Source organism: Pseudomonas sp. Irchel 3F6, assembly GCF_900187595.1.
In the GTDB taxonomy this organism is placed as follows: domain Bacteria; phylum Pseudomonadota; class Gammaproteobacteria; order Pseudomonadales; family Pseudomonadaceae; genus Aquipseudomonas; species Aquipseudomonas siliginis.
Genome location: NZ_FYDP01000001.1, coordinates 745,979 through 976,664 on the forward strand (window position 1 = coordinate 745,979; position 230,686 = coordinate 976,664).

The following is a 230,686-nucleotide window of genomic DNA, read 5'->3' on the forward strand; positions in this document are numbered from 1 at the left end:
CGGCGGTGACGGCGTACATGGCGCGGGGGCTGAAGGGCGGCGGGGTGGAGCCGGGTGGGCAGAAGTAGTGGTCGAGGGCGCGGTCGGCGGCTTGGTGAAGTTTTTTTGAGTCGAGGGATTCGTAGGGAGAGGTGGGGTCGGTTTGGGGTGGGTTGGGTGTGGGTTTGATCATGGTAAAGCTCCTAGAGTCGACGGAGCTGCCACCTTTCGCTGCGATACGAAATGGTTGGTGGCAGCTGTACGCGGGTCGCAGACCGGGACTCTAGAACCGGCAGACCCGAAGGTCTCCCACGTACAGCCGCCATAAAAACAGCGGGTGTTGTGCGTCCAGAGATCGACGGGCTGCGAGACCCGATCGCTGATTTGTCAGCGACCGCACCACAATAGAACCCGCCCCCAAGGCGCACAAGCCGGCGGATTCTGGCTTGGCTGTAGGCAACGACGCAAGGATTTGTAGCCTGGAAGGCGTGTCAGCAGGTGTCCTTTAAACAGCGGTGTTTAAAAAGCAAAAAATTGGCGACAGCAAGGTAGACGTTTTTGCCGGGAAGCAGGTGTTGGCTATGAGGTCGCTTTCGCGAGCAGGCTCGCTCCCACAATTTCATCTCGCCAGATTCCAGATCAGCGGTTTAGAGTGACCAGCCACACGCTGATCACGGACCGATCCCATGTCAGACCCAACCTCCACGATCCATCTCGAACGCTCCAACGAATCCCACCTCGAAGGTATCACTGCGCTTTACAACGACCCCGTCGTTGCACGGCAAGTGCTGCAAATGCCGTTTCAATCCACCGAGGTCTGGCGCCAGCGACTGCAGGCCGACAACGAGCGCGCGCTGAAACTGGTGGCGCTGCATCAGGGCGTGGTGATCGGCAATCTGGGCCTGGAAGCTTATTCACGCATGCGCCGCGCCCACGCCGGCAGTTTCGGCATGGCAGTCGGGGCGGCTTGGCAGGGCAAGGGCGTCGGTTCGATGTTGTTGGCGGCGGCGCTGGAGGTCGCCGATAACTGGATGAATCTGCACCGCGTCGAACTCACGGTGTACGCCGATAACGAGGCAGCCATCGGCCTTTACCGCAAGTTCGGTTTCGAGGCCGAAGGGCTATTGCGTGATTATGCGGTGCGCGACGGGCAGTGGGTCGACACCCTGAGCATGGCCCGTCTACGCAATAGCCTGAAAGCCTGAGTCAGTCGCCCAGTGCGAACGCCACTGCCGACTGCGCATGCAGCTCGGTAGTGTCGAGCAGGGGCAGGGCGCTGTGTTCGGGTTTGATCAGCAGACCGATTTCGGTGCAGCCGAGGATGATTGCCTGGGCGCCACGGGCGGTCAGGGACTGGATGACGCCTTGATAGATTTCTCGCGATTGTTCGCTGATCACACCCACGCAGAGTTCGTCGTAGATGATCCGGTGCACCTCTTTGCGCTCGGCTTCATCCGGCACCAGTACGGTCAGGCCTTGGGCAATCAGACGTTGCTTGAGAAAGTCCTGCTCCATGGTGAACGCGGTGCCGAGCAACCCGACGGTGCGCGCGTCGATTTCCAGTGCAGCCTGCGCGGCGGGTTCGGCAATGTGCAAAAACGGAATGCTGATCGCCGCCTGAATCTGCTCGGCGACCTTGTGCATGGTGTTGGTACACAGCACCACGCATTCTGCGCCGCCAGCTTCGAGCCGGCGCGCGGCATCCACCAGAATCGCCGCTGCATCGTCCCAGCGCCCGGCGTGCTGGGCCTGTTCGACCGGACCGAAATCGACGCTGTACATCAGCAACTGCGCCGAGCGCAACGGGCCGAGGCGCTCGCGAACCTGTTGGTTGATCAGGCGATAGTATTCGGCGCTGGACTCCCAGCTCATGCCGCCGATAAGGCCGATGGTGCGCATTGGATTTCCTCAAGCAAATGTCAGTGTCGAGCATTCAGGGCTGCCTGAAGTTTCCTTCTGTTCGAGACTCGACGCCAGTACCGACTGACTGTACCGCCGATCTTTCCCGCAACTGTGCATCTGCAAGAACTAAACGTACGCCGCGCCGGGGATCTGCCACTATCACCCTTCGCAGGTCCTTTCCGAGGAACACCGCAATGAACGACGTACAGCAACTGGGCGAGATGCTGCGCCAATATGCCGAAAGCGAAGCGCACAAGAAGCAACTGTTCACCACGCAATCGGCTGCTTGGGCGGCTCGGATTGGCGCGCTGTTCGACCAGATCGAACAATGGCTTGAACCGGTCAAGGCGCCCAATCTGCTGGAGGTCAGTCGCGAGGCGTATGTCGCATCCGGGCCGAGCGTGCCGGTGGAAACCTCGACGTTCAAGACGGAAAAATTGAGCATTGTGATTGCCGGCAAACCGGTGGAATTTGTGCCGGATGTGATGGGCAGCGGCGGGCAGATTTCCCTGGCAGTGATGGGGCTGACGGCGGCGCGGTACGGGAGTATTTCGCTGGTTGGCCTGGCGGATGGCGCATGGCAGTGGCGTAAGACCAATGGCTTGAAGGATCCGGATACGTTTGCCTTCGACGCCGATTTCCTTGCTCAGCAATTGCAGAGCCTGATACCTCGCGATCGCGGTTAAGATCAAAAGCTTACCCCCTCACCCCAGCCCTCTCCCCCAAGGGGGCGAGGGGGAAAGGGGGCAGACCGAGTGATGTTCAAAACTTGAGCTCGACGCGATATTTCAGGTCGACGTGAGTCCTACAAACACTTCGGTCAGTCCCCTCTCCCTCTGGGAGAGGGCTAGGGTGAGGGCAGCCCGCCGCCAGCCACAAAAACATCACGCCCAGCGCATCAAAAAGCATCTCCATCACCTGAGCCCTCAAGCAATCTGAGCATGACGCCGGGCCAGCGCCACATCCGCAGGAGGAGTGAGGCGTAGACCGGGGAAACCCTTAGGTTCGGTGCCAATCCGGCATTTTCCCTTGGGTCACTGATGGCCTTTTGGTAGAGTCGCCGTCGCCAGCGGGTTTTCGGCTGGGTGATGGAACCGAAGAAGGGAGTCTGATCAGTGAGTCCGGGTAAAAAAATCCTCGGTCTCACGGCGTCGCTTTTGCTGCTGACGCTGTGGGCCAGTTACTTTTATGTATTCAAGGAAAACCGCAACGGCCAGCTCGGCGGTGTCGGCGAAAGCACCGCGTGGTGCGGCACGCCGCCGACCAGTGAAGCGGCGTTGCTGGGCAAGGATCAACTGACCTTGCGCGTCACCAACAACCTGCGCGGCGAATTCATGGTTGGCGGCTCGCTGGTGGTTTCCGAACGAACCTTCAACCGCTACGACCTGGGCCGCAACGAACTGCGCCTGCGTCTGGAACCGCTGCAGTGGTCGTTCGGCGTCACGCCGATCTTCCTCGAGCAGGTCAAGGTGCAGCCGCTGAGCCGCAACCTCTCGTCGACCAATAAAAGCGCCTTCGCCGAACTTGAGCCTCGCGCAATCGGCGTGCACGCTCAGACTGCCGCGTTCCCCTTCGATACCTATCGCTACGGCTATAAACCGGTGCTGTATTACCTCAAGGGCAGCGAGCGCATCGACTTGCGCTTCAAGAACATCACCACGCTGATGGAGATATCCAACACCTTTACGCCGATCCAGAAGTACAACCGCGCCGACTACATCAACGAGAAAAACTCGATGATCCGCGATGAGGACTACAAGCCGTACGGGGCGCATGAGTGCGCGTTCAGCGTCGAGCGCAAAGGCTCGTTCAAGGTCGTGGTGTTGCTGCTCTTGCTGGTGCTGTGCCTGCCGCTGATGCTGGTGTTTTACCGCGATGAGCCGGGGATCGACTTTCTCGCGACGCTGGTGGGAATTGCGGTGGTGCGCACATTGCTGATCGGGCCGGTGGAAGATTTCCAGCTATACAACATCGACTTCTTGTTTGGTGCGGCGATTCTGCTGGTGGGAACGGTGTCGCTGATCAAGGCGATGCGCGCCAATAGCCGGCGAGAGATGGCGTTGCGCAGTGGCGAAACATCGTCCTGGTAATACCGGTTGGCGAGGCACACGCGCTGTCGGATGTGAACTTTGCAATTGGCCATCGCATTTGCCGGGGTTTTGGCTATACCTGTATCTCCCCTATGCAAAATGTCTTGGCCTTCTCAAAGGAATTACAGCATGAAGCTAGCCGTCGTGATGGGCACGCTGTGCATTGCCACCCTTGGCGTGGTGGGTTGTTCCAGCAAAACCGTCGAGCCTGACCAGTATTCCGGCTTTCTCAAGGATTACAGCCAGTTGAAGGAGGCCAAGTCACCCTCTGGTGCCGAGGTGATGCGCTGGATGGACCCGAAACTCGACATCAATAAATTCACCAGCGTTTACGTAGAGCCAAGCCAGCTCTACCCGAAGCCGCAAGCCACCGAGAAAATCCCCCAGCAGACTCTCAATGGCATCACCAGTTATTACGATCAGGCGCTCAAGCGCGAACTCGGCAAATCGCTGCCGTTGGCCGCAGGTCCCGGGCCGGGCGTAATTGTGGTGCGTCCGGCGATTACCGCAGTCAGCAGCAAGACCGAAGGCCTGCAAGTCTATGAAGTGATCCCGATCGCACTGGTCGCCGCAGCAGTAAGCACGGCCACTGGTATCCGCGACCAGGAAACCACGCTGGCCACCGAAGCGGTATTCATGGACGGCGCGACCAATCATGTCATCGCGCAGGTAGTGCGCAAAGGTACCGGCAAACCGCTGGAAAACTCTTCCCAGGTGATGAAAGCCGACGACATGAAAGCGGTGATCGATGGCTGGGCAAGCGATCTGCATCAGTCGTATCTGAAACTCAAATCTGAAGCCAAATGATGCAGTAAGGCTGGTTGCCTTTTCGCGAGCAGGCTCGCTCCCACACTGGACACGTATTCAGTGTGGGAGTGAGCCTGCTCGCATTTCGGTGTATCAGTTTCGAATATGCGGCCTGACACAACCCTTTCGCTAGCAGGCTCACCCCTACAGGGAAGCTGCGGTGGGTTGTATACAATGTCACCGTTCAGCACCCAACAATTTCAAACAGGGCATAGGTCGTCAGCCGATTTCGTGGTTAACTTCCGCCTCTTGCATGCTTTCCAATCAAAAAACAGAAGGACTCAAGTCATGGCTCAAGTCACCCTCAAAGGCAATCCGGTTCAAGTCAACGGCCAGTTGCCACAAGCCGGTTCCAAGGCGCCAGCCTTTTCCCTGGTAGCCGGCAATCTGTCCGACGTCACCCTGAAAGACTTCGCCGGCAAGCGCAAAGTCCTGAACATTTTCCCAAGCGTCGACACCCCGACCTGCGCCACCTCCGTGCGCAAGTTCAACGCCCAGGCCAACGACATCAGCAACACCGTGGTGCTGTGCATCTCCGCTGACCTGCCATTCGCTCAGGCGCGCTTCTGCGGTGCTGAAGGTCTGGAAAACGTACAGAACCTGTCGACTCTGCGCGGCAGCGAGTTCATCGAAAACTACGGCGTGGCCATTGCTGACGGCCCGCTGAAAGGCCTGACCGCTCGCGCGGTTGTGGTGCTGGATGAAAACGACACCGTTCTGCACAGCGAACTGGTCAAGGAAATCGCCGAAGAGCCTAACTACGAAGCGGCACTGTCCGTTCTCAAGTAAGGCTTTTACAATTGTTAACGGCCTGGCCCTGTCCAGGCCGTTTTCATTTGTGTATCAGGGTTTTGCCTCACACCTTGAAACGTAAGTGGAAGGTAAATTGCCGGTAAAGCTGCTTTGCTTAAATCCACTCAGTGCTTATCGTTCAGCCTCCCGTAATAGAAGCCCACGCGCCCAATGGTCAATAACTCCATGCAATCGTCCCCCCGCAAATCCCGTCGCTGGCTGATCAGCCTGCTCGTCCTGTTGGTCATCGCTGTCCTGTGCTGGAAATTCTGGCCCGCCGGCTCTGCTGACAAGGCGGGCGGCGACAAATCGGCCGCTGGGCATACCGGGCGCTCGGGAATGATGCGGCCTGGCTTCGGCGGCGGTACCGGGCCGATTCCGGTGCGTGTGGCGCCGGCGGTGAAGGGCGACTTCCCGCTGTATTACAAGGCACTGGGCACGGTTACCGCGCTCAATACCATCAACGTGCGCAGCCGCGTGGGCGGCGAACTGGTAAAGATTCATTTCGAAGAAGGGCAGATGGTCAAGGCGGGCGACCTGTTGGCCGAGATCGATCCGCGTCCTTACCAGAATGCTTTGCTCCAGGCCGAAGGCACGCTGCTGCAGAATCAGGCGCAACTGAAAAACGCTCAGGTGGACGTCGAGCGTTACCGCGGCCTGTACAAAGAAGACAGCATCGCCAAACAGACCCTCGACACCGCCGAAGCGCTGGTTGGCCAGTACCTGGGCACGGTCAAGACCAATCAGGCGGCGGTCAACGACGCCAAGCTCAATCTCGAATTCACCAAGATCCGCGCACCGATTGCCGGTCGCGTCGGTCTGCGTCAGGTCGACGTCGGCAACCTCGTCGCCGCCAATGACACGACGTTCCTCGCGGTGATCACCCAGACGCAACCGATCAGCGTGGCCTTCACCTTGCCGGAGAACAGCCTCGACACCGTGCTCGCCCGTTACCGCAGTGGCGCCAAGTTGCCTGCCGAAGCGTGGGATCGCGGCGACACCAAGCTGCAAGCCACTGGCGTGCTGCAAAGCTTGGACAACCAGATCGACGTCGCTACCGGCACCCTCAAGTTCAAGGCCCGTTACGATAACCGCGACCAGTCGCTGTTCCCCAATCAGTTCGTCAATGTTCATTTGCTGGCCGACACGCTCAAAGGTGTAGTGCTGGCACCGTCGGCAGCGATTCAGTTCGGCACCAATGGCACCTTTGTCTATGCGCTGGACGGCGACAAGAAAGTTACCATTCGCCAACTGAAAATCGGTGCCAGTGACGGTGACAACACCGTGGTCACCGAAGGCCTCGCCGCGGGTGATCGCGTGGTGCTCGAAGGCACCGATCGCCTGAAGGAGGGCAGCGAAGTCGAAGTGGTCAATGACAGCAGCGAAGTGCCGACCTCGCCGACCGAACACCTGCAAGGCAAATCTGCCGCCAATCCCGATGCGACCACAGCCGATAAGGCCAAGAAGGGCGCATGAACATTTCGCGGCTGTTCATCCTCCGTCCGGTAGCCACCACCCTGAGCATGCTGGCCATTGTTCTGGCCGGCCTGATCGCTTATCGCCTGCTGCCGGTTTCGGCCTTGCCGCAGGTCGATTATCCGACCATCCGCGTCATGACCCTGTACCCCGGCGCCAGTCCGGACGTGATGACCAGCGCCGTCACCGCGCCGCTTGAACGCCAGTTCGGGCAGATGCCGGGCCTCACACAAATGGCCTCGACCAGCTCCGGCGGCGCTTCGGTGCTGACCCTGCGCTTCAGCCTCGACATCAACATGGACGTCGCCGAACAGCAGGTGCAAGCCGCGATCAACGCCGCGACCAACCTGCTGCCGACCGACCTGCCGGCACCGCCGGTGTACAACAAGGTCAACCCGGCGGACACGCCTGTTCTGACCTTGGCCATCACCTCGAAAACCATGCTGCTGCCCAAGCTCAATGATCTGGTCGATACGCGCATGGCGCAGAAAATCGCCCAGATCAGCGGCGTCGGCATGGTCAGCATTGCCGGTGGCCAGCGCCAGGCCGTGCGGATCAAGGTCAACCCCGAAGCGCTGGCGGCCAACAGCCTCAACCTGTCGGACGTGCGCACGCTGATCGGCGCCTCCAACGTCAACCAGCCGAAAGGCAACTTCGATGGCCCGACCCGGGTGTCGATGCTCGATGCCAACGACCAACTGACCTCGCCCGAGGACTACGCGAATCTGATCCTGACCTACAAGAACGGTGCGCCGTTGCGGCTCAAGGACGTCGCGGAAATCGTCGATGGCGCCGAGAACGAGCGTCTGGCCGCGTGGGCCAACCAGAATCAGGCGGTGTTGCTGAACATCCAGCGTCAGCCGGGCGCCAACGTTATCGAAGTGGTCGACCGCATCAAGGCCTTGCTGCCGAGCATCACCGACAACCTGCCGGCCGGCCTCGACGTCACGGTGCTGACGGATCGCACCCAGACCATCCGCGCCTCGGTCACCGACGTGCAGCACGAACTGCTGATCGCTATCGCGCTGGTGGTCATGGTCACGTTCCTGTTTCTGCGCCGCGCCAGTGCGACGATCATTCCCTCGGTCGCCGTGCCGCTGTCGCTGATCGGCACCTTCGGCGTGATGTACCTCGCCGGTTTCTCGGTGAACAACCTGACGTTGATGGCGCTGACCATTGCCACCGGCTTCGTGGTCGACGACGCCATCGTCATGCTCGAGAACATTTCGCGCTTCATCGAAGAGGGTGACAGCCCGATGCAGGCCGCGCTCAAGGGCGCGAAACAGATCGGCTTCACCCTGATTTCCCTGACCCTGTCGCTGATCGCCGTACTGATTCCGCTGCTGTTCATGGCCGACGTGGTAGGGCGCCTGTTCCGCGAGTTCGCCATTACCCTGGCGGTGGCGATCCTGATTTCCCTGGTGGTGTCGCTGACCCTGACGCCGATGATGTGCGCGCGCCTGCTCAAGCGTGAACCGCAAGAACACGAGCAAGGCCGTTTCTACCGCGCCAGCGGTGCGTTCATCGACTGGATGATCAAGGAATACGGGCGGATGCTGCGCTGGGTGCTCAAGCATCAGCCGCTGACCTTGCTGGTCGCCATCGGCACGCTGGCGTTGACCGTATTCCTTTACGTGATCGTGCCGAAGGGTTTCTTTCCGGTGCAGGACACCGGGGTGATTCAGGGTATTTCCGAAGCGCCGCAGTCGATCTCCTTCGCGGCGATGGGCGAGCGGCAGCAGCAACTGGCGAAGATCATTCTTGAAGATCCGGCGGTGCAGAGCCTGTCGTCCTACATTGGCGTCGACGGCGACAACGCCACGCTCAACAGCGGCCGCTTGCTGATCAACCTCAAGCCTCATGGCGAGCGCGATCTGACGGCCAGCGAAGTGATTTCCCGCCTGCAACCGCAACTGGACAAACTGGTCGGCATTCGTCTGTTCATGCAGCCGGTGCAGGATCTGACCATCGAGGACCGGGTCAGCCGCACCCAGTACCAGTTCAGCATGTCCTCGCCGGACTCCGAATTGCTCAGCCAGTGGAGTGGCCGTCTGGTCGAAGCCCTGGCCCAGCGTCCGGAGTTGACCGACGTTGCCAGTGATTTGCAGGACAAAGGTTTGCAGGTCTATCTGGTGATCGACCGCGACGCCGCTTCGCGCCTGGGCGTGTCGGTGGCGAATATCACCGATGCACTGTACGACGCCTTCGGCCAGCGGCAGATTTCGACCATTTATACTCAGGCCAGCCAGTACCGCGTGGTGCTGCAAGCCCAGGCCGGGGAGAAGATCGGCCCGCAGGCACTGGATCAGATTCACGTCAAGACCACCGACGGCGCGCAGGTGCGCCTGTCGAGTCTGGCGCATGTCGAAGAGCGTCAGGCGCAACTGGCGATCACCCACATCGGCCAGTTCCCGGCGGTGATGATGTCGTTCAACCTCGCGCCGGGCGTGGCGTTGGGGCATGCCGTGGACATCATCGAGCAGGTGCAGCAGGACATCGGCATGCCGGTCGGCGTGCAGACTCAGTTCCAGGGCGCGGCGCAGGCGTTCCAGGCTTCGCTGTCGAGCACCTTGCTGCTGATTCTGGCGGCCGTGGTGACCATGTACATCGTCCTCGGTGTGCTCTACGAGAGCTACATCCACCCGATCACCATTCTTTCGACCTTGCCGTCCGCCGCAGTCGGTGCCTTGCTGGCGTTGCTGCTCAGCGGCAACGATTTGGGCATGATCGCGATCATCGGCATCATTCTGTTGATCGGTATCGTCAAGAAGAACGCGATCATGATGATCGACTTCGCCCTCGACGCCGAACGCACCCAGGGCATGGCCCCGGCAGAGGCGATCTATCAAGCGGCGTTGCTGCGCTTCCGGCCGATTCTGATGACCACGCTGGCGGCGTTGTTCGGCGCAGTGCCGCTGATGCTGGCCACGGGGTCTGGCGCGGAACTGCGTCAGCCGTTGGGTCTGGTGATGGTCGGCGGCTTGTTGGTGAGCCAGGTGTTGACGCTGTTCACCACGCCGGTGATTTACCTGTACTTCGACCGCCTCGGAAGGCGCTTTGGCAAATCCAAAGCCGAAGGTGAAGAGGTCGCGGTATGACTGTCGGAATATATCTCCCCTGTGGGAGCGAGCCTGCTCGCGAAAGCGGGAGGTCAGTCACTGCCAAAGTTGAAGGTAAGGGCGCATTCGCGAGCAGGCTCGCTCCCACAGAGGTATGCGGGGAGAACAAGAGTCGATGAACCTATCCGGCCCTTTCATCAAACGCCCCGTGGCAACCATGCTGCTCTCCCTGGCAATCATGTTGCTCGGTGGGGTCAGCTTCGGGCTGTTGCCGGTATCGCCGTTGCCGCAGATGGATTTCCCGGTGATTGTCGTCCAGGCCAGTCTGCCGGGCGCAAGTCCCGAGGTGATGGCTTCGACGGTGGCGACGCCGCTGGAGCGGTCGTTCGGTGCGATTGCCGGTGTCAACACCATGAGCAGCCGCTCCAGTCAGGGTTCGACGCGGGTGATTCTGCAGTTTGACCTCGACCGCGACATCAACGGCGCGGCGCGGGAAGTGCAGGCGGCGATCAACGCCTCGCGCAATCTGCTGCCGAGCGGGATGCGCAGCATGCCGACGTATAAAAAGGTCAATCCGTCGCAGGCGCCGATCATGGTGCTGTCGCTGACTTCGGATGTGCTGGAAAAAGGCCAGCTCTACGACCTGGCTTCGACCATCCTCTCGCAAAGCCTGTCGCAGGTGCAGGGCGTTGGTGAAGTACAGATCGGTGGCAGTTCGCTGCCGGCGGTGCGCATCGAGCTCGAACCGCAGGCGCTGAACCAGTACGGCGTGGCCCTCGACGATGTGCGCAAGACCATTGCCGACGCTAACGTACGCCGGCCCAAGGGTTCGGTCGAGGACGGCGAGCGCTTGTGGCAAATCCAGGCCAACGACCAGTTGGAGAAAGCCAAGGATTATGAGTCGCTGATCATTCACTACGCTGACGGCGCCGCCTTGCGTCTCAAGGACGTGGCGAAAGTCAGCGATGGCGTCGAAGACCGTTACAACAGCGGTTTCTTCAACGACGACGCGGCGGTATTGCTGGTGATCAACCGTCAGGCCGGCGCCAACATCATCGAGACGGTCAACGAGATCAAAGCGCAGTTGCCCGCGCTGCAAGCGGTGCTGCCGGCCAGCGTCAAACTCAATCTGGCCATGGATCGCTCGCCAGTGATCAAGGCGACGCTGCATGAAGCCGAGATGACCTTGCTGATCGCCGTCGCCCTGGTGGTGCTGGTGGTGTACCTGTTTCTGGGTAACTTCCGCGCCTCGCTGATCCCGACCCTGGCGGTGCCGGTGTCGCTGGTCGGTACCTTTGCGGTGATGTACCTGTACGGGTTCTCGCTGAACAACCTGTCGCTGATGGCGCTGATTCTCGCCACCGGACTGGTGGTGGACGACGCCATCGTGGTGTTGGAGAACATTTCCCGGCATATCGACGAAGGCGTCAAGCCGATGCAGGCCGCGTACCTCGGCGCCAAGGAAGTCGGTTTTACCCTGCTGTCGATGAACGTTTCGCTGGTGGCGGTGTTCCTGTCGATCCTGTTCATGGGCGGGCTGGTCGAGAGCTTGTTTCGCGAATTTTCCATCACCCTGGCGGCGGCAATCGTGGTGTCGCTGGTGGTGTCCCTGACGCTGACACCGATGCTTTGCGCCCGCTGGCTCAAGCCGCACACGCCGGGGCAGGAAAACCGCCTGCAACGCTGGAGCCACAAGACCAACGACTGGATGGTCGGCAAATACGCCACCAGCCTCGACTGGGTATTGCGTCATCGACGTCTGACCTTGCTCAGCCTGCTGCTCACCGTGGGCGTCAACATTGCGCTGTATGTGGTGGTGCCGAAAACCTTCCTGCCGCAGCAGGACACCGGCCAGTTGATCGGTTTCGTGCGTGGCGACGACGGTCTGTCGTTCAACGTCATGCAGCCGAAAATGGAAACCTTCCGCCGCGCCGTGCTCAAGGACGAAGCGGTGGAAAGCGTGGCCGGGTTCATCGGCGGCAACAACGGCACCAACAACGCGTTCATGATCGTGCGCCTGAAACCGATCAAGGAGCGCCAGCTGTCGGCACAGAAAGTCATTGAGCGCCTGCGTAAGGAAATGCCCAAGGTCCCCGGTGCACAGTTGATGCTCATGGCCGACCAGGATCTGCAGTTTGGCGGCGGTCGCGAGCAGACCAGTTCGCAATACACCTACATCCTGCAAAGCGGCGACCTCGCTGAATTGCGCAAGTGGTTCCCGAAAGTGGTCACCGCATTGCGTGCCTTGCCCGAGCTGACCGCCATCGATGCCCGCGAAGGTGCCGGGGCGCAGCAGGTGACACTGATTGTCGACCGGGATCAGGCCAAGCGCCTGGGGGTCGACATGAACATGGTCACTGCCGTGCTCAATAACGCTTACAGCCAGCGGCAGATTTCGACGATCTACGACAGCCTCAATCAGTATCAGGTGGTGATGGAGGTCAATCCGAAATACGCCCAGGATCCGGTGACGCTCAAGCAGGTCGAGGTGATTACCGCTGACGGTGCGCGCGTGCCGCTGTCGACGTTCGCCCATTATGAAAACAGCCTGGAAAACGACCGGGTCAGTCATGAAGGCCAGTTCGCGTCCGAAAGCATTTCCTTTGACATGGCCGAAGGCGTGACCGTAGAACAGGGCAGTGCTGCCATCGAACGAGCGATCGCCAAGGTCGGTTTGCCGGAGGATGTGATCGCGAAAATGGCCGGCACTGCGGACGCCTTCGCCGCGACGCAGAAGAGCCAGCCGTTCATGATCCTCGGTGCGTTGCTGGCGGTGTATCTGGTGCTCGGTGTGCTGTATGAAAGCTACATCCACCCGCTGACCATTCTCTCGACTTTGCCCTCGGCCGGGGTTGGCGCGTTGCTGTCGATCTATGCGTTGGGCGGCGAGTTCAGCCTGATTTCCCTGCTGGGGATATTCCTGCTGATCGGCGTGGTGAAAAAGAACGCCATTCTGATGATCGATCTGGCGCTGCAATTGGAGCGTCATCAGGGCCTGTCGCCGCTGGAGTCGATCCGCAGCGCCTGTCTGCAACGCTTGCGGCCGATCCTGATGACCACGCTGGCGGCGATCCTCGGCGCCTTGCCGTTGCTGCTCGGCCGCGCCGAGGGTGCGGAAATGCGCCAGCCGCTGGGCCTGACCATCATTGGCGGCCTGGTGTTCAGCCAGGTCCTGACCCTCTACACCACCCCGGTGGTTTACCTTTATCTCGACAAGCTGCGCCATCGATTCAACAAATGGCGTGGCGTGCGTACTGATGCCGCTCTGGAAACTCCGCTATGACTGACCGTTCGCTTATCCAATTGGCCACCGTCCGCGGCTCGCGCCTATTGAGCCTGTCGCTGTGCGTGGCGCTGCTCAGCGCTTGCGCAGTCGGCCCGGACTACCAGCGCCCGCAAACTGCCGAAATCGCTCAGTTCAAGGAAGCCGAAGGCTGGCGTCAGGCCAATCCCAGCGACTCGCTGGCCCGGGGCGCCTGGTGGGAGTTGTACGGCGATCGGCAGCTCAACGCCTTGGTGGAAAAACTCAACAGCTCCAACCAGACCGTCGCCCAGTCCGAAGCGCAGTTTCGTCAGGCGCAGGCTTTGGTGCGCAGTGCACGCGGGGCGTTTTACCCCAGTGTCGACCTGAGTCTGGGCAAGAACCGCTCCAGTCAGGGCACCGGCAGCAGCAGTTCGAGCCTGAGCAGTTCCTCCAGCGGTATTCGTGATACCTACACCGCGCAACTGGGCGTCAGTTGGGAAGCCGATGTCTGGGGCAAGCTGCGCCGCGGGCTGGAGGCGGATGAGGCCAACGCCCAGGCGAGTTTTGCCGATCTGGCGGCGATGCGTCTGAGTCAGCAATCGGAGCTGGTGCAGAACTACCTGCAACTGCGCGTCATCGATCAGCAGAAGCGTCTGCTCGAGGCCACGGTTGCCGCTTATGAGCGATCACTGAAGATGACCCAGAACCAGTACCGCGCCGGGGTTTCCGGGCGCGATGCGGTGGCGCAGGCGCAAACCCAGTTGAAAAGCACCCAGGCCGATCTGGTCGACCTGATCTGGCAGCGCGCACAGTTTGAAAACGCCATTGCCGTACTGACCGGCGAAGCGCCAGCGAACTTCAGCATTGCCGAAAGCCAGAGCATCCCGAAGCTGCCGCAAGTGCCGTTGAGCCTGCCTTCGCAATTGCTCGAACGCCGTCCGGACATCGCTTCGGCAGAGCGTTCGGTGATCGCCGCCAACGCCAATATCGGCGTGGCGAAAGCCGCGTATTACCCGGACCTGACCCTGAGCCTGAGCGGCGGCTACAGCAGCAGTACCTCGAAAAACCTGATCAGCCTGCCGAACCGTTTCTGGTCGGTCGGCCCGCAGCTTTCTCTGCCGCTGTTCGACGGCGGCATTCGTTCGGCCGAGGTTGACCGCAGCGAGGCGGCCTATGACGAAACCGTCGCGCGCTACCGCCAGACCGTGCTCGACGGTTTCCGCGAAGTGGAAAACTACCTGGTCCAGCTCAAGGTGTATGAGGACGAAGCGGCAGTGCGCCAGGAAGCGCTGGATGCTGCCCGCGATTCTCTGCGCCTGACGGAAAACCAGTACAAGGCCGGGCTGATTGCCTATATCGACGTGGTCGTGGTGCAAGCCACGGCGCTGAGCAACGAACGCAGTGTGCTGAATATTCTGCAGAACCGACTGATCGCCAGCGTGCAACTGATCGCCGCACTGGGCGGCGGCTGGGATGGCCAACTCGACGTCAGCGACAACCGCTGAACCTGTGGGAGCGAGCCTGCTCGCGAAAGCGGTGGGTCAGGCAGCTACGATGGTGGCTGTGCCGGCGCCTTCGCGAGCAGGCTCGCTCCCACAGGGATTTGTGTCTGGCGTGAGATCGCTTTCACAAGGTGTGCTTAAAGCCCACCACAGAGCCTTGTAGGACGATCGAACAAGCGTTTCATCGGCTTGATGGCAATTTGGTTACTTTGTCAGTGCGTTCTTTCGCGCAATCAGTACAATCGCCGCATTTGCCCGACCGAGAATGGAAGCAGTACGGTTTCGGCTTGTCACGAGAACGTCCATGCTCATCGGCAGCTACTCCTTCACCCTGGTTTTCATTTCGTTGTGCGTGGCCATTCTGGCTTCCTACACGGCGCTCGATCTCACCGGGCGCATTGCCACGGCAAAAGGCCGGGCCGTGCATTTCTGGACGGCGGGCGGGGCGTTGGCGATGGGCGTTGGCGTCTGGTCGATGCATTTCATCGGCATGCTCGCCTTCAAATTGCCGATCGACCTGGGCTACGACTTCGCCCTCACTGCGCTGTCGCTGCTGATCGCGGTGCTGTCCTGCGGCTTCGCGCTGTGGCTGGTCAGCCAACCGAAACTGCCACTGGCGCAATTGGCTTTCGGTGCGCTGATCATGGGTTCGGGCATCAGCGCCATGCACTACACCGGCATGGCCGCGCTGCGCATGACACCGGGCATCGATTACGACCCGACCCTGTTCAGTGCCTCCCTGCTGATCGCCGTCGGCGCCTCGGCAGCGGCATTGTGGATTGCCTTTCGCCTGCGTCAGCAATCGCCCTATGTGCGGCTGATTCGTGCCGGCGCGGCGGTGATCATGGGGGTGGCGATTGTCGGCATGCACTACACCGGCATGGCTGCTGCGCAATTTCCTGACGGCAGTTTCTGCGGCGCGACGCTCAATGGCTTGAAAGGCAACGGCCTCGATAGCCTGGTCGTGGTCACTACGCTGGCGGTGCTGTCGATTGCCTTGTTGACCTCGATCCTCGACGCCCGCCTCGAAGCGCGCACGGCTGATCTGGCGCACTCGCTGACGGTGGCCAACCGCGAACTCACCCAACTGGCCCTGCACGACCCGCTGACCAGTCTGCCCAACCGCATGCTGCTCGACGACCGCATCAATCAGGCGATCAAAAAGGTGCAAGAGCAGGGTGGCTGCTTCGCCTTGATGTTCATCGACCTTGACGGCTTCAAACCGGTCAACGACGCATTCGGCCATCACATGGGCGACCAATTGCTGCGCGAGGTCGGCGCACGTCTGCGTGAAGATTTACGCAGCCAGGACACTCTTGCGCGGATCGGCGGCGATGAGTTCGTTCTGCTGGTGCGTTTGAGCGAGCCCAATGACGCCTTGAGCCTGGCCGCGCGTCAGGTCAGCCTGATCGGTCGCACGTTCCGCGTCGCTGAACATGATCTGCAGATTTCCGCCAGCGTCGGCATTGCCCTCTACCCGGGCAACGGTGAAAACGCCCAGGAACTGCTGATGAACGCCGACGCCGCGATGTACCACGCCAAGGGCGGCGGCAAGAATGGCTACAGCTTCTTCGATGCGTCGATGAACACCAACGCGCGCAAACAGTTGCAACTGTTACAGGACCTGCGCGCGGCCATCGAGCACAACCAGTTCTGCCTGCATTACCAGCCCAAATTCGACGCCGCCAATGGCCGTCCGGTCGGTGCCGAAGCGCTGCTGCGCTGGAAGCATCCGCTGCATGGCATGCTGATGCCGGATAAATTCATCGATCTGGCGGAGAAAACCGGGCTGATCATTCCGATGGGTGAATGGGTGCTCAACGAAGCCTGCCGGCAGATGCGCGAATGGTACGTGCTCGGTTACACCGACTGGCGCATCGCCGTGAACCTCTCGGCCTTGCAGTTCTGCCATGCCGGGCTGGTGCAAAGCGTGGCCAAGGCGCTGGCAACCCACCACTTGCCGGCCAACAGCCTGACTCTGGAAATCACCGAAACCACAGCGATGAGCGACGCCGATGCGAGCATGACCGTGCTGCAAGAGCTGTCGGACATGGGTGTCGACCTGTCGATCGACGATTTCGGCACCGGTTATTCCAGCCTGATGTACCTCAAGCGCCTGCCGGCCAATGAGCTGAAGATCGACCGCGGTTTCGTCCGCGATCTAGAGCATGACAGCGATGATGCTGCAATCGTCTCGGCGATCGTTGCGCTGGGGCAGGCCCTGGATCTGCGGATTGTCGCCGAAGGTGTCGAGACCGGCGCGCAACAGGATTTCCTGACCAAACTGGGCTGTGATTCGCTGCAGGGCTATCTGCTCGGCCATCCGATGCCGGCGGAGCGCTTCATGCAGGACATCGTGCGTGGGCAACGGCTGGCGGTGGTCTGAGATACCGAGTCATCGTTCTTCGCGAGCAGGCTCGCTCCCACAGGTGATCGCATTCCCTTGTGGGAGCGAGCCTGCTCGCGAAGGCGCTTGTGCAAACACCATAGAACTCATGCAAAAGCCATGAATGGCAGTTATTCTTGGCCCCGACTGTTACGTGTGCACGTGGGGGAAGGCCAGCATGGATAAAGTCATTGTCATCACCGGGGGCGGGCGCGGAATCGGCGCGGCTACGGCATTGCTGGCAGCCGAACAGGGCTACCGGATCTGCATCAACTACCAGTCGGATGAGCAGGCCGCACACAGCGTACTCGAACAGGTTCGAGCCTTGGGCGCGCAGGCCATCGCGGTTCGCGCCGATGTCAGCATCGAAGACGAAGTGATCGCGATGTTTCATCGCGTCGACACCGAACTGGGCCGCGTCACCGCGCTGGTCAACAACGCCGGCACCGTCGGACAGAAATCGCGGGTCGATGAGATGTCCGAATTCCGCATCCTCAAAATCATGAAAACCAATGTGCTGGCGCCGATCCTCTGCGCCAAACACGCGATCCTGCGCATGTCGCCCAAACACGGCGGGCAGGGCGGCAGCATCGTCAACGTCTCCTCGGTCGCGGCACGCCTCGGTTCGCCGAACGAGTACGTTGATTACGCCGCATCCAAGGGTGCGCTCGACACCTTCACTATCGGTCTGTCGAAAGAAGTCGCGGGTGAGGGCATTCGCGTCAATGCCGTGCGTCCGGGCTACATCTATACCGACTTCCATGCGCTGAGCGGCGACCCGGATCGGGTCAGCAAGCTCGAATCGGCGATTCCCATGGCCCGGGGCGGGCGGCCGGATGAAGTGGCGGAGGCGATTGTCTGGTTGCTGTCGGACAAGGCATCGTATGCGACCGGGACGTTTGTTGATTTGGGGGGTGGGCGGTAAACCGGTGGGTTTGCAGTGTTAAAACCGGCCTCTTCGCGAGCAGGCTCGCTCCCACAGTGGATTTGTGAATACAGACCCCATGTGGGAGCGAGCCTGCTCGCGAAGGGGCCAGTCCAGACAACATCTATCCCTCAGAACGACCGCACAATCCGCCCCAACGTCTCCATGGCCTTTTCCGATTCCTCGGTCCACGGGCTGCCGTAATTCAAGCGAATGCAATTTCTGAAACGCTGGGTCGGCGAGAAAATCGGCCCCGGCGCGATGCTGATGCCTTGTGCCAGTGCCATCTGAAACAGCTTCAGCGAATCCATCTGCTCCGGCAATTCCAGCCATAGAAAGTAGCCGCCCGCCGGTTGGCTGACCCGGGTCTGCGCCGGAAAGTAGCGGGCAATCGCCGCGAGCATCGCGCTCTGTTGTTCTTCCAGGGCATAACGCAGTTTGCGCAGATGCCGATCGTAGCCGCCGTGTTGCAGATAATCGGCGATAGCCGCTTGCGCCGGCATCGAAGCGCACAGCGAGGTCATCAGCTTCAGCCGTTCGATTTTCTGCGCAAAACGCCCGGCCGCCACCCAGCCGATGCGATAACCGGGCGCGAGACTTTTGGCGAACGAGCCGCAATGCATGACCAATCCTTCGGTATCAAAAGCCTTGGCCGGTTTTGGCGCCTGTTGCCCGTAATAAAGCTCGGCGTAGACGTCGTCTTCGATCAACGGCACCTGATGCTGACGCAGCAGTTCGACGAGTTCCTGTTTCTTCGCCTCGGGCACAGTCGCGCCCATCGGATTCTGGAAACTGGTCATGCACCAGCAGGCCTTGATCGGATGGCGTTCCAACGTCTGCGCGAGCACACCGAGGTCGATGCCATCGCGCGGGTGCACGGGGATCTCCACGGCTTTCAGTTTCAGGCGCTCCAGCACCTGCAGGCTGGCGTAGAACGCCGGGGCTTCGATGGCCACCAGATCACCGGGCTCGGTCACCGCTTGCAAACACAGGTTCAGCGCTTCGAGGGCGCCGTTGGTGATAAGCAATTCTTCCATCGGCAACATCAGCCCGCCGACCATGTAGCGCAGGGCAATCTGCCGGCGCAGTTGCGGATTGCCCGGCGACATGTCGGTGACGACCATGCGCGGGTCCATCTCCCGCGCGGCGCTGGCCAGGGAACGCGACAGGCGTTGCAGCGGGAACAGCGTCGGGCTGGGGAAGGCCGAGCCGAAGGGCACGGTGTTGGGGTCTTTGATCGAATCGAGTACCGAGAACACCAGTTCGCTGACGTCAACCTCGGTGGATTCATTGACTTGGCTGCTGATCACCGGCTCGGAAAATGTGCTCGGCGTATGGGCGTTGACGAAGTAACCGGAGCGCGGCCGGGCGCGGATCAGGCCACGGCGTTCGAGCAGGTAATAGGCCTGGAACACCGTGGACGGGCTGACGCCGTAGGTCTGGCTGGCGTAGCGCACCGACGGCACCCGCTGGCCGGGGCCGAGGACGCCGGAGCGGATCAGTTCAGCGATGTCGTCGGCGAATTTTTCGTAGCGTTTCATCGGTGGGCCTTGGTGGACTTGATTTTGTGGGGTGTCAGGGAAGGAGCCCTCACCCTAGCCCTCTCCCAGAGGGAGAGGGGCTGATTGGGGGATGCTGATGAAATATGCCGGCCTGACAGTGCTTTGCCGAATCCATAATCGACTCGGTCTTTCAGGTCGATGCATAGCGACAGACACCTCGGTTGGCTCCCTCTCCCTCCGGGAGAGGGGACTGATTGGGGGATGCTGATGAAATACGCCGACCTGACAGTGCTTTGCCGAATCCATAATCGACTCGGTCTTTCAGGTCGATGCATAGCGACAGACACCTCGGTCGGCTCCCTCTCCCTCCGGGAGAGGGCTGGGGTGAGGGCAGCAATGCCAAATTCTCAACGATTTATCGGCGCCACAAACCGGCTCTTCGCCACGCTGTATACCTGCGGCTCGTCACTGTCTTCAATCCTGAAACTCAATGTCTGCGAACTGCTCGCCGGGCGCTCGGTGGTCATCGCCACCGACACCGGCACATCGACAATCTCCCCGGGCGCCAGGCTCAATGCCGTTTTGCCCTGCAACTCAAACCCGTCGCCATCAACCAGACTCAACCGGTATTCCTGTTGCTGCTGAGTCTTGTTGATCACTTTCAGCGAATAAATGTTCTCGATCTGCCCCTGGGCGTTCTCACGAAACAACCCGCGATCCTTGGTCACGTCCAGCGACACCATCGGCCGCTCGATCAATGCCAGCGCCAACGCTCCGATCATCACCAACAACACCGCCGTATAGCCAATCAAACGCGGACGCAGCAGATGGGTTTTGCCGCCCTGCAATTCGCGCTCGGAACTGTAGCGGATCAGGCCGCGCGGGTAATGCATTTTGTCCATGATCGAATCGCAGGCGTCGATGCACGCTGCGCAGCCGATGCATTCCATTTGCAAGCCATCGCGGATGTCGATGCCGGTCGGGCAGACCTGCACGCACAACTGGCAGTCGATGCAATCACCCAGGCCGGCTTCGACCGGGCGCACATCACGCTTGCGCGGACCACGGTTTTCGCCACGGGCGGCGTCGTAGGCAATGGTCAGCGTGTCCTTGTCGAACATCACACTCTGGAACCGCGCATACGGGCACATGTGCATGCACACTGCCTCACGCAGCCAACCGGCGTTGATGTAGGTGGCGGCGGCGAAGAACAGCACCCAGAACAGACTGACGCCACCGATCTGCAGGGTCAGCAAATCTTCAGCCAGCGGCCGGATCGGGGTGAAGTAGCCGACGAAGGTCAGGCCGGTCATCACGCTGATCGCCAGCCACAACGTGTGCTTGGCGGCGCGCCGCGCCAGTTTGTTCAGGCTCCACGGCGCCGCTTGCAGTTTGATCCGTTGGTTGCGTTCGCCTTCGGTGATCTTCTCGCACCACATGAAGATCCACGTCCACGAACTCTGCGGGCAGGTGTAACCACACCAGACGCGACCGGCAAACACGGTGATGGCGAAGAGTCCGAACGCAGCGATGATCAGCAGCGCCGAGAGCAGAATGAAATCCTGCGGCCAGAACGTCGCGCCAAAGATATGGAATTTGCTCTCCGCCAGATCCCACAGCACCGCCTGCCGACCGCCCCAGTTCAGCCACACGGTGCCGAAGAACAGCAGGAACAGAAACCCGGCACCGCTTAAACGCAGATTGCGGAACAGGCCGGTGAAACTGCGGGTGTGGATTTGCTTGTCGGTGGATCCGGCAGTCGCCTTCAGTGGGCGCGCGGGTACGCTTCTTATCGTCGGCGCTGCTTCTACGGTTCGGACGGGGATTCGGTCGCTCATGCTCGTTCGCTCATCAGCCTCCATCAGGCCGATGCACTATGAGCGCCGATCTGTTTGCAGAACAGACTCAGGTTTGGCAATAAAAAGCGGATCAGATGAGATTTGACGCAATGCCTGCGACAACTTGAAGCAACCTGCCAGGCAAGGCGCAAACGCCTATTGCAGGCGCCTGCGCCGGGTGTTGATCGAGATCAATCAAACCACCGAATCACTGTCATCGGCCTTCAGATGTTTGCGCCCGTCCTTGGCCCCGGCGACGGTCAAGACATCGGCTTCTGCTTCGGTGATGTAGGCGCGTTTGCCTTCGATTTCCACGAACGACATGGCTTTTTCGCTATCGGTCTCGACTGTCAACGTGTCGCAGATACGGATTTCCTCACCATGCTCGACGGTGAAAAAACACACTTTCTGCTCAGGGTTGGATTCATCGATTCGAACGGTCATGGCGGCAGTCCTTTCAAGTGAGGTCTGCACGTTAGGAAACGCAGCGCGCAGTTCGTTCTGCGCAACCGATTAATGGTCGCTGTTGTCCATCGCTTATCAAGCCAATAACAAGGGAAGCACGATGGAAGACTGGTGGGATGAAGTGTGGGCCACGATGCAAGCCGAATTTGCCGATATCGGCGACGCCTCGCGAATGACCCGGATCACCGTACGCCTGCTGATGGCGGCGATTCTCGGCGGGATACTCGGATTTGAGCGCGAGCATAAAGGCAAGGCAGCGGGCGTGCGCACGCACATGCTGGTGGCGTTGGGCGCTGCGCTATTCGTGTTGGTGCCGCAGACTTCGGGCGCAGAATCCGATGCCATGAGTCGGGTCTTGCAGGGTGTGATTGCCGGGATCGGCTTTCTCGGCGCCGGCACCATTCTGAAAAATCAGCAGGGCGACGAGGCCCATGTCAAAGGCCTGACCACGGCGGCGGGCTTATGGATGACGGCGGCGATCGGCGTGGCGGCGGGGCTGGGCAAGGAAGCGACGGCATTGCTCAGTACCATTCTGGCACTGGCGATCTTCAGCGTGATGCCTTACGTGGTGAGAGTGTTCGAGAAGGATGTCGACAAGAACGACCACCTCTGACTTCCCGCCGGCTGATGGTCGTTGCCTGATAGTTCCCACGCTTCGCGTGGGAACTATCAGGGGGGCAGGGTCAGACGATCACCGGCGGCATCGTATTCGGTGGCTCTTCTTTCGGCGGTGGCGTGGTGCCGGGTGGCTCTTGCTCGGGCACCGGTGGCGGCTCTGTATCCGGCAGGGTGGGTTTGTCGATGTTCGGATCAGGCGTTTCCGCCGGGATCGGGATGTTCATCTGATGACCTCCGTATGGCACATGGCGTGGGACGTGCTTAAGTGAGTTGACCCGGCCACGGCAAATTCGATCCGCCGGTTTGTCTTGTTAATTTCATCTGAACTTTTCCCCGCGCCGGTTGCTCGGAACCTAAGTGAGTTCATGACAGGGCCGGCGCTTTGTCGCGAATACTGTTCCGGCACAAGAGCGTCCTTGGGGCGTTAAGGAGAGATGCTCAATGACTGCTGAAAGACCTTCAGAGCTGAGTTACAACCCGCACATGCCATTGTCGCAGGCGTTGCTGCTGCCTCGAATCGTCATCGAAAACACCATGCCGACCCTCGACGGCGGCCAGTTTGCCGTCAAGTCGATTGCCGGGCGCGAAGTGGTGGTGACCAGCAAAGTGTTTGCCGACGGCCATGACAAGCTCGCCGTACGCATCCGCTGGCGCGAAGAAGGCCAGGAAACCTGGCAGACCGAGGTCATGTCCGATCAGGGCAACAACACCTGGCAAGGCCAGTTCCGCCCCGAAGAGCAGGGCCGCTATCTGTATTGCATCGAAGCGTGGATCGACCATTTCGCCAGCTTCCAGTACGAACTGGAAAAGAAGCACAACGCTGCTGTGCCGGTTTCCCTGGAGCTGCAGGAAGGCCGAACCATGGTGCAACAAGCCGCAGAACGCAGCGAAGGTCAGCTCAGCGAGCAGCTCGCCGCGCTGCACCATGAATTGTCCGGCCTGCTCGAAACCGAGCAGGTTGCGCTGTTTCTGCACTCGCGCAGTGCAGAGCTGATGGCCCAGGCTGATCACCGCGCCTACCTCAGCATCAGCGCCGAATTCCCCATGGACGTCGAGCGCGAACTCGCCGAGTTCGCCAGTTGGTATGAGCTGTTTCCGCGCTCGATCACCGACGATCCCCAGCGTCACGGCACTTTCAACGACGTGCACTCGCGTCTGCCGATGATTCAGGACATGGGCTTCGACGTGTTGTACTTCACGCCGATTCACCCGATCGGCCGCGCCCACCGCAAGGGCCGCAACAATTCCCTGACTGCTGGCCCGGATGATCCCGGCAGCCCGTATGCGATTGGTAGCGAAGAGGGCGGCCACGAGGCGATTCACTCGCAGCTCGGCACCCGTGAAGATTTCCGCCGGCTGGTGGCTGCCGCCGCCGATCACGGTCTGGAAATCGCTCTCGACTTCGCCATCCAGTGCTCCCAGGACCATCCGTGGCTCAAGGAGCATCCGGGCTGGTTCAACTGGCGCCCGGACGGCACGATCAAATACGCCGAAAACCCGCCGAAGAAGTACCAGGACATCGTCAACGTCGACTTCTATGCGCCGGATGCAATTCCGAGTCTGTGGGTCGAGTTGCGCGACATCGTCGTCGGCTGGGTCAAGGAAGGTGTGAAGATCTTCCGCGTCGACAACCCGCACACCAAACCGCTGCCGTTCTGGCAATGGCTGATCGCCGATGTGCGCACGCTGTATCCGGAAGTGATTTTCCTCGCCGAGGCCTTCACCACGCCGGCGATGATGGCGCGTCTGGGCAAGGTCGGTTATTCGCAGAGCTACACCTATTTCACCTGGCGCAATACCAAGGCCGAACTGGCGGAATATTTCACCGAGCTGAATCAGTCGCCGTGGCGCGAATGCTACCGGCCGAATTTCTTCGTCAATACCCCGGACATCAACCCGGCGTTTTTGCATGAGTCGGGGCGTCCCGGTTTCCTCATCCGCGCTGCCTTGGCAACGATGGGCTCGGGCCTGTGGGGTATGTATTCCGGCTTCGAGTTATGCGAATCGGCACCGGTGCCGGGCAAAGAGGAATACCTGGATTCGGAGAAATACGAAATCCGCGTCCGCGACTTCACCGCACCGGGCAACATCATTGCCGAAATCGCCCAGCTCAACCGCATCCGCCGGCAGAACCCGGCGCTGCATACGCATCTGGGCCTGAAAATCTATAACGCCTGGAACGACAATATTCTGTTCTTCGGCAAGCGCAGCGCCGATGGCAGCAATTTCATTCTGGTCGCAGTCAGCCTCGATCCGCATAACGTGCAGGAAGCGAATTTCGAACTGCCGCTGTGGGAAATGGGCCTGCCGGACGATGCCACCACCCATGGCGAAGATTTGATGAACGGCCATCGCTGGGACTGGCACGGCAAGTATCAGTTCATGCGCATCGATCCGGCGTATCAGCCGTTCGGGATTTGGCGGATTACCGCTTCGTAACATTTGCACCGCCTCCGTGGCCAGGGGATTTATCCCCGTTGGGGCGCGCAGCGGCCCCTTTTTTCAAGCTGCACCGCGTTAACAATTTGCGACTGCTGCGCAGCCGAACGGGGATAAATCCCCTCGCCACAGGGGCTCACCACTGCGAGTCCCTCGGTGTATCAGAGAATTTTTCAGGAGTTCCACATGGCGAAGAAACCCAAGGCAGCCGCCTTCATCAAAGACCCGCTCTGGTACAAGGATGCGGTGATTTATCAGGTTCACGTCAAATCGTTTTTCGACTCCAACAATGACGGGATCGGCGACTTTCCCGGGCTTATCGCCAAACTCGATTACATTGCCGACCTCGGCGTCAACACCATCTGGCTATTGCCGTTCTATCCCTCGCCACGTCGCGACGACGGTTACGACATCGCCGAATATCGTGGCGTGCACAGCGACTACGGGACCATGGCCGACGCCAAGCGCTTCATTGCCGAAGCGCACAAGCGCGGGCTGCGGGTGATCACCGAGCTGGTCATCAACCACACCTCCGACCAGCACCCGTGGTTCCAGCGTGCACGCAAAGCCAAGCCCGGTTCAGCGGCGCGGGATTTCTACGTGTGGTCCGATGACGATCAGAAATACGACGGCACGCGAATCATCTTTCTCGACACCGAAAAGTCCAACTGGACCTGGGATCCGGTCGCTGGCCAATACTTCTGGCACCGCTTCTACTCGCACCAGCCGGATCTGAACTTCGACAACCCGCAAGTGATGAAAGCCGTGTTGTCGGTGATGCGTTACTGGCTCGACATGGGCATCGACGGCCTGCGCCTCGACGCGATTCCGTACCTGATCGAGCGCGACGGCACCAACAACGAAAACCTGCCCGAGACCCACGACGTCCTCAAGCAGATCCGTGCCGAGATCGACGCCAACTATCCCGACCGCATGCTGCTGGCCGAGGCCAATCAGTGGCCGGAAGACACCCAGCTGTATTTCGGTGACACCGACGCTGCTGGCGTCAATGGTGACGAATGCCACATGGCCTTCCACTTCCCGCTGATGCCGCGCATGTACATGGCGCTCGCGCAGGAAGATCGCTTCCCGATTACCGACATTCTCCGGCAGACCCCGGAAATTCCGGCGAATTGCCAGTGGGCAATTTTCCTGCGCAACCACGATGAACTGACCCTGGAAATGGTCACCGACCGCGAGCGCGATTACCTGTGGAACTACTACGCGGCTGACCGTCGCGCGCGGATCAACCTCGGTATCCGTCGTCGTCTCGCACCGTTGATGGAACGCGATCGTCGCCGCATCGAACTGCTCAACAGTCTGCTGCTGTCGATGCCCGGCACGCCGACGCTGTACTACGGCGACGAAATCGGTATGGGCGACAACATCTACCTCGGCGATCGCGATGGCGTGCGTACACCGATGCAGTGGTCGATCGACCGCAACGGCGGTTTCTCCCGCGCCGATCCGGCCAGTCTGGTACTGCCGCCGATCATGGACCCGCAGTATGGCTATCAGTCGGTCAACGTCGAAACCCAGTCCGGCGATCCGCACTCGCTGTTGAACTGGACGCGCCGTCTGCTGGCCGTGCGCAAGCAATCGAAAGCGTTCGGCCGTGGCACGTTGAAAATGCTCTCGCCGGCCAACCGTCGCGTGCTGGCTTATACCCGCGAATACACCGATGCCGACGGCAAGCACGAAATCATTCTGTGCGTGGCCAACGTCTCGCGCAGTGCGCAAGCGGTCGAGCTGGACCTGTCGGCGTATGTCGGCATGGTGCCGGTGGAAATGCTCGGTGGTAACGCGTTCCCGCCGATCGGTCAGTTGAATTTCCTCCTGACCCTGGCGCCGTACGGTTTCTATTGGTTTGCACTGGCGGCAGAAAACCAGATGCCGAGCTGGCACGTCGAGCCGGCGCAGAGCCTGCCGGATTTCACCACGCTGGTGCTGAAAAAGCGCATGGAAGAACTGCTCGAAGCGCCGTCACGTACGACGCTGGAGCAAAGCATCCTGCCGAGCTGGCTGCAGAATCGTCGCTGGTTTGCCGGCAAGGATGCGGCGATCGAGAAGGTCAATCTGGCTTACGGCGTGCGCTTCGGTGACGCCCAGCACCCAGTGCTGCTCAGCGAAATCGAAGTCACCAGTGGCGGCCAGACCAACCGTTATCAGCTGCCGTTCGGCTTCATTGGCGAAGACCATGTCGGCCCGCCATTGCCGCAGCAATTGGCGCTTTCGCGTGTACGCCGTGTGCGTCAGGTCGGCCTGATCACCGATGCGTTCACCTTGGAAACCTTCGTCCGCGCCGTTCTGCAAGGCATGCAGAACAACACCGTACTGGAGTCGATCGAAGGCGAAATCCGCTTCGAACAGACAGATCATCTGGAAAAACTCGGCCTCGGCGCCGAGTCGGATGTGCGCTACCTGTCGGCCGAGCAATCGAACAGTTCAGTGGTAATCGGCAACAGTCTGGTGCTTAAGCTGATACGCAAAGTCGCTTCTGGCGTACACCCGGAACTGGAGATGAGCGCTTACCTGACCGAGGCCGGGTTTGCCAATATCTCTCCACTGCTTGGTTCGGTGATTCGCCGCGACGCGCAAGGCGAAGACAACTTGCTGATGATCGCCCAAGGCTATCTGAGCAATCAGGGCGACGCATGGGAATGGACGCAGAACAACCTCGAACGGGCGCTGCGCGATGAACTAGCCGACGCCATGTCCGAGCAGGAGCAGCATTACAACGCCCTCGGCGAGCTGAGAGACTTCGCCGGCATGCTTGGTCAGCGTCTGGGCGAGATGCATCAGGTGCTCGCTGCGCCAACCGACAATGCCGACTTCGCGCCGCAAGTGTCGTCGAGCAAGGACATGGCCGCGACGGGCAAGGATGTCACCGCCCAGGTCGAACACGCCTTGAAACTGCTCAAGCAGCATCAAGGCGAGTTGAACGCGGCGGATCAGAAACTGGTCAAGCGTCTGCTCGACGAGAAGAAAACCATTCTTGCCCATGTGCAGGATCTGGCGAAGAAAGCCACCGGCGGCTTGCGCATTCGGGTGCATGGCGACTTGCATTTGGGCCAGGTGCTGGTGATCAAGGGCGACGCCTACCTGATCGACTTCGAGGGCGAACCGGCGCGGCCATTGAGCGAGCGTCGCGGTAAACACAGCCCGTACAAGGACGTCAGCGGCGTACTGCGTTCGTTCGATTACGCAGCGGCGATGACCATCAATGTGCATAACGTTGATAACAGCGTCGAAGCCGAAGCGGCGCGCAAACGGGTCGCCGATCGTTATCTGCGTGAGGCACGCGAGGCATTTGTCCAGGCATACCGCGAGGCAGCAGCTAGTCTTGAGCATGCCTGGCAGGATCCCGAGGGTGCCGACGCCGCACTGGCGTTGTTCGGCCTGGAAAAAGCCGCTTATGAAGTGGCCTACGAGGCGGAAAACCGCCCAACGTGGCTGCCCGTGCCATTGCACGGCTTGTATGGATTATTGACAGGGCTTAAACCCTTTTCCGATCTTGGTGGAGAGTAGTCATGAGTTTCTCGAACAAGGAACAGGGTGTGGTAAAGGAAGCATTGTTACCCTCGGCGCGCGACATCGATGCTTTGGTGCGCGCTGAACATCAGGACCCGTTTTCCATTCTCGGCCCGCACGGCGATGGCGCTGGTGGGCAGTTCATCCGCGCTTATCTGCCCGGTGCGCTGAGTGTGGCGGTGCTGGACAAGGACAGCGGCGAAGAGCTTGGCCCGCTGGAGATGACCGAGACGCCGGGGCTGTTTGTCGGCCATTTCGATCAGGCGCGACCGTATCTGTTGCGCACACGCTGGGCCGGTGGCGAGCAGGTCGCCGAAGATCCATATAGCTTCGGTCAGTTGCTCGGCGAAATGGACCTGTATCTGTTTGCCGAAGGCAATCACCGTGACCTCAGCGCTTGCCTCGGTGCACAGCTGAAAACCGTTGATGGCGTTGACGGCGTGCGCTTTGCCGTGTGGGCACCGAATGCCCGCCGTGTTTCAGTGGTCGGCGATTTCAACGTCTGGGACGGGCGTCGCCACCCGATGCGGCTGCGTCATCCGTCCGGTGTCTGGGAACTGTTCATCCCGCGCCTGCAAGCGGGGGAGTTGTACAAGTACGAAATTCTTGGTGCCCACGGCATTTTGCCGCTCAAGGCCGACCCGATGGCACTGGCCACCAGCCTGCCGCCGGACACCGCTTCGAAAGTTGCCTCGCCCCTGCAGATCGACTGGCAGGATCACGACTGGATGAATTCCCGTCAGGATCGCCAGCAGCGCTCCAAACCTCTGTCGATCTACGAGTTGCACGCCGGTTCCTGGCAGTGCGAGCTGGATGATCTCGGCGAGGTCGCGCGCCAGTACACCTGGCCGGAACTGGCCGAGCGCCTGATTCCTTATGTCAAAGAGCTGGGTTTCACGCACATCGAACTGATGCCGATCATGGAGCACCCGTTCGGCGGTTCCTGGGGCTATCAGTTGCTTTCGCAATTCGCCCCGAGTGCGCGTTATGGCTCGCCGGATCAGTTCGCCGAGTTCGTCAACGCCTGTCACCAGGCCGACATCGGGGTGATTCTTGATTGGGTGCCGGCGCATTTCCCCACCGATACCCACGGCCTGGCCCAGTTCGACGGCACCGCGCTGTACGAGTACGGCAACCCGCTGGAAGGCTTCCATCAGGATTGGGACACGCTGATCTACAACCTTGGCCGCACTGAAGTGCACGGCTACATGCTCGCCTCGGCCTTGCACTGGCTGAAACACTTCCATATCGACGGCCTGCGTGTCGATGCGGTGGCGTCGATGCTGTACCGCGACTATTCGCGCAAGGCGGGCGAATGGGTGCCGAATCGCCACGGCGGTCGGGAGAACCTGGAGGCGATCGACTTCCTGCGGCATTTGAACGACGTGGTTGAGCTGGAAGCGCCGGGTGCGCTGGTGATTGCCGAAGAGTCCACCGCCTGGCCGGGCGTCAGTCAGAGCACCCAGCAGGGCGGTCTCGGGTTTGCCTACAAATGGAACATGGGCTGGATGCACGATTCGCTGCACTACATCCAGCAAGATCCGGTGTACCGCGCCCATCACCACAACGAGTTGAGCTTTGGTCTGGTCTACGCCTGGTCGGAACGCTTCATCCTGCCGATTTCCCACGACGAAGTGGTGCACGGCAAGCACTCTTTGATCGACAAGATGCCCGGCGATCGCTGGCAGAAGTTTGCCAACCTGCGCGCCTATCTGAGCTTCATGTGGACGCATCCGGGCAAAAAGCTGTTGTTCATGGGCTGCGAGTTTGGCCAATGGCGCGAGTGGAACCACGATCAGCAGCTGGACTGGTACCTGCTGCAGTATTCCGAGCACAAGGGCGTGCAGAAACTGGTTGGCGATCTCAACCGGCTGTATCGCGAAGAGCCGGCGCTGCACGATCAGGACGATGCGCCGCAGGGCTTCCAGTGGTTGATTGGCGACGATGCGATCAACAGCGTTTACGCGTGGTTGCGCTGGAGCAAGGATGGCTCGCCAGTGCTGGTGGTTGCCAACTTCACCCCGGTACCGCGCCAGGCGTATCGGGTCGGCGTGCCGTTTGCCGGGCGCTGGACCGAGCTGTTCAACAGTGACGCCGACATTTACGCCGGCTCCAACTATGGCAATGGCGGCGGAGCGTTGACCGAAGAAGTGCCAAGCCATGGTCAGTCGTTGTCGCTGGAACTGAACCTGCCACCATTGGCGGTGTTGATTCTCAAGCCGCAGGGCTAGCACCTGTGGGAGCGAGCCTGCTCGCGAAGGCGCCATGTCAGTCAACGATGATGTTGAAGGTGGCACCGCTTTCGCGAGCAGGCTCGCTCCCACAAGGTTCTTCAGCGTTCAGCAGATTACCAACGCATCCGCACTCCAAGGCTGCCGATAATGCCGTTCAGATCATTGTCATCCACATCGCTGCTGTAATCGGCGCTCATGTACAGGCTTACCGCCGGTGTGACCCGCGCCACCAGTCCCAAGCCCAATTCCACTGTTGAAGACTTGCGGCTGCTGCTGATCTTGTCGACCTGATCGAGGGTCACCGTGCTGCCGGTGTACACCGTGTGCCAAAGGTTGGTGCGCACGTAGGGTTCAACAGGCAACCCGTTCAAGTCATAACTGCCTTTCAATCGCGCACCGACACGGCCACTCCACGCGGTCAGGTCGGTCGACGAGGCGTCGCCCGAGCCTGCATAAGGCGCGTCGAGGCTGATGCGCTGGTTGATCAGTTGCGCCTGTGGTTCGACCACCCAGTTGTCACTCAAGCCGATCGGATAACCGCCTTCAACGGAAAAGGTCATCGCGTTGCCTTCGGTGGCTTGCCGATTGCCTTGCGGGGTCCGACTGAAACCGCTGACCCGACCGCCGCTGGCCGACAGGTCGACGTGCCAGCCCTGCGCGCCGACCAGGCTGTAATAGGCGCCAAGGCTCTGGCCTTGCAGGTTGAGGCTGTCAGTGTTGCGGTCGGCGAGGGCGCGTCGGGTCAGCGCACCATCGGCATTCAGCTGGACCTGATTGTCGCCACCTATGAGGCCAAGGGTCTGGGTAGTCCCGTTAGCGCTTTTCAACGTGACCACGGCCGGACCTTTGAACTCGCCACCGGCCATCGCATAACCGGAAGACAGTGCGTCGGTCTGTGCTTGCCGGGCGCTTTTGCCGTAGAGCTCGTCCCAGGCAGACGGGGCAAGATCTTCGGTGATCAGGCGCGAACTCTGCTGACTCAATGGCAGCGGTCCGGGCGTTATCACGGTCACTGGCAAGGTCATCACAGGGACATCGGCGCGATACCACGCGGGTTCATCCGCCGAAAATTCCGCATGCGCCTCCATGGACGAGCACAGCAACAGCGAACCTGACACTGTGCAAAAAGTGATTTTCAATTCATGTGGGGTCAGTGAAGTTTTCATGGAGGTCTACCTTGCAAGCGCATGCGTCATCTCGAGTTTGGCGTCTCTCCTACCCCGAACGAGGGGCGACCGAATAGAGCGGGGCGAACCGCGGCTGCTCGATTTCGCGAGTGCCGGAAGGTCAGCCCCAGTAGTGATTCCGGGGGTAGTAAGGTAGAGATAAGAAGAGCGACGCCTGCGCGTCAAGAAAATGCACGATGAATGGCGCGCTTAAATCAGCAACCGCAAGCATTTGTTTTTCTGCACATAACTAAGTGCTTGTTTGCATGGAAAAACGCTTGCGAAGGGTGCATTTGACGGTTTTTTGCCGCCGACGAAAGGTCCTTCCGAGCGGTAATTGCCGGAACGACCTGTCATTGGATGGCTGTCAAAAATGCAGCTAGAGGTGCACCTCAACCGCCAAGGGAAGATGATCCGACAAATGCGTCCACGGCTTGTTGCCGAGAATCCTTGGATCGTGGCTGCTGGCATTGCGCAGGTAAATCCGGTCCAGGCGCAACAGCGGAAAACGCGCCGGATAGGTTTTCGCCGGGCGCCCATGATGACGTTCAAAAGCTTCGTGCAAATAGTCGCGACGGGCGAGGGCGGCGTTGCCCTGCAACTGCCAGTCATTGAAATCACCGGCAATGATCACCGGCGCATCGTCGGGCAGTGATTCAAGCAACTGGCAAAGCAGCTGCAACTGCAATTGCCGATGGCTCTCCAGCAGACTCAAATGCACACAGATCGCGTGCACCTCGGCATGCCCGGGCACATCAAGAATGCAGTGCAACAGGCCGCGCCGTTCAGGCCCGGTGATCGACACGTCAAGGTTGCGGTATTCGCGGATCGGGTATTTCGACAGCAGCGCGTTGCCGTGGTGGCCGTCGGGGTAAACGGCGTTGCGGCCGTAGGCAAAATCGCTCCACATACTGTCGGCGAGGAATTCGTATTGCGAGGTCTGCGGCCAGTCGTTGTAGCGACTCGAATGGCGTTCGTGTTCACCCACCACTTCCTGCAGAAACACCAGATCGGCCGAGGTACTGCGCATCGCTTCGCGCAGCTCCGGGAGAACGAACCGCCGATTCAGCGCGGTGAAGCCCTTGTGGGTGTTGACCGTGAGTACCCGCAGGCGATGAATGACTGGCGCGTCGACCACTTGACGCTTGGGATCGCTGGACACGTTCACTCCTCTGATTTGGGCCATGCCTGTTCATGCGACTGGTTTGAGGGGGTGGCAGTTCCTTCCGATGATTCACTGCTGGGCCAATGTGGGAGCGAGCCTGCTCGCGAAGACTTCATCACGTTCAATACATCTGACACATGACACACCGCTTTCGCGAGCAGGCTCGCTCCCACAGGTATTGTGAGCTTCCGCCGTTCAGAAGAAGACGATTTCATACGGCAAGCGCATCCGCTCCAGCAGCACCGGGGGCAGCAGCGGGGCGATGCCGATGGCCGGTTCGCCCTTGAGCTGGCTGGCGTAAGCGTGGGTGGCGTGGCTCTTGCGCGCTACCGTCCAGGTGTCGAGACGCAGCTTGCGCGCGCGTTCCCAGGGAATCATTTGCTGCTCGCGCTCCGGCCAGTGCCAGGCCCACACCGGCACATCGTGGTAGGTCGCCCCGGCCTTTTGCGCCGCGTCGAAACTGGCCCGGCCAACCACTTCATGATCCGGCGGGCCATCCTTGCGCCAGGTACTGAACACCACGTCGCCCGGTCGCAGGTAACGGCCGATGAACTCGGCGAGCTGGCTTTGCTGATCACTCAGTGCGTTGTCGGTAAAGCCGCCGCGCACCCACTTCAGGCTGTGCATGGGCAGGCCGAGGCGGCGCAGGGCTTCGACGCTTTCCTGCGGGCGGAACACGCTCAGGCGTTGTTCCGACCATTGCCGCGAGCCGGGGTGGCTGGCGCTGCCGTCGGTAATCGAGAGCAATTGCAGTGGATGGCCAAGGCTGGAAAGTAATTGCAGCAGACCGCCGCAAGTGACCACTTCGTCGCCCGGATGCGGGGCGATGACCACGGCGCGGGCGCCGGCGGGAACCAGGCTGTGGGTGTTGATGACGGGAATATTGTCGAGTTGCGGCGCGCTGTTCCAAATCTGTGCTGGCAGGCCGTGTTCGTTGAGCAATGACGATTTCATGAGTGCGACGTCCTTGTGGTATCTCGCCCTCAGTCGTGAACAGCCAACGCTGATCGCGGCCCGTGAAGGCAAATGAATAGCAACGGTGCAGTGCTCCAACCCTTGGATTACTGCGAGGCAGAGTATTGCTCAAGACAGCCGATTCGTCGCGTCACAGATCAATCTGATCCGTATTTTTTTATTCCAGCTGTGCCAGATTGCGCAGAAAGTCACCGAATCCGCCCTTGGCCCGACTGTCCAGACGGGCGCTGGTGTGCACTTGCGGACGGTGGCTCCAGGCGATATTCGCACCGCTGCGCTCCAGCGCACGCACCAGTTGCACGTCCTCGTCACAGGTCAGCGGTTTGAAACCGCCGGCCAGGCGATAAGCCTCGGCGCTGACACCGAGGTTGGCGCCGTGAATGTGTCGATGGCCATCGCGGGCCTGATAATGGCGGTGATAGCGAATCTGCGCCGCTTCATCGATCGATTCGTGCCAGTGCTCGACGGTCACCGTGCCGCACACTGCGTCCGCCTCCAGTCCCAGTTGCGCCGCCAGCCAGTCATCGGCGACGCGGCTGTCGGCGTCGGTGCAGGCGATCCAGCGGGCACCGCGCTCGAGCAGCAGTCGCGCACCGGCGGCTCGGGCTTCGCCGACGTTGCGTGCGTCGATCTGCAGGCTCAGCACCGGATAAGCGCTGACAATCTGCGCCGAGGCGTCGCTGCAACTGTCGAGCACCACCAGGATTTCCACCGGCTCGCCGGCCAGTTGCCCATGCTGGCTGGCCCGCAGGGCGGCGCGCAGGCATTCATCGAGCAGCGCTTCTTCGTTGTGCGCGGGAATCACGATACCGATCAACGCAAGCCCTCCAGTGCCGCCACCGAGCGTGGCTCGCGGCTCCACAGTTCGAGAATGAAATCCGCTTCCTGATGCAGCACCAGACGCGGCAAAGCCAATTGATCGTGGATCTGATCGTGGACCTGACGTGCATTCAACGGGCAGCCCTCGATCGGCGGGCGCCAGTGGCAGGCCAGCAATTGGCCGTCGGCGGTCAGTGACTCACTGATCCGGCGGATCATTTCTGTCAGATCTTTTTCGTCGAGGTAGTAGCCGACTTCGCTAAATACGATCAGGTCGAATTTTTCCTCCGGCCAGTCAGCCGGGAGGCGGCCCTGACGGACTTCGGCATGCTCGAACACGCTCAAGCGCGTACGCGCCAGCTTCACTGCCGCGCTCGCCGTGTCGCAGCACAACAGGCGGTCGCAGCGCGGAGCCAGTTCTGCACTCAGTTCGCCGTTGGCGCAACCCGGTTCGAACACCGACCTGTAGCGCGGACGCGGCAGGGCGGCGAGGGTGATCGCGCGTTTGCGCTGCTCGTACCAGCGCTGGCGGAACGCCCATGGGTCGTCATTGCCCGCGAACAGGCCGTCGAAATAGCGGTCATCGACGCTCACAGGAACACCACTTCAAAAGGTTGCAGCAAACGATCAAGCACATAGGGCGCAAGCACCGGCCCGAGCCCGACGTCGCGGTCGCCTTCCAACTGGCTGGCGAACGCGTGGGCCGCGTGGCGTTTGCGCGCGATGTGCGTGGGTGACAGAAGAATCTTGCGCGCGCGTTCCCATGGCACCGAGACGTCTTCCGGGGTTGCCCAGTGCCAGGTCCAGACCGGAAGTTCATGGCAGGTCGCACCAACGCGTCGCGCCGCTTCGACACTGGCGCGGCCGACGGCCTCGTGATCGCTGTGACCGTCCTGGCGCCAGGTAGTGAAAACCACATCATTGGCGTGCAGATAACCGGCGATGAATTCGCTCAACCCGGTTTCCTGAGCCGCCACTTGGGTGTCGGTAAACCCGCCGCGCAGCCATTTCAGGCTGTGCATCGGCAAGCCGAGGCGGCGCAGAGCTTCTGCGGATTCCTGCGGTCGCACCACGCTCAAGCGTTCGACCGTCCAGCGTTGCGAGCCGGGGTGACTGGCGCTGCCATCGGTAACCGAGATCAATTGCAACGGCCGTCCGGCTGCCGCCAGCAACTGCATGATGCCGCCGCAACCGAGCACTTCGTCATCCGGATGCGGCGCGATGATCACCGCCCGCGAACCCAGCGGTACCAGGTCAAGAACGTCGATGGCGGGCAGTTCGGCCAGACGCCGCGAACCCTGCCATTGCTGCAGTGAAGTGCCCTGGCCGACGATCGGGTTGTCCCTCATAACGCCCAGACCTCGCAGGATTGACCGGCAATCCGCTGGCCCAGTGCAGCAAGGTCGCGTTCGGCGTGACTCTGGCGCAGAAACACCGGCAAGTCTGCACTCAGTCGCGCAAAATGCCGATCCTGACAAAACGGCCCGGCACCCAGCGCCCGCCCGACCTCGCGCATGACCTGTTCGGCAGACTGCTCGACAACCGCGCGGGCGCGACGGGCCAGCAGTTCAGCGTCGGCATCAGGCTGCGCATCGATTTGCAACGCGCTGAAGCGCAATACGTCGGCTGCCGCTTGCAGTGCTGTGTCAGTCGCACCGAGATGGGCGAGGGCGTGCGGTTCATCGCGTTGCGCGCAATGCTGACGCAGCCCTTCGGCAATCCGCCGTGAAGCGCCGTACCAGCAAGCCGCGATTCCGATCCCGCCCTGCCAGAACCCCGGCCGGTGCAGATAATCACCGGGGTTGCCAATGGCCTGCGCTTCGGCGTTGTCGAACAGCACTTCAACGCTGCCGGTGGCCGCCATGCCCACCGCTTGCCAGCCTTGATCGGTGATGGTCACGCCAGGTTGATCGAGTGCGACTGCAACCAATTGCTGCTGACCGTCCGCGTCCCATGCGGTGAGCAAGGCGTGGCTGAGCACCGCCGCGCCAGAGCACCAGGCCTTGCGCCCGTTCAGCATCACCATATGCCCGGACGGCGTGACTTTCACCCGTGCCTGCGGCGGTTCGGCGGCCCACATGCCCCACGTGCTGCCCGGGGTTGGCGTACCGCCCAATTGCTCGATGATCGCCAGCGCATCCGTGTGGCCTTCATAGAGTTTGCACAGCCCAAGATCGTGTCCGCCCACCTCCGATAGACGCTGGAAGCGCTCCAGCGTGTGACCGCTGCCGGGCAACGGCAAGCGGTCGAGGCCGGCCTCGACCATTGCCCGCAGGCAACGGCCGAGGGCATTGGTGTCGGCGTAATCTGGCGGACGGCGGGCCAGATAATGTTGAAAGTCCATATCAATCTTCTTCGTCGCGTTGCAGTTCGAACAACAGCAACGAACGCCCGGTCACCGAATACTCGTGGCCGAATTCGAAGCGTTCCTGGCCGCGAATCGACGGCTGATTGGTATCGATCATGCACGTCCAGAAGCCACCATCCGGTACTTCCGGCAGGGTGAAGTTGACGATGTCATGGTGTGCGTTGACCACCAGCAGCAGAGTCGCGTCGGCACCTTTGCGACGGATGCCGGTTTCCTGCGCGCGACCGTCGAGCAGCATGCCCAGGCAGCGATTGTGCGCATCGTGCCAGTGCTCGGTGGTCATTTCGGTGGCGTCCGGTGCCAGCCAGGTCACGTCCTTGACGCCGATATCTTCGTTGTACTCGCCGACCAGAAAACGTCCGCGACGCAGGATCGGATAAGTCAGGCGCAGCTTGATCAGGCGTTTGACGAACTTGAGCAGGGCCTTGCCGTCCTCGCTCAGGTCCCAGTTGACCCAGCCAATCTCACTGTCCTGGCAATAGGCATTGTTGTTACCGTCCTGGGTGCGGGCGAACTCGTCACCGGCGACGATCATCGGCGTACCTTGGGCCAGCAGCAGAGTGGCGAAGAAATTGCGCATCTGCCGGTGGCGCAGAGCGTTGATTTCCGGATCGTCGGTCGGGCCTTCGACGCCGTGGTTCCACGACAGGTTGTTGTTGCTGCCGTCCTGATTGTTTTCGTCGTTGGCTTCGTTGTGCTTGTCGTTGTACGAGACCAGATCGTTGAGGGTGAAACCGTCGTGGGCGGTGATGAAGTTCACCGACGAATACGGCCGGCGCCCGCGCTGGTTGAACATCTCCCCGGAAGCGGTCATGCGGCTGGCGAAATCGGCGAGCTGGGCGTCGTCACCTTTCCAGAACGCACGCACGGTGTCGCGGAACTTGTCGTTCCACTCAACCCAGCCCGGCGGAAAGTTGCCGACCTGATAACCGCCGGGACCGCAGTCCCACGGCTCAGCGATCATTTTCACCTGACGCAGCACCGGGTCCTGACGGCAAGCGACGAGGAAGCTGTGGCGCTCGTCAAAACCATCGTGATAACGGCCAAGAATGGTTGCCAGGTCGAAACGGAAACCGTCGACGTGCATCTCACTGGCCCAGTAGCGCAGGGAGTCAGTGACCATTTGCAGCACGCATGGGTGACTCAAGTCCAGGGTGTTACCGGTGCCGGAGTCGTTGATGTAGTAGCGCTTGTCATCGGGCATCAAGCGGTAGTAGGAGGCGTTGTCGATACCGCGCATCGACAGAGTCGGACCTTGCTCGTTACCTTCGGCGGTGTGGTTGTAGACCACGTCGAGAATGACCTCGAGATTGGCATCGTGCAGGTGCGCGACCATTTCCTTGAATTCGGCAATCTTGCCGCTGGCCAGATAACGCGGGTCCGGGGCGAAGAACGCGATGCTGTTATAGCCCCAATAGTTGGTCATGCCCTTTTGCAGCAGATGCTGATCGTTGACGAAGGCGTGAATCGGCAGCAGTTCGACAGACGAAACACCGAGCTTGCGAATGTGCTCAAGCACGTCGTCGACCATCAAGCCGCCAAAGGTGCCGCGCAGGTTTTCCGGCACCGAAGGATGACGCATGCTGATGCCGCGCACGTGGGTTTCGTAAATGATGGTCTTGTCCCACGGCACGCTGACACGATGGTCGTTGCCCCAGGTGTGGGCCGGGTCGATAACCTTGCACTTGGGCACGAACGGCGCACTGTCACGCTCGTCGAAACTCAGGTCGGCGTCGGGGTGGCCGATGGTGTAGCCGAACAGCGCCTCCGACCATTTCAGCTCGCCGACCAATTGTTTGGCGTAAGGGTCGATCAGCAGTTTGTTGTGGTTGAAACGGTGACCATTGGCCGGGTCATAAGGACCATAAACGCGGTAGCCGTAAATCAGCCCCGGATGCGCATCCGGCAGGTAGCCGTGGTAGATCTCATCGGTGTATTCCGGCAGCTCGATGCGTTCGAGTTCGACTTCGCCGGCATCGTCGAAAATGCACAGCTCGACCTTGGTGGCGTTGGCGGAAAACAGAGCAAAGTTCACCCCCAGACCATCCCAGGTCGCACCCAGCGGGAAGGGCAGGCCTTCACGGATTCTCGACGGCTCGGCGTGCGCAGCGGGTTCGGCTTTCTTTGGACGGGTCATGATTGCTCCTGCAAAAAAACGGGACAGTTCAGGCAATGAGATTTCCTTGTGGGAGCGAGGCTGCTCGCAAAAGCGTCGGTACATTCGACGTTTTCACCAACTGACCTAGCGCTTTCGCGAGCAGGCTCGCTCCCACAGGGTGGTGTGTTTTGCCCCAAGAAGGGCTTTCTTCGGGGCGCAAGAACCCCTTGTGGCGAGCACGCTCGCCACACAGTCATTCAGTTCAAATATGGATCGGGTCAGTTCGCCGGAGGCTTCTTCGCGGCTCGCGGCTTTTTCTCGGCAGCCTTTTCGCCCGGCGGGACTACTTTGGCCGTGGCCGCAGGCTTGGCTTTCGCCGCTGGTTTGGCTTTGGCGGCTGCCGGTGTCTTGCCGTCGGTGCTTTTCGCTGTTGCCGCTGTAGTCTTGCCAGCCACTTTGCTGCCAGCCGCTTTTGGTGGCTTCTTGGGTGCCAGCGCTTCGGCCTCGGCCAGCTTGCGCGCCATTTCCCAATGACGTTCTTCGTGGCCTTCAGGTTTCCCTTCCGACTCCCAGATCTGATAGGCGAATTCGCGAATGCGTTTATCGTCGGTGCTCATCGCAATGCTCCTGAACTGAACTCATGCTTGTGTTAAGTGTTGGATAAAGAGATTGACCGGGACATCCCCCAGCGCTTCGCTGACATTCAGCTCCCTGTTTTGTGTGACTACGCTGCTGGCAAAAAGTCCCTTCAGGTTTGCATCCGAAGCGGCAGACGGTAAAACCACCCGCGTATCGCCCCAGCGCAGCGCATCGACCTGCGGGATGGCACTGTTTTCCAGCAACGTTGCGCAACGCACCGGCACTACGACAATGGCCCGCACGCCTTCGTGTTCACGCGCGAATGCCAAGACGTTGTGCGCCTGACTGCCCAGTACTTCCAATGGCTGGTAATCGCCACGGCGGAACAGTTCGCCGTGGTCCTTGCGCAGGTTCAACACCTCGCTGATCAGCGCCTGTTTGATGCGCCCGTCACGCCAGTCCTTGAGCAGTTCGGTACCCGGCACGGATGCCTGCAACGCTTGCTCGCGGGCGGCGTAATCCACCGGGCGGCGGTTGTCCGGGTCTACCAGACTGAAGTCCCAGTACTCGTTGCCCTGATAGAGATCCGGCACACCCGGCACGGTCATGCGCAGCAAGGTTTGCGCCAGCCCGTTGAGCGCGCCGGCAGCGGCGATGCTGTTGACGGTCTTGCTCAGCGCCGCGCGCAGCAATTCGCCTTCTTCGCCGGTCAGCAGTTTTTCCGTGAAGGCTTGCGCTGCGTTTTCATAGGCTTCATTCGGCGCGCTCCAGCTGCTTTGCAGCTTGGCTTCGCGCAGGGCTTTCTGTTGCCACTGCCAGATGCGCTTGGCGTAATCGGCGAAACCGGCCTCGTCGTGGTCCCGCAGATCCAGCGGCCAACTGCCGAGCAACGCCTGATACAGGATCAGTTCGTCGCCGGCAGACGGCGCGTCATCTTCGATGCGCACGGGGCGGGCGAGGGCGCGCCACAGTTCGACCTGATCGGCGTACCAATGGCTGCGCTCACTGAGTACGGCCAGCCGGGCACGGGTGTCTTCGCCACGCTTGTGGTCATGGGTAGCAGTCGCGAGCAGGTTGTCAGGAAACTCGGCCATGCGCTGTTGATTGACTTCGTGGAACTCGCTGACCGGCGCGCTGAATTGCTCGGTGTTGTAACCGACATCATTGCGCGACAGCAGCACCGCCGAGCGATACAGCGCGGTGTCTTCCACGGCTTTGGCGGCTGCCGGCGAGGTCAACTGCTGGAAACGCACGCAGGCATGTTTGAGAATCTTGCGCGAGCGCCCCCGTGGCTTGCGGCGCCACGGCGTGCCGCCAAGCCAGCTGGCGACCGAGTCGAGCACTGGCCAGTCAGCTTCGCTGAGGGTCTGCCGCGCACCGTCCATGGCGTGCAGGAAAATCGCTTCGTCCTGCTCGGAACGGCCCATCGCGCTGATGTAGGTGCGATAAACCGGGAAGTGCACGATCAATGCGTGCAGCACGCGACGAATCGCGCCCAGGGTCAGGTCGCGGGTCATCAAGTCATCACGTGCTACCTGATGCAGCGCCTGGGCAACACTTTCGAAATCGCTGGCCAGCGAACCGTTAAGAATCTGCTGACGGGCCAGTTGCGCTTCTTCCATGAACGCTGCCGGGCGCTCGGTGCGGCGCTGCCAGAGTTCGCCGAGGACATGTTCGCCGTCCGGGTCGTGTTGCAGCAGCGACAGCTGATTCATGAACTCGTAACCGGTGGTGCCGTCGACGCTCCAGTCGCGGCGCAGGGTTTCGCCCTCGCCGAGGATCTTCTCGACATAGATCGGCAGATGACGTCCCGACGCCAAGTGATCCAGACGCCGACGCAATTTGCGGCAGTAGCCACGCGGGTCGGCAAGGCCGTCGATGTGGTCGATGCGCAAGCCGTCGACCAGACCTTCTTCAACTAACTGGAAGATCTTGCCGTGGGTTGCTTCGAACACCGCCGGGCGCTCGACGCGCAGGCCGCCAAGCTCGTTGATGTCGAAGAAGCGCCGCCAGTTGATGTCGTCCGCCGCCGTGCGCCAGCTGGCCAGGCGATAGCTTTGCCGCTCGAGCAACTCGTGGAGCTTGTGGAAGCCCTCGTCAGTGGTGGAATCGTATTGGGCGACATTGCTTTCGATGGTGGCCAGAACACGCGGATCGCTTGCCAGCTCTCGCAACTCCTGCTTCAGCGGGATCGCCAGCGAGTGAGCATCGGTCTGGTAACTGAGCGTACTGAAGCGATCTGCCAGAGACTTCAGCGTGTCGTCGGACTTGAGCAGCTCGCCATAGTTGTTCGGGCAGATCGGGAAGTGGTGGTCGTAATGCTCGACGTAAAAAGTCCCGGTCTGCGCGTTGAATTTGAGCTTGAGTGTGCCTTCCTGCAACGCCACGCCGTAGTCACTGCCAAGAAACGGCAGCAGCAATTGGCCTTCCATCAACGGGTCCGGCGAGTGCCACTGAATGTCGAAGAATTCGCCATACGGACTCAGGCGTCCCCATTCCAGCAGGTCGAGCCACCACGGGTTGTCATTGCCGCCCACGGCCATGTGGTTGGAAACGATGTCGAGAATCAGCCCCATGTTGTGTTCACGCAGGGTGCTGACCAGTTGGCGCAATGCCGGCTCGCCGCCCAGTTCCGGATTGACTTGGGTCGGGTCGACCACGTCGTAGCCATGCATGGAACCGGCGCGCGCCGCCAGCAATGGCGAGGCGTAGATATGGCTGATGCCGAGTCGGGCAAAGTAGGGCACCAGTGGCACCGCTTGTTCGAGGGTAAAACCTTTATGAAATTGCAGGCGCAACGTGGCGCGCAGTGGCTGGATTTGCTGTTGATTCATTGGTCACGCTCAGAGGCTTGAAGGCGCGCGCAGGCCAGCAGTTCCAGGCGGCGGGCGGCGTCGGGGCCGTCCAGCAACGCTTCGCTGGGACCGGGCAAACGTCGCGACCAGTTCGGATGTGAATCGGTGGTGCCAGGCAGATTCGGCTGTTCATCGATACCCAAGGCATCTTCCAGCGGCAGCAGTACCAGCGGCGCGCGGGTGTGACCGAGGAAACGCACACTGGCATCGACCACTTGATCGGCTTCGTGGGACTCTTCGCGGAAGTTCTGCGGATCCTGACGCAGCGCATCGCGCAGGCCCTCACGTTCACGCTCGCGATGCCGGCGCCAGTCGATTTCGCCGTTGGCGTCGACCAGGCCGAGGCGCGCGTTCCAGTCGATATCGCGGCCATGCCACCAGCCATTGAGTGTCGGCAGGTCATGGGTGCTGGTGGTGGCCAGGGCATCATCCGGCCAGTCGAGAATCGGTTTGAAGCGGGTATTGTCCTGTTCGAACAACAGCACGCGCATGCCGAGAATCGAGCGCGCGGCGAGTTTTTCCCGCAGGCCTTCCGGCACGGTGCCGAGGTCTTCACCGAGCACGATGGCTTGATGCCGATGCGACTCGAGGGCCAGCAGACGCAGCATGTCGTCGAACGGATAATACAGATAGGCGCCATCGGCCGGGGCGGCGCCGTTGGGAATCACCCACAGGCGTTGCAGGCCCATGACATGGTCGATGCGCAGGCCTCCGGCGTGGGCGAAGTTGGCGCGCAGCATCTCGATGAAGGCACGGAAACCGTTGCGGATCAGCCCTTCCGGCGAGAACGCGGAAATGCCCCAACCCTGGCCGCTGCGGTTCAGGATGTCCGGCGGCGCGCCGACGGTCAGCGAGGCGAGCAATTCATCCTGAAAACTCCAGGCCTGACTGCCGGCACCGTCAGCACCGACGGCGAGGTCGGCGATCAGGCCAATGCCCATGCCGGCGCTGCGCGCGGCAGATTGCACGCGCTCGAGGCAACGATGGATCAGCCATTGGCAGAAGGCGAAATAACCGATGCGCTCGGCATATTCTTCGGCAAAAGCGCCCAGCGCCGCGCCGCGCGGGTCGTGCCAGTGCTCCGGCCATTCGCGCCAGTCGAGGCTTTCGCCACGGGCGGCGCGCATTTCCTGAATGGCTTCGAAGCGACAATGATTCTCCAGCGCTTCGCCACCGGCATGACGGAAACTGGCGAAGTCGGCGTGCAGCGGATGCTCGCCAGCGACGAAACCATCATATAAGGCTTGCAGCAGTTTCTGCTTGGCTTGGGCGGCGGCAGGCCAGTCGATCAGCTTGAGATTTTCCAACTGGTCGAACTGCGCGGCCAGGCCACTGGCATCGATTGCGTCACGCAATGCGCGCTCGCCGAGAATGCTGCCCGGCGCTGCGTACAGTGAATTGAGAAACAAGCGGCTGGACGGCGAATAGGGGCTGTAGCGGCCATTGTCTGAGCTGAACATCGCGTGCATCGGGCTGATCGCCAGTGCATCGGCGCCACGTTCGCCCGCTACACGAACCAGTTCCTCCAGCGCTTGGGTGTCGCCGAAGCCACCGTCACCCGGACGGCGCAGCGAATACAGCTGGGCGCTCAGACCCCAGGCGCGCGGGATCGGGCTATCGACCGCATCGCCAACGCTGAAACAACGCTCAGGCGCCACAGCGAGAGTGAAATACTGATCGCCGATGTGCACTTGCTGGTAACCGACCGGAATCAAGCCGGGCAACATGGCTTCGTTGTCCAGCTTGAGGTTCATCTGCGAGCCGTCTTCAAGATGAATCTCGCAGGGCGTCTCCGGTGTGAAGTAGCGACTCAGGTCGAGGGCAACGCCAACGTCGCAGGTCAGCAGGGGCGGCAGATGGCGGTCTTGCTGGACTTCTTGCAGTTGCAACAGGCTGGCATCGATTTCTTGCGCGGTGCTGGCGGGGTGGCCGAGTCCGATCAGGACATTGCGCAACACAGCGGGAGCGACTTTTTGCTGACGCCCGTTGGCGTCGATCCAGTCGACGGCAAGGCCGGCTCGACTGGCGAGTATTTCCAGTTGCGCATCGCTCATAGGCGCTCTCCATCCAGGGGGTGCAAAAGGGGTGCGGCCGTGAGGCTGACGAGCGCGGTGTACGCCGGCAGATGGTTCGGGTCCGACAGTTCGATCGCGGCTGGCTGTTGAAACAGCCACTCGGTATCGGTCTGTGCAGGGTTGACCACTGGCGTGTCACTGAGGTTCAGGTCAATTCGCAGCTCACTGCCGTTGCCCAGCCGCCAGCGCGCGCTGACCGCTCCATAGCCGAGCATTTGCGCGCCCAGAGCCTGGGTCCCGGAGAGATGGGGAATGATGTACTGATGGCGCAACTTCAGCAGTTGCCGGTAGAGCTCATGGGTCTGCTGTTGCAATGGCGTGCCGCTCCCGGACAGTCGCGGCTGCGAAGCGTGGAAGGTGCTTTCGGCATTTGGATCAGGGATCTGTTCGCGCTTGTGCGGATCGGTAAAGGCACTGAATGCGGCGAACTCGTTGCGCCGACCTTCACGCACCAGTTCCGCCAGTTCACCGTGGTGGCTGGTGAAAAACAGGAACGGTTGCTCGGCGGCAAACTCGTCGCCCATGAACATCAGCGGAATCATCGGCGACAGCAGCAACAACACCGTCGCCGCCTGCACCGCACGCGGGTCGGCAAGCTGATGCAGACGTTCGCCAAACGCGCGGTTGCCGATCTGGTCATGGTTCTGCAGGAACAACACGAAAGCGGTGGAGGGCAGATGTTCGCTCGGCTCGCCCCGAGGTTCGCCATGGCGAGTGATGTGGCCCTGGAACACGAAGCCCTGACTCAGGCAACGCACCAATTGCTCAGTGGGCTGCGCTGCATAGTCAGCGTAATAGGCGTCGGTTTCGCCGGTCAGCAGCACGTGCAACGCGTTATGACCGTCATCGTTCCACTGCGCGTCGTAATCGTTTTCCAGCAGGCTCGACTGGTTCAGCTCGTTTTCGACGGTCAGCCAGACGTGCCGGGTCGGGTCGATCTGCTGGCGAATGCGCCGGGCCAGATCGCTGAGGAAATCCGGGTCTTCAATTGCGTGCACCGCATCCAGACGCAGGCCGTCGAAACGGTATTCGAGCAGCCACATCAGTGCATTCTCAATGAAGAACTCGCGCACTTCCGGGCGGCGGAAATCGATCGCCGCGCCCCAAGGCGTGTGCTTGTCCTCGCGGAAAAAGCCCTTGGCGTAACGATGCAGATAGTTGCCGTCGGGGCCGAAGTGGTTGTAGACGACGTCGAGAATCACCGCCAGGCCATGGCCGTGGGCGCTGTCGATCAGGTGTTTGAGTTGTTCCGGTGTGCCGTAGGAGGCTTGAGGCGCGTAGGGCAGCACCCCGTCGTAACCCCAGTTGCGATCACCGGGAAATTGCGCCAGCGGCATCAGTTCGATCGCGGTGATGCCCAGCGCCACCAGCCGCGCCATATGCTGTTCGACTTCGGCAAATCCACCGAGCGCACCGACGTGCAACTCATAAATTACCGCTTCACTCCACGGCCGACCATTCCAGGTCGTGTGCCGCCATTGATAAGCATGGGGGTCGACCACCACGCTGTGGCGGTCAAGGTCACCATCCTGCGCTCTGGAGGCCGGGTCCGGCACCTCCAGTTCGCCATCGATGCAGTAACGGTAGCGACTGCCCGCCGGGCAATTGGCCTTGATTACAAACCAACCGTCACCTTGAGGCAGCATGGGCAACGATTTTCCATCTTCCAGTTCCACACTGACGTAGAACGCGTCAGGCGCCCACAACGCAAATTGCGTGTGCTCGGCATCCAGCATGATCGCGCCGTGGGGCCAGGTTTCTTGGGTCCTTGACGGCATTTTCTGCAACTCCCTGGTTATTTGTGGCTGGCTTTATCCAACGCCTTGGCGACCAGTTGTTCGTAAAGTTCGGCGTACGGTTCAACCGCTTTGCTCCAGTTGAACGGTGCAGCCATGGCACGGCAGCGCATGGCGTTGAGCAGTTCCGGAAAGGCGAACACCTTGAACGCGCGGCTCAGGGCTTCCTTGTAGCTATCAACGGTGGACTCATCGAAGAGGAAACCGGTGACGCCGTTTTCAATGGTGTCGGCCAGGCCGCCGGTGTTGCGCGCGACCGGCAGCGAGCCGAAACGCTGGGCGTACATCTGGCTCAGGCCGCAAGGCTCGTAGCGCGACGGCATCAAGAGGAAATCGCTGCCGGCGAACATGCGTCGGGCATCGGTTTCGTTGAAGCCGATGCGCACGCCGATCTGGCCAGGAAAGCGCAGGGCCAGTTCACGCATGGCTTGCTCTTCTTCCGGCTCGCCGCGACCGATGATCGCGATCTGACCACCGTTCTGCACGATAAACTCGGACACCGCTTCGGTGAGGTCCAGACCTTTCTGATAGACCAGGCGCGATACCACGGCGAACAGCGGGCCGGTGGAGTCATTCAGGCCGAACAGCTCACGGACATGGGCGGCGTTGACCGCTTTGCCTTCCCAGTCGCCGATGGCGAACGGGGCAAACAGGTGCGGGTCGGTCGCCGAATCCCAGCTCTCGTCGATGCCGTTCGGGATACCGCTGAGCAGGCCTTGCTGGGTCTTGGCGGCAAGGAAACCGTCGAGGCCGCAGCCGAAGTCCGGGGTGGTGATTTCTTGCGCATACGTCGCGCTGACGGTGGTGATGTGGCTCGAATAGGCCATGCCGGCCTTGAGGAACGACATCTTGCCGTAGAACTCCATGCCTTCCTGTTGCAGGGCATGGGTGGGAATCCCCAGCTCCGGGCAGGAACCAAGGCTGGTCACGCCCTGGTAGGCAAGGTTGTGAATGGTGAACAGCGTTGGCGTGCGCTGCCCGCGCCAGTGCATGTAAGCGGGCGCGAGGCCAGCCGGCCAGTCATGGGCGTGCACCAGATCCGGGCGCCAGTGGATTTGCGCAAGGTTGGCGGCGATGTCGGCGGCGGCCAGGCCGAGACGGGCGAAGCGGATATGGTTGTCCGGCCAGTCGCGACCGTTGTTGGCGCCGTAAGGGCCACCTTCACGCTCGTAGAGTTCAGGGCAGATCAGTACGTAGATCACCAGACCATCGGGCATGTCCATACGCCCGATCTTGCAAGGTGGCAGCGCGGCGTGGCCACCCAGCTCGCCGATGATGTGAATCGGGTTTTCGCTGTGCACCACTTGCGGATACCCGGGAATCAACACCCGCACGTCATGCAGGTGGGCCATCGCCCGGGGCAGGGCGGCGGACACGTCACCGAGGCCGCCGGTCTTGACCAGATCGGCGATCTCAGAGGTCACGAACAACACTTTTTTCTTGTTGGGATTCTGGCTTGCTACCGGAGCAAGCGTCTTTGTGCCGGGTACGTTGATCTGTCGGCTGCCGGGAACACTGATGGTGCTCGATTCTCCAAGCGACTGGTGAGCACGCTCTCCCTGAATATCCAATGCCGCACTGATCATATGTATCTCCCGTGTGTGATCTGATTCTTGTCTCGAACAAGCTGTTTCGTGGCCAAGTCCTGTGGCCGGGCGCAAAGGCGCCACGCATCGGTGAGCAAGTGCTGACCCAACACGCGCAAGCAGAATGGGTGGTGAGGCCGTTGCAAGGATTACACCAGTCGCTTTCGCCCAGTTGTTCTGATGACCTGTGGCGTGAAGCAAAAGTTTCGACTTTTTTTCGTCGGTATGACCGAGTGGTTTGGCCACTGAAAAATCAGTCTAGGCCAGATCCTAGAGCGGGTCAGGGCAAATGGGTAAATTGTTCGACAATCGGTTGTGTCGGGATGTAAGCGAGGGTTCAGGAGGGAAAACGCTCCGACGAAGGGCATGTTTTTTGGACGGAGTGGGCCAAAACAGTGACTGGGTAGTCACGGTTTTGTGCTAGGGGATGGGCGAGTTGCACCGTTGTGGTGCGAGCGTATTGCAGAGTGGTATCTGAGATGACCTCTTCGCGAGCAGGCTCGCTCCCACATTGGACCGCGTACAACCTGTGGGAGCGAGCCTGCTCGCGAAGAGGGCGGTTGAAGCAACTCAACTTTAAAGTGATGGACTCAGTTCAACAGACGCACCGGCTCCCCAGCTGCCCAACCCTGAATATCCTCGATCATCTGCCGGAAGAACTGCTTGTAATTCTGCCGACTGACATAGCCCACATGCGGCGTGGCGAGGACATTGTCCAGCGTGCGAAACGGGTGCAGGGCTGGCAACGGCTCTTGCTCGAATACGTCCAGCGCTGCTCCGGCAATGCGCCGTTTCTGTAGCGCCTTGATCAACGCGGTTTCATCGACGATCGGCCCGCGTGCGGTGTTGACCAGCAATGCGGTCGGTTTCATCCAGTCCAGCGCCTGGGCATCGACCAGACCGCGACTGCGTTCGCTGAGCACCAGATGCACGGACAGCACGTCGGCCTGCTCGAACAGTTGCTGCTTGCTGACGTACGTCACGCCGGCCTGTTCAGCGCGTTCGGCGGTGAGGTTTTCGCTCCAGGCGATCACCCGCATGCCGAACACCTGAGCGAATTGCGCGACGCGCTGGCCGATGCTGCCCAAACCCAGGATTCCCAGGGTCTTGCCATGCAGATCGCCGCCGAGGCCCTGCTGCCACTGGCCGGCCCGCAGGGCATTGGCTTCCTTCACCAGATCACGGGTGGCCGCCATGATCAGCGCCCAGGTGAGTTCCGGCGCGGCGTGTTTGTAGCTATCGGTGCCGCAGACCTTGATGCCCAGCGCTGCTGCGGCCGACATGTCCAGCGCGGCATTGCGCATGCCGCCGGTGGCCAGCAACTTCAGATTGGGCAAGCGCCCGAGCAAATCGGCGTCGAAGCGCGTGCGTTCGCGCATGACGCAGATCACCTCGTACTTGCCAAGGCGCTCGGCCAGTGTGGCGTTGTCGGCCGGGTAATCATGCACAAAGGTCACTTCACCGATGCTCTCCAGCACGGACCAGTCGACCACGTCGCGGGCCACGTCTTGCCAGTCATCGATCACTGCAATCTGCACCGTCATCGGCTTGCCTCATCAAGGAGCGGAAGGAGTCTTGCCCAGCCAGCCAAGCAGCGCCTGATGGAATTTCTCCGGTTCTTCCATTTGCGGCGCATGACCCATGCCCGGGAATTCAATCAGCGTCGACTGCGGAATCAGCTTGGCGACCTGTTTGCCAAGCACCTCGTAATGACCGATTTTGGCTTTCACTTCCGGCGGCGCGAGGTCCTTGCCGATGGCGGTGGTGTCGGAGGTGCCGATCAGCAGCAGGGTCGGCATCTTCAGATCCTTGAACTCGTAGTACACCGGCTGGGTGAAGATCATGTCGTAGATCAGCGCCGAGTTCCACGCGACCTGGGTCTTGCCCGGACCGTTGCTCAGGCCGGCGAGCATGTCGACCCAACGATCGAATTCCGGCTTCCAGCGGCCGTCGTAATAGGTGGTGCGCTCATAATCGCGAATGCCCTTGGCCGTGACCTTCAATTCACGCTGATACCACTGATCGACGGTGCGATACGGAACGCCGAGGGCTTTCCAGTCTTCCAGACCGATCGGGTTGACCATCGCCAATTGATCGACCTGCTCCGGAAACAGCAGCGCATAACGGGTGGCGAGCATGCCGCCGGTGGAGTGGCCGAGCACAGTGGCTTTCTGAATGCCCAACGCCTTGAGCAATTGCTGGGTGTTGGTCGCCAGTTGCTGGAAGCTGTATTGATAGTGCTCAGGTTTGCTGGAGGTGCAGAAACCGATCTGATCCGGCGCAATCACGCGGTAGCCGGCGTCGCTCAGGGCCTTGATCGAACTGTCCCAGGTCGCTGCGCAGAAATTCTTGCCGTGCATCAGCACCACGGTGCGGCCGTTGGCCTTGCCATTGGCGGCGACGTCCATGTAGCCCATTTGCAGCTTCTGGCCTTGGGATTCGAAGGCGAAATGTTTAAGCGTGTAGGGGTATTGGAAACCTTGCAGCTCCGGGCCATAGGCAGGCCCTTCGGCGGGGGCGGTTTCAGTGGCCGCGTGCGCCATTAATGGCAGGGCAGCGCTGAGGACGAGGCCGGGCAGCCAGCGGGAAAGCGTGACGGACATAAGCACAAACTCCTTGAAAATTGGCCGACTCTGGAAGGTCGGGATTACGCCGACGTTAAACAAAGGCAATCACACTGAGGGTTGGTTCAACCTAGCCAGCCAAGTGTCAGCAAGCCCAGCACGCCATAGCGCGCGCCTTTGGCCAGCGTCACGATCAACAGAAAGCGCCCGAGCGGTTCGCGCATGACGCCGGCAATCAAGGTCAGCGGATCGCCGATCACCGGCAGCCAACTGAGCAGCAGCGACCAATGTCCATAACGCTCGTAGTGCTTGCGCGCCTTGGCCATGTGTCGAGGAGTGACCGGGAACCAGCGTCGATCCTGAAAGCGCTCGATGCCACGGCCCAGCCACCAGTTGACCAGCGAGCCGAGTACGTTGCCCAGCGTCGCTACCGCGAGCAAACCCCACAGCCAGTAACGCTCGCTGACGATCAGGCCGACCAGCAGCGCCTCGGACTGCAACGGCAACAATGTCGCCGCGCCAAACGCAGCAAAGAACAGGCCGAAGTAGGCTGCCCCCATCAACGGGCCGGGTAGTCCGCCACCACCACGTCAGCGCCGTCCTTCTTCAGGCCGATCACTTGGTACGCATCGCTCATGCCGTCCATTTCCATGCCCGGCGAGCCCATCGGCATGCCTGGCGCTGCCACACCCAGCAGATCGTCGCGCTTGCTCAACGCAAGCACCTGATCGGCCGGCACATGACCTTCAACGAATTTGCCATTGATGATCGCCGTGTGGCAGGACGCCAGACGCGGTGGTACGCCGTGCTGCTGTTTGAAGCTGCTCATGTCGCTTTCGACGTGATCTTCGACTTTGAAGCCATTGGCTTCGAGATGGCTGATCCACTTTTTGCAGCAGCCGCAGTTGGCATCGCGGTGCACTTCGATCGGGATCAGTTCGGCGGCTTGCGCCAGGGAGGAGATGAACAGGGCGCTCAGGGCGAGCAGACGCAGTTGGCTTCGCATGGGAATGGGCTCTCGACTCGGTGAAGGTCAGCAAGAACGCATTTTGACCGGTTTTTCCATCCCGGCATCAACTGAGTGTTTCCAGTTGCTACAAAACACCCGGACCAGTGTAGGAGTGAGCCTGCTCGCGATTGCGGTTGACCAGCCGCAGATACAGTGACTGAAAAATCGCTTTCGCGAGCAGGCTCGCTCCCACAGGGGATTGGCGTAAAGGCCGAAATCCCCGTGGTCGCGGTTGGCTTAACTGACCTTGAACCGCCCCATGATCGCGCTCACGCGGCTATTGGCTTCGAGCAACTGGCGGGTATTGAGCTCGCTGGCCTGGCCGCTCTGCACCAGTTCATCGACCATGTGGCGAATCTGCACCATGCTGCGGTTGATCTCTTCGGTGACCGCGCTTTGTTGTTCGGCGGCGGTGGCGATCTGCGTGCTGAGGCTGTTGATGTGGCTGACCGAACCGGCCATTTCGTCCAGCCCCGAGTTGACTCGGGCGGTGGCGTCAGCAGCGGACTGGCAACTGGCCTGGGTGTTTTCCATGGCGCTGACCGATGAACTCACGCCTTGCGTCAGACGGGTCAACATTTCGTTGATTTCCGAGGTACTGGCCTGAGTGCGGGCGGCGAGGGCGCGGACTTCATCCGCCACCACCGCAAAGCCGCGACCCTGTTCACCGGCCCGGGCGGCTTCAATCGCGGCGTTGAGGGCGAGCAGGTTGGTCTGCCCGGCAATCGCGCCGATGACGCCGAGGATTTCGGTGATGCGCTGGGCGTCCTGCTGCATGTTTTCAACTTTGTGTGTAGCGCTGGCCACTTCGTCGATCAGCGCGACCACGCTATTGGTCGCTTCACCCACCACGACGCGCGAGCGGTCTGCGTTCTCATTGGCACGCTGGGTGAATGCAGCGGTTTCAGCGGCGTTTTGCGCGACGCTTTCAGCAGTCGAGCTCATTTCGTTGATGGCGGTGACGGTCTGATCGGTTTCCGAAGCGTGACGCAGCAGAATCTGGCCGGTATGTGCCGAGGTGCGCTGCAGGTTGTCGAGGCTGGAAGCCATGGCGCCGGTGGCCTGGGTGACTTCGCCGATCATGTTCTGCAGATAGGCGATGAAGGTGTTGACCGAGTGACCGATGGCGCCCAGTTCGTCTTCGGCGCGAATGGTGATGCGGCGGGTCAGGTCGGCGTCACCGCTGGACAGCGAATCAATGTTGGCCTTCAGCGCTTTCATGCGCAGCACCAGTTTGCGAATCGCGTAAACCTGCAACAGCACCAGCAGGATCACCAGCGGAATCTGGATCAGGCTGAGGCTATGGAGCACGTCGTCGCGCTGGGCAGTGAGCATCTTGGTCGGCAGGGCGGTGGCGAGGAACCACGGTGTGCCCTCGATAGGGCGCATGAAGAATGTAGCGTCTTCACCGTTGTTATCGAACTCGACGCGTTGCGCTGTATCGCGATTCTGCAGGCCGGTCTTGATCTGACTGACGAAGGTCGAGCTGGCCGCCAGTTCGCTGATGTTCTTCAGCACGATCGGGCCGCTGATGCGCGAGCTGTTGCTGATGATCTTGCCGTCAGCCTCGACGATGAGCATTTCGGCGTTGAGGTCTTTTTCCTTGCGCGCCACCAGGTCGTTGAAGAAGCCCAGGGTCACGTCGATGGTCGAAACGCCCCAGGCGCTGCCGTTCTTGTAGATCGCCATGGCGCAGTTGGTGCGCGGCTCGGCGCTGGCGTCGTCTTTATAGGCAGCGGCCCACGCGCACTGGCCGCGCGGAGTGGCCATGCCGCCCTTGTGCCAGCTCTGGTCGTAATAGTTGGGCGCCGCATCGCTGTTCCAGAACGTATTGACCTTGAGTTGGCCAGAGGCGTCACGGTGCCAGAAAGTGCTGAATTTGTTGCGCCCGGCTTCACGCTGGCCCGGTAACGGCCAGATGCCGCCGCCGAAGACTTTCAGTTCGCCATACTGATCCACCAGCCCTGGCAGCACCACGTCGATGGCGGCGCTGTCGAGCAGCGGGATGGTCTGGGTGATGCTGCGTTGCTGCGCCTGGACCTTGTTCAGTTCGCCCTGAATCTGCACGGCGACTTCGGCGATGCGGTTGAGCACGACCTTCTCTTCGGTATCGCGCAGGGTCGGTGCCACCAGTTGGCTGATGCCGACCACGGTCAGCACGGACAACAGCAGGATGAACAGAATCAGAAACAGCGTGTAGCGAGCCTGAATAGTGCGCAGTGCGGGCATGGAACTGATCCTTGAGCGGCTTTTTTGTTGGAGGGCAGGAATAAAACAGGGCGGGTATCACAGCGTATCGTCGTTGCGGGCCGAAGCTTTAGGTGCTCGCGCGCCGAAACCACGCTGGGCGATGACCGGTTGGTATCGGGATGGGTACAAATCCCCGGATCGCCACGTTTGTTACATCAAGATGACGGCTCTGAACCAATGTTTACGGGCTGCTGGCTTGTGTCGCGAATGTACGAGATTTGTAAAAAAGCGCACAAAAGACTTGGTGCGATCAGGCGCATCGGCCGATACTCGCGCCCATTCAATTGGTTGGAACAAGGACATTTCATGCTCATCGCACAAGGAATCCTCGCATGACGATCGGCTATACCGGCGCCTGGGAAAGCAAGGCAGGCGTAATGGTCCGTGATACCGGCGCGAAAAAGCAGGTTTCGCAGAGCGTCAAAGTGCAGCAGATGCTGACGCTGGTCGGCAACGATCCGAATGCGCTGAATGTGGCGGAGATGGATAAGCAGGGTTTGCGCAAGCAGATCAAGGGCTTCGACCCGGCCAACGTTTCCGTCAAGCAGTTGGGCAACCTCAGCGAATTCCTGCGCGGGCGCGGCCTGATTTCCGAGATCACCTCGATCACTTTGCTCAATGCCGGCGACAAATTCGACCGCTTCGGCGTGCAGAAAGACCCGGAGGCGAAGTTCAACGCGCTGGAATATTTCGCCACTCAGCTCGATGCCATCCAGACCAACAGTCTCAATGGCAATTACTACGGCAAGAGCCTGATCCCCGAATTCAAGAAAGCCATTTACGTCCTGCAGAATCTCAAGACCTATGGCGAAGGCAATGCGGCAGTTCCGTCTGACAAAGGCCTGAAGGCAAAGGCGTAACGTCTGCTGATGACGCCCGCTCATCCGTGTGCGGGCTCATGCTGTTTACGCCGCCGGCACGGCTTGCCGAGTGATGTGACGTTGTGCCTGGTCATGCAACTGCTGCATGTGCGGACAATGCAATGTCAGCCTGCGCGTGCGGTAGCCACGATGAAACAGCGCCAGCCATCCCCCTCGATTATCCTGTGCAGGCGCCAGGCCGGTGAAAGCAAAACCGATGGCGTTGAGGCTGTGCAGATCCACGGCAAACTGTCGCGAAAGCTGTAGACGAATCGAAACCAGCCAATGCCCGGGCAGTGATCGCAACTGGTCGAGCAGTTCCGGATTGAGTTTTTCCAGCCACATTTCATGGCGGCTGCCGTGCTGCTGGACCTGAACCGAAGCTCCGCGCCAGCGTCCTGCATCAGCCCCGACGCCGAACACAGCGCTCAGACGCTCCATCAAGGGGCGGCAACTGGCTGGCCATGCCTGTTCTGGCAATGGCCGTTGATAGCCATCGATAGCACGTACACCCAACACGATCGACTCGGGTTTTTTGCAGCCAAAGGGTGAGCGGACATAGTCCGGCAACAATCCAGTGTTGTGAAAACCGAGGTTGATAGCCATGCGTTGGGTGTAAGGGTGATGGGTGACCTGTTTGATCGAGACGCTGCGACAACCCAACGCCTGCGCATGAGTCAGCAGTTGTCCGCCCAGCCGCGTGGCAATGTTCTTTCCACGGGTATCGGGATGTACGACGCTCAAGGCCAGTTCGGCATCGTGCGAGCTTTCGCTTTGCCGATACAAAGTGGCATGACCAAGAATCCGCTCACCCTCCACTGCAACCAGTGAATGCCAACGTTTGTCGGCGTGGTTCTGATTGATCAGGCAGGGCATGTAAACGTCGGTTTGCACGTAATGATCACCGTAGACCTCGCGAAACAGCTGGCTGACGGCCTTGGCGTCGGTGTCACGGTAATTGCGCAGAATCAACGACTCCATCACGCACCTCCCGCTCTTCCTGGTCATAGCAGCGCAAGTCGACGATCCGCAGGCTTTTCCCTGCGCGAGGATGGCGCGCCAAGTCCTCAAACCGGCAACTCTTGATGCGCAGCTCCAATAACCGCTCAGCCCGCAGTTGCGCGATCGGCGGGTACAGTTCGATCAAGCGGGCCTCAAGTTTCTCGTCGATGAGCGCCGATCGTTCGATGACTGCGTATTTCAACGTCAAGACATCAGCGCTGTTGGCTTGTTCGATCAGCAATTGCCAATCGTCGCTGCCAGTAATGCTCCGTACGCTTTCGCTGATTTCATCGGTCATCAGCGACAGAATGCCGACCCGCACCCGCTGGCTATTGCCGCTGCGTCCTCTCAGGGCGAATTTGCGTCGTGCAGTGCCCGGCGGTTCGCGCCAGCACGCTAGATCTCCGACGGGATAGCGGATCAGCGGCATCAAGCGGCGATGCAGATTGGTCAATACGAGCAGACCGGTTTGATTGCAGGCCTCGATCGTTGCGCCGCTGTGCTGATCGACAATCTCCAACAGGACGTGACCGTCGGGTGTGCGATGTTCTCCTTCGACGCAGTCAGGATGACTGGCGCCAATAAATCCGCCGTCGACGCTGGCATAGCCGATCGAGGCAGTGCGCGCGTTGGGCAGCACTTGCTCAAGGAGCTGGCGCTGTGAGGCAAACAGGCTCTCCCCGCCGTAAAGCACGCTATCAACCAGGGGCAACGTAAGGCCGCGTTGTTTGAGCCAACTGGCGAAGGTCAGTAATTGCGCGGGCACGCCAGCCAGTACATTGATTCGATGTTGTTCGATGGCATCGGCCAACTTCGGCGGATCGACCTCACCGGTAAACGGAAACTCGCTGACAGCTGTTTGAACATGGGCGAGTGAGTCATGGATAAACAGAAAACTGGCGTAAAGGTCGCCAGCGAAGAACAGATTGGCGACACGGTCCCCGGGGCTGAATTGCTCGTTCAGACTGCGGCCGAAATCTTCCACCGTGCGCTGCCATTCCGTGCGGGCATACACGGACAGCCTGCCACCGCCGGTTGAGCCACCGGTCTTGAACACCAGGGCGTGCCCAATGGGGGCCGTCAGGACCGGCCATTGCGCGAGATCCGCGCTGTCTTTCCAGAAGTCTGCCGGATCAAGCAGTGGCAGTTCGCACGGTGAACTTATCGCCTCGGGGATGTTGGCGAGACTGTTCTTGTAGTAGGGCGAATGCTTTCGGGCGAAACCCGTTAATTCGCTAATCGAGTCGGTTGTTTTCACGGTGTGTTCTTCTTGATTCGAATGAGCCAGCTCACGGCAAGCGTCAGCGGCGGGAGTCAATGACCAGCGGCGTCTTGCCACTGTGTTTGTTTCGAGCGAAGTGTTCGGGCGAGCATTGCTCGATCTGCAGCACCAGCAATCCGCTGTCGATGACGGTCGTCAGGGTCAGGTAATCGGCGAGACGTGTTTCAACGGTGGCGGCTGTAAGTTCGCAATGCAGTTGCATGCGCTCGACGCCCTCGGCGCTGTGGTCCAGATGCAACTGAAACGGCACTTGCAGTCGTGACGCCAATTCGCTCAGGGAGATAAAGTCAGTGCCGATACGCAACAACTTGCCGTGGCGTTGCAACAGTTCAAAGCGGGGCGACTTCAGCCCGCAGGCGCAGACGCCCGGGAGCCAGCGTCCGCTGTCGCCAATCTCATAACGCTGCACGCGCTGGCCACCCTCGCGGGCGAGCGAGGTCACCAGCAGCCGGCCCACCTGATCATCGGCCACCGGCACATCCTCATCGAACGCGACAATCTCCAACTGCTGGATCTCGCTCATCAGATGGAAAACCCCATCCGCCGAATCCTCGCAGGCATGCCCAAGCGGACCGGCGTCGACGCTGCCGTAAATCGCCGAGCGAATGGTCGAGACGCCACAACTGCGCAGCAATTCACGGTTCTGCTCGCTCAGGTGCTCGCCACCGAAAAAGACCTTTTCGACTCCGGCATAAGCACGCAGACGCTCCTGTTCATTGAGGAACAGACGATGCAGGGTGCCGGGCATACCGACCAGCACGTTGACCCGTTGGTCGATGATCAATTGGGCAATCTCCCGATAATCGTCATCAGCAGGGGCGGCCATGGGCAGGTGCGTCACCTCGAGCAGTTCCAGCGTTTTGCTGAAACTGAGAAAACCGCCGTACAGCCCGCCACAGAAGAACAGGTTCATGACTCGGTCTTGTGCTGGATCCAGACCGGCAGCGAACAGGCCATCAGCGGTCGCGCGCATCTGCCGATCAAAGTCGCGATAGCTGTAGCCGGCCAGAGCAGGGGTGCCGCTGCTGCCTCCAGAGCGGAAATACAACTGCGCCTGATCGTTGATGGGCTGGGCAACGAAGGCTTCTTTGTCCATGATCGCAGCGCACGGCGTCGCCGCTGATGGTGCTGGATCGAGACTGGCCTGATTCGGCAGTTGCGTGGCTGCAAGACTCACCGATACCCGTCGACTCAAACGTTGCAGCGCATAGACGCCATCATGGGGTTCGCCCTCGTACCCGTCGTGAATGTTGCCGATCGGTGCGATCCGCGTGACTCCGGCAGCGATCAACGCATGGGTAAGCTCGACAATTTGCGATTGTGCGCATACCAGCGCACAGCTTTGCAGGACGTTGCGCCACGGCAGCAGAGTGGCGGGCAGCAGCGCCTGCGGCAGCGGGTGCAGCAATACGCTGCGAAACAGCGGCGAAGGTGCGAGTTGCCGATCATGGCTCCAGATCACCCGCCAGCCTGGGCCATTCCATACTTGCCCGGTGTGACCGGCAAAACTCTGACCGAGGCGGGCCATCTGCGTGTGCGTGGTAATTTGCGCAGCTTCCTGGCGTGTCGGCACCAGTGCCGGCCACTGTGCGGCGCGTCGTTGCAGGGCCTGCGCCAGGCGTTCACCGATATCGCGCAAGACTTGCGTGTCGTCGCTGTCCACCAACAGCCATTGCGGGCTGGAGCAGGCCTGCTGATCCAGTCGGCAAACTTCGTCGGCGACGGCATCAAGCGCCTCTGGCGTAGCCGATGCAGGAGTGAGATAGACGAAGCTGATGCGATGCCCCCAGTCGATCCAGCGACAACCCGGCGCGAGCTGTTGCCGAATGGCTTGCAAGGCCGCTTCGCCACCCCACGCCGCGACACCATTGGCCGATTTGCATAATTGGCCGATCTGCTCGGTGCTCGCTGGAACCACCGCCACGTGACCGGCCAGTTGTCCGCTCGCATCGCAGTTCACCAACGCGCGCAACAGTCGCGCCGTCAGGCCTTGATCGCTGCGGCTGGGGCGCAACCAGTTGACGTTGCCGGCGAGCAGACTTTCCACCACCGCGCAAAAGGCCAGCAGCGGCGCGTTGGCCGGGGTGATGTGCACCACCAGCCCGAGCGGGCGCCAGGCTTCGAAGCGCGGCAGCCGATAATCGATACGGCGCAGGGAGTCGGCAGCGACGCCGAGTTCGCGCTGGCGTTTGATCGTCAAGGCTTCAGGTTGGCAGAAATCGATCAAGGCCTGCCGTTGTTCGCTGTCGAGGGGCAGGTTCGTGCGCGAGTCACGCAGCAGCTGGGCAAAAACAGTTATCGCCGTTATGACCGTGCTGCTGTCTAGCGACGTCGCCAAACGCTGGGGCAACTTGTGTTGCAGGTCTTGCAGCGCTTGGTCGAGGCTGTAAATGTCGTGCAGTTGTCCATTTATCAAATACATTTCAGTGACTTCCCAGTAATTCGGCGGCGGCCATCGCGCAGCTTCTGCCGGCCGTGGTGCCGGCGCGGCCGTGCAGTTCGAACCAGTCGCTGGTCAATCCACAGCCGCAACTTGCGCCCGGGTGCAGCGTGGCAAGGTCGCTCATGACCACGGCGTGGGCCGGGCTGGATGAGATGTAAGGCGAGACGAAGCCGAGCAGGCCTTGTTGGCCATAGGGCAGCAGAGAAAAATCCGCCGCATCGCGAATCAGCACCCGCGAATACACCGGCACATGAAAGCGGTGACGGGCGCATTCGATATAAGGCACCGCATGCTCGACAGCGCCGTAACCGTCGCGGCAGCGGGCGGTTTCGATGCCCAATTGCCGATGGATATGGGCATAAAACTGTTGTTTAGGAATTTCCTGCGCAGCCTGGGTTTTCCAGCCGCCGCCAAAAAAGGCCAGCGAACCGGCGGGCAATTGCACATCCTGTACAGCGGTAGCCTGCATGCGTTGCAGGGTCTGCCAGAGAAACGCCGGGAAGCCGAAAATCCGTACCGGCAAACCCTCTTCAGCGAATGACTGCAATGCGGCGATGACACCGAATACGTCGAACTGATGGCCGCTACCGGTGTTGCGCAAGGCGTAAACCACGCGATTGACCGGGGCAAACCGACAGAGAAACTGGTCGGTAAACGAAGTGCCGAGCGTAATGTGACCCTCGGGTTCGTAGCTCAGCAGCAGGTAATTGCACGGCGTATCCGGAGTATCCCAACCGTAATGGCGAAAGATCTGCGCAACCATGAACTGCGCCCGCGCCAGGCTGCGTTCGTCGTAACGCATCCGGCTTTTCTGTCCGCTGGTGCCCGACGAGGTCAGTTCCAGGGCGTCTGCGCCGGTGCTGCTGAGCAGCAAGTGTTGCTTGAAGAAACTGGCAAAGATCGGCGGCAGACGTGACCAGTCATCAAGACTGTCGAGGTCTTGCGGCGCCAGTCCATGGGCGTTGAGCCAATGGGCGTAACCCGGGGTGTGGTCGCAGTGAAAGCGGCTGATTTCCTTCATCGCCCGATCAAACAGACCGGGCGCGGCTGAATCCGCGCAATAGGGTTGCTTCAACGCGCACAGCGCGTCGGCATAGGGTAGGTGAGTCATCAGTGTTCCTTACTGAGGCGAGGCCACATCAGCTGTGGTGGTTTGCAGGAGCCGGTAAACCATGGGCAGGCACATCAGCCCGCCGAATGCGGCCCAGAGAGCGAAGTATTCAAGACGGCCGCCGCCACCGATGGCCGCAATCAGCGAACCGCCAAGGCCCATGACGGCGATCGAAATCATGCCGGTCAGCGCCGACACCAGACCTTTGCTGTCGTCGCTGGCAAACAGCGCCAGGCGATACACCGCCGCGTTGCTCATGCCCAGCCCGACGGCGTACACCGCCAGGCTCGCCACGACCGGTCCAAGCCCTGCGCTGAGCAGTGCGCATGTCGCCAGCGATAGCAGCCCCAGGCAGAACGGCCAGAGCGCCAGTTGAATCAATTGCGTCAGAGAATGAGTCTGCAGCAAGCGGTCGAGAATCAGATTGCCGGCAATCACCGCTGAGAAAACCGGAATCTGCCACAGGCCATATTCCAGCGGCGGCAGTTCCAGCACCCGCACGAGCAGCAACGGTGCCAGGCCTATCCATGTGATCAGGGGCAGACTCATCAGGCCCAGCGCCAGACTGGCGCAGAGAAAACGCGGGTTGCCTAACAACGCGCCATAGCGCCGTGAAGTGCAACGCCAGGAGAAGGGCACACGGGGTGTTCGATGACCATCGCGGCGCTCGACGCCCACGGTTTCCGGCATCCACAGCAACAGACCGAGCCAGACCAGCGCTGCCGTGAATCCCAGCAGCAGAAAGATTTCCCGCCAGCTCAGCCATTCCAGCAACAGGATCCCCAGTAGCGGCCCGAGCAGCGGCGATAACAACGCAACATTGCCGAGCAACGCCATCAGCCTGACGGCGTCCGCTTCACAGAACACCTCCTGTAGCGCCGGATAGCTGACTGCGACGACAAACCCCAGACCCATGCCTTGCAACAGCCGCAACAGGTTGAACGCTCCAATACTGTCGGTGAAAAAAGCTGCCGCGCACGACAATCCGAACAGCGCGCTGCCCGATAACAACAGTGGTCGTCGGCCGTATTGATCGGACAACGGGCCGAGTAACCATTGCAGACACACGCCACCTAACAGATACAGGTTGAAGGCATGGGGAACATGCCGTACGTCCGCGTCGAGGTCGGTGGTGACGTCCAGCATCGCCGGCATGATCACATCGCTGGCCATGTAAGTGAGCAGTTCGAAAGCGGTCAGCGCCAGACAGAAACCCGCTACCTGTCTGGGGCCGATATTGATAAGTGTTCTCTGCATGAACATCCCTGTTTTATGAGTGGTAGGAAGTTCGCAGAGCCTAGGTGCAGACGCACAGCCGACCTAGCCGTTTGCTGCGTCAGCAGATTTCAAAAACTTACGGCATGTTTAAAGGATTGGCGCGGCGTGAAACCTGTTTACCTGGCTGCCATTGCGGCGCAAACAACGATGCCCGCGTCAGTGCGGGCATTGTTTGCGCTGGATCAGGGAGGGCGGGCATGTCTCAGGGTTGGGTGCCCATGCAGCCAAAAAACCTCAGGGGCGGTAACATGAGCACCCGTTTGCCCCGGCGCATCCCCCTCATCCGGGAAACGCTCGGCGCGCAACCGGCTACATTTCAATGTTTCAGGAAACCGCAATGACCCAGAAGCAACGCTTGATTTATTCGATTCTGATCGCTCTGTCGGTACTGGCGATCATGCTGGGCCTGTCCTGGCTGCAGAATGCCGGCATGATCACCGAGAAGACTTTCCAGTACGTGGCAATCGGCGTGGCGGTCGTGGTGGTCATCATCAACGGCGTGATGCGCCGCAAGGTCAAGCCCTGAAGGCGAGCCTCATTCGTGGTTGAGGACCGCAGCAGCCTGCGGGTGCAGGCTGTAACTCTTGTCGGCGTTGAAGGTGATCACGCCTTCGGCGCACAAGCGTTTAAGCACTTCTCGCACGCTGAGAAACGACAGCGGCACGTCCAGATCGAGCAACTGGCTATGTACGCCACGTACGCCCAGGCGACGATTGCTCTGTGCCGCCACGAGCAGCGCGTCGATGACTTTCAGGCGAATCAGGCTGGTGCGCAGGCCGAAGCTCTTCAGCAGCACGCGAATACGCTCATTGCCCGGACGCTCGCCGCGCTGGCTGAAATTGCCGGTGTGCGAACCCATGGAAACGCCCTGTGGCGTCTGGCTACCGTCCGTTGGTAGTTGCGAGTTGTACATGCGATTACTCCTTTTCAGAGCCAGATCGGGAAAGGTTTTGTTGCGCTCTCTAAACAAGACGTTTCAGCACGACAAATCATGAAAGAAAAGATGTAGAAATTTCGTCGCTAATTCGTCTCAGCCTTGTGATGACGGCATTGCCCCAATGGGCTACCCGCTAAATTTTTTCCTTCAGCTTCGTTTCTTCGACAGGCTCATTGCGCGTGGACGCAGGGGCAATCGACCTTTCGATCAGGAGCAAGCGTGATTATTTCCAGGCAACTCACCGGGCTGGCCCTCGCCAGCACCTTGTTCGGGCTGAGCCTGTCAGCCCATGCACTGAGCCCGGCTGCACAAACCAGCGCCGATATTCGCCGCACCAGTTTCGGCGTGCCGCACATTCGCGCTGAAAACGAGCGCGGTCTGGGTTTCGGCATCGGTTACGCCTACGCCCAGGACAATCTGTGCCTGCTGGCTAACGAGATCGTTACGGTCAATGGTCAGCGCTCCCAATATTTCGGCCCGGAGCAGTTGACTGTTGAACAACGGCAAAACCGCGTCAGTGATGTGTTCTTCACCTGGCTCAATACTCCTGAAGCGGTCGGAGCCTTTTGGCAGGCACAACCGGCGCAGGTGCATGATCTGGTTGAAGGCTATGCCGCCGGTTACAACCGCTATCTGGCTGAACGCCGTCAGCAAGGGTTGCCGCAGCAATGCCAAGGCGAGTGGGTACGTGATATCAGCGCCGAGGATCTGGTCAAACTGACGCGGCGCCTGTTGGTTGAAGGTGGGGTGGGGCAGTTCGCCGAAGCCCTTGCTGGCGCGACGCCGCCGCAAGCGACCGCGCAGGTGAAGCGCGACACCGAGGCGTTCCAGTTGGCCGACGCGCGTCAGCAACGTTTTGCTCTGGATCGCGGCAGCAACGCTGTGGCGGTCGGCAGCGAGCGCTCGTTCAATGGGCGTGGCATGTTGCTGGCCAACCCGCATTTCCCATGGGTCGGGGGGATGCGCTTTTATCAGATGCACCTGACCATCCCCGGCAAGCTTGATGTGATGGGCGCCGCTTTGCCGGGATTGCCGATGATCAACATCGGTTTCAACCAGCATCTGGCCTGGACCCACACCGTCGATTCGTCGAAACACTTCACCTTGTATCGCCTGCAACTTGATCCAAAGGATCCGACTCGGTATTTGCTCGATGGCAAGTCGCTGCCGCTGAACAAACAGACGGTTACCGTGCAGGTCAAGCAGGCTGACGGACAGGTCGTAGCGGTTGCGCGCGACATCTACAGCTCGCAGTTCGGCCCGATCGTGCAATGGCCGGGCAAGCTCGACTGGGACAGGCAATATGCCTACAGCTTGCGCGATGCCAACCTCGACAACGACCGCGTGCTCGAACAGTGGTATGCGATGAACCAGGCCAGCAATCTCAAGGATCTGCAAGACGCGGTGCACAAGATCCAGGGCATTCCGTGGGTCAACACCCTGGCAGTGGATGACAAGGGCCAGACGCTGTACATGAACCTGTCGGTGGTACCGAACGTAAGCGCGGAAAAACTGGCCAAGTGCAGCGACCCACGCCTCGGTCTGCGCATGATCGTGCTGGACGGTTCCAACAGCGGCTGTGCCTGGGATGTCGATCCGCACGCGGCGCAGAAGGGCATCTTCGCTTCCAGCCAGTTGCCGCAATTGCTGCGCAGGGATTTCGTTCAGCACTCCAATGATTCGGCATGGCTGGCCAACCCGGCTCAACCGCTCACCGGCTATTCACCGCTGATCAGTCAGGAAGGACAACCGCTGGGCCTGCGCTCACGATTCGCGCTTGATCGTTTGGCTGAACTGAGCAAGAAAGGCCCGCTGGCAGTCAAGGATCTGCAGCACATGGTCATGGACGATCAGGTCTATCTGGCCGCGCAGGTCATGCCCGATCTGCGGAAGTTCTGCGGCGCCGATCTGGGCAGCGATGCCGCGACACTCAAGTCTGCGTGCGCCAGCCTCAAAGCCTGGGACGGCCGCGCAAATCTGGATTCCGGGCTCGGTCTGGTGCATTTTCAGAACATCATGCAGGCGCTGCTTGAATCAGCGGATATCTGGCGTGTTGCATTCAATCCGGCAGATGCGCAACACACTCCTCGCGGCCTGGCAGTCGAACAACCTGCCGTCGCCAAAGCACTGCGTGAAGCGATGCTCGCGTCGGTTGAGCGGGTCGCAAAAATGGGCCTGAAACCCGACACGCGCTGGGGTGATGTCCAGGTGGTCAGCAGCGGCGGGCAGCAAACGCCGATTCATGGCGGGCCGGGGACGCTGGGCATCTACAACGCGATGCAAAGCGTGCCCCGCGAAGACGGCAAACTTGAAGTGGTCAGCGGCACCAGCTATCTGCAAGTTGTGAGCTTCGATGAAAAAGGCCCGCACGCCCAAGGGCTGTTGGCGTTCTCGTTATCCAGTGATCCGATGTCGAAATACTCGCGGGATCAGACTGCTGCATTTTCGAAGAAGCAGTGGAGTGTTCTGCCGTTCACCGAACAGCAGATCCAGGCGGATCCGCAATATCAGGTGCAGACGATCAAGCAGGATCAGACAGGGAAGGTGGCAGCGCAGTAAAACAGTCACAGCTCGAAACAAACGAAGGCCGCCTCCCGCAAGGGACGCGGCCTTCAGCTTTTCGGCGGGCGTTGCGGCATCGAATTGATTACCGGGTTGCCTTCCTTGTTGCGCGTCAAATAGACCGGCAGCACTTTCGGCAGGCTGTTGGCGAGGTGGTTCATCTCTTTGATGTTGTAGACGCCGCCCACGCGGATCGCGCCGGTATTGGTGTCGGCCAGCATCAACGGCTTGTCGAGGTAACGGTTGATCAGCGGCAGGGCGTCGTGCAGCGCAAGGTTGTCGAGCACCAATCGGCCGCTGCGCCACGCCAGCGAAGTATCGCCAGGGTAGGTCTGACTGATTTGCGGCGCGTAATCGCCATGCCGGTAGCGCGCCTGCATCGAGGGACTGAGGCGCAGACCGTCGCCAGGCAAGTCGCGATTGCTGCTGACCAGCACCGAACCTTCGATCAGATTGACCCGCACCTGATCTTCGTACATCCACACATTGAACCGCGTACCGGTCACGCGGATCTTGCCGTCGCCGGCGCGAACCACGAACGGATGAGACGCGTCATGGCTGACATTAAAAAACGCCTCGCCCTTGTTCAGGGTGACGCGACGTTCATGTTTGTAATTGCTGAAGCTCAGGTCGGTGTGCAGGTTGAGTTCGAGCTGGCTACCGTCACTCAGGGTGATCTGACGCACACTGTCGGTGGCGGCGTAATGCTGATAACTGTTGGGCACCCAGCCCAGACTCCAGCCGCTGTAGGCCGCGAGTGGCAAGGCGAGGGCGCAGGCGCCAGCAATGACCGCGAACTTGCGCCACGAACGCGAAGGCTTGCGTTGCGCGGCGAGTGCCTCGGGCTCGGTTCGAGGCAGATCTCCGGCGACTTCCCAGATCTCTTGCATGGCTTCGTATTCGAAGGCATGCAAAGGATGTGCAGCGTGCCAGGTCTCAAATGCGCGACGCTCCTCGTCCGTGCAGTCAGCGGCGTGCAGACGCATGCACCAGTGCGCGGCGGCATCGGTGATCGCATCGTATTCGGCTTCCGAGAGAGTGTCTTGGGTCATTGACTCGTCCTGATTTCGCTCATTCTAACCTCGCCGGCAGGCTGCCGAGAACATCCGTCATGGCATTTACCCATCAACGTGGAACTTATTTTTCCCTGTGGCGCCCAAAAAAACAGGAAGCAACTGCCTACTATCCATAAATGGAGTGAAAAAATGATCAAAAAGACATTCGCAGCCCTGATCGCCACTGCTGGTTTGCTCGGTGCCGGTGCCGCTCTGGCGGACAAGCCCGGCGCAGGCTGGATCACCATCGAAAAAGCCATCGAGGTCGCCAAGACCAAAGCCGGCTATGTCGAAGTCTATGAGATCGGCGCCGATAATGACGGCTACTGGGAAGGCAAAGGGCGCAAGGCCGATGGCACCGCCTATGAGTTCCGCATCGATGGCGCCTCGGGCAATGTGCTGCGCGAACAGAAGGACTAACCGACCGTAATCACTTTTGATTCTGGTCATGAGCAATGCGCTGGCGTTAGGCCGGCGCATTTTTTTGTCGTCACGCCAGCGCTTGCGAGGATCCCGCCTGATCTGCAACCGGCGCCGAGAGCGGTATGGGCGCGGGAAGCGGGTCGAGCTGGCGGCCCAGTTCGCTGATGAGCAGGGCGATCGAGTCGGCGTTGGCGAGCATCACGTCGACCCGCGCATCTGCTGAAACAGGACTGCGAAACGCTCGGCGCGCGTCTGCAAGGTTTGTGGTTTTGGTAAGGCTGAGGATTTTCAGGTAATCCGCTGCATGCGTCGGCATTTTGTCCAGATCGGTCCAGACGTGGTTATCGGATTTCACCGCAAACAGGTGCGAGAGATTGCCGTAGCGCGACAATAACCTGCGATAACGTTCAAGCGAGTCCTTGGCCGCTTGCCCCTCTGCCGTCGTCGTGTCGATAAGGTCGAGATAAGGCCCCATGGCCTGGACCGTTACCAGATCTTCGCTGTCGCAAACCAGATGCGAGAGTTCATGAATAATCGTTACCGCGCGTGCGTGTGAATCAACATTGAATCGAGGAGGCAGATGGGCGGTGTATTTGTCCATTCTGGGATTGAAAAAAACCTCGGTGAGATGAATTATTTTTTGTTTGTCCTGTTTGAAAACGAAAGCAACGGTATTGGCGCTGCCAGGCCCATTCAGACCAGTAAAAAAGCGCTCGGTGTAGAGCAAATCATCTTTTGGGTTCGTCAGTTCCTGGCAGACAGGAATGATCACTTTCTCGAGTTTTGTGAGCAGCAAGGGCGTTACCTCATGAACCTCGAAGAACTCCTTCAAAACTGTCTCCAGCCGTGTGCCTGCAGGGTGGCTGCGCTGTGTAACGTAGTTATGCAGGCAGTTGACTGCGTATTCTCTTGCACGGTTTACGGCTTGCTGTATCACGAACGCCCTGGCCGGATAGCGACGGTGGATCTGGGCCATGCCTCTGGCCTGGATATACATTTCTATTGAGCGGTTCTCCTCGACTTCATGTTGAGCAGGGTCACGACGTTTTGATCGGCAGCGATGAACCGGCTGGCTGGCGCTTGCAACAACCAGACGGGCATTTTTCTCTTCGAGTGCCGGCCCCTGACTGCCGTCTTTTTTGCGCAAATACCAGTTTTTTTCGAGCTGGACTGCCGGATACACCTTGCCGGCAATGGCGGCGTATTTTTGCGTCGTTGACGAATCCCCATAGACCAGTTTATTGGCATCAAGCTTGAGGGATTCCAGCGCCGTACTGCTTTCAAAGGGCTGCAAATCAATCCGAGCGGGCGTGACGGGCGACACCTTTGCCCAGCGAGAGGAGACTTGCACCGTTGTGGCTGTACCCGCAGGTGCTTGCGCCTCTGCGGCGAATTCGGAGCCGGCCGTTTCTGCCTCGCTTTCCCATGACAGACGTCCCAGGCTGAAGACGGTAATCGCCCCTGCGATGAAGCTTTTCAGGGCATTTGCCCAGTGGTGATCCTGAAGGCCTTCGGCGGACGCCTTGAAGTCCTGGTAGCTTCGCCACAGAAAAAAACCGGACGCGAGTTTGCCCGGTAGCAAATGTGGCACCAGGCGCACGCCGTGACTGAAGAGAAACTTCACCGCTTCCCAATCCGCTTGGCCATTGACCTGTGGCTGGCTGCGCAACAGTTGCGGCAGAAGACGCAGAGTGTCCTGGTGAAACCGCTCGAGCACGTTGCCATTGATGGGCGCGCCATGAAGAGTGATTTCACTGTCTTTGCCGATCGTTGTTTTCAACAGGCTCTTGAATATCGCCTGCTGAGCCTCAGGCAGGCGCCGGATAACCAAATCCTGGAAGTGCCCGGGGGTATTCAGTGCTTCGATCAGCTGCGCTTCGTTTTCGAATTCGCGAAACACATACCTGGAGTAAGGCGCATAGAGGACCCGGGGGCCTGTTTGCCCTGCGCCCGGACCGAAGACATACAAACCGAGTGTGTCGACGCAATCAGCGCCTGGGGTCTTGATCAACGATAGCGGACAGGCGATGGCATGAGCGCCCTCGACCGCAGCGCGCGCTATCGCGTCGGGCATGTCGAGGACCTGGCAAATGTAGTCATAGCCGGTATCCGAGAGCTGTTGCTGCAATTTCATCGAGTGGGCGTGTTGCATCAATTGCCAGGGCAACTGGCGCAAGAACCGTTCTTTGCTGGTGCGAGCAGACGGGCTGTCGGCTGACAGCGCTTCGGTGACTTTCGCGGTGTAGGTGGTAGCAACATCAAGAGATTGCAGTAATTGCCGTACCGCGGCCTGGGCAAACTCTTTTGGTAAGGCTGTGGCCGTTGTCGAGGCGACTTTGAAACCGCTGCCCTGCACGACGTTGTAGTGATGCAAGGCAAATTCCAGCAAGTTGCAGGCAGGGCCGGCCAATATCAGATTGGGGGTGATCCGGATGTCCTGTGGCTTGAGCCCGTTGCCTGGAAAGCGGGCATCGAGCAGGGTTTTGAGGGTCTGCTCGATATGAGTGGCCAGCGCCGGGACCTCATCGAGGAAATCCTTGCCATCGATGAACGCATGCCGCAGTTCATCCAGCAGCGCGAGTTGCGTGCGTTGCTCCGTCGCCGAGGCCATGCGCAACCAGTCGGGGTAATCCAGATGACGCGAAAGGGTGCGTGCAAGATCGATCGCGCGTCGCAGGTTGGTATCGATGACAGCATTCTTCATTTCATCAAGGAAGCTCGCCAATGTCTTTGGCTCCTTGATGCAAACTCGCAGCAGTTCACATTCTGCCAGGAACTGTTCAATGGCAGATTGCATGCGGTCTCGGGAGACACTGCCATTAATCAATTGAAACTCGCCCAGTGTGTATTGCTGGTCCAGTCTGTGTTGCGCCTTTGGCAGATTTTCCAGCAGCGTGTGGCTCTGATTGTTGTCGTCCAGTCGTTGTTGCAATTGCTTTTGCGCATTGGCGATGTCGTCAAACAGCTCCAGGCCCAGGGCCGGTGTCCAGAGGATGGCGCGCCCGGAATGTTTCACGTCCATGCCGCCGCGCTCGGTCAGCAGCACGCAGTGAGCGAGCGGCAGCGCAACGTTGGGCTCGGCCCCGTTGAGGGTCAGTGACCAGGCATCGGGGCGAAAACCATTGAGTGACTGGCGGTCCCTGCGTGTCGGGTGCCTGGAATCGAACACGGTGTCGACGATCTTTCGTTCCGCCTCCAGCCATGACCCGCTGAGGCTGCGCAGGTACGCCTCACCACGCAGGCCGTCTTCGAATGCCTGGGCCAGTTTCCACAGAATGCCTTCCAAAAAGACGCGCTGTTCTGCGCCGTGCGCGGTCGGCTGGTCTTTGAAGTGGCTGGTCAGATTATCCAGCGTCCGTCCCAGAAGTGTCGCCTGCTGCGCAGCCTTGTCTGCCTGCACGAGTGACGATGGCGGTGTACTGGTAAACAACGGTCGGGTACTCCAGCGCTGATTGACGTCGAGCTTGAGCAGCCGTTCATGAATCATTGAGCGGATATCCAACGCCTTGTCGAAGAGCGCATGGATGTCAGTGGTGCGCTCGCTCTGACGAAAACGCTGCAGAACGAATTCAACGTTCTGACGTTGCTTGGTGATGATGGCCTCGAACAGCGTGGTCATGATCTCACCGCCAATGTTTTCCCCGGATACCTGCGCGTTAGCGAAGCCAAGGTAACGATTGCGCTCTTGCAGATTCATCAGCCCGTAGAGTTCGTCTTCGTGTCCGGCAGCCCGCATTTTCGCGGTCAGTGTCTGTTTGAGATCCGCGTAGTCGGCGAGTACCTGCAGGCCCTGGCTGGGCGTATAGAGATAAGCCTTGTCGTGATTGATCATCAGCGAGCCGGCCAGCTCGACACAGGCTGTTTCTTCGCTCAGGCACACGGTTTCGAACGTTGGCCGCCGTACCGCAACGGTTGGCTCACGTACCAGGCTGTGCAGGGCGTCGAACTCGCTGGCGGTGAGGATCTGCGTTTCGCGCTTGATCATCAGATCCGCGCGCGCCTGATCCTGCACCGTCTGGCTGAAGAAAGTACGTCTGGGCGAGCCTTCGAATGAAGCGCCGTTCCAAAACACCTCAAGCTGTCGAAACAACAGCATGGTCAGTTTTCCCGACGCCGACTTGATCGCATTGGTCCAGGCAGACTGATCGTCTTCGCGTACCGAACGACCAGGATGGGTAAACTCTACGAGCTGACCGTGGGGCCAGCCCTGACGGTGAAAGTGCACCAACAGCGCTTCGGTCAGCGACAGCGAGTCGACCCACTGTTTCCCATCCGAAGAAGTCACCGAATAGAAACCGACCCGGGTAAGCGACTGTTGCACGGCGCCAAAATGCGCTTCGAGCAGTTCGTCGAGAATCTTTTCCAGCAGCGTTGCAAGGGATGGCAGGCGTTTGAGTTCGTCCAGCAAGTCACGGGCGCACCTCTCCAGAGAGTCGCCGATTGCCAATTGCTGGTCCTCGAACACATCACCTTCGATGGTTTCGCAGGTCAGGGTGATACTGCGTTTTTCCACCAGTTCCTTGCGCAATGAAACCGAGAGGAAAGCCAGCAGATCATCGTTTTCCCTGGCGTTGTCGAGGCGTTTCTGCAGGGCATCAGTCAGGGCTTGCCGGTCAGCGAATTTTTTCAGGCCATCGTAGGGCGTATAGAGAAACACGCCGTTGTCATCCGGCCCTGCGCTGAGTATGAAGCTGCCTGCCAGCGGCACGGCCAGTTGCTTGTCGGCGTTGAGCAGGATGCGTTCGGCCAGCATTGGCGGTGTTTGCTTGTTGCGCAGCGATTGCGTAGCGAGTTGCGCATGTGCAAGCCAGTCGAAGTCTTTGCTGTTGAGACCGTGTGCCGGACCGAGGTCAGCGTGCAGGCCGGGTGAATCAAATATCACTGGAAACAACAGCGGGGCAGTCGGGATGGACATCATTGCAACTCTGAACAGGGCGCCATTGGGCTGGAACTCAACAGTAAATGCGCAGAGTGGAGCACTTGCGGTAGACAGTTACCGCACGTACCGAGATCAAAATGTGCATCAGGGCGCGCCAACCGATGGCAATGAATCGAAGGGTTGACAGCTGGCAGCTCGGACAGGGTTAATCGGTGGGCAAAATCGACCGTACGCTGTTGTTCCCTCCAATAATCATTCTGGAGCTTCAGATGTCTGCGCCACACGATCATGGCTCGTCCACAGTGTCCCTCGAAGCACTGACGCAACTGCTTGAAACGATTTTTCTGCGCCACGGCACCTCCAGCGAAGTCGCACGGGTACTCGCCGTCAACTGCGCCAACGCCGAACGCGACGGCGCTCACAGTCATGGCGTGTTTCGCATCCCCGGTTATGTCTCGACGCTGAAAAGCGGTTGGGTCAATGGCCATGCCGTGCCACAGGTTGAAGATGTCGCGCCGGGGTTTGTCCGGGTTGACGCTGGCAACGGTTTTGCCCAGCCAGCGTTGGCAGCGGCCCGACCACTGCTGATCGAGAAGGCGCGTCATGCCGGGATCGCAGTCCTGGCAATTCGCAACTCGCATCATTTCGCCGCTTTGTGGCCGGATGTCGAGCCCTTCGCCGACGAAGGTCTGGTGGCGCTGAGCGTGGTCAACAGCATGACCTGCGTGGTGCCCCATGGCGCTGATCGGCCATTGTTCGGTACCAATCCGATTGCCTTCGCCGCGCCAAGGGCCAACGCCGCGCCGATTGTGTTCGATCTTGCCACCAGCGCCATTGCTCATGGCGATGTGCAAATCGCAGCGCGCAAGGGTGAAAAACTCCCGGCCGGCATGGGCGTCGACAGCCTCGGCCAGCCGACCCAGGACCCCAAGGCGATTCTGGAAGGTGGAGCGCTGTTGCCGTTTGGCGGTCACAAAGGCTCGGCGCTGTCGATGATGGTCGAGTTGCTGGCGGCGGCATTGACCGGCGGCAATTTCTCATTCGAGTTTGACTGGTCCAACCATCCCGGCGCGAAAACCCCGTGGACCGGTCAGCTGTTGATCGTCATCGACCCGAGCAAGGCCGCAGGGCAGAGCTTCGCCCAGCGCAGTGAAGAGCTCGTGCGGCAGATGCACGGGGTCGGGCTCAAGCGACTGCCGGGGGATCGCCGGCATTTGCAGCGCAGTCGTTCAATGGCGCAAGGGATCGTACTGGATGAGCAGACGCTGGGGCAGTTGCGGGAGTTGGCGGGGGAGTGAGTCTTTTGTTGTTCTGACGATTGCAGTGACAAGGTCAAAAGCCCCTCACCCTAGCCCTCTCCCGGGGGGAGAGGGGACTGACCGCGTGGTTTGGGCGAGGTACGCCGACTTGGGATACCGAGGTGAATTCAGTAATGGAAAAGCAAAGCGGTGGGCATAAAAAAAGCGAACCCTGAGGTTCGCCTTTTTCTGTGCGCCTGACTCAGCGACGGCCGAGCAGCAGGCCCACCACCAGGCCGAAACCGGCGGAGATCGCCACGGTTTGCCAAGGGTGACCACCGATGTAGTTTTCGGTGGCTTCGACGGCGGGTTTGGTGCGATCGCGCACGCTGGACACCGAATCCAGTGCCAGCTGCAGTTTCTGGGCGATTTGTGCACGCAGTGTTTCTGCTTCTTCGCCGACCAGTGAAGCGCTGCTCTTGAGCAGTTTGTCCGATTCTTCGATCAGAGCCTGAAGCTCGCTGAAAGCTTGATCCTTGATTTGCTCTTCGGCAGCTTGCGAGGCGGTTTTACGGGCCATTGGGTGACTCCTTGCAGGTGAATGGACAGTGACCAATGGAGTGTAGCGGCAGGCGAAAAGTTGCATGTCATTCGTGGAGAAGGGAAAAACCTGCACCGGAGATTTCCATCGAGCGTGTAAGATGTCGCCATTTTACGCAGCAGGATAAATCCCCATGAGTTTCAATCTGGCCGACAAATCCCTCGCAGAGCGCGCAGCGCTGGAAGATGAGAAATCCCGTCTGTTCGAACTCTGGCAGAACAATCTGGGCAAAGCCAAAGGCGAAGCCGCGCGCTTGTTTGGGGAGCGCTCCAAGCGCAAGGGCAAATGGGCCGAGTGGGTCCGCGCCGAACTGGACGGCATGTCGCCGCCGGAGTTCGCCAACATGGTGCGCAGTGAAGTCAATCGCCTGATGGCGGCGAACAAATAATCCGCTTCACGCCTGGCTGAACGTGGTGGCAATCGCCTCGCGAACCTTGACCAGCACCGGATCGATCTGCGTGCTGGTGCGCCAGCCCAGTTCCACCGGATAGCGCGGTAAAGCCAGAGGGCAGGGCAGCAACGCCAGCCCGCTCAGCGTCGCGATGCTTGCGGCGGCATGGGCCGGGATGGTCGCCACCGCCTGACTGCCCTTGAGCAGAAAGGGCAGCGCGGCGAAATGCGTGGTCGACGCGCAGACTCGCCGGCTCAAACCCACTGCCGCCAATCCCTCATCGGTAATGCCGATAAAGCCGCCCGACGACACCAGAATGTGCTCGCGTTCAACGAACTCTTGCAACGCGATCTGCTGTTGGCCTGGCGCGAGACTGGCCGGGTCGACCAGACACGCATAGCCGCCTTCCCCCAACACCTGACGACTGAGCAGGCGCTCGGAAAAGCCGCCGGCAGTGATCGCCAGGTCGATGCTGCGTTCCATCAGCGCGCGGGCAACGATCTGGCTGTGGGTCTGGCGAAATATCAACCGCAGCTTCGGCGCACGGCGGGCGATTTCCTCGATCAAGTGGCGCCCGTAGGCAATTTCAAAATCATCTGACAGACCGATCGCCACCGAACGTCCTTCGTATTGATTGGCCGCCGGATCGAGCATGGCCAGACTTTGCCGGCATTTGTTGAGCGCATCGCTGATCACCGGTTTCAGCTGATTGGCTTGCAGGGTCGGCGCCAGTCCGCGCCCGGTGCGCACGAACAACTGATCGCCATACACCTCACGCAAGCGGCGCAATGCCGCGCTGACTGCCGATTGCGTTACGCCCAGGCGCAGGGCGGCGCGACTGGCACTGGATTCGTCGTGCAGCGCTTCGAAGACTTTCAGCAGGTTGAGGTCAATGTCGGCGATATTCATTTGGCTCATATCATTCAGCAGTCGGCAGGGCTTTATTCATGATCGCGTGACGCCGGAGAATCGGCAACACCTGAACCTGATGGAGTAAATACGATGGCCAAATCCATAGTGGCGGCGTTGCAGATCGGTGCATTGCCCGGCGGCAAAGGCGAAACCCTTGAACAGATCCTTGCTTGGGAAGACGCAATCCGCGAATCCGGCGCTGCGTTGGTGGTGATGCCGGAAGCCTTGCTCGGTGGTTACCCGAAAGGCGAGGGCTTCGGCACCCAATTGGGCTATCGACTGCCCGAGGGGCGTGAGGCGTTCGCGCGTTATTTTGCCAACGCCATCGATGTACCGGGCGCCGAAACCGAAGCGCTGGCCGGATTGTCAGCGCGCACCGGAGCCAATCTGGTGATCGGCGTGATCGAGCGCGCTGGCAGCACGTTGTATTGCACGGTGCTGTATTTCGATCCGCAGGCCGGGCTGCTCGGCAAACACCGCAAGCTCATGCCCACCGGCACCGAGCGACTGATCTGGGGCAAGGGTGATGGCTCGACGCTGCCGGTGTTCGACACCCAGGTCGGCAAGCTTGGCGCCGTGGTCTGCTGGGAAAACATGATGCCGCTGCTGCGCACGGCGATGTATGCCAAGGGCGTTGAGGTCTGGTGCGCGCCGACCGTGGACGAGCGCGAGATGTGGCAGGTCAGCATGCGCCACATCGCCCACGAAGGCCGCTGTTTCGTGGTCAGCGCCTGTCAGGTGCAGGCCTCGCCGGATGATTTGGGGGTGGAGATTGCCAATTGGCCGGGTGATCGACCGTTGATTGCCGGTGGCAGCGTGATCGTCGGTCCGATGGGCGATGTGCTGGCGGGGCCGTTGCGCGGGGAAGCGGGCTTGCTCACGGCGGAAATCGACACTGATGAACTGATCCGCGCGCGGTATGACTACGATGTGGTCGGCCACTACGCGCGGTCGGATGTCTTCGAGTTGACCGTTGATGAGCGTGCGAAGCCGGGGGTGCGGTTCAACTGCTGACCTTGAAACTTGCAGAGAACCTGTGGGAGCGAGCCTGCTCGCGAAGACGTAGGCAGCATGAGCGTCGTAGTCGCCTGAAACACTGCCTTCGCGAGCAGGCTCGCTCCCACAGGGGTTGTGTGTTGTTCTGCCGATTGAGACCGCTGACTACCAGGTCGCCGCACTCGCTTTAGGCAGGCTCAACTTGCCGCTGTCGGTAAAGCGCATCGTGCCAAACAACCCGCCCGCCAGTTTGCCGCGCAGCACGTAGGGCAGATTATCGAGGCTTTGCGTCTGGCTCAGCCCCAATGTCTGGCGCAGCACCGAGAACGCCGAGACGCTGACCGGCACCGTGACAATGGCTTCAGAGAAACGCGGGATCGAGCCGCTCTGATCGCTCACACCGGACGCCAGCGAATGACCATTGACCTCCAGATCCAGGGCGATGCCGTTGTAATCGATCGCCGTTTCATTGGGGTTCTGTACGCGCAGCTTGATCGCGAAGCGTACTTCCAGTTCCTGGCTGGGTAACGGTTCGAGGCCGACCACGTTGATGTTCACCGGATCGCGGTTGGGAAACAGCGCGCAGGCGCTGAGCGACAACAGCACAAGCGACAGGATGACGGCGTGGACGCGGCGCATAAAAATCTCTCGACAAAAAAAGGGCTGAACCGTCGCCGGTGCAGCCCTTTTTTCGAGGCGTGACGTCAGCGGTTCAACTGTGCGACAGCCGCCGCTTGGCCGGGTTCACCTTTGGCGGCGACGTCGGGGTTTTCCATGACCTGCAGAATCGACGCTTCCGGGTCGAAATCATCTTCTTCCAGCTCGATGAATTCTTCCGGCAGGAAGATGTTCAGCACGATAGCGCACAACGCACCGACAGTGATTGGCGATTCGAAGATGTTGCGCAGCGCTTGCGGCAGTTCGCGCAGGACTTCCGGCACCGCCGCGATGCCCAGGCCCATGCCCAGCGAGATCGCCACGATCAGCATGTTGCGTCGATGCAGGCCGGCTTCGGCGAGGATCTTGATCCCGGCCACGGCGACGGTGCCGAACATCACCAGCTCAGCGCCGCCCAGCACCGGTTTCGGCATCAGTTGCAGCACCGCGCCGATCATCGGGAACAAACCGAGCAACACCAGCAGCCCGGCGATGAAAAACGCCACGTAGCGGCTGGCCACGCCGGTCAACTGGATCACGCCGTTGTTCTGCGCAAAGGTCACCATCGGCATGCTGTTGAACACTGCCGCCATGGCCGAGTTGAGACCATCTGCGAGCAGGCCGGATTTGATCCGGCGGATGTACAACGGGCCTTTCACCGGTTGCCGCGAGATCATCGAGTTGGCGGTCAGGTCACCAGCCGCTTCCAGCGGCGACACGAGGAAAATCACCGCCACCGGCACGAACGCCACCCAATCGAAGTTGAAACCGTACTTGAACGGCACCGGCACGCTGACCAGCGGCACTTCGGGCATCGAAGCGAAATCCACCGTGCCCATCAGCCATGCCACCACGTAGCCGAGCGTCAGGCCGATGACGATCGCGCCCAGCCGCAGAAACGGCACGTCGACTCGGTTCAGCACAACGATGGTGCCGATCACCAGCGCCGCCAGAAACACATGGCTGGCCGCGCCGAGATCAGGCGCCCCGAAGCCGCCGGCGATGTCGGTCATCGCCACTTTGATCAGCGACAGGCCCATCAGCGTGATGATCGTGCCGGTCACCACCGGCGTGATCAGCATGCGCAGTTTGCCGATGAACTGGCTGAGCACCACTTCAATGAACGCAGCGAAGAAGCACACGCCGAAGATCGTCGAGAGGATTTCGTCAGTGCCACCGCCGCGCGCCTTGACCATGAATCCGGCGCTGAGAATCACGCTGATAAAGGAAAAACTGGTGCCTTGCAGACACAGCAGACCGGAACCCACCGGGCCGAAGCGCTTGGCCTGGACAAAGGTGCCAAGGCCGGAGACGAACAGCGCCATGCTGATCAGGTAGGGGATTTCACTGTGCAGACCGAGGGCGCCGCCCATGATCAGGGTCGGGGTAATGATGCCGACGAAACTCGCCAGCACGTGCTGCAACGCGGCGAACACCGTGGCGGTCAGGTGCGGACGGTCGTTGAGGCCGTAGATCAGGTCGTTGTTGCGCGGGGTTTTGTCAGAGGCGGTCATGGTGATGTGCGCGCCGCAAGGCGGGGCCGGGTCAGAAAATGGGTGCGCAGAATGCCGGAAGAGGGCGGCGAGGGCAACGAGCAATAACTGCCTGAAAGGTCAGGTTTTACTGCCTATGTGGGAGCGAGCCTGCTCGCGAAAGCGGTGGCTCAGTCTGCATCTCGGTGACTGACGAGCCGCCTTCGCGAGCAGGCTCGCTCCCACAATGATCGTCCACGCCCGTTAATCAGCAATGGCCAATCGCCCGTGGCATACTCCCGCGCATGACTTTCGACTCTCCCCTCAGTGCCTGGCAATACGCGGTCGACCACAAGGGTTTCATCCAGGATGAAGCCCAGGAAAACGCAGTCTGGGCCTTGCAAAAACGCCATGAAGCCTTGCACGCCGGTGCCCCTTCGATCCGAGGCGTGTACCTGTGGGGGCCGGTCGGGCGCGGCAAGACCTGGCTGATGGATCAGTTCTATCAGAGCCTGCGCGTGCCGGCGCGGCGTCAGCACTTTCATCACTTCATGGGCTGGGTACATCAGCGTTCGTTTCAACTCAGTGGCATCGCCGATCCGTTGCGCGCCTTGGCCAAAGAGCTGGCCGGCGAAGTGCGGGTGCTGTGCTTCGATGAACTGTTCGTCAATGACATCGGCGACGCGATCATTCTCGGCCGGCTGTTTCAAGTGATGTTCGACGAAGGCGTGGTAGTGGTCTGCACGTCCAACCTGCCGCCTGATGATCTGTACGCGGACGGCTTCAATCGCGACCGTTTCACGCCGGCGATTGCGGCGATCAAGGCACATATGACAGTGGTGGCGGTGAATGGCGCCGAGGATCATCGCTTGCATCCCGGAGCGATCGAGCAGCGCTATTTTGTCAATGAAGCCGATTCGCCGAGCGCACTGGGTGCCGTGTTCAAGTCGCTGGCCGCAGATGAGACTGTCAGCGAGGAGCCAGTCGCCGTGGGCCACCGCACACTCAACGTGGTGCAAGCCAGCGAATCCGTGCTGTGGTGCCGCTACAGCGATCTGTGCGAACAACCTTTCGCCGCCATGGACTTCATTGCCCTGTGTGATCGCTACCGGGCTATTCTGTTGAGCGAAGTACCGAACCTCAGCGCACAAAAACGCGAAGGGCGCATTGCGCGGGGCACCGAAGATGGCGCTGAGCGCGTGGTCGCCGGTGACCGGGAATTGCCGCAGTTGTCGGTACATGACGATGGCGTTCGCCGCTTTATCGCGCTGGTCGACGAATGCTACGACCGCAAGGTGCCGCTGTACGTCGAGGCAAGCGTACCGATGGACGCGCTATACACCGAGGGCTATCTGGAATTCCCGTTCCGCCGCACCCTTAGCCGTTTGCAGGAGATGCAATTGCAGCGCTTCGCTGAAGCCTGAAAGAAGAGGGCACCGACATGAGTCAACCGCTGTCCCATCATTTGCTGACCATGGCCTATCAGAATGCATGGGCCAATCACCGCCTGGCCAAGGCCTGGACCCAGCTCGACACCACTGAACTGGCGGCGCCACGGGTGAGCTTCTTCCCCGGCATCCGCCTCACGCTCAATCACATCCTCACCTGCGACTGGTTCTACGTCGACGCGCTGGAGCGGGAATTGCGCGGTGACGAGCCACACCCTGATTGCTATGTTTTCTTCAATGCAGACGAGCCGTTTACCGAGGCTGCGGCGCTGCGTGCAGAACAGGCCCGCGTTGATCGCCGGCTGATCGCCTATTGCGAGCAACTGCGCGATGCCGACCTGTCGAGAATCGTCACCATCGCCCGTGACATGCCGCAACATGACAGCCGCCTGCGCATGCTCTCGCACCTGTTCGAGCACCAGATCCATCATCGTGGCCAGGTGCACGCCATGCTCAGCGGCACGGCGGTCAAGCCACCGCAACTGGATGAATTTTTCTGTGTCGGCGAAAGCGCATTGCGTGCCGAAGACTTCGCCGAACTGGGCTGGACCGAAGAGCTGATCTGGGGCCACTGACCGCGAAAGATCGCAGCCTCATTGCACTCGTCAGCTCCTACACATATCGGACCGTAGGAGCTGACGAGTGCAACGAGGCTGCGATCTTTTGATCTTCAGCTTTTCAAGTTGCTCTCTCCGGCGCACCCAAGCTAAGGTCCCCCCAGGCCTTTCAGCTAGCACCTTGCGCGCCGGGGCTTTTTGCTTATCGGGGATGGAAATGGATTCCGCAGAAATACTCGTACTTCAGGCCAGCTACAGCAACCCGGTGCACGCTGAAGCCATCGGCATCGTGCTCAACCACTACGCCGAAGATCCCATGGGCGGCGGTCATCCGATCGCGCCCGAACTGCTGCAGCGCCTGCCCGAAGAGCTCGCCCGCCGCCCGCATGCCTTCAGCGTGCTGGCCTTCGTCGGCGGTGAACCGGCCGGGCTGGTCAACTGTTTTGAAGGCTTCTCGACTTTCGCCTGCAAACCGCTGGTCAACGTTCACGACGTCGCTGTGGTCGGCAAATTTCGTGGCCTTGGGCTCAGTCAGAAAATGCTGCAGAAAGTTGAAGAAATCGCTCGTCAGCGTGGCTGCTGCAAGATCACCCTGGAAGTGCTGGAAGGCAATGCGGTGGCGCAGGGTTCATATCGCAAATTCGGCTTTGCACCGGGGATGTTCAATCCAGATCACGGGCGGATGCTGTTCTGGATAAAGGACTTGCAGGCCTGAAGGCTCCTCACCGCCAATCACCAACATAAAAAAAGGCGCCCCGATCAGGGCGCCTGAACTGTCATCTTCCGGGCCAGAGCGGAGCCACGGAAGGTCCATCGGTTGCTCGGTAAAGCTCAGTCGCGATAGGACTCGGTCACCTGCGCCGTCTGGTCAGCAGGGACGCGAATTTCTTTCGCACTGGCGTCGGCCTTCTGCTCGCTTTGCGCGTGCTGGACCGGGAAATTGTCGTAGTAATAACGCATGCGTTCGGCACCGCCTTCAGCGAAGGCGCTGGTGGAGCCGAGGGCGAGCAGGGTGGTGAGAATGAAGGTAGTGGTTTTCATGGTGCCTCCTACTGAACAAGTGGGAGTCGGTTCGTCCGTGAAGCAGACCGCGAAAGAAGTCTGCGTCGCGGCCATTAACAATGGGTTAACGCTGGTTCAGCGCAAATATTGCGGCGTATTACAGAAACACTGCGGCCGATGGGCACAAAAAAGGGCCTTCTCGGCCCTTTGTCGTTTTACTTCTGCGCGACTTCCGCCGGAGCAGGGTGTTTGGGCTTCATCAAACTGAAGTCAATCAACGCGCGCCTCGGCGCCTGGTACGGGTCGCCAATCAACAGCTTGCGCGGTACAAAGCTGTCGCTGACCAGGCTTTTGCTGCGATCCAGTTCATCGGAACTCAACCCGGCCAGATCCGCCCAGGTGTGAATGAGTTGCGAGCTGCTGTACGGGCGGCTGAGGTCGCCGGCGAAGTTCCAGTCGTGGTTTTGCTTCCACTTCGGCGAGGCCCAGGCCATGAACGGGATGGTGTACATCGGCGCGGTCGGTTTGTTTTCGTTGCGCCCCAGCGTGCCGTGACCGGCGGAGTCGAAGACATCTTCACCGTGGTCGGAGAGGTACAGCAGGAAGCCATTCGGGTCGGTCTTGGCGTAGTCCTTGATCAGGCTCGAGACCACGAAGTCGTTGTACAGCACGGCATTGTCATAGCTGTTGTAGGTCGGTACCTGATCGTCACGCACGCCAGCCGGAACGCCCTGGCGATCCTTGAACTTGTCGAACGTCGGCGGATATCGGTACTGGTAGCTCATGTGCGTGCCGAGCAGGTGCACGACGATCAGCTTGCGCGGCGCCGCATCGGCCAGCGCCTTGTTGAACGGCTCGATGACGTCGCCATCGTACTGCGCCGAGTTCTGGTTGCGGTTGTTGTTCAGGTACACCTGCTCGTCGGCCTGTTCGGAGAAGGTCGTGAGCATGGTGTTGCGCTTGGTCATGGTCTGCTGGTTGGTGATCCAGAACGTCTTGTAACCGGCCTGTTTCATCACGCTGACCAGCGATGGCGTCGACAGGTACAGGTCGGGGTTCTGCTCGTCGGCGAAGGTCAGCACTTGCTGCAGCGCTTCGATGGTGTACGGGCGCGGGGTGATGACGTTGTCGAAGATCGCCAGTTGATCCTTGAGTTTGTCCAGTTCCGGCGTGGTGCTGCGCGGATAACCGTAGAGGCTCATGCGCTGACGGTTGGTCGATTCGCCGATCACCAGCACCAAAGTCGCCGGTTGCCCGGCCGAGGCGTCCTTGAGGTTTTTCAGCGGCGGGATCTTGCTGGCACTGTCCAGCATGCCTTGCATGTCCCCCAGCGTTTCCATATAGCGGTGATACGCCACGGCCATCTGCCACGGCACGGCGGGCTCGATGCGGGTTTCGAATTTCTCGAAGCCTTCGGCGAAATTGCCCATGCGCATGGTTTGTTTGATCAGCGGGTAGCCGGCGACGGCGATCACGATTGCGGTGGCTGCAACCAGTGCGCGACCACGGGGCATGTACACCGGGCGCAGCCGCGTCCACAGAAAGTAGGCGAACGCGGTATGGGCGAGGAACGCCGGGATCATCCACCAGGCGAAATACTGCGTCATGTACTCGCCCGCTTCCGACACGTTCGACTCGAACATGATGAAGATGACGCTCTGCGAGAATTCCTGCTGATAAATGAAGAAGTAACCCAGGCTGGCCATCGAGCAAGCCCACAGCACCACACCGATGATTGCCGCAAGCAGACGCGTCTGTTTGGGGAACAGCAGCATCGGCGCCAGCCACAGCGCGCTCATAACGAATGCCTGACGAAATCCCGTGAAACCAGACGTGCCGGTCAGCTGGATCAGCAGTTGAGTGATGCCCGAGAAGTACCAGAAGAAGACGAACAACCAGATGAATCCGGCCCAGTCGAAACCGGTCGCAGTCGTTTTGCTGCGTTTGAACAATGCCATTCAGCGCTCCAGCTCAATCATCAGACCCACGCCGGAAACGCTTCCATGACACCGACGAACAGAGGCCGTACACGCAGGCACGGCCAGAATGGGGCGAAGTATCCCCAAGGGCTTGTGAAAGATTTGTTAAGCGCCGCTGTTGGTGTGTATCAAGCGGTCAGAGGTGCAACGTGTCGGGAACGACGAGGGCCGTTCCCGAAGCAGGCGGGGATCAGGCGTGGGGTGCGCGCTGCACAACCGGACGCGGTTGCGGCTGCGAGCCCTGGGTCAATGCGCGCAATTGCGCCAATTCGTGCTTCAACTGGTCGCGCTCGTCTTTCAACTGGCGCAATTCATCGCGACGGATCGTAACGTAGAGGGTTTGTGGCGGCATTGCTGTATGTACTGTGCCCATTGCTCACCTCGCAAATGGCGTGCATCAACTGTAAGTCACTCCTCGTTTTGAGGCGCTTGACTTACTATCGGCGCCAATTTTGATTTCTTTTGCCCTGGAAGGGAACTTTTTTATTTTTCATGGTCGGTGTGTCTTCGGCAGGATTCGGGGCGTTATCACTCTGGATCGGGCACAATGCCCGGAAACTTCATCGCAACGCTCTGGACTAACCTCCATCAGTCGCGTTGGGCTATAACCAATGACACACATTTATTTGTAGTAAGGAGCATCAGCACATGCAACTCGGGATTATTGGACTGGGCCGCATGGGCGGCAATATTGCGCGACGTCTGATGCTCAACGGGCACACCACCGTTGTTTACGACCGCAATACCGCTTTCATCGATAACCTGGTCGCCGAGGGCTCCACCGGCGTCGCCGACTTGCCAGCACTGGTTGCCGGCCTCGACAAGCCGCGTGCTGTCTGGGTCATGCTGCCGGCTGGCGCGCCGACCGAAGACACCATCAACACCCTGAGCGAACTGCTCGAACCCGGCGATACCATCATCGACGGCGGCAACACCAACTATAAGGACGACATTCGCCGGGCCAAAACGCTGAACGACAAGGGCCTGCACTACATCGACGTCGGCACCTCCGGCGGCGTCTGGGGCCTGGAACGCGGTTATTGCATGATGATCGGTGGCGATGCCGAAACCGTGCAGCGTCTCGATCCGCTGTTCGCCGCACTGGCGCCGGGCATGGGCGACATTCCGCGCACCAAGGATCGCAAGTCCGATGACCACCGTGCCGAGCACGGTTACATCCACGCCGGTCCCGCCGGCGCCGGGCACTTCGTGAAGATGATTCACAACGGCATCGAGTACGGCATGATGGCCGCGTTCGCCGAGGGCTTCGACATCCTCAAGACCAAATCCAGCGAACGCCTGCCGGAAGATCAGCGATTTGATCTGAACGTGGCCGATATCGCTGAAGTCTGGCGTCGTGGCAGCGTGGTTTCGTCCTGGCTGCTGGACCTGACTGCCGACGCACTGGCCAGCGATCCGAAGCTCGACGGTTTCTCCGGCTCGGTAGCTGACAGCGGCGAAGGCCAATGGACCATCGAAGCGGCCATGGAGCAAGCGGTGCCGGTACCGGTGCTGTCCAACTCGCTGTTCTCCCGTTACCGCTCGCGCGGGCAGGGCACCTTCGGTGACAAGATCCTGTCGGCACAACGCTTCGGCTTCGGCGGCCACGTGGAGACCGCGAAAAAATGACCCGTACGATCCGCAGAAAATCCAAGGCAGAACCCGCACCACCGACCACGCTGTTCCTGTTCGGTGCCCACGGCGACCTGGTCAAGCGCCTGCTCATGCCGGCGCTGTACAACCTCAGTCGCGACGGTCTGCTCGACGAAAACCTGCGGATCGTCGGCGTTGATCACAACGCCATTACCGATGAAGCCTTTGCGCAGAAGCTCGAAGACTTCATCCGTACCGAAGTGGCGGCGAAGGTCGGCAAGGGCGATCAGATGCTTGATCCGGTCTTGTGGGCCAAGCTCGCCAAAGGCATCAGCTACGTCCAGGGCGACTTCCTCGACGACAGCACCTATTCAGCCCTGGCGGCGAAAATCGCCGACAGCGGCACCGGCAATGCGGTGTTCTACCTGGCCACCGCGCCACGTTTTTTCAGTGAAGTGGTGCGCCGCCTCGGCAGCGCCGGTTTGCTGGAAGAAACCCCCGAAGCGTTCAGAAGAGTGGTGATCGAGAAGCCGTTCGGCTCCGACCTGCACACCGCCGAAGCCTTGAACGCGTGCCTGCTCAAGGTCATGAGCGAAAAGCAGATCTACCGCATCGACCATTACCTGGGCAAGGAAACCGTGCAGAACATCCTGGTCAGCCGGTTCTCCAACAGCCTGTTCGAAGCGTTCTGGAACAATCATTACATCGACCACGTGCAGATCACTGCGGCGGAAACTGTCGGTGTGGAAACCCGTGGCAGCTTTTACGAACACACCGGCGCACTGCGCGACATGGTGCCCAATCACCTGTTCCAGCTGTTGGCCATGGTGGCCATGGAACCGCCGGCTGCTTTCGGCGCTGACGCGGTGCGTGGCGAGAAGGCCAAAGTGGTCGGGGCGATTCGTCCCTGGTCGACAGAGGAGGCCCGGGCCAACTCGGTGCGCGGCCAGTACAGCGCCGGCGAGCGCGATGGCCAGCCATTGAAGGGTTATCGCGAAGAAGCCAACGTGTCGCCCGACAGCACCACGGAAACCTACGTGGCGCTCAAGGTGATGATCGACAACTGGCGCTGGGTCGGCGTGCCGTTCTATCTGCGCACCGGCAAGCGCATGAGCGTGCGCGACACCGAAATCGTCATCTGCTTCAAACCGGCGCCGTACGCACAGTTCCGCGACACCGAAGTCGACGAGTTGCAGCCGACTTATCTGCGCATCCAGATCCAGCCAAACGAAGGCATGTGGTTCGACTTGCTGGCCAAGCGGCCCGGGCCGGCGCTGAATATGGCGAACATCGAGTTGGGCTTTGCCTACAAGGACTTCTTCGAGATGCAGCCTTCCACCGGCTACGAAACCTTGATCTACGACTGCCTGACCGGTGATCAGACGCTGTTCCAGCGTGCCGACAACATCGAGAACGGTTGGCGAGCCGTGCAGCCTTTCCTTGATGCCTGGCAGCAGGATGCGAGCGTCGAGACGTATGCGGCCGGCGAAGATGGCCCGCAAGCAGCCGAAGATCTCCTGACTCGCGATGGTCGCGTCTGGCATGGTCTCGGATGAGTGATTTGCCGAAACAACCCATACGTTTTCTGCTCAGCGACATGGACGGCACGCTGTTGCTGCCGGATCACACGCTGAACCAACGCACCATCGACGCCGTGCGCTCGCTGCGCGATGCCGGCGTGCTGTTCAGCCTCGCCAGTGGCCGTCCGCCGAAAGCCATGTTGCAGCAGATCGAGGCGCTAGGCGTTGATCTGCCGACGGCGGCGTTCAATGGCGGCACCATCGTCAAAGCGGACGGCACGCTGCTGGCCGCGCATTATTTGCCGGCGACCACAGCGCTGATCGCACTGGCACTGTTTGCCGATCAACCGGAGGTGGAAATCTGGGTGTTCAGCGGTGGCGACTGGCTGCTCAAGGACCCGCACGGGCCGATGGTCCCACGTGAACAGAGTGGCCTCGGCTATCCGCCGGTGGTGGTCGAGAGTTTTGAACCGTATCTGGAGCGCATCGACAAGATCGTCGCTACCAGCAACAACACTGAGTTGCTGATTGAGCTGGAGGCGCAGTTGTTGCCCAAGGTCAACGGCATGGCGCAAGTGTCGCGCTCGCAGCCGGTGTATCTCGACGTTACGGCGCTTGAGGCCAACAAAGGCACGGCATTGACGACCATCGCCGAATACCTCGGCGTGCCGCTGGAGCAAACCGCTGTCATCGGCGACGGCGGCAACGACCCGGCGATGTTCAAATGCGCTGGCTTGTCGATTGCCATGGGCCAGGCGGAAGAGGCGGTGAAGCACCAGGCTGATGTTGTTACAGCGTCGAACACTGAAGACGGCGTGGTCCTGGCGATCGAGAAATACATCCTCACGCACTGACCCAACACCAAAACCAATGTGGGAGCGAGCCTGCTCGCGAAGGCGGTGTGTCATTCAACAGATTCGTTGCCTGACACGACCTCTTCGCGAGCAGGCTCGCTCCCACAGGTTTTCGCGGCGCGTGCAAACCCCGGTAACCCACAGGTTTATTCAGTGTTGCTTAGAGCCAATAGCTCACCGCATACCAGCCCAGCAGTCCCATCACCACGGTATACGGCACCGCCATCCACACCATGCGCCCGTATGACAACCTCACCAGCGGTGCAATCGCCGAGGTCAGCAGGAACAGAAACGCTGCCTGACCATTAGGGGTCGCCACGCTCGGCAGGTTGGTGCCGGTATTGATCGCAATCGCCAATGTCTCGAAGTGCTCGCGAGTCATGTGCCCGGCGAGAAAAGCCTGTTTCACTTCGGTAATGTAAATGGTCGCAACGAATACGTTGTCGCTGATCGCCGAGAGCAAGCCGTTGGCGATGAACAACATGCCCGGCTGTTGATCCATCGGCAGCGCCAACACCCACTCGATCAGTGGGACGAACAGATGCTGATCGTGAATGACCGCCACCACGGCAAAAAACACCACCAGCAGCGCGGTAAACGGCATGGCGTCCTTGAACGCGCTGCCCAGGCGATGCTCGTCGGTGATCCCGGTAAACGCGGTGATCAATACGATCACCATCAATCCGATCAGGCCGACTTCAGCCAGGTGAAACGCCAGGCAACCAATCAGAATCAGTGCCGCCGCACCTTGCACCAGCAGCGCCGCCGTCTGACGAGGCGTGCGTTTGGCGTTGTCCTCGGCAGCGTAGTTGGCCAACACAGCGCGGACGTTGTCCGGCAGCAGCGTGCCGTATCCGAACCAGCGCAGCTTCTCCAGCAGCACGCAAGTAACCAGACCCGCCACCAGTACCGGCAGCGATACCGGGGCAACCTTGGTGAAGAACTCACCGAAATGCCAGCCCATCTCATGACCGATCAGCAGGTTCTGCGGCTCACCGACCAAGGTGCAAACCCCACCGAGCGCTGTGCCGACCGCACCGTGCATCAACAGGCTGCGCAGGAAAGCGCGGAATTGATTCAAGTCCTCATGGTGTCGCGACGGTAAATGCTCATCGTCAGCGAATTCGCTGTCCTCACGTGGATCGTTGCCCGACGCGACCCGGTGATACACCGAGTAAAAGCCGACAGCCGCACTGATGATCACCGCCGTCACGGTCAGCGCATCAAGAAATGCCGAAAGAAATGCCGACAAGAAGCAGAACATCAGCGCCAGAATTGCTTTCGAGCGCACGCCCAACAGCAGGCGCGAGAAGAGAAACAGCAGCAGATCTTTCATGAAGTAGATGCCAGCGACCATGAACATCAGCAGCAGGATCACCGGAAAGTTGTGCAGCAACTCATCGTAAAGCGCTTGCGGCGTGGTCATCTTCAACAGCAACGCTTCAATCAACAGCAGGCCGCCGGGCATCAACGGATAACACTTGAGGGCCATGGCCAGGGTGAAGATGAATTCGATCACCAGCAACCAGCCTGCGGCGACCGGCCCGACGGTGAACAGCACCACGGCGTTGAGAATGAGAAAACCGACGATGGTCGCCTTGTACCAGCGTGGCGATTGCCCGAGGAAGTTGTGCGCGAACGCCTGGGCGATTGAACCGGACATCGGCTGCTCCTTTTATTTAGAAGCGCGAAAGTTGCCGGATGTTTCAAGGAAGATCAAGTCGCCGATAACCTCGATCCTGTTGAATGCTCTATGGATTCAGATAACGCGCAACCATTGCCCGGTAGTTGCCATCCAGCGAATAGCCACCTACCACAATCGCCCCGTCAGTATGTACGGTCAGTGAATTGGCGGTATCGAGACTTCGCCCCAGTCGCGTGCGCAACCAGCCATGGCCCTCACCGAACGCTGGATCAAGGCTGCCATCGAGTTGATAGCGCGCCACCATGAAGTCAGCTTCGACTCCGCCGATGGTCGCGCCCACGGCGACGATGCGGCCGTCGCTCATTTGCTGGGCGGCGTTCCATTGGCATCCGCTGGGGCCGATGTCCAACACCTGTGGCTGGCCATGATGACAGTGCAGGTCCGGTCGACCGTTGGCGTGCAGGACAAACGTCAAACAGCGGATTGGATCGCGGCTGCTGCCGAAGCAATAAAGCCTGTCATCGCACTCAATGATCTGGCTGACCTGAGCGCTGTTGCCGTGAGCCTTGAAGGCCATGAAGCCATCGACGGCGAAGCGCTCATCCAGGCTGCCATCGGGCCGATACACCGCCAGCAGGCCATGCTGAGGAAAGTCGATGGAACCTGCGACGACGATGCGCCCATCCTCCTTCAACAACAGCGTGCTCAGCCAGGTATTGAGCAGCAGGTGGCGGACCACTACAAATCCGCGTCCGTTGAATGATTCGTCGAGAAATCCATCGGGCTGCAGGCGGATCAATATGCCGGCGTGGTCGGCAAGGCTGAAATGATGGTTGGCGATCAGCAGAATACGGCCGTCTTCCTCCACCACAAAGTCACAGGCTTCGACGCCAGGCACGCCCGGCGGCAACCAGTTGTCGCGGGTGCCCATGGACAGCTCGCCGGGCAGTCGCACCACCTGGAAACCGTCATCGCCGAAGAATCGGTCTGGCTGGCCGTTGGCATCGAACAGGGCGAGGGCGGGCAGGGTGCGTTGGGTGTCTTCATAATGCAGGCCGGCCAGCAGAATCTTGCCGTCGGCTAACACCTGAACCTTGCCGGCCTTGGCTTCGAAACCCTCGACGAAACTGCCGATCACGCTGCCCTGAAAGCCGAACGACAAATCCGCCGAACCATCGGCCAGCAGCCGCGCGAGGCCAAAACGACTCCCCTTGGATGTACCGACCTTGGCGGCGACCAGAATCCGACCCTGTGCATCGAGCGTGACATGTTGGGTCTGGCTGGACAAACTGCCGGCAAAGTACACCTGCGCAACACCGCCAATGGCGAATGTCGGGTCGAGCGAACCGGGGGCGGTCCATGCAGTAGGCAGCGCGTAAGGGCTCAGGGTGGACATGCACGCGTCTCCTTGTGCCTGAGCCGATACCCAGTGGTTGGGAGGCTGACTGCACGAGCGAAACATTCAATCCCTGAACCGCGAGAAGTACAACTGGGGGAACTAACAGAAGGACGGTCGCACTGTGCCAGAACAGTGTCTTGTTGAACCACTCGCAAGCGAGCCAAGTACTTTCGATGAAACGGCACTGCAACTACGTTGATTGTTCGACTACGCATACAACAAGGGCGGATGACTTTAACGTCATCCGCCCTTGTTCGGTAATCAGTGTGGCATCGACCACGATTGCAGTGTGTGGCCGTCTTCGCTGAGCTCAGCGCGGGCCTGCTGCAGCAGTTGTTCGAGTTGCGCCGGGTCAGAGTAGGCGCTGCTCGGGATCTGTTTGCGACCGATGTGGGAGTTGGTGCGGTCGACGACGGTCAGGCTCAGTTCGCCATTGCCGTCTTGTGGCGCCCAGGCCACGCATTGAAAAGGCTTGAACGCGTGGTTGGCAATCAAAAGAGCTTCGTTGATACGCAGCGGGGCAGTCATGGGGTCTTCTCTCTATTGGCGCCCAATCAAATGATGTGCCGTCGGTTGGGCATACCGTGCGGCTGGTTACTTGTACTGATGCACGCAACCAGGGGGCGGGTCACAAGTGAAACAAAGAAATTTCAGATTCTTTACATAACGTAAGTTCGTTTCGTTAAACCTGCACATGTCCGAACACCGCGCTGAATTCACCCCTCACCCCAGCCCTCTCCCCGAGGAGAGGGAGCCGAGTTGTGGGCTTTTCAAACTGGAGTTCGGCTCGGTCTTTCAGATCGGCTGACCTCGCGTATACCTCACCCTAGCCCTCTCCCTCGGGAGAGGGCTAGGGTGAGGGGCCGCTCTTGGATTCACCGCAAATAGTCGATAGCTAACTAACAACCAACTTTCTTATAACTCTTTTAATACCCGGCCTATAAGCAATCGGTACAAGCCCCCGTCAAAATCTTGCTAGTGTTACAACCGGGTCTGCCAAATGACTGTTTTTACGATCATTTATCAAATTTGGCGCCAAGGAACAGTCATGAGCGAAGCGCCTGCATCGAGACGTTTACTGGTGGTCGATCCCTGCGACGACTGTTATCGCCTGTTGCCCGGATTGCGCGCCGTAGGCTGGGATGTCGACAGTTGTAATCTGGAAAACGCCGCATCCCGGGCCTGCGATGTCGGCCTGCTGCGTTTGCAGCCGTTTCACCTGGAACGACCCGAAGCCGTTAAAGAACTGATCAGCCGCAGCGGCACCGAATGGATCGCTGTGCTCAATCAGGAAGTCCTGCGCTTGCAGAACGTCGGCGATTTCGTTTGTGAATGGTTTTTCGATTTCCACACCTTGCCCTTCGACGTTTCCCGCGTACAGGTCACCCTCGGCCGCGCCTTCGGCATGGCACGCCTGCGCGGGCAGGGCACGATTCATGTCGATCAGCCGGAGCACGAACTGCTCGGCGACAGCAAACCGATCCGCGAACTGCGCAAACTCCTTAGCAAACTGGCCCCCACCGAATCGCCCGTGCTGATTCGCGGCGAAAGCGGCACCGGCAAGGAACTCGTCGCGCGCACCCTGCACCGACAATCCCAGCGCCACAACAAACCTTTTGTAGCGATCAACTGCGGGGCGATTCCCGAGCATTTGATTCAGTCAGAATTGTTCGGCCACGAAAAAGGCGCGTTCACCGGCGCGCACCAGCGCAAGGTCGGACGCATCGAAGCGGCCAATGGCGGCACGTTGTTCCTCGACGAAATCGGCGACCTGCCGCTGGAATTGCAGGCCAATCTCCTGCGCTTTCTGCAGGAAAAGCATATTGAACGGGTAGGGGGCAGTCAGCCGATACCGGTCGATGTACGCGTGCTGGCGGCAACCCACGTTGACCTGGAAGCAGCAATCGAGAAGAAGCGCTTTCGTGAAGACCTTTATTACCGGCTGAACGTCCTGCAAGTGATCACAGCGCCGTTGCGTGAACGTCATGGCGATCTGTCGATGCTGGCCAACCACTTTTCGCACTTCTACAGCCACGAAACCGGGCGCCGACCAAGAAGCTTCAGCGAAGATGCGTTGATTGCCATGGGCAAGCACGACTGGCCGGGCAATGTGCGCGAGCTGGCTAACCGGGTAAGGCGTGGCTTGGTGTTGGCCGAGGGCCGCCAGATCGAGGCGCGGGATTTAGGGTTGATCAGTCAGCATTCCATCGCCACACCGATGGGCACGCTGGAAGACTACAAGACCCGGGCGGAACGGCAGGCGTTGTGTGATGTGTTGAATCGGCACAGTGATAATTTGAGTGTGGCCGCGAAAGTTTTAGGGGTTTCGCGGCCTACGTTTTATCGGTTGTTGCATAAGCATCAGATTAGATAGTTGCAATCTATGAAGTTGAGCCCGAACAAATTTTGCAGCCTTCAGGAGGTTTACCTACAGAAAAATGACTATGCCTACCTTAAATAGTTGCGCTCAGAAGTCCCGATCATATTGATTTTAATCTTAAATTTTTCACATGAATAGGACTCCCATATTCTGACGCATTAAAAAACAGTAACAGGCTTCCTGGGGTCGAAGACTTCGCTACGTTAAATCGAACTACTCTTGATTGCCATAACTCAGATGCAGCGGTCAGTTCGCCGAAAACTAGCGTACCATTCTGATATAAGCTTAAAAGGACAGGGTTTGAGTTTCGGTAGTCGCAACTAAACTCAAGAACAGTGTCGGTATTTATCTCCTGATAGTTCTTAACAATAGTCACGCCGTTGTGGGTTGGATTCGAAGCATGGGGGATCGACTCAATATAATATTCGCAGTCAGAAAGCGATATCTTCGCTAAATCGTAGTACGAGGTTCTTGTCCAATGATTCCAGTCATAACCTTCAAACGTAGTCAAATCATCCAACCCAGCCTTGACCCCATAATTCCTCACCCGACATGCAACCGCCTCACCCTCAACCGCCCCAGAATGCAATCCCACCTCCAATATAACAGCCAACGTCGAATCCGCCTTACACCCGCGCAACCACTCCACCTCAGCCAAATAATCAAGCCCCCCTCCCTGATCATGCGCCGCCCCGACAAACTGCTCCTTGACGCGCTCTCCACCACTCGTGAACGTCTCCACATACCTTAACCAGATCGGTAATCCCGCCTGCTGAAATGGCCAAGCCTCACACAAAACCTTCGTGTCATCGTTGAGCATTCCAACTTCCAGCACCTCACCATCAAAACCCTCAAGTTTCGGCATCGGCATGCTCGATTGCAGCAACTCGCCAATCAACAACGTCACGCTCTGCACAGGCGTCGGCTGGCCATTGACGATCAAGTTGTATTTCAATTCCACACTGCGCTGCAGATTTGCCCCGGTGATAGAAGAATCGATATCGAATTGCACTTTCGACTGTCCCGCCACCGGCTTGTGCTGGGGAGGCACTGAGCCGGCGCCGGGTCTGCCGGCGATTTCCAGTTGCACTTCGTGATTGGCGCCAAACGTCGAAGTGTCAAACACCATGGTAAATCCGCTTTGATGCAGATTCGGGTTCAGCCTGTAATCGGGCGCCTGCACAACCGTTGGCGGTTTCAACTGACTGACTTCGCCGGTGACCGCAATCACAATGTCACTGGACGGGCGCGCAGGTGCGCCGGCGCGCAGCAGCTGAAAGCCGACCTTGGCCGAACCGTTGACGATCGCTGTGATCTTGTCGTTCGGGATCGGGAAGTCGTGATGGCCGGGCACGCTGTCGACAGTTTTTTCCAGCGGGCCGACGGTCACGGGCTGTCCTCCAGACGTCGTGCCGGCCCAGGTCAGGACGACCTTGTCACCAGCCTGGTAGTCGGGGCCTGTGAAGTAAACCCGGGCAGCGGCGTCGCTCGTGCCCAGTACCTTCAGGTCGATGGTGGTGACGTTCTGGCCGTTGACCCAGATCGTCGGCGCCGGCAAGCGATTGTTCAGATCCACCGAGACGTAAGTGATTTTCGCCCACCGCGCCTTCGGATCCGGCAGATTAACCACCCGGTCGACGACCTGATAGCTCACTTCGATATTGTTGCCGTTGCCTTGCGCCCTGATGACGTCCTCGGTGAAGGTAGCGAAGATCGGATGGTTGACCGGATCGTCGATCTGCTCTCTGGTGACCGGGTAGTACGTCACCACCTGATCACCCCAACGGCACCGAATGGTGTCGAAGATGGCGATGTTCTCATAGGGTACGATGTTCATGCGGATTCCCCGCCGGGCCAAATCCTCATTCACGCCATTGGACGGATCCGGACTAAGCGTATAGATCAGGTCGGAGTTGCCTTCTTCGCTGTCGCTATCGGTGCCACCTGGTTGTGTGAGTTGGACCCACACACGCCGTACCGGCTCGGAGCTAACCGGGTCCTGACCCAAGCGCTGTACGGTGTAAACGATCAGTGCTTCGCCATTGGTGACTTGACCCTTGGGGACTTTGAATTCGAGCCGCTTATTCAAGTTGCTTTCATCGACCGGAATTGTCCCAACCTCCACGCCATCAAAATACATTTTACAGTTGTCATACATCGCCATCCCTACCCACGGATCTACGATGATCAGCAAATCATTTTCGACGGTCTCGAGCGAAATGCCACCGTCGTAGCCCCCATCCTTCAAAACGGCCTGTTTCAAAACAAAGGGTGGATTCAGAGCGAGAATGCGGTTTTCATCCGGCGTCTGGTTCATGTCGATGCTCCATTACGGCCTGTTGCACGGTGCGAGGCGCTGGAGTCATGTAAGCGGATTCAGCGGTAGGGCGCACCTGTCAGATCTGACAGGTGCGGACGTATTTCCGATAAGTGGTCGCGAGTTGCACCAGCAGCGAAACGCCGACAGATCAAAGGATCGCAGCCTTCGGCAGCGCCTACACGAACTGTAGGCGCTGCCGAAGGCTGCGATCTTTTGCTCTTAGAAGTAATACGGGAATTTCAGGCTGAACGAAAAGTCCGGCGCATCATCGGTCATGCCGATCGACAAGTTCGGCACGATCGTCAGGTTGTCGGTGGCTGCGATGGTCATGCCGACGTTGAAGTAACCGGCGTTGGCATCACTGGACACTACCGATTCCCAATCGCCGCCGTCCTGTTTCAGCTTGCTTTTGCGTTGCACCAGGTCGGAGACCGAGAACGACATACTCATCTTCTCGTTGAGCGCGAAGGCGATACCGGCGCCGATCTGGAAGCTGTCGCCAATCTTAACCTTGCCCGGGTTTTTCTGATTGACCGTAGAGCTGATGTCGTCGAACGACTCCTCGAGGTTGTGGGTGTAGGAGAGGCTGCCGAACAGCACCGCCGGGTCAAACGTCTTGACCAGCGAGATACCCGGCGTAATCGACCAGACGCCGTTGCCGGTGGGCAGGGTGTCGGGGACGAACAGGTTGGAGTTGGCGTCGGTCTGGCGCAGTTTGATGCCGAACGGGTCTTTGCCGGTCGGCGCCTTGACGCGCAAGGTGACCACGGCGTCCGGCGTGTTGACCGATTCGTCGAGGAACTTGTAGGCGATACCGAAGTTGACGTCGCCAATGGTTGGATCCTTGGTGACGGTTTCTTCTGTTGTTACGCCAGCCGCGCCCTCGTTGCCGCCGCCGGATTGATACGTCGACTCGCGATAGATCACCGGCACGTTCAGGTCGAACTGCCAGCGGTTATCGAAGTTGTAGCGGCCGGTGAGGTCCAGGGTCCAGGTGTCGGCCTTGATCCGGTCGAGGTTGATGTTGCCGAGGAAAATCGAATCCAGCGCAAGGAAACCGTTGAGGATCAACTGGCGGGTGTCGTAGCGCGAATAGGTCAGGCCGGTTTCCACGCTGAACTTGCCGCCGCCGAAGAAACCGCTGGCTTCGTCATACAGGTTGGAAACGCTCTGCGCCGGTTGTGAATCATCGGCCAGCGATTGACCGTAGGAAGCGCCACTGCCCCCGGCGGCGCCTCCCGATGCAGCGGCCGCACCGGTGCCTGTGGCGGCTCCGGCGGCGACGCGATTGCCTTTCATGTCAGACGGCGATTTCGCCAGCCGTTTTGGCGGTGGGGCAGCGGGTGTTTCTTCTACCTGGCGGACCCGTTGTTCAAGTACCGCCAGCGCTTGTTGTTGTTGTTCGTATCGTTGTCTCAGTTCCAGAAGTTCCCGTTTCAGGGCTTCTACATCGGCGTCGGGTGCTGCTTGCAGCATTGCCGCCGGGAGAAGGGTACTCAAACACACTGCGGCACGCAGTGATACTGATCGATACATGAATAAGCCGTCCCTTTAAGCCCAATGATCGAGACTCAGCGTAGTTCAATATCCGATATTGCGTAGGGCCCCGAGTTGGGTCAGGTTGCAATCCAGTGCACCGGCGCTTCTGCCGTTATTGTTCAGTACGACGTTGAGTTGCGTAAGGTTGTTGACCACGTTGGCGCTGCCCAGCAATCGGGTGTTCTGCAGCAGCCCGCCCTGGGCGACTTGTTGCAGTGCCGTGCCTTGATTGCCGCTGGCCTGAATGGCCATTTGCACGCCACCACCATTGGCCGAAACCGCGACACTGCCGGCGCCGTTGCTGCCAGTAATGGTTTGTCCGGCGATAAGGGCCTGGCCTTGCGATGGCACCAGTGCCGGCGCCTGACTGGCTTCGCTGACGTTGATCGCGACGTTGTTGTTGGCGGTGTTGCCATCGCCGGCGGCGCGTACGCTTTGCGTCACACCCTGGCTGCTGTTGAGGCCGGCGCCACCGATTACGCTGCCGGTGCCTGCGGTGAGGGCGCTGCCGTTGCCCGACTCCTTGATGGTCGAGACGTAGAATTCCGGTTTGACGGTTGCGGCCTGGATCTGCATCGAGGTCGCGGCCCCGATCAAGTCGCCGCTGGCGTTGCGCCAGGTGCTGCTCATGACAATGCCGAAGCTGATGATCCGCCCCGGCATGACGTAACGACCGCGCAGCTCGGCGAGCTCCTGGTCCTTGATTTCGATGGGTTTGAATCCGGCATGGGCTAAACCTGACGCACTCGCTGCCAGGCAGGCGGCGGCCAGCCAGTATGAGCTTTTCATCTGCTGCTCCCGGGACATCCAGTCCCATTCTCTAACTCGGCGATTAAAAGAAGTCGCTCTGAATGAACCCGAAATCCATCAATTCCGCATCTTTGACCGGGTTGAAACTGTCCAGCGAGTTCTTCGCCGTCAGCGGCACCGGAGGGCTGCGCAAGGCGTTGGCCTTGTCGTAACCGGGGCCGACGATGGCAAAGACAATGCCGTTCCAACCTTTGACAAAGTCGTCGTGCTTGTAGCGCTTGTGGCCGAGAACCGGGTCACCGATGTAGACCCAATCCTTGTCCGAACGCTGCAGGACGACGAAATGCTTGTAACCACGAATGTCCATCAGAACCACCACCGGAATGGTCACCGCTTCGAGTTTCTCGGGCGGGATCCGGTAGCCACGGGCGCGCATGCCGATGCTTTCTACGTAGCGCTTCATGTCGAGCATGGAGAAACCCTGGGTTCGCACCAGGTCCTGATCAGCGTTGACCAGCATGCCTTTGATGATGTGCTCCTCATCGACGTCGAGCCAATAGGCCTGGCGCAGGACCGTCGCCAGTGCAGCAGCGCCGCAGCTGAAGTCGGTTTTCTGTTCGACGATGTCGGCAAACTTGCGCTCACGAATGCTTTGCACGTCCTTGTAAACCAGCACGCCACCCGGCAGGGCAGCCACGGGCATCTGGGCCGCCTGAGTCAGGCCGCACAGACAAAGCAGAGCGAGGAGGGCAGGAGTCCGCATGATCGAATACGCCTTGTGGAACCGAGGAAAAGCCCCGTTGCCGGGGCTTTCGTTTCGATCGCGATTACATGCAGGCTTTGCAACCTGCGGCGATGGACAGCGAGTTGCTTTGTTGGTTGCCCACACCCGCCGAGACGTTGGCTCCGCCGTTGCCGGAGAAGTTGTTCATCGAGTTGGTCATGTTGGCGTTGTTGACGACAGGAGTTTTCCAGCCATCTTTGGTCAACACTTGTTGGGTGGTGACGCCAGCGAGGCCAAAAGTACCCACGGCTTCGAACTTGGCTTTCTGATCATCGTTGCCACCATGGCCGCCGCCACGGTTACCCCAACCACCATGGTCGTTGTCGTCTTCGATGGTCGCAGTGCCTTTGGCTTTGAACACGCCAGCGGCTGCATAAGTACCGGTAAGGGTGTCGGTTTTGTAAGCCTGCACGCCTTTGTTTTCCACGACCAGGCCAGTCGAGGACTGGTTGGCAGAGGCGGCAGCCTGCGCTACACGACCACCGGAAACGGCGATGGCGAGGTTGTTTTTCTGTTGGTTGAAGTTGCCGGCGGTCACGTTGATGCCGATGTTGCCGGAACCGTTGTTCCCAGTATTGGTGAGGTTGGCGTTGTTGAAGGTGGAAGAGTTTTTCACGTAGTTGTTGTTGTTCACCTGAGTCGCGCTCGAGGCGGCAACAGCATTGCCGAAGATGAAGCTTTCGTCAGCGGTGGCCAGTGCAGCAGCGTTGTCCTGCTGGTTGCCGTCGCCGCCCGCCACGTTGGCACCCATGTTGCCGTTGGAGCCGTTGAGCGAGTCGCTGGCATTGGCGTTGTTCAGGGTGCCCTGGTTTTTCACCACGTTGCCGTCGCTGTTTTGTGCGTCGAGTACTGCGGCGCCGGCGCCTGCGGTGATCTGCAGCAGTTGTTCAAGATTCGGACCTTGTGGCTGGCCGTGACCGTTGCCGTGTCCATTGCCATGCCCGTTACCACGACCGTCGGCCTGTGCTGCCATTGCCATCACTGCTGCGAGTGCGAAAACCAGTGGTTTGAGAGCCATTGTAGGTTTCATGGTTGTTTCTCCGTCGTGCTTATTAGTTGGTTAAGTGTTGGGACTTTTCTAATTGCACTGCTTTTTGTTTGGGTCAGTCTGCGACCCGGATGCTCAGGGTGTTAGCCATGCGGTTCCCCACCCCGGCACTCTGGTTCACCTGGATTACCCCGCGGCTGCCGGTGAAGGCCTGATCACTTGTCGTGACCTGGCGACTGCCGATTGAGGTACCAGTTGCTCCTGAGCTCGGTATAAACGCCACGTTCTGTTGTGAAAGGGCGCTGTCGTCAACGCTCTGCGGGCCGGCACTGATGCTGACGCGCGTAACGTTGGCCATTTGGTTGTTGGCACCGGCGCCCTGGTTAACACCGAGGATGCCGTTGCCATTGCTGAAAGAGTTGCCGCCGATGTTGGCGCTCGCGTCGATGGCGCGGCTGGCGGGCGTGTCGATGGTCTGCCTGACGCTGGTGGTGGCATGGGCTTCGGTGCCGATGGCAATCGCCTTGGTGTTGGCTTGTTGCATCTGGTCACCGGCAGCCTGGTTGACATTGAAGTTGCCGCGATACTGAGCGCCGGAATCCTGAATGTTTGCCTTGTTGACTGAAGCCGAATCGGCCATGGCGCTGGTGCAGCCGAGCAGGGCGAGAAGCAGCAGGGTGCGATTCATGTCATTGGCCTCCGGCCATACGAGTCAGAGGCGCCAGCCCGGTGCTCATCGCCCGGTTGACGGTATTGGAGATCGAGGCGCCAGAACCACCGCCGCTGCCAGTGCGCATACCGGGCAGGCCGTTCTGATTGGTCAGGGTGTTCATGCCGGGCAGGTTGGAACTGGGCGTGGTCATGTTGCCGCGAATCGATGAGCCGCTGGCGACACTGGCGAAATCACCGTCAGTGAGTTCGGTACTGCTGAGGGTCTGGTTGATCCGCGCCGAAGGGTTGGCGTTGACCGTGGTCGGATAGGGGTCTTTGCCGCCATTGCGCCCGATCGCGATGGGTTGAACGTCGCGGTTAAGGACGATCACGCCGTTGCCTTCAGCCTGGGCGCTGACGCTGATCAAAGCGCTGGCGGCTGATCCGATCAGCAGGAGGCAGGTCAGGCCTTTATTGAAATTCCCCACGGCTGCAATTCCTTCTTCAGTGGGCTGGGTTATTCAGCGTTGTGAAGAAGAGAGCGAAAGCTGTGCCGGTTTTGAATTATCGTTTTATTTCAACGGCTTACATGCTTTGGGAAGTTCCCTGTTGCGGGCACTGTTTCAGCGCTGAGACACAGGGCGGATCGCTTGCGGGGCAATGGGCGCCGGAAAGCTCTGGAACAAGGGTTTGCGCCGAGGTGTTTCACCGGCGTAACAGATCACGGGACGCAATGGTGAATGACGCTTGGGCGGGGCCTTTGCGCGGTCGTGAGTGTTTCAAAAACGGACAGTTTTGCGTTAAAAGCCGCCGGGCGGCTTATCTGGACAGCAAACGCTCGACCGCCGCAAAGGCTTGTGTCTGGCGCTCGGCCCAATTGCCTTCGATCACTTGCAACGGCTGTTGGTGCTGGATCAGCCAAACGCGGGTGGCTTCGTAGAACGCCAAGCGATCCGCAAGATCCGGTTGGCAGCGCTGGCCGTCTTCGGTCCAGTCGATCTGTTGTGGGGACAACAGCAGGTGCAGGTCGTAATGGCGCGCCAGTAACTCGGTTTCCAGCCAGTCCGGGCAGGCGCCAAACAAAGTCTGGCTCCAGAGGATGTTGCTGAGCAGGTGGGTGTCGAGAATCAGCAGTGGGGGCTGTTTCGCGCGCGCCTGATCTTCCCATTGCAACTGGCCCCGGGCGATATCAGGGATATCCGCAAGGCAAGTGTCGCGTGGGTTGTCTTCGATGAACCGACGAACATATTCATCAACGCGCACGCCGCCGAAACGCTGCTCCAACCCTGCCGCCAGCCAACTCTTGCCGGTGGATTCCGGGCCGGTGAGAACAACGACTTTCATGCGCGCAACGCCGGATCGGCACGCCATTCCCGCCAGCCTTGCACGGCGAGCAGGGTAAACAGCGCGTACAGGGCGGCGGTCAGGTACAGGCCTTTGTAGATGAACAGGCCGACAAAGATCACATCGAGGACGAACCACAGCGCCCAGCATTGCAGACGTTTTTGCGCCATCCACAGTTGCGCGACCAGACTGAAACCGGTGAGCGCGGCATCGAGCCACGGCTGTGCGGCGTCGGTCCAGTGCGCCATCGCCGCGCCCAGCGACACACTGCCGATCGCCCCAACGCCGAGGCCGAGCACCATTGAGCGTGGATCGAGGCGGGTAACCTGGCGACCGTCATGCTTCGTCCCGGCGCGGGTCCATTGCCACCAGCCGTAGATCTGCAGCGCGGCGTAGATCACTTGCAGCAACATGTCCGAATACAGCTTCACCTCGAAGAAGATCCAGCTGTAGAGCAACACCATGACCAGCCCGATCGGCCAGCACCACGGATTCTGCTTGACCGTCAGCCACACGGCGATGACACCGAGGGCAGCGGCAAACAGTTCAAGCCCGGACATGAGTGATCCTTGGGGGAGTTGAGAAGGGGGCGGATTGTACTGCATTAGTCAGGTCAAAAGCCCCTCACCCTAACCCTCTCCCGGAGGGAGAGGGAACTGATCGCGTTGTTTGGTCGAGGTACGCCGACCTGGAATAACGCGTCGAACGCAGATCATGAAAAGCGCAGTGATCTGCGATCAAAAGCCCCTCACCCTAACCCTCTCCCGGAGGGAGAGGGAACTGATCGCGCTGTTTGGTCGAGGTACGCCGACCTGGAATAACGCGTCGAACGCAGATCATGAAAAGCCCAGTGATCTGCGATCAAAAGCCCCTCACCCTAACCCTCTCCCGGAGGGAGAGGGAACTGACCGCGTTGTTTGGTCGAGGTACGCCGACCTGGAATATCGCGTCGAACGCAGATCATGAAAAGCGCAGTGATCTGCGATCAAAAGCCCCTCACTCTGACCCTCTCCCGGAGGGAGAGGGAACTGACCGCGTTGTTTGGTCGAGGTACGCCGACCTGAAATAACGCGTCGAACGCAGATCATGAAAAGCGCAGTGATCTGCGATCAAAAGCCCCTCACCCTAACCCTCTCCCGGAGGGAGAGGGAACTGATCGCGTTGTTTGGTCGAGGTACGCCGACCTGGAATATCGCGCCGAACGCAGATCATGAAAAGCCCAGTGATCTGCGATCAAAAGCCCCTCACCCTAACCCTCTCCCGGAGGGAGAGGGAACTGATCGCGTTGTTTGGTCGAGGTACGCCGACCTGGAATATCGCGCCGAACGCAGATCATGAAAAGCCCAGTGATCTGCGATCAAAAGCCCCTCACCCTAACCCTCTCCCGGAGGGAGAGGGAACTGATCGCGTTGTTTGGTCGAGGTACGCCGACCTGGAATATCGCGCCGAACGCAGATCATGAAAAGCCCAGTGATCTGCGATCAAAAGCCCCTCACCCTAACCCTCTCCCGGAGGGAGAGGGAACTGATCGCGTTGTTTGGTCGAGGTACGCCGACCTGGAATATCGCGTCGAACGCAGATCATGAAAAGCGCAGTGATCTGCGATCAAAAGCCCCTCACCCTAACCCTCTCCCGGAGGGAGAGGGAACTGATCGCGTTGTTTGGTCGAGGTACGCCGACCTGGAATATCGCGCCGAACGCAGATCATGAAAAGCCCAGTGATCTGCGATCAAAAGCCCCTCACCCTAACCCTCTCCCGGAGGGAGAGGGAACTGATCGCGTTGTTTGGTCGAGGTACGCCGACCTGGAATATCGCGCCGAACGCAGATCATGAAAAGCCCAGTGATCTGCGATCAAAAGCCCGACCCTAACCCTCTCCCGGAGGGAGAGGGAACTGACCGCGTTGTTTGGTCGAGGTACGCCGACCTGGAATATCGCGTCGAACGCAGATCATGAAACGCCCAGTGATCTGCGATCAAAAGCCCCTCACTCTGACCCTCTCCCGGAGGGAGAGGGAACTGAGCGCGTTGTTTGGTCGAGGTACGCCGACCTGAAATATCGCGTCGAACGCAGATCATGAAACGCCCAGTGATCTGCTCCCTCTCCTCGAGGAGAGGGCTGGGGTGAGGGGTGGGCTCACCTCGGTGACCGGTCAGACCCGGAACTGGCGCAGCAACCCGTTGAGCTGTTCGCTCAGTTGCCCAAGCCGCAGGCTGGCTGCACTAGATTGCTCAGCCGCCAACGCGGTGCTATGGGAAAGCCCGGCCGCCTGGGTGACGTTCTGGTTGATGTCCTCAACCACCTGCGCCTGTTGCAGCGTAGCGCTGGCAATCGACGCATTGAGACCGTTGAGATTACGTAATGCCTGGCCAATCGCATTAAGGCTCGCCCCGGCCAGTCCCGCCTGTTCGATGGTCAATTGCGAGGCCTTGCTGCTGTCGCCGATCACCTTCACCGCAGCCTCCGAATGATTCTGCAAACGCTCGATCATCGACTGAATCTCCGCCGTCGATTTCTGCGTACGCTGGGCCAGCAAGCGCACCTCATCGGCGACTACGGCGAACCCGCGACCCTGTTCTCCCGCGCGCGCCGCTTCAATCGCCGCGTTCAAGGCCAGCAGGTTGGTCTGTTCGGCAATCGAACGAATCACCTCCAGCACGCTGCCAATCTGCGTACTCTCCGCCGCCAGGGTGCGGATCACTTCCACCGCTTGATCAATCGTGCCCGAGAGCTTGTCGATCTGTTGCAGGCTGCCGTCAATATTGATCTGCCCCTGTTGCGCCTGCGCTTCGGCATCGCGCATTTCTGCGGCGGCGTGTTCGGCGTTTTTCGCCACGTCCTGCACGCCGTAGGTGACTTCGTTGATCGCTGTGGCCACCAGTTCCATCTGCTGCGACTGCTGCTGGCTGCGCTGCTGCGCCTGCGAGGCATCGTTACCCAGCTCGCTGGAAGACTGGCCCAAAGCGCTGGCCGAGACCTGCAGATCACCAATCACTCGGCGCAGCTTGGCCGTGAAGGCATTGAAATGATGGGCCAGTTCGGTGACTTCATCCTTGCCATGGGTATCGAGGCTGCGGGTCAGGTCGCTTTCGCCACTGGCGATGTTGGCCATCGCATTCACGGTTTCCTGCAACGGACGGACGATGCTGCGTGCGATCAGAATCACCAGCAGCGCCATGATCAGCGCAATCGCCAGGCCGATGGCCGACGCCTTGATCATCTGCCCCTGGAATTCGGCTTGCACATCGTCGACATACACGCCGGAGCCGATCACCCAGCCCCACGGCTCAAACAGCTTCACATACGAGGTCTTGGCAACGGGATCAGTCGCCCCCGGTTTCGGCCAGCGATAATTGACCATGCCCGCGCCTTTGGCCTTGGCGATGGCGACCATTTCGTTGAACACCGCAAAGCCGTCCGGGTCGCGGATCGCCGAAAGGTTCTGGCCTTCGAGTTTGGGGTTGGTCGGGTGCATGACCATCACGGGCGTGAGGTCGTTGATCCAGAAGTAGTCGCTCTGGTCGTAGCGCAGGCCACGGATCGCGGTCAGCGCCTGCTTTTGCGCGGCATCCCTGGTCAGGGTGCCAGCGGTCTCAAGACCTTGGTAATAGGTGAGCAGGCCACTGGCGGTCTGCACCACGTGCTGGGTTTTCTGCGCCTTGGCGTGGTAGAGGTCGTCATGGATCTGCTTGAGCATCAGCACGCCCAAGGTCAGCAACATGACCACCGCCACGATCAAGATGAGCCACAAGCGTCGGCTGATCGACACACTGCGCAAGCTGTTCATAACGCTGTCACTCCGGATTCTTGTTCTTGTAATAAACGATCGCCAGCATCCAGCCACCGCTGTGGGCTCGCGATTGCGCGACTTGAGCCGCCTAACGCGGGGAGCGCTATTAAGGCTTGTCTGTTAGGATTTCGGCCCCGCGCGCGAAAACCTGAATCCGGTTTTGATATTTCACGGAATTTTTACCGTTTCGTGTGGATCCTGTGCGCGCGCAATCGCTACAGCTTTTACCGGCTACGCTGGACGCAGTGAACGAAAAAATACTATCGGGGCATGCCCGCGTGCATCGCTCTTTGGGGGATTGATGGATCTTTGGACCGCTTTGCAGGCACTGATTCTAGGAGTTGTAGAAGGGCTGACGGAGTTTTTGCCCATTTCGAGTACCGGACACCAGATCATCGTCGCCGATTTGCTGAACTTCGGCGGCGAACGGGCCATGGCGTTCAACATCATCATCCAGCTCGGCGCGATCCTCGCGGTGGTCTGGGAGTTTCGGCGCAAGATCCTCGACGTGGTGATCGGCCTGCCGACCCAGCCGAGCGCACGACGTTTCACCGCCAACCTGCTGATCGCCTTCCTGCCGGCCGTAGTGCTCGGCGTAATTTTTGCCGATCTGATCCACGAATATCTGTTCAACCCGATCACCGTGGCGGCAGCGCTGGTCATCGGCGGCATCATCATGCTGTGGGCCGAACAGCGCCAGCATGAAGTCCACGCCGAAACCGTCGACGAGATTCGCTGGACCGACGCGCTGAAAATCGGCTTCGCGCAATGCCTGGCGATGATTCCCGGCACCTCGCGTTCCGGCTCGACAATTATTGGCGGGTTGCTGTTCGGCCTGTCGCGCAAGACGGCCACCGAGTTCTCGTTCTTCCTCGCCATGCCAACCATGGTCGGTGCGGCGGTGTATTCCGGTTACAAATACCGCGACCTGTTCGTACCGGCGGATTTCCCGGTATTCGCCATTGGTTTTGTCACGGCGTTCATCTTCGCCATGATTGCTGTACGCGGCCTGCTCAAGTTCATTGGCAGCCACAGCTACGCAGCCTTTGCCTGGTACCGGATTGCGTTCGGCCTGTTCATTCTGGCCACCTGGCAGTTCGGCTGGGTGGACTGGTCTGCGGCCAAGGCATGAACGATTCCCGCACGCGCCGCCCTGAGGGGCGACCTTCAGGCGGGCGCGTTCAGCATCTGAAATTGAAGCTTGGGGTGTTGCTGATCGTCTGCGCGCTGCCGCTGTTCGGCTCGCTGTCGATGTGGCTCAGCGGCATCTCGCGGGTGCCGTTGGCGGCGTACGGGATTGTCAGTGTGCTGGCGTTCTTTCTGTACTGGGCCGACAAACGCAAAGCCCGCGCCGATGCCTGGCGCACGCCGGAAAACATCCTGCATGCGGTTGAACTGGCGGGTGGCTGGCCGGGTGCTTTGATCGCGCAGCAGGTATTCCGGCACAAAACGCGCAAGGTATCGTTTCAGATTCTGTTCTGGGCGATCGTGTTGCTGCATCAGGTGTTCTGGATTGACCAGATTTTCCTCGGTTCAAACCTGCTGTCGCTGATCTAACGTCCACCGAAAATCCCCTGTGGGAGCGAGCCTGCTCGCGAAAGCAATCTCATCCTCGCTGATCAATCGCCTGACAAACCGCCTTCGCGAGCAGGCTCGCTCCCACAGGATTTGCGTGCTTACAAAAGCAGGCCGATTTGGGTTTTCTTAGGCAACTTGCCCACCACCAGTTGATGCGATCGCTGCAACAAACCCTGTAATTCCTCGGCACCCAGCGGGTAGGGCGGGTGCATGATGATCCACTGCGCCCGCGCCAGATACGGCGCCGGATGAATCCCCGGGCGGTCGCAATGGCTGAGAAACAGATCCTTGTCGACCTTGAACGCCAGCGAATCCCCACGTAATCCCTGCAAGGCAAACATCTTGTTGCCGGCAATCGAGAACACCCGCACGCCGCCCCATTTGTAATCTTCCCGCGCGCCGGGCAGGGCCAGGCAAAACTCGGCAACTTCGGCTTCGCTCATTCTTCCCTGTTTCATAGAAATCTGTCCCCGCAGGCATTGAACGATTCGACCAGGTGATCAATCCATGCGCGCACCGCTGGCATTACCCCGCGCCGGTGCGGATAGACCGCTTGCAGCCAGCCGCCAGGCAATGACCATTGCGGTAGCACTTGCACCAGCGTGCCGTTACGCAATTCGGTTTCGCAGAACATCATCGGCAGCACAGTAAAGCCCTGACCGGCGAGCACGCAGGCCTTGCGCACCACGAAATCATCAATGCCCAGCCGCGCTTCCATACTCAGATCGACGCTCTTGCCTTGTTGATCGAGCAGACGCACATGAACCATGCGATCGGCTTCCAGCGCGCCGAGTACCGGCAGGGTTTTCAGGTCCTGCGGATGATTGATGGTCTTGCCTTGCATGAACGCCGGGCTGGCGATCACCACCGCCTGGGCCTGACGCAAGCGGCGGGTGACCAGCAACGGGTCTTCATCACCGTGATCGCGCACACGCAAAGCGACATCGATGCCTTCGGTGACCAGATCGACCCGGCGATTGAGCAGCACGACCTCCAGCTGCACCTGCGGAAACTTGCCGAGAAAGTCGCTGATCACCGTCGGCAGCATTTCATGGGCCAGACCGGTCGGGCATGACACCCGCAAGCGCCCGCGCGGTTCGCTGGACATGCTCGCCACCGCTTCGTCAGCCATCTCCGCTTCCAGCAACATCGCCTGACAGTGGCGCAAATAGCGTTCACCGACGGCAGTGAGGCTCAGTTGCCGAGTGGTGCGTTGCAGCAGACGTGCACCGAGGCGCTCTTCCAACTCGGCAATTCTTCTCGAAAGCCGTGACTTGGGAATACCAAGCAAGCGCCCGGCGGCGGCAAATCCGCCGGCTTCGACCACTTTGGCGAAATAGTAGAGATCGTTGAGGTCCTGCATGCGCGTTTCCAGTCGTTCTATCAATGGGACGAACTATCGCATTGTCGGCGACTAATCAGCTATTGGTTTGTTGCGTAGGATTGTCTCCATTCCGTCGCCGCCGGCGATTCTTTCAGGAGAACCCACATGAAACTGTTGCACATCGATTCGAGCATTCTCGGCGACAACTCGGCTTCCCGTCAGTTGAGCCGTCAAGTCGTCGACGCCTGGCAAGCCGCCGAGCCGAGCGCCGTGGTCACCTACCGCGACCTGGCCGCCGATGCGATCAGCCACTTCTCGTCGACCACGCTGGTTGCCGCCGGCACCACCGCCGAACTGCGCGACGCTGCACAACAGCACGAAGCCGAGCTGAGCGCTTCGACCCTGGCCGAATTCATCGCTGCCGACGCTGTGGTGATTGCCGCGCCGATGTACAACTTCACCGTTCCGACCCAGCTCAAAGCGTGGATCGACCGCGTCGCCGTGGCCGGTCAGACGTTCCGCTACACCGAAGCCGGCCCTGAAGGCCTGTGCGGCGGCAAGAAAGTGGTAATCGTGTCGACCTCTGGCGGCATCCATGCCGGTCAGGCCAGCGGCATCGCTCACGAAGAGTATCTGAAGCTGGTACTGGGCTTCCTCGGCATCACCGATATCGAGATCGTCCGTGCTGAAGGTCTGGCCTATGGCGAAGAAGTGCGCAACAACGCCATGAGCGCTGCGCAGGCAAAGATCAGCGAGCAACTGTTCGCCGCCGCGTAAGGCTTGCGTAAAGAACAGCGTCTGTTCAGGCAATCCCCAAAAAACTCTGTATTCTGATTCCGCAAGGGCTGATTACGGAGTTTTTTGTTTCTGGCTGTTACATAATCTGGCCCGGGTTATGCAGTTTCAGCACATCCGACGATGTGGTCCGACAGGGTAGGGCATTCATGAGGCATCTTTGTGCACTGTTGCTGATTTGCCTGCTGGCCAGCCTGAATTCAGTGCAGGCCGCACCGGGGCGCCACCCTGTCTGGAGCGTCGGTTATCACGAGATGACCTTTCTCGACCCGCTCGATCTGCAACCGATGCGCGCCATCGCTTTTTACCCGTCCAGTGACCGTGAGCACATGAGTCTGCTTGAGGGTTACTCGGTCGAGGCTGGAGAAGACACCAAGGTCGCCATCGGCCGCTTTCCGATGTTGATGCTCTCCCATGGCAATACCGGCACGCCGCTGGCCTTGCATGATCTGGCGACCTCGCTGGCGCGCAAGGGGTTTGTCGTGGTGGCGGTGATTCATCCCGGCGACAACTGGCGCGACCACAGCCGACTTGGCACGTTGAGCAATCTCTACGGGCGGCCAATCCAGATTTCCCAAGCGATCACCGCGACGCTCGCAGACAACATGCTGGCACCGTTCGTCAATGCTGATCAGGTTGGTGTGATCGGTTATTCGGCTGGAGGCGAGACCGCGTTGATTCTTTCCGGGGCGCAACCGGATCTGGATCGTCTGCGCCGCTATTGCCAGGAACGCCCGGACGATCACGACGCCTGCAACACCCAGGGCGAGCTGATTGTCGATCGCGACGATTTACAGCCAGTGGCCGATCCACGGGTTCACGCGTTATTGCTGATGGCGCCGCTGAGCCTGAAGTTCGGTCGCCACACCCTTGCCGATGTGCACGTACCGGTGCTGCTCTACAGCGGCGACGGCGACAAACTGGTGGCCTTCGATAAAAACGCTGCGGCCCTGGCGCGCAAACTGCCCACCGCGCCGGACTTCAAATTGCTGGCCGGAGCAGGGCACTTCGTGTTCATGGCGCCGTGCACCGAAGAGCAGATCCTCTCCATGCCGGCGTTGTGTACCGATGCCGACGGGGTGGATCGCGAAGATATTCACCGCAACCTGATCTCCGAGGCCGGACGGTTTTTTGCCCAGGCACTGGGTAAATCGAGCAGGGCGGGGATGCAGACGGCGGATCAATAACTTCATCACCGCCACCAATTCCTGTAGGAGCTGACGAGTGCAAGGGGATCGGTGGTTTCAGGAGGTAGCGCGACGCTTGAGCAACAAGGTCAGGCCCAGCCCGGTCACCGACAACAACGCCGCGCTGAAGAAAATCCACGAATAGCCCAGATTCAACGCCACCGCGCCCATCAACGGTCCCGCGATCGCCAGTGCCAGATCGAAGAACACTGCATAAGCCCCCAACCCTGAACCACGGCTGGAACTCGGCACCTGTTTGATCGCTTCAACGCCCAGCGCCGGGTATACCAGAGACAGCCCAAACCCCGCCAGCCCTGCGCCAATCAACGCATACGCAGTGGAGGGCGCCAGCCACAACAGCACCAGCCCGACAGTTTCAACCGACATGCAAACGATGGCCGAGGCAAACCCGCCAAACCGGGCGATGGCCGAGATGAACAACAGCCGCGACAGGATGAAACACACGCCAAACACGGTCAGGCAGTAAGCCGCGCCGGTCCAGCCTCGATTGAGGTAATAAAGGGTGATGAAAGTCGTCAGTGTGCCGTAGCCGATCGAGGCCAGCGTCAGGCTGGTGCCGTAAGGTGCAATCTTGCCGAACACGGCCCAGAACGAAAGGCGCTCGCCACGAATCACCGGCACCGAAGGTTTGTTGCGGATCAACCACAGCGCACCTGCCGCCAACGCCGACAGCGCGATGCCAAGGCTGACAAAGCCATATTCAGCGACCATCACCACGCCCAGTGGCGCACCAATGGCAATCGCGCCGTAAGAAGCGATGCCGTTCCAGCCGATGGATTTTGCCGTGTGCTCGACACCGACCTGGCCCATGCACCAACTGATGGTGCCGACACCGATCAGGCCTTGGGCAATGCCAAGCAGCAGGCGCCCGGCAATCAGAATCAACAGGCTGGTCAGCGGAAAACTTTGCAGCAAGGTCGACAGCAACGTCAGCGCGCCGCTGAGGACAATCCCCCACAAGCCATAAATGATCGCCCGCTTGGTGCCCAGGGTATCCGACATGCGCCCGGCCATCGGCCGGCTGAGCAGTGTGGCGAGGTATTGCGAGCCGATCACCAGGCCGGCAATGATCGCGCTGAAACCCAGTTGCTCATGGACGTAACCTGGCAATACCGCAATCGGTAACCCGATGCAGAGAAAGGCAATGAAGGTGTAGAAAACGATGGAGACGATCTGCAGGGTGATCGCCAGGGAGCTTTGCGGTGGCAGTGGCTGCGCAGACATGAGCACTCGTTCGCGGGCGGCGGTGGGAGAGTTGCCGACATCATGGCGCGGGGCTGGGATAAAAGAAAGCAGGCTAACTACTTTCCCTTGGGATTGATGGGGCTGCTGACGGCCCCTTCGCGAGCAGGCTCGCTCCCACATTTGAAATGCATTCCCCTGTGGGAGCGAGCCTGCTCGCGGATATCTGCGCACCCACAATTCCCAAACGCCGAATGCAAAAAGCCCCGTCACAGGGACAGGGCTTTTAACTTGTCGCTTGAAACTAAAAGCTGCTCTTAGAAAACGACGCCCTGGCTACGCAGGTAGTCGTCATAAGTGCCGCTGAAGTCGGTCACGCCGTTCGGGCTCAGCTCGATGATGCGCGTGGCCAGGGAGGATACAAACTCACGGTCGTGGCTGACGAAAATCAGCGTGCCCGGGTAGTTTTCCAGCGCCAGGTTCAGTGCTTCGATCGATTCCATGTCCAAGTGGTTGGTCGGTTCGTCCATGATCAGCACGTTGGGCTTTTGCAGGATCAGCTTGCCGAACAGCATGCGACCTTGCTCACCACCGGAGATGACCTTGACCGACTTGAGGATCTCGTCGTTGGAGAACAGCATCCGGCCCAAAGTACCGCGAATCATCTGCTCGCCCTGGGTCCACTGACCCATCCAGTCGAACAGGGTGACGTCGTCTTCGAAGTCGTGAGCGTGGTCCTGAGCGTAGTAGCCCAGTTCAGCGGCGTCAGTCCATTTCACGCTACCGGCATCCGGGGTCAGTTCGTTGACCAGGGTGCGCAGCAGGGTGGTCTTGCCGATACCGTTCGGGCCGATGATCGCAACGCGCTCGCCGGCTTCAACCTGGAAGCTGAAGTCCTTGAACAATGGCTTGCCATCGAAACCCTTGGCCATTTTCTCGACCATGACCGCCTGACGGTGCAGCTTCTTGTTCTGCTCGAAACGAATGAACGGGCTGACGCGGCTGGAAGGCTTGACCTCGGCCAGCTGGATCTTGTCGATCGCCTTGGCGCGGGAGGTGGCCTGCTTGGCTTTCGAGGCGTTGGCCGAGAAGCGGCTGACGAACGATTGCAGCTCGGAGATCTGCGCTTTCTTCTTGGCGTTGTCCGACAGCAGTTGCTCGCGGGACTGGGTCGCCACGGTCATGTACTCGTCGTAGTTGCCCGGGAACAGGCGCAGCTCGCCGTAATCCAGGTCAGCCATGTGCGTGCACACGCTGTTCAGGAAGTGACGGTCGTGGGAGATGATGATCATCAGGCTGTTACGCTGGGTGAGGATGTTTTCCAGCCAGCGAATGGTGTTGATGTCCAGGTGGTTGGTCGGTTCGTCGAGCAACAGCACTTCCGGATCGGAGAACAGTGCCTGCGCCAGCAACACGCGCAGTTTCCAGCCTGGCGAAACTTCGCTCATCGGGCCGAAATGCTGTTCCAGCGGAATGCCCAGACCCAGCAACAATTCGCCGGCACGGGATTCGGCGGTGTAGCCGTCCATCTCGGCGAACTCGGTTTCCAGCTCGGCAACGGCCATGCCGTCTTCTTCGGACATTTCAGCCAGCGAGTAGATGCGATCACGCTCGGCCTTGACCTTCCACAGCTCTTCGTGACCCATGATCACGGTGTCAATCACGGTGAATTCTTCGTAGGCGAACTGATCCTGGCGCAGCTTACCCAGACGCACGTTCGGCTCGAGCATGACCTGACCGCCGGACGGATCGAGATCGCCGCCGAGGATTTTCATGAAAGTCGACTTGCCGCAACCGTTGGCACCGATCAGGCCGTAGCGATTGCCTGCGCCGAATTTGACCGAAACGTTTTCGAACAGCGGCTTGGCGCCAAACTGCATCGTGATGTTAGCTGTGGAGATCAATTACCTTACCTATCAATGGGTTAGAGCTGGTCTGTGGTGCCTGGTACAAACTTGAGTACCAATCTGGAGCTTTTCCAGCTCCCCCCAGTCTGTGCTTGAGTTGAGCCAACGCGCATAAGCCGTCCGCAACTGGGGCCGTTGAAGGCAAGCTGCTGAGCGACGAGTACGGGGTTCTTGTTGGACATTGGCGCGCATTGTCGCATAACTCAGACGGCAGTTATATGGCAGGCAAACGGGCGTACGCATCGGCTCGTCCGAGAAGTCCCCGATATCCGCTGATCAAAATCTCGAAAACCCGAATGAACTCACTCGGCCATTTTCACTTCGGAAAGTGGAGCAGCAGCCATTTTGTTCAAACGAGTGAGGACCAAGCCATGCGAGCAATGACCTATCACGGCGCCCATGACGTGCGCGTCGAAACCGTACCGGACCCGAAACTTGAAGCCGCCGACGACATCATCCTGCGCGTCACCGCTACCGCCATCTGCGGATCGGACCTGCACCTGTACCGAGGCAAAATACCCACCGTCGAGCACGGCGATATCTTTGGCCATGAGTTCATGGGGATCGTCGAAGAAACCGGCCCAGCCGTCACGGCGGTGCAGCGCGGCGACCGCGTGGTAATTCCGTTCGTGATCGCCTGTGGCGATTGCTTCTTCTGCCAGCAAGAGCTTTACGCCGCTTGCGAGACCACCAACGAAGGCCCCGGCGCGGCGCTGAACAAGAAAATGATTCCGCCGCCAGCAGCGCTGTTCGGCTACAGCCGTATGTATGGCGGAATTCCCGGTGGCCAGGCGGAACTGGTGCGCGTGCCGAAAGCCAATACCGGCCCGTTCAAGGTACCGGGCACGCTGTCGGACGAAAAAGTGCTGTTTCTCTCTGACATCCTGCCGACTGCCTGGCAAGCGGTGATCAACGCCGGGGTCAAACAGGGTTCGAGTCTGGCGATCTACGGCGCCGGGCCGGTCGGTTTGCTCACCGCAGCCTGCGCGAGAATGCTCGGTGCTGAGCTGATTTTCATGGTCGACCATCACCAGTACCGCCTCGATTATGCCCAGCGCACCTACGGCGTGATTCCGATCAACTTCGATGAAGACGATGACCCGGCCGACACTATTACCAGCCAGACTCCCGGCCATCGCGGCGTCGATGCCGTGATCGATGCCGTCGGCCTTGAAGCCAAGGGCAGCACCACCGAAACGGTCATGGCTACACTCAAGCTTGAAGGCAGCAGCGGCAAGGCTTTGCGCCAGTGCATCGCCGCCGTCCGCCGTGGCGGTGTGGTCAGCGTTCCGGGGGTGTATGCAGGATTTATCCATGGCTTCATGTTCGGCGACGCTTTTGACAAGGGCCTGACCTTCAAAATGGGCCAGACTCACGTACAGCGTTTTCTGCCGGAGCTGCTTGGCTATATCGAAACCGGCAAGTTGCAGCCTGAAGCGATCATCACCCACAGGCTGTCGCTGGAGCAGGCGGCCGAGGGTTACAAGATCTTCAATAAGAAGCAGGAAGAATGCCGCAAGGTGATTCTGACCCCGGGTGGCAGCGATGTTCCGCTGGCGCAACTGGATGAAACCACGCCGTTCGTACCGGCCACCTGAAACCGAGGAATTTTCATGGCGCTACCGTCATCTTCGTTCGCCGCCCCCGTGCGCGCATGGTTCGTCAGCCTGACGCGTACGGGCTGGGGAGGGCGGATTTTCTGGCTGACCCTGGTCGGTGTAACCGTGTTGCTGTTGATCAGTGGCTACACCGGTTTGGTCAGTACCGGCCGCGACACGCTACGCCTCGCCACTCTCGGCGGTCTGTCGGGTTTTGCCGCCACGGCAATCGGTGCGTTGCTGGCCCTGGCGTTGCGGGCGATTACTTCGCGAACTCAAGACACCATGCTCGGGTTTGCGGCAGGGATGATGTTGGCTGCCAGTTCCTTTTCACTGATCCTGCCGGGGATTGCGGCGGCGAAGGAAGCGGTGAGCAGCCCCATGCTCGCCGCTGCCGTCGTTGTGGCCGGCATGGCTTTAGGCGTGGCGTTGATGGTCGGTCTCGACCGCTTCGTCCCCCACGAACATGAAAAAAGCGGCCGGCGCGGGCCTGAAGCCAAGCGCTTCAATCGGGTCTGGCTGTTCGTGCTGGCGATCACTCTGCACAACCTTCCGGAAGGCATGGCGATCGGCGTCAGCTTCGCCACCGGCGACATGAAAATCGGCTTGCCGCTGACCACTGCGATCGCCATTCAGGACATTCCCGAAGGTCTGGCTGTGGCGTTGGCGCTACGGGTGACCGGCATTTCCGCAGGGCGTGCAGCGTTGATTGCCGCCGCTTCAGGATTGATGGAACCGTTGGGCGCGATCATCGGTTTGGGCATCACCAATAGTTTTGCGTTGGGTTTTCCGGTGGCGATGGGCCTGGCGGCGGGCGCGATGATCTTTGTGGTGTCGCATGAAGTGATTCCGGAAACTCACCGCAACGGCCACGAGACGCCTGCCACGCTCGGGCTGATGCTTGGGTTCGGCGTGATGATGTTTCTCGATACCGCTTTGGGTTAAAAAAACGACGTGCACCACTGAGCGTATCGTCTCGCACAAAAAGGGAATTTTTTTCAGCGCCAGTCACTCTTTCGTTTATAGGCAATGCCAATAACGCAGGGGAATGAGTCATGTCGCTGATCGAAATCCCGACCAGGAAGTCTTCGGGTAAAACATCCACGCCGACGGATACCGAGCGCCGGCTTTATGACCGATTGCTGGCGGAAGAATCCACGGTTGATCGTGCGGCACTGGACTTCCTGCGCCGGCAGCTGAGCAAGGCGGCTGCGCTGTCTGACGATTTGCCGGCCAGCGCCGAAGAGCTGCTGCAATGGTCGGAAACCCGCTGCGCCAGCGTGGCGGCCGAGTACGCCGATTACCTCGAGCAACGTCAGCAGGGCGCGCCGCGCCGCTATTTCCGCAACAAATCCCACGCGTTGTATTTCATTCTGCATGTGGCACCGACCAAAGAGGTCGATGGCGCCTGGCTGGCCGGGCTGTTGCCGCAGTGGCAGGACCCGCGTTTCGACGATTTGCTCGATACCTATCTTGAAGAGCTGGGCGAGGGCGTGCCACGGCAGAATCATGTGGTGATCTATCGCAAGCTGCTCGCCGAGCATGAATGCTCTGATCTGAGCGGTCTTGCCGACGAGTATTTTCTGCAAGGCGCGGTGCAGCTGGCACTGGGACGTTTCGGCGGGCAGTTTCTGCCAGAAGTCATCGGCTTCAACCTCGGCTACGAGCAACTGCCGCTGCACTTGTTGATCAGTGCTTATGAGCTAGCGGAGCTGGGCATCGATCCGCACTATTTCCGCCTGCACGTGACCATCGACAACGCCAGCACCGGCCATGCGCGCAAGGCAGTGCAATCAATGCTCGAGCTGTTGCCACTTGGCGATGAACGCGATGAGTTCTACCGGCGCATGGCTGTCGGTTATCGCCTCAATGATGTCGGCAAAGGCACAACCGCGGTGATCACAGAGTTCGATCTGGACCACGAAGTCATCGCCATGCTTGAGCGCAAAGCTGTTTTTGGCCGGCACATGCATTCCGATTACTGCCGCATCGAAAATCGCACTATCAATCAATGGCTGGCCACGCCGGGGCAAATGGGCGAATTCCTCGCGGCTCTGGAGCGCAAGAGCTGGATCAAGCGTGGCGAGGCGGTGGAAGAAAGTCGTTTCTGGCGTTTGATCGACGGCAGCGATGCGGCGATGTTCGGGGTGTTCAATGGCTATGAGAAACAGCTGTTGCGCGACTGGATCACTCAGGATTGCCCGGCCTCCCGGCCTCGGCCTTACGTACGCCGCGAAGCTGCCGTCGAAGAAACCTTTGACGATGACGCCGATCTGCTCAACCTGGAAGCGGCACTGGCCGACAAGCCTGCCGCAGAACAGATGTCATTGTTGATGCCATGGCTGCAACCCCAGCGGCACTGGCGTCCGGCCGGACTTTTCGCGACGCGTCGCTTCATGCAACTGCGCGCCCGCTTGCGTTGAAACAAGGAGGCTTCATGTCGGCACAAGAAACATCGGACAGAGCGCTGTTCGAGCTGGGCAAGCGCCTGCTCGACAGCGGTTATCACTTCATTACCCCAACGCCGTTGACCCACGAACATTATTTGCAGCGCTTCGCCACGCCGCTGGCGAAGGATCTGCGTGACGTGTTCGGTTGGTCCATGCCGTTCCCTTCCGAGCTGTTCAGCGCAGACGAACTGGCCAGTCTGGAACAGGCTGGTTTAGTTGCACGCGACGGCGCGGTGTGGCGCAGTCAAGTGCGCTGGTCGACGCTCAATGAGCGGTTGTTCGCTCATTCCGCCTTCCCGACAACCGCGAGCGATGCGGTGTTCTTCGGTCCGGATACCTACCGTTTCGCTCAGGCCATCGAAGCGCAGTTGCAGCAGCGCTTTTCGCCGATCAGGCGCGCAGTAGACATCGGCTGCGGCAGCGGCGCCGGGGCGGTGCTCATCGCCAAAGCAAGGCCGGATGCCCAAGTGCTGGCGGTGGATATCAATCCGCAGGCGTTGCGCATGAGTGCCGTCAACGCTGAGCTGGCCGGGGCCAACAACGTGTCGGTGTACCACAGCGATCTGCTCGCCAGTGTCGAAGGTCAGTTCGACTTGATCATCGCCAACCCGCCGTATATGAACGACCAGCAACAGCGCGCTTATCGCCACGGCGGCGGGGCGCTGGGCGAGGGCTTGTCGGTGCGGATCGTGCGTGAGGCGTTGCCGCGCCTGGAAGTCGGCGGCACGTTACTTGTGTATACCGGCGTAGCGATCGTTGCCGGGCAGGACCCGTTCCGCGAGGCCGTGGCGCCTCTGCTCAAGGGCGAACGTTTTGGCTGGACTTATCGCGAACTCGATCCGGATGTGTTCAGCGAGGAACTGCTCAAGCCTGAATACGAGCGCGCTGAGCGGATTGCCGTGGTCGCGTTGTCGGTAACCCGCGAGCAGTGACCGATAGTTGGGCCACTGCTCGCGCGGTGGCCTTCAGCGATTTCTGATGCGCGAGATCGTCAGCAGGCAAACCCCTACCAGCATCGCGGCCCCGGCTACCAACAGCGGCGAAGGGCGAATCGGCTGCCGCGAGATACGCTCGATGCGCCCGGTGAGGGAGGCGCGCACCGGCGCAAGAGGTTCCGCCAGATAAGGCGCCTCTTCGATCTCCAGGCGTAAGCCGTCCGGCATCACCAGCGTCAGCCCTTCGATCGTGCCGGCAATTCTGCCCGGATAAACCGGCTCACCGGTCGGGTCGAGCTGGTCGTAGAAAAACATTTGCCCTTCAAGCCAGCCGACGGCGGTCTGCAATTCAGGCCCCAGGTAATACTTTCCATCGAGAAAAAAGCCAGAGAATTGCGGCGCGCGCTCGACGCTTTCAATGCGATAGCGCTGACCTGGTTTCATACCGGTTTGTGGGGCGATCATGGGGGTTCCTCCGTTATTGGTAAGCGATAGAGGAGCGCGTGCCAAGCGTGGTTCCATCCAAATGAGCAACGGGCGTTTGTATGGATTCAAGTGTGCTGGAGCTTTACACGCAAACGCGCAAGACAGTTTTTCACAGTTGAGGGTTCACTATCGGTTACGAACTGTGGCTAAAATGCCACCCTTTCACCGAGCGCCCGGAAACGGCGCGGGCCATGGACGCGCCCTGTGCATCAAGACCGCTGCATAAGACGCTGGGCCTCAGGTCGCCACGCGCGCAGTTTGTTCACTTTTGACGTGTGACCCTTTTCCGTGAAACTCATCATTGCCGCTGTTTATGTCATCTCCATTGCTTACGTTCACTTGCGTGGACGCGTGCGCCACAAGCTGGGGCGGCAACTGAGTGACCACTCGACGTTCCTCGCGCCGATCAACTGCTTCCTCTATCTGTTTTCGAAAATTCCCAACAAGCCGTATCTGAACCCGGCGGACTTTCCCGATCTGAGCCCGTTGCAGGCGCACTGGCAAGAGATTCGCGAGGAGGGCCAGAATCTGTTGCGTGCCGGCGAGATCAAGCGCTCGAATCAGTATGACGATGTCGGCTTCAACTCTTTCTTCAAGACTGGCTGGAAGCGCTTCTACCTCAAGTGGTACGGCGACAACCATCCATCGGCGATGAAGCTGTGCCCGCGCACCACTGAATTGGTGCAGAGCATCGGCTCAATCAAGGCGGCGATGTTTGCCGAGCTGCCGCCGGGCTCGAAGCTGGTGCGCCATCGCGATCCTTACGCCGGTTCCTATCGCTATCACCTGGGTCTGGATACGCCGAACGATCCTGGCTGCTACATCAACGTCGACGGTGAGAACTATCACTGGCGCGATGGCGAAGCGGTGATGTTCGACGAGACGTTTATTCATTACGCCGAAAACACCACGGATCAGAACCGGATCATTCTGTTCTGTGATATTGAGCGGCCGTTGAAGTACCACTGGGCGGCGGCGTTCAACCGCTGGTTCAGCCGCACCGTGATGTCAGCGGCAGGCGCGCCGAATGATGCGGGGGACAAGACCGGTGGTATCAACCGCTTGTTTACCAAGATCTACAAGATCCGTTTGCGCGGCAAAGAGCTGAAGAAGCGCAACCGTACGCGGTATTACCTGGAGAAGTGGGCGATTTTTGCGGCGTTGTTGGCGATCTTTATTCTGATCTGAGACTTGCGGTGTCAGTACCGGCCTCTTCGCGAGCAGGCTCGCTCCCACATTTTGAAATGCGTTTCCCTGTGGGAGCGAGCCTGCTCGCGAAGGCGGCCTCACTTCAAACATACCTCTAGCTGGCCCAACGCTTACTCCCCGGACGCCTTCCGAGTCTTCTTGGCCGGCGCCGCCTTACTGCTTGATTTGGCCTTGGGCTTGGCCGGTGCCTTGCCACCGAGGCTGCGTTTGAGCAGCTCGGTCAAGTCGATAACATCGGCAGTCTTGCGTTCTTCCTCGCCAGTGGTGGTCTCGACGTCCTCAATCTTGCCTTCGTGGGCTTTTTTCTCGACCAGCGCCATGATCTTGTCTTCGAACTCGTCCTTGTAGTCCTCAGGCGACCACTCCGAGGTCATGTCTTCAACCAGACGTTTGGCCATGTCCAGCTCACCCTTGGCCAATTGCGGCTTGGTCACTTCACTGCCCAGCGCCAGTTCATCAAGACTGCGCACTTCCTGCGGCCAGCGCAGTTTCACCAGAACCAGCGCCGACTCCAGCGGCATCAACGCGGCCAGATATTGGCGCGTGTGCAAGACGACGCGGGCGAGGGCGACCTTGTTGGTTTTGCTCAGGGTTTCGCGCAGCAACGCGTAGACCTTGCCGCCGCGCTTGTCTGGCGCCAAATAGTAGGGCGTATCGATGTTCTGCAGCGGAATCTGCTCGGCGTCGACGAAAGAGAAAATGTCGATGGTCTGTGTCGAGACGGGGTGCGCCGAGCGGATTTCTTCCTCGCTGAGCACCACGTAGCGGCCCTTTTCGTAGGCCACGCCTTTGACGATGTTCTCTTTGGTGACTTCCTTGCCGGTGACCTTGTTGATGCGTTTGTAGCCCACCGGGTCCATGCTGCGGCTGTCGAGCCAGTCGAAGTCCACGCCTTGGGACGACGTCGCTGAAACCAGCGCCACGGGGATGTGTACCAGTCCAAAACTGATTGCGCCTTTCCAGATTGCCCGAGCCATGACCTGTCCTCCGAGTGATGATCAGGTGACCCGTGGCGCGGTGAGAAAGTTTCCAGTGATTGCGCGGCTTCCAACGGTATGGTCAAGCCGTGTTACATGTTGTTTAAGGCGCGAGGGTTAACAAATCCGAACCCACGGCGTAGCGTGGGCTCCAAGGCTCTAGTCCACGCACATCGAGAGGTATTCCCATGAACCGGTTTCTGATTGGCATCGCCGTCCTCGCCTTAAGTGGTGGCTTGGTTCATGCCGATGTCGTGCTCGCACAAAGCCCCACCGGCAACAGCAACAATCCCTACAACAGCCCGATCCGCCGGGCCAATCCCAACAGCATGCAGGGCACCCAGCCCAGCGCTCCGCCGCTTCGCGGGCCGAACACCGTTCCCGTGCCACGTCAGCCGACCGTTGAAAATCGCGGCATCGGCAATGGTCAACCGATTCGTTCGGTGCCGAGCAATCCGCCAACCTTCATTCCCAACCCGCCCTCACGGGGCACCGGCAACAACCGTTGAACGGCAGGACTGATGTTCTGTCAGCCTTTCACACGAACAAAAGGAATCGTGCATGTTGCGTAAAACCCTACTAGCCACCTGCTGCGCCGCCGCGCTGATCAGTGCCCCGGCGTTCGCCGCCGCGCCCAAAGAGCTGAAAAGCGAACAGGGCATTCTTGAAGTCACCACCATTGCCCAAGGCCTGGAACATCCCTGGGCACTGGCGTTTCTGCCTGATCAGAAGGGCATGCTGGTGACCGAACGTCCGGGTCATCTGCGCGTTGTGAGCAAGGACGGCAAACTGTCGGAGCCGATCAGTGGCGTGCCGCAAGTCTGGGCCAAAGGGCAGGGCGGTTTGCTTGATGTGGCGCTGTCGCCAGACTTCAAGCAGGACCGCATGGTTTACCTGTCCTATGCCGAAGGCGGTGGTGAGGGCGGCAAGGCTGGTACGGCGGTAGGGCGCGGACGGCTTTCCGATGACCTGAAGACGCTGAAGGACTTCAATGTGATCTTCCGTCAGGAACCGAAGCTGTCGGTGAGCAACCACTTCGGTTCACGGCTGGTGTTCGATCGCGACGGGTATCTGTTCATCACCCTGGGCGAAAACAACGATCGGCCGACTGCGCAGGACCTCGACAAGTTGCAAGGCAAAGTCGTACGCATCTTCCCGGATGGCAAGGTGCCGGACGATAACCCTTTTGTTGGCCAATCCGGTGTCAGGCCTGAAATCTGGTCCTACGGCCTGCGTAACCCGCAAGGCGCGGCGCTCAATCCGTGGACCGGCACGCTGTGGGAGAACGAGCACGGGCCACGTGGCGGCGACGAAGTGAACATCATCGAACGTGGCAAGAACTACGGCTGGCCGTTGGCGACCCATGGCATCAACTACTCGATGCAACCGATTCCTGAGGCGAAGGGCAAAACTGCTGAAGGCACCGTGGCGCCGCACCATGTCTGGGAAAAATCCCCCGGGGTTACCGGCATGGCCTTCTATGACGCCGATCGCTTCACGCCGTGGCAGCACAACGCGTTTATCGGCGCACTGGTGTCCCAGGAACTGATTCGCCTGCAGTTCGATGGCGACAAGGTGGTCCATGAGGAGCGTTTGCTGGGTGAGTTGAATCAGCGTATCCGTGACGTGCGTCAAGGGCCGGATGGCTATCTGTATGTGCTGACAGATGAAGAGAATGGCTCGCTTTACAGGCTGGGGCTGAAATAAGCCAATCGATCGTTCCCACGCTCTGCGTGGGAATGCAGCCCGGGACGCTCTGCGTCCCAAAAGATCGCAGCCTTCGGCTGCTCCCCAAATGAGCCGCGCCAGTCAGTCCCGCATTTGGCCGAACCGCCGCCCCGTTGCCTTGTTATAGTTCGAGGCTTATTTCCCAGCCCGGTAAAGGATCACTGCCATGACTCAATACTCCGCCTTCAGCGTCGAACTGGCCGACAACATCGCCCATGTGCAGATCAATCGCCCGGAAAAGATCAACGCAATGAATGCGGCGTTCTGGAGCGAGATTGTCGAAATCTTCCAGTGGATCGACGATACCGACGAAGTCCGCGTGGTGGTCCTCAGTGGTAACGGCAAGCATTTTTCATCGGGCATCGACCTGATGATGCTCGCCGGTGTCGCCAATGAACTGGGCAAGGACGTGGGCCGCAATGCGCGCCTGCTGCGGCGCAAGATTCTCAATCTGCAAGCCTCGTTCAACGCCGTCGACAATTGCCGCAAACCGGTGCTTGCTGCCATTCAGGGCTATTGCCTGGGCGGGGCAATCGATCTGATCTCGGCTTGTGACATGCGTTATGCCGCCGAGGACGCGCAATTTTCCATCAAGGAAATTGACATCGGCATGGCCGCTGATGTCGGCACGTTGCAACGGTTGCCGCGAATCATCGGAGACGGCATGCTGCGTGAACTGGCTTACACCGGTCGCACCTTTGGCGCCGAGGAAGCACGCAGCATGGGCCTGGTCAATCGCGTCTACGGCGATAAGGACACGCTGCTCGAAGGCGTGTTCGGCATCGCCCGTGACATCGCTGCGAAGTCGCCGATCGCCGTGACCGGTACCAAGGAAATGATCAGCTACATGCGCGACCATCGCATCGACGATGGTCTTGAATACGTTGCCACCTGGAACGCCGCCATGTTGCAATCCACCGATCTGCGCGTGGCCATGGCCGCCCACATGAGCAAACAGAAACCCGAATTTCTGGATTGAGTTAACCATGATCTCTCGCTGGACCACTGCAGTACTCGACACCGATCAACCCGGCGGCTGGGCCGTAGCGCGCAGCCCCGAAGGCTTCCTGTTCGATGACAACGGCGCACTGTTCCCGCGCGAGTGGCTCAAGCGCCAGGACCTTTCAGTCCTCGCTGAGCACGGGATTGGTCATCTCGACGGCGAACCGGTCTATCTGCTTGAGTTGCACAGCGTCAGCGATGTGCCCGGTTGCGGCTGGAAGGGGCTGCGAGCGTTCATGCTCGAAGGCGATCACACGTTGTACAAAGTGCTCGGCTATGCCGCACAGATCGGCACTTGGGCACGAGAGCATCGCTTCTGCGGCAACTGCGGCCAGCCGATGACGCAAGTCCCGCGCGAACGAGCGATGTATTGCCAGCCGTGCGATCTGCGCAGTTATCCGCGCATTTCACCAAGCATGATCGTGCTGATCACCCGTGGCGACGAAATCCTTCTGGCGCGCTCGCCGCGTTTCGTCACCGGGGTTTACAGCACGCTGGCCGGTTTCGCTGAGCCGGGGGAATCGGCCGAGGATTGCCTGATTCGCGAAGTGCGTGAAGAAGTGCAGATCGAAGTGAAGAACATCCAGTACATCGGCAGCCAGTGCTGGCCGTTCCCGCATTCGATGATGCTCGGCTTCCATGCCGAATATGCCGGTGGCGAAATTGTCTGTCAGGAAGACGAGATCGAGGACGCCCAGTGGTTCAACGTGCATGACTTGCCGCCGTTGCCGGCGTCGCGTTCAATTGCCCGTTACCTGATCGACGTCTACGTCGCGCGGCGCTTAGGCCACGCTGAACCAGTGCTGCCAGGCTAGGCGCACAGTCAGGCCAAGCACTACGGTGATGAACACTGGACGAATGAATTTGGCGCCGCCGCTGATTGCGGTGCGCGCGCCAAAGAAAGCCCCGACCATCACCGACAGGCCCATGCACAGGCCAATGATCCAGTCGACCTGTCCGGAGAGGATGAACACCGACAGCGCCGCGATGTTGCTGACAAAGTTCATGCTCCGCGCCACGCCGCTGGCCTTGACCAGGTCGATCGGGTACAGCAGCAGACTGCTCACGGTCCAGAATGCGCCCGTGCCGGGGCCGGCCACGCCATCGTAGAAGCCGAGGCTGAAGCCTTGGGTCGATTGCCATTTCTTTTTGATCGGCGCGTCGCTGTCCAGCGGCGCTTTCGGCGTGCCGCCAAACAGCAAATACAGGCCACAGGCGAAAACGATCACCGGCAGCATCTTGTTCAGCCACTCGGCCGGCAGGTAATGCGCAACCACCGCGCCAGTGAGCGCGCCGACCAGGGTGCCGACAATCGCGTGGGTCCACTGGCGTGGATGAAACAGTTTGCGTTTGTAGAAGGTGAAGCTGGCGGTCGCCGAACCGAAGGTCGAGCTCAGCTTGTTGGTGCCCAGCACCAGATGCGGCGGCAGGCCCGCCGTCAGCAGCGCCGGCGTGGTCAACAGACCGCCACCGCCAGCGATGGCATCGATGAAACCGGCAAGGAAAGCAACAGCAGCCAGAATGGCCAGGGTGGTGAGGTCAACGCTGAGTTCGAAAGGCATGGAGTCGGCTTATTCGGCAAGGCGCAGAACGTGGGCTGCGGGGAGGGCGGTTATGTTACCTGTATCGAACTGTTGCGGCGAGCCAGAGCATGCCGTCGTCAATTACAGTCTGGAATACATTCCTGTGTAGGAGCTGCCGAAGGCTGCGATCTTCTGGGGCGCGGAGCACCCCGGCTGCTGCGCGTGGGAACGATCAAATCAAGATCAAAAGATCGCAGCCTTCGGCAGCTCCTACACAGGGGTGGGTTGGCTTTAGAGACCGAGTTCACTCAGCCCCGGATGATCATCCGGCCGGCGGCCCAGCGGCCAGTGGAATTTGCGCTCGCTTTCCTTGATCGGCATGTCATTGATGCAGGCATAGCGCTGGAACATCAGGCCGTTGTCATCGAACTCCCAGTTCTCGTTGCCGTACGAGCGGAACCAGTTGCCGGAATCGTCGTGCCATTCATAGGCATAACGCACCGCGATACGCGTATCGGAGTAGGCCCAGAGTTCTTTGATCAAGCGATAATCCAGTTCCTTCGCCCATTTGCGCGTCAGAAACGCCTTGGCCTCTTCGCGGTTGTTGGCAAACTCGGCGCGATTGCGCCATTTGGTGTCGAGGGTATAAGCGAGCGACACCTTTTCCGGATCGCGGGTGTTCCAGCCATCTTCGGCCAGACGCACCTTCTCGATCGCTGACGCATGGTTGAATGGCGGCAATGGCGGACGTACCTGGGCTGCAGTCGACATGTTCAATCTCCTGTTTCATTTAATGTATGAACAACAAGTCCGGCTTATTAAGAGTTACAGGCCCAATAACTTTCGCGCCATGCATTGCGCATTATCGGCGGCACTGTGATCACCCATCACAAGCGCTATGGTAATGGCGCCTTCAATCAGGATCAGCAACTGTCTGGCCAATAGTTGCGGATCCTCGGCACCATATTCGGTACATAGCTCGCACACGTAGTCGAGCAGCTTCTGTTTGTGTTCTTTGGCCACCAGCCGCACTGGATCCTGTGGATCGCCGGTTTCGCCGCTGGTGTTGATGAAGGCGCAGCCGCGAAAGCCTTCCGAGTCGAACCAGCCCTTGAGCACGGTAAACAGGTTGAGCAGGCGATCGGCCGGGGTTTCGGCCTGATCGACGGCACTTGTGAACCAGTGCATCCAGCGATCATCGCGTCGCTGAAGGGCCGCGACAACCAGTGCGTCCTTGTCGGCAAAGTAACGGTAGATGCTTTTTCTGGAGACGCCGGCGGTCTTCACCAGAAGATCCATGCTGGTGGCAGCGATGCCACTTTTGTAGATCAACTTTTCGGTGACATCCAGAATGATGTCGCGTGTGTCATTGCTGATTGATTCGTTCATGTGGCGAACAGTAGAACGACTGTTCTCCTTGGTCAAGCGAATTTCTTCGGCGTGTGTGAAAACGCTTTCGCGAGCAGGCTCGCTCCCACAGGGGAATGCATTTTAACGGTGGGAGCGAGCCTGCTCGCGAAGGGGCCATTACTGACACTGACAAGACCCGGCGCAGACGATGGTGTAAGCTCTCAAACTCTTCGGAATCGAACCTTGCGAGCCTTATGCCGTTGCTTTTCAAACGTTCTCTGCTGCCCAAACTGCGCAGCTTCGCGCTGACCGCCGAGGCGGTGAGCATTCTGTCCAGCGCTGTCGAATTCCGACGCTGCCTGCTCGAGCAAATCGCCGCAGCGACGCAGCGCATCTACATCGTCGCGCTGTATCTGCAGCAGGACGAAGCCGGTCAGGAAATCCTCGATGCCCTGCACGCAGCCAAGCTCAAGCGTCCCGAGCTGGAAATCGCCGTGGTGGTCGACTGGTTGCGTGCCCAGCGCGGTCTGATCGGCGCGGGCAAGCAGCCGGGCAACGCCGCCTGGTATCAGGACATGACCCGCACGCACCAGAGCGAAGTGCCGATCTACGGCGTGCCGGTGCAGACCCGCGAGTTGTTCGGCGTGCTGCACCTCAAAGGCTTCGTGATTGACGACAAGGTGGTCTACAGCGGCGCGAGCCTGAACAACGTCTACCTGCACAAACTCGACAAGTACCGCTTCGACCGCTACCACGTGCTGCACAGTCGCGAGCTCGCGGATTCGATGCATCATCTGGTCAAGCACGGACTGATCGAATCGAAAGCCGTGCATCGCCTCGACCTGCCGAACCTGCCGAGCACGCGCAGCCTGCGCAACGACATCGGCGACCTGCGCAGTCGCCTCAAGTATGCGACCTACGACACCGGCGCCGGCAGCACCAGCAGAGATGGGCTGTCGGTCACGCCTCTGCTCGGCGTCGGCAAGAACAACCCGCTGAACCGGGCGATTCTCGAACTGATTGCCAGCGCGCAAAAGCAGCTGACCATCTGTACGCCATACTTCAACCTGCCACTGGGCGTGATCCGTGAGATCAACCGCGCGCTGGCCCGGGGCGTGAAGATCGACATTGTGGTTGGCGACAAGACCGCCAATGATTTTTACATTCCGCCGAGCGAGCCGTTCAAGGTGATCGCCGCGCTGCCGTATCTATACGAGATCAGCCTGCGCCGCTTCGCCAAACGCCATCAGCACAGCATCGACAGCGGCCAGTTGAACCTGCACCTGTGGCGCGACGGCGACAACACCTATCACCTCAAGGGCATGTGGATCGATCAGCGCTACACCTTGCTGACCGGCAACAACCTCAACCCACGGGCGTTCCGCCTCGACCTCGAAAACGCGCTGCTGATCGAAGACCCGAAAGGCGAGTGGCTGGAGCCACGGGCGAAAGAGCTGGAAAACATCTTCCGCCATACCACGCGGATCGATAACTTCCAGTCGCTTGAAACGCTGCCGGATTACCCGGCAGGGGTGGCGAAGTTTCTCAAGCGGGTGAGCCGGGTGAGGATTGAGCGGTTGCTCTACCGGATTCTCTAGCGCGTCCGGAATTGCTTTCGCGAGCAGGCTCGCTCCCACAGGGAAATGCATTCCAACTGTGGGAGCGAGCCTGCTCGCGAAGGGGCCAGACCAGAGGCTAAAAAATCAGTTCAGACCCAACTTCCCGCGCATCATCGAAAGATCCTCCGCCAGCGTATTCACCGGCCCGACCAGCGCTTTGCGGTCGTTGTCCTTCACTTTGTCATAGGTCTCAAACCCGCCATCCGCCGTTTTGTACTTGGCGAGGATCTTGTCGACCGTGGCGAAGTTCTTGTCGACCTTGGCAACAAACGCCTTGTCCTGCTGTTCGATCTGCGGACGGAACAGATCAACGATCTTCTTCGCCCCGTCGATGTTGCCCTGGAAGTCGTACAGGTCGGTGTGGCTGTAGCGGTCTTCCTCGCCGGAAATCTTCGTCGCCGCGACTTCTTCCAACAGCGCAGCAGCGCCGCCGACGACCTTCTCTGGCGGGAAGGTCAGACCGGCCACACGGGTTTGCAGGTCCTGCACGTCTCTGTTCAAACCGTCGGCCAATGCATCCAGACCCTTGGTGGTTTTTTCCGCGAACAACGAATATTCGATGCGATGGAAGCCGGTGAAGTCTTCAGCCTCTACGCCTTTTTCGTGGTCATCGACGCGCGAGTCGATGGACGCATCGAGATCGCTGAACAGCTCGGCGATCGGCTCGATCGACTCGTAATACACCCGCGTCGGCGCGTAGAGCTTCTGCGCGGTGGCGAGATCGCCTTTCTTCACCGCGTCGGTGAACTGCTGGGTGTGGCTGGCCAGCTCATCGAGTTTCTCGGTGACGTAAATCTTGTAGTCCGACACCGGCCCCACCAGATCCAGCGGCGCGGTCGCGGCGAACGCCGCCAGCGGGGTGTTGAGCAAACCAAGGGTCAGCAATAATGCGAGTGGCGTCTTTTTCATGGGGCGGCTCCTGTGTCGGTTGGGTGTCATGCGGTTTTGTTTTGGGAGGTGGCAGCGAGTAACGAGCGACCGATGAAGTCGTCATCGCCGGTAGCGCCGGGCAGGGTGAAGAAGTAACCGCCGCCGACCGGTTTGAGGTATTCCTCGAGCGGTTCACCGTTGAGGCGGGTCTGCACGGTGATGAAGCCTTGTTCCAGGTCAGCCTGGTAACAGATGAACAGCAGGCCCATGTCGAGCTGGCCGTTCTTGTTGACGCCGTTGGAGTAGTTGAACGGCCGGCGCAGGATCAGATTGGCCTGGGTCGCGGCGGTGCGCGGGTTGGCCAGACGAATGTGCGCATCGAGCCTGGTCAGCTTGCCGGCGGGGTCTTTGCTGTAATCCGGCACTTCGCTTTCAGTGTGGCCACCGATGGGCGCGCCGCTGCTCTTGACCCGGCCGAGAATGCTTTCCTGCTCCTGCAACGGCGTGCGATCCCAGCGTTCGACGAAGTTGCGGATGATGCGCACCGCTTGATAACTGCCGTGGGCAGCCCAGTCCGGTTCGTCACTGTCCGGTTGTACCCAGACAATCCGCTCCATGGCCTTGGCGTCGTTGGAATCAGGGTTGGCCGAACCGTCGCGAAAACCGAGAAAGTTGCGCGCCGACTGCGCCGGCACACCGGGTTTGGCCGGGGCTTGCGGCGGCACGCTGCCTTCCTGTTTCCAGCGCACCAGCAGCAGGTCGGGCAGGTTCTTGACGATGTCGCGCAGGGCGTGAATGTTGGTGTCGGCGGTGTTGGCGCAGAACTGCAGGCTCAGATCGCCATGGCAGCAATCGGCGTCCAGCGCGTCGTTGGGAAAGCCGACCATGCGTTGCAGGCGCTTGGGCTTCACCGCTGCCAGACCGAAGCGTTCGTCGAACAGCGAGTCGCCGACGGAAACGGTGATGGTCAGATTGTCCGGGGTGACCACCGGGCCGAGGATGCCGGAGTCCAGCGGCGGCAGTTTCGGGTCGACCTTCGCGACCGGGCCGCCCTTCATTAAAAACGCGATGCGTTCGTTGAGGGTGCGGAACAGCCGCTCGAGGTCTTCGCGATCGCTGGCCAGCACATCGAACGCCACCAGCATCCCGGAGGCCGGGCGCGGGGTGACGATGCCGGCCTGGTGCACACCGTGGAAGTCGTGGCGGTCTTCGGTCTTGTCGCTGCTCGGCGCTTCGGTGACTTGCGCAGGCTGCGCGGCCATGGCCGGGCAACTCAGCGCCGATCCGGCAAGGGCGACACCGGCGGCGCCCATGCCCATCAGCACGCGGCGCCGTTGCAGGTTGAGAGGTTCTGAATCGTTCATCTGTCGTGGTCTTCTGCTTACAGGCCGGAAAGGCCGAGGGCGGGGTCGATGCCATCCATTGCCGCAGCCAGAGCCTTGGCTTTGGCGGCGATCTGCTGGCGTTGCGCGGCGGCCACGGCGTCGTAACTGACGTAGCCATCGGCGGATTTGAACGCGTTGAGCTGGTTGTCGAAGTCACTCATGGCCTGGTCGACATTCGCCAACACGTCAGCGGAGGATTTGCTCAGCATCGGGCGCAGCAGGTCGACGACCTTGCGCGCGGTTTGCGCGTTGGCGGCGAAACCGTTGAGATCGCTGTGGCTGTAGCGTTCCTCTTCGCCGCTGCCAGCGCGCACATCGGCGAGGCTGTTGAGGTTGCGCACGACGATGCCCACCAGTTGCTCCGGCGGCAGTGACTGCGCGAGCAACTGTTGCTTGAGGGTGGTGACATCTGCGAGCAAGCGCTGGGCAATCGGCGCGACATCGTCGAGTTTGCGTTGCTCGAACAGCGCGTATTCGAGGCGATGGAAACCGACGAACGCCGGATCCTGCTCGCGCTTTTCGAAATAATCGGCGCGGGCATTGATGTGGTTGTCCAGCTCGGCCAGACGCTGCGCCGCCGGCGCCAGACGCTGATAAGCGGCACGCGCCGGCAGGTACAACGCTTGCGCCTGCGCCAGATCACCACTGGCGATCGCCTGGTTCAGCGCCGTCACCGCTTTGATCAACGCGCTGCCCTGGACGGCCAGATACACACGAAACTCCGACAGCGGCCCGACGAACGCGACCATCGACGGCTTGGCCTTGGCGGCGGCATCCGAGGCTGCCGTCGGCGTCACGTGCAAAGTGCCGCGCGGGTTGCTGAGCAAGCCGCAGGTGATCGCATAGTCGCCCGGTTGCAGGTTGGCATTGATCACCTGGCTCAGGCCCGGCGCGATGTTTTCCCGCTCTTCGACCACCAGCACGCCGTCGAGAATTTCCCACTCGACCGCACGCTCGGAGCGGTTGACGATGCGAAAACTGGCGCGGCCGGCGGGCACCGTCAGGGCATTTGGCTCGCAACTGTGCGGATGGATGTTTACGACGATTTCATCGTGGTTGTGCTGACGCTTGGCGGCGGCCATGTTCGAGGCGTACCAGAACAGCCCGCCGGCGGCGACCATCAGCAGCACCGAGCCGGCCAGCGCCCAACGCAGGGCCGGAGGGGTTTGGGTAGTAGACATGAAGGGCCTTATTGGCTGGAAACGGAAGTGGTTGACGGCGCCTGGCGCGGCGCGGGCATGAAGAACATCACCAGCGCCAGCAGCAGATAAATCAGGTACGCGCCAAGAGTGCTGACGGTCGGCGCATCCTGGTAACCGAACATGCCGGCCAGCACCGAGCCCAGCGGGCCGTCCATCGGCAGCGTCGCGCTGAAGTCGAACAGCACCGTTTGCAGGTGATTCCACAGCCCGGCTTCATGCAGCGCCTGCACCGAGTTGGCGAGTATTCCGGCGGCGACCACGAGGATGAACAATCCGGTCCACTTGAAGAACGCCGAAAGATTGAGGCGCATGCTGCCGCTGTAGATCAGGAAACCGACGATCACCGCCAGGATCAGGCCGATCAGGGCACCGATCGGCGCGCCCGGGCCTTCGCTTTGCTGGAACACGGCGAGCAGGAAGAATACGGTTTCCAGGCCTTCGCGAGCGACGGCGAAGAAAACCATGGCGATCAATGCAATCACTTGATGCCTGGATTGCGTCAGCGCTTGATCCAGCGAGGCTTGCAGCGAGTGCTTGATCGACCGCGCGACCTTGCGCATCCAGAACACCATCGAACTGAGGATGCCCACCGCGACCAGACCGACGACGCCTTCGAACAACTCCTGCTGCTTCTGTGGGAATTCAGCGCTCACCAGCTCCAGGCCACCGCCGATCAGCAGCGCAAGGGCAGCAGCGAGGAAAACGCCGATCCATACCGCTGGCATCCATTGGCCACGGCCGGTCTGCTGCAAATAACTGGCAATGATGCCGACGATGAGCGCGGCTTCGATGCCTTCGCGCAACATGATCAAAAAGGGAACGAGCATTGGCGAGCCACAGCGATTTAGATAGGAGGCTAAGTTGTAACATAATGACACTCATTCCCAAATGGCATTCATTGACATTTAGCTGAACCTTAGCTGAACGACTGTGATTCCTGTGGGAGCGAGCCTGCTCGCGAATGCGGTATGCCTGTGACATTTCTTTATCTGACGCATCGCGTTCGCGAGCAGGCTCGCTCCCACATTGGCCCTGCGGTGAAATCAGCAGCTGGGTTAAGATGCCCACCACCGAAAAACAACAAGGTTCACCTCGCTCCATGGCAGAAAAAGACACCATTGCCATTCAACTGGTGCGCGAAGCGCTGCTGCAAAGCTGTGCCCCGGGTGCGGCAACGGATGAGGCGTTGAGCAAGGTCGGCATCGATCCGGCTTTGTTAGCGGCCGATGAGGGCAGGGTGCCGGCCTCGCAATACGCCAGACTCTGGCGCCTGCTGGCACGACGCGGTGATGACGAGTTCTTCGGCATGGACCCGCGCCCGCTCAAATCCGGCAGCCTGGCGTTTTTGTGTCGCAGCGCCATGGCGCAACCGACGCTGGCGGCGGCGCTGGATACCGGTCTGACGTTCCTGTCGTTGATGCTCGAAAAACTGCCGGCGCAACTGGTGCATCAGCAGAGCCTGGCGGAAATCGTCCTGCTCGAAGACGACGCCGAACCGCGCCGCGCCTTCACCTATTTCACTTACTGGATGATCGTGCACGGCGTCGCGTGCTGGCTGGCGGGGCGGCGGATTCCGATTCTGGCGATTGAACTGCGCTGCGCGGAACCGGACTTCACCGACGATTATCGGGTGATGTTTTCGGAAAACCTGCGGTTTGAGCGCCCACGTACTCGGATGATTTTTTCCGCCGATTGCCTCGATCTGCCGATCAAACGCAGCGCCGAAGAACTCAAGCGCTTTCTGGCCCAGGCGCCGGCCAACATTCTGGTCAAGTACCGCGACCCCGACAGCCTCGCCAGCCGGATCAAGCAGGATCTGCGGCAGCTCCCCGCCGAGCAATGGCCGGAAACCGAGGCGCTGGCCCAGCAACTGTGCATGTCCGCGTCGACATTACGCCGGCGTCTGGCCGAGGAAGGACAGACTTATCAGGGGCTGAAAGACAGCGTGCGCAAAGAGCTGGCGATTACCTGGCTGGCGGAGCCTTCGATCAGTTTTGTCGAGATTGCTGCACGGCTGGGTTTTGCTGATGCCAGTTCGTTCTACAAGGCGTTTCGCAAGTGGTCGGGGTCGAACCCGGGGCATTACCGCACACTGATCCTCAATGAGGTGGTCTGACCCGACGCCTTCGCGAGCAGGCTCGCTCCCACATTTTTGAAATGCGGTCCCCTGTAGGAGCTGCCGAAGGCTGCGATCTTTTGATCTTGTACTTGATGGTAAAAATCAAGATCAAAAGATCGCAGCCTCGTTGCACTCGTCAGCTCCTACAGGGCATGCGGCCGCAACCTCTTGGCCAAACCAGTCAGCCACGTTGATAACTTTGACCATTGCCCCAAGGCCCGCGCGGCGCGACTATCCCTGTGTTGTTTACGGTTCCCAGCCTAATAAAAACACCGAGGGATTCTGGCAATGCGCGATTACTTGTCTGCCACCGAACAGTTCAACTATCAGCACACCGTCGATGCGTCGCTCAGCGGCACGCTGGCGGCACTCAACGCCTGCGTTGAATGTTGCGACCGCCATGCCTTGCCCGGGCGCATTGCGTTGTTCTGGGAAGGTCGCGACGGCTCAAGTGCGACTTACACCTTCACTGATCTGCAAGACAAAGCCGCGCGTTTCGCCAATTTCCTCCTCGCCCAGGGCGTGCAGAGGGGCGATAAAGTCGCCGGCCTGCTGCCACGCAACGTCGAATTGCTCATCACCGTGCTCGCCACCTGGCGCATCGGCGCGGTGTATCAGCCGCTATTCACCGCATTCGGGCCGAAAGCGCTAGAGCACCGCCTGAACAGCTCGGGGGCTAAAATCGTGGTCACCGACGCGGTCAACCGGCCCAAGCTCAATGAAGTCAGCGCATGCCCGACCATCGTCACCGTTGGTGGCGCCAAAGGTCAGGGCATTGTTCGCGGTGATTTCAGTTTCTGGGCTGAGCTGGCCAACTATTCCAATGTTTGCGAACCGGTGTTACTGACCGGCGAAGACCCATTCCTGCTGATGTTCACCTCGGGCACCACAGGGCCGGCGAAAGCGCTGTCAGTGCCGCTCAAAGCCATCGTCGCGTTCCAGAACTACACCCGCGATGCGGTGGACCTGCGCCCTGAAGATGCGTTCTGGAATGTCGCCGATCCGGGCTGGGCCTATGGCATCTATTTCGGCGTCACTGGGCCGTTGGCGCTGGGGCACCCGATTACCTTCTATGATGGCCCGTTCACCCTCGAAAGCACCTGCCGGGTGATCAACAAATACGGCATTACCAATCTCACCGGCTCGCCCACTGCCTATCGTTTGCTGATTGCCGGTGGCGATGAGTTCGCCAGATCGATCAAGGGCAAACTGCGCATCGTCAGCAGCGCCGGTGAGCCGCTGAACCCGGAAGTGATCCGCTGGTTCGCCGACAACCTCGACGTGGTCATCCACGACCATTACGGCCAGACCGAACTGGGCATGGTGCTGTGCAACCACCACGGCCTCGAGCACCCGGTGCATGTCGGCGCCGCCGGTTTCGCTTCGCCGGGCCATCGCATCGTCGTGCTCGATGAGCAATACAACGAACTCGGCGTCGGTCAGCCGGGCATTCTTGCCATCGACCGCCCGCAGTCGCCGATGTGCTGGTTCGGCGGCTACGAAGGCGCGCCGATCAAGGCCTTCGTCGGCAACTACTATCTAAGCGGCGACACCGTGGAGTGGAACCCGGACGGCAGCATCAGCTTCGTCGGCCGCAGTGATGATGTGATCACCACTTCGGGCTACCGCGTCGGCCCGTTCGACGTGGAAAGTGCCCTGATCGAACACCCGGCGGTGGTCGAGGCGGCGGTCGTCGGCAAACCTGACCCGGAACGCACCGAACTGGTCAAAGCCTTTGTCGTGCTGAGCGCGCAGTACCGCGCCGCGCCGGAGTTGGCCGAAGAACTGCGCCAACACGTGCGCAAGCGTCTGGCCGCGCATTCGTACCCGCGTGAAATCGAATTTGTCAGCGAATTGCCCAAAACCCCGAGTGGCAAATTGCAGCGCTTTATCTTGCGCAACCAGGAAATCGCCAAGGCTCAAGAGGCCGCGGCGCACAGAGTTTCAGCTTGAATCCAAGGGAACACCGTCATGCAGATCGAGAACAAGGTTTTTATCGTCACCGGCGGCGCGTCAGGCCTCGGTGCCGCGAGCGCGGAATTGCTGGTCAGTGCCGGCGCCAAAGTCATGCTGGTCGACATGAACGCTGAAGCCGTCGCCGCTCAGGCGCAGCGCCTGGGTGCGCAAAGCGTGGTTGCTGACATCAGCAATGAGGCGGCTGCCGAAGCGGCGGTGCAAGCGACGATCGCCGCGTTTGGCAGCGTAAATGGCCTGATCAACTGCGCCGGCATCGTTCGCGGCGAGAAAATTCTCGGCAAGAACGGCCCGCACGCACTCAGCAGCTTCGCGCAGGTGATCAACGTCAACCTGATAGGCAGTTTCAACATGCTGCGCCTCGCCGCTGCGGCGATTGCCGAAAGCGAAGCCAATGCTGACGGTGAGCGTGGAGTGATCATCAACACCGCCTCGGTCGCAGCGTTCGACGGCCAGATTGGCCAGGCCGCGTACTCGGCTTCGAAAGGTGCGATCGCCAGCCTGACCCTGCCGGCCGCCCGCGAACTGGCGCGCTTCGGCATCCGCGTGATGACCATCGCACCGGGCATTTTCGAAACGCCGATGATGGCCGGCATGACCCCGGAAGTGCGCGATTCGCTGGCCGCGGGTGTGCCATTCCCGCCGCGTCTGGGCAAGCCTGCCGAATACGCCGCGCTCGTGCGCCACATCATCGAAAACAGCATGCTCAACGGCGAGGTGATCCGTCTCGACGGCGCCTTGCGCATGGCCGCCAAGTAAGGAGGATTAGTCATGACTATGTCCAATGATCCGATTGTTATCGTCAGCGCTGTCCGCACACCAATGGGCGGTTTTCAAGGTGAACTGAAAAGCCTCACCGCACCGCAACTCGGGGCGGCGGCGATCAAGGCTGCGGTCGAACGCGCCGGTGTCGCCAGCGACGCGGTTGATGAAGTGCTGTTTGGTTGCGTACTGCCCGCCGGCCTCGGTCAGGCGCCGGCACGTCAGGCTGCGCTGGGCGCCGGGCTGGATAAATCGACGCGCTGCACCACGGTGAACAAGATGTGCGGCTCGGGCATGCAGACCACCATCATGGCTCACGACATGCTGCTTGCCGGCAGTGCCGACGTGGTGATCGCCGGCGGCATGGAAAGCATGTCCAACTCGCCGTACCTGCTCGATCGCGCCCGCGCCGGCTATCGCATGGGCCACGGCCGCGTGCTTGATTCGATGTTTCTCGACGGCCTCGAAGACGCCTACGACAAGGGCCGCCTGATGGGCACCTTCGCCGAGGATTGCGCCGAGGCCAACGGCTTCAGCCGCGAAGCGCAGGATGCTTTCGCCATTGCCTCGACTACCCGCGCGCAACAGGCGATCAAGGATGGCAGCTTCACCGACGAAATCGTTCCGCTGACGGTGACCGTCGGCAAAGAGCAGGTGGTGATCAGCAACGATGAGCAGCCGCCAAAAGCCAAACTCGACAAGGTTGCCTCGCTGAAACCGGCGTTCCGCGAGGGCGGCACGGTCACCGCAGCCAACTCCAGCTCGATTTCCGACGGCGCGGCGGCGCTCGTGCTGATGCGCCAGTCCCATGCGCAGCAACTGGGCCTCAAGCCGCTGGCGGTGATTCATGGGCATGCTGCGTTCGCTGATACCCCTGGGCTGTTTCCCACCGCACCGATTGGCGCGATCAAGAAACTGGTGAAGAAGACCGGTTGGGCGCTGGATCAGGTGGATCTGTTTGAAGTGAACGAAGCGTTTGCCGTGGTCGGCATGGCGGCGATGACGCACCTGGAGATTCCCCACGACAAGCTCAACGTGCATGGCGGCGCCTGCGCGCTGGGCCATCCGATCGGCGCCTCGGGAGCGAGGATTCTGGTGACGTTGCTCGCCGCGCTGCGGCAGAAACAGCTCAAGCGCGGCATTGCAGCGATCTGCATTGGCGGCGGCGAAGCCACGGCCATGGCTGTGGAATGCGTTTACTGAAGGCATCGCCGATCAACTGTGGGAGCGAGCCTGCTCGCGAAGACGTCGTTTCAGCCGGCACATGCGTGACTGATACACCGCTTTCGCGAGCAGGCTCGCTCCCACAGGGTTCAATGTCGTACTCAGATTTCAAGGACTCACCATGATCCCCAACGAAGACCAGACCCAGATCCGCGACATGGCCCGGCAGTTTGCCGAGGAGCGGCTCAAGCCGTTCGCCGCCGAGTGGGATCGCGAGCACCGTTTCCCCAAGGAAGCCATCGCCGAGATGGCTGAGCTGGGCTTCTTCGGCATGCTCGTGCCGGAGCAGTGGGGGGGCTGTGACACAGGCTACCTCGCGTACGCCATGGCTTTGGAAGAAATCGCCGCAGGCGACGGTGCCTGCTCGACGATCATGAGCGTGCACAACTCGGTCGGCTGCGTGCCGATTCTCAAGTTCGGCAATGACGATCAGCGCGAGCGCTTCCTCAAACCGCTGGCCAGCGGCGCGATGCTCGGCGCCTTCGCCCTCACCGAACCCCAGGCTGGTTCCGATGCCAGCAGCCTGAAAACCCGCGCGCGGCTGGACGGCGATCACTACGTGCTCAACGGCTGCAAACAGTTCATCACCTCCGGGCAGAACGCCGGCATCGTGATCGTGTTTGCCGTGACCGACCCGAGCGCCGGCAAACGCGGGATCAGCGCGTTTATCGTGCCGACCGACTCGCCCGGCTACAAAGTCGCGCGGGTCGAAGACAAACTCGGCCAGCACGCGTCCGACACCTGCCAGATTCTATTCGAAGATGTGAAAGTGCCGGTGGCCAATCGGCTGGGCGAGGAGGGCGAGGGCTACAAGATTGCCTTGGCCAACCTTGAAGGCGGCCGCGTCGGTATCGCCTCACAAGCTGTCGGTATGGCCCGCGCTGCGTTCGAAGCTGCCCGCGACTATGCCCGTGAGCGTGACACCTTCGGCAAGCCGATCATCGAGCATCAGGCCGTAGCGTTTCGCCTGGCGGACATGGCCACGCAAATTGCCGTCGCCCGGCAAATGGTGCATTACGCCGCAGCCTTGCGTGACAGCGGCCAACCGGCGCTGGTCGAGGCGTCGATGGCCAAGCTGTTCGCCTCGGAAATGGCTGAGAAGGTCTGCTCCATGGCCTTGCAAACCCTTGGCGGTTACGGTTACCTCAACGACTTTCCGCTGGAACGCATCTACCGCGACGTGCGCGTCTGCCAGATCTACGAAGGCACCAGCGACATTCAGCGCATGGTCATTTCGCGCAATCTCTGACAAGGAATTTTATTCATGACTTACGAAACGATTCTGCTGGAAACCCGCGACCGCGTCGGCCTGATCACCCTCAACCGGCCACAGGCATTGAACGCGCTGAACGCGCAACTGGTCAGCGAAGTGAACCACGCCCTCGATACGCTGGAAGCCGATGCGCACATTGGCTGCATCGTCCTCACCGGTTCGAAAAAAGCTTTCGCCGCTGGCGCCGACATCAAGGAAATGGCTGAGCTGACCTATCCGCAGATCTACATGGACGATCTGTTCAGCGACAGCGATCGCGTGGCCAACCGGCGCAAGCCGATCATCGCCGCGGTCAATGGTTTCGCCCTCGGCGGCGGCTGTGAACTGGCACTGATGTGCGACTTCATTCTGGCTGGCGACAACGCCAGATTCGGCCAGCCGGAAATCAACCTCGGCGTGCTGCCGGGCATGGGCGGCACCCAGCGCCTGACCCGCGCGGTGGGCAAAGCCAAGGCCATGGAAATGTGCCTGAGCGGGCGCATGATCGACGCGGTGGAAGCCGAGCGCTGCGGCATCGTCGCGCGGATCGTGCCAAGCGATGAGCTGCTTGATGAAGCGCTGAAAGTCGCGGCGGTGATCGCCGGCAAATCACTGCCGATTGCGATGATGATCAAGGAGAGCGTCAACCGCGCGTTCGAGGTCAACCTGAGCGAGGGCGTGCGTTTCGAGCGCCGGGTGTTTCATGCAGCGTTTGCGACGCAGGATCAGAAGGAAGGGATGGCGGCGTTTATTGCCAAGCGTCAGGCTGAATTCCAAGGCAAATAGTGTGTGAGCTTCAAAAGCCCCTCACCCTAGCCCTCTCCCCAGGGAGAGGGGACTGACCGCGTGATATGGGCGAATTAAGCCGATCTGAAATGTTGCCGCTGAATCCGTAACCGACCCGGTCGGCTCCCTCTCCCTGGGGAGAGGGGACTGACCGCGTGATATGGGCGAATTACGCCGACCTGAAAGGTTGCCGCTGAATCCGTAACCGACTCGGTCGGCTCCCTCTCCCTGGGGAGAGGGGACTGACCGCGGGATATGGGCGAATTACGCCGACCTGAAAAGTTGCCGCTGAATCCGTAACCGACTCGGTCGGCTCCCTCTCCCTGGGGAGAGGGGACTGACCGCGGGATATGGGCGAATTACGCCGACCTGAAAGGCTGCCGCTGAATCCGTTACCGACTCGGTCGGCTCCCTCTCCCTGGGGAGAGGGGACTGACCGCGTGATATGGGCAAATTACGCCGACCTGAAAGGTTGCCGCTGAATCCGTAACCGACCCGGTCGGCTCCCTCTCCCTGGGGAGAGGGCTGGGGTGAGGGGAAGGGCCAACGCCATTACAGCTGATAGTTCTTCAAATCCCGCGCAATCACCATCCGCTGTATCTCGCTCGACCCTTCATAGATCTGGGTAATCCGCGCATCGCGGTAGTACTTCTCGACCGGGTAATCCTCCAGATAGCCATAGCCGCCATGAATCTGGATCGCCGACGAACACACCTTCTCGGCCATTTCCGATGCGAACAGCTTGGCCTGCGAAGCCTCGGACAAGCATAGTTTGCCCGCCGTCCTCAGCCGCGCTGCATGCAGGATCAGCAACCGTGCGGCGTTGATCTGCATGTGCATGTCAGCCAGCAGATTGGCAATGCTCTGGTGCTCGATGATCGGCTTGTCGAATTGCACCCGGTCTTTCGAATAAGCCAGCGCCGCTTCAAAAGCCGCCCGGGCGATACCCAATGCCTGCGCGGCGATGCCGATGCGTCCGCCTTCAAGGTTGGACAGGGCAATCGCAAGGCCCTTGCCGCGTTCGCCGAGCAGATTGGCCTCGGGGATGCTGCAGTTGTTCAGCGTCACCGCGCAGGTGTCGGAGGCGCGGATGCCCATCTTGTGTTCGGTGCGATCGACGATGAAACCCGGTGTGTCGGTCGGCACCAGAAACGCTGACAGGCCTTTTTTGCCGAGATCCGGATCGGTTACCGCGAAGACGATCGCCAGTTTTGCCCGTTTGCCGTTGCTGACGAATTGCTTGGCACCGTTGATCACCCATTGGCCGTCGCGCAGTTCGGCGCGGGTGCGCAGGTTGTGCGCTTCGGAACCGGCCTGGGGTTCGGTCAGACAGAAGCAACCGATGGTCTGCCCACTGGCCAGATCGGCCAGCCAGGTCTGTTTCTGTTCGTCGCTGCCGTAGTTGAGCACCGGGCCGCAGCCGACCGAGTTGTGAATGCTCATGAACGCGCCGGTCGCGCCATCACCGGCAGAGATTTCCTCAACCGCCAGCGCGTAGGCAACGTAATCGACGTAAGTGCCACCCCATTCCTCAGGCACGACCATGCCGAGCAAGCCCAACTCGCCCATCTTCGCCACCAGGGCGTCGTCGATCCAGCCAGCCTTTTCCCAGGCCTGGGCGTGGGGTGCGATTTCGCCACGGGCAAAATCCCGGGCCATGTCGCGGATCATCACTTGTTCTTCAGTCAGTTCGAGATCGTGCATGGCTCAGCTCCCGCTCTCATCAAAACCATGGAAGAAACTCGCCACCTGCGCAGCGTCCAGCTCAGCGACGGTCGGCGGGTTCCAGCGCGGTGACTTGTCCTTGTCGATCAGCAGGGCGCGCACGCCTTCTATCAGGTCGCCACGGGCAAACCACTGGCGGTCCAGATGCAGCTCCAGCGCAAAGCAATTCTCCAGACTCAGGTGCCTGCCGCGACGGAGCATTTCCAGGGTCACGGCCATGGCCAGCGGCGAGCGGGTTTCCAGCAGATCCGCCGTGGTGACCGCCCATTCGTGGCTGTCGGCGACGGTGACGGCGCGCAATTGCTCGATCATGCTCGGCACGTCGGGCAGGGCAAAGAAATGGTCGATGGCCGGGCGCAACACTTGGAGGGGTGCATCGGGCAGAGTTTGCACGGCGTGCTTGGCCAGCAGGTTCTGCAGCGACTTGAGCGGCGTGTCCTGCCACTCCATCTGGTCGAATTTCTCGTCGAGCAGCGCAAGTTTGCTGCTGTCCAGATACCAGTCGGCGAGGCCGCAGTACAGCGCATCGGCGGCGCGAATCTGCACGCCGCTGACGCCCAGATAAATCCCCAGCTCACCGGGGATGCGCGGCAGGAAGTAACTGCCGCCGACATCAGGGAAATAGCCGATGGCCACTTCCGGCATCGCCAAACGGCTCTTTTCGGTGACCACACGCAGATCGGCGCCTTGCACCAGGCCCATGCCGCCGCCGAGGACAAAACCGTCCATCAGGGCCAGCACCGGTTTGCGGTAGTGATGAATGGTCAGGTCGAGGGCGTATTCCTCGACGAAGAAATCTTCGTGCAGCGTGTCGCCGCTTTTGTAGCTGTCGTACAGCGAACGAATATCGCCACCGGCGCAGAAGGCCTTTTCACCAGCGCCGCGCAATACCACGGCGTGAACATCGGCGTCAGACGCCCAGGCATCGAGCTGCTGTTGCAGCAGACGCACCATCTCGAGGGTGATGGCATTGAGGCCCGCAGGGCGGTTGAGGGTCAGGTGGCCGATATGATTGCGCACCTCGGCCAGCACGTCGTTTTGCATGGCATCCATGGACGGGGTCCGCCGGGATGAAGCCTGAGCTGTCATCAGTAACTCCCTGCTTTTATTGTCTTTATTCGAAAAGCCCGCGCGCGGGCGTTAGCGGATCGTAACAGTGCAAATTTGTCGTGTACAACGGGGATATGTGCAGGGGGAATCTGCGTTTTTCTCTTAGGCACGCTATTTGTGTAGGAGCTGACGAGTGCAACGAGGCTGCGATCTTTTGATCTTGTTTTTTGAAATCAACAGATCGCAGCCTCGTTGCACTCGTCAGCTCCTACAAAGGGATCATCTGAACGTTTCGGTAATGCTGCGCCGCTTGGCGTGCAGTTCGCTGGCGTGAATCAGGCGTTCGAGGTCTTCGGGGGTGACGTCGATGAAGGCTTCCATGTCGGCCAGCGCCAGTTTCAGGTCTGCTGCGGTGATCGCCTGGCTATCGATCGGGACCACTGGCGGAGCCGGGTCAGCAGCGCGTTTCGGATAACGGATGCGGGTCAGGTTGTTATAGGCCAGCGCGCTGACGAGCATGCACAGCGCGCCGAGCATCACCGGCTCCATGGCTTTCCAGTCCATGGCGATGGTTGCCGGGTCGGCCAGCACCAGCGTCAACGCCAAGGCGCCGGCCGGTGGGTGCAGGCAACGCAGCCAGCACATGAGAATCACCGCCATGCCGGCAGCAAGGCAGGCGCTGCCCAGCGTACGGCCAAGCACATGGGCGACCAGCAAGGCGACCACGCCAGCACACAGGTAGCCGCCGAGAATCGACCATGGCTGGGCGAGGGCGCCCGAGGACACCGCGAACAGCAGCACCGCCGAAGCGCCGAGCGGGCCGACCAGGTGAAACGCAACGTCATGGCCGAACACCTGCGCGCACATCCACACGCTGAACAGCGTGCCCAGGGCCATGCCGATCGCGGCACGGCTCCATTCAGTAGGGCGGGTGTTGATGGCAGCGGGCAACCAGCGAGCAAGCATGTAGAACTGATCCTTTACAAAATCCGGGGCAAAAAAAAGGACTTGTCCGGCAAATCCGGAAAGCCCTAGAAGCGTTCCAACATTGGGGGAGGAACGCGCGTAGTTTGCCGATCAAAATCGATGCTGACAAATTCATATAAGTGCAGTTTTAGTGCACTATTTTTGCATTGAAGCGGTGCGCCGAGCGCTGACGAAGCACAGATAACCGCCCAGCGCCGCCAAGCCGCTCAGGGCGTAGAACATGCTCGGCGCCGGCGTGTGCATCAGCAGAAACCCGCACAGCACCGGGCTCGCCCCACCGCCGAGTGCCGCCAGGTTCTGCGCGCCGTAGTAACTGCCGCGCAGTGCCTCCGGGGCGAGGGTATCGACGAAGAGGAAGTCTGCCGGGTAAATGATCATTTCGCCCAAGGTGAAGATGAACATCGCCACGCACCAGCCGAGCAGGCTGTCCGCCACACTGAAACCGATCAACCCGACGATGAACAGCGCGGTGCCGCCGGCAATCCAGTGACGCAGGTGTTCGCGACTGAGCCAGCGACCCACCTGGTACTGCAGCAGGATCACCGTGATTGCGTTGCAGGCGAGCAGGGCGGCCATGGTGTCGAGCGTTTGTTGCTGGGTGTGGGTGACCAGCAGGTATTGCGACAGGTACAAGGTGAAGCGACCGTGCACCAACGTGCTCAGCAGGCAACCGAGGGTGAACAGCACCATGGTGCGGTCGCTTTTCAGGATCACCAGGGTGTTGAGAAAACTCTGCGGCGCGCTGGCGGCAGTTAGTGGAGGGGCAGCGCGGGCCGCGCCGAGCAGCAGAAAAATACTGCCGATGGCGATCGCACCAGCGACGATGAAAGGCGCGGACGGCTGCACCCCGGCAATCACCACGCCAATCATCGGGCCGACGGCATAGCCGATATTGGTCAGCGTGTAATTGAGGGAAAACGCCTTGACCCGCTGGCCCACCGGCAGGTTTTCACTGAGGATCGCCTTGGAGCCGATGAGGAACAGCGCCGACGCGGTTTCGCTGATGATCAGCACCAGGGTGACCACATACAGATTCTGCGCGAAGGTCAGCAGGATCAGGCCGATACCGCTGGAGAGCATGGCCAGGACCAGCAACTGGCGCTTGTCCAGCTTGTCGATGATGTAGCCACCGTACAGCGACAGCAATGTTGCGCTGAACACGGCGATACCGAGCAGCAAACCTACATCCTCCGGATCGAGGCCAAGCTTATTGCTGAGGAACAGCGTCAGCAGCGGGCTGATCAGGGCGCGGCTGATGACCACGGTCAGCGAGCTGAGCATCAACCGGCGAATGAACGGCGAATAGATGGCCAAGGGAGGGGGAATGTCCTTATTCGGATTGCCTAGGGCGAACGCCATCCTCTCTGGGCAGCCGCCACCGGTCAAGCTGATACACCAGCGTCTCTCGGAGCACATGATTTCCCTGTGGGAGCGAGCCTGCTCGCGAAGGCGGCGGATCAGTCACCTGCTATGTCGCTGACATACCGTATTCGCGAGCAGGCTCGCTCCCACAGGGTCTGTGTAGCTCACAATTTGCAATGACTCCCACAGGGCCAGTTCAAGCCACATCCGAAGCCGCGGGCCACTGCCGCAAGGTGATCGGCAACTTGCAAGACTCACCGCGCCCCATCGGGAAATACTGAAAGCCATTGCGCGCCAGGCGCTCGGCGTCGTACAGGTTGCGGCCGTCAAAGATCACCGGGCTGTTGAGGCGCTGTTTGATCAGCTCGAAATCCGGGGCCTTGAACTGTTGCCATTCGGTGCAGATGATCAACGCATCGGCGCCGGCCAGTACCGATTCCGGCGTGCCCATCAACATCAGCTTCGACTCATCTGGATAGAGCTTTTGCGTTTCGACCATGGCCTCCGGATCAAACGCGCGCACGCTGGCACCGGCAGCCCATAAGTCTTCGAGCAGAACCCGGCTCGGCGCGTCGCGCATGTCGTCGGTGTTGGGTTTGAACGCCAGGCCCCACAGGGCAAAGGTCTTGCCGCGCAAATCGCCCCGGTAGAAGGCGTTGATGCGCTCAAACAGCTTGTGCTTCTGGCGCTGGTTGATCGCCTCGACCGCTTGCAGCAGATCACTGGAGCAATGTGCCTGCTCGGCACTGTGAATCAACGCGCGCATGTCCTTGGGAAAACACGAACCGCCGTAGCCGCAACCCGGATAGATAAAGTGATAGCCAATCCGCGTATCGGCACCGATGCCCTGGCGCACTGCTTCGATATCTGCGCCCAGATGCTCGGCGAGTTCGGCGATCTGGTTGATGAAGCTGATCTTGGTCGCCAGCATGCAGTTGGCGGCGTATTTGGTCAGCTCGGCACTGCGCAAGTCCATGAACAGGATGCGGTCATGGTTGCGGTTGAACGGCGCGTACAGATCGCGCATCACATCGCGCACTTCAGCGCCTTCGCAACCAATGACGATGCGATCCGGTCGCCGGCAATCAGCAACCGCTGAACCTTCCTTGAGAAATTCCGGGTTGGAGACAATATCGAACTGCAGCAGGCGGCCAATCTTGATCAGGGCCTTTTCGATGTGGCTGCGCAAAGCGTCGCCCGTGCCCACCGGCACCGTGGACTTTTCCACCACGATCAATGGCTGCTCGCGATGCCGGGCAATCGCGTCGCCAACCGAGAGGACGTAGCGCAGATCCGCCGAACCATCCTCGCGTGACGGCGTGCCCACCGCGATGAACGCCACCCGCCCATGCAACACCGCAAACCGCTCATCGGTGGTGAATTGCAGGCGTTTCGAATCCAGGCCTTCACGCACCAGACTGGCCAGCCCCGGCTCGTAAATACTGACGTGCCCCTGGCCCAATTGCTCGATCTTCTGCGCGTCGACATCCATGCACACGACGTCGTGACCGACCTCGGCCAGCACCGCCGCCTGCACCAGACCGACATAACCACTGCCAAACACCGTGATCTTCATGCCGCACTCCTGCTCGCAGTTCCCTGCACTGAACATAAGAGCGCGATGTTTCAGTTCGCCTACCGTGCTGATAAAGCAGCAAACAGACCGTTCGGGGAATGCCCGATTGACTTTTATGGCCTCGAACGGCAGGTTGTCGGCCTTTCGCGGTAACCCTTGTCATCGAGTCATGCCGTTTTTTGCGTTTCATTTCATGCATTTATTGTTTTTGTTGAATCGTTTTTTATTTCAAGGCCGTTTCGTTTGAGTGATTTGTCGAGTACCCAACCTGCACCGTCCAACAACAATCCGCTGACCGTTTACCTGGCGCGACTGGCACCTTCCAGCCAGTTGACCATGCGTTATGTGCTGCAAGACGCCGCTGACCGCCTCGGTTTCGAGGACGTCGATATCGAAGAAATCCCCTGGCACGGCCTGCAACCGGAAGACGTGGTGTCGCTGGTCGCCGCTTTGCGTGCCGATGGTTATGCACCGAACACCTCGTCGCTGTACGTGAACGCCGTACGCGGGGTGATGAACGAAGCATGGCGCATGAGCCTGATCAGTCAGGATCACCTGCTGAAGATGCGGTCGGTCAAGGGCATAGCCGGCACGCGGCTGTCCCAGGGGCGCAACCTCAAGCGCACGCTGATTCATGAACTGATGGAGGTCTGCGCTGCCGACCCGCGCCCGCAGGGCCTGCGTGATGCGGCGGTGATTGCGCTGCTGTACGGCACCGGCATGCGCAAGTCGGAATCGGTGGATCTGGATCTGAGCCAGGTCGACTTTCACGAACGCAGCCTGACGGTGACCGGCAAGGGCAACAAACAGTTGATCAAGTACGCGCCGGCCTGGGCCTTTGCCAAGCTCGACGCCTGGCTGGAACTGCGTCGTTCACAGCTCAAGGAAGGCGAGAGCGACGATGCGTTTCTGTTCAACCGTATTCGCCGGGGCAGCCACATCACCCGCGAGCGCATCACCAAACACGCGATTTACTACATTGCCCGCCAGCGCGGTACGCAGGTCGGGGTGAAAATCATGCCCCATGACTTCCGTCGTTCATTCATCACCCGGGTGATCGAAGAGCACGACCTGTCGATCGCACAGAAACTGGCGCATCACAGCAATATCCAGACGACTGCCAACTACGATGTGCGCGATGACAACGAGCGGCGGCGGGCGGTGGATCGCTTCGATTTGTAAACGGTGTCAGGTCTGCGGCGGGCAGCGCGAGCCGCTGGCACCCTGCGCGATGTGCGCAGCGAGGCGTTTGATGTTGTTCTGTTGCGCGGTTACCAGTTCGTCGATGCTCGGCCCTGAAGGCGTCTGCAACACCGAGCGACAGCTCAGCAGGGCCGCGTCCGCCGCACCTAATGGGCGCACTCGCCATTTCACGTCGATCAAGGCGTACTGACCGGGAATCGAATCGAAGCGCTGCACGTCGATTCGCACGGAAGCGCGCTGCTGGCCGACGCCGCCGCTCAATTGATCGACCAGCGCACCGCGCAACTCATCGGCAAGGGTGGCGCTCCACCAATCGGTATCCAGGATGGCCACGCCGCTGTTGCCTTGGCGAATCACGATCTGCGCGCGATCGACCTGCGGCGGCACACTGATGCTTTCGATGGCGATGTCGGCGCCGTTGCGGCTGGCACCCGGTTGCGCCGGGGTCAGCGTATGGAAGCTGATCGGGTCGCTACGGCACGCGGCCAGCAGCACGAGCGCAGCGAGCAGGGAGATCTTCAACGGTAAAACCATGGATGCAGCTCCTGTGCTCAATTGCGTGGCGGTCCTTTGAGGTCCAGCGGCGCGGCGTTGTCGGGGCGTCCGCGAATCAGCGACTCAGGGTGGCGACCGAGGTAATCCGACAGCTCTCGCAACGAGCGCGACATGCGCCCGAGTTCGTCGAGGGTTTCGGTCAACTGCTCACGTTGCGGTGAATCCTCGGCCAGGGTCGAATTGGCGGACTGCAAGGTCTTGCTGACGTCGGCGAGGGTGCTCTGTACACCCGGCAGGGTCCTGGCGTTGAACTGCTTCAGGCCTTTGCGCAGTTCGACCAGATTGCCGTCGAGGTTGCTGGCGATGCGCTCCACTGGCAGCGCGTTGATCTTGTTGACCATCGCCTCGAGTTTTTCCTGCAATTGCTCGAGGCTGCCGGGGACGGTCGGAATGGTGACCGGCCGTGCCGTAGGGTCAAAAGCGACTTTCGGCGCTTTGGGGTAGAAATCCAGGGAGATATACAACTGACCGGTGAGCAGGTTGCCGTTGCGGGCCTGGGCGCGAAGGCCATTTTCGATGAACGTGCCGATCAAGCGCGCGCCGGTGGCCTCGTCGTTTTCGTCGCCATGGTAAGCCTTGAGCATTTTCGCGTGGGCGCGACCCAGGCGCTGCGGATAGATGACGATGCCGACATTCACCGGGAAGGTGCGCTTGACCTCGTCGAAGTCGAGATTGACCGCCACCACCCGGCCGATTTCAACTCCGAGGAACTCCACCGGCGCGTCAACCTTGAGCCCGCGCAAGGCTTGATCGAAGCGCAGCGACAGATACTGTGCCTTGCCGTTGGGCGGGGCGAGGGCGGTGGCCTGGTCGGCGAACAGTTCGAAACCCTTGTCTTCACTGGCTGGCGAATCGTTGGGACTGTAATCCGGAGCGCGGAAAGCGATGCCGCCCACCAGCAGGGTCGACAGCGACTCGGTTTTCACCGCAAAGCCGTTGGCACCGACATTGATGTCGATGCCGCTGGCGTTCCAGAAACGAGTGTTTTCGGTGACGTAGGCGTCGTTCGGAGAATGCACGAAGACTTCGATGTTGACCCCTTTGCCGTCCTGGTCCAAGGCATAGGACACCACTTGGCCGACCGGGATCTTGCGGTAATAGACGGGGGAGCCGATGTCCAGCGAGCCGAGGTCGGCGGTGTGCAGGGTGAAACGCTTGCCCGGTTCGCCATAGGTGATCGGCGGCGGGTTCTCCAGACCCTTGAAGTTTTTTGAGCGGGTATTGGCCTGGCCAATGTCGGCACCGATGTAGTCGCCCGACAGCAATGTGTCGATGCCCGATACCCCGCCGGCGCCGATGCGCGGACGTACCACCCAGAATTGCGAGTCCTCGCGGGTGAAGGCTTCGGCCTGCTTGGCGAGTTTGATCGTGGCGTTGACGTGTTTATGGTCGTTGGCCAGTTCAACATCGGAGACATGGCCGATGACTACGTTGCGGTACCTGACTTCGGTCTTGTTGGCGGTCAGGCCATCGCCGGTCTTGAAGGTGACGGTGATCGTCGGGCCTTCCTGGAGGATGTTGTGAATCACCAGCGAAATGCCCACCAGCACCGCCACGATCGGCACGATCCATACCAGCGAGATACCGAATCGGCGGGTTTTGACCGGCGCCTGACCGGGTGCTCGCGGCTCGTCGCTGGCTGACGACTTCATCCATGTCCTCCTCAATTAATCGGGCACTGAGCGTCAGGAACGCAAAAGCACTTCATCAATATAGAAGTGCTTGGCGATAGAGCAAATGTGTATAGCTGGCGTGGGACGCGATTGCAGTCCAGGAGCTGCCGAAGGCTGAGATCTTTTGATCGAGTTTGGGACGCGGAGCGTCCCGGGCTGCATTCCCACGCAGAGCGTGGGAACGATCAGTGTAAGCGCCTGTTAACCGAGCATTTCGCGCAGGCGATACCAGAACATGCCCAGCGCCAACAGCGGCGAACGCAACGCCGGGCCACCGGGGAAGGTCATGTGCGGCACGCTGCTGAACACGTCCATGCCTTGGCTATGCCCGGCGTGAATGGCTTCGCCCAGCAATTTCGCGCACCAATGGGTGACGTTGAGGCCATGGCCGGAATAGCCCTGCGCGTAAAACACGTTCGGGTGCTGTTTGAGCCGGCCAACCTGGGGGAAACGATTGGCGGTAATACCGATCTTCCCGCCCCATTGGTAGTCGATGCGCACGTCGGCCAGTTGCGGGAACACCTTGAGCATTTTCGGTCGCATGTAGGCGGCGATATCCGCCGGATCGCGCCCGGAGTAATGACAAGCACCGCCGAACAGCAGACGTCGATCCGCCGAGAGACGGTAATAATCGAGCCCGACTTTCTGATCGCACAGCGCCAGGTTCTGCGGGATCAACTGCGCGGCGCGAGTTTCGCCCAGCGGCTCGGTGGCAATGATGTAACTGCCAGCGGGCAGAACTTTGCCGCTGAGTTTCGGCTCAAGGTCATCTAGATGCGCGTTGCAGCCAAGCACCAGGCTGCCGGCGCGCACTGAACCGGTGGCGCAGCGCACCTCGACGGTCGGGCCATGGAGGATTTCCAGCACCGGACTCTGCTCAAAGATACGCACGCCCAGCGACGCGGCGAGACGCGCCTCACCTTGCACCAGATCAAGCGGATGCAAATGGCCCGAACCCATGTCGATCAATCCGCCGGCGTACACACCGGCGTCGACCACTTGCGCACGGATCTGCTCCGGCCCGACCAGCCTGGTTTCGTGGGCATAGTCGAGTTCGGCAAGGCTGTCCTGCTCTTGCTGGAACGCGGCAAATTGCGCGGCGGTGTTGGCCAGTTCGCAAAAGCCCCAGCGCAGATCACAGTCGATGGCGTTTGCAGTGATGCGCTGGCGCACCAGCTCCACCGAATCGATGCCGGCGCGCTGCAGATAGCGCACGCCGTCCTGGCCGACGTAGCGAGCGAAACCCTCGACTTCATGGCCGATGCCGCGAATCAGCTGACCACCGTTGCGCCCGCTGGCGCCCCAGCCGATACGTCGCGCCTCGAGCAGCACCACCGACAGACCACGCTGCGCCAGTTCAATCGCCGTGTTGACGCCCGTGAAGCCGCCGCCGATCACGCAGACATCGGCAATCAAATCTCCGTCGAGCGCAGCGTAGGGCGTGGTCGCCCGCGCAGAAGCGGCGTACCAGGAACGGGTGTGTTGTACGCTGTGCTGATTCATTTGTTCGACTTCACTTTGCTCCACGACCGGGTCATCAGACGCATGATCGCCTGGGGCGGGGTCGAGGAAATGTAGAGTTTGTCGAGCACCGACTGCGGCGGATAAACCTCAGAATTGTTGACCAGTTCCTGATCCATGAACGGCTTGGCCGCAGGGTTCGGGTTGGCGTAGCCGACGGTGGCGCTGACCTTGGCGATTACTTGCGGATCTAGCAGGTAATTGATGAAGGCATGGGCCTCTTTGGCGTTGCTCGCGTCGGCCGGAATCGCCAGCAGATCAAACCACAGGTTGGCGCCTTCCTTGGGAATGGCGTAAGCGATATTGACGCCGTTCTTCGCTTCCTTGGCGCGGTTGGCCGCCTGGAACACATCGCCGGAGTAACCGAACGCGACGCAGATGTCGCCATTGGCCAGGTCCGACACGTACTTGGAAGAATGGAAATAGGTGATGTACGGACGGATGCTCAGCAGCTTGGCTTCGGCCTTTTTGTAGTCTTCAGGGTTTTCACTGCGCGGATCCATGCCCATGTAGTTGAGGATGGCCGGGAAGACTTCGTCGGCGGAGTCCATCATCGACACACCGCACTGGCTGAGCTTCTTCAGATTCTCCGGTTCAAACAACACGGCCCAGGAATCGATGTGGTCGATGCCGAGCACTTGCTTGACCTTGTCGACGTTGTAACCGATGCCGTTGGTGCCCCACAAATAGGGAACCGAGTGCGCATTGCCTGGATCATTTTTCTCTAGCAATTCAAGCAGTTTCGGGTCCAAGTTCTTCCAGTTTGATAACTGTGAACGATCGAGCTTCATGAACGCGCCGGCCTTTACCTGACGGGCGAGGAAGTGGTTGGACGGCACGACCACGTCGTAACCGGTCCGGCCGGCGAGGAGTTTGCCTTCAAGGGTTTCGTTGGAGTCGAAGACGTCGTAGATCACCTTGATCCCGGTCTTGCTCTGGAAGTCGGCGAGGGTGGTTTCGCCGATGTAGTCGGTCCAGTTGTAGACGCTGACCTGGGGCTCGGCGTGGGCTACGGCACTGAACAGCGCGCTCAGTGCGACCGGGAGTACGGATTTCAATAGACGCATATCGACACCTCTTCTTGTAATGATCGTTCCCACGCTCTGCGTGGGAATGCCGCAACGGACGCTCGGCGTTCGGCTTTGGATGGGACGCAGAGCGTCCCGGGATGCATTCCCACGCGGGAGCGTGGGAACGATCAAATTCTCAGGCGCTGCACAATCCCATGTGGGAGCGAGCCTGCTCGCGAAAGCGGTGTTTCAGTCGACATCTATGGTGAGTGTGCCGACGTCTTCGCGAGCAGGCTCGCTCCCACAGGGACGGCTGCGCCGTCAGACGCTCAGCAGCAGGAACTCTCGCTCCCACGAGCTGATCACGCGCTTGAAGTTTTCATGCTCGGCGCGTTTGACCGCGACGTAGCCGCGGACGAATTTGCTGCCCAGGTATTCGGCGACTTTCGGGCAGTCTTCCATCTGCGTCAGGGCTTCTTCGATGGTGATGGGCAGGCGCAGGTTGCGGCGTTCATAGGCCCGGCCTTCGACCGCCGCGCTCGGCTCGATCTTCTCGACCATGCCGATGTAGCCGCACAGCAGGCTCGCGGCAATCGCCAGATACGGGTTGGCGTCGGCACCGGGCAAGCGGTTCTCCACGCGCATCGATTCAGGCCCGGAAGTCGGCACACGCAGGCCCACCGTGCGGTTCTCTTCACCCCATTCGACGTTGACCGGTGCCGAGGTGTCCGGCAGGAAGCGGCGGAACGAATTGACGTTCGGCGCGAACATCGGCAGCACTTTCGGGATGTATTTCTGCAAGCCACCGATGTGATGACGGAACAGCTCGCTCATGTTGCCCTCGGCATCGGCAAAGATCGGCTGACCCGTCGCGATCTCGACCACACTCTGGTGCAGGTGCATGGCGCTGCCGGGCTCGTCGCCGATCGGTTTGGCCATGAACGTCGCGGTGACGTTGTGCTTGAGCGCTGCTTCGCGCAGGGTGCGTTTGAACACGGTGATCTGGTCAGCCAGATCCAGCGCATCGCCGTGGCGGAAGTTGATTTCCATCTGCGCCGGGCCGTCTTCGTGGATCAGCGTGTCGAGATCCAGACCTTGCAGTTCGCACCAGTCGTAGACGTCTTCGAACAGCGAATCGAATTCGTTGGCGGCATCGATCGAGAATGACTGGCGACCGCTTTCCGCACGACCCGAACGACCCAGCGGTGCCTTGAGCGGCAGGTCCGGGTCTTCACAGCGTTGGGTCAGATAGAACTCCATTTCCGGCGCGACAATCGGCTTCCAGCCCTTGTCGGTATAAAGCTGCAGGACTTTCTTCAGCACATTGCGCGGCGACAGTTCGATCGGGTTGCCGAACTTGTCGAAGGTGTCGTGGATGACGATGGCAGTCGGCTCGATTGCCCAAGGAATGACGTAGACGGCGTCGGAAACCGGCTTGCAGACCATGTCGATGTCAGCCGGGTCGAGCAGGTCGTAGTAGATGTCGTCGTCGACAAAATCCCCGGTTACCGTTTGCAGCAGCACGCTTTCCGGCAGGCGCATGCCGCGCTCATGCAGGAACTTGTTGGTCGGTGCAATCTTGCCGCGGGCGATGCCGGTCAGGTCGCTGACCACGCATTCGACTTCGGTAATCTTGTGATCTTTCAGCCAGGTGAACAGCTGATCGAAAGGGGCGTTCATAAAGACCTCGTTATTGGTTTTGTAGACGCCGGGGAGGGCGGGTTTCATCTTCCGCTCCTTCCCCTGTGGCGCGTTGGCGACTATCTTGGGCGCGGCTTGCGATTCCATCTATCCACTTTCAGCAGCACCAAAGCGCACCAAAAGAGTGCGCAGGGTCACCCCATGACAACGTGCAATCCGCTTCAGGTTCAAGCGTTCAATACCGCCGACGTGGCCGAGCAAATCCGCGCTACACCGGGCTGGGTCCAGCATTACCAGCAGATGTCGCCGGGGCATTTCGCCGGGCAGATTCGCTATCTGGATCTGCAGGGCGTCGAGGTTTATGAAGAACAGATGAACACCCGGGTCGAGCAAAACTTCAGTGCGCCATCCGGGGCTCTGGCGTTCTGTTTCGATCGCAGCGACAACGCGCTGTATCTGCTCAACGAAGAGAGCCGCAACATCTGGATCACCCCGGAGAACTACCGGGAAATCGCTGTGGTGTTCGGTCCGGATTTTGTCCGCGAGCACGGTTTGCAAGTGGCAAAGCTCGAAGGTTTGTTCATGGCGCCGCTGAACTGCGGACAGAACGCTTTGTTCAGCGGCTGGCTAAGCTCGATTCTCACGAAGTTGTCGCAAGCTGCTGATCCACTTGATAAAGATCGCCTGACTCGGCAACTGCTCGAGGACTGCCTGTTCATCCTCGACAACGCTCAAACCCGTCTTGATCGTGGAGGATTGCAGCAGCGCAACAACGAACGCCAAATCATGAAGCGAGTAGGGGAGTGGGCGGCTGATTCGCCGGAAGACACGGTCAATCTGCTCGAACTTTCCCACGTTGCCGGCGTACCCCTGCGCCAGTTGCAACAAGCTTTCAAGGCCTACACCGGGATGACCCCGAGCCATTGGTTACGCCTGAGGCGGTTGAACAGTGCGCACCGTGAATTGCTCAAGCGCCGACCTTGCGAAACCACCGTTGCCGAAGTGGCGATGCGCTGGTCGTTCTGGCATCTGGGGCGGTTTTCCAGCAGTTACCGCGCGCTTTTCAAGGAGCTGCCGAGCGAAACGCTCAAGCGCTGAGCAGAAAAAGGCTTTGTGTCCTCGCAGAAGTTAAATAGAATCAGTCTCATTTGAATCCACCTTCGCGCAGGGTCTCTTGAGATGATTGAAGCTACGTCACCGTCGGAGCAGAGCCTGCAGCAGTTGTATCGCGAGCACCGCGGCTGGCTGGAAACCTGGCTGCGCCGGCGCATGGGCAATGCGTGGGATGCGGCGGACCTCAGTCAAGACACCTTTGTCCGCGTCCTGTGCAACGCGCCGCCACTGGCTGAATTGCGCGAGCCGCGCGCTTATCTGCTCACCGTCGGCAAACGGTTGCTGAGCAATTTCTACACGCGGCGCCACCTGGAAAAAGCCTACCTCGATGCCTTGGCGCAATTGCCGGAAGCGTGCGCACCGTCGCCGGAGCAGCGCTGGTTGCTGCTGGAAACCTTGCAGGCGCTGGATGAATTGCTCGATGGCTTGCCGCGCCCGGTGCGCCGGGCATTTCTTTGGAGTCAACTCGAGGGCCTTGGCTACCGCGAGATTGCCGAGCGCTTGCAGGTTTCCGAGCGCACGGTGAAACGTTACATGGCCCAAGCGTACGAGCATTGCTTGCTGGCGGATCTGTGATGCGCGTTGCCCCCAGCGAGGAAACGCGGGAAGTGGCGCGGGCAGCGGCGCAATGGCTGGCACTGCTCGAGTCCGGTGGTGCCAGTGATGAAGATCACGCCCGATTGCAGCATTGGCGTACCAGTGACAGTCGCCACGAGAACGCGTGGCAGAAAATTCAACAACTGCGTCAACGCTTTGCAGGCTTGCCCCCGGCGCTTGCCCTGGCCACGCTGGACCGGCCGGATCCGGCGCGGCGCGCTGCTCTCAAGCGTGCTTTGGGCGTGGCAGCGCTAGTGCCGGCAGTGTGGTTGATCAGTCGGGAGCTGCCGCTGGAGGTCTGGCGCGCCGACCTGCACACCAGCACTGGCGAGCGGCGCAAAGTGCAGTTGGCCCAGGATTATTCATTGCAACTCAACACCGACAGCGCGGTTAATGTCGATCTGGCGGCACGTCAGTTGACGCTGATTCGTGGCGAGATGGCGCTCAACGCGGCAGGCGATTCAGCCTTTATCGTCAACGCGCCTTATGGACGGATGATCGTCAAACACAGCGACATCTCGGTGCGCCTCAATGCGCGCGATTGCCAGGTCTGCGTGCTGCGTGGTTCGGTGCAATTGCAGCCACTGCACGGCCCGGCGCTGGTATTGCAGCAAGGCCAGCAAGTCAGCCTGCAAGCTTCGGGCGCCGGGGCGGTGACGGCGTTCGATGCGTTGATGCCCGGGTGGCGCGACGGTGTGGTGATGGCGCAAAACCAGCCGCTGGGTGATTTCCTCCGCGAGCTGAGTCGCTACCGCTCGGGTGTTCTGCGCTGGGATCCGGCGCTGGAATCGCTGCGCGTCACTGGCAGCTTTCGCCTCGACGATACCGATCAAGTGCTGGCACTGCTGGCTGCCAGTTTGCCCGTCGATGTGCATACGCGAACGCGATTTTGGGTGTCACTGGTACCGCGTGCAGAAAAAACTGGCTGAAGCCTGTCCCTTTTTTTCGCCTCGCTGGTCATTCCAGGCAAGTGAACAAAATCGAGAGCTTCTTCCAATGCCCGCAGTATTTCCAGGTCGTTTGCGTCCGTTGTTGCAGTTGAGCCTTTTGCTGAGCCTGAGTGCCAGCCCCGTGTTGATCCAATCGAGCTGGGCCGACGATGGCAGTCGCCGCAGTTATCAGGTGCCGGCCGGTAGTCTGAGTACAGCGCTGACGCGCTTCGCCGGTCTCGCCGGCGTCAATCTGTCGGTGGATCCGGCACTGGTCAGCGGCCGCAACAGCAATGGTTTGTCCGGTGAATATGGCGTGGAGGAGGGGTTCAGCCGGTTGTTGCTGGGTTCGGGTTTGCAGCTGCAACCGGTCGGCGATCAGGCTTATACGCTGGTGCCCGCAGCGCAAGGCAGCACCTTGCAACTTGCGCCGACATCCATTCTCGGCGCGAGCGGTTCAGCGGATGCCGACGTGTTTGCTGGCGGTCAGGTCGCGCGGCGTGGCTCGCAAGGGTTGTTGGGTTCCAGGGATTTCATGGAAACCCCGTTCAGCATGACCACCTACACCAGCGAAACGGTGAAAAACCAACAGGCGCGCACGCTCGGCGATCTGATCAGTACCGACCCTTCGGTACGCGCCACCAACCCTGCCGGTGGCCGCTATGAGCAATTCACCATCCGTGGTTTCAGCCTGTTCAACAGTGATGTTGCCTACAACGGCCTCTACGGTGTGTTGCCGACTTACACGATTGATATGGAAATGGCCGATCGCGTCGACATCCTCAAAGGCCCGAGCCAATTGATCAACGGGATTTCGCCACGGGGCAGTGTAGGAGGGGGGATCAACGTCGTGCCGAAACGCGCGACCGACAAGCCGATCACCTCGCTGACAGCCAATTACGCCTCGAACAATCAAGTCGGCGGCGCGGTGGATGTCGGACGGCGTTTTGGCGAAGACAATCAATTCGGGGTGCGCTTCAACGGGGTTAAACAGTCCGGTGATACAGAATGGGATCATCAGAGTGTCGATCGCGACATGGCAGTACTCGGTCTGGATTTCCGTGGTGAACGCTTGCGACTTTCCACCGATATCGGCCACACCGAACGCGACACCGACGCACCGCAGGAACGCGTGCAAGTCGCGACCAACGCCAAGGTGCCGAACGCCAATGATGTGCGCGACAACTATGCGCAACCCTGGAGCCGGGCGCGAACCAAAGACACTTTCGGCACGCTCAACGGCGAGTTCGATGTCAGCGATTCGGTCATGCTGTATGGCGGCGTCGGCGCACGCAAAAGCAATCACGACTTCTTGCGCCACGCGGTTTCAGTGACCAATGACGCCGGCGACTTCAGCGTCCAGCCGCGCGACTTCACTCGCGACGAAAACGTTCGCACGGCTACCGCTGGGGTGCGCAACTGGTTCCAGACCGGACCGGTCAGCCATGAAGTGAACCTGGCGGCCAACTACTTTTATATGGACTTCGAAAACGGCGGCGCCCGTTACGCGGCCGGGCGCAGCAATCTCTACGACCCGGTGGAAATAGCCAGACCCGGCACGCCGACCCGCAATGACGCCAAGGTCTACACCGAAAATCGCTTCAGCGGCGTGGCCTTGTCCGACACGCTCGGGTTCTTCGATGATCGACTGCTGCTGACTCTGGGTGCGCGCTGGCAGCGGGTCAAAGTCGATGACTGGAGCGACGGCATCAAGGGCGACACGGCCTACGATGAGGAAAAAGTCTCGCCGTCGGGCGGCATTCTGTTCAAGGCGACAGACAAACTTTCGCTGTACGCCAACTACATGGAAGGTCTGAGCCAAGGCAAGATCGCGCCATCGACGTCGATCAACGAAGACGAAATCTTCCCGCCATTCATCAGCCGCCAGGTCGAAGTCGGCGCCAAGTACGACGCCGGCTCATACGCCCTGACGGCAGCGGTGTTCCGCATCAAACAACCTGCCTACGAAACCAATGCGACCACACGAGTCTTCGGCCCGAACGGCAAACGCGAAAACAACGGCGTAGAACTGAGCGTGTTTGGCGAACCGCTGAAGGGCTTCCGATTGCTGGGCGGTGTGATGTACATCGATAGCGAACTGACCCACACCACCAACGGCACATTCGACGGCAACCGCGCACCGGCGACACCGAAATACAACGTCAACCTCGGCGCGGAGTGGGATGTGCCGACTGTGCAGGGTTTGACATTGACCAGTCGTGCGATCTATTCGAGTTCGCAGTATCTGGATCAGGCGAACGACAAGGAAATCGACTCTTGGGAACGATTCGATGTAGGCACGCGCTATGCTTTCAAGCTGGACGAGAAAACGATCACCTTGCGCGCCAGTGTCGAAAACGTGCTGGATAAACGCTATTGGAGCTCGGCGGGTGCATCGGATGATAGTGAGCCGGGGTTGACGCTTTCTACGCCGAGGACGTATCTGCTGTCGGCGGCGGTAGACTTCTAACGGAGCAGGGTAAGTGCGTCGATCGTCGTCGAAAATACGTTAACTACACTAAATGACCGTTTAGTTGAGCTAACAAAAAACCGTACCTGCAACGGAGAAGGCCATGATTCAGCGCAAGCCGAATGCTACAGATGTGATTGCTGCGCTGAATCTACAGCCTCATGTCGAGGGCGGTTATTACCGCAGAACCTATCAAGCCGATCATCGTGACTACCTCGAAACGCAGCGAGGCCCGCGATATCTGCTGACCTCGATCTACTATCTGCTTACTGAGCAATCGCCAGTGGGCCAGTTTCATTTCAACCAGTCCGACATCCTGCATTATTTCCAGTTGGGCGACGCCATCCAATACAACCTGATCCACGCCGACGGCTCATTGCAAACGCTGGTAATGGGCAGCGATGTTTTTGCTGGTCAGCAACTGCAGTTGCACGTACCGGGTGGAATTTGGAAAGCCTCTCGATTGCTGGAAGGCTCGAATGGCTTTGGCTTGATCAGCGAAGCGGTTTCGCCAGGATTTGATTTTGCCGATATGGAAATAGGTGATCGAGCAAAATTGACCGCACAGTATCCGCAGCATGGAGCGCTGATTGAAATGCTTACGCGCGGTGAAGATTGAGAGTTGTAGATTGGGACAAATGCAGTTTGCAGGGAAAGCTGGTTTTGAAGCGACCGCGCAGATTCAAATCTCTCGGGCAACCACGCTAACCCTGTAACATCTTGTTACGTGTAATGTATATTATGTTAAATAAGGTATGCAGCATCGTCTGGGCTTAAACTTATCCAGCGTCGTTTTTCTCCCACCTTGACCTCTCACCACCTTGGCCGGACACCTACCTGAGCTCTCAGTCGGCAAAGTTCATATCACTGCACATGAGTTCGTCTTTAGCATGGCCGAGAGCAATCGTTGGCGCGCTCCCATGTGCCTCTCACCACACTCGATTCGCTCTTGGGGGCTTCACCCGCCTTAAACCCGGAGAGGCTGCGGACTGCTGAAGCTTTCGATGCCTCTCCGAGTAAAGGACGAAGAAAGATATGGAAATGCATGGCATCAAAAGCTACGGCGAGAGACTTCAGTTCGCATATACCCTTCGTGGGTTTCCAAAACTCTACGCGCTGTCACACCGAATCGGTGTGACGGACAGCGCTCTTAGTCGGTGGTTTCGTTCAGAGCCAATCAGTATGGAGAACTTCGCCAAGCTGTGCGTCGAGTTGAACGTCAATGCCGATTGGCTTCTGCTCGGCCGTGGACAGCATACGCTCGGCGCCATGCATGACGCGCCGCATCGCAAAGCGCTCGCGGACGTGATTGAAAGAATGGCCGACAACGACGTTCGTAACCTTGCCAAGTTTCTTGATGAAGTGACCACTCCAGCACCTTGAGCGCCGCGCAATATTTTCAGGGCAATTCGTGAGCCCTGCTCAACCGACTGAGCTTCACGAAGGGTCCGATATTGATAACTTCTAGATGCCCGAGCAATGACGCCTGGGTATGAGCTGGAGATCATCATGTGCACTAAGGAATCTGCAAAAGCTGATGTAGAAGTGAAGTTCGAGTCCCAGAAAACGTTCAGCCTTTTCGGTCGGAACATCTCAACTTGCCAAGCGGCCCTGGGGGCTGGTGCTCACGTGCAAGTCACCAACACAGAAGGCCTGAACTACCATCTGAATGTTTTCGCGAAATGCGAGTGCGACGGGCTTCTGAAGAGGCTCAACGTGGCAATCGATAAGTCCATAGGTAACCCTCCCGAAGGCTTGCGTGACGTCCCTTTCACTATCGACCGCACTTCCCATCCCGACTGGCGCTCTCGTCAAGCCTATCTTCGCGATGGTGTGGGATTTACGAGCAGGATCATCACCTGCGCATGGCCTGCCCTTGCGCCGCCTAAGCTGGGCAGCGTGGTAACCGGTGGAACTACGACGACAATCGACGCCACAGCCATCGACTCGCAGTTGGTTTATGCCATGACCGATGCTACCCCGGAGCAGGTCAGCGCATACTCTCACCTGAACCTCTACGCACAGGGGGCTGCGCGTGCTGTCCTGAAAAGCAAGGGCGTGGACATCACCAATACGGACTATCTGCAGACGAAGCAATGGTTCGATGCTGTGGTTTACCAACTGACCGATCTGGGCTTCACCGTGAAGGCAGCGAGCGGCGGCCAGGTCAGGCAGGATGTCTCTTCTGGTGACGTGGACATCGGTAGTTTGCTGACCACCATCGTTGGCACGTATCTGGGAGCGGCGGAACTCGAGAGTTTCAAGCAGCTCGCGACGCTCTTGGCCAAGGATCCCAACGATTCCGGTACCCACGACTTCATGACCTTCTGGTGGAACAAGGCCAGCACCAAGGACGGCCGTACGACTGTCGCCTTTGGCCCCATCAAGAACGATCAGGGCATGGCTTCGGTGACGGTGGTTTACCTCGTGTTGGATGTGGAATTCACAGACTGGCACTCACTGTTTGTCAGCTACCACCATGAAGGTGTATTGATCCGCAGCGCTGCCATTACCCTGGATCTCGACATGGAGGTCAACAGCAAAAATGAAAAAGCAATCTTCGACGCCATCTCCGGCGCAGTGGCCAATCACATCAAGACTCAGGAACTGAGTTTTGACTGATAGCCCATAAATACGGGGCTCCAGCACATATTCGCAACGCTGGAGCCCCGTTTTTTTGTGCAATGGCACTTTCCGCGCTGCCTTTCTTAGTCGACCGTGATCTGCCCTGAGGGACTGGCGCTAAGGAACGCGTAGACGGCTCACCACCCGATTAATCTCCCCTACCACCCGCCCCGTCGCCTCCTCGATCGTTCCCTCATTCCGACACAAAAACCAACCCTGATCGGCAGCGGCCACCTCAAACGCCTCAGTACAAGCGACATGCTCCTCCAGACCGCGAAGCACAGTACTGCTCAAGCCACGCCGTCGCGCCCCCGCCCTCGCCCACGAAATCTCCGCCGCCGTGACCACGCCAACATGCAGGTCGGGCACCTGAACGTTGCGATCACGGTTTAATTGCAGGATTTCAGCAAACGGGACTATCCGGCGAAACGCCGCATCGGATGGATACCAGCGATCGATCAGGATGATGCTGTCGGTGGGTTGTCTGGTCAGCACGTTTCGGGAAATCCAGCTGCGGCTATCAGCGAGGCGTTGGCAGACTTCCAGTTCCAGATCCCGGTCAGGATGACGGACGAGTCGGTTCACCAGATGCATGGTCTCGCCCCTGAACGGGTCGCTTTTTTTCTCGCACAGTCGGATCACTTTCTGGTTGTCTGCCCTCAGGACTTCAGTGATGGCCTCCAACAGCGAGGTTTTGCCGACGCCTTTGGGGCCATCAAGTGAAACAAACAGCGGACGAGTCATTGTTCACAGGCTTTAACGGGGAGTGGGGAACACTCTAACGGATTTTCAGGTTGAACCTCTTCTGCTCAGGCGGACTCCCAAACCTGAATTCAGGAGAAACCTATGACCCAGACAGCTCTAGTCGTGGGCGCCAGCGGCATTGTCGGCAGCGCCATCACCCAGTTACTCATCGACAACCAGTGGCAGGTCGCCGCCCTTTCGAGGCATCCGTCGCAAGCGCCAGGCGTGATCCCTGTCGCGGCGGACCTTCAGGATCCAGCCTCTTTGGAACAGGCGCTGAGGGATGTGAAACCCACTCATGTGTTCATTACCACATGGTCGCGGCAAGCCACGGAGGCCGAGAACATTCGCGTCAATGCCGCCATGGTGCGCAACGTCCTCGCCGCCATTCGCCCAGCCAAAAGCGTCAAACACGTAGCACTGGTTACCGGCCTGAAACACTACCTTGGTCCGTTCGAAGCCTATGGTAAAGGCAGCCTGCCGCAGACACCGTTTCGCGAAGAGCAGGGTCGTCTGGATGTCGAGAATTTCTATTACGCTCAGGAAGACGAACTCTTCACCGCTGCTGAACAGGACGGCTTCACGTGGAGCGTTCATCGCCCGCACACCGTCACTGGGGTGGCCGTGGGCAACGCGATGAACATGGCAACCACCCTCGCCGTCTATGCCTCGATTTGCAAACACATCAATCGCCCCTTTGTGTTTCCCGGTTCCAGGGTGCAATGGGACAGTCTCACTGACATGACCGATGCGCGGCAGTTGGCGAAACAACAACTGTGGGCGGCCACCACCCCGGCTGCGGCCAACCAGGCGTTCAACGTCACTAATGGCGATGTATTCCGGTGGAAATGGACGTGGAGCCGAATTGCCGAATACTTCGACCTGCCTGCTGCTGACTATCCCGCGTCACCTTCTCCTCTAGAGAAGCAGATGGCGGACGATCAAGCCGTATGGGCGCAAATAGTCGCCGAGCACGGTTTGAAAGAATCCGATATCGATCGCCTGATTTCCCCATGGCATACCGATGCAGATCTCGGTCGCCCTATCGAAGTGGTCACGGATATGTCGAAAAGCCGCCTGATGGGCTTCACTGCCTACCAGGCGAGCGATCAGGCATTTTTCGACGTGTTCGACGAACTGCGGGAGATGCGCTTGATCCCTTAGGCGGTTCCAGACAGATAAGGTGGGCACCTGGCGTGCCCCCTCATTCAACAGTCATTTCCACGCCCTCGCCCCCCACATCTGCGACTTTCATTCGCCCTGTGAAATCCTCCTGCCAGTCACCGGCAGAACGCAGCCGATCGTTTATCCCAACTCCAAAATAGCGCCTTCGACAGGTATCGCTCTGTATCCAAGTGTGTACGGCCGCAAACACGTTACACAACATTGATCTTCCCGCCCCCTCAGACACAAGCGAGATACACCAGCACGATGAACTGCGCTCACGGCCAGCGCAGTGCTCCTGTGCCTGACACCTGTCATTGGGAGCACCTGAACGGCTTCCACTTTCTTGACGACAAGTTGGAGGATTAAACCAATGCAAACAAATCCGTCATCGGTCTTGAATCGGCTGCACCTTAATCTCGATCGTGCTGGAGACTGGATCGCGCCGTTAAGCCTGCGCGTTTTTCTGGCCTGGGAGTTTTTTGAAGCGGGATGGGAAAAGTGGAACGGTGAGAACTGGTTCCCCAGCATTCAAGGGGCCTTTCCTTTTCCCTTCAATCAGCTGCCGGCTACGTTCAATTGGCAGTTATCCATGTGGGCAGAGCTGCTCTGTTCCATTGCTTTGCTTGTAGGCCTGGGAACACGCCTTTCGGCACTGATCCTCATAGTGGTCACCGTCGTGGCAACTGCCGCAGTTCACTGGCCAGCAGAGTGGTCGACGTTGAGCGAACTGGCTATGGGCTACTCCATCAGCAACAAAGGCTACGGCAATTTCAAGCTGCCGTTGATCTATCTCGTCGCACTTCTGCCACTCGTGTTCACAGGCGCCGGCAAGCTAAGCCTGGATGCATTCATCGGTCGGTATCTCAAGCGTTTGAATGCACGCTGAGTGTTATCGCGTCATCAAGGGTATCGCTCTCAACCCCCACTAGTTAATCAGGAGTTTCGCCATGACCCATATTGATAAAGTGCTGTACACCGGCAAAGTCCATACCTCTTCGGGTGGACGCAATGGCACCGCCCTCAGTGACGATGGCCGACTTGATATAAAGCTGTCGTCGCCTGGCACCTCTGGCGCCGGTACCAACCCAGAGCAGTTGTTCGCCGCTGGTTGGTCGGCCTGTTTTATCGGCGCGATGGGGATTGCGGCGAACAAGCTGAAAGTCACCCTCCCGGGTGACCTTGCCGTCGACGCCGAAGTGGATCTAGGCACAACCGATGGTGCTTATTTCCTCCAGGCTCGCCTCAACGTCTTCCTTCCCGGGCTGGATCGCAACGTCGCTCAAGACCTGATCGATACCGCACACCAGACATGCCCGTACTCCAAAGCGACGCGGAACAACATCAACGTGGTGATCAACCTCGTTTGAGCAGAACCGTGGCGGGTTTCAATCGCCCGATTCACACCCCCCGGCTGCCAGCGGTAACCGTGGAGGTGCTGTGGATCGGGGGTTCCAGACGTCGAATCGGAGTATTGAGCTCATGCAAACGAACACTTCATCACCAACGCATTTAGATCCACAGCTCCCCTTTGGGGCGACCGTCGGGCTCGGGTTGCGCCGTGCACTGCTCAACACGCTTCGTGACGCTCCAGTCGGTGATTTCGATTTTCTAGAGGTTGCTCCAGAGAACTGGATCGGCATCGGTGGCGCTCATGGTGAGGCCTTGCAGTTGCTGGCTGAACGCTACCCGCTGTCATGCCATGGCCTGTCACTGTCGCTGGGTGGCAGTGCACCGCTGGACGAACCTTTTCTTGAGCAAGTTCGCGGGTTCCTCGATCGCTTCAACGTGCCGTTCTATAGCGAACATCTGAGTTACTGCAGTGACGATGGCCATTTATACGACCTGCTACCGTTGCCATTCACTGAGGAGGCCGTTCATCACGTTGCTGCGCGCATCCGCCGTGCACAGGACATTCTCGGTCGTCGTCTTGCTGTAGAGAACGTCTCTTACTACGCCGCTGCTCATCAGGACATGGACGAACTTGCTTTTACCAATGCAGTGCTCCGCGAGGCCGATTGCGACCTGTTGCTCGACGTTAACAATGTGTACGTCAACTCAGTCAACCACCGCTTTGATCCAGCGGTTTTCCTCGCCGGCCTGGAACCCGAACGCGTAGTCGCCATGCACGTGGCTGGGCATTACGACGAAGCCGAGGACCTGATCATCGACACCCATGGTGCGTCGGTCAAACCGGTAGTCTGGTCATTGCTGGGGCAGGCTTATGACCTTTTCGGCGTGAAGCCAACCCTGCTGGAGCGCGATTTCAACTTTCCGTCCTACGACGAACTGGTGGCTGAGTTGAACATCATCAAGCGCTTGCAACGCGACGCGGGTGCTTTGGCGCGGGTGACTGTCGATGGCTGACTCCCCTTCAAGTCTGCACAGTCAGCAGCTCGCGCTGACCCGTTACCTGCGTGACCCGGACAGTTATGCGCCGCCTGCGCAGATGAATCCCGCAAGAGCGCAGGTCTACCTCAACCTGGTGTTGAACAATCTGTTGGGGTTGCTGGGTGGAACGTTTCCGGTGCTGATTGCCGTGCTGGGTGATGCCGGTTGGCGTGGGCTGGTACGGCGTTTTTTGCGTGACTACCGCGCGCAAACGCCACGCTTCGGAGAAATAGCTCGTGAGTTTGTAGACTTCGTAGCGAGCCTGGAAGACTCGCCCGGTCACGAACACCCCTGGTACCCGTTCTTGCCTGAATTGGCTCATTACGAATGGGTGGAAATGGCGCTGCAACAGTTGGACGCAGCGCCGTTAAAAGCCAGTGATGCGGCGTATTTACTCGACCGTCCCCTCAGGCTTTCCCCGCTCGTCTGGCCGCTGGCTTACACCTGGGCCGTACATCGTCTCGGCCCAGGCCACTTGCCTTCTGAACCGCCAGAACAACCGACGTTGCTGCTGATCAGCCGTGTGCCGAGTGGCCAGGTGCAATTCTCCCAGGTCAGCCCTCTCGCGTTCCGTTTGTTGCAGCGGATCGAGCACTTCCCTGACATGGATGGACGAGCGCAGTTGCACGCTTTGGCTGCGGAGGCTGGTGCATCAGACGTGACCAGCTTCGTTGCTGACGCACTGGTGCTGCTGCGCAAGCTGCATGAGCAAGCTGTCGTCGGGGTAGCAGCGACACCCGTTTTAAAGCTGTTGTCCTGACTGACGCGCAAAGGCTGAGGTCAGTTTTTGTATCTCTATGTACCCAAACGCGAAGTCTTGGGATTGGCTTACAAATGCTCCGCTCGCCGATACATCGCCGATACATGGCTCCCGCTAAATAGGCCTGCCCGAATAAGGTCGCTCTGTCGAAGTGGACGAAGCTTGCGCCCTTCGCCTCGAGCTTCCTTGAGGGTCTATCCGCCCTGTGGCATGAATCGCGGCCTCGCCGCGCAAAGCATCTGGAGAAGCACTATGTACCGTAAACCAATGTCGAACAAAACCAGTCTCGGCCTGGCCGCAATTGCTTTAGCCGGTGGCATGAGCCTGGCATCGTCTGCCGCTTTTGCTGTTGAGCCATTGCCCCAAGGCTACCAACTGGCATCGGCCGATAAAACCGGCGAAGGCAAGTGTGGCGAAGGCAAATGCGGCGCCAGCGAAGCCAGCGACAAGTCCGCTACTGCCGAAGGCAAGTGCGGTGAAGGCAAATGTGGGGACGACTCTTTCGCCCGCACAGATACCGACCATGATGGCCTCGTCTCTCTTAAAGAGCTGCTGGCTGTGGCACCTCAGGGCGGTGAAGAATTCAAAGCGATGGACACCAACCACGATGGTTTTCTTTCGGAAGGTGAGGTCTACAAGTTCAGAACCAACCAGTACATCTCCAATGGCAAAAAAGTCCCAACCGAGCTATTTACCCGCATGAGCAAAGCGCAGAACTGATTCCTCCCGCCGTAGCATTCGCCCTCCCCGCGCCTGCAGCCAGGGAGGGCGATCTACTTTCTGCAAAGCGCTCAATGTTAAATGCGGATTGATTACACAGCGTTATAAGTGATGTTCTCCGCCCCTGATTTATCCCCTGAACGCAACACTCTAAAGTCCATCCCACTGCTCCCCTCATCATGTCGATGGGGCGCCGACTGGAGACTTATCCCATGCCTTTCATCAGCGTTCGTATTACTCGCGACGGCGTCACCAAAGAACAGAAATCTCAAGTCATCGCCGAGATCACCAAAACCATGCAAACCGTCCTCAACAAGGACCCGCACCTCACCCATATCGTTATTGAAGAGGTCGATACCGACAACTGGGGCTATGCCGGAATTACCACCACCGAGTACCGCCAACAACTGACGGAGTCGAAGAAATGACTTTCCCCGTCAGTATCGACTTTGTGTCGGATGTGGTGTGCCCCTGGTGCGCACTCGGCGCCACAGCGCTGGAACAAGCCATCGCCAATGTTGCCGGCGAGGTTGCCGTGGAGCTGACCTTCAAGCCCTTCGAACTGAACCCGGAGATGCCGGCCGAGGGCGAGCACGCCATCAAGCACATGATGCGCAAATACGGGCGCAGTGCCGAAGAAGTCGCCTCGCGCAATGAAATGATCGTCGCGCGTGGCAAGGCCATAGGTTTTCAGTTCGACCTGGACAAGCGCAGTCACTTCTACAACACCTTCGATGCCCATCGCCTTCTGCTGTGGGCCGTGCAGGAAGGCCGCCAGGTCGCGCTGAAGAAAATCCTGATCGAGGCTTATTTCACCAATGGCGCGAACCCCAGCGACCACGAAACACTGGTGCGCCTGGCCGGTGAAGCGGGACTTTCAACCACCCGCGCCCGCGAGATTTTGACTAGCGAGGCGTTCGCTCTCGAGGTCCGTGAACTTGAGAGTTTTTACCTTGAGCGCGGGATTAACTCGGTCCCGGCCATGGTACTGAACGGTCGTCAGTTGGTGTCCGGATCGCTATCCGTCAAGGAATACGAACAAATCCTCAGGCAAGTCGCACGAGAGTCCGCCACTGCCTGACAAAGCGACTTAACTGCAATCTCAGTTATTAAGCATTTCGCCGGGGCTTGTTGAAGTGACCGCCCCACTTCCTTCCATCAACGTCAAGTGAACCGTCATGCCTCACGACTTGAATCAACTGGAAACTGCGCTGGCTGCTTACCCCCGAGTGGCGCTGCTGGAAGGCCCGACACCGATTCAGAAGCTGTCCCGCCTGAGCCGGGCCGCCGAGCTGCATGGCTGCGATCTCTACGTCAAACGCGATGACCTGATGGGCCTCGGCGGCGGTGGCAACAAACTGCGCAAACTCGAATTTTTGCTTGGCGAAGCATTGGCCGAAGGCGCGGACACACTGGTTACCTGGGGCGGTTTTCAATCCAATCACGCCAGGCTGACCGCCGCCGTCGCGGCCCGCCAAGGTTTGGCCTGCGAGCTTATCCTGACCCCGTCTGCGGTGCGCAGCGATGATGATTTTTGTCATAACGGCAACGTATTGCTCGATGGCCTGTTTGGCGCAAAGGTCCATCGACTGCCGCGCGGTTTGACGCCCGATAGCTACGCTGGCGAATTGCTCAGCGCGCTCAAAAGCCAAGGCAAAAAACCCTTCCTCATACCATTGGGCGCCTCCAGCCCCAGGGGCAGTCTGGGCTACGCCGCTTGTGCGGGAGAGATCCTCCGCCAGGCAGACGCGCTCGGTGTGCAATTCGAGCGGATCATCATCCCCAACGGCAGCGCAGGGACCCATTCAGGACTGCAGGCGGGTCTGGCACTGGCTCGATCATCAACCGAAGTGATCGGCTACTCGGTGTTGGCAACTGAGGAGCAGGCCACGGCCGCGACCCTGGAAAAAACTCGGGAAACCTTGCAGCTCCTGGACCCGTCCGCAACCCTTCTGCAAAGCGCAATCACTGTGGATGGCAGTCAACGTGGCGACGCCTATGGCGCCCCCACCGAATCGATGCTCGAAGCGGTTCGACTGCTGGCCTCCGTTGAGGGCTTGCTGACGGATCCGGTCTACGGTGGCAAGGCCTTCGCCGGGTTGCTCGCTGCCGTGCGCCGTGGCGACTACCCGCCAGGAAGCAATCTGCTGTTTGTGATGACCGGCGGCTTGCCCGGCCTTTTTGCCTACCGCAGCGCCTTCAACTGACTTGAGCTTTTTCGTCGTCATAAAAAACTGATGCCCGGGCGAGCCCACGGCATCGGTCACTTAACTTGCGTGGAGTACATCGTCATGTCGAACGCCCCTTATCCGCTGAACCGCACCGCATATCTGCTGGTCGATCCGTACAACGATTTTCTTTCGGACAACGGCAAGGTCTTCCCCTTGATCAAGCCGATTGCCGAGCAGGTCGGGCTGCTCGACAACCTGCGGGCGCTCGATCGCGCCGTACGGGCGCAGAACATTCCGGTGGTCATCGTGCCGCACCACCGCTGGGAACATGGCGACTATGAAGGCTGGGATCATCCAACACCGACCCAATGCAAAATCATGCACATGCACCACTTCGCACGCGGTGAATGGGGCGGCGAATGGCATCCCGATTTCGCGCCGAAGGACGGCGACATTGTCGTGCAGGAACATTGGGGCTCCAGCGGCTTTGCCAATACCGACCTTGATTTTCGCCTGAAGCAGAAAGGCATCACCCACGTCATCATCGTCGGCCTGCTCGCCAATACCTGCATCGAAGCGACCGCCCGCTACGCCTCGGAACTGGGCTACCACGTCACGCTGGTGCGCGATGCGACCGCCGCTTTCCGTGCGGAAATGATGCACGCCGCCCATGAGTTGAACGGGCCGACTTTCGCTCATTCAATCGTCACCACCCAGGAATTGATTGAGGCGCTTGCAGCGCAGGTGTAATGGCGAGGAACCTCACCGATTTCGCCAGTTTGCCGTAGCGCGCTCACTCCAAGGACAACTCAGCGCTTGATCGACCGCCAATAAGAGCTGTGCAGAAATCAGCTTGAGCCACCTGTTCGTGTCGGCTTCAATGGCAGGAAAATTCGCTGATGGTCGATGTAGATCCGTCTTCCCGGCGAAACGCTTCTACAACATTTGCTCGCGTAGAAAATCGATGAACGCCATCGTCCGCGCTGAACGTCGTCGCTCGCGGCTGAGTACGGCGCTGACAGGCAGCGCGCTGGTCTGATAGTTGTCGAGTACGGTACTCACCCTGCCCTGCTCGACGTCAGCTGTGAACAGCCATTGCGGTGAGAGGGAAATACCCAAGCCGCAGAGCACCATTTCGCGGATGGCCTCGCTGCTGTTGCTGGTGACGTTACCCTGGATAACTACATCGAACGCCTGGCCGAGGTGCGTAAAGTGCCAACGGTCGTAATGCTCCAGCAACGTGAAGCCGATGCAGTTGTGATCGGACAGTTCGCTTGGCTCAAGTGGCACGCCGTGCAGAGCCAGGTAACCGGGCGCGGCATAGACACGCCGTGGGCTATTGCCTAGTGGCAGTGCCACCAATCCCTCGCTCTTCACCGCGCCAATGCGAATAGCCAGATCGATGTTTTCCTTGAGCAGGTCTTCATTGTGGTCACTCAGCCGCAGGTCAATCCGCACGTCAGGATGGCGTTGCAGGAAAATCCCTATGAGCGGTGCGATGCATAACCTTCCATAACTGACCGGGGCGGCGACTCGTAAAGGGCCGGCGATCTGCTCCTGGCCACTGGTAAAGCTCCGTGTAGCAGTTTCGACGTGGCCGAGAATTTCCTGGCAGTGGTCGTAGAAGCGTTGACCTTGGTCGGTCAGGGCCAAATGCCGAGTGCTGCGTGCGAACAATGGCCCACCCAGATACTGCTCCAGCGCGCGCACTTGCTTGCTCACTGCCGGCTGCCCCATGTTCAGTTCACGGGCGACCGCCGAGAAAGACCCGCGCTCCACGACGCGAACAAAGACATGCATGCTGTCGAACAGATCCATCGACGATTGGTTCTCTTTGGGGAATAAGTCATATGCACATTGGATTTCTTATCGGAATGATTAAAGCGCGGCAATCTGTAAGCGTCCATCCCAACACAGGTTCCCGCCATGAAACATTCCATGCTTGCCGCCATCGCCGAGTCCGCTCAATCCCCTCTGGCCATCCGTCACATCGATCGCCCTGTTGCCGGTAAGGGGCAAGTCCTGGTCAAGGTTCACGCCGCAGGGGTCAATCCGCTCGATACCAAAATTGCCGCCGGCGCAGGGGCTCACGCCCGTCAAACGCTGCCGGCCGTGCTCGGCCTTGACCTCGCCGGTACGGTGGTTGAAGTGGGTGAAGCAGTCCAAGGATTCACCCAGGGCCAGGAAGTCTTCGGCATGCCCGGCGGGATCGGCGGTGCCCAAGGCACCATGGCCGAGTACATTGCCGTGGATGCCCGCCTGATCGCGGTCAAGCCACACACCCTCAGCATGCGTGAGGCGGCTGCATTGCCTTTGGTATTCATCACCGCGTGGGAAGGTCTGGTCGATCACGCCAATGTCCGCTCCGGCCAGCGTGTCCTGATTCATGGGGGCGCGGGTGGGGTCGGCCAAGTGGCTGTGCAACTGGCCAAGGCTCGCGGTGCCGATGTCTACGCCACCGGTTCGGCGGGCAGTCTGGACTTCATACGCTCGCTGGGGGCGACGGCGATCGACTATCAGGCACAGAGCGTTGAGGATTATGTCGAGCACTACACCGCCGCCGAAGGGTTCGACATTGTCTACGACACCGTCGGCGGCAGCACGCTGGATGCATCATTCCAAGCCGTGAAAGCCTATACCGGGCACGTGCTGAGCTGCCTGGGCTGGGGCCAGCACAGCCTGGCACCGTTGTCGTTCAAAAGTGCCACCTACTCGGGGGTTTTCACTCTGGCTCCGCTGCTCACCGGCAAAGGACGCGAACATCACGGCGCTATCCTGCGCGAGGCCGCTGCGCTGGCCAATGCGGGTCAACTGACGATCCGCGTGGATCAACAGCACTTTGCAATGCAAGACGTCAACGAGGCGTTTCGCCAAGTCGCCGAAGGCCGCGGCAAGGGCAAGACGGTGATCGAGTTTGTGGGTGCATAGCTTCTTGTAATCTCTTCATAGCGCTAACGGCCAAAAGCGTCCGCCTTTGGCCGTTAGTTGCCACAAGGGCAACCGCTTTCGGCCAAGAGCTGCCGCCCCCATGGTCTTCTCCAGCCCAAAACGCTGTCGCCAGTTGCTGCCGAACGTATGGCACACCTACTGGCATGGGCCGCACACCATATGGATGGCAACTCGACTCCTGTAGGCGGCTCTTTCTATGAGAGCTGGCCTCTCACCCATTTGTATTTACCTGGCCTGAACAAACCGCCGCTCAAGGTTTTCTTTTGCATTGCTCTTCGGGCGCACCATATCCCCAAGTGATGATGGCTTCGGCCTTATGTTCCCAAAGCGATTCATTACGCCCGACGTACTTGATGCCCATGCCACTGAGTTGCTGGTACATCAGCGATACGCTGTCGCCACGCTCGGCTATTAATGTTGGCGGATCAGTTTCGAAGAACCTGACAGTTACCTCGTTTGCAGGGTTGCCGTCGCATTCGTAAAAGACAGGCCCAGTGCCAGAGATCAGTCGGTACCGTGCTTGCAACTCAGCGATGCGGTTCTGGTATTCCATGCGCAGGCATGCACCGACGTCATCACTCTTCCAGCAATCGTCCCGCCCCTTGATCCACCCCCGCTGCTCTGCTTTGAGCATTGGAGGATGCTCGTTGCCGGCCTTAATACTCGCACTGGCATACACTGCCGAGAGTTTGCGATCGAGGGCAGATAATTCCTTGTCTTTACATATCAATGCTTCGATACCGCCAGGCTCCGCCTTTGAGCAATCGTAAGATGGACCAGGTGGCGAATTGATAGCCGACGATGTTCCCGTGCGCGCCCCGGTCGACTGTATCGCACTGATTTGCTGATCAATGTAATTGCACCACTGCTCGGAGCTTCGCTCAGGGACATCTGACCCATCTTGAACCCCCAGCTTTATCTCGATCACTGACTTCCATTCATCAGAACCTAGATCCGGTCCGTGCCCTTGCATATCAGCCGTATGCAGAACCTTATCGACCGATTGATACCACGTGTTTGAGCATTGAGATTGCGCCTTGGCAACGCCTGTGACGCCAATCAATAGCAAGACCAAATATTTGCGCATGTGCGGTTTGCCTGGATTTACGCAGTCGCCAACCACTCATCTTAGCCGGTCTCATCCGCTAGCGATCGGTGAGTCAATAGTGATTGCAGCATAAGAAGTCCTCGCTGCGCAGGCACGCCTGATGCGTCCAGGCCTCCAGCACAGTTCGGGTTTGCTCAGCAATTTCCAGATGTCGATATTTGGCGATTGCGTATGTACATGGTGGTGCCCTCCACGTGGGTGAAGGACCGGGGTGGATCAGTCGCGCGGCACCGTTGTCGGATTCGGCCAGAAGCAGACACTTAAAAGCTCAACGATCAGGTTCTCATGTCATGAAATCATCCGGCTGCCGTACCATCGGCACATCGACAAAACGGAGGTTGATATGGGAAATGGTCAGGGCAAAAGGGTCGTTGTCATTGGTGCAGGCATCGTTGGCGCGTCATTGGCGTATCACTTGGCAGGTAAAGGCGCGAATGTCACTTTGGTAGAAGCTGAAGATATATCTTCGGGAGTGACTGGCAGCTCATTCGCTTGGCTCAATACCTCACACCCCGAACCCGACCCAATCGCGCAACTGCGCGGTTCTGCCATCAAGGAGTACCGCCGACTCGAAACGCAGCTGCCAGGTCTGGAGATAAGATGGACAGGCGCCTTGTCTTACAGTGCGATGGCGATTGAGACGCTGCCTGTCTCAGGTCACCAGGCTTCGGCAAACCTGGTGTCTCGATCGCGGATTCTCGACTTGGAACCAAATCTCAAGAACCCTCCCCGGTCTGCTCTGTATGCGGCTGAAGAAGGAGCGCTGGACGCAGTGGCAGCTACGCATGCGTTGATCGCAGGTGCGCAGGCATATGGGGCGAAGATTCTCACTCAGACGCGAGTGCTCGGTTTGGTAACCCAGAGTGCAACGGTGACTGGAGTCGAAACAACGATAGGCAGCCTCGATGCCGATATTGTCGTACTGGCAGCCGGGGCAGGCATCACGAAACTGACAGACATGCTTGGAGTGTCCCTGCCAATAGAGGCCTCCCCTGCCATTTTCATCCGTTACAAGTCACAACCCGACCTCGTACACACCCTCATATCCAGCCCTGAAATGGAAGTGCGGCAAAGTTCGGATGGTGCGTTGTTCGCGGCGGAAGATTATCTGAACGATGCCGTGGAAAATCAGCCGGCAGCGATAGCGCTTCGCACGGCCAACACAATCCAGAACGAACTCCATGGTGTCGTTTCCATAGAACCGGAACGGGCTTGTGTCGGCCTCAGGCCCATGCCTGCCGATGGCATCCCCATCATCGGTTATCTCCCCAATGTAGGTGGCGTCTACGTTTGTGCGATGCACCCTGGAATTACTTTGGCGGCGATAGTGGGACGTCTGGCCAGCGAGGAGATCATCGATGACAAGGTATCCAGTGCCCTTTGCCCATGCCGGCCTGATCGATTTTTGCAAGCGGAGGGAAGCCTCTTGTGAGGCAGAAATCGGCCAAGAGCAGACGTTCGAACCTAAGATAATGCGATGAAGGGAAAAACTAGAATGACAGCACCTCTGACCAGTAACGCAGCAACCCAGCCTGGGCCTATTACCGGGATCGGCGCGTCAGCCTGAACTGTGGCCAACTGTCCAAGAAACCAGGGGCGTCATTTCGCCCGAAACAGACACTACGCGCGACGCATTTGCCTGATGGCCCAACGCCTGAGTAGAATGCGATTCATTATCAATCATGTATGTCCCGGGATGCCGATGCGTAGCGACGAAACACTAGGTACTGCAGATCCAGGGCTGCTCTATCGCACCCACTTCTCGTGGTTACAGGGCTGGCTGATTCGGCGCATCGGCTGTCGCGACAACGCCGCAGATCTGGCGCAGGACACTTTCGTCCGTGTGCTCAAACACCGTCATCAGTCCGGCGCCCTGCGCGAACCACGTGCTTATTTGAGCAGCATTGCCCGAGGGTTGATGATTGACCAGTATCGTCGTCGCGAACTGGAACGGGCCTATCTGAAAAGCATCACCTTGCTGCCGCAACACGAGGTTCCATCGGAAGAAAGCCGGCTGATGATTCTGGATGCGCTCGAGCGCATAGACCGTCTGCTCGACTCGCTTAAACCAAGAGTACGCCAGGCGTTTTTATTTGCCCGACTCGACGGTCTGACCTGCGCGCAAATCGCCGAAAAGCTCGGTGTTTCCCGCGCGACGGTGGAGCGCGATCTGGCCACGGCCCTGCAACATTGCTATCGCTTGCGTTATGTCGAGGCCTGAGCCCGAGGCGCTGGATCCGGCCATTGTCGACCAGGCGATCCAATGGCTGGTGCGCCTTCGCTTCAATCAAGCCGATGAACAGACACAGCGCACGTTTGAACACTGGCTGCAGCAGCGCCCGGAGCATGGATTGGCGTGGCAGCGTGTGGAAACGCTGGGCGATGAATTCGAAGGCGTGCCAGCTCAGCTGGCTCGACAAACCCTTAAGGGCGCCCAGCATGGAATGCGCCGGCGGGAAAGCCTGAAGCTACTGGGCGTATTGGCGACCGTCGGCACGGCAGCCTGGCTCGGCCGCGACTACACCCCCCTGCCCTCCATGCTTGCACAGCAGCGCAGCAGCACCGGCGAGCAACGACGTTTCCAACTCGACGATGGCAGTCTTATCCAGCTCAATAGCGATAGCGCCGTCGACAGCGATTTCGACGCCCAGCGACGCCTGATCATCCTGCGCCGAGGTGAAATCATCGTGAATGTCGGTGCGGATCAACACTCGCCGCAAGCGCGACCATTGTGGGTGCAATCACGCGACGGGATCATGCGAGCCCACAGCTCGCGCTTTCTGGTCCGCGAGCGTGACGACGGCACTCTGGTCGCGGCCCAGGAAGGATCAGTCACGGTGTTCCCCGGCTCCAGTCAAACGCCTGCGAGCCGCAACGTCCTGGCAGGAAACCAACTGCTGTTCACCCCAAGCGGCACCCGAACGTTCAGGGACAACGGCCTTGATCCATGGGGTTGGGGTGACGGAGTGATCAGTGCGAACCACATGCGCCTTGGTGACTTCATCGCGGAGTTGTCGCGTTATCGCCCCGGAGTCTTGCGCTGCGCCGAAGAGGTCGCTGATCGTCGCGTTTCCGGCACTTTCCAGCTCGCCGACAACGACCGGGTCCTGGCATTGATCGCGCAGTCACTGCGCCTGCACATTGATTACCGAACCCGTTATTGGGTCACCGTAACCGCTGCCACCTGACTCCACACGAATATATTTTCGCTACCTGAAAAATAATGAGGTGGTTTCTCATTCTCGTTCGACCTGTAAGGAAGGCCGGAATACAGGCCAGTCTGCCGATGTCCTTTCTTGGAGCGAGAAAATGAGTTCGTCCCCGGTTTCACAGCGCCATCCATTAAGTCGTGCCATGCACGGTGCGATCTTGGGTTTGATCGTGAGCAGCTACGCATTGCCATCGCTGGCGCAAACCTCGGGCGCTGATCACAGCAATCAAGTCAAACAGTGGAATATCGCCCCCGGCCCACTGGCGCCGGCGCTTGACCGCTTTGCGCGCGAGGCTGGCATCAGTCTTTCCTTCGACGCCTCGAGTGTTGCGAACCGCACCACGGCTGGCGTGAATGGCACGCTCGATACATCGGCAGCGCTGTCATCCTTGCTGCAGGGCAGCGAGTTGCAGATCGAACAGCAAGGCGCGAATGCTTACCTGCTGACCCCTCAAGCAAAAACCGCCGGCCCGCTGGAGCTCGATGCAACGGCCGTCGAGGACTACCGCCTCGCCCCGCTCATCATCAATGCCAAGGTCCGGGTCAGTGCCGACGACGACGCCAACTCGGTGGTGGCCAAGGAGCTCTGGGTTGGCGGCAAGGTCGCCACCAGCATTCTCAATACACCGGCATCGGTGTCGGTGGTGACCAACAAGGAAATGCAGCAACGCAGCGTCAGCACCACGGAAGAAGCGCTGCAATATACGCCGGGCGTGGTCAGTGACTTTTATGGTACGGATGATCGCAACGACTATTTCCAGATCCGCGGCTTCCAGGCCACCACCTACCGTGACGGCTTGACCCTCAGTTCGATGCGCGGCGTACGCGAAGATCCGTTCGCTTATGAGCGCATCGAGATTCTGCGTGGCGCCAACTCCACCCTGTTTGGCCCTGCGGACCCGGGCGGTTCGGTAAATTTCGTGACCAAACAGCCGCGCTTCGAGAAGTTTGGCCAGGGCTATGTGACCTACGGTTCGTTTGACCATGTCGAGACCGGCATCGATGTCGGCGATGCGCTGAACGACGAAAAAACCCTGGCCGGCCGCTTTACTGCCAAAGGCCAGAACAGCGATCGCGAGTACGATCATTCGCAGGACGACAACCAGTTGTTTATGGGTGGCCTCACCTGGGCACCGACGGATTACACATCGGCTACGATGATTCTGGATTACCTGAAAACCGAAAGTTCGCCCAACAGCGGCGGCTATCCACTGGATCGGGAATACGACCGCAGCAAGTTTTATGGCGAGCCCAGCTACAACTTCCACGATGTCGAGCGCACTAGCCTCAGCGGTAACGTCACCCATGATTTCGACAACGGCTTCGTGCTGCGCAGCAATCTGCGTTACAGCAAGTTGACCGATGATTTTGGCTACGTGTACCTCAGCGACAGCGCCGCACGTATCGGTACCACCGTCGATCGCTACCTGTTCGGAACCGACACTGAAGCCGACCAGTTCAACGGCAATCTGATGCTGCAATACGATGCCCGCTTCGAGAACATCGACAGCAGCAGTCTGGTGGGCGTGGAGTACCTCGATTCGACCACCAAGGAAAGCTCGGTCTACGCCCTGACAACCCCGATCGACATTGCCAACCCGGTGTTTACTGGCGTTCCACGCTCAATCGCGCCGTATGCCGTCAACAAGCGAGACGCGACCACCAAGGCCGTCTTCCTTCAGCAGAACCTGTCGTTCTACGAGCGTTTCATCGTCACCGGAGGCGTGCGCAACGACTCGATGGACCTGACCAGCAAAGGCTTGCAATCCACCGAGAAAGACACCTTCTCCGAAACCTCCTACCGAGGTGCGTTGACCTATATCGTCAACGATGAAGTATCAACCTACGTGAGCATGGTCGAATCCGTCTCGCCGCCGCAGGTTGGCGTAACACCGCAGACAGGCAGGCAGTACGAAGTGGGCGTGAAGTATGCGCCGATGGGGATGGACGCACTGTTCTCCGCCGCGGTGTATGACCTGACCCAGGAAAACGTCACCATCGCCGTGGTGCTGCCGAGCGGCATCATCGAGCAGCAGACGGTGGGTGAATCACGTGCACGCGGCCTCGACCTGGAGGCCAAGGCGCAGGTGACGCAGAACCTCAGCCTGATCGGTGGCTATTCCTACATGGAGTCCGAGGTACTGCGCGGTTCTTTGTATGACGGCAGTTCTCTGAAGGGCAACGAGTTCGCCACGGCACCCAAGCATTCCGCTTCGCTCTGGAGTTACTACGACGTACCCGCCACTGATGTCAGCGTGGGCCTGGGTGCGCGCTACGTCGGCGCTTATTACTTCGATGCAGCCAACTCCGGCAAAAGCGATGGCACTACCCTGTTCGACGCCGCCTTCAACTACAAGATCGCCAAGGGCACCGACCTGGCGGTGAACGTCAGCAACCTGCTGGATGAGCAGCACGTGGTCGGCTCCGGCACGGCGAACTTCTACAACCCGGGCCGCGAGATTACCGCCAAACTGAGCTACAACTGGTAAGCAAGCGGGTCAGCGTTTTTCCCCACACAGAAAACGGTGCCCGCGTTACCGCGAGCACCTTCGACTTGGTTGTTAGCCGCCGACCTCACGCAAAATTCTCTCAAGCTCAGGACGGGTCCACCTCTCCCAAGGGAATACCTCCCGGTCATCGCCGCTGTGCCAATACTCGCCCGCATCAAATGCCTGATAGATCGAAAATGCCGGCTCGGGCATCTCTGCGTACAAGGACAGATCGACGATATCGCTGATGACAATATTCATCACCTCATCACAGTAGTGAAAATCGCGGCAGCCGGTGATAAACAGTCTTGCCACTGAGATCGCCAACTGATTGAGAAGATCGCGGCTGTCGATCTGCAGGTGCTCACACATAACATTTAATTCGGTGTTTGGGGCTTTCTCAATCATCCCCAGTACGTAATCAAGCTCGGCATCACTAAGACCTGTGGCCATATGATCAAAGTACTCGTGAGTTCGGTTTTGCGATGGATTCAGGACAAGCCTGTTAGAAAACATTTTGGCAGATTTGCTGTTAAGCGACAGCTATGGTTCGAAAGCAGCTTCTGATTGGGTGGTCCCGTTTTCCCCAGGGCTTATTCGGCAGAGGTCGACTTGGACTGTCATCAGATAAAGGTGACAAAGCGGGTATCGAGACCCTCGTTCACTGGCGCTAGCGAATTGAGATAGTACACAAACACAAGGGTGGCCGCTTTTGGGTATTTGGCGATCCGTGACACGGAGATCGGCCAGAAGCGGCCAGTCAGTATCGATGAGATACGTTGGATGATTCCATTTTCAAATGAGCAGCGGGCAACACCCAGGTTGATCTACGCTTGAATGAAATCACGCGGAGAACCAGATCATGTCCCTCGCTCCCGGAAGAATATTGGCCCTGGCTTTGGGTGTCGTCTTCTGCACATCCGTGCTCGGACAAGGGGCAGCAGACAGCGATTCTCCACCGGCGATACTGCCATTGGCATCCGAGAGTGCGCCGAGACTCATTGCCTACCCGCCGCTTGCCGAGCCACTCGCCCGCGGAGTGGTCATCATCCAGTTTCGAACAGAGCACGCCAGGATCATGCCGGTGTTTGGCAAGGTGGCTGCCGAGGTATCACCACGCTTAGGTCACCTTCACGTGACCGTCGATGACTGGAAAGGTACGTGGGCGCACACCAGTGAAGACCCGATTATCCTGGTCGGGCTAACCCCCGGTCCTCACAAGGTTCTCTTGGAAGTGGCCGACCCGACGCACCAGATCATCACCAGTACGACAGTGAGTTTTACAGTACCGGAGAAGAAACCGATGGACGCTCCCCGTACTGACGATCATCACGCGGTAAAACCATGACTGCCGTGCTATTCACCGAAACAGGCAACAATCGACGTCCCTGCCAGCGACTGACTGGCTCAATACCTCCAGAAAACCGGGGTCACGAGCACCAACACCGTCAGGATTTCCAACCTGCCTAGCAGCATGCCAACGGTGAGAAGCCATTTGGCCGCATCTGGCAGTGACGAGAAATTACCTGCCGGTCCAATAATGGTGCCCAGGCCGGGGCCGACGTTACACACCGCCGTAGCGGCACCGCTCAGGGCAGTAATCCAATCAAGCCCGATCAGAGCCAGGCCCAAAGCGATGGCGGCAATCGTGATGGTGAAAAAAAACGAGAAGGTCAGCAGCGAGCGGACGATTTCCTCGTCGATGGGATGGCCGTTGTATTTTTTCTGAATCACGGCCCGAGGGTGAATCAACTGCTTCAAGCTGCTGACCAGAAGCGCGGCGGCCACCTGAAAACGGAAGATTTTCAGCCCGCCGGCCGTTGAGCCGGAACAGCCACCGACGAAGGTCAGATAGAAAAACAGCAAAACAGCAAAGCTGCCCCACAAGGTGTAGTCGCCAACCGCAATTCCAGTGGTCGTGACAACCGAGGTCACATTGACCGCCACGATACGAAACGCATCCCACCATCCGTAGTCGCTGTGAAAATACAGCCAGGTACCTACCGCCAAGGATGTGACGAGCAGGAATCCAATAAACCCGCGTACCTGGTGATCCCTGATCAGCGCACGCCGATTGCCCCGGCAGGTTGCGACGTACAAGGTGAATGGCAGGCTGCCCAGGATCATGATGACCACCGCAACCCAGTGAATTGCTGGCTGCTCCCAATGCCCGAGGGAGGAATCCGACGTCGAGAACCCACCAGTAGAGATCAACGACATTGCGTGGTTGATCGCTTCGAATGGGGTCATTCCTGCGAGCCAGAGCGCCAAGGTGCCGATACCCGTCAGGCTTAGATAGAGCAAAAGGATGTACTTGGCTGCGACATGAGAACGTGGTGTCACTTTCTCCGACCAGTCCGAGGATTCTGTCTGGAAAAGACGCATGCCGCCGACTCGCAAGAGCGGAAGAATCGCGACAGCCATGCCGATAAAACCGATGCCGCCTAACCAGTGCAGCATGGAACGCCAGATCAACAAGCCGGGAGAGGCGCTATCCAGACCGGTGAGTACCGTCGAGCCAGTGGTTGTGATGCCCGACATCGTTTCAAAGAATGCATCGGTGTAGCTGATATCGCTGATGAAAACCATTGGTAACGCTGCGAAGGCGCACACAACAACCCAGCTCGCGGTAGTCAGCAAGTACATGTCCCCGGGCCGAAGATTGCCGGTCTCCGGACGCCCTCGCACGATCAACAGCAGACCACAGATGAAGGTAATCAGACTCGACCAGAGAAAGGCCGACAGATCGTCGCTGCGCTCATGGACCACCAGCGTGAACATGGGTATAGCCATGCTTACCGCCAGGGTGATCAGAAAAATACCCAAGATGAAGCCGATAAGCCGAATTGCTGCGAGGGACATCACGATAGCGTTCCAAATTAGCGCCGCGCAGTATCGGATGCCCTCAATAAAGACTGCGTAAATTCTCCGTAAAATTTTGACCTGCAATCAGTCAGGCTGCGGGAGCCGAAGGCCAAATGCTCGCGCCAATCAAGCCCTTCACTGCACCGGGCATTCGGTTTGTCCCGAGCGAATTCCCAAACCCGCACAAAAAAATCACCGATTCATTGTCAGTTGATTTTTTTCGGCCTATCTTGAATAAAACCTATACAGGCAACCTGTATGCGTACAACCTTTTCGCCAGACATTGGCCCTCACGCAGCACCGCCACGAGTGACCCGAATGAGCCCACTATTAGCCAGCCATTACCGTGAAATCCTCGTTGGCGTCGGCGAAAACCCCGAGCGTGAGGGGCTTTTGGATACGCCCCAGCGCGCCGCCAAGGCGATGCAATACCTGTGCAATGGTTACGGGATGAGCCTGGAAGACGTCACCAATGGCGCGCTCTTCGAGTCGCAGAGCGATGAAATGGTGATCGTCAGCGACATCGAGCTTTATTCGCTGTGTGAGCATCACATGCTGCCGTTTATTGGCAAGGCGCATGTGGCGTATATCCCCACTGGCCGGGTGTTGGGGCTGTCGAAGGTGGCGCGGGTGGTCGACATGTTCGCGCGGCGCCTGCAGATCCAGGAAAACCTTACTCGGCAGATTGCTCAGGCGATCCAGCAGATCACCGATGCTGCCGGTGTCGCGGTGGTTATTGAAGCCAGGCACATGTGCATGATGATGCGCGGTGTTGAGAAGCAGAACTCGATCATGACCTCCTCTGTCATGCTCGGTGCCTTTCGCGACAGCTCGACGACGCGGCAGGAATTTCTCCAGCTCATCGGACGGCGCTAGGCCTATACATAATCTGTTACCTGTACAAGCTCAAGGAGTAGGCACATGACCCGATTTCTGCTGCTGTTAGGACTGGCGCTCAGCATCGCAAGCTGCGGCAGTGTCGATGTTGCTCGTTACGCGGATCAGCAACCGGCATTGAATCTGGAGCAGTTTTTCAGCCAGCCCGTCAAAGCCTGGGGGATGTTCCAGAAGCGCAACGGCGAAGTGGTCAAGCGTTTCGAGGTCGATATCGCCAGCCGTCGTGAAGGTGAAAACCTGATCCTCGACGAGCGCTTCCGTTACAGCGACGGCACCCGTGAACGCCGAGTCTGGACCCTCACTCCCGGGGGCAATGGTCAGTGGAGCGGTCGCGCGCACGATGTGGTCGGGGTTGCTCAGGGCCAGATCGCTGGAAACACCTTCCACTGGCGTTATCGCCTGAACCTGCCAGTTGACGATTCGACCTACGAAATGAGCATGGACGACTGGATGTACCTGGTCGACGAGGACACGCTGATCAACCGCACGAGTATGTCCAAGTGGGGTATTGAGGTCGGTCAGGTGACGGTGTTCTTCCGGCGCCAGAACGCTGGGGCGAACCCATGAGGAGTGGGTTGACCCTGACCTCGTTCGGCGACGGTTATCGCGCCTTGGTGATCGGCGCCAGTGGCGCCCTCGGCACGGCGTTTTGCCAACATTTGAAACAGGATCCACGTTGCGCCAGCGTCCGTGCGCTGGGACGCCAGACTGTGCCGAAGCTCGACCTCGAGCAACCCGAAACGATCGCCAGCGCCGCCGCTGAACTGGCAGACGAAGCGCCCTTTCACCTGATCATTCACGCAGCCGGCCTCCTTCATCGTGACCGGATCAAGCCGGAAAAAAGCTACAGCGCGATCGACGCCGAGTCGCTGCAGGCCGTGTTCCAGGTCAACACGCTGGGGCCTGCATTGCTGCTGCGCGACTTTCTGCCATTGCTTGCACCTCAAGGCGCGATGGCGATGCTTTCGGCAAAAGTCGGCAGCATCGGCGACAACCGTTTGGGCGGCTGGTACGCCTATCGCGCCTCCAAGGCTGCGCTGAACATGCTGATCAAGACCGCCGCCATCGAGCTTTCGCGCACGCGCCCGCAGAGCCGCTTGCTCAGTCTGCACCCGGGCACGGTGGTTTCGCCGTTGTCGCAACCTTTTCGCGGGGCCTCGAGCGCCCGCCCGGCAGACATTGCCGCTGCGCAATTACTGAGTCTGATTGACACGCTGACGCCGGCCGATAGCGGCCATTTCTTCGCCTACGATGGAGAACGCCTGCCCTGGTAGGCAAGGAGTGAAGCATGAATCTGCAAACCCTCACCGAACGTGCGGCCAACAGTGAAGTTCGCGAACTGGAGCTGCTGTCACTCGAAGGTGGTTTTTATCTGGCGAGGATTCGCGTGGATCAAGGCCAGTTCACCTTGCTCGATGACGCGGCCAAGCCAATGCACCTGCGTTCGATCACCCACCTGCGCGACTTGCTGCAAACCGTGCCGGCGTTTCCCTGCGTACTGGTGCAACAATGCGTGCACGACGAAATGTGCGGTCGGGATTCAGGGCCGGTTGAAGAGCTGCGCATTCCGTTTTCGCTGACCACGCCTTTATGAGGCTCAAGCGCGGCGAGCACTGAATGGCAGGCTGATAAGGCGCGCGTCGCCCAAGGGCGACGCATTTATCGAACCCCTGTCCCGTCCACGGGTCTGCTTCACATCGATTCCCTGGAAGTAAACCCCATGTCCACTCAACACACGCTTGTCCTGCTTGCCCGAGGCGGATACGCCGCGCGCGGTGTTCTGTATCTGATTATCGGTATCTTCGCGCTGTTGGCAGCGCACGACTCCACCAAACCGAAAGACAGCCACAAGAGCCTCGAAGCATTACTCAGTCAGCCATTCGGCTATGTGCTGATCGGTGTTGTGGTCGCCGGCCTGCTGGCCTTCGCCGCGTGGCGTGCGTTGCAAGCGATCCGCGATGTCGACCACCACGGCAGCGAGTTCAAAGGTCTGGTCATTCGCGCAGGTTTGCTCGCCGGCGGTCTGGTCAACGCGGCGCTGGCCTTCTTTGCCTTGGGCCTCTTGGTGAGTGGCCTCAGGAGCTCGGGCGGTTCCGGGGATGGCAAGACCAAGGATCTGCTTGCGCAGCTGCTGTCGTTCGAGCATTCGAACCTGTTGATCTACCTGATCGCGCTGATCCCGCTGGGTGTCGGTATCGCCCACATCATCAAAGGCTGGAAGGCCACGTTCGAGAAATACTTCGAGGCAGATGACGAAGTGATGCGCTACGTGCGCCCGGTGTCGCGCTTTGGCTTGATCGCCCGAGGCGTGGTGTTTATCGAGATTGCAGTGTTAATGGCGGTCAGTGGCTCGGTTTACCAGGCAACCAATCCACCCGGCATGAAGGAAGCGCTGGATGCTTTGCAGAATCTGCCGGCAGGCGGCGTGCTGTTGATGCTGATGGCCTTGGGGCTGATCGCGTTTTCGGTGTACAGCTTTTCCGAAGCGGCCTGGCGCCGGATCGAAATGGATGTGCCGTTGTAAGCGGCGATTCGAGGGGGCGTGTGCCCCCTCGACTGCGCCTCATCAAGTAAACAGATCAACGCCCAGCTGAAAGGCCACCCAAAGCGCCAGACCCGTGGCAAACAACAGCGCGATGTTTTCAAACAGGTTGTTGCGGTATTGCTTGTCCAACAACGATTTCTGGTTGGACATGATCAGCAAGCCCAGGGAAATCACCGGCAAACCAATGATATTCAATGCGCTGACACCAATGGTCAGGGTGACGAAATCCGGCATGCCCGGCATCGACCAGATCAGCGGCGTGACCAGGATGAACAGCATGAACCACTTGTGCATCGGGTCGTGATGGAACTCTTTGCCGTACTTCTCGCGGCGCTCAGGACGAACATGCTGGAAGGCATCGGTGATCAGCATCGGAAACGCTGTGGTCTTGCCTGAAATACTGGCAAACAAGGTCGCGAAAACGCCGATGAAGAACACATACCAGCCAATCGGGCCGAAGAAGATTTCCAGTGCCTTGCCCAGATCGCCCAAGGTTTTCACCTCTATGCCGTTGGGCCGCAGGATTTCCGCGCCAACAATCCAGATCGCCAGGTTGATGATGATCCCGACGAACACCGCAAACAGCAGATCGTTACGCTGAATGCGCTTGTGCTGCGGCCCGGTCCAGCCTTTCTGGCGCATGACATAGGGGTGCACGAAGTTGGCGATCGAACCGGCAACCGCGCCGATCACTGAAACCGCCACCAGCAACGCGCCATGCACGCCTTCGTCCGGCGGAATGCTGAAGCCGATGGTGCCTTTGATGATGCCTGTGACATCCGGACCGGACATCACCGCCAGGGCGATAAACGCCAGGGTCATGATCGCCAGCAGCAGCTTCATCACGCCTTCGATCATCGTGTAGATGTTGCGCCCGACCAGCATCCAGACCGCCAGCACCACCGCCACCGAGCACAGCAATGGCTGATCGATCTTGAACAGCATCGCCAGTGACTCCCCTGCCCCCTTGATCATGTAGGCGTTCATCAAGTGCCCCATCAACAGGGCATAAACCAGCATGAACCAGGCGAACACCGGGTTGAGCTGGGCGTAGCCCTGCAGAATGGTCATGCCTTGGTTATTGCACAGCTGGAACCGGGCAATGATGTTGACGATCAGGTACCTGAGCAACAGCGAGACCGCCAGCACCCACATCATGGCGTAGCCGTAGTTCGCACCGGCCACGGAGGATGTGATCAGGTCACCCGCACCGAGCCACGACAGCACGGCGATAATGCCGGGGCCGAGCAGTTTCAGCGTTCGCAGGAACAGGTTTTGCGGTTTCGCAGCGGCCTGATGATCGAGTGGAGCCATGCTCGTCATAGGGGTATCTCCGTTATTGTTTTTGTGAGAATTGATGCAGTGCGCACATTAGGTAGGATGTCGTACAACAACGCTAACAGGAGAGTATGTAAAAATGTTTCACAACTCGCTGATTACCGTGCTGCTCGATCATTTCTGCTGATCAACATCCTCTAATACGCGTCTATAAAACCAGGCTAGGCGACGTTCCAGCTGCATGAAATAGACATTGAAGCCTTCGCCAATCACTCATAGGATGACTGATCACAACAACAATAAGGCTAAAATGATGAACAGAACGCTCTTGATTGCTGCGCTCGCCTCCACGTTGAGCGTGACGGCCAATGCCGCCACCTATGCCTACATCTCAAGCCCCGGTGACGGTCTGATCTCGCAGTATCGCCTTGATCAGAGCAATGGCGCGCTCACCCTCGTTGAGCAGATTCAGGCCGGTGATCAGGTCAATCCCATGGCTCTCTCCCCGGATGGCAAGGTGCTGTTTGCAGCCTTGCGCGTCAAACCCTTTCAGGTGCTGGGTTACCGGATCGATCGCCAAAGCGGTCGCCTGACAAAATTCACCCAAGCGCCCCTGGCAGAGAGCATGGCCTACCTGTCGACCGATCGAAAAGGTCGCTACCTGCTCGCCGCGTCCTACGGCGCCGACACCCTCAGCGTTCAGAAGATCGGCGAGGATCAGCAACCTTCCGCCGATATCGTTCGCTACAAGACCGGCCTGCATGCCCATTCGATTCGCACCGAGCCGAGCAATCGCTTTGCCTACGCTGGCAACCTGGGCACCGACAAGGTGCTGCAATATCGCCTGGATGCCAAGACTGGCGAACTCAGCCCGATCGGCAACGGCTCGGTCAGCGTCCCGGACAACACCGGCCCTCGGCACCTGGCGTTCTCGCCGAACGGCAAATTCCTTTACGTGGTCGGTGAAATGAGCGGCACCGTGACTGCGTTTTCAATCAACGACGCCAGCGGCGCGTTAACGCAAATCGCTGTGGCCAACGGCATTCCCGAGCGTTTGCAACTGGCCCACGGCGAAGTTCGGGATGCGCGCAACAACGATTTGAAAGACGATCCGACCCCGCGCATCTGGGCTGCCGACCTGCGCATGTCGCCGGATGGAAAACTGCTGCTGATGAGTGAGCGCACCAGCAGCAGCGTTTCGGCATTTACCGTGGATCCGGCAACCGGAGGACTGAAGTTCCTCGATAACTACTCAGTGCAGGAACAACAACCACGCAATATCGCCTTCTCCCCCGATGGCCGCTGGCTGCTGGTGACGGGCGAGAAAAGCGCCAAGGTCGGTACGTACGCGGTGAGCAAGGATGGCGCGCTGAAGCGTGTCGGTGAAGCGGCCTCCGGCAAAGGCGCGTTATGGATCGAAGTACTGCAAACGCCTGACGCTTGAATATCTGCGGAGCAGCAACTGCTCCGCCGTCCTGCAACTAATCCCCCGCCGCTTCGGTCATTAGGTTTGCCGAGGTTGATACATTTACGCAGACCTCACTTTCAAGAGACTGCCCCCCGTGATCAGCCATCTCGATCGCCGCAACAACCGCTCGCTGGACAGTCTGAATTTCTTTCTCGCCGATGTCCGCGACGGCCTCGGGCCGTACCTCGCCATCTACTTGCTCGCCGTGCACCACTGGGACCCGGCCAGCATCGGTGTAGTCATGACCCTCGCCGGTATCGCCGCGCTGGTCACGCAGACACCGGCCGGTGCGCTGGTTGACAGCAGCCGGGCGAAACGGGCGCTGATCATCATCGCCGCGCTGTTGGTGACGGCGAGTTGCCTGGTGCTGCCGTTCATTACTTCATTCAGTCTGGTGGCGTTGACCCAAGCCTTGAGCGCGGCGGCAGCATCTATTTTTGCCCCGGCCATCTCCGCGATCACCCTGGGCATCACCGGCCCGCGAGCATTCACCCGGCGTACCGGTCGCAACGAGACGTTCAACCATGCCGGCAACGCGTGCGCGGCGTTATTGGCGGGTTTGTTTGCCTATCTGTTTGGTCCGGTGGCGGTGTTTTATCTGATGGCGGTCATGGCGCTGGCCAGTGTGATTGCCGTGCTGTTCGTTTCGGCAGAAGCGATAGATCACGACGTCGCGCGCGGTTTGCAGCCTGGCGATCAAAGCCATCAGCCGTCCGGGTTCAAGGTACTGCTGAGCAATCGCCCGTTGCTGATGTTTGCCCTGTGCTGCGCGCTGTTTCACTTGGCCAACGCGGCGATGCTGCCGCTGGTGAGCCAGAAACTCGCGCAAGCCAACTTGCACATGGCCACGCCGCTGACGTCGGCGTGTATCGTCGCCGCGCAACTGGTGATGGTGCCGATGGCGCTGCTGGCCGGTGCGAAAGCCGATGTCTGGGGGCGCAAACCGCTATTGCTGGCGGGTTTTCTGATCCTGCCGCTGCGTGGCTTGCTCTACACCTTCTCGGATGATCCGTATTGGCTGGTCGCCGTGCAGTTGCTCGACGGCGTCGGCGCTGGTTTGTTCGGTGCGCTGTTTCCAGTGATGGTCAAGGATCTGACCCTCGGCTCCGGGCATTTCAATGTCAGCCTCGGCGCGCTGACCACAGCGTTTGGTCTGGGCGCGGCGCTGAGCAATGGGCTGGCCGGATTTGTCGTCGAGGCCGCCGGTTACAGCGCGGCATTCCTGACTCTCGCCGGAATTGCAGCGGCAGCATTCCTGCTGCTGTTGATCGCTGTTCCGGAAACGCTGCAGCGGACTGAGCAATTCGAGTCCGCTGCAGTTATGGGCCAAACCTGAGCTAATCGCCACCGCAGCCATTGCCGAGCACGTTGTACGTGGCGACATGCCGCTGGCCGTGGCTGTCTTCATAGACGACTTCCACCGGAACAATTCCGCAGGCGGCGCTGGTGTCGGTGATGCTGATGGTTTTGGCGATATCCAGTGGCACGCCGGTCTGCGCAGGTTCGGTGGCGGCGAACACGTTGCCGGCGAGGATGGCCAGGGCCAAAGCAAAAAGCGTTTTCATGGTGTGATCTCTCTATAAAGGATGAGGAATTCAGGCCTGACGTTCAGTCAGCAATTGGCGCGCGGAATCAGCCATTACCGGCAGTGCTCCGGCGAGCATCAGGACGTCCTTGAGCACCAGGCGTCCGGCACCGGACAGATAGGGAAAACCGTGCTGACCATCACCCAGCGCAGCAACCCAGGCTTCCGGCGTGGTAACCAGAAAGCTCAGGGTCACCAGCGGCGTGGCGAACGCCAAGGCACCACCGAGCAGGCCGGTGCGGCGAGAAAGCGGGTTGGACAGGACCAGCAGACCGATGAGAATTTCCACCACGCCAAGCCCGGTGGAAAAGCCGTAGGTGTTGTTCGCGGTCTGCCAGGCGCGCTTGTCGGCGTTCAGCTCGCCCTCATGGGTCAGGTGCGCCTTGTAGTCCTGCGGGTGTTCGTAGAAGAACGACATCACCGGGCTGTTGGCGACGAAAGGCGTAATGCTGTCGGCTTCGTACGGGACGAATTTCAACGCGCCGATCCACAGGAACACGATGGCGATGGCCACGCGCATCAGCGGGATGCCGAGGCGATCGAGTTTGCCGAGCTGTTGTAGTCCGGCGTTGATTGAGGTGAACATGCGACGTCTCCAGATCAATGAAAGTGGAGTCAGTCTGCGGTGCTATCGAATCGCGCTTTTGTCGGTCATGCTCAACGTCTTGCTCAATCGTCTCAACTTTGGGGATTCCTTCGTGATGGGTGCCAATGAACTCGCTCGATAAGCTCATCAGCCTGGCCAACGTGCGCGGCAGTCTTGATCTGCGCTGCCAGTTTCAGGGCGACTGGGCGCGCGATCATCAACAGGAAGCCTTGGGCAAGGCGCCCTATCACGTCGTGCTCAAAGGTGAATGCCGGGTAGAACTGGCCAGCGGACAACGCCTGGCGATGCGCGCTGGCGATATTCTGTTGTTGCCACGGGGCACGCCGCATGTGCTGCACAGCGGCGGTAAAGATGTAGCGCCAATGCTGCCAACGCTGATTCCCGGCGGGGTGTTGCCGATCTATCGGCTGGGCGGCGCGAGCGCCGATCTGGACATGCTCTGCGGTGGCTTTCATTACAACCGCGCGTCGATGCTGTTCGCCGCCCTCCCCGATTACCTGTTGATTGCCAACGATGGTTTGCCGGTGGATGCGCCACTGACAGCCCTGGTCGCGCTATTGCGCAGCGAAGCCGACAGCGAACAGCCGGGTGCACGCTTTCTCCTCGACTCACTGTCCCAAGCCTTGTTCACCTTGATTCTGCGGGCGCACCTGGCCCGTGCGGAGCAGGACAAAAGCACCCTGGCGCTGCTCGGCGACCAGCGCCTGGGCCGCACCTGTCAGGCGATACTGGCCGACCCGGCGCACGAATGGACCATCGAAGCCATGGCCGACACCGCGAACATGTCCCGCGCGACGTTCATGCGCACCTTCGCCCGGGTCGCTGGCGTGTCGCCGTGGGTGCTGCTGACTCAATTGCGCATGGAGCTGGCGTTCAGTCTGCTCAGCCATTCGCATCTGGGCCTGAATGACATTGCCGTGCAGGTCGGCTATCAGTCGCAGGCTGCCTTCAGCAAGAAATTCAAGGAAATCTACGGCGAGGCCCCGGGCAAAGTCCGCCGCGCGATCTGATTGAATGGATCGCTTTGTATCAGCGTGTAGCTTTCGCCGACACAGATACACACGCATGCGAAGTTCGGCCGTGCGCACACACAACTGACACATTTAGCGCGCTAAATACCACTGTCGCTTCCATTCCTACCTTAACCAATCGACAGGACATCACCATGAACAAAGTCTTCGCAGCCCTCGCCCTTACCGCCGCCATGTTCGGCGCCACCGCTGCGTTCGCCGCGCCGGTCAAACCTACCGTGGTGCTGGTGCACGGTGCCTTTGCCGATTCGAGCAGCTGGAACGGCGTGGTCAAGATTCTCGAGAAGGATGGCTATCCGGTGATCGCCGCCGCGAACCCGCTGCGCTCGGTCAAGGGTGATGCGCAATCGGTGGCGGATGTGCTGGCCAGCGTGAAAACTCCGGTGGTGTTGGTCGGCCACTCCTACGGTGGCCCGGTGATCAGCGAAGCCGCTTACGGCAATGCCAATGTCAAAGCGCTGGTGTACGTCGCCGCTTTTGCCCCGGAAAAGGGTGAAACCGCAGCCGAATTGTCCGGGCGTTTCCCCGGCAGCACCCTTGGCCCGACCCTGTCGGCCCCGGTTGAGCTGGCCGATGGTGGCAAGGATTTGTACATCCAGCAGGACAAATTCCACGCTCAGTTCGCTGCCGATGTCTCTCAGGCAGATGCAAAGTTGATGGCGGCCACGCAACGCCCGGTGACCGTCGCCGCGCTCAACGAAGCCGCCACCGAGCCTGCATGGAAAACCGTGCCGTCGTACTTCGTCTACGGTGACCAGGACAAGAACATCCCGGCGCAAGCCTTGGCGTTCATGGCCGAGCGCGCGCACTCCAAGCAGACCGTCGTGGTCAAAGGCGCTTCGCACGTGGTGATGGTGTCCAACCCGAAAGCCGTTGCCAGCCTGATCGAAACGGCTGCGGCCGGGAAGTGATCCAGCGTTGAGTTGAACCTTGAAGCCTTAGCCGTGAACCCTGTTCACGGCTTTCAGCGCTGGGTGGTGTTGCAGCCGCTCGCTGAGGAAATCGACAAACGTGCGCACCTTCGCCGGTACGCGCGGATGTTTCAGATAGACCAGTTGCACCGGTAACGCCGGCGGCTCAAAGGCCTCCAGCACCAATTCCAGTTCACCGGCCGCGACCTGGCTGGCGACTTGATAGGACAGCACCCGGGTAATGCCCCAACCGGAGCTGGCGATGTTGATCGCCGCCTGATTCGCGGTGACCACCAGACGCGGCTCGAAGCGAAAGCTCAACGGGCCATCGGCATGGGCGAATTGCCAATCGCTGAGCAAATGACTGGCGGACGACATGACGATATTGGCGCGGCTCAGCTCGTTCGGATGTTGCGGTCGGCCATAGCGGGCGAAGTAATCGGGGGTGCCGCAGATCACCTGACGGACCTCGCCGACCTTGATTGCATGCTGATTGTTCTCGTGCAAATGGCCGATGCGCACGGCGACATCGATACCCTCTTCCGCCATATTCACCACGCGATCAACCAGCAAAGCCTTCAGATGCACCGAAGGAAACGCATCGACATATTGCGCCAGCAACGGCGCGATGAACAACTCGCCAAACAATACCGACGCGGTCACGCTCAAGTGCCCGCACGGCACCCGGTAACTGCCGGCAGCGGCCTCTTCGGCTTCGTCGACGTCGCACAGAATTCTTCGGCAATCGTCCAGATAACGATGCCCGGCTTCGGTCAGGTGCAGGCTGCGCGTGGTGCGCGACAACAGACGCGTGCCGATGCGTTGTTCCAGCGCGGCAATGGCGCGGGTGACGCTGGGGGGCGAGGTGTTCAAGCGCCGGGCCGCCGCCGCAAAGCCGCCCTCCTCGGCCACGGCCAGGAACATGCGCATTTCCTGAAAACGATCCATAGCTGGGGACCTGTAAAAAACCTCGAAAACACAGTGAAATCATGTGGGAGCGAGCCTGCTCGCGAAAGCTTTCCGTCAGTCAACATCACCGTTGCATGACACACCGCTTTCGCGAGCAGGCTCGCTCCCACAGGGTTTGGTGTACACAGTTAAATTTGGGCAATGCTTCAACTCCCGCCAGTACGCCCGCACATTCGGATATTCCTCCAGCGAGACAGTGTCTTCCAATGCATGGATGGGACAGCTGACGCCAAACCCGTGGGAGCGAGCCTGCTCGCGAAGGCATTCTGTCAGTCAACATCACCGTTGAATGACCCACCGCTATCGCGGGCAAGCTGCTCCCACAAGGTTTTTTGGCGTGTGCTGATATCAAGCGCTTTGCAGGCCCACCGCTGTGCGCTGCATGCCGACGAATTTCGGCAGCGCCTCGACCCGTTCCAGCCACGCCCGAACATTCGGATATTCGTCCAGCGAGACATTGCCTTCCGGTGCGTGGGCGACGTAAGTGTAGGCGGCCACATCGGCGACGGTTGCCTTGTCGCCGGCAAGGAATGCGCTGTTGGCCAACTCGTCTTCCATCACTTGCAATAAAGCGTGGGAACGCTTGATCGCATCAGCCGCGTCGTAACCGGCGCCGAACACCGTGATCAAGCGCGCCGTGGCCGGGCCGGAGCTGATCTGCCCGGCAGCTACCGATAACCAGCGTTGCACCTTGGCTTGCTCGACCGGATCGCTCGGCAGCCACTGGCCGTTGCCGTATTTGCTCGCCAGATAAACCAGAATGCCGTTGGAATCCGCGAGCACCGTGCCGTTGTCATCAATCACCGGCACCTGGCCGAAACGGTTGAGGGCGAGGAATTCAGGGGTTTTGTGTGCGCCCTTCATCAGGTCGACGAACACCAGTTCGGTCGGAACATTCAGCAGGGACAGCATCAACTCGACGCGATGCGAGTGGCCGGACAACGGATGGCGATACAGTTTGACGGCTGACTGAGACATGACGTGCTCCTGGATTATTTGAGGTCGACCCGCTGATCGTGTCGATGGGCTCATCCTGCTCCCCTGCCGCAAATCGCGGAATCCTCAGCAAATACAATCGAGCATTTCAGCCAGTGAAATAATCATCCTCGTCCTTAGGCGCGCGTAGGGATCATTTCACCGCGTGAAACAGTGGATTGCAGTTTCTGGCCATTCCCTCGCAACCGGCCGAGGGCGAACATGAGCCCACTTGAGCTTCAGCCCCTGGCGGCTCACCGGCCCGTTTGCACCCGAGGAGAATCGAAATGGACACAGCGTCGAAACCGCAGCCCTCGCCCTGGCATGAAGGTGAGCTGACCCTGCAACGTGCCGTCGGCGCGGTAGAAATGATGGTCGGTGTCGGCCAGCGGCAATTGGCCCGCGACTGGATGCCGGATCAGCACCGCGAGTTCTATGCGCAACTGCCCTTCGTCGTGCTCGGCGCCGTTGATGGCCAGGGCGACCCGTGGGCGACGCTGCGCACCGGTCAACCGGGCTTCATGGATTCGCCGTCGCCACAGGTGCTGAAGATCAAACTCGACGCCCAGCCTAACGATCCGGCGAATCAAGGCCTGCAGCCCGGCGACGCGATCGGCATGCTCGGCATCGAGCTGCACACCCGTCGGCGCAATCGCATGAACGGCAACATCAGCCGCCGCGCTGACAACAGCCTCGAGATCGGCGTGACCCAGGCTTACGGCAACTGCCCGCGCTACATCAATCTGCGCCATTACGCGTTCGTCGACGAAACCACCGATGCCGCGCTCGACTTGCCGGTCAGCGAACCCTTGGTGCGCGACATGATCACCGCCGCCGATTCGTTCTACGTGGCCACTTATGTGGTGCGCGACGGTGAGCGCCAGGTCGATGTGTCCCATCGCGGCGGCAAATCCGGTTTCGTCCATATGGACGAAGACGGCACCCTGACCATCCCGGATTTCTCCGGCAATCTGTTCTTCAACACTCTGGGCAACATCCTGCTCAACCCGCGCGCCGGGCTGACCTTCATCGATTTTGAAAGCGGCGATCTGTTGCAGATGACCGGCAGCGCGGAAGTGCTGCTCGATGATCCGCAAATCGCCGCGTTCCAGGGTGCCGAACGTCTGTGGCGCTTCAGGCCGCAGCGCATCGTTTACCGTCAGGCCGCATTGCCACTGCGCTGGGCCGAGCAGCCGGAAGGCGATTCGCCCAATTCGCAAATGACCGGCAGCTGGGAACAGACCCGCGAACGTCTGCAGGCCGAGGCGCTGCGCAACCAATGGCGTGCGCTGCACGTAACGCGTGTAGTCGATGAGAGTCCGCAGATCCGTTCGTTTTACCTGCAAGCTAACGACGGCTTCGGCCTGCCGCGCTTCGAACCGGGCCAGCACTTGCCGATCAAGGTCTTGCTCGACGGCCAGGATGCCGCGTCGATCCGCACCTACAGCGTGTCCAGCGCGCCGTCGGACGAGTTTCTGCGTATCAGCGTCAAACGCGATGGCTCGGTATCCTCGCATCTGCATGATCGCGTTCAGGCATTGGACTTGATCGAAGCCCGCGCGCCGCAAGGCGACTTCACCGTCGACGCCACCGAACGCCGGCCACTGGTGCTGTTGGCCGCAGGGGTTGGGGTGACGCCGTTGCTGTCGATGCTGCGCGAGGTGGTCTATCAGGGCAAACGCATCAGCCGCATGCGCCCGACCTGGGTGGTGCAAAGCAGTCGCACCGTCGAGGATCTGGCCTTTCGCGAAGAAATCGACGCCTTGGCTGCGCGCGCCGGTGACAAGGTCAAGGTGCTGCGCGTGGTCAGCCAGCCGCCGCTGGAAGCAACAGCGCAGGGTTACGATCATGCCGGGCGCATCGACATCGCCTTGCTGAAGAGCCTGCTGCCGCTGGATGACTACGATTTCTACCTGTGCGGCCCGGGCAGTTTTACCCAGGCGCTGTACGACGGCCTGCGCAAAATGCGCATCCCGGACGATCGCATCCACGCCGAAACCTTCGGCCCGTCGACGCTGATCCGCGATGTCGAAATCAGCACCCCGGCGCCGCCGCAAGTACCGGTCGCCGAAGAGCCGGTCAAGGTGTTGTTTGCCACGTCCGGCAAGGAAGCACGCTGGGAACCGGGCAGCGGCACCTTGCTCGAACTGGCCGAGGCGCGTGGCTTGAATCCGGAGTTCAGCTGTCGCGGCGGGTCCTGCGGCACCTGCAAAACCCGCCTTACCAGCGGCCAGGTGCATTACCTCACCCCGCCGGCCATGCGCCTGGCGGACGACGAAGTGCTGATCTGCTGCGCCGCCCCGGCGCAGGGCAGCGACACCCTGGTGCTGGATGTTTGAATTTTGAGGAGGTGTGCCATGAAGCCGTTTGCCGAAACCAGCGTCGTTTGGCCGCAAGAGAAAACCGGACTGTCCGCCAGCGAATGCGAACGCAGTTTTTTGCTGCCGCAACTGATGGGCTCGCTCGCCGGTGAAACCTGCGCGTTGACGGGCTCATTCAATCAACGTGAGCATCTGCCTTCGAGCCCGAACGGCTGGTTTTCCCGTGGGCTCAAGGCGTTGTTTGCTTAGGCTTTGCTCACCGCCGCCACTCTGCCCGCCGGCCCATGCTGGCGGCTGCTGATCAATCCGACGAAGGAAATCAGCAGCGCCAAGCCAATGGTCGAAGTCACTTCCAGGCGATGTTCAGGGGTGATCATCATCACTGCCAAAGCCGCACAGATGAAGGCAATGACCAGCCAGGTAAGCCAGGGAAACAGCCACATGCGCAGGGTCATTTCGACCTTTTCCCGTTCCAGTCGGCGGCGCATGCGCAACTGCGAAATGGCGATCACCAGATACACCAGCAAGGCGATTGCGCCGGAGCTGGCGAGCAGGAACTGGAACAGCCCGGCCGGCATGAAATAGCTGAGCAAGGTAACGCCTGCGCCGATCACCGTGCTGGCGATCACCGCCGCGCGTGGCACGCCCGCCCCCGAAGTCACCTTCAATGCCGGCGGCGCATCGCCGCGTCGGCCCAAGGAATAGAGCATGCGCGAGGAAATGTAGATCGAGGAGTTCATGCAACTGGCCACCGCGATCAACACCACAACGTCGACGAGAAATTTGGCGTTGGGGATGTTCATCAGTTCCAGTGCGCGCTGGTAGGAGCCGACCGAGGCTAGTTGCGGGTCATTCCACGGCACCACGGAAATCACCACGAAGATCGACAGCAGATAGAAAATGCCGATACGCCAGATCACCGAACGCGTGGCCTTGGCGATGTTCTGCGCCGGATTGTTCGATTCCGCAGCGGCAATGGTCACCGCTTCGGTGCCGATGAAACTGAACATGATGGTGATGAACGCGCCGACCACCGCCGACATGCCGTTCGGCGCAAAGCCGCCGTGCTCGGCCATCAGCGTGCTCAAGCCACTGGCTTCGCGCTCGGGAATCCAGCCCATCAGCACCGCAAAACCCAGGCCGATGAAACCGATGATTGCGATGACCTTGGCCATGGCGAACCAGAATTCGAACTCGCCGTATTTCGACACGCTGAACAGGTTGGTGATCACCAGCAGGACGATCGACAGCAAGGCGAACAACCAGGCATCGACCTGGGGAAACCACTGATTGAGCACGTGACCGGCGGCCAGTGCTTCGATGGGAATCACCAGCACCCAGAACCACCAATACAGCCAGCCGATGGTGAACCCGGCCCAGCGCCCAATGGCTTGATCGGCGTAGGTGGAAAACGAGCCGGTGTCGGGGTGCGCCACGGCCATTTCGCCGAGCATGCGCATCACCAGCACGACCAGCAGACCGGAGAACAGATAAGCGAGCAGCACCGCAGGTCCTGCGGCGGCGATGGCGTGGCCTGAGCCAACGAAAAGTCCTGCGCCGATGATGCCGGCAATGGAAAGCATGGTGACGTGACGCGGTTTGAAACCTTGCGCCAACTGACCGTTGGAGTCCTTGGGGTTCAGGCTAGTCATGGGTTCTTATTGTTCTCATGATCGACGTTTGGGCCACTGACTGAGCGTCAGGCGATCATCATTTCCGGTGTCGGCATCAGGCGAAAGCTGCGACGCAGACGCTTTGCCGACGAAATGATGCTTCACCTTACGTGGCCCGACCGCCGCGCAACTAGCCTGAGTGCGGCATGCCGATGTCTGATTTCGACATGCCACTCTCAGGCCAGCATGGGTCGGCGGCAACCGCTGCGGCGATTTACAGCGTGTAGGAAATCCCCACCTGCACGGTTCGCGGCGCCCCCGGGTAGGCGTAAACGTTGCCGAAGGCGCCCTCTTCGTAGTCACGATCGAAGATGTTTTTCACATCGAGATTGAGGCGCACCTTGTCGTTGACCTTGTAGAAGCTCAGCAGGTCGACCACGGTGTAACTGCCCATGGAAAACGCGGTGTTGGCGGTCTGCCCGGCGCGCTCGTCGACGTATTTCAGGCCAGTGCCGAGACCCAGACCTTTAAGCGTGCCGTCCTGAAATTCGTACATATTGAGCAGGCTGAAGCTGTTCTTCGGGATGTTCAGCAGTCGGGTGCCGGAGCGCAGCGTGTTGTCCTTGGTCACCTCGGCGTCGACGTAAGCGTAACCGCCGACCACTCGCCACTCCGGGGTGAGGTTGCCGGTGACGTTGACGTCGAAACCACGGCTGCGTACTTCACCAGCGGCGACGCTGAAGGTGGAGTCCACCGGGTCGGTGGTCAGCACGTTGCGTTTTTCGATCTGGTAGATCGCCGCGTCGACGCTCAACTGCTGATCCAGCGCTTCCCACTTCACGCCCATCTCGTAGGACTTGCCTTTCTCCGGGGCGAAACCGCCGCCTTCGCGGCTGGCGCCGGTGTTGGGCTTGAACGAGCGCGCGGTGTTGGCGTACACCGCCAGGGTATCGGTCAAATCGTAGGTGATGCCGATACGCGGGGTGACGGCATTGTCGCTGGCCTGCCAGCTCTTGCCGCCCGGCACGTAGGTTTCATAGTCATGCTCAAAGCGCTCGAAACGCGCGCCGGCCAGGACTTTGAGCTTGTCGGTCAGGGCGACCTGATCCTGCACGAACGCGGCGTAGGTCTTGAGGTTTTCTTTGTCGTGGGTCGGCGTGCGGGTCAGCGCCGGGCGTGGCTGGCCGTAAACCGGATTGAAGATGTCGATCGGGTAGGCACTGACCGCGCCGCTGGAGCGCTGGATGATCGACTTGTAGTCGTAATCTTCGTACTCGATGCCGGTGAGCAAGGTGTGCTGCAGACCGCCAGTATCAAAATGCCCGGTGAGGTTGAGCTGGGTGTCCTTGTCGGTCCATTCCAGCTTGCGGTAGTTGAAGTTGCGCCCCAGCGTGCGGCCGTCAGCGGCAATGCCGTTGGCCTCGATCGCGTTGCCCTTGAGCGAGCCGTCGAGCCACTGGAAACCACCGCCGAGGGTCCAGTCATCGTTGAGCATGTGCTCGAACCGCAGTTGCGCCATGTTGTTGTCGTTGTGCAGTTTGCCGACGTCCTTCTCGCCGAAGAAGGTATCGCGCGAGGCGGTGCCGATCTGCGCCGGGTAGCGCGTCACGCCACGATCGAGCGGCGCGTTGTTGCGCATGAAGTCGCCTTCGAAAATCAGCTTGGTCGCATCGGTGGCCTGCCAGGTCAGCACCGGCGTGATGCCGTAGCGCTCGTTCTCGACATGATCGCGGAAGGTGTCACCGCCCTCGCCCACCACATTCAAGCGATAGGCCAGACGCCCTTCTTCGTCGAGTGGCCCGGAAGCGTCGAGGGTGCCGCGCTTCATGCCTTGGTCGTTCAACTGGCTGCCTAACGTAACGGTGCGCTCGGGCAACGGCTGTTTCGACACCACGTTGAAGGTACCGCCTGGGTCGCCACGGCCATAGAGCATGGTCGCCGGACCGCGCAGCACTTCCAGGCGTTCTATGGTGTTGGCGTCGGGCATGTTCGGGTAGCCACGGTTGATCGGGAAACCGTTGCGGTAGAACTCACCCGTAGTGAAGCCACGCACGGTGAACGTGGTCAGGCCCTGCCCACCGAAATTGTTCGCCCGCCCGACGCCGCCGGCGTAATCCAGCGCATCCTGCAAACGCGTCGCGCCGAGGTCTTCAACGGCATCCTTGGTCACCACGCTGATCGATTGCGCGGTTTCATGAATCGAGGTGTCGGTGCGCGTGGCGCTGGCCGAACGGGTCGCGCGGTAGCCTTGCACCGGGCCGTCTGCCCGTTCGTAATCAGCTGTGCCGACCACATCGGTGGCTTCCAGCTCAAGCGTTGAAGAAGTCGGTTCGGCTGACTCAGCCCACGAGGAAGAAGACAACGCCTGCAGCACACAAATGGAAAGCAGAGTTCGACGCATGAGGTGAAAACCTTTACGAATAGGCCAGAACGAAGGGCAAAACCGCCAATGAAAACGCGGCGCATGGTATACGGTCGCATTAGTAATTGAAACGTATTCTTATTTGTAATGTTGATCAGGATTGGTGAGCGGGATTCATCACTCCATCCTGAAACCGCGCATTATCAGCAGCGCGTCGATGGCCTAGGCTCGTAGAGATCCGACGTCAATCGATGGCTGCGCCGAGCTACGTGGGCGTCGCCAGCCTGTCTGAAAGGAATTTGCAGATGAAATTCGACACCCCGGCCGGCTCCAATCCGATCGACCAACTGAACGTCATCGGCCAACCTGCCAACCGCATCGACGGCAAGCTGAAAACCACCGGCACCGCCCCCTACGCCTACGAGCAAAACGCAGCGGTGCCGGACGCCGCTTACGGCTATATCGTCGGCGCCGGGATCGGCAAGGGGCGCATCGCCTCGATTGATTCGACGCAAGCGCGGGAAGCGTCCGGGGTGATTGCCATCGTCACTTACGAAAACGCCGGGCCATTGGCCAAAGGCGAGTTTTACGTAGCCAGGGCCTTGGCCGGGCCGCAGGTCGATCACTATCACCAGGCCGTGGCGATTGTCGTCGCAGACACTTTTGAACAGGCCCGCGCGGCCGCCGGCTTGCTCGACATCCGCTACGTGGCCGAACCAGGTTCATTCGATCTGGCGGCTGCGAAAGACTCCGCAACCCCACCGCCACCGGCCGGTTTCGGCCCGCCGCCGCAGACCAGCGTCGGTGACTTCGAAGGCGCCTTCAACGCTGCGCCAGTGCAAATCGATCAGCACTACAGCACGCCTGACCAGGCCCACGCGATGATGGAACCGCACGCAACCATTGCCCGTTGGAGTGGCACGCAGTTGACCTTGTGGACATCGATCCAACAGATCAACTGGGGCGTGCGCGATCTGGCGAAAACCCTCGGTATCGCCAAGGAAGATGTGCGCCTGATCTCGCCGTATATCGGCGGCGGTTTCGGCGGTAAGGGCACGATTCTTTGCGACGCAGTGTTGGCATCCCTGGCGGCTCGACATGCCGGGCGACCGGTGAAAGTCGCGCTGCCGCGGCCGCTGATGTTCAACAACCTGACCCATCGTCCGGCGACGCTTCAGCGCCTGCGCATCGGTGCCAACCGTGACGGCGTGATCACGGCGATCGGCCATGAGAGCTGGTCGGGCAATCTGCGCGGTGGTCGCGCCGAAGCGGCCACCGCGTCAACCCGCTTGCTTTACGCCGGGGCCAATCGCATGACCCGTTTGAATCTCGCCGTGCTTGATCTCGCCGAGGGTTCGGCGATGCGCGCGCCGGGCGAGGCACCGGGGATGATGGCGCTGGAAATCGCCATGGATGAACTGGCCGAAAAGCTGCAGATGGATCCGCTGCAGCTGCGCATCCTCAACGATTCGCAGGTCGATCCGGAGCAACCGGCGCGGCCGTTCTCCAAACGGCAGTTGGTGGAATGCCTGAACACTGGGGCCGAACGCTTTGGCTGGCGTCAGCGCAACCCTCAACCCGCTCAGCGCCGTGAGGATGGCTGGCTGATCGGCATCGGGCTGGCCTCGGCGATTCGCGGCGCACCGACCACCGCTTCGGCGGCGCGGGTGCGTCTCGATCGTCAAGGCGTCATCACCGTGGAAACCGACATGACCGACATCGGCACCGGCAGTTACACCATCATCGCCCAGACCGCTGCCGAAATGATGGGCGTGCCGCTGGACCGTGTCGTGGTGCACTTGGGCGATTCGCGGTTTCCGGAATCGTCGGGCTCCGGCGGCCAGTGGGGCGCGGCCTCCTCCACTGCCGGCGTGTATGCCGCGTGTGTGAAACTGCGTGAAGCCGCCGCTCGCGCCGTCGGGATTGACCCGCAGCAAGCGGAGTTTGTCGACGGGCAAATTCGCGCAGGCTCGCAGCAGGTTGCCTTGGCTCAGGCCGCAGCCAATGGCGAGCTGACGGGCGAGGACCGCATGGAATACGGCGATCTGGCCGAGCGTTTTGCCCAGCAGACTTTCGGCGCGCATTTCGCCGAGGTCGCGGTCAATGCGGCGACCGGCGAAATTCGCCTGCGCCGGCAACTGGCCGTGTGCGCCGCCGGGCGCATCCTCAATCCGAAAACCGCGCGCAGCCAGATCATCGGCGGCATGACCATGGGCGCAGGTGCGGCATTGATGGAGGAGTTGGCGGTTGATCATCGAATCGGCTTTTTCGTCAATCACGATCTGGCCGGATACGAGGTGCCGGTGCACGCCGACATTCCCCATCAGGAAGTGATCTTTCTTGATGAAGTCGACCCGTATGCCACCCCGCTGAAGGCCAAAGGCGTCGGTGAGCTGGGTATCAGCGGCGCGGCGGCGGCCATCGCCAACGCGATCTATAACGCCTGTGGCGTACGGGTGCGCGATTATCCGATTACGCTGGATAAACTCATCGGCGAGTTGTCCTACCCGGTCTGATACTGGATCACGCAGGATATCGCCCATGTACCCCACCACCCCCGATGGCCGCTATTTTGTGGTCAAGCAACAGCTATGGCGTTGCAGCAATCCATCACTGCCAGCCGCCGAGCGTGAGGCGTTTGTAGCCGAACTCATGTCAGCGCGGCGTGCGGTCAAAGAGGCAAAGCGTGCGGAGGATGCACAGGCGTTGAAGTCAGCGAGAGCTCGCGTCAACGACGCCAAAGTCGCGCTGGGTGAGCGCGGGCCGGTGTGGTGGGATGACGGCAGCCCGGATTACAACCGATTCAAAGTGAGCAATACACCGTATGCGCAGTGGTTTGCCCAACTGCCTGAAGAGGACAGCAGTTCTGCCTGAGTTTTGAATGGCCTGCTGATCTCCAATCCCACCAATCAACAAAGATCTCCTGTGGGAGCGAGCCTGCTCGCGAATGCATTGGGTCAGTTAAAGAAGATGTTGGATGTGCCGCCGCCATCGCGAGCAGGCTTGCTCCCACAGGGATCTGCGGCGAGGCTCAGACTCGCAACAACTGCCGGGTCATCGCCATCGAAGTTTCCAGCGACTGCCCGGTGCGCTGCAGTTTGTTCAGCAGACTCGCGCCGAGCCAGAGCTGATACAGCGTCTCCGCCAACTTCCGCGCATCGCCCTCGGGCAGGCTTTTGTCATTTTGGCCTTGTTCGATGCATTCGGTGATGCGCGCGACGATGCGTTCGGCGCCGTCGCGCAAGGTCAGGCGCATTGATTCGGACAGGTCGGCGACTTCGGCGCTGAGTTTCACCACCAGGCATTCATCCCCGTGGCCTTCGAGGGTGCAGCGGTTCTGCCAGCCCTGCCAGTAATCCATCAAACGCTCGAACGCAGTCAGCCCAGGCAATGTCAGGCGGCGCTCCATGTCGGCGAGGTAGTCGACGAAGTAATCCTCGAGCAGCGCCTGGCCATACAACTCCTTGGATTTGAAGTAGTGATAGAACGAGCCCTTGGGCACGCCAGCGGTCTGCAGGATCTCGTTGAGGCCGACGCTGGTGAAGCCCTTCTCGGCCATCATCCGGTGGCCGGTGTCGAGCAAGTGTTGGCGGGTGTCGTCAAAGGTCGGCTTCATGGTGCGCAAAATTCCAGACAATAGACCAGTCGTATAGTTTTCAGGACCGGGAGTTTGCCATAACCGACGGGCAAAAACATTTTCTGAAAAAATTACTAGACGACTGGTCTAATTGGAAACTATGCTGCGCCCCGACACACAAATTCATGCGGCACCGACAACAAGCGAATCCCTCGCCTTCTGCCGATGCCAGACCAACCCAAGGGTGCTATATGAAAATCTTGATGGTTCTGACTTCCCACGATCAACTCGGCAACACCGGCAAGAAAACCGGTTTCTGGCTGGAAGAGTTCGCCGCGCCCTACTTTGCCTTCAAGGACGCCGGCGCCGACGTCACGCTAGTGTCGCCCGCCGGCGGCCAGCCGCCGCTCGATCCGAAAAGCGATGAGCCAAGCGCGCAGACTGCCGAAACAGATCGCTTCCGCGCTGATCCGGCCGCACAACAGGCACTCGCCACCACCGGCCGTTTGGCTGACGTGAAGGCTGAGGATTTCGACGCCGTGTTCTACCCAGGTGGCCACGGCCCGCTGTGGGATCTGGCCGAAGACAAGGCCTCGATCGCGCTGATCGAAGCCTTCGACCGCGCCAACAAACCTCACGGTTTTGTCTGCCACGCACCCGGCGTGTTGCGTCATGTGGTGCGCGCTGACGGCCAGCCAATCGTCAAGGGCCGTGATGTCACCGGCTTCACCAATGCCGAAGAAGCGGCGGTCGGCCTGACTGACGTGGTGCCGTTCCTCATCGAAGACGAGTTCCAGCGTCTTGGCGGGCGCTATTCGAAAGTTGCCGACTGGCAGGTGCATGTGGTCGCTGACGGTCAACTGGTCACCGGCCAGAACCCGGCCAGCTCCGCCGCCGTTGCCCAAAAGCTGTTGAAGATGCTCGGCTGAATCCCTCGCTCTACCCCGATCAACGCCGCGTGCGTACCGCCCGGCGTTGTTTTTTTGCCCAGTCACTAGTCGACTGGTCTAATCAGATTCAAGGCTTACTCCATGAATAACGCTTTCTTCACGCCTGCCAAATTGGGCGCACACACCCTGAAAAACCGCATCGTCCTGCCACCTCTCACCCGCCAGCGCAGCACGCAACCGGGCAATGTCGCCAACGAATTGATGGCCGAGTATTACCAGCAGCGCGCCGGTGCCGGTTTGCTGGTCACCGAGGGCACGCAGATCGAACCGCGCGGCCAGGGTTATGCGTGGACGCCGGGCATTCATACGCCGGAGCAGATCGCCGGTTGGCGCAAAGTCACCGAGGCGGTGCACGCCGTGGATGGCGTGATCTTCGCCCAGCTCTGGCACGTCGGTCGGGTCTCGCACACGGCGTTGCAGCCCAATGGTGATGCGCCGGTGTCGGCCTCTGCGGTGGCGACGGACCGCGTCAGCGTGTTCATCGAAACCGCGCCTGGTGTCGGTGAACTGGTGCCGCCGTCCGCTCCGCGCGCGCTGAGCACCGATGAAGTGCAGGAACTGATTCAGCTGTACATCCAGGCCGCGCGCAACGCGATGGATGCAGGTTTCGACGGCATCGAACTGCATTGCGCCAACGGTTATCTGGTCAACCAGTTCATCTCCGCCCACAGCAACCTGCGCACCGATCAGTACGGCGGCTCACTGGATAATCGCTTGCGCTTCTTGCGCGAAGTGGTGGCCGGTGTTGCCGAATGCATCGGCAAGGACAAGGTCGGTGTGCGTTTCGCACCGTTGTTCACTACCACCGATGAAGCGCGGACGTATCTTGGCCTGGTCGAGGAAGATCCGCACAGCACTTACATTGCCGCGATCAAGATTCTCCAAGACCTCGGCATCGCCTACCTGTCGATCGCCGAAGCCGACTGGGACAACGCGCCAGCGATGCCGCAGACCTTTCGCCGGGCCGTGCGCGACACGTTCAGCGGCGCGATCATTTATGCCGGTCGCTACACCGCCAAAACCGGCGCGCAATTGCTTGAGTCGGGGCTGGCCGATCTCGTTGCGTTTGGCCGACCGTTCATGGCCAACCCGGACCTGCCGGCGCGGATTGCCAATGACTGGCCGTTGAACCAGTTGAATCCGGCGACGGTGTATGGCGGTGGTGCCGAGGGTTATATCGACTATCCGACCTACCCCGCCTAAGAACCCAAAACAAGTTCCTGTGGGAGCGAGCCTGCTCGCGAAGGCGGTGGGTCAGTCAGCACTTGTATTGACTGACAGGACGCTTTCGCGAGCAGGCTCGCTCCCACAATAGGATGTCAGTGGCCGCTAAACCTATACATATCAAAAAATCTGTATAACTATTGGAGTTCGAATCGTTCACCGGACTTAGCTCCATGCCCCCTGCCCACCGCTTGCTCCTGATCCTCGGCGACCAGCTGTCTTTCGACCTGGCCTCCCTGCAGCCACTCGATCCCCAGCAAGACCTGCTGCTGATGGTCGAGGTCATGGAGGAAGCGACCCACGTCGCTCATCATCCGCAAAAAATCGCCCTGATCTTCAGCGCCATGCGCCACTTTGCGGAGGCGTTGCGCGATAAAGGCTACCGCGTCCAATACGTCCGCCTCGACGACCCGGATAACAGCGGCTCCATCCCCGGCGAATTGCAGCGCTGGCAAACCCTCACCGGCGCCGAACAGATTCATATCACCGAATGCGGCGACTGGCGCCTTGAGCAGTCAATCAAAGATTCGGGCTTGCCCGTGCACTGGCATTCAGACCGCCGTTTCCTCTGCTCCCGCGAAGAGTTCTCCAGTTGGGCCAGCGGCAAGAAACAGCTGCGCATGGAGTTTTTCTACCGCGAGATGCGGCGCAAGAGTCGGCTGCTGCTCAATGGCGACGGCACGCCGGTCGGCGGTGCGTGGAATTTCGATGCGGAGAATCGCAAGGCGCTGCCCAAACACGCCAAACAGCCCTACCCGGCACGTTTCGCCAATGACGCAATCACCCAAGAGGTGCTGGCGTTGGTCGGCGAGCGCTTTGCCACGCATTACGGCACGCTGGATGACTTCAACTACCCGGTGACCCACGCCGATGCCCTGGCCTTGTGGCAATACTTTCTCGACTATGCGCTGGCCGGCTTCGGTGATTACCAGGACGCCATGGCCAGCGACGAACCGTTCCTGTTTCACGCGCGGATCAGTGCCGCGCTGAACATCGGCTTACTCGATTTGCGCCAGCTGTGCAGCGATGTCGAGGCGGCCTACTGGTCGGGGAGCATCGGCCTCAACGCGGCCGAAGGCTTCATTCGGCAGTTGATCGGCTGGCGCGAATACGTGCGCGGTGTTTACTGGCTGAAGATGCCGGATTACGCCGAGGGCAATGTGTTCGGCAATACGCGTGCGCTGCCGGAGTTCTACTGGACCGGGCAGACACAGATGAACTGCATGCGCCAGGCCATCGGCCAAAGCCTGCAACATGCCTACGCCCACCACATCCAGCGGCTGATGGTCACCGGCAACTTTGCCTTGCTCGCCGGGATTGCGCCGAAGGAAATCTGTGAGTGGTATCTGGCGATCTACATGGACGCCTTCGACTGGGTCGAACTGCCCAACACCCTGGGCATGGTCATGCATGCCGACGGCGGTTATCTCGGCTCCAAGCCTTACTGTGCCAGCGGCCAGTACATCAATCGGATGTCGGATTACTGCGGCGACTGCGCCTACAAGGTCAAGGAAAGCAGCGCGGACGATGCCTGCCCGTTCAACGCGCTGTACTGGCATTTCCTCATGCGCCACGGCGACATTCTGCGTGGCAATCAGCGCATGGGCATGATGTACAAGAACCTCGACCGCATGCCGCTGGCCAAGCAGGACGCGCTGTGGCAGCGCGGGCAGATGCTGTTGGCGAAACTGGATAACGGCGAAGCTTTCTAGTGCGCCTCAGGCCTGCCCGGCTATCCCGTTGCGCCCCGCTGCTTTCGCGCGGTACAGCGCCTGATCGGCGGTTTGGATCAACGCCGGCAGCGAATCCAGCAGCGCGCCCGTCCGTACCGCCATGCCGATACTCACCGTGATCCGAGCAAACGGACTGCCCGGGTGGGCGATGTTCGCCTGCTGCAAACGCTCGAGCATCAGTTGCGCCACCACCGTCGCACCGGCGCTGTCGGTGGCCGGCATGATCACCGCCATTTCCTCGCCACCGTAGCGCGCGACCAGATCCGAGGGGCGTCGCACGCAGCCTTCAAGAATCTTGCTGACCGCTTGCAGGCAGGCATCGCCGGCGACGTGGCCCAAGGCATCGTTGAACAATTTGAAGTGATCAATATCAATCATCAGCAAGGCCAGCGAAGTCCCGTCACGCTGCGCGCGCCGCGCTTCCACCGTCAGGGTTTCATCGAAACAGCGGCGGTTGGCCAGGCCGGTCAGCGCGTCCTTCAGCGCCAGTAATTCCAGCTGGCGATTGGACGCGAGCAATTGCTGCTGGGCATCGCGCAAGGCTTCTTCGGCCTCGGTGCGGCGGCGGATATCAAGGATCAGGAACCAGCCGATCAACCCGGTCAGCCCCAGCAGCCCGATCACCACCACCGCCGACAGCGCCGCTTCGATGCGCCACGCCGCCAGCGCTTCGTCCTTGCCCAGAGCCACGGTGGTGATCAGCGGCAGCGTTTCGCTTTTGCGGAACGCGTACAGCCGCTCGACACCGTCGAGGCTGGAGGTGTAGGAGGCAGTGCCGACCGAGCGGTCAACGAGGTATTTGGCGTAGATCGGCGATTTGGAGAAGTTGCGGCCCATGTCCTGCTCGCGGAACGGATAGCGGACCAGCAGCGTGCCATCGGTGTACGACAGGCCTATCGCGCCGTCCTGGCCAACGTCGAGTTTGCCGAACACGCGCAAAAAGTTTTCCACCCCCAGCGTCACCGCTACCACGCCAGCGAACTGCCCGCCATCGTCGTTGAAGCGCCGACTGATAGTCACCACCCATTCGTGATTGGCACGGCTCTGGATCGGCGGGCCTATGAACGGCTCGCGGCTCGGGCTGTCACGGTGATGTATGAAATAGGCGCGGTCGCTGCTGTTGGCGCCCTCCGGAATCGGCCGATTGGAGGACATCAGCCAATGCCCGTTCCGGTCATAGATGATGATGCCGCTGAGCTGTGGCATCAGCGGCTGCTGGCGGTCGATCAGGCTCTGGATGCGTTGAATCTGCGCCGGGCCGTTGCCCTCGGTTTCCAGACGTTCGACCAGTCCGAGCAAGAGCAGCGAGCTTTGCCGGACGATGCCTTCGGTGTAGGTATTGAGCGCCTGGGTCAGGTTGAGGCCATGCACGTCGACTTCCGCCAGCGCACGCTCGCGCGAAGACCAGACCTTCCAGATCGTCAGTGAAGTCAGGGAACAGCCAATCACCAGCAGCAGGAGCATTACAAGGCGAGTATCACGCTTCACGTCAGTACCTTAAGGAAGTCCGGGATCCATTCCAGCCATCATTCGAACGTCGGCACTCACGGCGGCCACGTGTTCCGGGGCGCAAGCATACAAGCAGTGTGCAGCGGCTGCAGCAACAGAGTGTGCAGCGCTAAGCGGCAGGTGCGGCGGGTTTGAGGATTTCCACGAGAAAATCGATGAACACGTTGATCCGGCTCGATCCACGGTGGTTGGGCAGGTACAGCGCGTTGATGCAACTGCTGGCACTGCCGGGATTGACCTCGTAGTGCTCAAGCAAGCGCGTCAGGCGCCCGGCGGCGACGTCGTCGCGCACCAGCCAGTCGGCCAGCAGCGCCACCCCGCCACCGCCAATCGCCGCTTCGCGCAGAATGTCGGCGTTGTTGCTTTGCAGGCGTCCCGCAACGTTGAGCTGAATCGGCTCTTCGTCGCCCTGAAAGGTCCAGTGATGATGGCTGCCGCCGTAATCGAAACGCAGGCATTGGTGCTCAAGCAGATCCCGCGGATGTTCGAGCACGCCGCTGCGCGCCAGATAATCCGGGCTGGCGACAATCCAACGCTGAAACTGCCCGACGCGTTTGCTGACGATGTCTTCGCTGACCACCGTCGAGCCGAGCCGCACTGAAACGTCGATCTGCTCGCTGAGCAAATCGCTGACCTGATCGCTCAGTGACAGGCTGATCTCCAGCCCCGGATGGCGTTCGAGCAAGCGGCTCAGGTGCGGCGCGATCAGCCGGCGGCCAAACTCCACCGGCACGCTGATGCGCAAGCGGCCTTGGGCATCACTGCCACGATCGGCGACCACCGCATCGGCTTCGTCGATAGCATCGAGAATGGCCACGGCCTTCTCGAAATAGGTTTGACCGGCGACGGTCACGCTGGTGTTGCGCGTGGTGCGATTGAGCAGACTGGCGCCCAACTCGTTTTCCAGCCCCGCCACTTGCCGTGTCACCGAAGACGTCGAAATCCCAAGCTTGCGCGCCGCCGAGGAATAGCCCCCGCAGCGCACGGTTTCAACAAACATCTTCAATGCCAGCAACTTGTCCATAAGCGGGATCCGGTGGTGAGGGAACGCCGCTGATTGTGCATCAGTGCTCGCCACACGTCTTGTATCGTCGTGCTTGCCGGGCCTCATCGCGACCTCAGCCATCAGCCTTGCGGCTCAGGAACAACGCCAGCGCCAGCGCCGGCAACACCGCTACGGCGACGGCCGAGAGATTCCAGCCGAAGTGTTCGTACAGCGGGCTGGCGACCAGTGAGCCGAGGGCGCCGCCGACGAAGATGCTCGTCATGTACACCGCATTCAGGCGGGCGCGGCTGTGCGGGTCGAGGGCGTAGACCTCGCGCTGGCCGAGGACCATGTTCAACTGCACGGCAAAATCCAGCAGCACCGCACACACCACCAGCCACACATAACCACTGCCCGGCAACGCGGCGATCAACAGCGACAGCGGCGCCAGCAGCAACGCCACCAAGGTACCGCGACGACCGTGCCCGGCATCGGCCAGACGCCCGGCAATCGGCGCAGCAATCGCACCCACCGCGCCGACCAACGCAAAGATCGCCACCTGCGCCTGGCTGAAACTGTGGTGACGCATCAGCTCAATCGGCGCGAGAGTCCAGAACAGGCTGAAACTGGCGAACAGTAAACCCTGATACAGCGAACGCTGGCGCAACACAGGAAAGCGTCGGGCCAAGGCAAACACCGAACCGATCAACGCGACATAGGTGGCTTTGTGCGTCGGCACCCGGCGCGGCAGTGCCACAGCGGTAATCAGCGCGATTACCGCCATCAGTGCCGCCGCGCTGTAAAACACCCCGCGCCAGCCGAACACTTCAACCAACAGACTCGACAGCGGCCGCGACAGCAGAATCCCCAGCAGCAAGCCGCTCATGATGTTGCCAACGACGCGGCCACGGCTGGCTTCCGGTGCCAGATGCGCGGCCAGCGGCACAAGAATCTGCACTGCCACCGAAGTCAGGCCGATCAGCAAAGAAAGCAGCAGAAACAGCGACGGCGAGTGGGTCAGGCCAGCGCACAGCAGCGTCACACTCGCAGCGAGGGTGAAACCGACCACCAGACGGCGGTTTTCCATCAGGTCGGCCAACGGCACCAGCAGCAACAGGCCCAAGGCGTAACCGAATTGGGTCAGCGACACGATCAGGCTGGCATTGGCGCTGGACAGGCCGATCTGCGGCGCGATCAGTTCGACGATGGGTTGTGCGTAATACAGGTTGGCGACGACCGCGCCGCAGCAAAATGCCAGAAACGCGACCATCAGGCCGGAGAGTGAAGCAGGCTGTTCGGCGGGGGCCGCAACGGCAGGGTTGCCCGTAAGCATGGTGACACCTCGTTGAGTTCGGGAAAGTTGTGCCAAGGCTACGGTGAGCCGGCGGGGGCGAGAATCCGTGCCACTGGCAACGCACTGATGCGCGGCGCGCAACGTTGCTTGTGGCGCAACGCGCTGTTGCGCGGGCCAGTGATTCTCCGCTGCAAGGGTCTTCTCTACGCTTTGGCCCTGGCGCAGACGTCCGCATCGGCGCCCTTCCCCCGGCTGCTACAAGGAGCGTTTCCATGACCCGCACTGCACTCGTCCTGCCACTGTCCGCCGCGTTTTTCTGCCGACCATGAACAGCCATTTGCTCAAATCCAGAACCCTGTGGATCAGCGTCGCCGTGCTCGCGGTACTCGGCCTGATCGTCGCCGTCGCGCTGATGTGGCGCCCGGCGATCGCGCCAATCAAACGGCCGACGTCATTCGATACTGCGCAATTGCAACGCGGCGCACGGGTGGTCGAGGCCGGCGACTGCGCGGTGTGCCATACCCGCCCCGGCGGCGAATACCTGGCCGGCGGGCTGCCGCTGGTGACGCCGTTCGGCACGCTATACAGCACCAACATCACCCCGGATGCGCAGACCGGCATCGGCGAATGGTCACTGCCGGCCTTCGAGCGGGCGATGCGCGAAGGCATTGCCCGCGACGGCCACTTTCTCTACCCGGCGTTTCCTTACGTGCACTACCGGCGCATGAGCTCCGAAGACATCGCCGACGCCTATGCCTACTTGATGAGCGGCCCCGCCGTACATGCGCCCGCCATGCAGAACCAGATGAATTTCCCGATGAACATCCGCCCGCTGGTGTCGTTCTGGAATCTGCTGTTTCTGCATGGCGAGCCGCTCACGCCGCAGGCCGAACACAGCGCGGCATGGAATCGCGGACGCTATCTGGTCGACGGCCCGGGCCACTGCGCCGGCTGCCATTCGCCGCTGAACCTGATCGGCGCGGAGAAATCCTCGGAGTATTTGAAGGGCGGCAGCGTCGATGGCTGGGAAGCGCCAGCACTGGTCGGCCTCGGCCAACGCGCCAATCCGTGGAATCGCGAGCAATTGGTCGGCTATCTGCGCGCCGATGTCGTCGATGGCCACGGCACACCGGCCGGCCCGATGCGCCCGGTCAGCCTGAGTCTGGCGCGCTTGCCGGCCAGTGAAGCCGAAGCGATTGCCGACTACCTGCTGAGCCTGAAAAGCCCGCACGCGGTGAGCGAAATCACTGCGCAAAAGCCGCCGAGCAGTCCAGCGGATCACAGCAGCGGCGCCCTGCTCTTCAGCAGCGCCTGTGCCGGATGTCACGCACCCGCCGCGCCGATGCGGGAAATCGACGGCCGCCCCGGCCTGCAAAGCACTTCGGCGCTGCAAGCGGCCAGCCCGCGCAACTTTCTCAAGACCGTGCTTGAAGGCGTGCCCGCCATTCCCGGCGCGCCCGGCCCGGTGATGCCGCCGTTCGCCGCCAGCCTCGACAACGCCCAGCTCGGCGCCCTCGCCGCGTATCTGCGCGAGCAAGCCAAACCCGATCAGCCATGGGCCGACCTTTCTTCCACTGTTGAAGCGTTACGTCAGGAGACGAAATGAGCCAGATCACTCTCACCGTCAATGGAGCCGCCCAAGCGCTGAAGCTGGAGCCGGACATGCCGCTGCTGTATGCGCTGCGCAACCACTTGAACCTCAACGGCGCCAAGTACGGCTGCGGCCTGGGCCAGTGCGGCGCGTGCACGGTGATCGTCGACGACCAGCCGGTGTTCGCCTGCCTCACACCCTGCGCAGGCCTTGAGGGGAAAAAGATCCGCACCGTGGAGAGCCTCGGCAGCGCAGAAAAACCCGGCCCGTTGCAAACGGCGTTCATCGACAAGCAAGCGGCGCAATGCGGTTACTGCATCGCCGGCATGCTGATGCGCGCGCAGGCGTTGCTCGAACGTGATCCGCACCCGGACGAACAAACCATCCGCGAGCACATGGCCGGCAATCTGTGCCGTTGCGGCACCCATTTGCGCATCATCGAGGCGATCAAGCAGGTGGCCGGGCACAACGGGAGCCTGACATGAGCGAAACAAACGGTTTGAACCCCAGCCGTCGGGCCTTCCTGCGCGGCGGCGCGTTGCTGATGGCCTTCACCCTGATGCCGGTAGCGCGGCGTGTCTTGGCCGACACCGAAGTCGACACCCTCGGCACCGTAGTGCTGGCCCCCGATCTGCCCGGCAGCCTGCGCACCAACCCTTACCTGGACGCGTGGATTCGCATCGGCGCCGACGGCATCACCGTGTACACCGGCAAAGTCGAACTGGGCACTGGAGTGAAAACCGCGTTGCTGCAAATCGCCGCCGAGCGTTTGCAGGTGCCGGCCAGCGCCGTCAATTTGCTCACCGCCGACACCGCGCTGACGCCCAACGAAGGCTACACCGCCGGCAGCCACAGCATTTTCGACAGCGGCACCGCGCTGTACAACGCCGCCGCGCAGGTGCGGGAAATGCTCGTCGATGCCGCTGCGCGCAGTTGGCAAGTTGATGCTGCGCAACTGAGCACTCGCGACGGAATCATCGAAGGGCCGACTGGTCAGCGCATTGCTTATGCCGACGCGGTCAAGCATGTCGATGTGCACCAATACGCCAAGGCGCAATCACCGACGATGGCGGCGGCCGACTTCAAACTGATCGGCCACAACCTGCCGCGCCTGGACATTCCGGCCAAGGTCAGCGGCGGCGCGGCATTTGTGCAGGACATGCGCCTGCCGGGCATGCTGCACGCGCGTGTCATCCGCCCGCCGCGTCCCGGCTGCACGCTTCAGGCGTTCGATGCCGCGTCCATCGAGGCGTTGAACGGCGTGGTCAAAGTGATTCGCGACGGCAACTATCTGGCCGTGGTCGCCCGTGATGAGTGGCAAGCGATCAAGGCCATGCGCAGCGGCATTGAGAGTGCCAAGTGGAGTGGTGGCGAGGCGATTCCCGAAGCCGCCGGGATTCACGATTTGCTCAAGCAATTGCCCTCCAAGCGCTATCCGATCAGCAACACCGGCAATGCCGGCGGCGCGACCGAAACGCGCTTCAAGGCGCGGGTGACCAAGCAGTACTTGATGCACGGTTCGATCGGCCCGTCCTGTGCGGTGGCCTGGTTCAACGACGGCGTGCTCACGGTGTGGACCCACACCCAAGGCGTCTATCCGCTGCGCGCCGGTATCGCCGAGATGCTGCGGCTGCCGCCGGAGCGTGTGCGCTGCATTCACACCGAAGGCTCGGGTTGCTATGGCCACAACGGCGCCGATGATGCCGCCGCCGATGCCGCGCTGATCGCCATGCGCCTGCCGGGCACGCCGGTCAGGGTGCAATGGATGCGCGAGCAGGAAAATCTCTGGGAGCCGTACAGTTCGGCGATGGTCACCGAAATCGATGCTGGCCTCAGTCAGGGCCGTTTGCAGGACTGGAACTACGAGCTGTGGACCACGCCGCACAACGAACGCATCGTCAATGCCGGGCGTTTGCTGCCGGCACGTGTATTGGCCAGACCCTTCGCCTCGGCGCCGTCGGTGCCGATCGCCCAGCCCGAAGGTGACGGCGATCGCAACGCGGTGCCGCTGTACGAGCTGGGCGCGACGCGGATCAACATGAACTTCGTCACCACCATGCCGTTCCGCACTTCGGCCATGCGCTCGCTCGGTGCGCACATCAATATCTTTGCGATCGAGGCGGGTATTGATGAGTTGGCGATCAAGGCCGGACTCGATCCCGTGGCGTTGCGCCTGGCCCATCTGAGCGATCCGCGTGCCCGCGCCGTGATCGAGCGCGTGCGTGACGAAATCGGCTGGCCCCACAAGAGCAACGAGCCCGGCGCGGGGATCGGTTTCGCCTTCGCCCGCTACAAGAACATCATGGGTTACTGCGCCCTCGCGGTGAAACTGCGGGTGCATCCGCAGACCGGCGAGATCCGTGTCGATCATGTGGTGACGGCGGTCGATGTTGGCCAGATTGTCAGCCCAGATGGCCTGCGCAATCAGGTCGAGGGCGGCATCGTCCAGTCGACAAGCTGGACGCTCTACGAACAAGTCGCCTACGACGCGGGCGGCATTCGCAGCTACGACTGGAGCGGTTATCCAATTCTGCGTTTCACGCAATTGCCGAAAAAAGTCGATGTGCACCTGCTCGATCAACCGGGCGAACCTTTCCTCGGTGCTGCCGAAATTGTCCAAGGGCCAATGGCTGCTGCGCTCGGCAACGCGGTCAGCAATGCCACTGGCCGGCGCTGGCTGAATCTGCCGCTGACTCGCTCGACCCAGCCCGCCTGAACCACGCCCGCGTTCATCAGCGATGAGCGCGGGTGCCGTTGCGTTGCGCGCAAAACTGCGTAGCGCCGGCCACGGATTATCAGCCCCGCCGCCCCCGGTTAAGTTACCTGCACAGCGCGCGGCACTTGGCTGCCGCGCTTGAACCCTAGTCATCGACATCCGGAGCTACCCATGACCCGTCGCCTGTTCCAACCCATCGCACTCGGCCCTTACACCCTTGCCCATCGCGTGGCGATGGCGCCCTTGACTCGCTCGCGCGCTGGCCAGCCGGGCGACGTGCCGACTGCAATGAACGCCGAGTACTACCGCCAACGCGCCAGTGCTGCGCTGATCATCACCGAGGCCACGCAGATCTCCCAACAGGGCCAGGGCTATGCGTGGACGCCGGGGATCTACACCGATGCGCAAGTCCAGGCGTGGCGCGAAGTCAGCACGGCGGTGCACGCAGCGAACGGTCTGATCTTCATGCAGCTGTGGCACGTCGGCCGGGTCTCGCACCCCAGCTTTCAGCCGGACGCCGGCTTGCCGGTGGCGCCAAGCGCCCTGCCAGTGCCGGGCAAGACCTTTATCGTCGATGAACAAGGCAACGGCGTGTGGGGCGATGTACCGGTGCCGCGCGCCCTCGAAACGGCGGAAATTGCCGACATCGTCGAAGACTATCGCCGCGCTGCGCGTAACGCGTTGAACGCTGGCATGGACGGCGTGGAAATCCATGCCGGCAACGGTTATCTGCTCGACCAGTTCCTCAACAGCAACAGCAACCAGCGCGACGACGCCTATGGCGGCAGCGTAGAAAACCGCGCGCGCTTCCTGCTCGAAATGGTCGCCGCCGTGGCTGATGAAGTCGGTGCCGAGCGCGTTGGCGTACGCCTGACGCCAATGGGTCGCTTCATGGGCATGGGCGATGACACGCCTGAAGCGACCTTCGGTTATCTGGTCGAAGCGCTCAACCAGTGGAATCTGGCCTACCTGCACCTGGTCGAGCCGGCCATGGTCGGCACGGTCAAGGACGAAAACTTTGATCCGCGCTGGGACGCGATCATTGCCCAGTTGCGCCAGACCTGGAACGGCGTGCTGATCCTCGCTGGCGGTTACGACGCCGAGTCCGCCGAACAGGCGCTGAACACCGATCGCGCCGACATCATCGCCTTTGGCCGGCCATTCCTGGCCAACCCGGATCTGCCGCGTCGGCTGCACGATGGGCTTGAGCTGAACACACCGGATCCGAGCAGTTTTTTCGGCGGCGATCAGCGTGGTTACGTCGATTATCCGTTTCACGCTTGAGTTTCTGAGGCGAAGTGCTGGCGTTCGGCTTTGGTATCGCGCCGGATTCACCCCTCACCCCAGCCCTCTCCCCAGGGAGAGGGAGCTGATCTATGGAGCATTCAGAGCCGGAGTTCGACCCGATATCAGCGCCTGGCGTAAATCGCCCAAACAACTCGGTCAGTCCCCTCTGGGAGAGGGTTAGGGTGAGGGCGCCTCGATGACTGGCAACGATGCCGTCATCGAAGCGTGACACACCGCCAGAATCTCATCGGCCAGCGCCGAGTCATCCGGACAGGCCCGCGACAGCATGATCGCCCCGACCGCGCGGGCCAGCAGATCGATCATCCGGGTTCGGCCCTCACCTTGCGGTGCATCCGCTGCCGTCGGGTATTTCTCGCCGAGCGTCCGTAACGTGCGCTCGATGCCTTCAGCGAACGCCGCTTTTACGTCCCCGGACTGTCGCGCCGCATCGCCGCACAGCGCCGCCATAGTGCAACCGGTGGAACGGCCGTCGCGATGGTCGCGGGACACGTACACGTCGATGAAATCCTGCACGCTCATGCTTTCGGCGGCGGCCGTGGACTGCGCCAGGCTATTGGCCGAGGCTTCGGCCATCAGGTCGGCCTTGGAGCCGAAGTGTTTGTAGAAACCGCCGTGAGTAAAACCGGCGGCCGCCATCAGGTCAGCCACGCCGACCCCGTCATAACCGCGTTCGCGGAACATCACTGATGCCGTTTCGACAATGTGCTCGCGATTGGCCTGAGCCTGAGCTTTGGATACGCGCATGTTGAATCCTCCAGCGCTGAAAAATCATGGCTCGATGATACATAGATGTTAGCCATAATCAAAACCGTTGACATCTTAGATTTCGGTCATCATCCTAAAAGCCCGCAATCAGTCTTCACCTGAAAAAGAGCCAACACCATGACTACTCGCCCTACTGTTCTGATCACTGGCGCCTCCACCGGCATAGGCGCCGCCTACGCCGCACGTTTCGCCCAGCGCGGGCACGATCTGGTGCTGGTCGCCCGTGACCAGTCGCGCCTGGACAGCCTTGCCGCCGGTTTGCGCGCTGAGCACAACGTCCATGTCGAAGTGCTACAGGCCGACCTGACGCAACTGAGCGACCTGCAAACCGTCGAGGCGCGTCTGCGTGACGACTCGCGCATCGGTATCCTCGTCAACAATGCCGGCGCCGCGCAGTCCGGCACCTTCATCGAGCAAAGCACCGACAGCGTGGCGCAACTGGTCGCGCTTAACACCACCGCGTTGGTGCGGCTGGCTAGCGCCATCGCCCCGCGCTTGGCCAAGGCCGGCGACGGCGCGATCATCAATATCGGCTCGGTGGTGGGCCTGGCGCCGGAGTTCGGCATGTCGGTGTATGGCGCGACCAAGGCGTTCGTGCTGTTTCTCTCCCAGGGCCTGAGCCTGGAACTGTCGCCACAGGGCGTGTATGTGCAAGCGGTCCTGCCCGCCGCCACCCGCACGGAAATCTGGGACCGCGCCGGTATCGACATCAACACCCTCACCGACATCATGGAAGTCGGCGACATGGTCGATGCAGCGCTGGTCGGCTTCGACCGTCGCGAAGTCGTGACCATCCCGCCGCTGCACGAGGGCGAGCGCTGGGATGCCCTGCAAACCGCGCGGCAGGGCCTGTTGGGGGAGATCCGCCAGTCGGCTGTTGCGCAACGTTATCTGACTCAGGCCTGACCTCATTCAAACCCGCCGCTATGCCGGCGGTTTCTACCGACAAGAGCATCCGCAATGAAGGCATTTTTCATCGAGCGCTACGGCAAGCAGAACGGCCGGATTGGCGACATCCCGGAACCGCAGGTCGGCGCACACGACGTGCTGATCGAAGTGCGCGCCAGCAGCGTCAACCCGCTGGATCTGAAGATTCGCAGCGGCGAATTCAAGATGATCCTGCCCTATCAAATGCCTTTGATATTGGGCAACGATGTCGCCGGCGTGGTGCTCAGCACCGGTGCGGCGGTCAAGCGTTTCAAGCCGGGCGATGAGGTTTATGCGCGTGCGCCTGAAAACAGGATTGGCACGTTTGCCGAACGCATCGCTGTCGATGAAACAGCGATCGCGTTGAAACCCGCCAATCTCGCCATGACCGAGGCGGCTTGCATGCCGCTGGTGGCGTTGACGGCGTGGCAGGCACTGGTCGAAGTCGCCAACGTGCAAAAAGGCCAGAAGGTACTGATTCACGCCGGCTCCGGTGGCGTTGGCACGGTCGCCATTCAACTGGCCAAACACCTCGGCGCTTTTGTTGCGACTACGACCAGCACGGCGAATGTCGCGTGGGTCAAGGCGCTGGGCGCTGATGTGGTGATTGATTACAAACAGCAGGATTTCGCCAATGAGCTGCGCGACTACGACGTGGTGCTCAACAGCCTCGGCGGCGATGTGCTGGAAAAATCGTTGAGGGTGTTGAAACCGGGCGGGCAACTGATTTCCCTGTCAGGGCCGCCGACTGCGCAGTTCGCTCAGGAGCAGGGTTTGTCGTGGCTGCTCGGGGTGGTGATGCGCCTGCTCAGCAGTGGTATTCGGCGCAAGGCGCGCAAGCGTGGGGTGGGTTATTCGTTTCTGTTCATGCGTGCCGACGGCATCCAGTTGCAGAAAATCACTGCGTTGATTGAGGCCGGGGTGATCAAACCGGTGATCGATCGTACTTTTCCGTTCGATCAGATAGCTGACGCCTTGCACTACGTTGAACAAGGCCGGGCAAAGGGCAAGGTTGCTATCGCGGCCAACCTCAAAAGCCCCTCACCCTAGCCCTCTCCCAGAGGGAGAGGGAACTGACCGAGCTGAATGCGCGAGTAACGCCGACCTGAAATACCGAGGCGAACACAGGTCTCAAAAAGCCCACAAATCGGCTCCCTCTCCCAGAGGGAGAGAGGACTGACCGAGTTGAATGCGCGAGTTACACCGACCTGAAATACCGAGGCGAACACAGGTCTCAAAAAGCCCACGAATCGGCTCCCTCTGCCAGAGGGAGAGAGGACTGACCGAGTTGAATGCGCGAGTTACACCGATCTGAGATACCGAGGCGAACACAGGTCTCAAAAAGCCCACAAATCAGCTCCCTCTCCCAGAGGGAGAGAGGACTGACCGAGTTGAATGCGCGAGTTACACCGACCTGAGATACCGAGGCGAACACAGGTCTCAAAAAGCCCACAAATCAGCTCCCTCTCCTCGGGGAGAGGGCTGGGGTGAGGGGTGAATCCAGCGCGGTGTCCAAGCATGTGCATTGCAATACCACGCTCAATCCGCCCCTCCTGCTGAAACCTCGAGAAACCCCTCTCAACTTGCGTTTTGCTAATCCTGCACCACGCTTGATTCACAGAAGTGCACGTTTTCATGGCAAAACTGCGGTTAACTGAATGGTTAGTTACCGCTATAATCCCGCGCTTCATTCAAACGGGACTTTCAATGTGAACCACAGTCAACGCGTCTCAGGCGTTTCAACGTTCATTCTGGTCGGCCTTGGCGTGATCATCGCCCTGCTCGGTCTGGCGCTCGCGGCCGGCGGTGTGAAGCTGGTCAGCCTGGGCGGTTCCTGGTACTTCCTGGTCGGCGGTCTGGCGATGACCGTTTCCGGCGTGCTGATCGCACTGAAGAAAACCGCAGGCGCCTGGTTGTTCGCCGCGTTTCTCGTGGCCACCGCGATCTGGGCCGTGGCTGACGCCGGGCTGGTGTTCTGGCCGGTGTTCTCGCGGCTGTTCATGTTCAGCGCCATCGGTATGGTCGTCGCTCTGGTCTACCCGCTGCTGGCGCGCGCCAATGGCCGCGTGGCCGGTCGTGGCGCGTATGCCGTGGCCGCTGTGCTTGCGGTCGGTGTGGCCGTTGCGGCGGGCAACATGTTCGTCGCCCACCCAACCGTTGCCGCCACTGGCACTGGCCCGGGCCTGACTCCGGTCGAGCCGGCCAAGGCGCAGAAAGACTGGGCGCACTACGGCAACACCGAAGGTGGCAGCCGCTTCGCCGCGCTCGATCAGATCAACCGCAACAACGTCGACAAATTGAAAGTCGCGTGGACCTACCACACCGGGGACGTCGCCGAGAGCGATGGCAACGGCGCCGAAGACCAGCTCACCCCGCTGCAGGTCGGCAACAAAGTCTTCATCTGCACCCCGCACAACAACCTGATCGCCCTCGATGCCGACACCGGTAAAGAGCTTTGGAAGAACGCGATCAACGCGCAATCGAAAGTCTGGCAGCGCTGCCGTGGCATGGCCTATTTCGACGCCACCGCGACCATCGCTCAGCCGAGCAACTCTTCGATCATCGAAGCCAAACCGGCGCCGGCTGCCAACTGCCAGCGTCGTCTGCTGACCAATACCATCGATGCTCGCCTCATCGCGGTCGATGCTGACACTGGTGAGTTCTGCCAGGGTTTCGGCAACAACGGCCAGGTCGATCTGAAGGCCGGTCTGGGTGATGTTCCGGACAGCTACTATCAGTTGTCGTCCGCGCCATTGATGGCTGGCACCACCGTAGTGGTTGGCGGTCGTGTTGCCGACAACGTGCAGAGCGACATGCCCGGCGGTGTGATTCGCGGTTTTGACGTGATCACCGGCGCCATGCGCTGGGCGTTCGACCCGGGCAACCCGCAGGACCGCAACGCACCGGCTGACGGCAGCACCTATGTGCGCAGCACGCCGAACAGCTGGGCACCGATGTCCTATGACGCGGCGACCAACACGGTGTTCCTGCCGATGGGCAGCTCGTCCACCGACATCTATGGTGTCGAGCGCAGCGAACTGGACCACAAGTACGGCGCCTCGATCCTCGCGCTGGACGCCAGCACCGGTGAAGAACGCTGGGTGTTCCAGACCGTGCACAACGATCTGTGGGACTTCGACCTGCCGATGCAGCCGAGCCTGATCGACTTCGACAAGGACGGCCAAAGCGTTCCGGCGCTGGTCATCGGCACCAAGGCCGGGCAGATCTATGTGCTCGACCGCGCCACTGGCAAGCCGCTGACCGAGGTCAAGGAAGTACCGGTGAAAGCCGCGAACATCCCTAACGAGCCGTACTCGCCGACCCAGCCGAAATCCGTGGGCATGCCGCAGATCGGCGCGCAGCACCTGACCGAATCGGACATGTGGGGCGCCACGCCGTACGACCAGTTGCTCTGCCGTATCGACTTCAAGAGCATGCGCTACGACGGCCTGTACACAGCGCCGGGTACCGACAAATCGCTGAGCTTCCCGGGTTCGCTGGGTGGCATGAACTGGGGCAGCATCTCCACTGACCCGGTGCACGGTTTCATCTTCGTCAACGACATGCGCCTGGGTCTGTGGATCCAGATGATCCCGTCGCAGAACAAAGGCCAGGCCGCAGGCGGTGGCGAAGCGCTGAACACCGGCATGGGCGCTGTTCCGCTCAAAGGCACGCCGTACGCGGTGAACAAGAACCGCTTCCTGTCGGTGGCCGGCATTCCGTGCCAGGCGCCGCCGTTCGGCACCTTGACCGCGATCGACATGAAGACCCAGAAAGTCGCGTGGCAGGTTCCGGTCGGCACCGTTGAAGACACCGGTCCCCTCGGCATTCGCATGCACCTGCCGATCAAGATCGGTCTGCCAACCCTCGGCGGCACCCTGTCGACCCAGGGCGGCCTGATCTTCATTGCCGGCACCCAGGACTTCTACCTGCGCGCCTTCAACAGCGGCAATGGCGAGGAAATCTGGAAAGCCCGTCTGCCGGTCGGCAGCCAGGGCGGCCCGATGACGTACGTTTCGCCGAAAACCGGCAAGCAGTACATCGTCGTCACCGCTGGCGGCGCACGCCAGTCGACCGATCGTGGCGATTACGTGATGGCCTACGCCCTGCCGTAACTCATTGCCGCACAACCAACCTCCTCCAAGCGCGCGGTGCCCCAAAGCACCGCGTCGCGGTTTTATTGCGTTAAAGATTTCAGCAGGAAGGATTCACATGTCATCGGCTGTTCGCTTTTCTCGTACCAAGCTTTCCACTGGCCTGTTGCTGGGCCTGAGCTGCGCTACTGCCCTACCCGCGCTGGCCGCCAGCGATTCCGGTCTGCTGACCCGCAGCACCCTGACCGGTGACTGGGGCGGCTTGCGTCATCAACTCGATGAAGACGGCATCAAGTTCACTGGCGATTACAGCGGCGAAACCGCTTACAACGCCGACGGCGGCCTGCACCGTTCGGCGCGCTACTCGCAGAACATCAAGCTCGGCGTGCAGTTTGATCTGAGCAAACTCTACGGCGTCGACAACGCCGGCAAAGTGCAACTGACCATCAACGACCGGCGCGGCAACAGCGCGTCGGAAGATCTGGTCGGCAACCGCTTGCCGATTCAGGAAAACTACGGCGGCCTGTACACGCGCCTGACTGAACTGAGTTACGAGCGCAGCCTGTTCACCCCGGCGCTGAACGTGAAGCTCGGCTACATGGCCATGGGCAACGACCTCGGCGGTCTGGATAGCGGCATTCTGTGCAACTTCATGAACGCCGGTTTCTGCGGTCACCCGCTGAACATGTCCGGCGGCAGCGGCTGGACCAACTACCCCAACGCGCGTCTGGGCGTGCGGGTCAAATACGACCTGTCGCCGTCCTGGCAACTGCGTGTGGCTGCGTTCAACGTCGACCCCGAGAGCAACGGCAATTCCAGCCGCGCCTGGCATCTGGGGCCGAAGCACACCACCGGCACCGTCGTGCCGATCGAGTTGGTGTACAAGCACGCCGGCGAGCTGCCGGGTGAGTACAAGCTCGGCTATTACTACGACAGCTCTGACGTCAAACGCATTGGCAGCGACGATGAAGTGTCCGGTCGTGGCGGACATTATTTGTTGATCGATCAGGCCGTATGGCGTTCGCCGACCTCCGAGGGCCGCAGCCTGCATGCGTTCGGTCAGTATTCGGCGGCCAGTGAAGCCGCCTCGCCGTTCAGCAAGTGGTACGGCACCGGCGTGGTTTTGTACAAACCGTTCGAAGGCCGCCCGCGTGACACCGTGGCGCTGGGCTATGGCCGCGCCGTGCCGAACCCGCGCAGCCGCGATGTGCAACAGGATGCCGCGCTGGCCAATGGTGCTGCGTTTCCGAACCTCGATAGCGCCGAGCAGTTGATCGAGTTGGGCTACGGCTACCAGGCCACCCCATGGCTGACCCTGCGCCCGAACCTGCAATACATCATCGAACCGGGCGCGTTTTCCGGGCAGGACATCGACAATGCGCTGGTGGTGGGCTTGCAGGTGAAGGCTGCGCTTTAAGCCTTGTAATGGATGTCATGGCGTCATCGCTGGCAAGCCGCCTCCCACAGGGTTTGACGGCGGACACAAAATCCCGGCAACACCCAAAACTCTTGTGGGAGCTGGCTTGCCAGCGATAGCGGTGGGTCAGGCAATACAGCTCCAACAAGGCTCGGAGTTGCACCTCCCCCACCTGTCGAAATTAATTCCAGCCCATCGGTGAATTATTTCGTGTCCGCATGTATCTGAGCCAGAAGAGCCGGCGCCATCATGGAGATGGCATCGCAGCGGTAATCTGGATCAGCGAGCGGGAACAGCGCAATGAAATCACGCAAGAACACCGTCAAACCGATCGGTTTGAAAGACATCACCATTGTCGACGACGCCAAGATGCGCAAGGCGATTACCGCCGCCGCACTGGGCAACGCCATGGAATGGTTCGACTTTGGCGTCTACGGCTTTGTCGCCTATGTGCTCGGCAAGGTCTTCTTCCCCGGCGCCGATCCCGGCGTGCAAATGATCGCCGCGCTGGCGACCTTCTCCGTGCCGTTCCTCATCCGTCCGCTTGGCGGTTTGTTCTTCGGTGCCCTGGGCGACAAATACGGACGACAGAAAGTCCTCGCCGCGACCATCGTCATCATGTCCCTGAGCACCTTCGCCATCGGCCTGATTCCGTCCTATGCCTCGATCGGCATCTGGGCGCCGATCCTGCTGTTGCTGGCGAAAATGGCCCAAGGCTTCTCGGTCGGTGGTGAATACACCGGCGCCTCGATCTTCGTCGCTGAATACGCGCCGGACCGCAAACGCGGCTTCCTCGGCAGCTGGCTGGATTTCGGCTCGATCGCCGGTTTCGTCTTCGGCGCCGGTGTCGTGGTGCTGATCTCGACGATTCTCGGTGAACAGCGCTTCGAAGAATGGGGCTGGCGGATTCCGTTCTTCCTCGCCCTGCCGCTGGGCATGATCGGCCTGTATCTGCGCCACGCCCTGGAAGAAACCCCGGCGTTCCAGCAGCACGTGGAAAAACTCGAACAAGGCGACCGCGAAGGCCTAGCCGGTGGCCCGAAAGTGTCGTTCAAGGAAGTCGCAACCAAACACTGGCGCAGCCTGATGACCTGCATCGGCGTGGTGGCGGCGACCAACGTCACCTATTACATGCTGCTCACCTACATGCCGAGCTACCTGACGCACAACCTGCACTACAGCGAAAACCACGGCGTGCTGATCATCATCGCGATCATGGTCGGCATGCTCTTTGTGCAGCCGCTGATCGGTTTCATCAGCGACAAGATCGGCCGCAAGCCTTTCATCGTCGTCGGCAGCATTGGCCTGTTTATCTTCGCCATTCCGGCGTTCATGCTGATCAACAGCGGCAGCATCGCCCTGATCTTCTCCGGCCTGCTGATCCTCGCGGTGCTGCTCAACTTCTTCATCGGCGTGATGGCCTCGACCCTGCCGGCGATGTTCCCCACGCACATCCGCTACAGCGCGCTGGCCAGTGCCTTCAACGTCTCGGTGCTGATCGCTGGTCTGACCCCGACTGCCGTGGCCTGGCTGGTGGAAAGCACCAACGATCTGTACATGCCTGCGTATTACCTGATGGTCATCGCCGTGGTCGGTCTGGTCACTGGCGTGACCATGAAGGAAACCGCCAACAAACCCCTGCGCGGCGCGGCCCCGGCGGCTTCCGACCTCGAAGAGGCCAAGGAACTGTTGCAGGAACACCACGACAACATCGAGCAGAAAATCGAAGACATCGATGCCGAGATCGCCGAGTTGGAGGCCAAGCGCAAAGTGCTGGTCCAGCAGCATCCGCGCATCAATGAATGATCCGCTGGACGCAGAAAAAATCGGCGGGGCCGTCACCCCGCCGATTACTCGAAGCGCGGCTTGGTGTTAAATAGGCGCCAGTCTTGACCTTGTCGCTTAAAGCCGTGCAACGAGAACCGCTATGAATACCCCTGCCCCAAACAACCACGCTCAACAGGTGACCCAATGATCGAAGTCACCGAAGTCTCCATCGCCCAACTGCGCGCCGCCCTCGAATCCGGCCAGACCACTGCCGTGGAGCTGGTGCAGGCCTATCTGGCACGCATTGATGCCTACGATGGCGCCGACACTTCGACGGCACTCAACGCCGTCGTCGTGCGCAACCCTGAAGCGCTGAACGAAGCCCGCGCCTCCGACGCCCGCCGCGCCAACGGTGAAACCCTCGGCCCGCTCGATGGCATCCCCTACACCGCCAAAGACAGTTATCTGGTCAAGGGCCTGACCGCCGCTTCCGGCAGCCCGGCATTTGCCGATCTGGTCGCCCATCGCGACGCCTTCACCATCGAACGCCTGCGCGCTGCCGGGGCGATCTGCCTGGGCAAGACCAACATGCCGCCGATGGCCAATGGCGGCATGCAACGCGGCGTCTATGGCCGCGCCGAAAGCCCGTACAACGCCGCTTACCTCACCGCCCCGTTCGCCTCCGGCTCGTCCAATGGTGCCGGCACCGCCACCGCTGCGAGTTTTGCTGCGTTCGGTCTGGCCGAGGAAACCTGGTCGAGCGGACGCGGCCCTGCGTCGAACAACGGCCTGTGCGCCTACACCCCGTCGCGCGGGGTGATTTCGGTGCGCGGCAACTGGCCGTTGACCCCGACCATGGACGTCGTCGTGCCGTTCGCGCGGACCATGGCCGACCTGCTCGAAGTGCTCGACGTGGTCGTCGCCGAAGACCCGGACACCCGTGGCGACCTCTGGCGCCTGCAACCGTGGGTGCCGATCCCGCGCGTCAGCGAAGTGCGCCCGGCTGCGTACAGTGAACTGGCCGCCGATGCCAAAGCCCTGGCCGGCAAACGCTTCGCCATCCCGCGCATGTACATCAACGCCGACCCCGACGCCGGCACCAGCGAAGCCCCCGGCATAGGCGGCCCGACCGGCCAGCGCATCAACACCCGCGCATCGGTGATCGATTTGTGGAAGCAGGCGCGCCAGGCCCTCGAGGCCGCTGGCGCCGAAGTCATCGAAACCGACTTCCCGCTGGTCTCCAACTGCGAAGGCGACCGCCCCGGCGCGCCAACCGTGTTCACCCGTGGGCTGGTGTCGAAAGAGTTTCTCCATCATGAACTGTGGGATCTGACCGCGTGGGCGTTCGACGACTTCCTGCAAGCCAATGGCGACCCGAAGCTTAATCGTCTGGTCGATGTCGACGGGCCGAAGATCTTCCCGCACGACCCGGGCACCCTGCCCAACCGCGAAGGCGATCTGGCCGCCGGCATGGACGAATACGTGCGCATGGCCGAGCGTGGCATCACGCCGTGGAATGAGATTCCTACCGTGCCTGACGGCCTGCGCGGTCTGGAGCAGACCCGGCGTATCGACCTTGAAGACTGGATGGACAACCTCGGCCTCGACGCCGTGCTGTTCCCGACCGTCGCTGACGTCGGCCCGGCCGACGCGGATGTCAATCCTGCTTCGGCCGACATCGCCTGGAGCAACGGCGTCTGGGTGGCCAACGGCAACCTCGCGATCCGCCACCTCGGCGTCCCGACCGTCACCGTGCCCATGGGCGTGATGGCCGATATCGGTATGCCGGTCGGCCTGACCTTCGCCGGCCGCGCCTACGACGACTCGAACCTGCTGCGCTTCGCCGCCGCTTTCGAATCCACCGGCAGCAAACGCCAGATCCCACCGCGCACACCGCCGCTGGCTTAATGCACTGTGTCAGCTCCCACAAACCCTGTGGGAGCTGGCTTGCCAGCGATGGCGGCCTGACGGCCGCCACAGTTCTAATTGACTACCCCCGACTCCCACAGGTTTTGTGGTGAAAGCTGCCAACTCAGCACATCAACCCAATCCTCTTTGTTCCCAATCTTCGATCATCAGCGCCATTCGAATCACCACCGGCCCTGACCATGATCAACCGCGCGCCCTCCCGCCTCACCCTGCTTGCCATGCTCTGCGGTCTGACCGGCACCGCCCATGCCAGCGGCTTTTTCGACGACGCCAAAAGTGATGTCCTGCTGCGCAACTTCTACCTCAGCAACGACTACCGCTCGCCCACGCCCTCCGGAAAAAACTACAAACAGGAGTGGGCACAGGGCTTTATCGGCAACTTCTCATCCGGTTTCACCGAGGGCACAATCGGTTTCGGCATTGACGCCCACGCTTTCGCCGGCCTGAAACTCGACGGTGGCAAGGGCCACTCCGGCACCGGTCTGCTACCGGTCGACAGCGATGGTCGCAGTGAAAACAACTATTCCAGCGCCGGTGGTGCGCTCAAATTGAAAGCTTCGCGTACCACTCTGGCCTTCGGCGAAATGACCGTGGAAACCCCGGTCTTCGACACTTCCGACAAACGCCTGCAACCGGAATACGCCACAGGCTTTTTGCTCAACAGCGCCGAGTTCGACAACGTCAATCTGGTCGCCGGGCATTTCACCGCGTTCAAGAATCAGGACAGCTCTTCCGGCCAAGGCGACTTCTACGGTTACGGCGCCAACACCGAAGCGGGTGGCATCAGCTTCGTCGGTGCCGATCTGTTCAGCTCAAGCCCGGTCGGCGGCGCACTCTACGCCTCAGAACTGAGCGACACCTGGCATCAGTATTACGGCAACCTGCATTTTAAACAGGCCGGCGTGCTGCTCGACGCCAACCTCTACCACACCCGCGACACCGGCCGCGCAGTGGCCGGCGAGATCGACAACACCGCCTTCAGCCTCTCCGGCAAATACAGCTTCGGCCCGCATGCGGTGATGCTCGGCTGGCAGCGGATCAATGGCGACACGCCGTTCGATTTCGTCGGCGGCGACTCGATCTACCTCGCCAACTCGATCAAATACGCCGACTTCAACGGCGCCAACGAACGCTCCTGGCAAGCCCGCTACGACCTCGACCTCGGCGCTTTCGGCATCCCCGGCCTGAACTTCATGACCCGCTACGTCAGCGGCAGCCACATCGACGGTACGCACGCGCCGAAGGGCGGCGCCTATAACCCTTTCGACGCCGACAGTGGTGACTATCAACCGCAACAGGGCGATGGCGGTAAACACTGGGAACGCGATATCGACCTGAAATATGTCGTGCAATCCGGCGCCGCGAAGGATCTGTCGGTGCAGCTGTCGCACGTCACCCACCGCGCCAACGAAGCACAGGCTGGGGATGACATTGACCGGATTTACGTGGTCGTTCAGTACCCGCTGGGTTTTTGAGGTAACACGATCAACCCGCCCACAGGTTCCTGCGTCGGGCACAAACCATGAGTTTGCTCCTTGAGATCAAAATCAAATGATTTCAGCGTACCGCAGCGCCTACAGCAGCTAGCCAAGTGCCATCACCTCGTTTATTCTGCGCCCCCGCATAAAAAGCCAAGCCAGGAAGGCATTGATTGACCTTCCTGTTTGTAGTCAATCAACGCAAGCAGATTCAGGGATGTACATGTTTCAGCTATTCAAACTCGGAGCGGCCGTCGTGCTCGCCGCGACGCTCAGCGGCTGCATTACCGAAAGCGCTTCCTGGGTCAGCGAACCCTTGCAACCCAAGGCAAGCGAGCCAGTCAGTTATCTCGTTGGCTCAATCGGGCCGCAATCACTCAAGCAATCAGCCGCTGACAACCAGCGAATCTTTTTCCGCAAACGCGGTTCCGAATACGGTGCGGCCGGCGTCTGGAAAATGGCCGGCGCCTATTCCACGCCGCAGGATGTTCAGGACGGTGTCGGCGCAGCGAGCGTATTCGTGCTTCCCCTGAAGCCGGGCGATTACGAGTTCTATGATTTCCAGTTCTTTTCCGCACGTTATCAACCTGGGCTAGGCACTGTTTTCACCTCGAGAGAGGCGCGGGAGAAATTCAACCTGCCGATGCGCCTGGAACCCGGCAAGGCCTATTACATCGGCGAGTTCCGTTCGCTCTGCCTGACAGCCGGTTTCTGCGCGTTCCGCTGGAGTGATCAGAACGCCCGCGATGCGCTGATTGCGCAACGTCTGGCGCCAGGATTGCCAACGCTGCAACCGCTGAATCTCGACCTGAACAGTGCTCAGCCCTACATCTTCACCGGCCCCATCCCGGGTATTGCCGTGGACGCCAAACCATGAAAAAAATCATCGCCCTCACCGCCGCCGCTCTGTTGACCGGTTGCGCGGCGACCAACACCTTGCCCGAGCGCACGCTTACGGACGCTCAGGATTATCTGCAGCCGATTCACGTTATGGTCGATGACCCGGAAAACGGCTCCAGCCTGCGCAACCACCTGCGTCAGACCGGTGTGTTCCGCACCATCGAAACCGG

General features: G+C 60.1%; 192 protein-coding genes and 3 pseudogenes (1 of these 195 only partly in view). 102 read left to right on the forward strand and 93 right to left on the reverse strand.

From position 1 onward, the window contains the following. Positions 1–665 precede the first annotated feature (665 nt). Positions 666–1,184 (forward strand): GNAT family N-acetyltransferase, encoded by a 519-nt coding sequence (locus CKW30_RS03375; protein ID WP_095179919.1) that lies wholly within the window; start codon positions 666–668, stop codon positions 1,182–1,184. Position 1,185: 1 nt separating this feature from the next. Here the strand turns inward: CKW30_RS03375 and CKW30_RS03380 are convergent, their stop codons facing one another. After that, positions 1,186–1,878: an aspartate/glutamate racemase family protein gene (locus CKW30_RS03380; protein ID WP_095179921.1), complete on the reverse strand. Its 693-nt coding sequence runs from the start codon at positions 1,876–1,878 to the stop codon at positions 1,186–1,188. A 197-nt stretch (positions 1,879–2,075) separates the two neighbouring features. On the opposite strand from CKW30_RS03380, the gene CKW30_RS03385 reads away from it, so the two are divergent. From CKW30_RS03385 to CKW30_RS03430, 10 genes are all read left to right on the forward strand, one after another. After that, positions 2,076–2,567: a hypothetical protein gene (locus CKW30_RS03385; RefSeq protein WP_095179923.1), complete on the forward strand. Its 492-nt coding sequence runs from the start codon at positions 2,076–2,078 to the stop codon at positions 2,565–2,567. A 429-nt stretch (positions 2,568–2,996) separates the two neighbouring features. Further along, positions 2,997–3,971 (forward strand): hypothetical protein, encoded by a 975-nt coding sequence (locus CKW30_RS03390; RefSeq protein WP_095179925.1) that lies wholly within the window; start codon positions 2,997–2,999, stop codon positions 3,969–3,971. Positions 3,972–4,100: 129 nt separating this feature from the next. Further along, on the forward strand, positions 4,101–4,778 hold the full coding sequence (locus tag CKW30_RS03395; RefSeq protein WP_076563101.1) for a DUF3313 domain-containing protein: 678 nt from the start codon (positions 4,101–4,103) through the stop codon (positions 4,776–4,778). A gap of 288 nt (positions 4,779–5,066) precedes the next feature. Then, the gene (gene tpx, locus CKW30_RS03400) at positions 5,067–5,567 is read left to right on the forward strand and encodes a thiol peroxidase (RefSeq protein WP_016774621.1); all 501 of its coding nucleotides are present in this window, start codon (positions 5,067–5,069) and stop codon (positions 5,565–5,567) included. Positions 5,568–5,741: 174 nt separating this feature from the next. Beyond that, entirely contained in the window at positions 5,742–7,046 is a 1,305-nt protein-coding gene (locus tag CKW30_RS03405; RefSeq protein ID WP_095179926.1) for an MdtA/MuxA family multidrug efflux RND transporter periplasmic adaptor subunit, read from the forward strand. Continuing rightward, the gene (locus CKW30_RS03410; RefSeq protein WP_056785779.1) at positions 7,043–10,144 is read left to right on the forward strand and encodes an MdtB/MuxB family multidrug efflux RND transporter permease subunit; all 3,102 of its coding nucleotides are present in this window, start codon (positions 7,043–7,045) and stop codon (positions 10,142–10,144) included. The genes CKW30_RS03405 and CKW30_RS03410 overlap by 4 nt, the downstream gene beginning before the upstream one ends. A gap of 136 nt (positions 10,145–10,280) precedes the next feature. After that, on the forward strand, positions 10,281–13,388 hold the full coding sequence (locus tag CKW30_RS03415) for an efflux RND transporter permease subunit (protein WP_095179928.1): 3,108 nt from the start codon (positions 10,281–10,283) through the stop codon (positions 13,386–13,388). Next, a complete protein-coding gene (locus CKW30_RS03420; protein WP_095179930.1) occupies positions 13,385–14,854 on the forward strand; it encodes an efflux transporter outer membrane subunit in 1,470 nt (489 codons plus the stop codon). The genes CKW30_RS03415 and CKW30_RS03420 overlap by 4 nt, the downstream gene beginning before the upstream one ends. Positions 14,855–15,155: 301 nt before the next feature. Continuing rightward, the gene (locus CKW30_RS03425) at positions 15,156–17,237 is read left to right on the forward strand and encodes a bifunctional diguanylate cyclase/phosphodiesterase (protein WP_095179932.1); all 2,082 of its coding nucleotides are present in this window, start codon (positions 15,156–15,158) and stop codon (positions 17,235–17,237) included. 178 nt (positions 17,238–17,415) lie between these two features. After that, entirely contained in the window at positions 17,416–18,162 is a 747-nt protein-coding gene (locus CKW30_RS03430; protein WP_041480996.1) for an SDR family oxidoreductase, read from the forward strand. A 131-nt stretch (positions 18,163–18,293) separates the two neighbouring features. On the opposite strand, the gene mapR is transcribed toward CKW30_RS03430, so the two are convergent. From mapR to CKW30_RS03445, 3 genes are all read right to left on the reverse strand, one after another. Then, complete coding sequence (mapR, locus tag CKW30_RS03435; RefSeq protein WP_041480995.1) at positions 18,294–19,703, reverse strand: GntR family transcriptional regulator MpaR; 1,410 nt, start codon at positions 19,701–19,703, stop codon at positions 18,294–18,296. A 368-nt stretch (positions 19,704–20,071) separates the two neighbouring features. Further along, complete coding sequence (gene ccoG, locus CKW30_RS03440) at positions 20,072–21,502, reverse strand: cytochrome c oxidase accessory protein CcoG (RefSeq protein ID WP_095179934.1); 1,431 nt, start codon at positions 21,500–21,502, stop codon at positions 20,072–20,074. 195 nt (positions 21,503–21,697) lie between these two features. Beyond that, positions 21,698–21,946, reverse strand: coding sequence for a DUF3203 family protein (locus CKW30_RS03445; RefSeq protein WP_056785796.1), 249 nt, complete (start codon positions 21,944–21,946; stop codon positions 21,698–21,700). Positions 21,947–22,067: 121 nt separating this feature from the next. Between CKW30_RS03445 and CKW30_RS03450 the strand changes: the two genes are divergently transcribed. Beyond that, positions 22,068–22,580 carry an MgtC/SapB family protein gene (locus CKW30_RS03450; RefSeq protein WP_095179936.1) on the forward strand — a complete coding sequence of 171 codons (513 nt, stop codon included), beginning with the start codon at positions 22,068–22,070 and terminating at the stop codon, positions 22,578–22,580. 70 nt (positions 22,581–22,650) lie between these two features. Here CKW30_RS03450 and CKW30_RS27260 read toward each other — a convergent pair whose 3' ends face one another. Continuing rightward, positions 22,651–22,809, reverse strand: coding sequence for a hypothetical protein (locus CKW30_RS27260; protein ID WP_167351302.1), 159 nt, complete (start codon positions 22,807–22,809; stop codon positions 22,651–22,653). 217 nt (positions 22,810–23,026) lie between these two features. Here CKW30_RS27260 and CKW30_RS03455 point away from each other — a divergent pair, with 217 nt between their 5' ends. The 3 genes from CKW30_RS03455 to glgB all read left to right on the forward strand — a co-directional run bounded on the left by CKW30_RS03455 (position 23,027) and on the right by glgB (position 30,786). Further along, positions 23,027–25,024 (forward strand): alpha-1,4-glucan--maltose-1-phosphate maltosyltransferase, encoded by a 1,998-nt coding sequence (locus CKW30_RS03455; RefSeq protein WP_095179938.1) that lies wholly within the window; start codon positions 23,027–23,029, stop codon positions 25,022–25,024. 186 nt (positions 25,025–25,210) lie between these two features. Next, positions 25,211–28,552: a maltose alpha-D-glucosyltransferase gene (gene treS / locus CKW30_RS03460; protein WP_095179939.1), complete on the forward strand. Its 3,342-nt coding sequence runs from the start codon at positions 25,211–25,213 to the stop codon at positions 28,550–28,552. 2 nt (positions 28,553–28,554) lie between these two features. After that, entirely contained in the window at positions 28,555–30,786 is a 2,232-nt protein-coding gene (gene glgB / locus CKW30_RS03465) for a 1,4-alpha-glucan branching protein GlgB (RefSeq protein ID WP_095179941.1), read from the forward strand. Between the two features lie 116 nt (positions 30,787–30,902). Here the strand turns inward: glgB and CKW30_RS03470 are convergent, their stop codons facing one another. The 19 genes and pseudogenes from CKW30_RS03470 to CKW30_RS27800 all read right to left on the reverse strand — a co-directional run. After that, positions 30,903–31,955: an autotransporter outer membrane beta-barrel domain-containing protein gene (locus CKW30_RS03470; RefSeq protein ID WP_095179943.1), complete on the reverse strand. Its 1,053-nt coding sequence runs from the start codon at positions 31,953–31,955 to the stop codon at positions 30,903–30,905. 379 nt (positions 31,956–32,334) lie between these two features. Further along, positions 32,335–33,117: an endonuclease/exonuclease/phosphatase family protein gene (locus tag CKW30_RS03475; RefSeq protein WP_056786852.1), complete on the reverse strand. Its 783-nt coding sequence runs from the start codon at positions 33,115–33,117 to the stop codon at positions 32,335–32,337. Between the two features lie 198 nt (positions 33,118–33,315). Further along, positions 33,316–34,074 (reverse strand): PIG-L deacetylase family protein, encoded by a 759-nt coding sequence (locus CKW30_RS03480; RefSeq protein WP_095179945.1) that lies wholly within the window; start codon positions 34,072–34,074, stop codon positions 33,316–33,318. Positions 34,075–34,252: 178 nt separating this feature from the next. Beyond that, positions 34,253–34,912, reverse strand: a complete 660-nt coding sequence (locus CKW30_RS03485; protein ID WP_095179947.1) for a glycosyltransferase family 2 protein — start codon at positions 34,910–34,912, stop codon at positions 34,253–34,255. Continuing rightward, entirely contained in the window at positions 34,909–35,508 is a 600-nt protein-coding gene (locus tag CKW30_RS03490) for a class I SAM-dependent methyltransferase (RefSeq protein WP_071172362.1), read from the reverse strand. The genes CKW30_RS03485 and CKW30_RS03490 overlap by 4 nt, the downstream gene beginning before the upstream one ends. After that, entirely contained in the window at positions 35,505–36,263 is a 759-nt protein-coding gene (locus CKW30_RS03495; protein ID WP_095179949.1) for a PIG-L deacetylase family protein, read from the reverse strand. Before CKW30_RS03495 ends, CKW30_RS03490 begins: the two co-directional genes overlap by 4 nt. After that, positions 36,260–37,258: a hypothetical protein gene (locus CKW30_RS03500; protein ID WP_056785820.1), complete on the reverse strand. Its 999-nt coding sequence runs from the start codon at positions 37,256–37,258 to the stop codon at positions 36,260–36,262. Before CKW30_RS03500 ends, CKW30_RS03495 begins: the two co-directional genes overlap by 4 nt. A 1-nt stretch (position 37,259) precedes the next feature. Next, positions 37,260–39,419, reverse strand: a complete 2,160-nt coding sequence (gene glgX, locus CKW30_RS03505; protein WP_041480983.1) for a glycogen debranching protein GlgX — start codon at positions 39,417–39,419, stop codon at positions 37,260–37,262. A 239-nt stretch (positions 39,420–39,658) separates the two neighbouring features. Further along, a complete protein-coding gene (locus tag CKW30_RS03510; protein WP_095179950.1) occupies positions 39,659–39,997 on the reverse strand; it encodes a DUF2934 domain-containing protein in 339 nt (112 codons plus the stop codon). Positions 39,998–40,018: 21 nt separating this feature from the next. Beyond that, the gene (locus CKW30_RS03515) at positions 40,019–42,793 is read right to left on the reverse strand and encodes a malto-oligosyltrehalose synthase (RefSeq protein ID WP_095179952.1); all 2,775 of its coding nucleotides are present in this window, start codon (positions 42,791–42,793) and stop codon (positions 40,019–40,021) included. Further along, on the reverse strand, positions 42,790–44,868 hold the full coding sequence (gene malQ, locus CKW30_RS03520) for a 4-alpha-glucanotransferase (protein WP_095179954.1): 2,079 nt from the start codon (positions 44,866–44,868) through the stop codon (positions 42,790–42,792). Before malQ ends, CKW30_RS03515 begins: the two co-directional genes overlap by 4 nt. Then, the gene (gene treZ, locus CKW30_RS03525) at positions 44,865–46,667 is read right to left on the reverse strand and encodes a malto-oligosyltrehalose trehalohydrolase (RefSeq protein WP_095179956.1); all 1,803 of its coding nucleotides are present in this window, start codon (positions 46,665–46,667) and stop codon (positions 44,865–44,867) included. Before treZ ends, malQ begins: the two co-directional genes overlap by 4 nt. A 17-nt stretch (positions 46,668–46,684) precedes the next feature. After that, a complete protein-coding gene (glgA, locus tag CKW30_RS03530) occupies positions 46,685–48,271 on the reverse strand; it encodes a glycogen synthase GlgA (protein ID WP_095179957.1) in 1,587 nt (528 codons plus the stop codon). A 590-nt stretch (positions 48,272–48,861) separates the two neighbouring features. Further along, on the reverse strand, positions 48,862–49,815 hold the full coding sequence (locus CKW30_RS03535) for a D-2-hydroxyacid dehydrogenase family protein (RefSeq protein ID WP_095179959.1): 954 nt from the start codon (positions 49,813–49,815) through the stop codon (positions 48,862–48,864). Positions 49,816–49,827: 12 nt separating this feature from the next. After that, complete coding sequence (locus tag CKW30_RS03540; RefSeq protein ID WP_095179961.1) at positions 49,828–50,874, reverse strand: alpha/beta fold hydrolase; 1,047 nt, start codon at positions 50,872–50,874, stop codon at positions 49,828–49,830. 86 nt (positions 50,875–50,960) lie between these two features. Beyond that, on the reverse strand, positions 50,961–51,395 hold the full coding sequence (locus CKW30_RS03545) for a YqaA family protein (RefSeq protein WP_095179963.1): 435 nt from the start codon (positions 51,393–51,395) through the stop codon (positions 50,961–50,963). Next, entirely contained in the window at positions 51,395–51,841 is a 447-nt protein-coding gene (locus CKW30_RS03550; protein WP_041480975.1) for a DUF411 domain-containing protein, read from the reverse strand. The genes CKW30_RS03545 and CKW30_RS03550 overlap by 1 nt, the downstream gene beginning before the upstream one ends. A gap of 240 nt (positions 51,842–52,081) precedes the next feature. Further along, a pseudogene (locus CKW30_RS27795) lies at positions 52,082–52,609 on the reverse strand (methyl-accepting chemotaxis protein); the annotation flags it as partial. A gap of 333 nt (positions 52,610–52,942) precedes the next feature. After that, positions 52,943–54,073 (reverse strand): annotated as a pseudogene (locus CKW30_RS27800) (cache and HAMP domain-containing protein); the annotation flags it as partial. Positions 54,074–54,426: 353 nt separating this feature from the next. Between CKW30_RS27800 and CKW30_RS03560 the strand changes: the two are divergent. Beyond that, positions 54,427–54,954 (forward strand): hypothetical protein, encoded by a 528-nt coding sequence (locus CKW30_RS03560; protein ID WP_024012886.1) that lies wholly within the window; start codon positions 54,427–54,429, stop codon positions 54,952–54,954. Between the two features lie 45 nt (positions 54,955–54,999). On the opposite strand, the gene CKW30_RS03565 is transcribed toward CKW30_RS03560, so the two are convergent. From CKW30_RS03565 to CKW30_RS03585, 5 genes are read right to left on the reverse strand one after another with little or no spacing between them, the layout of a single operon-like run. Beyond that, positions 55,000–55,935 (reverse strand): GNAT family N-acetyltransferase, encoded by a 936-nt coding sequence (locus CKW30_RS03565; protein ID WP_095179965.1) that lies wholly within the window; start codon positions 55,933–55,935, stop codon positions 55,000–55,002. Next, entirely contained in the window at positions 55,904–57,214 is a 1,311-nt protein-coding gene (locus CKW30_RS03570; protein WP_095179966.1) for a phenylacetate--CoA ligase family protein, read from the reverse strand. Before CKW30_RS03570 ends, CKW30_RS03565 begins: the two co-directional genes overlap by 32 nt. A gap of 43 nt (positions 57,215–57,257) precedes the next feature. Then, positions 57,258–59,660 carry an aldehyde dehydrogenase family protein gene (locus tag CKW30_RS03575; protein WP_095179967.1) on the reverse strand — a complete coding sequence of 801 codons (2,403 nt, stop codon included), beginning with the start codon at positions 59,658–59,660 and terminating at the stop codon, positions 57,258–57,260. Between the two features lies 1 nt (position 59,661). After that, positions 59,662–60,792, reverse strand: a complete 1,131-nt coding sequence (locus tag CKW30_RS03580; RefSeq protein ID WP_095179968.1) for an acyl-protein synthase — start codon at positions 60,790–60,792, stop codon at positions 59,662–59,664. Positions 60,793–60,801: 9 nt separating this feature from the next. Continuing rightward, positions 60,802–62,049, reverse strand: coding sequence for an MdfA family multidrug efflux MFS transporter (locus CKW30_RS03585; protein ID WP_095180300.1), 1,248 nt, complete (start codon positions 62,047–62,049; stop codon positions 60,802–60,804). A gap of 358 nt (positions 62,050–62,407) precedes the next feature. Between CKW30_RS03585 and CKW30_RS03590 the strand changes: the two genes are divergently transcribed. Next, a complete protein-coding gene (locus CKW30_RS03590; RefSeq protein ID WP_041480969.1) occupies positions 62,408–62,596 on the forward strand; it encodes a hypothetical protein in 189 nt (62 codons plus the stop codon). A gap of 9 nt (positions 62,597–62,605) precedes the next feature. Here CKW30_RS03590 and CKW30_RS03595 read toward each other — a convergent pair whose 3' ends face one another. Further along, positions 62,606–62,983, reverse strand: a complete 378-nt coding sequence (locus CKW30_RS03595) for a fe2+ zn2+ uptake regulation protein (RefSeq protein WP_095179969.1) — start codon at positions 62,981–62,983, stop codon at positions 62,606–62,608. Positions 62,984–63,226: 243 nt separating this feature from the next. Here CKW30_RS03595 and CKW30_RS03600 point away from each other — a divergent pair, with 243 nt between their 5' ends. Continuing rightward, complete coding sequence (locus CKW30_RS03600) at positions 63,227–65,566, forward strand: acylase (protein ID WP_095179970.1); 2,340 nt, start codon at positions 63,227–63,229, stop codon at positions 65,564–65,566. A gap of 53 nt (positions 65,567–65,619) precedes the next feature. Here CKW30_RS03600 and CKW30_RS03605 read toward each other — a convergent pair whose 3' ends face one another. Further along, on the reverse strand, positions 65,620–66,621 hold the full coding sequence (locus tag CKW30_RS03605; RefSeq protein WP_056785862.1) for a FecR family protein: 1,002 nt from the start codon (positions 66,619–66,621) through the stop codon (positions 65,620–65,622). A gap of 153 nt (positions 66,622–66,774) precedes the next feature. Here CKW30_RS03605 and CKW30_RS03610 point away from each other — a divergent pair, with 153 nt between their 5' ends. After that, positions 66,775–67,044, forward strand: coding sequence for a PepSY domain-containing protein (locus tag CKW30_RS03610; RefSeq protein ID WP_095179971.1), 270 nt, complete (start codon positions 66,775–66,777; stop codon positions 67,042–67,044). Between the two features lie 70 nt (positions 67,045–67,114). Here the strand turns inward: CKW30_RS03610 and CKW30_RS03615 are convergent, their stop codons facing one another. Then, positions 67,115–71,962 carry a dermonecrotic toxin domain-containing protein gene (locus tag CKW30_RS03615; RefSeq protein WP_095180301.1) on the reverse strand — a complete coding sequence of 1,616 codons (4,848 nt, stop codon included), beginning with the start codon at positions 71,960–71,962 and terminating at the stop codon, positions 67,115–67,117. 233 nt (positions 71,963–72,195) lie between these two features. On the opposite strand from CKW30_RS03615, the gene CKW30_RS03620 reads away from it, so the two are divergent. Further along, positions 72,196–73,224: an Ldh family oxidoreductase gene (locus CKW30_RS03620; RefSeq protein ID WP_095179972.1), complete on the forward strand. Its 1,029-nt coding sequence runs from the start codon at positions 72,196–72,198 to the stop codon at positions 73,222–73,224. A 202-nt stretch (positions 73,225–73,426) separates the two neighbouring features. On the opposite strand, the gene CKW30_RS03625 is transcribed toward CKW30_RS03620, so the two are convergent. After that, complete coding sequence (locus CKW30_RS03625; RefSeq protein ID WP_016774661.1) at positions 73,427–73,744, reverse strand: YqjD family protein; 318 nt, start codon at positions 73,742–73,744, stop codon at positions 73,427–73,429. A gap of 154 nt (positions 73,745–73,898) precedes the next feature. Here CKW30_RS03625 and CKW30_RS03630 point away from each other — a divergent pair, with 154 nt between their 5' ends. Then, the gene (locus CKW30_RS03630) at positions 73,899–74,153 is read left to right on the forward strand and encodes a hypothetical protein (protein ID WP_003224595.1); all 255 of its coding nucleotides are present in this window, start codon (positions 73,899–73,901) and stop codon (positions 74,151–74,153) included. Positions 74,154–74,159: 6 nt separating this feature from the next. Here CKW30_RS03630 and CKW30_RS03635 read toward each other — a convergent pair whose 3' ends face one another. Beyond that, a complete protein-coding gene (locus tag CKW30_RS03635) occupies positions 74,160–75,074 on the reverse strand; it encodes a LysR family transcriptional regulator (RefSeq protein WP_095179973.1) in 915 nt (304 codons plus the stop codon). Between the two features lie 84 nt (positions 75,075–75,158). Between CKW30_RS03635 and CKW30_RS03640 the strand changes: the two genes are divergently transcribed. Beyond that, on the forward strand, positions 75,159–76,082 hold the full coding sequence (locus CKW30_RS03640; RefSeq protein WP_095179974.1) for a carbon-nitrogen hydrolase family protein: 924 nt from the start codon (positions 75,159–75,161) through the stop codon (positions 76,080–76,082). Positions 76,083–76,229: 147 nt separating this feature from the next. On the opposite strand, the gene CKW30_RS03645 is transcribed toward CKW30_RS03640, so the two are convergent. Then, the gene (locus CKW30_RS03645) at positions 76,230–76,703 is read right to left on the reverse strand and encodes an LEA type 2 family protein (RefSeq protein WP_056785875.1); all 474 of its coding nucleotides are present in this window, start codon (positions 76,701–76,703) and stop codon (positions 76,230–76,232) included. 65 nt (positions 76,704–76,768) lie between these two features. Then, entirely contained in the window at positions 76,769–78,235 is a 1,467-nt protein-coding gene (locus CKW30_RS03650) for a nucleobase:cation symporter-2 family protein (protein ID WP_016774665.1), read from the reverse strand. Positions 78,236–78,498: 263 nt separating this feature from the next. Here CKW30_RS03650 and zapE point away from each other — a divergent pair, with 263 nt between their 5' ends. From zapE to CKW30_RS03665, 3 genes are all read left to right on the forward strand, one after another. After that, entirely contained in the window at positions 78,499–79,617 is a 1,119-nt protein-coding gene (gene zapE / locus CKW30_RS03655) for a cell division protein ZapE (RefSeq protein ID WP_095179975.1), read from the forward strand. A gap of 17 nt (positions 79,618–79,634) precedes the next feature. After that, the gene (locus CKW30_RS03660; protein ID WP_095179976.1) at positions 79,635–80,216 is read left to right on the forward strand and encodes a DinB family protein; all 582 of its coding nucleotides are present in this window, start codon (positions 79,635–79,637) and stop codon (positions 80,214–80,216) included. A 199-nt stretch (positions 80,217–80,415) separates the two neighbouring features. Then, entirely contained in the window at positions 80,416–80,913 is a 498-nt protein-coding gene (locus CKW30_RS03665) for a GNAT family N-acetyltransferase (protein WP_024012903.1), read from the forward strand. 116 nt (positions 80,914–81,029) lie between these two features. Here the strand turns inward: CKW30_RS03665 and CKW30_RS03670 are convergent, their stop codons facing one another. The 3 genes from CKW30_RS03670 to CKW30_RS03680 all read right to left on the reverse strand — a co-directional run bounded on the left by CKW30_RS03670 (position 81,030) and on the right by CKW30_RS03680 (position 83,552). After that, the gene (locus CKW30_RS03670) at positions 81,030–81,239 is read right to left on the reverse strand and encodes a hypothetical protein (protein ID WP_041479703.1); all 210 of its coding nucleotides are present in this window, start codon (positions 81,237–81,239) and stop codon (positions 81,030–81,032) included. Positions 81,240–81,415: 176 nt separating this feature from the next. Next, a complete protein-coding gene (locus CKW30_RS03675; protein ID WP_095179977.1) occupies positions 81,416–83,158 on the reverse strand; it encodes a phosphoethanolamine transferase CptA in 1,743 nt (580 codons plus the stop codon). 211 nt (positions 83,159–83,369) lie between these two features. Next, positions 83,370–83,552, reverse strand: a complete 183-nt coding sequence (locus CKW30_RS03680; protein WP_016774671.1) for a DUF6026 family protein — start codon at positions 83,550–83,552, stop codon at positions 83,370–83,372. 275 nt (positions 83,553–83,827) lie between these two features. Here CKW30_RS03680 and gnd point away from each other — a divergent pair, with 275 nt between their 5' ends. Genes gnd through CKW30_RS03695 form a run of 3 tightly spaced genes read left to right on the forward strand, consistent with a single transcriptional unit; the run spans position 83,828 to position 87,146 of the window. Beyond that, entirely contained in the window at positions 83,828–84,808 is a 981-nt protein-coding gene (gene gnd, locus CKW30_RS03685; protein ID WP_095179978.1) for a phosphogluconate dehydrogenase (NAD(+)-dependent, decarboxylating), read from the forward strand. After that, positions 84,805–86,328 carry a glucose-6-phosphate dehydrogenase gene (gene zwf, locus CKW30_RS03690; protein WP_095179979.1) on the forward strand — a complete coding sequence of 508 codons (1,524 nt, stop codon included), beginning with the start codon at positions 84,805–84,807 and terminating at the stop codon, positions 86,326–86,328. The genes gnd and zwf overlap by 4 nt, the downstream gene beginning before the upstream one ends. Next, positions 86,325–87,146, forward strand: coding sequence for an HAD family hydrolase (locus tag CKW30_RS03695; protein WP_095179980.1), 822 nt, complete (start codon positions 86,325–86,327; stop codon positions 87,144–87,146). The genes zwf and CKW30_RS03695 overlap by 4 nt, the downstream gene beginning before the upstream one ends. A 160-nt stretch (positions 87,147–87,306) precedes the next feature. Here the strand turns inward: CKW30_RS03695 and nhaB are convergent, their stop codons facing one another. From nhaB to CKW30_RS03710, 3 genes are all read right to left on the reverse strand, one after another. Then, entirely contained in the window at positions 87,307–88,809 is a 1,503-nt protein-coding gene (gene nhaB / locus CKW30_RS03700) for a sodium/proton antiporter NhaB (protein ID WP_095179981.1), read from the reverse strand. An 88-nt stretch (positions 88,810–88,897) separates the two neighbouring features. Further along, on the reverse strand, positions 88,898–90,187 hold the full coding sequence (locus CKW30_RS03705; protein WP_095179982.1) for a hypothetical protein: 1,290 nt from the start codon (positions 90,185–90,187) through the stop codon (positions 88,898–88,900). 264 nt (positions 90,188–90,451) lie between these two features. Continuing rightward, positions 90,452–90,718, reverse strand: coding sequence for a hypothetical protein (locus tag CKW30_RS03710; RefSeq protein WP_095179983.1), 267 nt, complete (start codon positions 90,716–90,718; stop codon positions 90,452–90,454). 520 nt (positions 90,719–91,238) lie between these two features. On the opposite strand from CKW30_RS03710, the gene CKW30_RS03715 reads away from it, so the two are divergent. Then, positions 91,239–92,564 (forward strand): sigma-54 dependent transcriptional regulator, encoded by a 1,326-nt coding sequence (locus CKW30_RS03715; RefSeq protein WP_095179984.1) that lies wholly within the window; start codon positions 91,239–91,241, stop codon positions 92,562–92,564. A 106-nt stretch (positions 92,565–92,670) separates the two neighbouring features. Here the strand turns inward: CKW30_RS03715 and CKW30_RS03720 are convergent, their stop codons facing one another. The 10 genes from CKW30_RS03720 to CKW30_RS03765 form a co-directional block, all read right to left on the reverse strand. After that, on the reverse strand, positions 92,671–94,887 hold the full coding sequence (locus CKW30_RS03720) for a hypothetical protein (RefSeq protein WP_095179985.1): 2,217 nt from the start codon (positions 94,885–94,887) through the stop codon (positions 92,671–92,673). A gap of 222 nt (positions 94,888–95,109) precedes the next feature. After that, positions 95,110–96,426, reverse strand: a complete 1,317-nt coding sequence (locus CKW30_RS03725; protein WP_041479694.1) for a hypothetical protein — start codon at positions 96,424–96,426, stop codon at positions 95,110–95,112. A gap of 45 nt (positions 96,427–96,471) precedes the next feature. Beyond that, positions 96,472–97,218 (reverse strand): hypothetical protein, encoded by a 747-nt coding sequence (locus CKW30_RS03730; protein WP_041479693.1) that lies wholly within the window; start codon positions 97,216–97,218, stop codon positions 96,472–96,474. Positions 97,219–97,261: 43 nt separating this feature from the next. Further along, the gene (locus CKW30_RS03735; protein WP_024012915.1) at positions 97,262–97,942 is read right to left on the reverse strand and encodes a C39 family peptidase; all 681 of its coding nucleotides are present in this window, start codon (positions 97,940–97,942) and stop codon (positions 97,262–97,264) included. A gap of 64 nt (positions 97,943–98,006) precedes the next feature. Beyond that, the gene (locus CKW30_RS03740; RefSeq protein WP_041479692.1) at positions 98,007–98,993 is read right to left on the reverse strand and encodes a hypothetical protein; all 987 of its coding nucleotides are present in this window, start codon (positions 98,991–98,993) and stop codon (positions 98,007–98,009) included. 73 nt (positions 98,994–99,066) lie between these two features. Further along, the gene (locus CKW30_RS03745) at positions 99,067–99,639 is read right to left on the reverse strand and encodes an adhesin (RefSeq protein WP_095179986.1); all 573 of its coding nucleotides are present in this window, start codon (positions 99,637–99,639) and stop codon (positions 99,067–99,069) included. 1 nt (position 99,640) lies between these two features. Further along, a complete protein-coding gene (locus tag CKW30_RS03750; protein ID WP_041479690.1) occupies positions 99,641–100,090 on the reverse strand; it encodes a hypothetical protein in 450 nt (149 codons plus the stop codon). Positions 100,091–100,421: 331 nt separating this feature from the next. Further along, positions 100,422–100,946 (reverse strand): AAA family ATPase, encoded by a 525-nt coding sequence (locus CKW30_RS03755; protein WP_095179987.1) that lies wholly within the window; start codon positions 100,944–100,946, stop codon positions 100,422–100,424. Next, entirely contained in the window at positions 100,943–101,506 is a 564-nt protein-coding gene (gene pnuC, locus CKW30_RS03760; RefSeq protein ID WP_095179988.1) for a nicotinamide riboside transporter PnuC, read from the reverse strand. The genes CKW30_RS03755 and pnuC overlap by 4 nt, the downstream gene beginning before the upstream one ends. A gap of 1,592 nt (positions 101,507–103,098) precedes the next feature. Beyond that, positions 103,099–104,733, reverse strand: a complete 1,635-nt coding sequence (locus CKW30_RS03765) for a methyl-accepting chemotaxis protein (protein WP_095179989.1) — start codon at positions 104,731–104,733, stop codon at positions 103,099–103,101. Between the two features lie 304 nt (positions 104,734–105,037). Between CKW30_RS03765 and CKW30_RS03770 the strand changes: the two genes are divergently transcribed. Beyond that, a complete protein-coding gene (locus CKW30_RS03770) occupies positions 105,038–105,868 on the forward strand; it encodes an undecaprenyl-diphosphate phosphatase (RefSeq protein WP_016774688.1) in 831 nt (276 codons plus the stop codon). Then, the gene (locus CKW30_RS03775; RefSeq protein WP_095179990.1) at positions 105,865–106,293 is read left to right on the forward strand and encodes a DUF1294 domain-containing protein; all 429 of its coding nucleotides are present in this window, start codon (positions 105,865–105,867) and stop codon (positions 106,291–106,293) included. The genes CKW30_RS03770 and CKW30_RS03775 overlap by 4 nt, the downstream gene beginning before the upstream one ends. 119 nt (positions 106,294–106,412) lie before the next feature. On the opposite strand, the gene CKW30_RS03780 is transcribed toward CKW30_RS03775, so the two are convergent. Continuing rightward, positions 106,413–106,772, reverse strand: a complete 360-nt coding sequence (locus tag CKW30_RS03780) for an MmcQ/YjbR family DNA-binding protein (protein ID WP_095179991.1) — start codon at positions 106,770–106,772, stop codon at positions 106,413–106,415. Further along, entirely contained in the window at positions 106,769–107,677 is a 909-nt protein-coding gene (locus CKW30_RS03785) for a LysR substrate-binding domain-containing protein (protein ID WP_095179992.1), read from the reverse strand. Before CKW30_RS03785 ends, CKW30_RS03780 begins: the two co-directional genes overlap by 4 nt. Before the next feature lie 126 nt (positions 107,678–107,803). On the opposite strand from CKW30_RS03785, the gene CKW30_RS03790 reads away from it, so the two are divergent. Together CKW30_RS03790 and CKW30_RS03795 are read left to right on the forward strand one after the other, a co-directional pair. After that, on the forward strand, positions 107,804–108,415 hold the full coding sequence (locus CKW30_RS03790) for an FMN-dependent NADH-azoreductase (RefSeq protein ID WP_016774691.1): 612 nt from the start codon (positions 107,804–107,806) through the stop codon (positions 108,413–108,415). A gap of 167 nt (positions 108,416–108,582) precedes the next feature. Next, complete coding sequence (locus tag CKW30_RS03795; protein WP_095179993.1) at positions 108,583–109,620, forward strand: dienelactone hydrolase; 1,038 nt, start codon at positions 108,583–108,585, stop codon at positions 109,618–109,620. A 57-nt stretch (positions 109,621–109,677) separates the two neighbouring features. Here CKW30_RS03795 and CKW30_RS03800 read toward each other — a convergent pair whose 3' ends face one another. Further along, the gene (locus CKW30_RS03800) at positions 109,678–110,865 is read right to left on the reverse strand and encodes an MFS transporter (protein ID WP_095179994.1); all 1,188 of its coding nucleotides are present in this window, start codon (positions 110,863–110,865) and stop codon (positions 109,678–109,680) included. A 275-nt stretch (positions 110,866–111,140) separates the two neighbouring features. Beyond that, positions 111,141–112,727: an ABC-F family ATPase gene (locus CKW30_RS03805; RefSeq protein WP_016774693.1), complete on the reverse strand. Its 1,587-nt coding sequence runs from the start codon at positions 112,725–112,727 to the stop codon at positions 111,141–111,143. Positions 112,728–113,101: 374 nt separating this feature from the next. Here CKW30_RS03805 and CKW30_RS03810 point away from each other — a divergent pair, with 374 nt between their 5' ends. From CKW30_RS03810 to CKW30_RS03825, 4 genes are all read left to right on the forward strand, one after another. After that, positions 113,102–114,328, forward strand: coding sequence for a zinc-dependent alcohol dehydrogenase (locus CKW30_RS03810; RefSeq protein WP_056785940.1), 1,227 nt, complete (start codon positions 113,102–113,104; stop codon positions 114,326–114,328). 15 nt (positions 114,329–114,343) lie between these two features. After that, positions 114,344–115,273 (forward strand): ZIP family metal transporter, encoded by a 930-nt coding sequence (locus CKW30_RS03815; RefSeq protein WP_041480401.1) that lies wholly within the window; start codon positions 114,344–114,346, stop codon positions 115,271–115,273. 110 nt (positions 115,274–115,383) lie between these two features. Next, the gene (locus CKW30_RS03820; protein WP_095179995.1) at positions 115,384–116,751 is read left to right on the forward strand and encodes an iron-containing redox enzyme family protein; all 1,368 of its coding nucleotides are present in this window, start codon (positions 115,384–115,386) and stop codon (positions 116,749–116,751) included. A 14-nt stretch (positions 116,752–116,765) separates the two neighbouring features. Beyond that, a complete protein-coding gene (locus tag CKW30_RS03825) occupies positions 116,766–117,710 on the forward strand; it encodes a class I SAM-dependent methyltransferase (protein ID WP_095179996.1) in 945 nt (314 codons plus the stop codon). Positions 117,711–117,743: 33 nt separating this feature from the next. On the opposite strand, the gene CKW30_RS03830 is transcribed toward CKW30_RS03825, so the two are convergent. Beyond that, positions 117,744–118,178, reverse strand: a complete 435-nt coding sequence (locus CKW30_RS03830; protein ID WP_056785950.1) for a hypothetical protein — start codon at positions 118,176–118,178, stop codon at positions 117,744–117,746. A gap of 309 nt (positions 118,179–118,487) precedes the next feature. Between CKW30_RS03830 and lpxO the strand changes: the two genes are divergently transcribed. Further along, on the forward strand, positions 118,488–119,387 hold the full coding sequence (gene lpxO / locus CKW30_RS03835) for a lipid A hydroxylase LpxO (protein WP_095179997.1): 900 nt from the start codon (positions 118,488–118,490) through the stop codon (positions 119,385–119,387). Positions 119,388–119,518: 131 nt separating this feature from the next. On the opposite strand, the gene CKW30_RS03840 is transcribed toward lpxO, so the two are convergent. Further along, on the reverse strand, positions 119,519–120,385 hold the full coding sequence (locus CKW30_RS03840; protein ID WP_056785952.1) for a Ku protein: 867 nt from the start codon (positions 120,383–120,385) through the stop codon (positions 119,519–119,521). A gap of 188 nt (positions 120,386–120,573) precedes the next feature. On the opposite strand from CKW30_RS03840, the gene CKW30_RS03845 reads away from it, so the two are divergent. The 4 genes from CKW30_RS03845 (at position 120,574) to nudC (ending at position 123,930) form a co-directional block, all read left to right on the forward strand. Next, positions 120,574–120,894: a hypothetical protein gene (locus CKW30_RS03845; RefSeq protein ID WP_095179998.1), complete on the forward strand. Its 321-nt coding sequence runs from the start codon at positions 120,574–120,576 to the stop codon at positions 120,892–120,894. Positions 120,895–120,946: 52 nt separating this feature from the next. Continuing rightward, complete coding sequence (locus CKW30_RS03850; RefSeq protein WP_041480394.1) at positions 120,947–122,092, forward strand: PQQ-dependent sugar dehydrogenase; 1,146 nt, start codon at positions 120,947–120,949, stop codon at positions 122,090–122,092. 187 nt (positions 122,093–122,279) lie between these two features. Then, a complete protein-coding gene (locus CKW30_RS03855; protein WP_095179999.1) occupies positions 122,280–123,092 on the forward strand; it encodes a crotonase/enoyl-CoA hydratase family protein in 813 nt (270 codons plus the stop codon). A gap of 7 nt (positions 123,093–123,099) precedes the next feature. After that, entirely contained in the window at positions 123,100–123,930 is an 831-nt protein-coding gene (gene nudC / locus CKW30_RS03860; protein ID WP_095180000.1) for an NAD(+) diphosphatase, read from the forward strand. Here nudC and CKW30_RS03865 read toward each other — a convergent pair. The 3 genes from CKW30_RS03865 to CKW30_RS03875 all read right to left on the reverse strand — a co-directional run bounded on the left by CKW30_RS03865 (position 123,898) and on the right by CKW30_RS03875 (position 126,027). After that, entirely contained in the window at positions 123,898–124,677 is a 780-nt protein-coding gene (locus tag CKW30_RS03865; protein ID WP_095180001.1) for a TSUP family transporter, read from the reverse strand. The genes nudC and CKW30_RS03865 overlap by 33 nt on opposite strands. A 252-nt stretch (positions 124,678–124,929) precedes the next feature. After that, a complete protein-coding gene (locus CKW30_RS03870) occupies positions 124,930–125,409 on the reverse strand; it encodes a nuclear transport factor 2 family protein (protein ID WP_041480390.1) in 480 nt (159 codons plus the stop codon). 54 nt (positions 125,410–125,463) lie between these two features. Further along, positions 125,464–126,027, reverse strand: coding sequence for a TetR/AcrR family transcriptional regulator (locus tag CKW30_RS03875; RefSeq protein ID WP_095180002.1), 564 nt, complete (start codon positions 126,025–126,027; stop codon positions 125,464–125,466). Between the two features lie 215 nt (positions 126,028–126,242). On the opposite strand from CKW30_RS03875, the gene pssA reads away from it, so the two are divergent. Then, complete coding sequence (pssA, locus tag CKW30_RS03880; RefSeq protein ID WP_095180003.1) at positions 126,243–127,586, forward strand: CDP-diacylglycerol--serine O-phosphatidyltransferase; 1,344 nt, start codon at positions 126,243–126,245, stop codon at positions 127,584–127,586. 105 nt (positions 127,587–127,691) lie between these two features. On the opposite strand, the gene efeO (CKW30_RS03885) is transcribed toward pssA, so the two are convergent. The 4 genes from efeO (CKW30_RS03885) to efeU are packed head-to-tail and all read right to left on the reverse strand — an operon-like array spanning position 127,692 to position 131,891. After that, positions 127,692–128,516 carry an iron uptake system protein EfeO gene (gene efeO, locus CKW30_RS03885; protein WP_095180004.1) on the reverse strand — a complete coding sequence of 275 codons (825 nt, stop codon included), beginning with the start codon at positions 128,514–128,516 and terminating at the stop codon, positions 127,692–127,694. A gap of 26 nt (positions 128,517–128,542) precedes the next feature. Beyond that, entirely contained in the window at positions 128,543–129,841 is a 1,299-nt protein-coding gene (efeB, locus tag CKW30_RS03890) for an iron uptake transporter deferrochelatase/peroxidase subunit (RefSeq protein ID WP_095180005.1), read from the reverse strand. A 17-nt stretch (positions 129,842–129,858) separates the two neighbouring features. Beyond that, positions 129,859–131,043: an iron uptake system protein EfeO gene (efeO, locus tag CKW30_RS03895; protein WP_095180006.1), complete on the reverse strand. Its 1,185-nt coding sequence runs from the start codon at positions 131,041–131,043 to the stop codon at positions 129,859–129,861. Positions 131,044–131,051: 8 nt separating this feature from the next. After that, positions 131,052–131,891 carry an iron uptake transporter permease EfeU gene (gene efeU, locus CKW30_RS03900; protein WP_095180007.1) on the reverse strand — a complete coding sequence of 280 codons (840 nt, stop codon included), beginning with the start codon at positions 131,889–131,891 and terminating at the stop codon, positions 131,052–131,054. 272 nt (positions 131,892–132,163) lie between these two features. On the opposite strand from efeU, the gene CKW30_RS03905 reads away from it, so the two are divergent. The 6 genes from CKW30_RS03905 to CKW30_RS03930 all read left to right on the forward strand — a co-directional run bounded on the left by CKW30_RS03905 (position 132,164) and on the right by CKW30_RS03930 (position 139,181). Then, positions 132,164–133,180: an AraC family transcriptional regulator gene (locus CKW30_RS03905; RefSeq protein ID WP_095180008.1), complete on the forward strand. Its 1,017-nt coding sequence runs from the start codon at positions 132,164–132,166 to the stop codon at positions 133,178–133,180. A gap of 291 nt (positions 133,181–133,471) precedes the next feature. Next, the gene (locus CKW30_RS03910) at positions 133,472–135,136 is read left to right on the forward strand and encodes an AMP-binding protein (RefSeq protein WP_095180009.1); all 1,665 of its coding nucleotides are present in this window, start codon (positions 133,472–133,474) and stop codon (positions 135,134–135,136) included. 18 nt (positions 135,137–135,154) lie between these two features. Beyond that, positions 135,155–135,916 carry an SDR family NAD(P)-dependent oxidoreductase gene (locus tag CKW30_RS03915; RefSeq protein ID WP_095180010.1) on the forward strand — a complete coding sequence of 254 codons (762 nt, stop codon included), beginning with the start codon at positions 135,155–135,157 and terminating at the stop codon, positions 135,914–135,916. Between the two features lie 12 nt (positions 135,917–135,928). Then, positions 135,929–137,122 carry an acetyl-CoA C-acyltransferase gene (locus tag CKW30_RS03920; RefSeq protein WP_095180011.1) on the forward strand — a complete coding sequence of 398 codons (1,194 nt, stop codon included), beginning with the start codon at positions 135,929–135,931 and terminating at the stop codon, positions 137,120–137,122. A 142-nt stretch (positions 137,123–137,264) separates the two neighbouring features. Continuing rightward, a complete protein-coding gene (locus CKW30_RS03925; RefSeq protein WP_095180012.1) occupies positions 137,265–138,392 on the forward strand; it encodes an acyl-CoA dehydrogenase in 1,128 nt (375 codons plus the stop codon). 15 nt (positions 138,393–138,407) lie between these two features. Continuing rightward, the gene (locus CKW30_RS03930; protein ID WP_095180013.1) at positions 138,408–139,181 is read left to right on the forward strand and encodes an enoyl-CoA hydratase; all 774 of its coding nucleotides are present in this window, start codon (positions 138,408–138,410) and stop codon (positions 139,179–139,181) included. Between the two features lie 552 nt (positions 139,182–139,733). Here the strand turns inward: CKW30_RS03930 and CKW30_RS03935 are convergent. The 5 genes from CKW30_RS03935 to CKW30_RS03955 form a co-directional block, all read right to left on the reverse strand. Beyond that, positions 139,734–140,885 carry an acyl-CoA dehydrogenase family protein gene (locus CKW30_RS03935; protein WP_095180014.1) on the reverse strand — a complete coding sequence of 384 codons (1,152 nt, stop codon included), beginning with the start codon at positions 140,883–140,885 and terminating at the stop codon, positions 139,734–139,736. Between the two features lie 3 nt (positions 140,886–140,888). Then, positions 140,889–141,995 carry an enoyl-CoA hydratase/isomerase family protein gene (locus tag CKW30_RS03940; protein WP_095180015.1) on the reverse strand — a complete coding sequence of 369 codons (1,107 nt, stop codon included), beginning with the start codon at positions 141,993–141,995 and terminating at the stop codon, positions 140,889–140,891. A gap of 240 nt (positions 141,996–142,235) precedes the next feature. Next, the gene (locus CKW30_RS03945) at positions 142,236–142,922 is read right to left on the reverse strand and encodes an HPP family protein (RefSeq protein WP_095180016.1); all 687 of its coding nucleotides are present in this window, start codon (positions 142,920–142,922) and stop codon (positions 142,236–142,238) included. 156 nt (positions 142,923–143,078) lie between these two features. After that, positions 143,079–144,257, reverse strand: coding sequence for an MFS transporter (locus CKW30_RS03950; RefSeq protein ID WP_095180017.1), 1,179 nt, complete (start codon positions 144,255–144,257; stop codon positions 143,079–143,081). 244 nt (positions 144,258–144,501) lie between these two features. Beyond that, the gene (locus tag CKW30_RS03955; RefSeq protein WP_095180018.1) at positions 144,502–145,881 is read right to left on the reverse strand and encodes a UDP-glucose 6-dehydrogenase; all 1,380 of its coding nucleotides are present in this window, start codon (positions 145,879–145,881) and stop codon (positions 144,502–144,504) included. Positions 145,882–146,124: 243 nt separating this feature from the next. On the opposite strand from CKW30_RS03955, the gene xerC reads away from it, so the two are divergent. Then, complete coding sequence (gene xerC / locus CKW30_RS03960; protein WP_371857514.1) at positions 146,125–147,063, forward strand: tyrosine recombinase XerC; 939 nt, start codon at positions 146,125–146,127, stop codon at positions 147,061–147,063. Between the two features lie 6 nt (positions 147,064–147,069). On the opposite strand, the gene CKW30_RS03965 is transcribed toward xerC, so the two are convergent. From CKW30_RS03965 to CKW30_RS03985, 5 genes are all read right to left on the reverse strand, one after another. After that, complete coding sequence (locus CKW30_RS03965) at positions 147,070–147,618, reverse strand: membrane integrity-associated transporter subunit PqiC (protein ID WP_095180019.1); 549 nt, start codon at positions 147,616–147,618, stop codon at positions 147,070–147,072. A 17-nt stretch (positions 147,619–147,635) separates the two neighbouring features. Beyond that, positions 147,636–149,291: an intermembrane transport protein PqiB gene (locus tag CKW30_RS03970; protein WP_095180020.1), complete on the reverse strand. Its 1,656-nt coding sequence runs from the start codon at positions 149,289–149,291 to the stop codon at positions 147,636–147,638. Between the two features lie 222 nt (positions 149,292–149,513). Further along, positions 149,514–150,815, reverse strand: coding sequence for an FAD-binding oxidoreductase (locus CKW30_RS03975; protein ID WP_095180021.1), 1,302 nt, complete (start codon positions 150,813–150,815; stop codon positions 149,514–149,516). Further along, positions 150,812–151,900, reverse strand: a complete 1,089-nt coding sequence (locus CKW30_RS03980) for a polyamine ABC transporter substrate-binding protein (protein WP_095180022.1) — start codon at positions 151,898–151,900, stop codon at positions 150,812–150,814. The genes CKW30_RS03975 and CKW30_RS03980 overlap by 4 nt, the downstream gene beginning before the upstream one ends. 264 nt (positions 151,901–152,164) lie before the next feature. Beyond that, positions 152,165–153,523 carry a glutamine synthetase family protein gene (locus CKW30_RS03985; RefSeq protein WP_095180303.1) on the reverse strand — a complete coding sequence of 453 codons (1,359 nt, stop codon included), beginning with the start codon at positions 153,521–153,523 and terminating at the stop codon, positions 152,165–152,167. A 162-nt stretch (positions 153,524–153,685) separates the two neighbouring features. On the opposite strand from CKW30_RS03985, the gene CKW30_RS03990 reads away from it, so the two are divergent. The 7 genes from CKW30_RS03990 to CKW30_RS04020 all read left to right on the forward strand — a co-directional run bounded on the left by CKW30_RS03990 (position 153,686) and on the right by CKW30_RS04020 (position 161,215). Further along, positions 153,686–154,582 carry a helix-turn-helix domain-containing protein gene (locus tag CKW30_RS03990; protein WP_056786010.1) on the forward strand — a complete coding sequence of 299 codons (897 nt, stop codon included), beginning with the start codon at positions 153,686–153,688 and terminating at the stop codon, positions 154,580–154,582. Positions 154,583–154,663: 81 nt separating this feature from the next. Next, positions 154,664–155,173 (forward strand): sigma-70 family RNA polymerase sigma factor, encoded by a 510-nt coding sequence (locus tag CKW30_RS03995; protein ID WP_095180023.1) that lies wholly within the window; start codon positions 154,664–154,666, stop codon positions 155,171–155,173. Next, positions 155,173–156,123 carry a FecR domain-containing protein gene (locus CKW30_RS04000; RefSeq protein ID WP_056786014.1) on the forward strand — a complete coding sequence of 317 codons (951 nt, stop codon included), beginning with the start codon at positions 155,173–155,175 and terminating at the stop codon, positions 156,121–156,123. The genes CKW30_RS03995 and CKW30_RS04000 overlap by 1 nt, the downstream gene beginning before the upstream one ends. Positions 156,124–156,190: 67 nt before the next feature. After that, positions 156,191–158,593, forward strand: a complete 2,403-nt coding sequence (locus tag CKW30_RS04005; RefSeq protein ID WP_095180024.1) for a TonB-dependent receptor — start codon at positions 156,191–156,193, stop codon at positions 158,591–158,593. Positions 158,594–158,696: 103 nt separating this feature from the next. Continuing rightward, positions 158,697–159,212, forward strand: coding sequence for a cupin domain-containing protein (locus CKW30_RS04010; protein WP_095180025.1), 516 nt, complete (start codon positions 158,697–158,699; stop codon positions 159,210–159,212). 422 nt (positions 159,213–159,634) lie between these two features. Further along, the gene (locus CKW30_RS04015; protein WP_159894614.1) at positions 159,635–159,976 is read left to right on the forward strand and encodes a helix-turn-helix domain-containing protein; all 342 of its coding nucleotides are present in this window, start codon (positions 159,635–159,637) and stop codon (positions 159,974–159,976) included. Between the two features lie 126 nt (positions 159,977–160,102). Next, the gene (locus CKW30_RS04020) at positions 160,103–161,215 is read left to right on the forward strand and encodes a hypothetical protein (RefSeq protein ID WP_143497877.1); all 1,113 of its coding nucleotides are present in this window, start codon (positions 160,103–160,105) and stop codon (positions 161,213–161,215) included. 120 nt (positions 161,216–161,335) lie between these two features. On the opposite strand, the gene CKW30_RS04025 is transcribed toward CKW30_RS04020, so the two are convergent. Further along, positions 161,336–161,962, reverse strand: coding sequence for a dTMP kinase (locus CKW30_RS04025; protein WP_095180028.1), 627 nt, complete (start codon positions 161,960–161,962; stop codon positions 161,336–161,338). 102 nt (positions 161,963–162,064) lie between these two features. Here CKW30_RS04025 and CKW30_RS04030 point away from each other — a divergent pair, with 102 nt between their 5' ends. The 10 genes from CKW30_RS04030 to CKW30_RS04075 all read left to right on the forward strand — a co-directional run bounded on the left by CKW30_RS04030 (position 162,065) and on the right by CKW30_RS04075 (position 169,918). Continuing rightward, complete coding sequence (locus tag CKW30_RS04030) at positions 162,065–163,126, forward strand: SDR family oxidoreductase (RefSeq protein ID WP_095180029.1); 1,062 nt, start codon at positions 162,065–162,067, stop codon at positions 163,124–163,126. A 373-nt stretch (positions 163,127–163,499) separates the two neighbouring features. Further along, positions 163,500–164,015, forward strand: coding sequence for a DoxX family protein (locus CKW30_RS04035; RefSeq protein ID WP_095180030.1), 516 nt, complete (start codon positions 163,500–163,502; stop codon positions 164,013–164,015). Positions 164,016–164,076: 61 nt separating this feature from the next. Then, positions 164,077–164,496 (forward strand): organic hydroperoxide resistance protein, encoded by a 420-nt coding sequence (locus CKW30_RS04040; protein WP_041480357.1) that lies wholly within the window; start codon positions 164,077–164,079, stop codon positions 164,494–164,496. 112 nt (positions 164,497–164,608) lie between these two features. Further along, positions 164,609–165,493 (forward strand): DUF692 domain-containing protein, encoded by an 885-nt coding sequence (locus CKW30_RS04045; protein WP_095180031.1) that lies wholly within the window; start codon positions 164,609–164,611, stop codon positions 165,491–165,493. Then, entirely contained in the window at positions 165,486–166,277 is a 792-nt protein-coding gene (locus tag CKW30_RS04050; protein WP_095180032.1) for a DUF2063 domain-containing protein, read from the forward strand. The genes CKW30_RS04045 and CKW30_RS04050 overlap by 8 nt, the downstream gene beginning before the upstream one ends. Before the next feature lie 252 nt (positions 166,278–166,529). After that, on the forward strand, positions 166,530–166,997 hold the full coding sequence (locus tag CKW30_RS04055) for a hypothetical protein (RefSeq protein WP_041480354.1): 468 nt from the start codon (positions 166,530–166,532) through the stop codon (positions 166,995–166,997). Between the two features lie 212 nt (positions 166,998–167,209). Further along, complete coding sequence (locus CKW30_RS04060) at positions 167,210–167,425, forward strand: 4-oxalocrotonate tautomerase family protein (protein ID WP_016774741.1); 216 nt, start codon at positions 167,210–167,212, stop codon at positions 167,423–167,425. After that, positions 167,422–168,078 carry a DsbA family oxidoreductase gene (locus CKW30_RS04065; protein ID WP_095180033.1) on the forward strand — a complete coding sequence of 219 codons (657 nt, stop codon included), beginning with the start codon at positions 167,422–167,424 and terminating at the stop codon, positions 168,076–168,078. The genes CKW30_RS04060 and CKW30_RS04065 overlap by 4 nt, the downstream gene beginning before the upstream one ends. A gap of 97 nt (positions 168,079–168,175) precedes the next feature. After that, the gene (locus CKW30_RS04070) at positions 168,176–169,204 is read left to right on the forward strand and encodes a D-cysteine desulfhydrase family protein (protein WP_095180034.1); all 1,029 of its coding nucleotides are present in this window, start codon (positions 168,176–168,178) and stop codon (positions 169,202–169,204) included. 84 nt (positions 169,205–169,288) lie between these two features. Next, the gene (locus CKW30_RS04075; protein WP_095180035.1) at positions 169,289–169,918 is read left to right on the forward strand and encodes an isochorismatase family cysteine hydrolase; all 630 of its coding nucleotides are present in this window, start codon (positions 169,289–169,291) and stop codon (positions 169,916–169,918) included. A 186-nt stretch (positions 169,919–170,104) separates the two neighbouring features. Here CKW30_RS04075 and CKW30_RS04080 read toward each other — a convergent pair whose 3' ends face one another. Continuing rightward, positions 170,105–170,986, reverse strand: coding sequence for a LysR family transcriptional regulator (locus CKW30_RS04080; protein ID WP_095180036.1), 882 nt, complete (start codon positions 170,984–170,986; stop codon positions 170,105–170,107). Positions 170,987–171,094: 108 nt separating this feature from the next. Between CKW30_RS04080 and CKW30_RS04085 the strand changes: the two genes are divergently transcribed. Continuing rightward, on the forward strand, positions 171,095–172,096 hold the full coding sequence (locus CKW30_RS04085; RefSeq protein WP_095180037.1) for a zinc-dependent alcohol dehydrogenase family protein: 1,002 nt from the start codon (positions 171,095–171,097) through the stop codon (positions 172,094–172,096). Between the two features lie 271 nt (positions 172,097–172,367). Here the strand turns inward: CKW30_RS04085 and CKW30_RS04090 are convergent, their stop codons facing one another. Both CKW30_RS04090 and CKW30_RS27805 read right to left on the reverse strand, forming a co-directional pair. After that, entirely contained in the window at positions 172,368–173,204 is an 837-nt protein-coding gene (locus CKW30_RS04090) for an MliC family protein (RefSeq protein ID WP_095180038.1), read from the reverse strand. 91 nt (positions 173,205–173,295) lie between these two features. Further along, a pseudogene (locus CKW30_RS27805) lies at positions 173,296–173,370 on the reverse strand (integrase); the annotation flags it as partial. 198 nt (positions 173,371–173,568) lie between these two features. Between CKW30_RS27805 and CKW30_RS04095 the strand changes: the two are divergent. The 4 genes from CKW30_RS04095 to CKW30_RS04110 all read left to right on the forward strand — a co-directional run bounded on the left by CKW30_RS04095 (position 173,569) and on the right by CKW30_RS04110 (position 178,925). Continuing rightward, the gene (locus tag CKW30_RS04095; RefSeq protein ID WP_095180304.1) at positions 173,569–174,657 is read left to right on the forward strand and encodes an FAD-binding oxidoreductase; all 1,089 of its coding nucleotides are present in this window, start codon (positions 173,569–173,571) and stop codon (positions 174,655–174,657) included. 270 nt (positions 174,658–174,927) lie between these two features. Next, positions 174,928–175,446 (forward strand): sigma-70 family RNA polymerase sigma factor, encoded by a 519-nt coding sequence (locus tag CKW30_RS04100; RefSeq protein ID WP_095180305.1) that lies wholly within the window; start codon positions 174,928–174,930, stop codon positions 175,444–175,446. Continuing rightward, positions 175,433–176,413, forward strand: a complete 981-nt coding sequence (locus CKW30_RS04105; RefSeq protein ID WP_095180039.1) for a FecR domain-containing protein — start codon at positions 175,433–175,435, stop codon at positions 176,411–176,413. The genes CKW30_RS04100 and CKW30_RS04105 overlap by 14 nt, the downstream gene beginning before the upstream one ends. Positions 176,414–176,534: 121 nt before the next feature. After that, positions 176,535–178,925, forward strand: coding sequence for a TonB-dependent siderophore receptor (locus CKW30_RS04110; RefSeq protein WP_095180040.1), 2,391 nt, complete (start codon positions 176,535–176,537; stop codon positions 178,923–178,925). 72 nt (positions 178,926–178,997) lie between these two features. On the opposite strand, the gene CKW30_RS04115 is transcribed toward CKW30_RS04110, so the two are convergent. After that, entirely contained in the window at positions 178,998–179,378 is a 381-nt protein-coding gene (locus CKW30_RS04115; RefSeq protein WP_095180041.1) for a hypothetical protein, read from the reverse strand. Positions 179,379–179,787: 409 nt separating this feature from the next. Between CKW30_RS04115 and CKW30_RS04120 the strand changes: the two genes are divergently transcribed. Then, positions 179,788–180,273 (forward strand): DUF6130 family protein, encoded by a 486-nt coding sequence (locus CKW30_RS04120; RefSeq protein ID WP_095180042.1) that lies wholly within the window; start codon positions 179,788–179,790, stop codon positions 180,271–180,273. A 59-nt stretch (positions 180,274–180,332) separates the two neighbouring features. Here the strand turns inward: CKW30_RS04120 and CKW30_RS04125 are convergent, their stop codons facing one another. After that, the gene (locus CKW30_RS04125; protein WP_095180043.1) at positions 180,333–181,787 is read right to left on the reverse strand and encodes a TrkH family potassium uptake protein; all 1,455 of its coding nucleotides are present in this window, start codon (positions 181,785–181,787) and stop codon (positions 180,333–180,335) included. Positions 181,788–182,108: 321 nt separating this feature from the next. Between CKW30_RS04125 and folE the strand changes: the two genes are divergently transcribed. The 5 genes from folE (at position 182,109) to CKW30_RS04150 (ending at position 185,211) form a co-directional block, all read left to right on the forward strand. Further along, positions 182,109–182,666: a GTP cyclohydrolase I FolE gene (gene folE, locus CKW30_RS04130; RefSeq protein WP_041480339.1), complete on the forward strand. Its 558-nt coding sequence runs from the start codon at positions 182,109–182,111 to the stop codon at positions 182,664–182,666. A 45-nt stretch (positions 182,667–182,711) separates the two neighbouring features. After that, the gene (locus CKW30_RS04135; protein WP_095180044.1) at positions 182,712–183,254 is read left to right on the forward strand and encodes a DUF3833 domain-containing protein; all 543 of its coding nucleotides are present in this window, start codon (positions 182,712–182,714) and stop codon (positions 183,252–183,254) included. Then, positions 183,251–183,961: an SDR family oxidoreductase gene (locus CKW30_RS04140; protein WP_095180045.1), complete on the forward strand. Its 711-nt coding sequence runs from the start codon at positions 183,251–183,253 to the stop codon at positions 183,959–183,961. The genes CKW30_RS04135 and CKW30_RS04140 overlap by 4 nt, the downstream gene beginning before the upstream one ends. Before the next feature lie 14 nt (positions 183,962–183,975). Continuing rightward, a complete protein-coding gene (locus tag CKW30_RS04145; RefSeq protein WP_016774774.1) occupies positions 183,976–184,281 on the forward strand; it encodes a DUF6482 family protein in 306 nt (101 codons plus the stop codon). Positions 184,282–184,407: 126 nt separating this feature from the next. Continuing rightward, positions 184,408–185,211: a DUF1206 domain-containing protein gene (locus tag CKW30_RS04150; protein ID WP_016774775.1), complete on the forward strand. Its 804-nt coding sequence runs from the start codon at positions 184,408–184,410 to the stop codon at positions 185,209–185,211. 42 nt (positions 185,212–185,253) lie between these two features. Here the strand turns inward: CKW30_RS04150 and CKW30_RS04155 are convergent, their stop codons facing one another. Continuing rightward, positions 185,254–186,546 carry an Nramp family divalent metal transporter gene (locus CKW30_RS04155; RefSeq protein ID WP_371857525.1) on the reverse strand — a complete coding sequence of 431 codons (1,293 nt, stop codon included), beginning with the start codon at positions 186,544–186,546 and terminating at the stop codon, positions 185,254–185,256. Between the two features lie 274 nt (positions 186,547–186,820). Between CKW30_RS04155 and CKW30_RS04160 the strand changes: the two genes are divergently transcribed. Together CKW30_RS04160 and CKW30_RS04165 are read left to right on the forward strand one after the other, a co-directional pair. Next, the gene (locus tag CKW30_RS04160) at positions 186,821–187,954 is read left to right on the forward strand and encodes a lactonase family protein (protein WP_371857515.1); all 1,134 of its coding nucleotides are present in this window, start codon (positions 186,821–186,823) and stop codon (positions 187,952–187,954) included. Positions 187,955–188,072: 118 nt separating this feature from the next. Then, the gene (locus CKW30_RS04165) at positions 188,073–189,314 is read left to right on the forward strand and encodes an MFS transporter (protein WP_095180048.1); all 1,242 of its coding nucleotides are present in this window, start codon (positions 188,073–188,075) and stop codon (positions 189,312–189,314) included. Between the two features lies 1 nt (position 189,315). Here CKW30_RS04165 and CKW30_RS04170 read toward each other — a convergent pair whose 3' ends face one another. After that, positions 189,316–189,543, reverse strand: coding sequence for a DUF2790 domain-containing protein (locus CKW30_RS04170; RefSeq protein ID WP_095180049.1), 228 nt, complete (start codon positions 189,541–189,543; stop codon positions 189,316–189,318). Between the two features lie 30 nt (positions 189,544–189,573). Further along, a complete protein-coding gene (rclC, locus tag CKW30_RS04175) occupies positions 189,574–190,149 on the reverse strand; it encodes a reactive chlorine resistance membrane protein RclC (protein ID WP_095180050.1) in 576 nt (191 codons plus the stop codon). 125 nt (positions 190,150–190,274) lie between these two features. Here rclC and CKW30_RS04180 point away from each other — a divergent pair, with 125 nt between their 5' ends. Beyond that, entirely contained in the window at positions 190,275–191,180 is a 906-nt protein-coding gene (locus CKW30_RS04180) for an AraC family transcriptional regulator (protein ID WP_095180051.1), read from the forward strand. Positions 191,181–191,335: 155 nt separating this feature from the next. After that, positions 191,336–192,112, forward strand: coding sequence for an alpha/beta fold hydrolase (locus CKW30_RS04185; protein ID WP_095180052.1), 777 nt, complete (start codon positions 191,336–191,338; stop codon positions 192,110–192,112). Positions 192,113–192,139: 27 nt separating this feature from the next. Here the strand turns inward: CKW30_RS04185 and CKW30_RS04190 are convergent, their stop codons facing one another. Both CKW30_RS04190 and CKW30_RS04195 read right to left on the reverse strand, forming a co-directional pair. Continuing rightward, complete coding sequence (locus tag CKW30_RS04190) at positions 192,140–193,060, reverse strand: LysR family transcriptional regulator (protein WP_041480329.1); 921 nt, start codon at positions 193,058–193,060, stop codon at positions 192,140–192,142. A 369-nt stretch (positions 193,061–193,429) separates the two neighbouring features. Further along, a complete protein-coding gene (locus CKW30_RS04195; protein WP_056786106.1) occupies positions 193,430–194,059 on the reverse strand; it encodes a glutathione S-transferase family protein in 630 nt (209 codons plus the stop codon). Between the two features lie 284 nt (positions 194,060–194,343). On the opposite strand from CKW30_RS04195, the gene CKW30_RS04200 reads away from it, so the two are divergent. After that, positions 194,344–196,395, forward strand: coding sequence for a pyridoxamine 5'-phosphate oxidase family protein (locus CKW30_RS04200; RefSeq protein WP_095180053.1), 2,052 nt, complete (start codon positions 194,344–194,346; stop codon positions 196,393–196,395). 18 nt (positions 196,396–196,413) lie between these two features. Then, positions 196,414–196,626 carry a hypothetical protein gene (locus tag CKW30_RS04205; RefSeq protein WP_041480326.1) on the forward strand — a complete coding sequence of 71 codons (213 nt, stop codon included), beginning with the start codon at positions 196,414–196,416 and terminating at the stop codon, positions 196,624–196,626. On the opposite strand, the gene gabP is transcribed toward CKW30_RS04205, so the two are convergent. Both gabP and CKW30_RS04215 read right to left on the reverse strand, forming a co-directional pair. Continuing rightward, positions 196,623–198,029 (reverse strand): GABA permease, encoded by a 1,407-nt coding sequence (gene gabP, locus CKW30_RS04210; protein WP_095180054.1) that lies wholly within the window; start codon positions 198,027–198,029, stop codon positions 196,623–196,625. The two genes, CKW30_RS04205 and gabP, sit on opposite strands and share 4 nt — an antisense overlap. A 235-nt stretch (positions 198,030–198,264) precedes the next feature. Beyond that, positions 198,265–200,391, reverse strand: a complete 2,127-nt coding sequence (locus CKW30_RS04215) for a TonB-dependent siderophore receptor (protein WP_095180055.1) — start codon at positions 200,389–200,391, stop codon at positions 198,265–198,267. A 266-nt stretch (positions 200,392–200,657) separates the two neighbouring features. Here CKW30_RS04215 and paoC point away from each other — a divergent pair, with 266 nt between their 5' ends. Together paoC and CKW30_RS04225 are read left to right on the forward strand one after the other, a co-directional pair. Then, positions 200,658–202,868 (forward strand): aldehyde oxidoreductase molybdenum-binding subunit PaoC, encoded by a 2,211-nt coding sequence (gene paoC, locus CKW30_RS04220; RefSeq protein WP_095180056.1) that lies wholly within the window; start codon positions 200,658–200,660, stop codon positions 202,866–202,868. A 25-nt stretch (positions 202,869–202,893) separates the two neighbouring features. After that, complete coding sequence (locus CKW30_RS04225; RefSeq protein ID WP_041480322.1) at positions 202,894–203,226, forward strand: hypothetical protein; 333 nt, start codon at positions 202,894–202,896, stop codon at positions 203,224–203,226. 157 nt (positions 203,227–203,383) lie between these two features. Here CKW30_RS04225 and CKW30_RS04230 read toward each other — a convergent pair whose 3' ends face one another. Continuing rightward, positions 203,384–203,968 carry a TetR/AcrR family transcriptional regulator gene (locus CKW30_RS04230; RefSeq protein ID WP_056786121.1) on the reverse strand — a complete coding sequence of 195 codons (585 nt, stop codon included), beginning with the start codon at positions 203,966–203,968 and terminating at the stop codon, positions 203,384–203,386. Between the two features lie 212 nt (positions 203,969–204,180). On the opposite strand from CKW30_RS04230, the gene CKW30_RS04235 reads away from it, so the two are divergent. The 3 genes from CKW30_RS04235 to CKW30_RS04245 all read left to right on the forward strand — a co-directional run bounded on the left by CKW30_RS04235 (position 204,181) and on the right by CKW30_RS04245 (position 207,815). Then, positions 204,181–204,858 (forward strand): type 1 glutamine amidotransferase domain-containing protein, encoded by a 678-nt coding sequence (locus tag CKW30_RS04235; RefSeq protein ID WP_095180057.1) that lies wholly within the window; start codon positions 204,181–204,183, stop codon positions 204,856–204,858. Positions 204,859–204,960: 102 nt separating this feature from the next. Beyond that, a complete protein-coding gene (locus CKW30_RS04240) occupies positions 204,961–206,082 on the forward strand; it encodes an alkene reductase (RefSeq protein WP_095180058.1) in 1,122 nt (373 codons plus the stop codon). 194 nt (positions 206,083–206,276) lie between these two features. After that, entirely contained in the window at positions 206,277–207,815 is a 1,539-nt protein-coding gene (locus tag CKW30_RS04245) for a cryptochrome/photolyase family protein (protein ID WP_095180059.1), read from the forward strand. A gap of 6 nt (positions 207,816–207,821) precedes the next feature. Here CKW30_RS04245 and CKW30_RS04250 read toward each other — a convergent pair whose 3' ends face one another. From CKW30_RS04250 to CKW30_RS04260, 3 genes are all read right to left on the reverse strand, one after another. After that, entirely contained in the window at positions 207,822–209,324 is a 1,503-nt protein-coding gene (locus CKW30_RS04250) for a sensor domain-containing diguanylate cyclase (RefSeq protein WP_095180060.1), read from the reverse strand. 130 nt (positions 209,325–209,454) lie between these two features. Next, a complete protein-coding gene (locus CKW30_RS04255) occupies positions 209,455–210,369 on the reverse strand; it encodes a LysR family transcriptional regulator (protein ID WP_041480316.1) in 915 nt (304 codons plus the stop codon). Between the two features lie 94 nt (positions 210,370–210,463). Beyond that, complete coding sequence (locus CKW30_RS04260; RefSeq protein WP_095180061.1) at positions 210,464–211,663, reverse strand: MFS transporter; 1,200 nt, start codon at positions 211,661–211,663, stop codon at positions 210,464–210,466. Between the two features lie 298 nt (positions 211,664–211,961). On the opposite strand from CKW30_RS04260, the gene CKW30_RS04265 reads away from it, so the two are divergent. The 4 genes from CKW30_RS04265 to CKW30_RS04280 all read left to right on the forward strand — a co-directional run bounded on the left by CKW30_RS04265 (position 211,962) and on the right by CKW30_RS04280 (position 217,215). Continuing rightward, positions 211,962–213,230: a cytochrome c gene (locus CKW30_RS04265; protein ID WP_371857516.1), complete on the forward strand. Its 1,269-nt coding sequence runs from the start codon at positions 211,962–211,964 to the stop codon at positions 213,228–213,230. Further along, a complete protein-coding gene (locus tag CKW30_RS04270) occupies positions 213,227–213,700 on the forward strand; it encodes a (2Fe-2S)-binding protein (protein ID WP_095180063.1) in 474 nt (157 codons plus the stop codon). Before CKW30_RS04265 ends, CKW30_RS04270 begins: the two co-directional genes overlap by 4 nt. Next, positions 213,697–215,931, forward strand: a complete 2,235-nt coding sequence (locus CKW30_RS04275) for a molybdopterin cofactor-binding domain-containing protein (protein ID WP_095180064.1) — start codon at positions 213,697–213,699, stop codon at positions 215,929–215,931. The genes CKW30_RS04270 and CKW30_RS04275 overlap by 4 nt, the downstream gene beginning before the upstream one ends. A gap of 171 nt (positions 215,932–216,102) precedes the next feature. Next, on the forward strand, positions 216,103–217,215 hold the full coding sequence (locus CKW30_RS04280) for an alkene reductase (RefSeq protein WP_095180065.1): 1,113 nt from the start codon (positions 216,103–216,105) through the stop codon (positions 217,213–217,215). A gap of 180 nt (positions 217,216–217,395) precedes the next feature. Here the strand turns inward: CKW30_RS04280 and CKW30_RS04285 are convergent, their stop codons facing one another. Next, a complete protein-coding gene (locus CKW30_RS04285; protein ID WP_095180066.1) occupies positions 217,396–217,983 on the reverse strand; it encodes a TetR/AcrR family transcriptional regulator in 588 nt (195 codons plus the stop codon). A gap of 138 nt (positions 217,984–218,121) precedes the next feature. On the opposite strand from CKW30_RS04285, the gene CKW30_RS04290 reads away from it, so the two are divergent. The 9 genes from CKW30_RS04290 to CKW30_RS04330 all read left to right on the forward strand — a co-directional run. Beyond that, positions 218,122–218,910, forward strand: coding sequence for an SDR family oxidoreductase (locus CKW30_RS04290; protein ID WP_095180067.1), 789 nt, complete (start codon positions 218,122–218,124; stop codon positions 218,908–218,910). 54 nt (positions 218,911–218,964) lie between these two features. After that, a complete protein-coding gene (locus tag CKW30_RS04295; RefSeq protein WP_095180068.1) occupies positions 218,965–219,981 on the forward strand; it encodes an NADP-dependent oxidoreductase in 1,017 nt (338 codons plus the stop codon). A 659-nt stretch (positions 219,982–220,640) separates the two neighbouring features. Beyond that, positions 220,641–223,046 (forward strand): glucose/quinate/shikimate family membrane-bound PQQ-dependent dehydrogenase, encoded by a 2,406-nt coding sequence (locus CKW30_RS04300; RefSeq protein ID WP_095180069.1) that lies wholly within the window; start codon positions 220,641–220,643, stop codon positions 223,044–223,046. Positions 223,047–223,143: 97 nt separating this feature from the next. Next, positions 223,144–224,442 (forward strand): carbohydrate porin, encoded by a 1,299-nt coding sequence (locus CKW30_RS04305; protein WP_095180070.1) that lies wholly within the window; start codon positions 223,144–223,146, stop codon positions 224,440–224,442. A gap of 300 nt (positions 224,443–224,742) precedes the next feature. Beyond that, positions 224,743–226,248, forward strand: coding sequence for a glycine betaine/L-proline transporter ProP (proP, locus tag CKW30_RS04310; RefSeq protein WP_041480305.1), 1,506 nt, complete (start codon positions 224,743–224,745; stop codon positions 226,246–226,248). A gap of 165 nt (positions 226,249–226,413) precedes the next feature. Then, the gene (locus CKW30_RS04315; protein WP_095180071.1) at positions 226,414–228,117 is read left to right on the forward strand and encodes an amidase; all 1,704 of its coding nucleotides are present in this window, start codon (positions 226,414–226,416) and stop codon (positions 228,115–228,117) included. Between the two features lie 200 nt (positions 228,118–228,317). Further along, a complete protein-coding gene (locus CKW30_RS04320) occupies positions 228,318–229,613 on the forward strand; it encodes an OprD family porin (protein ID WP_095180072.1) in 1,296 nt (431 codons plus the stop codon). 226 nt (positions 229,614–229,839) lie between these two features. Further along, a complete protein-coding gene (locus tag CKW30_RS04325) occupies positions 229,840–230,493 on the forward strand; it encodes a hypothetical protein (protein WP_095180306.1) in 654 nt (217 codons plus the stop codon). Next, a protein-coding gene (locus CKW30_RS04330; protein ID WP_024013038.1) for a hypothetical protein crosses the window boundary here: on the forward strand, positions 230,490–230,686 show its 5' portion. It continues 319 nt past the right edge of the window; the window shows 197 of its 516 coding nt (coding positions 1–197); it begins with the start codon at positions 230,490–230,492; the stop codon falls past the right edge of the window. Before CKW30_RS04325 ends, CKW30_RS04330 begins: the two co-directional genes overlap by 4 nt.

Excerpts from the sequence above, each read along its gene's own strand:
- CKW30_RS03375 (WP_095179919.1), top strand. The coding sequence starts at position 666 with ATGTCAGACCCAACCTCCACGATCCATCTCGAACGCTCCAACGAATCC.
- CKW30_RS03380 (WP_095179921.1), bottom strand. The coding sequence starts at position 1,878 with ATGCGCACCATCGGCCTTATCGGCGGCATGAGCTGGGAGTCCAGCGCC.
- CKW30_RS03385 (WP_095179923.1), top strand. The coding sequence starts at position 2,076 with ATGAACGACGTACAGCAACTGGGCGAGATGCTGCGCCAATATGCCGAA.
- CKW30_RS03395 (WP_076563101.1), top strand. The coding sequence starts at position 4,101 with ATGAAGCTAGCCGTCGTGATGGGCACGCTGTGCATTGCCACCCTTGGC.
- tpx (WP_016774621.1), top strand. The coding sequence starts at position 5,067 with ATGGCTCAAGTCACCCTCAAAGGCAATCCGGTTCAAGTCAACGGCCAG.
- CKW30_RS03405 (WP_095179926.1), top strand. The coding sequence starts at position 5,742 with ATGGTCAATAACTCCATGCAATCGTCCCCCCGCAAATCCCGTCGCTGG.
- CKW30_RS03410 (WP_056785779.1), top strand. The coding sequence starts at position 7,043 with ATGAACATTTCGCGGCTGTTCATCCTCCGTCCGGTAGCCACCACCCTG.
- CKW30_RS03415 (WP_095179928.1), top strand. The coding sequence starts at position 10,281 with ATGAACCTATCCGGCCCTTTCATCAAACGCCCCGTGGCAACCATGCTG.
- CKW30_RS03420 (WP_095179930.1), top strand. The coding sequence starts at position 13,385 with ATGACTGACCGTTCGCTTATCCAATTGGCCACCGTCCGCGGCTCGCGC.
- CKW30_RS03425 (WP_095179932.1), top strand. The coding sequence starts at position 15,156 with ATGCTCATCGGCAGCTACTCCTTCACCCTGGTTTTCATTTCGTTGTGC.
- CKW30_RS03430 (WP_041480996.1), top strand. The coding sequence starts at position 17,416 with ATGGATAAAGTCATTGTCATCACCGGGGGCGGGCGCGGAATCGGCGCG.
- mapR (WP_041480995.1), bottom strand. The coding sequence starts at position 19,703 with ATGAAACGCTACGAAAAATTCGCCGACGACATCGCTGAACTGATCCGC.
- ccoG (WP_095179934.1), bottom strand. The coding sequence starts at position 21,502 with ATGAGCGACCGAATCCCCGTCCGAACCGTAGAAGCAGCGCCGACGATA.
- CKW30_RS03445 (WP_056785796.1), bottom strand. The coding sequence starts at position 21,946 with ATGACCGTTCGAATCGATGAATCCAACCCTGAGCAGAAAGTGTGTTTT.
- CKW30_RS03450 (WP_095179936.1), top strand. The coding sequence starts at position 22,068 with ATGGAAGACTGGTGGGATGAAGTGTGGGCCACGATGCAAGCCGAATTT.
- CKW30_RS27260 (WP_167351302.1), bottom strand. The coding sequence starts at position 22,809 with ATGAACATCCCGATCCCGGCGGAAACGCCTGATCCGAACATCGACAAA.
- CKW30_RS03455 (WP_095179938.1), top strand. The coding sequence starts at position 23,027 with ATGACTGCTGAAAGACCTTCAGAGCTGAGTTACAACCCGCACATGCCA.
- treS (WP_095179939.1), top strand. The coding sequence starts at position 25,211 with ATGGCGAAGAAACCCAAGGCAGCCGCCTTCATCAAAGACCCGCTCTGG.
- glgB (WP_095179941.1), top strand. The coding sequence starts at position 28,555 with ATGAGTTTCTCGAACAAGGAACAGGGTGTGGTAAAGGAAGCATTGTTA.
- CKW30_RS03470 (WP_095179943.1), bottom strand. The coding sequence starts at position 31,955 with ATGAAAACTTCACTGACCCCACATGAATTGAAAATCACTTTTTGCACA.
- CKW30_RS03480 (WP_095179945.1), bottom strand. The coding sequence starts at position 34,074 with ATGAAATCGTCATTGCTCAACGAACACGGCCTGCCAGCACAGATTTGG.
- CKW30_RS03495 (WP_095179949.1), bottom strand. The coding sequence starts at position 36,263 with ATGAGGGACAACCCGATCGTCGGCCAGGGCACTTCACTGCAGCAATGG.
- CKW30_RS03500 (WP_056785820.1), bottom strand. The coding sequence starts at position 37,258 with ATGGACTTTCAACATTATCTGGCCCGCCGTCCGCCAGATTACGCCGAC.
- glgX (WP_041480983.1), bottom strand. The coding sequence starts at position 39,419 with ATGACCCGTCCAAAGAAAGCCGAACCCGCTGCGCACGCCGAGCCGTCG.
- CKW30_RS03510 (WP_095179950.1), bottom strand. The coding sequence starts at position 39,997 with ATGAGCACCGACGATAAACGCATTCGCGAATTCGCCTATCAGATCTGG.
- CKW30_RS03515 (WP_095179952.1), bottom strand. The coding sequence starts at position 42,793 with ATGAATCAACAGCAAATCCAGCCACTGCGCGCCACGTTGCGCCTGCAA.
- malQ (WP_095179954.1), bottom strand. The coding sequence starts at position 44,868 with ATGAGCGATGCGCAACTGGAAATACTCGCCAGTCGAGCCGGCCTTGCC.
- treZ (WP_095179956.1), bottom strand. The coding sequence starts at position 46,667 with ATGCCGTCAAGGACCCAAGAAACCTGGCCCCACGGCGCGATCATGCTG.
- glgA (WP_095179957.1), bottom strand. The coding sequence starts at position 48,271 with ATGATCAGTGCGGCATTGGATATTCAGGGAGAGCGTGCTCACCAGTCG.
- CKW30_RS03535 (WP_095179959.1), bottom strand. The coding sequence starts at position 49,815 with ATGACGGTGCAGATTGCAGTGATCGATGACTGGCAAGACGTGGCCCGC.
- CKW30_RS03540 (WP_095179961.1), bottom strand. The coding sequence starts at position 50,874 with ATGTCCGTCACGCTTTCCCGCTGGCTGCCCGGCCTCGTCCTCAGCGCT.
- CKW30_RS03545 (WP_095179963.1), bottom strand. The coding sequence starts at position 51,395 with ATGGGGGCAGCCTACTTCGGCCTGTTCTTTGCTGCGTTTGGCGCGGCG.
- CKW30_RS03550 (WP_041480975.1), bottom strand. The coding sequence starts at position 51,841 with ATGCGAAGCCAACTGCGTCTGCTCGCCCTGAGCGCCCTGTTCATCTCC.
- CKW30_RS03560 (WP_024012886.1), top strand. The coding sequence starts at position 54,427 with ATGACGATCGGCTATACCGGCGCCTGGGAAAGCAAGGCAGGCGTAATG.
- CKW30_RS03565 (WP_095179965.1), bottom strand. The coding sequence starts at position 55,935 with ATGGAGTCGTTGATTCTGCGCAATTACCGTGACACCGACGCCAAGGCC.
- CKW30_RS03575 (WP_095179967.1), bottom strand. The coding sequence starts at position 59,660 with ATGTATTTGATAAATGGACAACTGCACGACATTTACAGCCTCGACCAA.
- CKW30_RS03580 (WP_095179968.1), bottom strand. The coding sequence starts at position 60,792 with ATGACTCACCTACCCTATGCCGACGCGCTGTGCGCGTTGAAGCAACCC.
- CKW30_RS03585 (WP_095180300.1), bottom strand. The coding sequence starts at position 62,049 with ATGCAGAGAACACTTATCAATATCGGCCCCAGACAGGTAGCGGGTTTC.
- CKW30_RS03590 (WP_041480969.1), top strand. The coding sequence starts at position 62,408 with ATGACCCAGAAGCAACGCTTGATTTATTCGATTCTGATCGCTCTGTCG.
- CKW30_RS03595 (WP_095179969.1), bottom strand. The coding sequence starts at position 62,983 with ATGTACAACTCGCAACTACCAACGGACGGTAGCCAGACGCCACAGGGC.
- CKW30_RS03605 (WP_056785862.1), bottom strand. The coding sequence starts at position 66,621 with ATGACCCAAGACACTCTCTCGGAAGCCGAATACGATGCGATCACCGAT.
- CKW30_RS03610 (WP_095179971.1), top strand. The coding sequence starts at position 66,775 with ATGATCAAAAAGACATTCGCAGCCCTGATCGCCACTGCTGGTTTGCTC.
- CKW30_RS03615 (WP_095180301.1), bottom strand. The coding sequence starts at position 71,962 with ATGTCCATCCCGACTGCCCCGCTGTTGTTTCCAGTGATATTTGATTCA.
- CKW30_RS03620 (WP_095179972.1), top strand. The coding sequence starts at position 72,196 with ATGTCTGCGCCACACGATCATGGCTCGTCCACAGTGTCCCTCGAAGCA.
- CKW30_RS03625 (WP_016774661.1), bottom strand. The coding sequence starts at position 73,744 with ATGGCCCGTAAAACCGCCTCGCAAGCTGCCGAAGAGCAAATCAAGGAT.
- CKW30_RS03630 (WP_003224595.1), top strand. The coding sequence starts at position 73,899 with ATGAGTTTCAATCTGGCCGACAAATCCCTCGCAGAGCGCGCAGCGCTG.
- CKW30_RS03635 (WP_095179973.1), bottom strand. The coding sequence starts at position 75,074 with ATGAGCCAAATGAATATCGCCGACATTGACCTCAACCTGCTGAAAGTC.
- CKW30_RS03640 (WP_095179974.1), top strand. The coding sequence starts at position 75,159 with ATGGCCAAATCCATAGTGGCGGCGTTGCAGATCGGTGCATTGCCCGGC.
- CKW30_RS03645 (WP_056785875.1), bottom strand. The coding sequence starts at position 76,703 with ATGCGCCGCGTCCACGCCGTCATCCTGTCGCTTGTGCTGTTGTCGCTC.
- CKW30_RS03650 (WP_016774665.1), bottom strand. The coding sequence starts at position 78,235 with ATGACCGCCTCTGACAAAACCCCGCGCAACAACGACCTGATCTACGGC.
- zapE (WP_095179975.1), top strand. The coding sequence starts at position 78,499 with ATGACTTTCGACTCTCCCCTCAGTGCCTGGCAATACGCGGTCGACCAC.
- CKW30_RS03660 (WP_095179976.1), top strand. The coding sequence starts at position 79,635 with ATGAGTCAACCGCTGTCCCATCATTTGCTGACCATGGCCTATCAGAAT.
- CKW30_RS03665 (WP_024012903.1), top strand. The coding sequence starts at position 80,416 with ATGGATTCCGCAGAAATACTCGTACTTCAGGCCAGCTACAGCAACCCG.
- CKW30_RS03670 (WP_041479703.1), bottom strand. The coding sequence starts at position 81,239 with ATGAAAACCACTACCTTCATTCTCACCACCCTGCTCGCCCTCGGCTCC.
- CKW30_RS03675 (WP_095179977.1), bottom strand. The coding sequence starts at position 83,158 with ATGGCATTGTTCAAACGCAGCAAAACGACTGCGACCGGTTTCGACTGG.
- CKW30_RS03680 (WP_016774671.1), bottom strand. The coding sequence starts at position 83,552 with ATGGGCACAGTACATACAGCAATGCCGCCACAAACCCTCTACGTTACG.
- gnd (WP_095179978.1), top strand. The coding sequence starts at position 83,828 with ATGCAACTCGGGATTATTGGACTGGGCCGCATGGGCGGCAATATTGCG.
- zwf (WP_095179979.1), top strand. The coding sequence starts at position 84,805 with ATGACCCGTACGATCCGCAGAAAATCCAAGGCAGAACCCGCACCACCG.
- CKW30_RS03695 (WP_095179980.1), top strand. The coding sequence starts at position 86,325 with ATGAGTGATTTGCCGAAACAACCCATACGTTTTCTGCTCAGCGACATG.
- nhaB (WP_095179981.1), bottom strand. The coding sequence starts at position 88,809 with ATGTCCGGTTCAATCGCCCAGGCGTTCGCGCACAACTTCCTCGGGCAA.
- CKW30_RS03705 (WP_095179982.1), bottom strand. The coding sequence starts at position 90,187 with ATGTCCACCCTGAGCCCTTACGCGCTGCCTACTGCATGGACCGCCCCC.
- CKW30_RS03710 (WP_095179983.1), bottom strand. The coding sequence starts at position 90,718 with ATGACTGCCCCGCTGCGTATCAACGAAGCTCTTTTGATTGCCAACCAC.
- CKW30_RS03715 (WP_095179984.1), top strand. The coding sequence starts at position 91,239 with ATGAGCGAAGCGCCTGCATCGAGACGTTTACTGGTGGTCGATCCCTGC.
- CKW30_RS03720 (WP_095179985.1), bottom strand. The coding sequence starts at position 94,887 with ATGAACCAGACGCCGGATGAAAACCGCATTCTCGCTCTGAATCCACCC.
- CKW30_RS03725 (WP_041479694.1), bottom strand. The coding sequence starts at position 96,426 with ATGTATCGATCAGTATCACTGCGTGCCGCAGTGTGTTTGAGTACCCTT.
- CKW30_RS03730 (WP_041479693.1), bottom strand. The coding sequence starts at position 97,218 with ATGAAAAGCTCATACTGGCTGGCCGCCGCCTGCCTGGCAGCGAGTGCG.
- CKW30_RS03735 (WP_024012915.1), bottom strand. The coding sequence starts at position 97,942 with ATGCGGACTCCTGCCCTCCTCGCTCTGCTTTGTCTGTGCGGCCTGACT.
- CKW30_RS03740 (WP_041479692.1), bottom strand. The coding sequence starts at position 98,993 with ATGAAACCTACAATGGCTCTCAAACCACTGGTTTTCGCACTCGCAGCA.
- CKW30_RS03745 (WP_095179986.1), bottom strand. The coding sequence starts at position 99,639 with ATGAATCGCACCCTGCTGCTTCTCGCCCTGCTCGGCTGCACCAGCGCC.
- CKW30_RS03755 (WP_095179987.1), bottom strand. The coding sequence starts at position 100,946 with ATGAAAGTCGTTGTTCTCACCGGCCCGGAATCCACCGGCAAGAGTTGG.
- pnuC (WP_095179988.1), bottom strand. The coding sequence starts at position 101,506 with ATGTCCGGGCTTGAACTGTTTGCCGCTGCCCTCGGTGTCATCGCCGTG.
- CKW30_RS03765 (WP_095179989.1), bottom strand. The coding sequence starts at position 104,733 with ATGAACAGCTTGCGCAGTGTGTCGATCAGCCGACGCTTGTGGCTCATC.
- CKW30_RS03770 (WP_016774688.1), top strand. The coding sequence starts at position 105,038 with ATGGATCTTTGGACCGCTTTGCAGGCACTGATTCTAGGAGTTGTAGAA.
- CKW30_RS03775 (WP_095179990.1), top strand. The coding sequence starts at position 105,865 with ATGAACGATTCCCGCACGCGCCGCCCTGAGGGGCGACCTTCAGGCGGG.
- CKW30_RS03780 (WP_095179991.1), bottom strand. The coding sequence starts at position 106,772 with ATGAAACAGGGAAGAATGAGCGAAGCCGAAGTTGCCGAGTTTTGCCTG.
- CKW30_RS03785 (WP_095179992.1), bottom strand. The coding sequence starts at position 107,677 with ATGCAGGACCTCAACGATCTCTACTATTTCGCCAAAGTGGTCGAAGCC.
- CKW30_RS03790 (WP_016774691.1), top strand. The coding sequence starts at position 107,804 with ATGAAACTGTTGCACATCGATTCGAGCATTCTCGGCGACAACTCGGCT.
- CKW30_RS03795 (WP_095179993.1), top strand. The coding sequence starts at position 108,583 with ATGAGGCATCTTTGTGCACTGTTGCTGATTTGCCTGCTGGCCAGCCTG.
- CKW30_RS03800 (WP_095179994.1), bottom strand. The coding sequence starts at position 110,865 with ATGTCTGCGCAGCCACTGCCACCGCAAAGCTCCCTGGCGATCACCCTG.
- CKW30_RS03810 (WP_056785940.1), top strand. The coding sequence starts at position 113,102 with ATGCGAGCAATGACCTATCACGGCGCCCATGACGTGCGCGTCGAAACC.
- CKW30_RS03815 (WP_041480401.1), top strand. The coding sequence starts at position 114,344 with ATGGCGCTACCGTCATCTTCGTTCGCCGCCCCCGTGCGCGCATGGTTC.
- CKW30_RS03820 (WP_095179995.1), top strand. The coding sequence starts at position 115,384 with ATGTCGCTGATCGAAATCCCGACCAGGAAGTCTTCGGGTAAAACATCC.
- CKW30_RS03825 (WP_095179996.1), top strand. The coding sequence starts at position 116,766 with ATGTCGGCACAAGAAACATCGGACAGAGCGCTGTTCGAGCTGGGCAAG.
- CKW30_RS03830 (WP_056785950.1), bottom strand. The coding sequence starts at position 118,178 with ATGATCGCCCCACAAACCGGTATGAAACCAGGTCAGCGCTATCGCATT.
- CKW30_RS03840 (WP_056785952.1), bottom strand. The coding sequence starts at position 120,385 with ATGGCTCGGGCAATCTGGAAAGGCGCAATCAGTTTTGGACTGGTACAC.
- CKW30_RS03845 (WP_095179998.1), top strand. The coding sequence starts at position 120,574 with ATGAACCGGTTTCTGATTGGCATCGCCGTCCTCGCCTTAAGTGGTGGC.
- CKW30_RS03850 (WP_041480394.1), top strand. The coding sequence starts at position 120,947 with ATGTTGCGTAAAACCCTACTAGCCACCTGCTGCGCCGCCGCGCTGATC.
- CKW30_RS03855 (WP_095179999.1), top strand. The coding sequence starts at position 122,280 with ATGACTCAATACTCCGCCTTCAGCGTCGAACTGGCCGACAACATCGCC.
- nudC (WP_095180000.1), top strand. The coding sequence starts at position 123,100 with ATGATCTCTCGCTGGACCACTGCAGTACTCGACACCGATCAACCCGGC.
- CKW30_RS03865 (WP_095180001.1), bottom strand. The coding sequence starts at position 124,677 with ATGCCTTTCGAACTCAGCGTTGACCTCACCACCCTGGCCATTCTGGCT.
- CKW30_RS03870 (WP_041480390.1), bottom strand. The coding sequence starts at position 125,409 with ATGTCGACTGCAGCCCAGGTACGTCCGCCATTGCCGCCATTCAACCAT.
- CKW30_RS03875 (WP_095180002.1), bottom strand. The coding sequence starts at position 126,027 with ATGAACGAATCAATCAGCAATGACACACGCGACATCATTCTGGATGTC.
- pssA (WP_095180003.1), top strand. The coding sequence starts at position 126,243 with ATGCCGTTGCTTTTCAAACGTTCTCTGCTGCCCAAACTGCGCAGCTTC.
- efeO (WP_095180004.1), bottom strand. The coding sequence starts at position 128,516 with ATGAAAAAGACGCCACTCGCATTATTGCTGACCCTTGGTTTGCTCAAC.
- efeB (WP_095180005.1), bottom strand. The coding sequence starts at position 129,841 with ATGAACGATTCAGAACCTCTCAACCTGCAACGGCGCCGCGTGCTGATG.
- efeO (WP_095180006.1), bottom strand. The coding sequence starts at position 131,043 with ATGTCTACTACCCAAACCCCTCCGGCCCTGCGTTGGGCGCTGGCCGGC.
- efeU (WP_095180007.1), bottom strand. The coding sequence starts at position 131,891 with ATGCTCGTTCCCTTTTTGATCATGTTGCGCGAAGGCATCGAAGCCGCG.
- CKW30_RS03905 (WP_095180008.1), top strand. The coding sequence starts at position 132,164 with ATGGCAGAAAAAGACACCATTGCCATTCAACTGGTGCGCGAAGCGCTG.
- CKW30_RS03910 (WP_095180009.1), top strand. The coding sequence starts at position 133,472 with ATGCGCGATTACTTGTCTGCCACCGAACAGTTCAACTATCAGCACACC.
- CKW30_RS03915 (WP_095180010.1), top strand. The coding sequence starts at position 135,155 with ATGCAGATCGAGAACAAGGTTTTTATCGTCACCGGCGGCGCGTCAGGC.
- CKW30_RS03920 (WP_095180011.1), top strand. The coding sequence starts at position 135,929 with ATGACTATGTCCAATGATCCGATTGTTATCGTCAGCGCTGTCCGCACA.
- CKW30_RS03925 (WP_095180012.1), top strand. The coding sequence starts at position 137,265 with ATGATCCCCAACGAAGACCAGACCCAGATCCGCGACATGGCCCGGCAG.
- CKW30_RS03930 (WP_095180013.1), top strand. The coding sequence starts at position 138,408 with ATGACTTACGAAACGATTCTGCTGGAAACCCGCGACCGCGTCGGCCTG.
- CKW30_RS03935 (WP_095180014.1), bottom strand. The coding sequence starts at position 140,885 with ATGCACGATCTCGAACTGACTGAAGAACAAGTGATGATCCGCGACATG.
- CKW30_RS03940 (WP_095180015.1), bottom strand. The coding sequence starts at position 141,995 with ATGACAGCTCAGGCTTCATCCCGGCGGACCCCGTCCATGGATGCCATG.
- CKW30_RS03945 (WP_095180016.1), bottom strand. The coding sequence starts at position 142,922 with ATGCTTGCTCGCTGGTTGCCCGCTGCCATCAACACCCGCCCTACTGAA.
- CKW30_RS03955 (WP_095180018.1), bottom strand. The coding sequence starts at position 145,881 with ATGAAGATCACGGTGTTTGGCAGTGGTTATGTCGGTCTGGTGCAGGCG.
- CKW30_RS03965 (WP_095180019.1), bottom strand. The coding sequence starts at position 147,618 with ATGGTTTTACCGTTGAAGATCTCCCTGCTCGCTGCGCTCGTGCTGCTG.
- CKW30_RS03970 (WP_095180020.1), bottom strand. The coding sequence starts at position 149,291 with ATGAAGTCGTCAGCCAGCGACGAGCCGCGAGCACCCGGTCAGGCGCCG.
- CKW30_RS03975 (WP_095180021.1), bottom strand. The coding sequence starts at position 150,815 with ATGAATCAGCACAGCGTACAACACACCCGTTCCTGGTACGCCGCTTCT.
- CKW30_RS03980 (WP_095180022.1), bottom strand. The coding sequence starts at position 151,900 with ATGCGTCTATTGAAATCCGTACTCCCGGTCGCACTGAGCGCGCTGTTC.
- CKW30_RS03985 (WP_095180303.1), bottom strand. The coding sequence starts at position 153,523 with ATGAACGCCCCTTTCGATCAGCTGTTCACCTGGCTGAAAGATCACAAG.
- CKW30_RS03990 (WP_056786010.1), top strand. The coding sequence starts at position 153,686 with ATGACAACGTGCAATCCGCTTCAGGTTCAAGCGTTCAATACCGCCGAC.
- CKW30_RS03995 (WP_095180023.1), top strand. The coding sequence starts at position 154,664 with ATGATTGAAGCTACGTCACCGTCGGAGCAGAGCCTGCAGCAGTTGTAT.
- CKW30_RS04000 (WP_056786014.1), top strand. The coding sequence starts at position 155,173 with ATGCGCGTTGCCCCCAGCGAGGAAACGCGGGAAGTGGCGCGGGCAGCG.
- CKW30_RS04005 (WP_095180024.1), top strand. The coding sequence starts at position 156,191 with ATGCCCGCAGTATTTCCAGGTCGTTTGCGTCCGTTGTTGCAGTTGAGC.
- CKW30_RS04010 (WP_095180025.1), top strand. The coding sequence starts at position 158,697 with ATGATTCAGCGCAAGCCGAATGCTACAGATGTGATTGCTGCGCTGAAT.
- CKW30_RS04015 (WP_159894614.1), top strand. The coding sequence starts at position 159,635 with ATGCATGGCATCAAAAGCTACGGCGAGAGACTTCAGTTCGCATATACC.
- CKW30_RS04020 (WP_143497877.1), top strand. The coding sequence starts at position 160,103 with ATGTGCACTAAGGAATCTGCAAAAGCTGATGTAGAAGTGAAGTTCGAG.
- CKW30_RS04025 (WP_095180028.1), bottom strand. The coding sequence starts at position 161,962 with ATGACTCGTCCGCTGTTTGTTTCACTTGATGGCCCCAAAGGCGTCGGC.
- CKW30_RS04030 (WP_095180029.1), top strand. The coding sequence starts at position 162,065 with ATGACCCAGACAGCTCTAGTCGTGGGCGCCAGCGGCATTGTCGGCAGC.
- CKW30_RS04035 (WP_095180030.1), top strand. The coding sequence starts at position 163,500 with ATGCAAACAAATCCGTCATCGGTCTTGAATCGGCTGCACCTTAATCTC.
- CKW30_RS04040 (WP_041480357.1), top strand. The coding sequence starts at position 164,077 with ATGACCCATATTGATAAAGTGCTGTACACCGGCAAAGTCCATACCTCT.
- CKW30_RS04045 (WP_095180031.1), top strand. The coding sequence starts at position 164,609 with ATGCAAACGAACACTTCATCACCAACGCATTTAGATCCACAGCTCCCC.
- CKW30_RS04050 (WP_095180032.1), top strand. The coding sequence starts at position 165,486 with ATGGCTGACTCCCCTTCAAGTCTGCACAGTCAGCAGCTCGCGCTGACC.
- CKW30_RS04055 (WP_041480354.1), top strand. The coding sequence starts at position 166,530 with ATGTACCGTAAACCAATGTCGAACAAAACCAGTCTCGGCCTGGCCGCA.
- CKW30_RS04060 (WP_016774741.1), top strand. The coding sequence starts at position 167,210 with ATGCCTTTCATCAGCGTTCGTATTACTCGCGACGGCGTCACCAAAGAA.
- CKW30_RS04065 (WP_095180033.1), top strand. The coding sequence starts at position 167,422 with ATGACTTTCCCCGTCAGTATCGACTTTGTGTCGGATGTGGTGTGCCCC.
- CKW30_RS04070 (WP_095180034.1), top strand. The coding sequence starts at position 168,176 with ATGCCTCACGACTTGAATCAACTGGAAACTGCGCTGGCTGCTTACCCC.
- CKW30_RS04075 (WP_095180035.1), top strand. The coding sequence starts at position 169,289 with ATGTCGAACGCCCCTTATCCGCTGAACCGCACCGCATATCTGCTGGTC.
- CKW30_RS04080 (WP_095180036.1), bottom strand. The coding sequence starts at position 170,986 with ATGGATCTGTTCGACAGCATGCATGTCTTTGTTCGCGTCGTGGAGCGC.
- CKW30_RS04085 (WP_095180037.1), top strand. The coding sequence starts at position 171,095 with ATGAAACATTCCATGCTTGCCGCCATCGCCGAGTCCGCTCAATCCCCT.
- CKW30_RS04090 (WP_095180038.1), bottom strand. The coding sequence starts at position 173,204 with ATGCGCAAATATTTGGTCTTGCTATTGATTGGCGTCACAGGCGTTGCC.
- CKW30_RS04095 (WP_095180304.1), top strand. The coding sequence starts at position 173,569 with ATGGGAAATGGTCAGGGCAAAAGGGTCGTTGTCATTGGTGCAGGCATC.
- CKW30_RS04100 (WP_095180305.1), top strand. The coding sequence starts at position 174,928 with ATGCGTAGCGACGAAACACTAGGTACTGCAGATCCAGGGCTGCTCTAT.
- CKW30_RS04105 (WP_095180039.1), top strand. The coding sequence starts at position 175,433 with ATGTCGAGGCCTGAGCCCGAGGCGCTGGATCCGGCCATTGTCGACCAG.
- CKW30_RS04110 (WP_095180040.1), top strand. The coding sequence starts at position 176,535 with ATGAGTTCGTCCCCGGTTTCACAGCGCCATCCATTAAGTCGTGCCATG.
- CKW30_RS04115 (WP_095180041.1), bottom strand. The coding sequence starts at position 179,378 with ATGGCCACAGGTCTTAGTGATGCCGAGCTTGATTACGTACTGGGGATG.
- CKW30_RS04120 (WP_095180042.1), top strand. The coding sequence starts at position 179,788 with ATGTCCCTCGCTCCCGGAAGAATATTGGCCCTGGCTTTGGGTGTCGTC.
- CKW30_RS04125 (WP_095180043.1), bottom strand. The coding sequence starts at position 181,787 with ATGTCCCTCGCAGCAATTCGGCTTATCGGCTTCATCTTGGGTATTTTT.
- folE (WP_041480339.1), top strand. The coding sequence starts at position 182,109 with ATGAGCCCACTATTAGCCAGCCATTACCGTGAAATCCTCGTTGGCGTC.
- CKW30_RS04135 (WP_095180044.1), top strand. The coding sequence starts at position 182,712 with ATGACCCGATTTCTGCTGCTGTTAGGACTGGCGCTCAGCATCGCAAGC.
- CKW30_RS04140 (WP_095180045.1), top strand. The coding sequence starts at position 183,251 with ATGAGGAGTGGGTTGACCCTGACCTCGTTCGGCGACGGTTATCGCGCC.
- CKW30_RS04145 (WP_016774774.1), top strand. The coding sequence starts at position 183,976 with ATGAATCTGCAAACCCTCACCGAACGTGCGGCCAACAGTGAAGTTCGC.
- CKW30_RS04150 (WP_016774775.1), top strand. The coding sequence starts at position 184,408 with ATGTCCACTCAACACACGCTTGTCCTGCTTGCCCGAGGCGGATACGCC.
- CKW30_RS04155 (WP_371857525.1), bottom strand. The coding sequence starts at position 186,546 with ATGGCTCCACTCGATCATCAGGCCGCTGCGAAACCGCAAAACCTGTTC.
- CKW30_RS04160 (WP_371857515.1), top strand. The coding sequence starts at position 186,821 with ATGATGAACAGAACGCTCTTGATTGCTGCGCTCGCCTCCACGTTGAGC.
- CKW30_RS04170 (WP_095180049.1), bottom strand. The coding sequence starts at position 189,543 with ATGAAAACGCTTTTTGCTTTGGCCCTGGCCATCCTCGCCGGCAACGTG.
- rclC (WP_095180050.1), bottom strand. The coding sequence starts at position 190,149 with ATGTTCACCTCAATCAACGCCGGACTACAACAGCTCGGCAAACTCGAT.
- CKW30_RS04180 (WP_095180051.1), top strand. The coding sequence starts at position 190,275 with ATGAACTCGCTCGATAAGCTCATCAGCCTGGCCAACGTGCGCGGCAGT.
- CKW30_RS04185 (WP_095180052.1), top strand. The coding sequence starts at position 191,336 with ATGAACAAAGTCTTCGCAGCCCTCGCCCTTACCGCCGCCATGTTCGGC.
- CKW30_RS04190 (WP_041480329.1), bottom strand. The coding sequence starts at position 193,060 with ATGGATCGTTTTCAGGAAATGCGCATGTTCCTGGCCGTGGCCGAGGAG.
- CKW30_RS04195 (WP_056786106.1), bottom strand. The coding sequence starts at position 194,059 with ATGTCTCAGTCAGCCGTCAAACTGTATCGCCATCCGTTGTCCGGCCAC.
- CKW30_RS04200 (WP_095180053.1), top strand. The coding sequence starts at position 194,344 with ATGGACACAGCGTCGAAACCGCAGCCCTCGCCCTGGCATGAAGGTGAG.
- CKW30_RS04205 (WP_041480326.1), top strand. The coding sequence starts at position 196,414 with ATGAAGCCGTTTGCCGAAACCAGCGTCGTTTGGCCGCAAGAGAAAACC.
- gabP (WP_095180054.1), bottom strand. The coding sequence starts at position 198,029 with ATGACTAGCCTGAACCCCAAGGACTCCAACGGTCAGTTGGCGCAAGGT.
- CKW30_RS04215 (WP_095180055.1), bottom strand. The coding sequence starts at position 200,391 with ATGCGTCGAACTCTGCTTTCCATTTGTGTGCTGCAGGCGTTGTCTTCT.
- paoC (WP_095180056.1), top strand. The coding sequence starts at position 200,658 with ATGAAATTCGACACCCCGGCCGGCTCCAATCCGATCGACCAACTGAAC.
- CKW30_RS04225 (WP_041480322.1), top strand. The coding sequence starts at position 202,894 with ATGTACCCCACCACCCCCGATGGCCGCTATTTTGTGGTCAAGCAACAG.
- CKW30_RS04230 (WP_056786121.1), bottom strand. The coding sequence starts at position 203,968 with ATGAAGCCGACCTTTGACGACACCCGCCAACACTTGCTCGACACCGGC.
- CKW30_RS04235 (WP_095180057.1), top strand. The coding sequence starts at position 204,181 with ATGAAAATCTTGATGGTTCTGACTTCCCACGATCAACTCGGCAACACC.
- CKW30_RS04240 (WP_095180058.1), top strand. The coding sequence starts at position 204,961 with ATGAATAACGCTTTCTTCACGCCTGCCAAATTGGGCGCACACACCCTG.
- CKW30_RS04245 (WP_095180059.1), top strand. The coding sequence starts at position 206,277 with ATGCCCCCTGCCCACCGCTTGCTCCTGATCCTCGGCGACCAGCTGTCT.
- CKW30_RS04255 (WP_041480316.1), bottom strand. The coding sequence starts at position 210,369 with ATGGACAAGTTGCTGGCATTGAAGATGTTTGTTGAAACCGTGCGCTGC.
- CKW30_RS04260 (WP_095180061.1), bottom strand. The coding sequence starts at position 211,663 with ATGCTTACGGGCAACCCTGCCGTTGCGGCCCCCGCCGAACAGCCTGCT.
- CKW30_RS04270 (WP_095180063.1), top strand. The coding sequence starts at position 213,227 with ATGAGCCAGATCACTCTCACCGTCAATGGAGCCGCCCAAGCGCTGAAG.
- CKW30_RS04275 (WP_095180064.1), top strand. The coding sequence starts at position 213,697 with ATGAGCGAAACAAACGGTTTGAACCCCAGCCGTCGGGCCTTCCTGCGC.
- CKW30_RS04280 (WP_095180065.1), top strand. The coding sequence starts at position 216,103 with ATGACCCGTCGCCTGTTCCAACCCATCGCACTCGGCCCTTACACCCTT.
- CKW30_RS04285 (WP_095180066.1), bottom strand. The coding sequence starts at position 217,983 with ATGCGCGTATCCAAAGCTCAGGCTCAGGCCAATCGCGAGCACATTGTC.
- CKW30_RS04290 (WP_095180067.1), top strand. The coding sequence starts at position 218,122 with ATGACTACTCGCCCTACTGTTCTGATCACTGGCGCCTCCACCGGCATA.
- CKW30_RS04295 (WP_095180068.1), top strand. The coding sequence starts at position 218,965 with ATGAAGGCATTTTTCATCGAGCGCTACGGCAAGCAGAACGGCCGGATT.
- CKW30_RS04305 (WP_095180070.1), top strand. The coding sequence starts at position 223,144 with ATGTCATCGGCTGTTCGCTTTTCTCGTACCAAGCTTTCCACTGGCCTG.
- proP (WP_041480305.1), top strand. The coding sequence starts at position 224,743 with ATGAAATCACGCAAGAACACCGTCAAACCGATCGGTTTGAAAGACATC.
- CKW30_RS04315 (WP_095180071.1), top strand. The coding sequence starts at position 226,414 with ATGATCGAAGTCACCGAAGTCTCCATCGCCCAACTGCGCGCCGCCCTC.
- CKW30_RS04320 (WP_095180072.1), top strand. The coding sequence starts at position 228,318 with ATGATCAACCGCGCGCCCTCCCGCCTCACCCTGCTTGCCATGCTCTGC.
- CKW30_RS04325 (WP_095180306.1), top strand. The coding sequence starts at position 229,840 with ATGTTTCAGCTATTCAAACTCGGAGCGGCCGTCGTGCTCGCCGCGACG.